216 protein-coding genes, 1 tRNA gene, 2 other RNA genes and 4 pseudogenes (2 of these 223 only partly in view) are annotated in these 222,141 nt (G+C 66.8%); 142 read left to right on the forward strand and 81 right to left on the reverse strand.

Translation table 11 applies throughout. The features are described from left to right. The 3 genes from AC3RCC_RS09900 to AC3RCC_RS09910 all read left to right on the forward strand — a co-directional run. A protein-coding gene (locus tag AC3RCC_RS09900; RefSeq protein WP_291636311.1) for a methyl-accepting chemotaxis protein crosses the window boundary here: on the forward strand, positions 1–1,394 show its 3' portion. Its footprint begins 1,009 nt before the window's first position; the window shows 1,394 of its 2,403 coding nt (coding positions 1,010–2,403); its start codon lies beyond the left edge, outside the window; the stop codon is at positions 1,392–1,394. Positions 1,395–1,525: 131 nt separating this feature from the next. Beyond that, entirely contained in the window at positions 1,526–2,518 is a 993-nt protein-coding gene (mbfA, locus tag AC3RCC_RS09905) for an iron exporter MbfA (protein ID WP_492258319.1), read from the forward strand. Positions 2,519–2,628: 110 nt separating this feature from the next. Next, positions 2,629–2,704, forward strand: a tRNA-Ile gene (locus AC3RCC_RS09910). Between the two features lie 89 nt (positions 2,705–2,793). Here AC3RCC_RS09910 and AC3RCC_RS09915 read toward each other — a convergent pair. Both AC3RCC_RS09915 and AC3RCC_RS09920 read right to left on the reverse strand, forming a co-directional pair. Then, on the reverse strand, positions 2,794–3,060 hold the full coding sequence (locus AC3RCC_RS09915; protein WP_492258320.1) for a hypothetical protein: 267 nt from the start codon (positions 3,058–3,060) through the stop codon (positions 2,794–2,796). A 6-nt stretch (positions 3,061–3,066) separates the two neighbouring features. Next, positions 3,067–3,303, reverse strand: coding sequence for a DUF3489 domain-containing protein (locus AC3RCC_RS09920; protein WP_291636317.1), 237 nt, complete (start codon positions 3,301–3,303; stop codon positions 3,067–3,069). Between the two features lie 1,181 nt (positions 3,304–4,484). Here AC3RCC_RS09920 and AC3RCC_RS09925 point away from each other — a divergent pair. The 3 genes from AC3RCC_RS09925 (at position 4,485) to AC3RCC_RS09935 (ending at position 6,352) form a co-directional block, all read left to right on the forward strand. Next, entirely contained in the window at positions 4,485–5,579 is a 1,095-nt protein-coding gene (locus AC3RCC_RS09925; protein WP_492258321.1) for a branched-chain amino acid aminotransferase, read from the forward strand. Between the two features lie 245 nt (positions 5,580–5,824). Then, positions 5,825–6,079 carry a hypothetical protein gene (locus AC3RCC_RS09930; RefSeq protein ID WP_492258322.1) on the forward strand — a complete coding sequence of 85 codons (255 nt, stop codon included), beginning with the start codon at positions 5,825–5,827 and terminating at the stop codon, positions 6,077–6,079. 99 nt (positions 6,080–6,178) lie between these two features. After that, on the forward strand, positions 6,179–6,352 hold the full coding sequence (locus AC3RCC_RS09935; RefSeq protein WP_492258323.1) for a hypothetical protein: 174 nt from the start codon (positions 6,179–6,181) through the stop codon (positions 6,350–6,352). Positions 6,353–6,361: 9 nt separating this feature from the next. Here the strand turns inward: AC3RCC_RS09935 and AC3RCC_RS09940 are convergent, their stop codons facing one another. Beyond that, positions 6,362–7,264 (reverse strand): AraC family transcriptional regulator, encoded by a 903-nt coding sequence (locus AC3RCC_RS09940; RefSeq protein ID WP_291636325.1) that lies wholly within the window; start codon positions 7,262–7,264, stop codon positions 6,362–6,364. Positions 7,265–7,876: 612 nt separating this feature from the next. Between AC3RCC_RS09940 and AC3RCC_RS09945 the strand changes: the two genes are divergently transcribed. The 7 genes and pseudogenes from AC3RCC_RS09945 to AC3RCC_RS09975 all read left to right on the forward strand — a co-directional run bounded on the left by AC3RCC_RS09945 (position 7,877) and on the right by AC3RCC_RS09975 (position 13,604). Then, positions 7,877–8,662, forward strand: coding sequence for a transporter substrate-binding domain-containing protein (locus AC3RCC_RS09945; protein WP_291636341.1), 786 nt, complete (start codon positions 7,877–7,879; stop codon positions 8,660–8,662). Between the two features lie 72 nt (positions 8,663–8,734). Beyond that, positions 8,735–9,406, forward strand: coding sequence for an amino acid ABC transporter permease (locus tag AC3RCC_RS09950; protein ID WP_291636327.1), 672 nt, complete (start codon positions 8,735–8,737; stop codon positions 9,404–9,406). Then, on the forward strand, positions 9,403–10,053 hold the full coding sequence (locus AC3RCC_RS09955; protein WP_291636329.1) for an amino acid ABC transporter permease: 651 nt from the start codon (positions 9,403–9,405) through the stop codon (positions 10,051–10,053). The genes AC3RCC_RS09950 and AC3RCC_RS09955 overlap by 4 nt, the downstream gene beginning before the upstream one ends. After that, positions 10,040–10,768 (forward strand): amino acid ABC transporter ATP-binding protein, encoded by a 729-nt coding sequence (locus AC3RCC_RS09960; RefSeq protein WP_452117971.1) that lies wholly within the window; start codon positions 10,040–10,042, stop codon positions 10,766–10,768. The genes AC3RCC_RS09955 and AC3RCC_RS09960 overlap by 14 nt, the downstream gene beginning before the upstream one ends. Before the next feature lie 40 nt (positions 10,769–10,808). Continuing rightward, positions 10,809–11,807, forward strand: a complete 999-nt coding sequence (locus tag AC3RCC_RS09965; RefSeq protein ID WP_291636333.1) for a succinylglutamate desuccinylase/aspartoacylase family protein — start codon at positions 10,809–10,811, stop codon at positions 11,805–11,807. A gap of 537 nt (positions 11,808–12,344) precedes the next feature. Then, a pseudogene (locus tag AC3RCC_RS09970) lies at positions 12,345–12,425 on the forward strand (IS3 family transposase); the annotation flags it as partial. 147 nt (positions 12,426–12,572) lie between these two features. After that, complete coding sequence (locus AC3RCC_RS09975) at positions 12,573–13,604, forward strand: LacI family DNA-binding transcriptional regulator (protein ID WP_291636335.1); 1,032 nt, start codon at positions 12,573–12,575, stop codon at positions 13,602–13,604. Positions 13,605–13,676: 72 nt separating this feature from the next. On the opposite strand, the gene AC3RCC_RS09980 is transcribed toward AC3RCC_RS09975, so the two are convergent. Both AC3RCC_RS09980 and AC3RCC_RS09985 read right to left on the reverse strand, forming a co-directional pair. Then, positions 13,677–15,128: an NAD-dependent succinate-semialdehyde dehydrogenase gene (locus tag AC3RCC_RS09980; RefSeq protein WP_492258324.1), complete on the reverse strand. Its 1,452-nt coding sequence runs from the start codon at positions 15,126–15,128 to the stop codon at positions 13,677–13,679. Between the two features lie 113 nt (positions 15,129–15,241). Next, positions 15,242–16,426, reverse strand: coding sequence for a CaiB/BaiF CoA transferase family protein (locus AC3RCC_RS09985; protein WP_492258325.1), 1,185 nt, complete (start codon positions 16,424–16,426; stop codon positions 15,242–15,244). A gap of 120 nt (positions 16,427–16,546) precedes the next feature. Between AC3RCC_RS09985 and AC3RCC_RS09990 the strand changes: the two genes are divergently transcribed. The 3 genes from AC3RCC_RS09990 to AC3RCC_RS10000 all read left to right on the forward strand — a co-directional run bounded on the left by AC3RCC_RS09990 (position 16,547) and on the right by AC3RCC_RS10000 (position 19,094). After that, complete coding sequence (locus AC3RCC_RS09990) at positions 16,547–17,467, forward strand: MaoC family dehydratase (protein WP_492258326.1); 921 nt, start codon at positions 16,547–16,549, stop codon at positions 17,465–17,467. A 42-nt stretch (positions 17,468–17,509) separates the two neighbouring features. Beyond that, a complete protein-coding gene (locus AC3RCC_RS09995) occupies positions 17,510–18,304 on the forward strand; it encodes an ATP-binding cassette domain-containing protein (RefSeq protein ID WP_291635519.1) in 795 nt (264 codons plus the stop codon). A 73-nt stretch (positions 18,305–18,377) separates the two neighbouring features. After that, entirely contained in the window at positions 18,378–19,094 is a 717-nt protein-coding gene (locus AC3RCC_RS10000; protein WP_492258327.1) for an SDR family NAD(P)-dependent oxidoreductase, read from the forward strand. A gap of 14 nt (positions 19,095–19,108) precedes the next feature. Here the strand turns inward: AC3RCC_RS10000 and AC3RCC_RS10005 are convergent, their stop codons facing one another. The 4 genes from AC3RCC_RS10005 to AC3RCC_RS10020 form a co-directional block, all read right to left on the reverse strand. Then, positions 19,109–20,185: a glycerol dehydrogenase gene (locus AC3RCC_RS10005; protein WP_492258328.1), complete on the reverse strand. Its 1,077-nt coding sequence runs from the start codon at positions 20,183–20,185 to the stop codon at positions 19,109–19,111. A 25-nt stretch (positions 20,186–20,210) separates the two neighbouring features. Further along, positions 20,211–21,035, reverse strand: a complete 825-nt coding sequence (locus tag AC3RCC_RS10010) for a shikimate dehydrogenase family protein (RefSeq protein WP_492258329.1) — start codon at positions 21,033–21,035, stop codon at positions 20,211–20,213. A 113-nt stretch (positions 21,036–21,148) separates the two neighbouring features. Further along, positions 21,149–21,982 (reverse strand): hypothetical protein, encoded by an 834-nt coding sequence (locus AC3RCC_RS10015; protein ID WP_452119904.1) that lies wholly within the window; start codon positions 21,980–21,982, stop codon positions 21,149–21,151. After that, complete coding sequence (locus AC3RCC_RS10020) at positions 21,979–22,908, reverse strand: CoA transferase subunit A (protein ID WP_492258330.1); 930 nt, start codon at positions 22,906–22,908, stop codon at positions 21,979–21,981. Before AC3RCC_RS10020 ends, AC3RCC_RS10015 begins: the two co-directional genes overlap by 4 nt. Before the next feature lie 315 nt (positions 22,909–23,223). Here AC3RCC_RS10020 and AC3RCC_RS10025 point away from each other — a divergent pair, with 315 nt between their 5' ends. Genes AC3RCC_RS10025 through AC3RCC_RS10040 form a run of 4 tightly spaced genes read left to right on the forward strand, consistent with a single transcriptional unit; the run spans position 23,224 to position 27,191 of the window. Next, positions 23,224–24,219 carry an ABC transporter permease gene (locus AC3RCC_RS10025; protein ID WP_291635512.1) on the forward strand — a complete coding sequence of 332 codons (996 nt, stop codon included), beginning with the start codon at positions 23,224–23,226 and terminating at the stop codon, positions 24,217–24,219. Positions 24,220–24,241: 22 nt separating this feature from the next. After that, the gene (locus AC3RCC_RS10030) at positions 24,242–25,258 is read left to right on the forward strand and encodes a substrate-binding domain-containing protein (RefSeq protein WP_291635511.1); all 1,017 of its coding nucleotides are present in this window, start codon (positions 24,242–24,244) and stop codon (positions 25,256–25,258) included. A gap of 58 nt (positions 25,259–25,316) precedes the next feature. Continuing rightward, the gene (locus AC3RCC_RS10035) at positions 25,317–26,198 is read left to right on the forward strand and encodes a transketolase (protein ID WP_291635510.1); all 882 of its coding nucleotides are present in this window, start codon (positions 25,317–25,319) and stop codon (positions 26,196–26,198) included. Between the two features lie 3 nt (positions 26,199–26,201). Then, a complete protein-coding gene (locus tag AC3RCC_RS10040) occupies positions 26,202–27,191 on the forward strand; it encodes a transketolase family protein (protein ID WP_492258331.1) in 990 nt (329 codons plus the stop codon). A gap of 139 nt (positions 27,192–27,330) precedes the next feature. Here AC3RCC_RS10040 and AC3RCC_RS10045 read toward each other — a convergent pair. Beyond that, positions 27,331–27,432: pseudogene (locus AC3RCC_RS10045) on the reverse strand (carbohydrate ABC transporter permease); the annotation flags it as partial. A gap of 355 nt (positions 27,433–27,787) precedes the next feature. Between AC3RCC_RS10045 and AC3RCC_RS10050 the strand changes: the two are divergent. Further along, positions 27,788–28,551 (forward strand): annotated as a pseudogene (locus AC3RCC_RS10050) (IS5 family transposase). 9 nt (positions 28,552–28,560) lie between these two features. Here AC3RCC_RS10050 and AC3RCC_RS10055 read toward each other — a convergent pair. The 3 genes from AC3RCC_RS10055 to AC3RCC_RS10065 all read right to left on the reverse strand — a co-directional run bounded on the left by AC3RCC_RS10055 (position 28,561) and on the right by AC3RCC_RS10065 (position 31,597). Further along, a complete protein-coding gene (locus AC3RCC_RS10055) occupies positions 28,561–28,908 on the reverse strand; it encodes a DUF779 domain-containing protein (protein ID WP_291635508.1) in 348 nt (115 codons plus the stop codon). 68 nt (positions 28,909–28,976) lie between these two features. Next, a complete protein-coding gene (gene adh, locus AC3RCC_RS10060) occupies positions 28,977–30,494 on the reverse strand; it encodes an aldehyde dehydrogenase (RefSeq protein ID WP_291635506.1) in 1,518 nt (505 codons plus the stop codon). Positions 30,495–30,628: 134 nt separating this feature from the next. After that, the gene (locus AC3RCC_RS10065; RefSeq protein ID WP_291635504.1) at positions 30,629–31,597 is read right to left on the reverse strand and encodes a GAF domain-containing protein; all 969 of its coding nucleotides are present in this window, start codon (positions 31,595–31,597) and stop codon (positions 30,629–30,631) included. 331 nt (positions 31,598–31,928) lie between these two features. On the opposite strand from AC3RCC_RS10065, the gene AC3RCC_RS10070 reads away from it, so the two are divergent. From AC3RCC_RS10070 to AC3RCC_RS10085, 4 genes are read left to right on the forward strand one after another with little or no spacing between them, the layout of a single operon-like run. Then, a complete protein-coding gene (locus AC3RCC_RS10070) occupies positions 31,929–32,891 on the forward strand; it encodes an extracellular solute-binding protein (protein ID WP_492258332.1) in 963 nt (320 codons plus the stop codon). Positions 32,892–32,898: 7 nt separating this feature from the next. Further along, positions 32,899–33,987: an ABC transporter ATP-binding protein gene (locus AC3RCC_RS10075; RefSeq protein ID WP_291635500.1), complete on the forward strand. Its 1,089-nt coding sequence runs from the start codon at positions 32,899–32,901 to the stop codon at positions 33,985–33,987. After that, positions 33,984–34,853, forward strand: a complete 870-nt coding sequence (locus AC3RCC_RS10080; RefSeq protein WP_291635498.1) for an ABC transporter permease — start codon at positions 33,984–33,986, stop codon at positions 34,851–34,853. The genes AC3RCC_RS10075 and AC3RCC_RS10080 overlap by 4 nt, the downstream gene beginning before the upstream one ends. Further along, positions 34,850–35,629: an ABC transporter permease gene (locus AC3RCC_RS10085; protein WP_291635496.1), complete on the forward strand. Its 780-nt coding sequence runs from the start codon at positions 34,850–34,852 to the stop codon at positions 35,627–35,629. Before AC3RCC_RS10080 ends, AC3RCC_RS10085 begins: the two co-directional genes overlap by 4 nt. 75 nt (positions 35,630–35,704) lie before the next feature. Here AC3RCC_RS10085 and AC3RCC_RS10090 read toward each other — a convergent pair whose 3' ends face one another. Beyond that, positions 35,705–37,096 (reverse strand): dihydroorotase, encoded by a 1,392-nt coding sequence (locus AC3RCC_RS10090; RefSeq protein ID WP_291635494.1) that lies wholly within the window; start codon positions 37,094–37,096, stop codon positions 35,705–35,707. Between the two features lie 202 nt (positions 37,097–37,298). Between AC3RCC_RS10090 and AC3RCC_RS10095 the strand changes: the two genes are divergently transcribed. The 7 genes and pseudogenes from AC3RCC_RS10095 to AC3RCC_RS10125 all read left to right on the forward strand — a co-directional run bounded on the left by AC3RCC_RS10095 (position 37,299) and on the right by AC3RCC_RS10125 (position 41,848). Then, a complete protein-coding gene (locus AC3RCC_RS10095; RefSeq protein WP_492258333.1) occupies positions 37,299–38,075 on the forward strand; it encodes a GntR family transcriptional regulator in 777 nt (258 codons plus the stop codon). A gap of 82 nt (positions 38,076–38,157) precedes the next feature. Further along, positions 38,158–38,406 carry a hypothetical protein gene (locus AC3RCC_RS10100; RefSeq protein WP_291635490.1) on the forward strand — a complete coding sequence of 83 codons (249 nt, stop codon included), beginning with the start codon at positions 38,158–38,160 and terminating at the stop codon, positions 38,404–38,406. A gap of 1 nt (position 38,407) precedes the next feature. Further along, on the forward strand, positions 38,408–39,418 hold the full coding sequence (locus tag AC3RCC_RS10105) for a CobW family GTP-binding protein (protein ID WP_492258334.1): 1,011 nt from the start codon (positions 38,408–38,410) through the stop codon (positions 39,416–39,418). Between the two features lie 373 nt (positions 39,419–39,791). Continuing rightward, positions 39,792–39,965: pseudogene (locus AC3RCC_RS10110) on the forward strand (IS3 family transposase); the annotation flags it as partial. Continuing rightward, complete coding sequence (locus AC3RCC_RS10115; RefSeq protein ID WP_492258335.1) at positions 39,916–40,182, forward strand: BPSL0067 family protein; 267 nt, start codon at positions 39,916–39,918, stop codon at positions 40,180–40,182. The pseudogene AC3RCC_RS10110 and the gene AC3RCC_RS10115, both read left to right, overlap by 50 nt. 44 nt (positions 40,183–40,226) lie before the next feature. After that, positions 40,227–40,649 (forward strand): STY0301 family protein, encoded by a 423-nt coding sequence (locus AC3RCC_RS10120; protein ID WP_291635485.1) that lies wholly within the window; start codon positions 40,227–40,229, stop codon positions 40,647–40,649. 47 nt (positions 40,650–40,696) lie between these two features. Then, positions 40,697–41,848, forward strand: coding sequence for an alpha/beta hydrolase (locus AC3RCC_RS10125; protein WP_492258336.1), 1,152 nt, complete (start codon positions 40,697–40,699; stop codon positions 41,846–41,848). Between the two features lie 51 nt (positions 41,849–41,899). Here the strand turns inward: AC3RCC_RS10125 and AC3RCC_RS10130 are convergent, their stop codons facing one another. Then, positions 41,900–42,487: a TetR/AcrR family transcriptional regulator gene (locus tag AC3RCC_RS10130; protein WP_291635479.1), complete on the reverse strand. Its 588-nt coding sequence runs from the start codon at positions 42,485–42,487 to the stop codon at positions 41,900–41,902. 227 nt (positions 42,488–42,714) lie between these two features. Here AC3RCC_RS10130 and AC3RCC_RS10135 point away from each other — a divergent pair, with 227 nt between their 5' ends. The 5 genes from AC3RCC_RS10135 to AC3RCC_RS10155 all read left to right on the forward strand — a co-directional run bounded on the left by AC3RCC_RS10135 (position 42,715) and on the right by AC3RCC_RS10155 (position 48,570). Next, positions 42,715–44,127, forward strand: a complete 1,413-nt coding sequence (locus AC3RCC_RS10135) for an FAD-binding oxidoreductase (protein ID WP_291635477.1) — start codon at positions 42,715–42,717, stop codon at positions 44,125–44,127. 33 nt (positions 44,128–44,160) lie between these two features. After that, positions 44,161–44,448: a YciI family protein gene (locus AC3RCC_RS10140; RefSeq protein WP_291635475.1), complete on the forward strand. Its 288-nt coding sequence runs from the start codon at positions 44,161–44,163 to the stop codon at positions 44,446–44,448. A gap of 64 nt (positions 44,449–44,512) precedes the next feature. Continuing rightward, on the forward strand, positions 44,513–45,331 hold the full coding sequence (locus AC3RCC_RS10145; RefSeq protein ID WP_492258337.1) for an SDR family NAD(P)-dependent oxidoreductase: 819 nt from the start codon (positions 44,513–44,515) through the stop codon (positions 45,329–45,331). A 214-nt stretch (positions 45,332–45,545) separates the two neighbouring features. Beyond that, positions 45,546–46,493, forward strand: coding sequence for a TAXI family TRAP transporter solute-binding subunit (locus tag AC3RCC_RS10150; protein WP_291635471.1), 948 nt, complete (start codon positions 45,546–45,548; stop codon positions 46,491–46,493). 154 nt (positions 46,494–46,647) lie between these two features. After that, positions 46,648–48,570, forward strand: coding sequence for a TRAP transporter permease (locus AC3RCC_RS10155; RefSeq protein WP_291635469.1), 1,923 nt, complete (start codon positions 46,648–46,650; stop codon positions 48,568–48,570). A 69-nt stretch (positions 48,571–48,639) separates the two neighbouring features. Here AC3RCC_RS10155 and AC3RCC_RS10160 read toward each other — a convergent pair whose 3' ends face one another. Together AC3RCC_RS10160 and AC3RCC_RS10165 are read right to left on the reverse strand one after the other, a co-directional pair. Beyond that, the gene (locus AC3RCC_RS10160; RefSeq protein WP_291647032.1) at positions 48,640–49,086 is read right to left on the reverse strand and encodes a hypothetical protein; all 447 of its coding nucleotides are present in this window, start codon (positions 49,084–49,086) and stop codon (positions 48,640–48,642) included. A gap of 215 nt (positions 49,087–49,301) precedes the next feature. After that, a complete protein-coding gene (locus AC3RCC_RS10165) occupies positions 49,302–50,048 on the reverse strand; it encodes a superoxide dismutase (protein WP_291635466.1) in 747 nt (248 codons plus the stop codon). A 213-nt stretch (positions 50,049–50,261) separates the two neighbouring features. Between AC3RCC_RS10165 and AC3RCC_RS10170 the strand changes: the two genes are divergently transcribed. The 12 genes from AC3RCC_RS10170 to AC3RCC_RS10225 all read left to right on the forward strand — a co-directional run bounded on the left by AC3RCC_RS10170 (position 50,262) and on the right by AC3RCC_RS10225 (position 61,591). Beyond that, positions 50,262–51,716, forward strand: coding sequence for a methyl-accepting chemotaxis protein (locus AC3RCC_RS10170; RefSeq protein WP_492258773.1), 1,455 nt, complete (start codon positions 50,262–50,264; stop codon positions 51,714–51,716). An 86-nt stretch (positions 51,717–51,802) separates the two neighbouring features. Beyond that, positions 51,803–52,270: a response regulator gene (locus tag AC3RCC_RS10175; RefSeq protein ID WP_291635464.1), complete on the forward strand. Its 468-nt coding sequence runs from the start codon at positions 51,803–51,805 to the stop codon at positions 52,268–52,270. Positions 52,271–52,427: 157 nt separating this feature from the next. Continuing rightward, a complete protein-coding gene (locus tag AC3RCC_RS10180) occupies positions 52,428–52,709 on the forward strand; it encodes an STAS domain-containing protein (protein WP_291635463.1) in 282 nt (93 codons plus the stop codon). 5 nt (positions 52,710–52,714) lie between these two features. Beyond that, complete coding sequence (locus AC3RCC_RS10185; RefSeq protein ID WP_066471565.1) at positions 52,715–53,074, forward strand: response regulator; 360 nt, start codon at positions 52,715–52,717, stop codon at positions 53,072–53,074. Between the two features lie 9 nt (positions 53,075–53,083). Continuing rightward, entirely contained in the window at positions 53,084–55,342 is a 2,259-nt protein-coding gene (locus tag AC3RCC_RS10190; protein WP_492258338.1) for a chemotaxis protein CheA, read from the forward strand. Between the two features lie 2 nt (positions 55,343–55,344). Next, the gene (locus tag AC3RCC_RS10195; protein WP_291635457.1) at positions 55,345–55,848 is read left to right on the forward strand and encodes a chemotaxis protein CheW; all 504 of its coding nucleotides are present in this window, start codon (positions 55,345–55,347) and stop codon (positions 55,846–55,848) included. An 88-nt stretch (positions 55,849–55,936) separates the two neighbouring features. Continuing rightward, on the forward strand, positions 55,937–57,898 hold the full coding sequence (locus AC3RCC_RS10200; protein WP_492258339.1) for a methyl-accepting chemotaxis protein: 1,962 nt from the start codon (positions 55,937–55,939) through the stop codon (positions 57,896–57,898). A gap of 24 nt (positions 57,899–57,922) precedes the next feature. Further along, positions 57,923–58,771 (forward strand): CheR family methyltransferase, encoded by an 849-nt coding sequence (locus AC3RCC_RS10205; RefSeq protein ID WP_291635453.1) that lies wholly within the window; start codon positions 57,923–57,925, stop codon positions 58,769–58,771. Further along, positions 58,768–59,361 (forward strand): chemoreceptor glutamine deamidase CheD, encoded by a 594-nt coding sequence (locus tag AC3RCC_RS10210; protein WP_291635451.1) that lies wholly within the window; start codon positions 58,768–58,770, stop codon positions 59,359–59,361. The genes AC3RCC_RS10205 and AC3RCC_RS10210 overlap by 4 nt, the downstream gene beginning before the upstream one ends. Continuing rightward, the gene (cheB, locus tag AC3RCC_RS10215) at positions 59,361–60,479 is read left to right on the forward strand and encodes a chemotaxis-specific protein-glutamate methyltransferase CheB (RefSeq protein ID WP_492258340.1); all 1,119 of its coding nucleotides are present in this window, start codon (positions 59,361–59,363) and stop codon (positions 60,477–60,479) included. The genes AC3RCC_RS10210 and cheB overlap by 1 nt, the downstream gene beginning before the upstream one ends. A gap of 10 nt (positions 60,480–60,489) precedes the next feature. Next, the gene (locus AC3RCC_RS10220) at positions 60,490–60,876 is read left to right on the forward strand and encodes a response regulator (protein ID WP_291635447.1); all 387 of its coding nucleotides are present in this window, start codon (positions 60,490–60,492) and stop codon (positions 60,874–60,876) included. A gap of 154 nt (positions 60,877–61,030) precedes the next feature. Then, complete coding sequence (locus tag AC3RCC_RS10225; RefSeq protein ID WP_492258341.1) at positions 61,031–61,591, forward strand: glutathione peroxidase; 561 nt, start codon at positions 61,031–61,033, stop codon at positions 61,589–61,591. 21 nt (positions 61,592–61,612) lie between these two features. Here AC3RCC_RS10225 and AC3RCC_RS10230 read toward each other — a convergent pair whose 3' ends face one another. The 6 genes from AC3RCC_RS10230 to fliK all read right to left on the reverse strand — a co-directional run bounded on the left by AC3RCC_RS10230 (position 61,613) and on the right by fliK (position 67,873). Beyond that, positions 61,613–63,031 (reverse strand): mannose-1-phosphate guanylyltransferase/mannose-6-phosphate isomerase, encoded by a 1,419-nt coding sequence (locus tag AC3RCC_RS10230; protein ID WP_492258342.1) that lies wholly within the window; start codon positions 63,029–63,031, stop codon positions 61,613–61,615. Positions 63,032–63,112: 81 nt separating this feature from the next. Next, on the reverse strand, positions 63,113–63,658 hold the full coding sequence (gene mog, locus AC3RCC_RS10235) for a molybdopterin adenylyltransferase (protein ID WP_492258343.1): 546 nt from the start codon (positions 63,656–63,658) through the stop codon (positions 63,113–63,115). A 167-nt stretch (positions 63,659–63,825) separates the two neighbouring features. Then, positions 63,826–64,833: an NAD-dependent epimerase gene (locus tag AC3RCC_RS10240; protein ID WP_492258344.1), complete on the reverse strand. Its 1,008-nt coding sequence runs from the start codon at positions 64,831–64,833 to the stop codon at positions 63,826–63,828. Between the two features lie 60 nt (positions 64,834–64,893). Further along, entirely contained in the window at positions 64,894–66,039 is a 1,146-nt protein-coding gene (locus tag AC3RCC_RS10245) for a GNAT family N-acetyltransferase (protein WP_492258345.1), read from the reverse strand. Continuing rightward, the gene (locus tag AC3RCC_RS10250; protein ID WP_492258346.1) at positions 66,036–66,308 is read right to left on the reverse strand and encodes an EscU/YscU/HrcU family type III secretion system export apparatus switch protein; all 273 of its coding nucleotides are present in this window, start codon (positions 66,306–66,308) and stop codon (positions 66,036–66,038) included. Before AC3RCC_RS10250 ends, AC3RCC_RS10245 begins: the two co-directional genes overlap by 4 nt. Beyond that, positions 66,305–67,873 (reverse strand): flagellar hook-length control protein FliK, encoded by a 1,569-nt coding sequence (gene fliK, locus AC3RCC_RS10255; RefSeq protein ID WP_492258347.1) that lies wholly within the window; start codon positions 67,871–67,873, stop codon positions 66,305–66,307. Before fliK ends, AC3RCC_RS10250 begins: the two co-directional genes overlap by 4 nt. Positions 67,874–67,989: 116 nt before the next feature. Between fliK and AC3RCC_RS10260 the strand changes: the two genes are divergently transcribed. Beyond that, positions 67,990–69,000 (forward strand): aldo/keto reductase, encoded by a 1,011-nt coding sequence (locus tag AC3RCC_RS10260; protein WP_492258348.1) that lies wholly within the window; start codon positions 67,990–67,992, stop codon positions 68,998–69,000. A gap of 200 nt (positions 69,001–69,200) precedes the next feature. Here AC3RCC_RS10260 and AC3RCC_RS10265 read toward each other — a convergent pair whose 3' ends face one another. Continuing rightward, positions 69,201–69,611, reverse strand: a complete 411-nt coding sequence (locus tag AC3RCC_RS10265; protein ID WP_492258349.1) for a DUF2000 family protein — start codon at positions 69,609–69,611, stop codon at positions 69,201–69,203. Here AC3RCC_RS10265 and AC3RCC_RS10270 point away from each other — a divergent pair. Continuing rightward, a complete protein-coding gene (locus AC3RCC_RS10270) occupies positions 69,610–70,485 on the forward strand; it encodes an AraC family transcriptional regulator (RefSeq protein WP_492258350.1) in 876 nt (291 codons plus the stop codon). The two genes, AC3RCC_RS10265 and AC3RCC_RS10270, sit on opposite strands and share 2 nt — an antisense overlap. 6 nt (positions 70,486–70,491) lie before the next feature. Here the strand turns inward: AC3RCC_RS10270 and AC3RCC_RS10275 are convergent, their stop codons facing one another. Continuing rightward, positions 70,492–70,812: a hypothetical protein gene (locus AC3RCC_RS10275; protein WP_492258351.1), complete on the reverse strand. Its 321-nt coding sequence runs from the start codon at positions 70,810–70,812 to the stop codon at positions 70,492–70,494. A 111-nt stretch (positions 70,813–70,923) separates the two neighbouring features. Beyond that, the gene (locus AC3RCC_RS10280) at positions 70,924–71,535 is read right to left on the reverse strand and encodes a TetR/AcrR family transcriptional regulator (protein WP_492258352.1); all 612 of its coding nucleotides are present in this window, start codon (positions 71,533–71,535) and stop codon (positions 70,924–70,926) included. A 100-nt stretch (positions 71,536–71,635) separates the two neighbouring features. Here AC3RCC_RS10280 and AC3RCC_RS10285 point away from each other — a divergent pair, with 100 nt between their 5' ends. Together AC3RCC_RS10285 and AC3RCC_RS10290 are read left to right on the forward strand one after the other, a co-directional pair. Beyond that, a complete protein-coding gene (locus AC3RCC_RS10285; protein WP_492258353.1) occupies positions 71,636–72,376 on the forward strand; it encodes an SDR family NAD(P)-dependent oxidoreductase in 741 nt (246 codons plus the stop codon). A gap of 168 nt (positions 72,377–72,544) precedes the next feature. Further along, positions 72,545–73,657, forward strand: a complete 1,113-nt coding sequence (locus AC3RCC_RS10290) for an acyltransferase family protein (protein ID WP_492258354.1) — start codon at positions 72,545–72,547, stop codon at positions 73,655–73,657. On the opposite strand, the gene AC3RCC_RS10295 is transcribed toward AC3RCC_RS10290, so the two are convergent. Together AC3RCC_RS10295 and AC3RCC_RS10300 are read right to left on the reverse strand one after the other, a co-directional pair. Beyond that, the gene (locus AC3RCC_RS10295; RefSeq protein ID WP_492258355.1) at positions 73,635–74,438 is read right to left on the reverse strand and encodes an MBL fold metallo-hydrolase; all 804 of its coding nucleotides are present in this window, start codon (positions 74,436–74,438) and stop codon (positions 73,635–73,637) included. The genes AC3RCC_RS10290 and AC3RCC_RS10295 overlap by 23 nt on opposite strands. Before the next feature lie 107 nt (positions 74,439–74,545). Beyond that, the gene (locus AC3RCC_RS10300; protein WP_291635415.1) at positions 74,546–75,085 is read right to left on the reverse strand and encodes a hypothetical protein; all 540 of its coding nucleotides are present in this window, start codon (positions 75,083–75,085) and stop codon (positions 74,546–74,548) included. Between the two features lie 185 nt (positions 75,086–75,270). Between AC3RCC_RS10300 and ettA the strand changes: the two genes are divergently transcribed. Continuing rightward, positions 75,271–76,923 carry an energy-dependent translational throttle protein EttA gene (gene ettA / locus AC3RCC_RS10305; RefSeq protein WP_291635413.1) on the forward strand — a complete coding sequence of 551 codons (1,653 nt, stop codon included), beginning with the start codon at positions 75,271–75,273 and terminating at the stop codon, positions 76,921–76,923. 198 nt (positions 76,924–77,121) lie between these two features. Here the strand turns inward: ettA and AC3RCC_RS10310 are convergent, their stop codons facing one another. Next, positions 77,122–78,294 carry an alpha-hydroxy acid oxidase gene (locus AC3RCC_RS10310; protein WP_492258356.1) on the reverse strand — a complete coding sequence of 391 codons (1,173 nt, stop codon included), beginning with the start codon at positions 78,292–78,294 and terminating at the stop codon, positions 77,122–77,124. 69 nt (positions 78,295–78,363) lie between these two features. Continuing rightward, entirely contained in the window at positions 78,364–78,990 is a 627-nt protein-coding gene (locus AC3RCC_RS10315; RefSeq protein ID WP_492258357.1) for a YitT family protein, read from the reverse strand. 118 nt (positions 78,991–79,108) lie between these two features. On the opposite strand from AC3RCC_RS10315, the gene AC3RCC_RS10320 reads away from it, so the two are divergent. The 3 genes from AC3RCC_RS10320 to AC3RCC_RS10330 all read left to right on the forward strand — a co-directional run bounded on the left by AC3RCC_RS10320 (position 79,109) and on the right by AC3RCC_RS10330 (position 82,293). Continuing rightward, positions 79,109–81,307 (forward strand): glycoside hydrolase family 3 N-terminal domain-containing protein, encoded by a 2,199-nt coding sequence (locus AC3RCC_RS10320; protein WP_492258358.1) that lies wholly within the window; start codon positions 79,109–79,111, stop codon positions 81,305–81,307. A 136-nt stretch (positions 81,308–81,443) separates the two neighbouring features. Then, positions 81,444–81,647: a cold-shock protein gene (locus AC3RCC_RS10325; protein WP_291635407.1), complete on the forward strand. Its 204-nt coding sequence runs from the start codon at positions 81,444–81,446 to the stop codon at positions 81,645–81,647. A 46-nt stretch (positions 81,648–81,693) separates the two neighbouring features. Beyond that, entirely contained in the window at positions 81,694–82,293 is a 600-nt protein-coding gene (locus AC3RCC_RS10330; RefSeq protein WP_492258359.1) for an MOSC domain-containing protein, read from the forward strand. A 12-nt stretch (positions 82,294–82,305) separates the two neighbouring features. Here the strand turns inward: AC3RCC_RS10330 and AC3RCC_RS10335 are convergent, their stop codons facing one another. After that, positions 82,306–83,169 carry a DMT family transporter gene (locus AC3RCC_RS10335; RefSeq protein ID WP_492258360.1) on the reverse strand — a complete coding sequence of 288 codons (864 nt, stop codon included), beginning with the start codon at positions 83,167–83,169 and terminating at the stop codon, positions 82,306–82,308. Between the two features lie 171 nt (positions 83,170–83,340). Here AC3RCC_RS10335 and AC3RCC_RS10340 point away from each other — a divergent pair, with 171 nt between their 5' ends. The 4 genes from AC3RCC_RS10340 (at position 83,341) to metH (ending at position 90,743) form a co-directional block, all read left to right on the forward strand. Next, positions 83,341–84,768: an aminotransferase-like domain-containing protein gene (locus AC3RCC_RS10340; RefSeq protein WP_492258361.1), complete on the forward strand. Its 1,428-nt coding sequence runs from the start codon at positions 83,341–83,343 to the stop codon at positions 84,766–84,768. Between the two features lie 158 nt (positions 84,769–84,926). Beyond that, positions 84,927–85,940 carry an ArsR/SmtB family transcription factor gene (locus AC3RCC_RS10345; RefSeq protein WP_291635403.1) on the forward strand — a complete coding sequence of 338 codons (1,014 nt, stop codon included), beginning with the start codon at positions 84,927–84,929 and terminating at the stop codon, positions 85,938–85,940. Beyond that, positions 85,940–86,851, forward strand: a complete 912-nt coding sequence (metF, locus tag AC3RCC_RS10350; RefSeq protein ID WP_291647003.1) for a methylenetetrahydrofolate reductase [NAD(P)H] — start codon at positions 85,940–85,942, stop codon at positions 86,849–86,851. The genes AC3RCC_RS10345 and metF overlap by 1 nt, the downstream gene beginning before the upstream one ends. A 139-nt stretch (positions 86,852–86,990) precedes the next feature. Beyond that, positions 86,991–90,743 carry a methionine synthase gene (metH, locus tag AC3RCC_RS10355; protein ID WP_492258362.1) on the forward strand — a complete coding sequence of 1,251 codons (3,753 nt, stop codon included), beginning with the start codon at positions 86,991–86,993 and terminating at the stop codon, positions 90,741–90,743. A gap of 94 nt (positions 90,744–90,837) precedes the next feature. Here the strand turns inward: metH and AC3RCC_RS10360 are convergent, their stop codons facing one another. The 7 genes from AC3RCC_RS10360 to AC3RCC_RS10390 form a co-directional block, all read right to left on the reverse strand. Continuing rightward, entirely contained in the window at positions 90,838–91,809 is a 972-nt protein-coding gene (locus AC3RCC_RS10360) for a GGDEF domain-containing protein (RefSeq protein ID WP_492258363.1), read from the reverse strand. Between the two features lie 110 nt (positions 91,810–91,919). After that, on the reverse strand, positions 91,920–93,152 hold the full coding sequence (locus tag AC3RCC_RS10365) for an ABC transporter permease (RefSeq protein WP_291635395.1): 1,233 nt from the start codon (positions 93,150–93,152) through the stop codon (positions 91,920–91,922). After that, positions 93,149–93,898 carry an ABC transporter ATP-binding protein gene (locus AC3RCC_RS10370; protein ID WP_492258364.1) on the reverse strand — a complete coding sequence of 250 codons (750 nt, stop codon included), beginning with the start codon at positions 93,896–93,898 and terminating at the stop codon, positions 93,149–93,151. Before AC3RCC_RS10370 ends, AC3RCC_RS10365 begins: the two co-directional genes overlap by 4 nt. A 10-nt stretch (positions 93,899–93,908) precedes the next feature. Further along, positions 93,909–95,558 carry a hypothetical protein gene (locus AC3RCC_RS10375; protein ID WP_492258365.1) on the reverse strand — a complete coding sequence of 550 codons (1,650 nt, stop codon included), beginning with the start codon at positions 95,556–95,558 and terminating at the stop codon, positions 93,909–93,911. A 113-nt stretch (positions 95,559–95,671) separates the two neighbouring features. After that, the gene (locus tag AC3RCC_RS10380; protein WP_492258366.1) at positions 95,672–96,460 is read right to left on the reverse strand and encodes an N-acetylmuramoyl-L-alanine amidase; all 789 of its coding nucleotides are present in this window, start codon (positions 96,458–96,460) and stop codon (positions 95,672–95,674) included. Next, positions 96,457–97,203: a J domain-containing protein gene (locus AC3RCC_RS10385; protein WP_291646996.1), complete on the reverse strand. Its 747-nt coding sequence runs from the start codon at positions 97,201–97,203 to the stop codon at positions 96,457–96,459. Before AC3RCC_RS10385 ends, AC3RCC_RS10380 begins: the two co-directional genes overlap by 4 nt. A 179-nt stretch (positions 97,204–97,382) precedes the next feature. After that, the gene (locus AC3RCC_RS10390) at positions 97,383–97,670 is read right to left on the reverse strand and encodes a YMGG-like glycine zipper-containing protein (RefSeq protein WP_291635385.1); all 288 of its coding nucleotides are present in this window, start codon (positions 97,668–97,670) and stop codon (positions 97,383–97,385) included. Between the two features lie 297 nt (positions 97,671–97,967). Here AC3RCC_RS10390 and AC3RCC_RS10395 point away from each other — a divergent pair, with 297 nt between their 5' ends. Next, on the forward strand, positions 97,968–98,636 hold the full coding sequence (locus tag AC3RCC_RS10395) for a lytic transglycosylase domain-containing protein (RefSeq protein WP_492258367.1): 669 nt from the start codon (positions 97,968–97,970) through the stop codon (positions 98,634–98,636). Between the two features lie 45 nt (positions 98,637–98,681). Next, an RNA gene (gene rnpB, locus AC3RCC_RS10400) (RNase P RNA component class A) lies at positions 98,682–99,074 on the forward strand. Positions 99,075–99,141: 67 nt separating this feature from the next. Here rnpB and AC3RCC_RS10405 read toward each other — a convergent pair. Together AC3RCC_RS10405 and AC3RCC_RS10410 are read right to left on the reverse strand one after the other, a co-directional pair. Beyond that, entirely contained in the window at positions 99,142–100,095 is a 954-nt protein-coding gene (locus AC3RCC_RS10405) for an MBL fold metallo-hydrolase (RefSeq protein ID WP_492258368.1), read from the reverse strand. Between the two features lie 124 nt (positions 100,096–100,219). Beyond that, entirely contained in the window at positions 100,220–100,645 is a 426-nt protein-coding gene (locus AC3RCC_RS10410; RefSeq protein WP_291635379.1) for an organic hydroperoxide resistance protein, read from the reverse strand. Positions 100,646–100,847: 202 nt separating this feature from the next. On the opposite strand from AC3RCC_RS10410, the gene AC3RCC_RS10415 reads away from it, so the two are divergent. The 21 genes from AC3RCC_RS10415 to recN all read left to right on the forward strand — a co-directional run bounded on the left by AC3RCC_RS10415 (position 100,848) and on the right by recN (position 125,791). After that, a complete protein-coding gene (locus tag AC3RCC_RS10415; protein WP_492258369.1) occupies positions 100,848–101,336 on the forward strand; it encodes a MarR family winged helix-turn-helix transcriptional regulator in 489 nt (162 codons plus the stop codon). Positions 101,337–101,709: 373 nt separating this feature from the next. Beyond that, positions 101,710–102,168: a division/cell wall cluster transcriptional repressor MraZ gene (locus AC3RCC_RS10420; RefSeq protein WP_291635377.1), complete on the forward strand. Its 459-nt coding sequence runs from the start codon at positions 101,710–101,712 to the stop codon at positions 102,166–102,168. Then, the gene (gene rsmH / locus AC3RCC_RS10425; protein WP_492258370.1) at positions 102,165–103,187 is read left to right on the forward strand and encodes a 16S rRNA (cytosine(1402)-N(4))-methyltransferase RsmH; all 1,023 of its coding nucleotides are present in this window, start codon (positions 102,165–102,167) and stop codon (positions 103,185–103,187) included. Before AC3RCC_RS10420 ends, rsmH begins: the two co-directional genes overlap by 4 nt. 2 nt (positions 103,188–103,189) lie before the next feature. Then, positions 103,190–103,579: a cell division protein FtsL gene (gene ftsL, locus AC3RCC_RS10430; protein WP_291635373.1), complete on the forward strand. Its 390-nt coding sequence runs from the start codon at positions 103,190–103,192 to the stop codon at positions 103,577–103,579. Further along, positions 103,576–105,354, forward strand: a complete 1,779-nt coding sequence (locus AC3RCC_RS10435) for a peptidoglycan D,D-transpeptidase FtsI family protein (RefSeq protein ID WP_291646991.1) — start codon at positions 103,576–103,578, stop codon at positions 105,352–105,354. The genes ftsL and AC3RCC_RS10435 overlap by 4 nt, the downstream gene beginning before the upstream one ends. Positions 105,355–105,480: 126 nt before the next feature. Then, a complete protein-coding gene (locus tag AC3RCC_RS10440; RefSeq protein ID WP_492258371.1) occupies positions 105,481–106,944 on the forward strand; it encodes a UDP-N-acetylmuramoyl-L-alanyl-D-glutamate--2,6-diaminopimelate ligase in 1,464 nt (487 codons plus the stop codon). 2 nt (positions 106,945–106,946) lie between these two features. Next, the gene (locus AC3RCC_RS10445; protein WP_492258372.1) at positions 106,947–108,374 is read left to right on the forward strand and encodes a UDP-N-acetylmuramoylalanyl-D-glutamyl-2,6-diaminopimelate--D-alanyl-D-alanine ligase; all 1,428 of its coding nucleotides are present in this window, start codon (positions 106,947–106,949) and stop codon (positions 108,372–108,374) included. A 129-nt stretch (positions 108,375–108,503) separates the two neighbouring features. Further along, the gene (mraY, locus tag AC3RCC_RS10450; RefSeq protein ID WP_291636790.1) at positions 108,504–109,586 is read left to right on the forward strand and encodes a phospho-N-acetylmuramoyl-pentapeptide-transferase; all 1,083 of its coding nucleotides are present in this window, start codon (positions 108,504–108,506) and stop codon (positions 109,584–109,586) included. Positions 109,587–109,590: 4 nt separating this feature from the next. Beyond that, on the forward strand, positions 109,591–111,027 hold the full coding sequence (gene murD, locus AC3RCC_RS10455) for a UDP-N-acetylmuramoyl-L-alanine--D-glutamate ligase (RefSeq protein WP_492258373.1): 1,437 nt from the start codon (positions 109,591–109,593) through the stop codon (positions 111,025–111,027). A gap of 181 nt (positions 111,028–111,208) precedes the next feature. Next, a complete protein-coding gene (locus AC3RCC_RS10460; RefSeq protein ID WP_291636794.1) occupies positions 111,209–112,348 on the forward strand; it encodes an FtsW/RodA/SpoVE family cell cycle protein in 1,140 nt (379 codons plus the stop codon). Positions 112,349–112,356: 8 nt separating this feature from the next. After that, positions 112,357–113,445 (forward strand): undecaprenyldiphospho-muramoylpentapeptide beta-N-acetylglucosaminyltransferase, encoded by a 1,089-nt coding sequence (gene murG / locus AC3RCC_RS10465; RefSeq protein ID WP_492258374.1) that lies wholly within the window; start codon positions 112,357–112,359, stop codon positions 113,443–113,445. 23 nt (positions 113,446–113,468) lie between these two features. Beyond that, on the forward strand, positions 113,469–114,908 hold the full coding sequence (murC, locus tag AC3RCC_RS10470; protein ID WP_291636798.1) for a UDP-N-acetylmuramate--L-alanine ligase: 1,440 nt from the start codon (positions 113,469–113,471) through the stop codon (positions 114,906–114,908). 16 nt (positions 114,909–114,924) lie between these two features. Then, complete coding sequence (locus AC3RCC_RS10475; protein ID WP_492258375.1) at positions 114,925–115,353, forward strand: endonuclease domain-containing protein; 429 nt, start codon at positions 114,925–114,927, stop codon at positions 115,351–115,353. Between the two features lie 4 nt (positions 115,354–115,357). Beyond that, positions 115,358–116,281, forward strand: a complete 924-nt coding sequence (murB, locus tag AC3RCC_RS10480; protein WP_492258376.1) for a UDP-N-acetylmuramate dehydrogenase — start codon at positions 115,358–115,360, stop codon at positions 116,279–116,281. 349 nt (positions 116,282–116,630) lie between these two features. After that, the gene (locus tag AC3RCC_RS10485; RefSeq protein ID WP_492258377.1) at positions 116,631–117,545 is read left to right on the forward strand and encodes a D-alanine--D-alanine ligase; all 915 of its coding nucleotides are present in this window, start codon (positions 116,631–116,633) and stop codon (positions 117,543–117,545) included. 26 nt (positions 117,546–117,571) lie between these two features. After that, positions 117,572–118,483: a cell division protein FtsQ/DivIB gene (locus AC3RCC_RS10490; RefSeq protein WP_492258378.1), complete on the forward strand. Its 912-nt coding sequence runs from the start codon at positions 117,572–117,574 to the stop codon at positions 118,481–118,483. After that, the gene (gene ftsA, locus AC3RCC_RS10495; protein WP_291636805.1) at positions 118,480–119,805 is read left to right on the forward strand and encodes a cell division protein FtsA; all 1,326 of its coding nucleotides are present in this window, start codon (positions 118,480–118,482) and stop codon (positions 119,803–119,805) included. The genes AC3RCC_RS10490 and ftsA overlap by 4 nt, the downstream gene beginning before the upstream one ends. Positions 119,806–119,936: 131 nt before the next feature. Continuing rightward, positions 119,937–121,643 (forward strand): cell division protein FtsZ, encoded by a 1,707-nt coding sequence (gene ftsZ, locus AC3RCC_RS10500; protein ID WP_492258379.1) that lies wholly within the window; start codon positions 119,937–119,939, stop codon positions 121,641–121,643. A 318-nt stretch (positions 121,644–121,961) separates the two neighbouring features. Further along, the gene (gene lpxC / locus AC3RCC_RS10505; RefSeq protein ID WP_492258380.1) at positions 121,962–122,912 is read left to right on the forward strand and encodes a UDP-3-O-acyl-N-acetylglucosamine deacetylase; all 951 of its coding nucleotides are present in this window, start codon (positions 121,962–121,964) and stop codon (positions 122,910–122,912) included. 174 nt (positions 122,913–123,086) lie between these two features. Further along, positions 123,087–123,989, forward strand: a complete 903-nt coding sequence (locus AC3RCC_RS10510; protein ID WP_291636810.1) for an outer membrane protein assembly factor BamD — start codon at positions 123,087–123,089, stop codon at positions 123,987–123,989. A gap of 113 nt (positions 123,990–124,102) precedes the next feature. Then, a complete protein-coding gene (recN, locus tag AC3RCC_RS10515) occupies positions 124,103–125,791 on the forward strand; it encodes a DNA repair protein RecN (protein ID WP_291636812.1) in 1,689 nt (562 codons plus the stop codon). A 5-nt stretch (positions 125,792–125,796) separates the two neighbouring features. Here recN and aidB read toward each other — a convergent pair whose 3' ends face one another. Then, entirely contained in the window at positions 125,797–126,615 is an 819-nt protein-coding gene (aidB, locus tag AC3RCC_RS10520) for an AidB family quorum-quenching N-acyl homoserine lactonase (protein ID WP_492258381.1), read from the reverse strand. Between the two features lie 231 nt (positions 126,616–126,846). Here aidB and AC3RCC_RS10525 point away from each other — a divergent pair, with 231 nt between their 5' ends. Next, complete coding sequence (locus AC3RCC_RS10525) at positions 126,847–128,886, forward strand: DEAD/DEAH box helicase (protein ID WP_492258382.1); 2,040 nt, start codon at positions 126,847–126,849, stop codon at positions 128,884–128,886. 380 nt (positions 128,887–129,266) lie between these two features. Further along, positions 129,267–129,680, forward strand: a complete 414-nt coding sequence (locus AC3RCC_RS10530; RefSeq protein WP_492258383.1) for a PepSY domain-containing protein — start codon at positions 129,267–129,269, stop codon at positions 129,678–129,680. Here AC3RCC_RS10530 and AC3RCC_RS10535 read toward each other — a convergent pair. Then, entirely contained in the window at positions 129,677–130,495 is an 819-nt protein-coding gene (locus tag AC3RCC_RS10535) for a DUF2189 domain-containing protein (RefSeq protein ID WP_492258384.1), read from the reverse strand. The two genes, AC3RCC_RS10530 and AC3RCC_RS10535, sit on opposite strands and share 4 nt — an antisense overlap. Positions 130,496–130,689: 194 nt before the next feature. On the opposite strand from AC3RCC_RS10535, the gene ligA reads away from it, so the two are divergent. Further along, positions 130,690–132,840, forward strand: a complete 2,151-nt coding sequence (gene ligA / locus AC3RCC_RS10540; RefSeq protein ID WP_492258385.1) for an NAD-dependent DNA ligase LigA — start codon at positions 130,690–130,692, stop codon at positions 132,838–132,840. Positions 132,841–132,950: 110 nt separating this feature from the next. Here ligA and pepT read toward each other — a convergent pair whose 3' ends face one another. Further along, complete coding sequence (gene pepT, locus AC3RCC_RS10545; RefSeq protein WP_291646976.1) at positions 132,951–134,180, reverse strand: peptidase T; 1,230 nt, start codon at positions 134,178–134,180, stop codon at positions 132,951–132,953. A gap of 82 nt (positions 134,181–134,262) precedes the next feature. Then, positions 134,263–135,318 carry an AraC family transcriptional regulator gene (locus AC3RCC_RS10550; RefSeq protein ID WP_291646975.1) on the reverse strand — a complete coding sequence of 352 codons (1,056 nt, stop codon included), beginning with the start codon at positions 135,316–135,318 and terminating at the stop codon, positions 134,263–134,265. Positions 135,319–135,390: 72 nt separating this feature from the next. Here AC3RCC_RS10550 and AC3RCC_RS10555 point away from each other — a divergent pair, with 72 nt between their 5' ends. From AC3RCC_RS10555 to AC3RCC_RS10570, 4 genes are all read left to right on the forward strand, one after another. After that, a complete protein-coding gene (locus AC3RCC_RS10555; RefSeq protein ID WP_492258386.1) occupies positions 135,391–136,605 on the forward strand; it encodes an MFS transporter in 1,215 nt (404 codons plus the stop codon). Between the two features lie 98 nt (positions 136,606–136,703). Then, positions 136,704–137,567, forward strand: a complete 864-nt coding sequence (locus AC3RCC_RS10560) for an AraC family transcriptional regulator (RefSeq protein WP_291636829.1) — start codon at positions 136,704–136,706, stop codon at positions 137,565–137,567. Between the two features lie 15 nt (positions 137,568–137,582). After that, a complete protein-coding gene (locus AC3RCC_RS10565; RefSeq protein WP_291636830.1) occupies positions 137,583–138,296 on the forward strand; it encodes an AzlC family ABC transporter permease in 714 nt (237 codons plus the stop codon). Next, positions 138,293–138,592 (forward strand): AzlD family protein, encoded by a 300-nt coding sequence (locus tag AC3RCC_RS10570; RefSeq protein WP_066471812.1) that lies wholly within the window; start codon positions 138,293–138,295, stop codon positions 138,590–138,592. The genes AC3RCC_RS10565 and AC3RCC_RS10570 overlap by 4 nt, the downstream gene beginning before the upstream one ends. 9 nt (positions 138,593–138,601) lie before the next feature. Here AC3RCC_RS10570 and AC3RCC_RS10575 read toward each other — a convergent pair whose 3' ends face one another. Next, a complete protein-coding gene (locus AC3RCC_RS10575; protein WP_492258387.1) occupies positions 138,602–140,446 on the reverse strand; it encodes an aminopeptidase P family protein in 1,845 nt (614 codons plus the stop codon). A gap of 306 nt (positions 140,447–140,752) precedes the next feature. On the opposite strand from AC3RCC_RS10575, the gene AC3RCC_RS10580 reads away from it, so the two are divergent. Both AC3RCC_RS10580 and AC3RCC_RS10585 read left to right on the forward strand, forming a co-directional pair. Next, a complete protein-coding gene (locus AC3RCC_RS10580) occupies positions 140,753–140,995 on the forward strand; it encodes a hypothetical protein (RefSeq protein ID WP_291646970.1) in 243 nt (80 codons plus the stop codon). Positions 140,996–141,063: 68 nt separating this feature from the next. Continuing rightward, positions 141,064–141,192, forward strand: coding sequence for a hypothetical protein (locus AC3RCC_RS10585; RefSeq protein WP_291636837.1), 129 nt, complete (start codon positions 141,064–141,066; stop codon positions 141,190–141,192). Between the two features lie 26 nt (positions 141,193–141,218). On the opposite strand, the gene AC3RCC_RS10590 is transcribed toward AC3RCC_RS10585, so the two are convergent. The 6 genes from AC3RCC_RS10590 to AC3RCC_RS10615 all read right to left on the reverse strand — a co-directional run bounded on the left by AC3RCC_RS10590 (position 141,219) and on the right by AC3RCC_RS10615 (position 148,054). Next, positions 141,219–142,166, reverse strand: a complete 948-nt coding sequence (locus AC3RCC_RS10590) for a 50S ribosomal protein L11 methyltransferase (RefSeq protein WP_492258388.1) — start codon at positions 142,164–142,166, stop codon at positions 141,219–141,221. Positions 142,167–142,327: 161 nt separating this feature from the next. Further along, positions 142,328–143,542, reverse strand: coding sequence for an MFS transporter (locus AC3RCC_RS10595; protein ID WP_291646968.1), 1,215 nt, complete (start codon positions 143,540–143,542; stop codon positions 142,328–142,330). A gap of 60 nt (positions 143,543–143,602) precedes the next feature. After that, complete coding sequence (locus AC3RCC_RS10600) at positions 143,603–145,024, reverse strand: FAD-binding oxidoreductase (RefSeq protein WP_492258389.1); 1,422 nt, start codon at positions 145,022–145,024, stop codon at positions 143,603–143,605. A 276-nt stretch (positions 145,025–145,300) separates the two neighbouring features. Continuing rightward, on the reverse strand, positions 145,301–146,179 hold the full coding sequence (gene rfbA / locus AC3RCC_RS10605) for a glucose-1-phosphate thymidylyltransferase RfbA (RefSeq protein WP_492258390.1): 879 nt from the start codon (positions 146,177–146,179) through the stop codon (positions 145,301–145,303). Between the two features lie 11 nt (positions 146,180–146,190). Next, complete coding sequence (gene rfbD, locus AC3RCC_RS10610) at positions 146,191–147,084, reverse strand: dTDP-4-dehydrorhamnose reductase (RefSeq protein ID WP_492258391.1); 894 nt, start codon at positions 147,082–147,084, stop codon at positions 146,191–146,193. A gap of 58 nt (positions 147,085–147,142) precedes the next feature. After that, entirely contained in the window at positions 147,143–148,054 is a 912-nt protein-coding gene (locus AC3RCC_RS10615; RefSeq protein ID WP_291636868.1) for a LysR family transcriptional regulator, read from the reverse strand. A gap of 96 nt (positions 148,055–148,150) precedes the next feature. Here AC3RCC_RS10615 and argH point away from each other — a divergent pair, with 96 nt between their 5' ends. From argH to AC3RCC_RS10650, 7 genes are all read left to right on the forward strand, one after another. Continuing rightward, positions 148,151–149,566, forward strand: coding sequence for an argininosuccinate lyase (argH, locus tag AC3RCC_RS10620; RefSeq protein WP_492258392.1), 1,416 nt, complete (start codon positions 148,151–148,153; stop codon positions 149,564–149,566). Further along, on the forward strand, positions 149,563–150,456 hold the full coding sequence (locus tag AC3RCC_RS10625) for an amino acid ABC transporter permease (protein WP_291636870.1): 894 nt from the start codon (positions 149,563–149,565) through the stop codon (positions 150,454–150,456). The genes argH and AC3RCC_RS10625 overlap by 4 nt, the downstream gene beginning before the upstream one ends. Further along, positions 150,453–151,232 carry an amino acid ABC transporter ATP-binding protein gene (locus tag AC3RCC_RS10630; RefSeq protein WP_291636871.1) on the forward strand — a complete coding sequence of 260 codons (780 nt, stop codon included), beginning with the start codon at positions 150,453–150,455 and terminating at the stop codon, positions 151,230–151,232. The genes AC3RCC_RS10625 and AC3RCC_RS10630 overlap by 4 nt, the downstream gene beginning before the upstream one ends. 44 nt (positions 151,233–151,276) lie before the next feature. Continuing rightward, positions 151,277–152,107: an ABC transporter substrate-binding protein gene (locus AC3RCC_RS10635; protein WP_291636873.1), complete on the forward strand. Its 831-nt coding sequence runs from the start codon at positions 151,277–151,279 to the stop codon at positions 152,105–152,107. 121 nt (positions 152,108–152,228) lie between these two features. After that, positions 152,229–152,489: an AbrB/MazE/SpoVT family DNA-binding domain-containing protein gene (locus AC3RCC_RS10640; RefSeq protein ID WP_244494940.1), complete on the forward strand. Its 261-nt coding sequence runs from the start codon at positions 152,229–152,231 to the stop codon at positions 152,487–152,489. Then, positions 152,486–152,881, forward strand: a complete 396-nt coding sequence (locus AC3RCC_RS10645; protein WP_492258393.1) for a type II toxin-antitoxin system death-on-curing family toxin — start codon at positions 152,486–152,488, stop codon at positions 152,879–152,881. Before AC3RCC_RS10640 ends, AC3RCC_RS10645 begins: the two co-directional genes overlap by 4 nt. After that, a complete protein-coding gene (locus AC3RCC_RS10650) occupies positions 152,878–153,759 on the forward strand; it encodes a beta-keto acid cleavage family enzyme (protein ID WP_492258394.1) in 882 nt (293 codons plus the stop codon). Before AC3RCC_RS10645 ends, AC3RCC_RS10650 begins: the two co-directional genes overlap by 4 nt. Here the strand turns inward: AC3RCC_RS10650 and pdxR are convergent. Then, entirely contained in the window at positions 153,743–155,203 is a 1,461-nt protein-coding gene (gene pdxR, locus AC3RCC_RS10655; protein WP_492258395.1) for a MocR-like pyridoxine biosynthesis transcription factor PdxR, read from the reverse strand. The genes AC3RCC_RS10650 and pdxR overlap by 17 nt on opposite strands. A 99-nt stretch (positions 155,204–155,302) precedes the next feature. Between pdxR and AC3RCC_RS10660 the strand changes: the two genes are divergently transcribed. The 10 genes from AC3RCC_RS10660 (at position 155,303) to AC3RCC_RS10705 (ending at position 163,732) form a co-directional block, all read left to right on the forward strand. Beyond that, positions 155,303–155,938: an FMN-binding negative transcriptional regulator gene (locus tag AC3RCC_RS10660; RefSeq protein WP_492258396.1), complete on the forward strand. Its 636-nt coding sequence runs from the start codon at positions 155,303–155,305 to the stop codon at positions 155,936–155,938. Continuing rightward, entirely contained in the window at positions 155,935–156,714 is a 780-nt protein-coding gene (locus AC3RCC_RS10665) for a YggS family pyridoxal phosphate-dependent enzyme (protein WP_291636885.1), read from the forward strand. Before AC3RCC_RS10660 ends, AC3RCC_RS10665 begins: the two co-directional genes overlap by 4 nt. Before the next feature lie 88 nt (positions 156,715–156,802). After that, on the forward strand, positions 156,803–158,167 hold the full coding sequence (locus tag AC3RCC_RS10670; RefSeq protein ID WP_492258397.1) for an ABC1 kinase family protein: 1,365 nt from the start codon (positions 156,803–156,805) through the stop codon (positions 158,165–158,167). Positions 158,168–158,228: 61 nt separating this feature from the next. Then, complete coding sequence (locus AC3RCC_RS10675) at positions 158,229–158,852, forward strand: hypothetical protein (RefSeq protein WP_492258398.1); 624 nt, start codon at positions 158,229–158,231, stop codon at positions 158,850–158,852. Positions 158,853–159,015: 163 nt separating this feature from the next. Next, positions 159,016–159,303 carry an aa3-type cytochrome c oxidase subunit IV gene (locus AC3RCC_RS10680; RefSeq protein WP_291636890.1) on the forward strand — a complete coding sequence of 96 codons (288 nt, stop codon included), beginning with the start codon at positions 159,016–159,018 and terminating at the stop codon, positions 159,301–159,303. A gap of 22 nt (positions 159,304–159,325) precedes the next feature. Next, positions 159,326–160,465: a Re/Si-specific NAD(P)(+) transhydrogenase subunit alpha gene (locus tag AC3RCC_RS10685; RefSeq protein ID WP_291646952.1), complete on the forward strand. Its 1,140-nt coding sequence runs from the start codon at positions 159,326–159,328 to the stop codon at positions 160,463–160,465. Positions 160,466–160,490: 25 nt separating this feature from the next. After that, entirely contained in the window at positions 160,491–160,922 is a 432-nt protein-coding gene (locus tag AC3RCC_RS10690; protein WP_291636894.1) for an NAD(P) transhydrogenase subunit alpha part 2, read from the forward strand. Between the two features lie 4 nt (positions 160,923–160,926). Next, a complete protein-coding gene (locus tag AC3RCC_RS10695; protein WP_291636897.1) occupies positions 160,927–162,333 on the forward strand; it encodes an NAD(P)(+) transhydrogenase (Re/Si-specific) subunit beta in 1,407 nt (468 codons plus the stop codon). Between the two features lie 65 nt (positions 162,334–162,398). After that, positions 162,399–162,881: a GNAT family N-acetyltransferase gene (locus AC3RCC_RS10700; protein ID WP_492258399.1), complete on the forward strand. Its 483-nt coding sequence runs from the start codon at positions 162,399–162,401 to the stop codon at positions 162,879–162,881. Further along, on the forward strand, positions 162,878–163,732 hold the full coding sequence (locus tag AC3RCC_RS10705; protein WP_492258400.1) for an alpha/beta hydrolase: 855 nt from the start codon (positions 162,878–162,880) through the stop codon (positions 163,730–163,732). Before AC3RCC_RS10700 ends, AC3RCC_RS10705 begins: the two co-directional genes overlap by 4 nt. Before the next feature lie 128 nt (positions 163,733–163,860). Here the strand turns inward: AC3RCC_RS10705 and AC3RCC_RS10710 are convergent, their stop codons facing one another. The 5 genes from AC3RCC_RS10710 to AC3RCC_RS10730 all read right to left on the reverse strand — a co-directional run bounded on the left by AC3RCC_RS10710 (position 163,861) and on the right by AC3RCC_RS10730 (position 167,224). Next, positions 163,861–164,718 (reverse strand): tetratricopeptide repeat protein, encoded by an 858-nt coding sequence (locus AC3RCC_RS10710; RefSeq protein WP_291636903.1) that lies wholly within the window; start codon positions 164,716–164,718, stop codon positions 163,861–163,863. Positions 164,719–164,909: 191 nt separating this feature from the next. Further along, complete coding sequence (gene rpsU / locus AC3RCC_RS10715; protein ID WP_291636905.1) at positions 164,910–165,143, reverse strand: 30S ribosomal protein S21; 234 nt, start codon at positions 165,141–165,143, stop codon at positions 164,910–164,912. 166 nt (positions 165,144–165,309) lie between these two features. Then, the gene (locus AC3RCC_RS10720) at positions 165,310–166,410 is read right to left on the reverse strand and encodes a 5-(carboxyamino)imidazole ribonucleotide synthase (protein ID WP_492258401.1); all 1,101 of its coding nucleotides are present in this window, start codon (positions 166,408–166,410) and stop codon (positions 165,310–165,312) included. Continuing rightward, the gene (gene purE, locus AC3RCC_RS10725; RefSeq protein ID WP_291636909.1) at positions 166,407–166,904 is read right to left on the reverse strand and encodes a 5-(carboxyamino)imidazole ribonucleotide mutase; all 498 of its coding nucleotides are present in this window, start codon (positions 166,902–166,904) and stop codon (positions 166,407–166,409) included. The genes AC3RCC_RS10720 and purE overlap by 4 nt, the downstream gene beginning before the upstream one ends. A 101-nt stretch (positions 166,905–167,005) precedes the next feature. Then, positions 167,006–167,224, reverse strand: a complete 219-nt coding sequence (locus AC3RCC_RS10730) for a YdcH family protein (RefSeq protein WP_291636911.1) — start codon at positions 167,222–167,224, stop codon at positions 167,006–167,008. Positions 167,225–167,451: 227 nt separating this feature from the next. Between AC3RCC_RS10730 and AC3RCC_RS10735 the strand changes: the two genes are divergently transcribed. Further along, entirely contained in the window at positions 167,452–167,640 is a 189-nt protein-coding gene (locus AC3RCC_RS10735) for a YdcH family protein (protein ID WP_291636913.1), read from the forward strand. A gap of 138 nt (positions 167,641–167,778) precedes the next feature. Here the strand turns inward: AC3RCC_RS10735 and AC3RCC_RS10740 are convergent, their stop codons facing one another. Then, positions 167,779–169,407 carry an acyl-CoA synthetase gene (locus AC3RCC_RS10740; protein ID WP_492258402.1) on the reverse strand — a complete coding sequence of 543 codons (1,629 nt, stop codon included), beginning with the start codon at positions 169,405–169,407 and terminating at the stop codon, positions 167,779–167,781. Between the two features lie 116 nt (positions 169,408–169,523). Continuing rightward, the gene (locus tag AC3RCC_RS10745) at positions 169,524–170,282 is read right to left on the reverse strand and encodes a sulfite exporter TauE/SafE family protein (RefSeq protein WP_291636918.1); all 759 of its coding nucleotides are present in this window, start codon (positions 170,280–170,282) and stop codon (positions 169,524–169,526) included. A gap of 194 nt (positions 170,283–170,476) precedes the next feature. On the opposite strand from AC3RCC_RS10745, the gene AC3RCC_RS10750 reads away from it, so the two are divergent. Beyond that, on the forward strand, positions 170,477–172,393 hold the full coding sequence (locus tag AC3RCC_RS10750; protein ID WP_492258403.1) for a propionyl-CoA synthetase: 1,917 nt from the start codon (positions 170,477–170,479) through the stop codon (positions 172,391–172,393). Between the two features lie 164 nt (positions 172,394–172,557). Here AC3RCC_RS10750 and AC3RCC_RS10755 read toward each other — a convergent pair whose 3' ends face one another. Continuing rightward, a complete protein-coding gene (locus AC3RCC_RS10755; RefSeq protein ID WP_492258404.1) occupies positions 172,558–173,451 on the reverse strand; it encodes an MBL fold metallo-hydrolase in 894 nt (297 codons plus the stop codon). A 197-nt stretch (positions 173,452–173,648) separates the two neighbouring features. Here AC3RCC_RS10755 and AC3RCC_RS10760 point away from each other — a divergent pair, with 197 nt between their 5' ends. Next, entirely contained in the window at positions 173,649–174,479 is an 831-nt protein-coding gene (locus tag AC3RCC_RS10760) for an EfeM/EfeO family lipoprotein (protein WP_492258405.1), read from the forward strand. A gap of 39 nt (positions 174,480–174,518) precedes the next feature. Here AC3RCC_RS10760 and AC3RCC_RS10765 read toward each other — a convergent pair whose 3' ends face one another. The 5 genes from AC3RCC_RS10765 to AC3RCC_RS10785 all read right to left on the reverse strand — a co-directional run bounded on the left by AC3RCC_RS10765 (position 174,519) and on the right by AC3RCC_RS10785 (position 177,965). Next, positions 174,519–175,247 carry a DUF1013 domain-containing protein gene (locus tag AC3RCC_RS10765; RefSeq protein ID WP_291646944.1) on the reverse strand — a complete coding sequence of 243 codons (729 nt, stop codon included), beginning with the start codon at positions 175,245–175,247 and terminating at the stop codon, positions 174,519–174,521. A 170-nt stretch (positions 175,248–175,417) separates the two neighbouring features. After that, positions 175,418–175,912, reverse strand: a complete 495-nt coding sequence (locus AC3RCC_RS10770) for a DoxX family protein (protein WP_492258406.1) — start codon at positions 175,910–175,912, stop codon at positions 175,418–175,420. Continuing rightward, positions 175,909–176,715, reverse strand: a complete 807-nt coding sequence (locus tag AC3RCC_RS10775) for an HvfC/BufC N-terminal domain-containing protein (RefSeq protein ID WP_492258407.1) — start codon at positions 176,713–176,715, stop codon at positions 175,909–175,911. Before AC3RCC_RS10775 ends, AC3RCC_RS10770 begins: the two co-directional genes overlap by 4 nt. After that, positions 176,705–177,622 (reverse strand): MNIO family bufferin maturase, encoded by a 918-nt coding sequence (bufB, locus tag AC3RCC_RS10780; protein WP_492258408.1) that lies wholly within the window; start codon positions 177,620–177,622, stop codon positions 176,705–176,707. Before bufB ends, AC3RCC_RS10775 begins: the two co-directional genes overlap by 11 nt. 37 nt (positions 177,623–177,659) lie before the next feature. Continuing rightward, positions 177,660–177,965 carry a BufA1 family periplasmic bufferin-type metallophore gene (locus tag AC3RCC_RS10785; protein WP_452117765.1) on the reverse strand — a complete coding sequence of 102 codons (306 nt, stop codon included), beginning with the start codon at positions 177,963–177,965 and terminating at the stop codon, positions 177,660–177,662. Positions 177,966–178,229: 264 nt separating this feature from the next. Between AC3RCC_RS10785 and AC3RCC_RS10790 the strand changes: the two genes are divergently transcribed. Further along, the gene (locus tag AC3RCC_RS10790; protein WP_492258409.1) at positions 178,230–178,790 is read left to right on the forward strand and encodes a sigma-70 family RNA polymerase sigma factor; all 561 of its coding nucleotides are present in this window, start codon (positions 178,230–178,232) and stop codon (positions 178,788–178,790) included. Continuing rightward, positions 178,780–179,415 (forward strand): NrsF family protein, encoded by a 636-nt coding sequence (locus AC3RCC_RS10795; protein ID WP_492258410.1) that lies wholly within the window; start codon positions 178,780–178,782, stop codon positions 179,413–179,415. The genes AC3RCC_RS10790 and AC3RCC_RS10795 overlap by 11 nt, the downstream gene beginning before the upstream one ends. A 34-nt stretch (positions 179,416–179,449) precedes the next feature. On the opposite strand, the gene AC3RCC_RS10800 is transcribed toward AC3RCC_RS10795, so the two are convergent. Beyond that, on the reverse strand, positions 179,450–180,448 hold the full coding sequence (locus AC3RCC_RS10800) for an NAD(P)H-quinone oxidoreductase (RefSeq protein WP_492258411.1): 999 nt from the start codon (positions 180,446–180,448) through the stop codon (positions 179,450–179,452). A gap of 43 nt (positions 180,449–180,491) precedes the next feature. Here AC3RCC_RS10800 and AC3RCC_RS10805 point away from each other — a divergent pair, with 43 nt between their 5' ends. Continuing rightward, positions 180,492–180,770, forward strand: coding sequence for a DUF1192 domain-containing protein (locus tag AC3RCC_RS10805; RefSeq protein ID WP_465247491.1), 279 nt, complete (start codon positions 180,492–180,494; stop codon positions 180,768–180,770). 694 nt (positions 180,771–181,464) lie between these two features. Next, positions 181,465–181,995, forward strand: coding sequence for a protease adaptor protein RcdA (rcdA, locus tag AC3RCC_RS10810; RefSeq protein WP_452117769.1), 531 nt, complete (start codon positions 181,465–181,467; stop codon positions 181,993–181,995). Between the two features lie 214 nt (positions 181,996–182,209). Here the strand turns inward: rcdA and rpmE are convergent, their stop codons facing one another. Beyond that, positions 182,210–182,443: a 50S ribosomal protein L31 gene (gene rpmE, locus AC3RCC_RS10815; RefSeq protein WP_066471911.1), complete on the reverse strand. Its 234-nt coding sequence runs from the start codon at positions 182,441–182,443 to the stop codon at positions 182,210–182,212. Positions 182,444–182,589: 146 nt separating this feature from the next. On the opposite strand from rpmE, the gene AC3RCC_RS10820 reads away from it, so the two are divergent. After that, on the forward strand, positions 182,590–184,368 hold the full coding sequence (locus tag AC3RCC_RS10820) for an ABC transporter transmembrane domain-containing protein (protein ID WP_452117770.1): 1,779 nt from the start codon (positions 182,590–182,592) through the stop codon (positions 184,366–184,368). A 232-nt stretch (positions 184,369–184,600) separates the two neighbouring features. After that, positions 184,601–185,386, forward strand: coding sequence for a GGDEF domain-containing protein (locus tag AC3RCC_RS10825; RefSeq protein WP_492258412.1), 786 nt, complete (start codon positions 184,601–184,603; stop codon positions 185,384–185,386). Between the two features lie 169 nt (positions 185,387–185,555). On the opposite strand, the gene AC3RCC_RS10830 is transcribed toward AC3RCC_RS10825, so the two are convergent. Further along, positions 185,556–187,919, reverse strand: coding sequence for an ATP-dependent helicase (locus tag AC3RCC_RS10830; RefSeq protein WP_492258413.1), 2,364 nt, complete (start codon positions 187,917–187,919; stop codon positions 185,556–185,558). Positions 187,920–188,047: 128 nt separating this feature from the next. Next, positions 188,048–188,974, reverse strand: a complete 927-nt coding sequence (locus AC3RCC_RS10835) for an alpha/beta hydrolase (RefSeq protein ID WP_492258414.1) — start codon at positions 188,972–188,974, stop codon at positions 188,048–188,050. 153 nt (positions 188,975–189,127) lie between these two features. On the opposite strand from AC3RCC_RS10835, the gene AC3RCC_RS10840 reads away from it, so the two are divergent. Then, entirely contained in the window at positions 189,128–190,771 is a 1,644-nt protein-coding gene (locus tag AC3RCC_RS10840; RefSeq protein WP_492258415.1) for an acyl-CoA dehydrogenase family protein, read from the forward strand. Positions 190,772–190,881: 110 nt separating this feature from the next. Here the strand turns inward: AC3RCC_RS10840 and msrB are convergent, their stop codons facing one another. Then, positions 190,882–191,322 (reverse strand): peptide-methionine (R)-S-oxide reductase MsrB, encoded by a 441-nt coding sequence (gene msrB, locus AC3RCC_RS10845; protein ID WP_465247548.1) that lies wholly within the window; start codon positions 191,320–191,322, stop codon positions 190,882–190,884. 198 nt (positions 191,323–191,520) lie between these two features. Between msrB and AC3RCC_RS10850 the strand changes: the two genes are divergently transcribed. The 3 genes from AC3RCC_RS10850 to AC3RCC_RS10860 are packed head-to-tail and all read left to right on the forward strand — an operon-like array spanning position 191,521 to position 194,279. Next, positions 191,521–192,774 (forward strand): BtaA family protein, encoded by a 1,254-nt coding sequence (locus tag AC3RCC_RS10850; RefSeq protein WP_492258416.1) that lies wholly within the window; start codon positions 191,521–191,523, stop codon positions 192,772–192,774. A 44-nt stretch (positions 192,775–192,818) separates the two neighbouring features. Beyond that, positions 192,819–193,436 carry a class I SAM-dependent methyltransferase gene (locus tag AC3RCC_RS10855; RefSeq protein ID WP_492258774.1) on the forward strand — a complete coding sequence of 206 codons (618 nt, stop codon included), beginning with the start codon at positions 192,819–192,821 and terminating at the stop codon, positions 193,434–193,436. 42 nt (positions 193,437–193,478) lie between these two features. Further along, the gene (locus AC3RCC_RS10860; protein WP_291646929.1) at positions 193,479–194,279 is read left to right on the forward strand and encodes a potassium channel family protein; all 801 of its coding nucleotides are present in this window, start codon (positions 193,479–193,481) and stop codon (positions 194,277–194,279) included. A gap of 63 nt (positions 194,280–194,342) precedes the next feature. Here the strand turns inward: AC3RCC_RS10860 and AC3RCC_RS10865 are convergent, their stop codons facing one another. Continuing rightward, complete coding sequence (locus AC3RCC_RS10865; RefSeq protein ID WP_492258417.1) at positions 194,343–195,008, reverse strand: MarC family protein; 666 nt, start codon at positions 195,006–195,008, stop codon at positions 194,343–194,345. A gap of 114 nt (positions 195,009–195,122) precedes the next feature. After that, a complete protein-coding gene (locus AC3RCC_RS10870; protein WP_291641159.1) occupies positions 195,123–195,683 on the reverse strand; it encodes a thioesterase family protein in 561 nt (186 codons plus the stop codon). 182 nt (positions 195,684–195,865) lie between these two features. Between AC3RCC_RS10870 and AC3RCC_RS10875 the strand changes: the two genes are divergently transcribed. Both AC3RCC_RS10875 and AC3RCC_RS10880 read left to right on the forward strand, forming a co-directional pair. After that, positions 195,866–197,305, forward strand: a complete 1,440-nt coding sequence (locus AC3RCC_RS10875; RefSeq protein WP_492258418.1) for an FAD-binding oxidoreductase — start codon at positions 195,866–195,868, stop codon at positions 197,303–197,305. A gap of 103 nt (positions 197,306–197,408) precedes the next feature. Further along, positions 197,409–201,095: an AsmA family protein gene (locus tag AC3RCC_RS10880; protein WP_492258419.1), complete on the forward strand. Its 3,687-nt coding sequence runs from the start codon at positions 197,409–197,411 to the stop codon at positions 201,093–201,095. A gap of 89 nt (positions 201,096–201,184) precedes the next feature. On the opposite strand, the gene AC3RCC_RS10885 is transcribed toward AC3RCC_RS10880, so the two are convergent. Next, entirely contained in the window at positions 201,185–201,793 is a 609-nt protein-coding gene (locus tag AC3RCC_RS10885) for a LysE/ArgO family amino acid transporter (protein WP_492258420.1), read from the reverse strand. Positions 201,794–201,887: 94 nt separating this feature from the next. On the opposite strand from AC3RCC_RS10885, the gene AC3RCC_RS10890 reads away from it, so the two are divergent. Beyond that, a complete protein-coding gene (locus AC3RCC_RS10890) occupies positions 201,888–202,796 on the forward strand; it encodes a LysR family transcriptional regulator ArgP (RefSeq protein WP_492258421.1) in 909 nt (302 codons plus the stop codon). Here AC3RCC_RS10890 and AC3RCC_RS10895 read toward each other — a convergent pair. The 6 genes from AC3RCC_RS10895 to AC3RCC_RS10920 form a co-directional block, all read right to left on the reverse strand. After that, positions 202,780–203,022, reverse strand: coding sequence for a ribbon-helix-helix domain-containing protein (locus tag AC3RCC_RS10895; RefSeq protein ID WP_291641168.1), 243 nt, complete (start codon positions 203,020–203,022; stop codon positions 202,780–202,782). The genes AC3RCC_RS10890 and AC3RCC_RS10895 overlap by 17 nt on opposite strands. After that, positions 203,019–203,219: a DUF4169 family protein gene (locus AC3RCC_RS10900; protein WP_291641170.1), complete on the reverse strand. Its 201-nt coding sequence runs from the start codon at positions 203,217–203,219 to the stop codon at positions 203,019–203,021. The genes AC3RCC_RS10895 and AC3RCC_RS10900 overlap by 4 nt, the downstream gene beginning before the upstream one ends. Before the next feature lie 3 nt (positions 203,220–203,222). Continuing rightward, entirely contained in the window at positions 203,223–204,617 is a 1,395-nt protein-coding gene (gene fumC / locus AC3RCC_RS10905) for a class II fumarate hydratase (protein WP_492258422.1), read from the reverse strand. A 7-nt stretch (positions 204,618–204,624) separates the two neighbouring features. Next, positions 204,625–205,230: an SspB family protein gene (locus AC3RCC_RS10910; RefSeq protein WP_492258423.1), complete on the reverse strand. Its 606-nt coding sequence runs from the start codon at positions 205,228–205,230 to the stop codon at positions 204,625–204,627. 93 nt (positions 205,231–205,323) lie between these two features. After that, positions 205,324–205,709, reverse strand: a transfer-messenger RNA (tmRNA) gene (gene ssrA, locus AC3RCC_RS10915). A gap of 89 nt (positions 205,710–205,798) precedes the next feature. Beyond that, the gene (locus AC3RCC_RS10920; protein ID WP_492258424.1) at positions 205,799–206,071 is read right to left on the reverse strand and encodes a hypothetical protein; all 273 of its coding nucleotides are present in this window, start codon (positions 206,069–206,071) and stop codon (positions 205,799–205,801) included. A 233-nt stretch (positions 206,072–206,304) separates the two neighbouring features. On the opposite strand from AC3RCC_RS10920, the gene AC3RCC_RS10925 reads away from it, so the two are divergent. The 8 genes from AC3RCC_RS10925 (at position 206,305) to AC3RCC_RS10960 (ending at position 212,819) form a co-directional block, all read left to right on the forward strand. Next, positions 206,305–207,099: a thymidylate synthase gene (locus AC3RCC_RS10925; protein WP_492258425.1), complete on the forward strand. Its 795-nt coding sequence runs from the start codon at positions 206,305–206,307 to the stop codon at positions 207,097–207,099. Further along, on the forward strand, positions 207,096–207,578 hold the full coding sequence (locus tag AC3RCC_RS10930) for a GNAT family N-acetyltransferase (RefSeq protein WP_452117786.1): 483 nt from the start codon (positions 207,096–207,098) through the stop codon (positions 207,576–207,578). Before AC3RCC_RS10925 ends, AC3RCC_RS10930 begins: the two co-directional genes overlap by 4 nt. 4 nt (positions 207,579–207,582) lie before the next feature. Then, on the forward strand, positions 207,583–208,110 hold the full coding sequence (locus tag AC3RCC_RS10935) for a dihydrofolate reductase (protein ID WP_291641182.1): 528 nt from the start codon (positions 207,583–207,585) through the stop codon (positions 208,108–208,110). 169 nt (positions 208,111–208,279) lie between these two features. Continuing rightward, the gene (gene hflK, locus AC3RCC_RS10940; protein ID WP_291641185.1) at positions 208,280–209,449 is read left to right on the forward strand and encodes an FtsH protease activity modulator HflK; all 1,170 of its coding nucleotides are present in this window, start codon (positions 208,280–208,282) and stop codon (positions 209,447–209,449) included. After that, a complete protein-coding gene (gene hflC, locus AC3RCC_RS10945) occupies positions 209,446–210,378 on the forward strand; it encodes a protease modulator HflC (RefSeq protein ID WP_291646916.1) in 933 nt (310 codons plus the stop codon). The genes hflK and hflC overlap by 4 nt, the downstream gene beginning before the upstream one ends. Positions 210,379–210,401: 23 nt before the next feature. Then, positions 210,402–210,587 (forward strand): DUF2065 domain-containing protein, encoded by a 186-nt coding sequence (locus AC3RCC_RS10950; RefSeq protein ID WP_291635867.1) that lies wholly within the window; start codon positions 210,402–210,404, stop codon positions 210,585–210,587. A gap of 234 nt (positions 210,588–210,821) precedes the next feature. Next, complete coding sequence (locus AC3RCC_RS10955) at positions 210,822–212,336, forward strand: DegQ family serine endoprotease (protein WP_291635869.1); 1,515 nt, start codon at positions 210,822–210,824, stop codon at positions 212,334–212,336. Positions 212,337–212,477: 141 nt separating this feature from the next. Continuing rightward, the gene (locus AC3RCC_RS10960; RefSeq protein WP_291635870.1) at positions 212,478–212,819 is read left to right on the forward strand and encodes a DHCW motif cupin fold protein; all 342 of its coding nucleotides are present in this window, start codon (positions 212,478–212,480) and stop codon (positions 212,817–212,819) included. A gap of 192 nt (positions 212,820–213,011) precedes the next feature. Here the strand turns inward: AC3RCC_RS10960 and serB are convergent, their stop codons facing one another. Next, complete coding sequence (serB, locus tag AC3RCC_RS10965) at positions 213,012–213,902, reverse strand: phosphoserine phosphatase SerB (RefSeq protein ID WP_492258426.1); 891 nt, start codon at positions 213,900–213,902, stop codon at positions 213,012–213,014. Between serB and miaA the strand changes: the two genes are divergently transcribed. Continuing rightward, on the forward strand, positions 213,870–214,841 hold the full coding sequence (gene miaA / locus AC3RCC_RS10970; protein WP_291635874.1) for a tRNA (adenosine(37)-N6)-dimethylallyltransferase MiaA: 972 nt from the start codon (positions 213,870–213,872) through the stop codon (positions 214,839–214,841). The two genes, serB and miaA, sit on opposite strands and share 33 nt — an antisense overlap. Positions 214,842–214,848: 7 nt before the next feature. On the opposite strand, the gene AC3RCC_RS10975 is transcribed toward miaA, so the two are convergent. Beyond that, complete coding sequence (locus AC3RCC_RS10975) at positions 214,849–216,312, reverse strand: GGDEF domain-containing protein (protein ID WP_492258427.1); 1,464 nt, start codon at positions 216,310–216,312, stop codon at positions 214,849–214,851. Between the two features lie 333 nt (positions 216,313–216,645). Between AC3RCC_RS10975 and AC3RCC_RS10980 the strand changes: the two genes are divergently transcribed. The 7 genes from AC3RCC_RS10980 to AC3RCC_RS11010 all read left to right on the forward strand — a co-directional run. Further along, a complete protein-coding gene (locus AC3RCC_RS10980) occupies positions 216,646–218,409 on the forward strand; it encodes an acetolactate synthase 3 large subunit (protein WP_291635878.1) in 1,764 nt (587 codons plus the stop codon). A gap of 141 nt (positions 218,410–218,550) precedes the next feature. Next, a complete protein-coding gene (locus AC3RCC_RS10985) occupies positions 218,551–219,264 on the forward strand; it encodes an aspartate/glutamate racemase family protein (RefSeq protein ID WP_492258428.1) in 714 nt (237 codons plus the stop codon). Then, the gene (locus tag AC3RCC_RS10990) at positions 219,261–219,971 is read left to right on the forward strand and encodes a glutathione S-transferase family protein (protein ID WP_291635882.1); all 711 of its coding nucleotides are present in this window, start codon (positions 219,261–219,263) and stop codon (positions 219,969–219,971) included. The genes AC3RCC_RS10985 and AC3RCC_RS10990 overlap by 4 nt, the downstream gene beginning before the upstream one ends. After that, positions 219,971–220,507, forward strand: a complete 537-nt coding sequence (gene ilvN, locus AC3RCC_RS10995) for an acetolactate synthase small subunit (protein ID WP_291635884.1) — start codon at positions 219,971–219,973, stop codon at positions 220,505–220,507. The genes AC3RCC_RS10990 and ilvN overlap by 1 nt, the downstream gene beginning before the upstream one ends. 79 nt (positions 220,508–220,586) lie before the next feature. Continuing rightward, positions 220,587–220,802 (forward strand): hypothetical protein, encoded by a 216-nt coding sequence (locus AC3RCC_RS11000; RefSeq protein WP_291646909.1) that lies wholly within the window; start codon positions 220,587–220,589, stop codon positions 220,800–220,802. Between the two features lie 78 nt (positions 220,803–220,880). Then, positions 220,881–221,621, forward strand: a complete 741-nt coding sequence (locus tag AC3RCC_RS11005) for a helix-turn-helix domain-containing protein (protein ID WP_492258429.1) — start codon at positions 220,881–220,883, stop codon at positions 221,619–221,621. Positions 221,622–221,866: 245 nt separating this feature from the next. Then, on the forward strand, positions 221,867–222,141 hold the 5' portion of the coding sequence (locus tag AC3RCC_RS11010) for a haloacid dehalogenase type II (protein WP_492258430.1). 451 nt of this gene lie beyond the right edge of the window; only the first 275 of its 726 coding nucleotides appear in the window; its start codon is at positions 221,867–221,869; its stop codon lies beyond the right edge, outside the window.

Raw genomic sequence — 222,141 nt, forward strand, 5'->3', positions numbered from 1 at the left:
CCATCGAGACGATCGCGACCAGCAAGCTCTGGCTCGGGCTGATCGGGCTCGGCTCGCTCCTGATCGCGCTCGCATTGTCGCTGTTCTATGTCCGTCCGATGATCGTCGGACGCCTCAACCGGCTCTGGGCCGCGACCCGGGCGATCGCCGACGGGCAGCTCGAGACCAAGGTCGAGATCCGCGGCAATGACGAGATCTCGGACATCTCGAAGAGCGTGCTGCTGTTCCGTGACAATGCTGTCGCGCTCAGGGCCGCCGAGCTCGCCAAGGTCGAGGACGAGGCCCGGGCGCAGGAGCAGCGCCAGGCGATGATGGCCGAGCTCGGCCAGGCCTTCGGCGAGGTCGTCGAGGCGGCGGCGCAGGGCGATTTCAGCCGCCGGGTTTCGGCGAACTTCGCCGATGCCGAGCTGAATGCGCTCGCAGACTCGGTCAACGAGTTGCTCGCAACTGTCCAGACCGGTCTGAGCGAGACCTGCGAGGTTCTGGCCGAACTCTCGGCCGGGCGCCTGCACACCCGCGTCGAGGGCCTCTATCACGGCGCCTTCCAGGAGCTGAAGGACGGCACCAACGGCCTCGCCGGCGAATTCGAGAGCACGCTTGCGCGGCTTTCCGAGACGGTCACCGCGGTCCGCAGCGCCACCAGCGAGATCCTCGACGGCGTCACCGACCTTGCCGAGCGCACCAGCGAGGAGAGCAACGCGGTCTCGGTTGCGACGAACCAGCTCGGTGCCTTCGCCGGAAATGTCCAGAAGACCGCGAGGGATGCGGCCGAGGCCGTCGGCATGGCGCATAGCGCCGAAGAGCGCGCCCAGCAGGGCGAGCAGGTCGTCGCTTCGGCGCTCGAAGCGATGCAGCGCATCCGCACCTCGTCGAGCAAGATCTCGGAGGTTATCGCGATGATCGACGAGATCGCCTTCCAGACCAATCTGCTGGCGCTCAACGCGGCGGTGGAGGCGGCGCGGGCCGGCGAGAGCGGCAAGGGCTTCGCCGTGGTCGCCGCCGAGGTGCGCAGTCTCGCCAAGCGCTCGGCCGACGCCTCCAACGACGTCAAGAAGCTGGTCGAAGCCGCCCATGGCGACGTCAAGGTCGGCGTCGGCCTGGTCGAGCAGAGCTCCGAGGTGTTCGGCAGCATCCTGACCTCGGTCAACGATCTCTCGGCGCTGATGAACGGCATCTCGCAGACGGCGCGCGGCCAGGCCACGGATGTCTCGACGATCAACAAGGAGATCGACGGCATCGGTACCATGGCGCATCAGAACGCGGCGCTGGTCGAGCAGACCAATGCGGCTCTGGCGCTGACCGACGAGCAGACCCGCTCGCTGAAGGAGCATATCGCCCGCTTCAGCTTCCGCGAGGGGCAGGCGGCGGAACAGGAGCAGGCGCGCGCCGCCTGAGCGCTCGCCGAGCCGTGCAGGCCCGAGATGACGGCCCCCGCCCCAGGCGGGGGCCGTTCTGCTTTGCGGCGTCGGCTTGCCGCTGGCGATGATTGGCATTATTTAGAATTATTCTAAACAAGGATCGCGCCATGCTTTCTTCGCTCCTTCCGGCCGGGCTTGGCGGCCGGCGCCGTTTCGACAGCCTGTCCGAGCGCGAGATCCTCGCTTTGGCGATCTCCTCCGAGGAGGAGGACGGGCGGATCTACGCGACCTATGCGGCGATGCTGCGTGCGGAATACCCGGCTTCCGCTGCGGTCTTCGACGGGATGGCGGCCGAGGAGGATGGGCATCGGCAGCGGCTGATCGGCGAGTACCGACGGCGTTTCGGGGAGGTGGTGGTGCCGATCCGGCGCGAGCATGTCGCCGATTTCTATGTCCGCAAACCGGTCTGGCTGGTCGAAAATCTCGGGCTAGCGCGCATACGCGAGGAAGCGGCGGCGATGGAGCGCCAGGCCCGCGACTTCTATGTCGCGGCCGCAGGCCGCAGCGGCGATGCCCAGACTAGGCAGTTGCTCGGCGATCTCGCCACGGCCGAGGCCGGTCATGAGGCGAGGGCAGGGGAGCTTGTCGACGAGCATCTGGCGGAGGGGCCGAAGGCGGACGAGGATGCCGCGGCGCGCCGCCAATTCGTGCTGACCTGGGTGCAGCCCGGCCTCGCCGGGCTGATGGACGGCTCCGTCTCGACGCTCGCCCCGATCTTCGCGACTGCCTTCGCAACGCAAAATCCGTGGACGACTTTCCTGGTCGGGCTCTCGGCTTCGGTCGGTGCCGGCATCTCGATGGGTTTCACCGAAGCCGCGCATGACGACGGCAAGCTTTCGGGGCGTGGCTCACCCTGGAAGCGGGGCCTCGCCTCCGGGGTGATGACGACGCTTGGCGGGCTCGGCCATGCCTTGCCCTATCTGATCCCGTCCTTCTGGACGGCGACGGCGATCGCGCTCGTGGTGGTCTTCATCGAGCTCTGGGCGATCGTCTGGATCCAGAACCGTTACATGGAGACGCCTTTCGCCCGCGCCACCTTCCAGGTCGTGCTCGGCGGCGCATTGGTGCTCGCCGCCGGCATCCTGATTGGCGGCGCCTGAGGCCAGTTCCGATGTTTCGATGAAGAGTCGGATCGCCGATCTGTGCCGGCGAGGGCGCTCGGCGATCTAACCCGTTGCATCCGCGGTGGGGCGAATGCTAGGCCTGCCGCGGGCCGGTAGCTCAATGGTTAGAGCTCGCTGCTCATAACAGCGCCGGTGCCGGTTCGAGTCCGGCCCGGCCCACCAATCTCTTGCCGTCGCCTTGAAAACGCTGCCTTTTTTAGCCTGATTTTTCCCACCGCCTCCAACCCCGCTCAAAAGTGGGAAAGATTCGTTCAGGTTTCGTCCTCTGAATTCGGATCGTCGATCTCTTCGACGCCGTCGAGATCGCCCAGGTCGATGAACTGCATTCCGGCGCCGGCGAGCTTTCTGCGATTCGCTTTTCGCGTGTAAAGCGCCGCCTGCTTCGGGCTCTCCCAGCCGAAAATTGCCATGAGCTGGTGCTCGGTCGCGCCATTGTCGGCGGCGATCGTCGCGCCGGCCTGAAAGGTGTCCTCGGGCCTGCTCGATAAGCCCGAGGGCCTACGACGTTGCGCCGTCATGGTTGATCAGTCCGCCGACGGGGCGGAGGCAGTCGCAGTCGCGGCGGCGAGCCGGTAGCGACTGATCTTCTCCTTGCCCTGCTCGCGCTCGATGCTCCCACCCTTCTGACGCAGTCGGACCAGCGCCGCGCGCATGGTATGCGGCAGCCAACCGGTCGCGACCGCCAGTTCCTCCAGCGAGGCGCCGCTCGGGCGGGCCAGCAGAGCGAGGATGAGTGACTGTTGGGCTCTGCGGGGCGGCACTTCGGCGTCCGAGGCTGCTGAAGCTTGGCCAGCAGGAGCTTCCAATGTATTCGGATTGCTGACAGGCTCAGGTTCGGACTGGATGGCTCGCCGGCCGACGTCCGTGATCACAGGGGGACAGGTCCATCCGTCATCCCTGCAGCCAGCGCCCGCCGGCGCTGGGCCGGTGTTCTTGGCCTGGTTGGTATAACCACGGTCATAACCACGGTCGATCAGTGCGGCGGCAAACGCTCGTGCGGCTGCTCCCTTTCAACCTCGCCGGCAGGATGATCGCTCCATCAGGACGCGCGCTTGCTGCCGCGAGGACTTCCGCTTGCATCTTTGGTTGGCCTGGACATCGCTTCGCTTTCTTCTCGCGGTTCGACGGCTTAGCGGCCGTCGCCACCGCGAGCCCCGGATCGGCACCGAGCCGAAGGGGCTAAGGAGCGGACTCATCTGTGGCCGGCAGGTCTGGCCGGCGCAACGGGACGATCGCTTTGCTTCGAGGTAAAGTCCAGTCGGTCAGCGCTGGAACCGACAAAGAGACTGCATGTGGTCGACCCTCCCGACCAGGAGGCTGCCGGAGCCCCATTCTCCGATCTTTTTTAAGATGCCGCGTTCCTCGGTGACGCGAGCCAGTCCCTTTTTTGGCTGACGGATCTCTCCGCACAGATCCCAACGCCGCATGTCGGCAATCAGCGACGGGGCGTGTGGTCATATTGTGAAAACTGCGGGCCTTTGGCGAAAGCGCGCGGAATGCGTTCCCTCTACGTTGGCGGAAAAGCTGCTCTTGAAGTGGACATGGTTCGTTCACCAATCGAGCGGCGGTCCAACGGGAAACGATGAAATCTACGACTGCGGAGGCGTCCTATCGACAAATATCGGCCGATTCGGCGGTGTCCGTCCTTCTCCCAGGCTCCGCTCCTTGAACGTCTGAAGCTGGGCGAGATTCTCGGCCGGCTCCGGGCAGCGGCCGGATGTCCCTTCAAGATCATGCCGGGTTCGAGGACGGGGATCGTCAACTGTCGTGGAGGCGATGGCAAACGCGCGGCTCATGCCGCTGGACGAGCCGGCTGCCGGAACCAATCGCGTACTCCTGCGCAAGATCGAGAACAAGATCGCGTACGAGCCGCACAGCTTCATCTTTACGCAAACGCGACAGGGCTGCGCATCTTGCACGCCCGTCAGCGGAACCTGTCTGCATGAAAGGCATGATCATGAACGTCCCGGTAACCCTCACCACCGAACCGAAACCGATCCCCGAGGATGTCGGCGACACGTTCGGCGCCTATTTCACCGACCACATGTTCCTGATGAACTACGCGGTGGGCCGGGGCTGGCATGATCATCGCATCGTTCCGTTCGGGCCGGTGCCTGTGCATCCCTCGGCTTCCGCCATCCAGTACGGACAATCGATCTTCGACGGCTACAAGGCCTATCGCTGCGAGGACGGCATGGTCCGCCTTTTCCGGCCGCAGGCGCATATCGAGCGGATCAATCGGTCGACGGCCCGCATGTGCATGCCGCAGGTCGATCCGCAGGATCTGCTCGCTGCCATGGTGCAGCTGGTCGACCTGGACAGGGACTGGATCCCGCATCAGAAGGGCAAGGCGCTCTACGTGCGCGAGACCATGATCGGCACCGAAGGCTACATGGCGGTCCGCCCGTCGGCGGAATATCTTTTCCTGCTGTTCCTGTCACCGGTCGGCAACTACTACGCCGAGGGCGTCAACCCGGTGAATATCCTGGTCTCCGACAGCTATGTCCGGGCTGCGCGCGGCGGCATCGGCGCCGCGAAGGCGGCCGCCAACTACGGCGCGAGCCTGCTGGCGACCGAGGAGGCGAAGGCGAAGGAGTACACCCAGGTCCTGTGGCTCGATTCCGTCGAGCGGCGCTTCATCGAGGAGGTCGGGACCATGAACATCATGATGAAGATCGGTGACGAGATCGTCACTCCGCCCTTGACGGATTCGATCCTGCCCGGCGTGACCCGTCTCAGCGCGCTCCAGCTCCTGCGCGAATGGGGGCTCAAGGTCAGCGAACGCCAGGTCGATATCAACGACCTCATGGACGGAGTTCGCTCCGGCCTCGTGGACGAGGTCTGGGGTGTCGGGACGGCGGCCGTTGTCTCGCCAGTTGGACAATTGACCTATAGCGACCGCAGCGTGGTGATCGGTGGCGGAAGGACCGGGGCGGTCACGCAGCGGCTTTACGACGCGATCACCCGGCTTCATACCATGCCCGGCCCCGACCCTTACGGCTGGCGGATCGATGTCCCGCTGCGCGCGGCGCGCTGACCCGAAGGAGCGGTGCGTGAACGGGCATCGTCGGCGTCGACCTCGTGGGGCACGGCATCGCGTGCAATCAGCCGGTGGGCGAGCTTTAGAGCCTCGGCGCGTGGTCGGCGTCTACGCCCGCGGAGGTTGCCACGGCGTCCGAGGTCCAGATTCTTTGCGTCACGGGGGCTCCCCAAGGTCGAGGCGGTACTGAAGGGCGCCGATGGCGTGCTGTCGGCTCTGCGGCAGAGAGCGGTCATGGTCGATTGCTCGACGTCATTGCTGGATTCGACCTTGCGGATGCCGGCTGGCGGCTCGCGAGCGCTCATCCCGTCTTCTCCTTCGCCAACCCTGCGATCGCGATCGGGAATTTTCCGGGAACGCTCTGCGGCATCGAAGGCGATGTGCCCGCCATGAGCGTGGCGCAAAGGCTCTTCGAGACGATCGGCGCACGTTCCTTCCCGATCAGGACCGAGGCGAAGGCGATCGATCACGCGGCGGCAGGTTCGCAAAGAACCTGACCGCGGTGTTGTAGGCCGTGACGCTGGAAGGCTAGGCTGAGGCGGGCGTTTCAGACGCGGTGATCCAGGAGATCCACGCTGCGCTCCACGGTCGAGAACGTGCTGGTACTGGATCCCCCGGGGGGGCTGAGCGGGCCGGCGGCGCGCGGCGACCGTCGCGTCGTCGTCGAGCAGCAGGCCGCCGCCGCCCGCAGGCATCGGAAGGCGGGCGCCGCATACGGGGTGCTCAGCGACATGGCGATGGCGTTGAAGGTTTCGGGACGGACGCGCTAGCGCGCGATTTCAGAACCTGAAGCGATCGCGCCAGCCCTTGGGGGTCATTCCGACAGCCGCCTTCATCGCCGTGCACAGATGGCTCTGGCTGGAGAATCCGCATTTGCTGGCGATCTGCGGCAGGTCTTCGCCGGTGGATTGCAGGAGGTCCTTCGCCTTTTCCAGCCGTCGCTTCATCAGCCACCTGTGGGGCGTCTCGCCGGTCTGGTTGCGGAAGCTTCGCACGAAATGCGTCCGGCTGATCCCCGCCGCGTTCGACAGGTCCTCCAGCGAGATGCTCTGATCGAGATGGGCATCGACGTAGTCCACGACCCGTGCGAGCCGCCATTTCGGAAAGGCGATCAACGGTTCCTCGAAGCGGAACCGGTCGGCCTTCTTGATCAGCACGGCGAGCAGGGTCATCAGGATGCCGTCCGCCATATGGCGGTCGACGGCATGGCCGCCGTCGCTGCACCCCCACATCCGGCCGATCAGGTCCTCGACGAACGGATCGACGATGCTGTCCGCGCAGAGCGGGGTTAGCGCCTCCCGGATCTTCCCGGTCGAGGACGAGCCCAGCACAAGCCGCGCCGTCGTATCAGGGATCGTCAGGATGATGATCTTGCGGCTGCCGTCGATTGCCCAGCGGCTTTCCACACCCGAGGGGACCACGACCATGCGGCTGGGAGTGGCGGTCTCCTCATGGCGCCTGCCCAGCATCGACCATCGCCAAGTGCAATGACGGTCGACTGTCACCGGCAGGGCGACGATGGTCTCCGGGACCTCGGGGTCCTCGAAATCATGAGGACCCTGATCGACGCAGATCATGTTGAAACTATACAGGCCTTTCGAGCGGCGATGCTCCTGCGGAAAGACCCTGTAGTCGGATTTTTTGTAGAAATCCGCGTATGTCGCCCACTTCTGCGTGCCCATTCCGCGGCGTCTTTCCGGTCTGGTCCTGGGTCTGCGGAGTTTGCGACTATCTGGACGATTTTGGAGCGGTCAAGCAAGTCTCGCCCCGCCGCTAGTCAGTGTTGATCCAGATCGCCTTCGTGTCGAGATGTTCCTCCAGATGCTCGACGCCGCCCCCGCTCCGAAGCCCGTCCCCGTCACGATGTTCAGGACGCCCTCGGGCAGGCCGGCCTCAGTCACTAGGCGGGCGATCATTTCCACTTCGGTTCGCCGGGCATCCCGCCGCAGCCGCACTCGATCGTCAGGCCGTGAAAAGCCTTCCCGATGCAACCCGCGCTGTCGATCCTGGGCGTTTCATCTGAGCGCCCGTTTTTTCATATCCGTACCCTTCCGTTCGCCCGCCACGCTCCGGCCGAGGATTCGAACTTTTCACGGCCGCGGGTCTTTCCTAGCCTTGGGCCGTATCATGGTGCGAACTGCGCAGGACGGCGGCGCGACATCGCACGCGGCTGGCTCGGGAAGTGCACGGAACCTCAGGTGAGGCCTCTCAACATCGCGGGCGCGGGTCGCGCTGATCCCTCTTGCCGCCAGGAACAACTCTTTCCCTTGCTGCCAGTCAAAAAGGAAACACGAATGTCCATCCGCATGATCAAAGCCGCGATCGTTGCTTTGTCGCTCGCCGCCCTGGGGCCGGCGGTCGCCTCCGCCGATTCGCTTGAAAACATCACCAAGACCGGCGTCATCCGGATTGCCGTTCCCGAGGACTTCTCCGGCTACGGCATGATGGGCCCTGATCTCAAGCCCGTCGGCTATGACGTCGATGTCGCTGCCTATGTGGCTAGGAAGCTCGGCGCCACCCTCGAACTCGTCCCCGTCGGCGGTGCGAACCGCATACCCGCCCTGCAAACCAACAAGGCGGACCTCATTATCGCGGTCCTGGGCAAGAATGCCGAGCGCGAGGCGGTGATCGACTTCACCAATGCCTACGGCATCCTGAACAACTCGGTCTTCGCCGAAGCGGGCACCAAGATCAGTGGCCCGGCCGATCTGGCTGGTAAATCGGTGTCGGCCCTGCGCGGCGGCATCGCCGACACCTTGCTGACGGAGGTCGCGCCCCCGAAGGCCACCATCAAGCGTTACGAGGACGAGAACGGCAACACGCAGGCCTTCCTGTCCGGCCAGGTCGACGCTATCGCGACCGGCGATCTCATCATCAACGCTCTCGTCGCACGCAAGCCGGCGCGCGTCCCGGTCGAGAAGTTCATCCTCAATAAATCGCCGCTCCATATCGGCGTGAAAAAGGGCGAGAAGGCGCTGGTCGAGCGCGTCAACAAGATCATTGCCGAGATGATCGCCGACGGCAGCCTCCGGACCGCCTCGCAGAAATGGCTGGGCCGAGACCTCCCCGAAAAGTTCTGATCCCGGCAAACCTATGCAGGCGCGCCGTCGCGGCTCGCCTGCACTCGTCTTGAGGAGAGACAAGCCGCAAACATGAGCCATAGTTTCGATTTCACGTTCCTGCACAGCTATGGCGGCATGATCCTGCACGGGATCGGCGTCACGCTCATCCTCATCACCATCGGGGCGACGCTCGGCCTCGCTACGGCCATCTCCTGCAACTGGCTGCGGCTCTTCGGCCCGGCTCCGGTCCGCGCCGCGGTGACCTTCTATGTCGAGTTCATCCGCAACACGCCGTTCCTCATTCAGCTCTTCTTCATTTTCTTCGGCCTGCCCAGGATCGGCATCAGCATGTCGGAGATGACCGCCGCCGTCGTCGCGATGGCCATCAACCTCGGCGCCTACGGCACCGAGATCGTCCGGGCGGGCGTGCAGGCCGCCACAAATGGCCAGTGGGAAGCCGGGATGAGCCTCGGCATGACGCGCAACCAGACTTTCTGGCATGTGATCCTGCTGCCCGCGGTGCAAAAGATGTGGGCCACGCTTTCGTCGCAGATCGTCATCGTGATGCTCGGCTCCGCCGTCGTCTCGCAAATTTCGGTTACGGACCTGACCTATGTGGCGAGCCTCATCCAGTCGCGTACCTTCCGCGCCTTCGAAACCTATTTCGTCGTAACTGCGATCTACATCGTTCTCGCCGCGCTGGTTCGCCTCGCCCTCCAACTCGTCGGCAGCCGCCTGTTGGGCACGAGGCAAATGCCGTGATGACGTTCACCCTTTCCCAAATCCTCTGGGCGCTCATCCTCGGCGCGCGATGGACCGTGGCGCTGTCGCTCGCAGCCTTCGTCCTGGGCGGGCTGCTGGGTTTCGCCCTCATGCTCTGCACCATCTCGAAGCGCACCATCGTGCGGATGCCCGCCCTGTCGTTCATCTGGTTCATCCAGGGTACGCCGCTCCTGATGCAGCTCTTCCTGGTCTTTTTCGGCCCGGCCCTTTTCGGCTGGAGCATCTCGGCCTGGGCAGCGGCCTGCACCGCTCTGACGCTCTGGTCGGCAGTCTACCTGGCGGAGATGTGGCGTGGCGCCGTCCGCGCCGTGCCTCCCGGCCAGGCCGAGGCGGCGCTTTGCCTGGCCATGTTGCCACGGCAAAGCCTGCGCCACGTCGTCCTGCCGCAGGCGATCCGCATGGCCTTGCCCCCGACTGCGGGCTTCATGGTACAAATCGTCAAAAGTACTTCTCTGACTTCCATCGTAGGGTTCACCGAACTGATGAAGACCGGAACCGTATTGTCGAATGTGACTCTCGATCCTTTCGTCGTCTATGGAATGGTTTCGATCGTCTATTTCTGCCTCTGCTATCCGCTGTCGCTCGTCAGCCGCCGCATGGAGGTGCGTCTCGATGCCACTCGTTAACGTCGAGGGTCTGTACAAGAGCTACGGGCAGATGGAGGTGCTGCGCGGCATCGACCTCAGCGTCGCGCGTGGCGAAGTCATAGCCCTGGTCGGCAAGAGCGGCTCGGGCAAATCGACCCTCTTGCGATGCATCAACGGGCTCGAGCCATTCAACAAGGGCAGCATAACCGTCGATGGCGAGGCCATCGCCGGCGACGACAGGAAACTGCAGCAACTGCGGCTGAAGGTCGGCATGATCTTCCAGCAGTTCAACCTCTTTCCGCACCTCACGGCGATCGACAACGCGGCCCTGGCCTTGAAGGTCGTCAAGGGCATGGGCACCGCCGAGGCCCGCGCCCTCGGCATGGAGAAGCTGGAGAAGGTTGGGCTGGGACATCGGGCGCAGGCCCGGCCGCATGAGCTCTCAGGCGGACAACAGCAGCGCGTTGCGATCGCACGGGCGCTGGCGATGGACCCGCTGATCCTGCTCTGCGACGAGGTCACTTCGGCGCTGGATCCCGAGCTGGTCGAAGAGGTGCTTCAGGTGATCCGCCAGCTGGCCCGCGAAGGCATGACGGTCATCATGGTCACACATGAGATGGCGTTTGCCCGCAGCGTCTGTTCACGGGTCGCGTTCATGCATCAGGGTCAGATTCACGAGATCGGGCTGCCTGAGGACGTGTTCGGCACACCTCAGACCCCGGAATTGCGCCAGTTCCTGGGTCTGGCGCAGTGACATCAGCAGAAGGTTTCAGCGAATGGCGACGGCTAGGACTATGATATCCACCAATATCGATTACGACCGGCCGGGTGCGCAGTTCGGCACGCTGCGTCTCCCCAATTCCGTGCATCGATCAGCCTACGGTCACATCGCCATCCCGGTCGCGGTGTTCGTAAATGGGAGCGGTCCGACGGTCTTGCTGACGGGGGGCGTGCATGGGGATGAGTACGAAGGCCCCGTCGCACTCTCGCGCCTCGCCCGCGAAATCGACGTCGCCGACGTCAATGGCCGGATCATCATCCTGCCGACGCTGAACCACCCCGCCTTCGTCGCGGGCACGCGGACCTCTCCGACCGACGGGATCAATCTCAATCGTACATTTCCCGGCAAGCAGGACGGAACTGCGACCGAAATGATCGCGCATTACGTTACCACTGAGCTGCTGCCGCGCACCGACTGTCTCATCGACCTGCATGCTGGGGGGAGTTCGCTGCAATATATGCCGGCCCTGCTCGCGCCCCGCTGGTCGGATCCCGACAAGACCGCACGCACCGAGGCTTTGGTCGCCGCGTTTGCGGCAGAGAATGTGATCTACTTTGATTCCGTCCGTGCGCTCAGTGGTGAGGACAGAGTGCTCGGCAATTATGCGAACCGTCACAACGTGGATTTTCTCACGGGCGAGTTCGGCGGAGGCTCCACCGTGAACGTCGCTGGCCTTGCCGTCGCCGAACGGGGTGTCCGGGGGGTCCTGGCTCATCTCGGCATATTGCCCACGCGCCTTCCTCCGGCCGGGCCGGTTCGGCGCCTGATGATGGACGATCCAGGCCTTTTTGCCTTTGCCGATCGTCGCGGCTACTTCGAACCGAAATTCGTCCTGGGGCAATCGCTGGAGGCTGGCGCGTTGGCCGGGCTGATCCACGACATCGACATTCCATGGGCCGATCCCGTTCCAGTGCATTTCCGCGCGGGAGGTGTCGCGATGTGCATTCGTACATATTCTCTCGTCGAAGCCGGCGACTGCCTCGGCCATCTTGCGACGGTGCTTCCGACATAGGTAAACGCGGCTCAATTGTCCGCATCAAAGTCCTGCTCGAGTCTCAGTGTCCGCTCCAAAAAGGGGGAGTGATTTCAGCAGGTTATGGTTCCGTCGGATTGCTCAGATCCGATGGAGATCACGATGCCCTGGACCGAAATCACCCGCCTGCAATATGAGCGGCGTTGCCCTCGCTATGCAGTGACCTGACCGATGCGGAGTTCCCGCCGTATTCGACGGTGCAGGGCAATCTCTACGCGTGGTCGCGCGAGTGTCATATGTGGACGTATATGGCCCGTCCGATTGCAACAGACGGCTGGATCAGGATCGCTGGTCACAACTGCTGACGTATATCCGGCTTCCTGATACGGCTTGAAAATTCTTTGCCGCGAGCCCCGATGGGTTTTCGCCCACTTCCATCTCAATGCCCCGTAGACATTGGCTCAGGCCATGCCGGCCCACATATCAGGTTCGGGAAGCGACGGGGGGACCGTTTCGTCATCTCCTGCCATTTGTGCAATCGCTGGGGTGAGACCTTCTTTTCTCTCTTCCGTTTGCCGCTACGGCTATCGCCAGATCGTCGCGCTGCTGCGGTCGACGGCAGGCTGGGCGGTCAACGACAAGCGGGTCGAGCGCATCGCGCATATAAGAGAAGCTAACCCGTCACGCCTTTTTGCTATCCCCGCAACCTAAGTTCCTCTATACGGAAAAACGTTATTTAGGATCTATTTGACACCAAAATCGCCGAGAGGCGCCAGCGCTGTCATGAGGTAAGCAACGAAGGGCATGAACAGAGCACGACAGAAGCGAGCCACTATCAAAGACGTGGCTGATCAGTGCGGGCTTGCACTTTCTACGGTTTCGAACGCGTTATCCGGCACCCGCTTCGTTTCCGAAGAGACACGAGAGAAAGTTCTCAAAGCGGCATCCGAGGTCGGATATCGAGTCTCTTACGTGGCGCGCAGCATGCGGACCTCGCGCACGTACTCTCTCGGTATCCTAGTTGGTGACATTGCAAATCCATTCTTCCCGGAGATCGTACGAGGCGCAGAAGACGTGGCGTCTGCCGAGGGCTACAATCTGGTTCTCTGCAACACCGATTACCGAGAAGATAAGCAAAAGGCGTACATTGAGCTTTTGCGTAGCCAGCAAGTTGATGGATTGATTCTTGCTTCCCAGATTCCGAATCCCGCCGGTATTATCGAGCTGATAAACGATGGCGTTCCGCTTGTGCTAATCAACCAACATTATTCTGGCGTGGAAGCCGACTACGTAGGGGTAGACAACCACAAGGGCATGAAGGAGGTCTGTGATCACCTTTGGCGACTTGGTCATCGTCGCATTGGGTTTATCACGGGACGGATGGGATCCCCCGCTGCACAAGATCGGTTTGAGGGTTTTCAGCAGGCTATCGAAGCGCTCGGAGGGCATTGCGATGAACGACTGGTGAAGCCTGGCGATTACTCCTATGCATCAGGCACGGCTGCTGCTCGTCAGATGCTGGCGATGGTCGATCGCCCAACCGCAATAGTTGGCGCAAACGATCTGATGGCCTTGGGCGCAATCGAAGCCATAGAGGAATTCGGACTTCGGGCTCCTCAGGACATATCCATTATCGGCGTCGACGACATTTTCGTGTCCGCAATGCCCTGGGCTGGGCTAACCACGCTGCGGCATCCGAAATGGACAGTCGGTGCAACGGCTGCGCAGACGCTGATCTCCCGCATCAACAATCCGGGCAACCCGCTTAGCCGGACCATCATCCAGCCGGAGTTCATCATTCGCAGCACGTCCGGAGCCGCGAAGAAAGTAGCTTGATGCGGAATATCAAAATGCCGCAGCCATCCAGGGGCTGTGGCGTATAAACGTAGGGCGGTGCCGGCTTAGGGGCTAAGCGCCGAGCCCTCCCATCAGCATGTACTTGATCTCGACGAATTCATCGATGCCGTGCAGCGAGCCTTCGCGGCCGAGGCCGGATTCCTTGACGCCGCCGAAGGGGGCGACCTCGGTGCCGAGCATCGCCGAATTGATGCCGACCATGCCGTATTCCAGCTCCTCGGCGACGCGGAAGGCGCGGCCGAGATCCCGGGTGTAGAAATAGGCGGCCAGGCCGAAGGGCGTGTCGTTGGCGAGCGCGACGACCTCGTCCTCGTTCTTGAAGCTGTAGACCGGCGCGACCGGGCCGAAGGTCTCCTCGCGCGTCACCAGCATCCTGGTGGTCACGCCCGACAGCACGGTCGGCTCGTAGAAGCTGCGGCCGAGCGCATGGCGCTTGCCGCCGGTCACGACCCTGGCCCCGCCCGCCACCGCGTCGGCGACGTGACGCTCGACCTTCTCGACCGCGCGCGCATTGATCAGCGGCCCCTGGACGACGCCGACCTCGACGCCGTTGCCGACCTTCATCTTGGCGACCTCGCCGGCGAACTTCGCCACGAACGCGTCATGGATGCCCTCCTGCACGAAGAGCCGGTTGGTGCAGACGCAGGTCTGGCCCATATTGCGGAACTTGGCGGCGAGCGCGCCGGCCACCGCCGCATCGAGATCGGCATCGTCGAAGACGATGAAGGGCGCATTGCCGCCAAGCTCGAGCCCGACCTTCTTCACGGTCGAGGCCGCCTGCTGCATCAGGAGCTTGCCGACCGGGGTCGAGCCGGTGAAGCCGATGAAGCGCACCGCCGGATGGGAGGTCATCACGCCGCCGATCGCCACAGCATCACCGGTTACGACGTTGATCACGCCCTTGGGGAAGCCGGCGCGCTCGGCGAGCTCGACCAGTGCCAGCGCAGTCAGCGGGGTGTCCGGCGCCGGCTTGACCACGAAGGTGCAGCCCGCCGCGAGGCCGGGCGCGCATTTGCGGGTGATCATCGCCGCCGGGAAGTTCCAGGGCGTGATCGCAGCGCAGACGCCGACCGGCTGCTTCTGCACGATGATCCGCGAATTCGGGAAGGGCGAGGGAATCGTCTCGCCATAGATGCGCTTGGCTTCCTCGGCGTAGAACTCGACGAAGGAGGCGGCATAGGCGACCTCGCCGCGCGCCTCGGACAGGGGCTTGCCCTGCTCGGCCGTCATGATCTGCGCCAGATCCTCCTGGTTCGCCATGATCAGCTCGAACCATTTGCGCAGGATCGCCGAACGCTCCTTGGCCGACTTCTTCGCCCAGGGCTTGAAGGCGCGTGCCGCAGCCTCGACCGCGGCGGTCGTCTCATCGGCGCCGAAGCGCGGCACTTTCGCGAGAACCTCGCCGGTCGCCGGGTTGTCGACGACATCGGCGCCTTCGCCGATCCAGGCACCGTCGACATAGCACTGCGAGCGAAAAAGCGACGGGTCGTTGAGCTCGAGCATGATTGTCACCTAACGGACTGATTGTAGCGGGCTAGCAAAATCCCTGCTGCATCTTTGCGGTCGGAGGGCGGGACCGAAGCCCGCTTGGTTGTATGTCCTGGGAGAGAAAGCCTTCAGATCGCCTTGGCCACGCGCAGCCGTTGGGCGTCTGACGAAGACAGGTTCAGCCATTCGCTCAAGATTTCCTCTGTATGTTCGCCGATTCCGGGGCAGGAGCGTTGGAGCGCCATCGGGGTTTCGCTAAAGTTCACCGTGAACCCCTGCATGGGGACGTCGTGCTCGCCGTGCTTCGTCCAGATGATGTTGCCGTTGTGCTGAACTTGTGGGTTGTTCACGACGTCGGCGATCGTTGCGACCTTGGCGCTCGGAATTCGCCCTTCCTTCAGCATGGCCAGAACTGCATCAGTGCTCTGCGTTGAGGTCCAGGCTGCGATCTCCTGCTCGAGGGCCTCGACGTTTTCCAGACGGGCTGCGTTGCTCGCAAACCGTGGATCAATGGCTAGATCATTCCGTCCCATGCCAGCAGCGAGGAACTTGAACTTATCCTCCGGTGCTTGAAGAATGACCCAATCACCGTCTGCAGTCGGAAACGTGTTGCTCGGAGCCACAAAGCGGTCGCGGTTGCCATTGCGTGTGGTTCCCTGACCGAAGAGCATGAATTTCGGGATTGCGGTGACTAGGAGAGAGAGCGAACTGCTTAGAAGCGTTGTCTCGACGATTTGGCCGGCGCCGGTTCGCTCGCGGCTTTGGAGCGCGCCCATCGTCCCGATCGCTGCATAAAGCGCTGTCGAATAGTCCGCGACAAAAGTTCCGGCCATCGTAGGAGGTCCGTCCGGCTGGCCGGTGAGATCCATGATGCCCGACATCGCCTGAGCGATCATGTCGAAGCAGGGCTCATTGGAGTAGGGCCCGCTGGCACCGAAGCCAGAGATCCGAGTCATGATCAGTCGCGGATTGAGCTTGCTCACAACGTCCCAGCCGCACCCCATTTTTTCGAGCGTGCCGGGCAGGAAGTTCTCGATCACAACATCAGCCTGCTGCATCAAGTCTCGCAGGACGGCTTGCGCTTCGGGATGGCGGAAATTGAGAGTCATGCTCCGCTTATTGCGATTGAAAACCATCGTGTAGAGGCTTGAATCGGCAACGCGCGGGTGGAAGGCCCGAGTATTCTCTCCTTTCTCCGGCGTCTCGATCTTGATGACGTCCGCCCCCATGTCGCCAAGCAGCATGCCGCAGAAGGGGCCTGCGATGTATCGCGACAAGTCGAGGACCTTCAGCCCAGCCAGCGCACCCTGCATAACCCGCGTTCCTCCGAAAGCTTGTTGACATCGTTCTCGGACTTCTTATCCTGAAAAAACGATTTTTTATTAATCGGGCACACCTCAAGCGAGGTCAAGCCCGTTCTCGGGAGAAGGCGCTTGAAGCAGCAGAATTTCCAGCAGATCGAGGTTGGAGAAACGTTCGGGCCGACGCCGTTCCGGGTCGACGACCATTTCGTCAAGGGCTTCGCTTTCGCGGTCGATGACTGGAGCCCGCTCTACTTCAAGGCCCCGGGGGTGTGCGGCCCGCTGGCCCACAGTTCAGGCATCGCCAAGAAGCTGCTGCATATCTTCATGGAGAAGTATGACCCGCAGGGGATCAAGGCGGTCCATCTCAAGGAGGATATCTGGTTTCACGCTCCCGTGCGGTTCGATGATCTCGTCGCCTTGCGCGGCGAGTACACGGAGAAATTCGTCCGCAAGGGCAGGCCCAGCGTGGTGCTTGAAGGGGAGGCCCGCGACAACAAGGGCAATTTGCTCCTCAGGCAGCGTAGCGTTGAGATCGTGACAACGCTCGAGCCGCTCAAGGATTCTGATCCCAAGCCGGCCGATCTTCTGTCTGGCAGGCGTGTCAGCGGTCAATGGCCAGCGAACGGAACGCCGGCGAAAAGCGCCGCGGATGTGCGTGAGGCTGGTGCGCTGCTGCCGATCATGACGAAGAAGATCCACCAGGATCAGATGTCGATGTTCGTCGGCGCCAACGAGAACTGGAAAAACCTTCATACTGATCCGGACGTCGCCAAAGCGGCCGGGTTCGACACGACCATCATGTCCGGCATGATCCAGGTCTGCTGGTTCTCGGAAATGATGGTTTCGTTCTTCGGCGAGCCCTTCCTGTCGAATGGACGGCTCGGCGCGACATTTTTGGCGCCGGTCAAGAGTGGCGAGGTCATCGAATTGCGCGCGGTGGTTCGTAGCATTGCCGCAGACCGGACGATGGAAGTCGAGTTCTGGTCGGTCGATACGGCCGGCAAGATGACATCAGCCGGCTGGGCGATCGGCGGGGGCCGGTCCGCCTAAGACTGAACTCAAAAAATTCTGAAACCTCGGGAGGAGTCATCAATGGCATTCGTCGATCAGGCCAAGCAGCCGAAAGGGCGCTCGCTTCTTTCGGTTCGCGGATTGTGCAAGAGCTACGGTGGACTCAAGGCGGTGAAATCCGTCAGCCTCGAAATCCGTCCGGGCGAGGTTGTCGCGCTCGTCGGCGACAACGGCGCGGGCAAGTCCAGCTTCATCAAGATGCTCTCTGGCGTCATGATGCCCGACGAGGGCTCGATGCGGATGGAAGGGGCAGAGATCAAGCTCACCAGCCCTGCCGATGCTCGCAACTTCGGCATCGAAACACTGCACCAGCATCTGGGCCTTGTGGATGTCTTCAACGTTCAGGAGAACATCTTCTTGGGCCGCGAGCTCCAGACCAAGCGGTTCGGCATCTTCCCGGTGCTGGATCGGGCAAAGATGCGGAGCCAGACGGCCGATCTCCTCGAGCGGATCGGCCTCCAGCTTCCTGAGGTCGAGAGCCCGGTACGAGCAATGTCGGGAGGGCAGCGTCAATCGATTGCGATCGCCCGACTGCTGCTCAATGACGTGAAGTTGCTCATCATGGACGAGCCGATGGCGGCTCTGGGCGTCGACGAGGGCCGAAAGGTTCTCGAGTTGATCGACAGCCTTCGGGAGAAGGGGCTTTCGGTTCTGATCATCAGCCATAACCTGGAGCACGTTTTCACGATCGCCGATCGGATCGCCGTCATGAAAAATGGCAATCTCGTCGACGTGGTCGACACGAAGGCCGTCGATCACGACCAGGTAGTCAGCATGATCGTTAGCGGCAGGCCGGTGAACGCTCCGACGCACTAGGAGTAGCCCCGGACCGGTCAGTCGGGCCGGTCCGGGCACTGCTTTACCTGCTGATCCGAAGTTCCGCTTCAGCGTGAAACGAGATGAAGGCTTTCCAGTGAAAACATTGGCGATCGTTACCGGTGGCGGAACCGGGATTGGGCGCGCATGCGCCGAGAAGCTGGCCCAAAACCACCGTGTCATCTGCTGTGGGCTTGACCGTGATCAGGACTTTCCTGCGTCGCTGGAGTTCGTGAAGCTCGATGTCACCGACGCCAACGCGATTGCAAAATTCGCCGCATCAGTCGCGGAGGTGACAGTGCTGGTGAACTGCGCCGGCATCATCCTCCATGAAGGCCGTGAATTTCAGGCAGACGGCTTTCGCAAAGTCATGGATGTCAACGTGACGTCGGCCATGCTGGTGACAACCGCGTTCAGAGACGCGCTTGCGCGTTCGGGGGGCAGTGTTGTGAACATTGCTTCGATGTGGAGCTTCTTTGGCTCAGGGCGTAACCCGGCCTATGCTACGAGCAAGGGTGCGATCGTGCAGCTGACCCGCTCGCTCGCCGTAGCTTTCGCGGACCAAGGAATCCGCGTGAACGCGGTGGCCCCTGGTTGGATTAGAACGCGCCTTTCGGCCGGAGCCTTGGAAAACCCAGAACGAAGTGAAGCCATCATGGCCCGCCTGCCGATGAAACGCTGGGGTGAGCCAAGCGATGTTGCTGACGTGGTCGCGTTCCTGACGTCGCATGCGGCGCGATACGTGACAGGGGTCATTCTTCCGGTCGACGGCGGCTACGGCATCGCCTGAGCCGCCGTCCGGAATTAGGCGAAGATCGCTTCTGCTTTACGCATCGCGGCGACAAACTGCGGTGCCGTGACTGGCGAAGGAAAATTCGCCATGTGGGGGGCCGCCAGCGTCAACCCAGCTATCGTTTCGAATGAGTCCTGCGTGATATCGGATTGGCCGAGATCGGCAAGAGTCAGAGGCAAGCCAACCTCGCGATAGAACGCTGCGTGATCAGCCAGGAATTCTTCGCTACGACCCTCCAGCACGAGCTGAACCGTGACGCCATAGGCCACCTGAAGGCCGTGCAGGGCGTTTGCCACCGGCTTGACTGCGGAGAGACCTCTTGTCATCGCGTGCGCGATGCAAAGCCCGCCATTCTCGAAGCTAAGGCCGGAAAGCAGCACGCAGGCCTCGACCACGCGCTCGAATGAAGCGTCCGTCTGTTGCTTGGCGACGGCGTTGAGGGCGGCGAGACCGTCGGCGCGGAGAATGTCGTAGGCGCTGCGAGCCATTGCCAAAGCTGCCATGGACGGGCCCGAACCGAAGACATTACGTCCTGCAGCGGCGACGCAGGCTTCGACCTCGTACTTCTTCACCAGGCAGTCGCCGATCCCCGCCCTGAGAAAGACCGCGGGTGCCCGAACGATGATGTCCGTGTCCACGAGGACAAGATCCGGATTCGTGGGGAGCTTTTCGACGCTCAGGAGCCGGTGCTCTGCGTCATAGAGGACGTAAATGTGACTGGTGGGAGAATCATTTGAGGCGATCGTCGGTATCGTCGCGATGTGGCTGTTGAGGCGACCGCTGAGTGCCTTGCCAGAATCGATGCATTTGCCGCCACCGGCTGCAACGATAATCTCTGGCCGAAGCCTGCTCAGTTGCTCCTCAAGCGCGGCGATACCTTCAGGCGATGACTCGCCTGAGAATGAGATCACACTGAGCGAGACGCCCGCGTTTTCACAGCTGCTGGCAATCGCCGGCAGAAGGATCGCCTGGACCCCGGCGTCGACGACTAGAGCCGCGCTCTTACCCAATCGAGTGAGCTCTGCTCCAAGCATATTCAGCGTGCCTGGGCCCTGCACGTAGCGGCTTGGCGATCCGAAAATGATCATGAGTAGGTCTCGACTATGGAGGGCGTCAGCGCTGACCGGCAACCTTGGCGTGGCCGATCTGATTTGCGGGGGCGACGAGGGAAGCCGGATTTGTCTGGGGAATAGTGACGCTCGGCATCGGACCAAGCGACGGACAGTTGTCGATAAACTCGACCCAGGACTGCAGCTGGAATTTGAGCATAGCGTCGCCTCTCACGATCTGATGCCCCTTCTTTTCGGCAGCTGTGAGCAGCTTTGTCATGATTGGTTCCATCACGACGTCTGCAACGACTGCCGAGGCCTTGAGCCGATCGATAGCGAAAGGCAGTCCGTCGGACGCCTTTAGACCCAGTGATGTCGCATTCACTGCTACATCAACGAGTTCAGGTCGATCGTCCGCAACGCTGGTTCCGACGTCAGGAAACCGCTTCTGAACGGCAGCAAGCAGCTCCTCTGCCTTGTTCTGCGAGCGGTTGCAGATGCAGAGATGCCTGATGCCGGCGTCGGCAAGGCTGAAGGCGATAGCGCGCGCCACGCCTCCAGCCCCGGCGAGATAGATCGACTTTCCGGCGATGCTGCCGGTGGCATCCTCAAGGGACTGGCGGAAGCCGACGCCGTCGAAATTCGCCCCCGTCATTCGACCGCTTGCGTCGCGTCGCAGAATGTTGACGGCACCGGCGATGCTCGCCGACGCGTCGAACTCGTCGCAGAACTCGAGCATGGAGATCTTGTGGGGCACCGTCACGACGATGCCCCTCAAATTCGATACCGAACGCAGTCCCTGAACCACCTCAGACAGCTTGTCCGGGGTGACGTGCACAGGAACCAAAACGGCGTCGATCCCGCATTTTTCGAGATGCGCGTTGAACATTTGAGGTGTTCTCACATGTCCAATCGGATCTGCGACAATACAGAACAATTTTGTGCGGCCGGAAATCATGAAATCCTCGGAGAAGCTGCGGGTCCGATGCGGTGAATTCCGGCTCAAGCTGCGGCTTGCGTCGGGCCCAGGAGGATTCCCCGCGGATCGATCTCATTGCGAATGATCGAGATTTCCTCGTCAGTCGGGACCGGCGTTTCGGGAACTTCGTCGAGGTTGCCGAGGTCAAATCCAGTCGAAGCCCTCAGATCGTCGCGGGACACGCCGGGATGTATCGATCGCACCTTCATGCGACCCTCCTGCTTGTCGAAATCGAAGAAGCATTTGGGCGTGATGACCAATTCGGGGCCACCCCGACGAAGCCCCAGCTTACGGCGCCCTTCGAGGCCACCCGGATAGCCGACGCCGGCGACGTAATCGACCTTTTCCACGATGGTGCGGCTGTCGTGCCGAGGCATCATCACGTATTCCCGCCCGAACATCGAAAAGTGCTCCGGCAACAGAATGGGGCCAACCAAACGCACCTTCGGACGCTTGTGATCGCCGATGCACACGCTGTTGATGTTGCCAACTCGATCGATTTGGACGCCGGAGCCGAAGCCGAAGCTGATATTCCCGCGTCGGAGGCTGAACTGACCGGGATAGGTGAGGAGCTGGGATTCGCAGGGCAGGTCCCGAAGGCGCTCATCGAATTCGGCGTCGGGCAACTGGTCGAGTTCCGACAAATCCGGATTGTGGACCCACCCGGCCAGCAGGACCGTTAGATTTGGCGCATGGATGCGCCGGGCGAGCTCCATTGCAACGAGCGGAATCGCGGTTGCATACAGTGCTGCGGCTGCGCCTGTCGCCAAGCCGGTGAAGCCAAGCTCGCCATCCTTCAGGTCACGGGCCAGGTTGGCGACGAGCAGTTCATTGAGCGTGTAATCTGAGGCTGTCATTTCTGGGTATCCACCTGCATGAGGGAGGCCAGATGCGCGCCGCCGATCTTGTCGAGATAGGCGGCGTTGTCCGTGGTTTGGTGGACGAATTCGTCGAGATAGCTCGCGAAGGTCTCAACTGACTGCGATGCCTCGACATAGGCCTGCCAGTGCTTCTCATCGTCCTGATAGCGGCCGAGCATTGAGGTCGGGTGCGCCCCGAGGGGGGCGACGCAGACAGCGCTGACGCGCACGGCCGGAATTTCAACGGTATAAGCGTGGCGCTTCAGATAGTTCTCGCTGACGATCCTCTCGACCGTCACGATGACCGTGTCGCAGCAGCGTGCGAGCGTGATATCCAAACTCTGCGGCAGATTGCGGTAGGTTGGCATGACGATGTTGCCGTAGACGTCGGCCGCCAACGCGTGCACCACGACCACATCGGGAGCAGCTGCCGGCAGGGCGTGCAGGGGATCCCCTGAGATCGGACAATTGAACGCCTTGATATCGGGGTTGAGCCGAACGACGTCGGTGCCGCCGAGCCCTTGAGCTGGCCAGAACGCCAAGTTTTCCTGGCTGGCCCGGAAGCGGTCCCAGCTCAGCAACTCCGGATAATCGACGATGTCGAAGCCATCCTGCTCGCAAGCGCGGCGGAAATTTTTGGCCAGACCGTATTTCTCGAAACCGACATAGCTCGTTTCGACCTTGCTGACGGCGCCGGCACCAATGAGCATGTCGGTATCGATGCTGTTGGTTACCCCAACAATCGTCAAATCGCGCCGCTTCTGTCGAACCAGCTCGCGAACAAAGGCCATCGGGCGTTGATAGATAGCGAACCCGCCGAGAGCGATCCGTACGCCATCCTTGACCAATCCGGCCGCCTCTTGAAGGCTTTTGACCTTGGTGGAGCGCTGCTTTCGCGCGCTTGATGTCGATGCCTCTGACAAGCGTTCCTCCACAAAATCGTTTTTCTAGATTTCACTGATATAGGCGCTATTCTTTCCCAAATGCAAGCCGCTTCAACCGTCGAAGCGTGATGGGGTGGCTGGTAGGCCGGCGTCGTCAGGAAATTTCTGCGACGCAGCAGAAACGTACGTGGCGCTGCACAATCGTAAAAGGCTATTGACAGCCTTCCGCTAAGCCGCATATTCGTAAAAAAACGTTTTTGCAAACGAAGATTTTGCCGAAGGGGGGCCGCGCAGGGGCCCTGCGCAGGGCTTTCCATCAGAGGGCCGACTGCGGGCAAGCGGGAGGAGAAAAGAATGGCCAGCACTCAAAGCGCGATCGTTGCCAAGCGTCCGGACGAGGGGGCAGCGTCCTCGCGCCGTATCGGCAGGACTTTGTTGAGATACAGTCACGTGGTCGCGCTGGTCGTGCTGATCCTTGCTGCTGCAATCGCATCGCCGTACTTCTTTGAAGTCCGCAATATCATGAACCTGCTTCGTGGTGCGGCGCCGATGGCGATCGTTGCGATCGGCATGACGGTGGTTATTCTCAATAAGGGAATTGACCTGTCTGTCGGATCCGTCCTGGGCGTCTCCGCGATGATCATAGGCATGGTCAGTCCGCAGAGCCCGCTGCTCGCAATCCTCCTCGCCTTGTTGGCCGGAACTGCTTTGGGCGTGGTCAACGGAATTCTTATCACCAAGGCTCGGCTCCAGCCCTTCATTGCTACGTTGGCGATGCTGATCTTTGCCCGTGGCATCGTTTACATTGTCACCGATGGCGCAAATATCGTTCTGCGCCAGCCGCCGGCGTGGTTCTCCTTCATCGGCTCCGGGTATGTGGGCCCAGTGCCCATGCCGGTCATCATTGCAGCGGCTGTGTGGGCGGTGGTGGCATATGTGCTGGGTGGGCTGCGTTTCGGCCGGCACATCTATGCGGTTGGTGCCAACGAGGAGGCTGCTCGCCTCTACGGTATCCCGGTCGATTGGGTAAAGATTCGCGTCTACGCCATCAGCGGCTTCCTCGCTGCGCTAGCCGGTGTCCTGGTGGTTGGCCGCCTTACGGTGGCTGAGCCAAACGCCGGGCAGCTCATCGAACTTGATGCCATCTCCGCGACCTTGATTGGGGGCACGACCTTCGACGGCGGCGTTGGCGGCATTCACGGCACCATCCTCGGTGTCCTGATCCTCGCTGTTCTCGGAAATATCCTCAACCTGATGGGTATTTCTCCGTTTGTTCAAATGCTTCTGCAGGGCGTCATCATCGTGGTGGCCGTGATCATGAGCGATATTCGCTCTCGCTTGAAGAAATAACAGTCCAACGGGAGGAACTATCATGGAAAAAAAGAACGGGATTATTGCGCCGACACGTCGCGGCATTCTGAGAAGTGGCGCTTCACTGGCCGGATTGTCTCTGATCGCGTCGCCTCTCGTGGTGCGATCGAGTTACGCGCAGACCAAGCTCGCCGGCAAGAAAATCGGTTACTCGATGAGCTTCTCGACGATCGAGTGGCTTGTCGCGCAACGCCGTGGCGTGACTGAAACGGCAGCGCGATTTGGCTTCGATCTCACGGTGGCCGATGCAGCCGACAAGCCCACGAAGCAGGTGCAGGATCTCGAGGATCTGGTCACCCGCCGAATGGACCTCATCATCGTCTCAACCTACTACGCCGAGGCCATCACGCCGGCGATCAAGGAGATCAACAAGGCAGGTATTCCGCTTGTTGTTCTCTCGTCGTCGTTGGCTGGCGATTCCGACTGGACCTGCCGTCTGGCAGCGGACAATCTCGGCACCGCGCGTAGCGCCGGCAAATACTATGTCGACAAGCTCGGGAAATCCGCGAAGGTCGTTCAGATCGAAGGGAAGACCGGCTCGGTCGTGAACCAGGAGCGCAGCAAGGGCTGGCGCGAAGAGATCGAGAAGGCCGGTGTCCAGATCGTCGGCCATGCGGTTGCGAACTACGAGCGCTCGCAGGCCTTGCGGAAGATGGAGGACTTCCTCCAGGCCCAACGCCAGATCAACGGCGTGTACTGCAACAACGACGATATGGCGCTTGGTGCGCTTCAGGCAGCGAAGGAAGCCGGTCGCAGCAAAGGCATGATGATCACGGGGTATGACGGCATCCAGCCGCAAGTCATGGCCGCGATTCATGCCGGCGATCTCCATGGCACCTGGCAATACACGCCCATGGGCGTGGAGGGCGTCGAGGTCGCCGCCAAGATTCTGCAAGGCGAGAAGGTACCGAAGGAAATCCTGTTCCAGTCGCCGCTGATCACCAAAGAAAACGTCACTGAAATTTGGGATCCGTCGACTAACCAGATGAAGCCGTTCAAGTCACAACTGAATCTCTGACCTAGTATGGCGACGCCACGTGCGGCGTCGCCTTTCTTCAAAAATCGAGGTATCGCCGATGACAGCACTCTCCGCTGCGAGTGCGCGTAAAAACGCGCCCGTTCTAACCGCGTCAGAACTTGCGCGGCTGCGCGAGAAGGCCCGCTTTGTCCGCCTGGAAACAATCCGGCTTATCGAGATTGCGAAGGTCGGGCACTACAGCTCAGTCTTCTCCGCCGCGGAGATCTTCGCTGCGCTCTATTACGACGTCATGTCTCTGCGTCACGGAGAGCCGGATTGGCCGGATCGTGACCGCTTCTTGATGGGGAAGGGACATGCCGCGGTCGGCCTTTTCCCGATCCTGGCGGAATACGGATACATCTCCAAGGAAACGCTCGACGGCTATACGCGTCTGGGCAACCCTCTCGGCGACCATCCGGACATGCGCAAGGTTCCGGGTGTCGATTTCAGCTCCGGTTCGATCGGTCATGCGCTTTCTGCCGGCGCGGGGATGGCGCTCGGAGGCAAGCTTTCAGGCCGGGAGTTTTCGGTTTTCGTCATGCTCGGCGATGGCGAGATGCAGGAGGGACAGGTTTGGGAAGCGGCGACCTTCGCCGCGCATCACAAGCTGTCGCGTCTTGTCGCCATCGTCGACCGCAACGGTTTCCAGCTCGACGGCGCAGTCGACGACGTCATGGGAATTGAGCCGCTCGCCGACAAGTGGCGCGCCTTCGGGTGGGAGACCCATGAGGTGGACGGACACAACCTTCCAGAGCTCACGGCGCTGCTGCGTCAGGTCCAGGAAGACACCGAGAGGGGGACGCCCGTCTGCATCGTCGCGCGAACGCTCAAAGGGAAGGGCGTCTCCTACATGGAGACCGAGCCCGGTTGGCACCTGGGTTATCTCGATCCCGCGGACGCCGAACGCGCCATCGCTGAAATCAAGAACCGCGAGATCTAACCAATGAACGGGCCACAGTCTCCCAATTCCTGGCAATATCGCGCGCTGAACGCGGCCAATCCCGGTCTTAACTTCTTCTCGGACGCTCTTATCGATCTGGTCGAGGCGGGGCACCCCGTCATCGCTGGCGCGGCCGACTTGCAGTACTCGAACGGCCTCAACAAGTTCGCCGACAGGTTCCCCGACCGCTACATCCAGTTCGGCATTTCCGAGCAGAATATGGTGACGGCTGCGGCGGGCCTGGCGACGACGGGCCATATGCCTTTCGTCGCCACATTCGCGTCCTTCCTCGGCCTGCTGTGCTGCGAGCAGATCCGCATGGACGTCGCTTACTGCGCTCAGAAGGTTCGCTTGGTCGGACACCATACCGGCATCTCACTGGGCTTCTACGGTACCTCGCACCACGCCACCGAGGATATCGCTACGATGAGGGCAATTGCCGACCTGACGGTGATCTCGCCCGCGGACGGCCCCCAGCTGGCATCGGCGATCAAGGCATCGGTCGATTGGGATCAGCCGATCTATTTCCGGATCGGTCGAGGCCGGGAACCTGATGTCTATGAGAACGGGCTTCCGTTCACCATTGGCAAGGCGATCGAGCATATGCAGGGGGACGAGCTGACGATCATCGCCTGTGGTCTGCCGGTTCATCCGTCGCTTGAGGTTGCCCGGCGCCTGAATGCTCAAGGCCGCTCGATCGGCGTCATCGATATGGCTACGGTCAAGCCCATCGACCGGGAAGCCATTCTTCGCGCCGCGGCGCGCTCCAAGATCATCATGACGATTGAGGAGCACAACGTTCTCGGCGGTCTGGGCTCAGCGGTGGCCGAGGTCATGGCCGATGAAGGCGCTGGGGTCCCGCTTGTGAGGCACGGCATCTATGACGAATACAGCCTCATTGCCCCGCCGACGCACCTCTACAGCCACTACAAGCTCGACGCCCCCGGGATCGAGCAGGTCGTTGTCGAGGCTCTCAACAAGCGTAAGGCCTGACGAACGAGTTCAGGCGGAGCCAACGAGCTCCTCGAGATGTGAAGGGGCGGCTCTGACGGAGCCGCCTTTTTTACCTGTTGGTTTAGCTCTTCACGGCCTTCGTGGTGAGGCCAGAGACCATGTAGCGGTGAAACGTATATTAGATCGCGGCCGGCGGGAGCGCATAGAGCAGCCCGGTGGTCATAAGCAGTTCCCAAGGGGAGACATCCGCCGAGAGCAAATTACCGAGCGCGGCCGGCAGCTTGTCCGAGGCTTTTCTTGTGGTTCACGACAAACCCGCGGTGCCGCCGCGCTGCCTGCATCCGGCGGTAGCCATAGGCCTCGAAGCTCTTCTTCACCGCGCGCTGCGCTTTTCGACCTCCTGCGTCGTATAGCAGGTCGGGCCCGTTCTCCAGGTAACCAACGGAGCCTGATGCCTGCTCACAGGTTTGGCGACGATATTGGGGATCGCACCGGCACATGCGCCAATTCCTCGCTCGGCAGCAAATCAACGGGTGCCGTGCCGGAACTCCCGCTGCCGACTAGGCTCTGAACTCAATCGGGTTGCGGTTGGTTTGCTCGGCTGATTCAAAGTCTCTGCTGTTGTGGAGGCATGGATGGGCAAGTCGCTGACTTGGTTAAGCGATGCGGAGTGGGAGCGGATCGAGCCGTTTCTGCCGCGCGGTCGCTGTGGAGCCCGGCGTGTGGATGATCGCCGGGTAATCTCGGGGATCGTGCATATGCTGCGGATCGGGGCGCGCTGGCGCGATTGCCCGCCGGAGTATGGCCCCTACACGACCATCTACAATCGCTTTCACCGCTGGAGCCGACAGGGCGTCTGGTTTGCGGTGTTCGAGGCGTTGACCGGCCACAGCGGCGCGTGGGGTGCGGTCGCGATCGATTCCACCAGCATCAAGGTCCACCGCTCGGCGGCCGGCGCAAAAGGGGGGCCTTCGTACAAGGCATCGGCACCTCGCGCGGCGGACGTACCAGCAAGATCCACGGACTGACCGATCTCGCCGGACGGCCGCGCATCCTGTTGATTTCGCCGGGCAACACGTCCGACATGACGATGGCACCAGCTCTGATCGAAGCGGCGCGCGGTCGCTTCGACAAGCTGATCGCCGACCGCGGCTATGACACCAATGCCATCCGTGCCGCGATCCAGCAGCAGGGTGCCGAGGTTGTCATCCCCGCTACGCGCAGCCGCAAGGCCCCGATCCCTTACGACCGTAACGCCTATCGCAACCGCAACCTCGTCGAACGCCTCTGGTGCAGGCTGAAAGACTGGCGCCGCATCGCGACCCGCTACGACAAGCTCGCCACCAACTTCATGGCAGGCGTCTTCATCGCAGCTGCAATCACCTTCTGGTGTGATTGAGTCCCGAGCCTAGTCGATCGAGCAGAGGTCCGATCGGACGAAGAAGCGACGCTCACGCCCATTATCGAGTGAGAACATGCCGCCGCGCCCCGGCACGACGTCGAGCGTCAGACGTGTATGCTTCCAGACCTCGAACTGCGGTGCGCCGATGTAAAATGGTGTTTCGCCGATCGTGCCGAGCCGGACATCGTGATCGCCGAGAATAAAATCGTTCCGCGGATAGCACATCGGGGATGAACCATCACAGCAGCCCCCCGACTGGTGGAATAGTACCGGGCCATGTTCGGCGATGATCTCGCGCAGAAGCTCCTCGGCGGCCGGTGTCGCCGAAACGCGTTCCAATGAAGCTATAGCCATGCTTTCCTGCCCTTTGGAAAGGCGCGCCGCGCGAGCCGTGGGCCCGCGCGGCTCAGTGGAAGTGGTCGTCAGAAGAAGCCGAGCTTCTTCGGCGAGTAGCTGACGAGCATGTTCTTGGTCTGCTGGTAGTGATCGAGCATCATCTTGTGGTTCTCACGCCCGATGCCAGACTGCTTGTAACCGCCAAAGGCGGCGTGAGCCGGATAGGCGTGGTAGCAATTCGTCCAGACGCGACCCGCCTGGATCGCACGGCCGAAGCGATAGGCGCGGTTGCCATCGCGCGTCCACACGCCGGCGCCCAGGCCGTAGAGCGTGTCATTGGCGATGGAGAGCGCTTCCTCGTCATCCTTGAAGGTCGTGACGGAGACCACGGGCCCGAAGATTTCCTCCTGGAAGACGCGCATCTTGTTGTGGCCCCGGAGAACCGTCGGCTTGATGTAGTACCCGCCGGCCAAATCGCCCGGAAGCTCGTTGCGCGCCCCGCCGGTCAGCACTTCAGCGCCCTCCTTCCGGGCGATATCAAAATAGCTCAGGATCTTTTCGAGCTGCTCGGACGAGGCCTGCGCGCCGATCATGGTGGCGGCATCGAGCGGATCACCCTGCTGGATCGCCTCGACCCGCTTCAGTGCCTTCTCGATGAAGCGGTCGTAGATGCTTTCATGGATCAGCGCGCGGCTGGGGCAGGTGCAGACCTCGCCCTGGTTGAGCGCGAACATGACGAAGCCCTCGATCGCCTTGTCGAGGAAGTCGTCGTCGTCGACCGCCACGTCCTTGAAGAAGATGTTCGGGGACTTGCCGCCGAGTTCCAGCGTCACCGGGATCAGGTTCTGACTGGCATACTGCATGATCAGCCGGCCAGTGGTCGTCTCGCCGGTGAAGGCGATCTTGGCGATGCGGCTGCTCGAGGCCAGAGGCTTGCCGGCCTCGAGACCGAAGCCATTGACGATGTTCAGCACACCCGGCGGGAGGATGTCGGCGATCAGTTCGGCCAGTACGAGGATCGAGGCCGGGGTCTGCTCGGCTGGCTTCAGTACGACGCAGTTGCCCGCGGCCAGCGCGGGCGCGAGCTTCCACACTGCCATCAGGATGGGGAAGTTCCAGGGGATGATCTGGCCGACGACGCCAAGTGGTTCGTGAAAATGATAGGCGACAGTGTCGTGGTCGATCTCGGAGATGCCGCCTTCCTGCGCGCGGATGGCGCCGGCGAAATAGCGAAAATGGTCGATTGCGAGCGGCAGATCGGCGGCGGTCGTCTCGCGGATCGGCTTGCCGTTATCCCAGGTTTCGGCTCGGGCGAGCAGGTCGAGATTGTCTTCCATCACCTGCGCGATGCGGTTGAGCAGCAGGGAGCGCTCGGCTGGGCTGGTCCGTCCCCAGATATCCTTGGCGGCGTGCGCGGCATCGAGCGCGGCATCGACATCCTTGGCGTCGGAGCGGGCGACTTCGCAGAGCAACTGGCCGTTGACCGGCGAATGGTTCTTGAAATATCGCCCGCTCAGCGGCTCCGCCCATTTGCCGCCAATGAAGTTGCCGTAGCGCGCCCTGAAAGGCGCCCCGGACGAACGGGTGAATTCCGGCCTGTTCATGCAAATCTCCCTTGCTCGACGCTGAAACCGCGTCCTCAGGAGAGTCTGAACGCTCCTTGGCGGCTGTCAGCCCTCAGAATCCGAGAGACCCCGCCAAACCGTCGCATCTTTGCGACACTGTGCAGCGCAATACTTCAGTCTGGCCGCCCAATCCCGAGCCTATTCAGCTTGCGGTGTAGCGTGGCGCGCGAAACACGTAGCTCACGGGCCGCCGCAGTGACGTTGCCGCCGGAGCGGAACAGGGCACGTTCAAGAATCCCTTTCTCGGCGTTCTTGAGTTCTTCACCGAACCGCGTCTCGCAGAGGTCTTCCTCGCTCGACGGAAAAGGTCTGCCCGTCAGTCCGTCACGATGGCGATACGCTTGCCTTGCCGCCCGGGTGGCTCCGACTACAAGATCGTCCTTGTCGAGCGCGAGCAAGCAGTTCAGGTGCCATTTCGCGGCGGGAGCCACGACGATGCGAGAGCCAGGGAACGCTAGGCGAAAATGTTCGACTTCGATGCGGCGTGCCGCATCCCCCACGGCCATCGCGATGAGGTTGACCAGCTCTTCCGTGAGATCGGTTCGGCACGAGGACACGTCGAGGGCGCCGGCGAGGTTGCCTTCGTGGTCATGGATTGGGGCGGTCGTACACGAGAGTAGCGTGTTGCGTGTGAAGAAGTGCTGATCCCGGTGAATCGTGAGCGTGCGCTGCTCGACAAGACACGTTCCGATGCCGTTCGTTCCCTCGTTCTCCTCGCTCCAGACCGAGCCGGGCCACAGCCCCCACTTTTCGAAGGTTTCGTCGTCGCCGGCAGTGCCGCGCCGTTCGAGCGGTACACCGTCGTGATTGGCGAGCAGCACGCAGCAGCCCATCGCGCCGACCGCATTATAAAGTCGGTCAAGGCTTGCCTGCGCCGCTCTCAGCATAAGCTCCATCGGCCGTTTCGCCGCGCCAAGCTCTGCCTCGCTCAGCCGGTTCGGGCTGCGCCGCTCGGCCGGGTCGAGCCGATGAAGGCTCGCTGACCTTTGCCAGGATGCGACGAGCGCAGAGTTGACTGCTTCGCCCGACCGGATGGCGGAATGAACCCTGTCAGCATGCCACACTGCCTCTGCCTTGGTCATCGCGACCTCCTTGCCGGGCGCCAGATTGGCCTGTTCAACTCGGAATATCATGCCCCGTTTTCATTTTGCATAAATGGTGTATAAAACGATTGTCATAGCCCGCCCATCGTCGAGGATCGCGGACCGATCCGGAGACGTTGCGGCATCGGCTCTGCGCAACATGAGTGTGTCCTCGCGAACCTTTCGGTCAGTGGGGCATGCAAAATAAGATGGGGAATGCCAAATGGGTTCGCACACAACGAAATTCAGCCGACGCCAGATGGGAGGTTTGCTCGGGGGGGCCGCGGTTGCAGCGACGATCTCCCGTCCGGCTTTCGCGCAGAACCGGCGTTTGGCGGTTGTCGTCTCGGCCATCTACAAGCGCTCCTTCGACGCTTACGTCGTGCCGAAGATGAAGGAACTGCACGGCATTGACGTTGCCGCTTCTTCCATGCTGAGCGCCGAAGCGCTGGCCCGCGCCATCGGCCAGCGCGCCAATCCACAGATCAGCCTGTTCACGCTCGACCAGGGCCCCTGGCAGCAAGGCAAGGATGTCGGCCTGTGGGCGCGTCTCGACACGACCGCGATCACGAACGTCAACGCCATTCCCGAGAAGTTCCGCGATGCCGATGGGCGCGGCGTGTCGCTGTTCAATTATCTGACGGGCTTTTGCTATGACGAGGAAGCGCTGAAGGCGGCCGGTGTGCAGCTTCCCGGCGCGTTCTTCGATATGTGGAAGCCGGAGTTCAAGAACCGCATCGCGCTGCCGCAGTTCACCAACACCTTTGCCTATGTAACGCTTGAGCGCACCACGCAGCTGGCAGGCGGCAACCCTGCGCAGTCCTTCGATGCCGGCTTCGCCAAGCTCGCCCAGTTGCGCCCGAACGTGCGCACCTTCATCGGGCCCCTCGGGCAGCTCATCCAGCTCTTCCAGCAGAAGGAGATCTGGCTCGCCTTCGCTCCCCAGCTCAGCGCTCTTCAGGCAGCCGCAGCGGGCATGCCGATCCGCTGGAAGGCGCCCACCGACGGCGCCGTTGCGCTCTCGCAGTTCCTCGCCATTCCCGAGAATGCGCCGGCGCGGCGCGAAGCGGAACTCCTGGCCGAGCTGATGCTTTCGCCGGAGTATCAGAAGGTGCTGGCCGAGACGGATTTCATGGTGCCGTCCAATCCGAAGGTGCAGCTGAGCCCGGAATTCGCCGCCATGTTCCCGGTCACGCCCGAGATCAGCGCCGCCGCGGCGCAGGTGTCGTGGATCGAATATAACCGTCAGCGCGTGGCTCTGAGCGAGCGCTGGCAGCGTGAGATCCAGGGCTGAGGCGGGTATGTCTGATTGCATGTCGCTCGAGATCCTGAACCTGCGCAAATCGTTCGGGGCTGCAACCGTCCTCAGCGACATATCGATGAGCGCCGGGCGAGGGGAGTTCATTTCCCTCGTCGGCCCATCAGGGTGCGGCAAGACCACGACGCTCAACATCGTCGCCGGCTTCGAGGCTCCCGATGTCGGCGATGTCAAGATCGACGGCGTGTCCATGCTGGGCACGCCGTCTTATCGTCGCAAGCTCGGCATGGTGTTCCAGAGCCATGCCTTGTTCCCGCATATGACGATCGCGGAGAATGTCGGCTTCGGCCTCGCCATGCAGCACGTGCCGAAACCGGAGGTCGCCGAGCGCGTCGGCGAGGCGCTGGCGATGGTGAAGCTGGGCGCGCTGGCGGATCGGTATCCACGCCAGCTTTCGGGCGGCCAGCAGCAGCGTGTCGGCATTGCGCGGGCGCTGACGGTACGCCCGAAGGTCCTGCTGATGGACGAGCCGCTTTCCAGCCTCGATGCAAAGCTGCGCCGCGAGATGCAGGTCGAGATCCGGCGCATCCAGCAGGAGGTCGGGATCACAACGCTCTACGTCACGCATGATCAGGAAGAAGCCCTGACCATGTCCGACTGCATCGTTCTGATGAACCGCGGACATATCGAGCAGGCTGGGCGTCCCGAGGAGCTCTACAAAGCACCCAAGAGCCTGTTCGCTGCGTCCTTCATCGGGGAGTCGTCCTTCCTCGATGCCAATGTCGAGGCGCTTTCGGGGGAGGCGGCGCTCGTCCGCATCGATCCCGCGACGCAGGTCGAGATCGCGCGCGCGCCCTGGATGCATCCGAATGCCAGGCTGCAACTGGCGGTCAGACCGCAGAGCGTTGGCATCCGGTCGGCGGGTGCCGGGGAGGGTTCGATCGAAGGCGTCGTGGTCAGCCGTGCCTTCGTCGGCTCAGTGATCCGCTATGTGATCGCCCTGCCGGGAGGGCAGGAGGTTCAGGCCCAGCCCAGCGCGCAGCAGGATTTCCTTCCCGAGATCGGCGACCGTGTCGGGCTCTCGATCGAGCGGCCCCGCTGGATGGCGTTCGCGCCGGAGAAGGCACCGTGAGCGCGCTCGCCCGGGCCTTCAAGGGCAGCGTGCTCGCGCTGCCGATCACCGTGCTGATCGGTGGGTTCTTCGTCGTCCCGCTCGCCGTCGTCTTCGCGATGGCATTCAGACCTTACGATCCCATCACGCTGATCGGCAGCGGGCTCACCCTCGCCAATTTCCCTCGCTTTCTCGGCGACGGAAACTACATCGCCGCGTTTCTGCGCACGGTCGGCATTTCGGCCGCCGCGACGCTTCTGAGCATGGTCTTTGGTTTTCCGGTGGCCTGGCACCTGCATCGCTTGCGATCGGGGACGGCGCGTCTTTGGTTTACGCTGATCGTTCTGCTCCCGCTGATGGTCAGCCTCGTTGTCGCCTCCTTCGCCTGGGTGCTGATCCTCGGCAACAACGGCATCCTGAACTCGGTCCTGCTTGGCACGGGGCTGATCTCGGAACCGATCCGCCTGATGAACACGACGACGGGCGTCGTTATCGTGACGGTGTTCAGCCATATCTCCTACGTCATCCTCACCACCTTTGCGGCGCTGGAGAACATCGATCCGAACCTGGCGCGTGCCGCACGGATCCACGGCGTGACGGAGACGAAGATCTTCACCCGGATCATCCTGCCGCTCAGCTTGCCGGGCGTGCTGGCGGGAGGGCTGATCGTCTTCGCCCTGAGTATGGCGGCCTTTGTCATCCCTTTCCTCATCGGTGGAGGACGCGTCAATGTCGTGCCGCTGCTGATCTATCAGTTCACCGTGCAGTTCTTCGATTGGCCGGGCGCGGCGGCGCTGGGGCTGCTGCTCTTTGTCGTCACGCTCGCTTGCAGCTGGGTGCTCTCGGTCACGGCTCAGCGCTGGATGCCCTGGGAGAAACTTCGGTGACGCGCTTCATGAGCTTCCTGGCATGGCTGGTCTATGCTGCGCTGACGCTGCCGATCCTGATGGTCATCGGCGCCTCGCTAACGGCCGGCGCTTATCTCAGCTTCCCACCGCAAGGGCTCTCCCTGCGCTGGTGGAACGTGATGATCCAGGATCCCGACATGGTGAACGGCTTCGTGGTGACTGCGCGCGTGGCCGTGCTGGCGGTGCTGATCTCAGTGCCCTCTGGCGCGTTGGCGGCGATTTTCCTCAGCCGCCAGCCGCCGGTGCGGCGCAACCTCCTGGCTGCGATCTTTACTTCGCCGCTCAGCGTGCCGCTCGTGCTGACGGGGTTCTCGTTTCTCGTCTTCTTCACCCAGCTCGGCCTGCTCAATGAGGTCGGGCTCGTCATCGGCCATACGGTTATCGCCGTTCCCTACGTGCTTCGCTCCGCCCTGGCGAGCCTGTCGCTCAACGACACCTCGCTGCCGCGTGCCGCCGCCATCCACGGAGCGAAACCTTGGCAGGTGATCTGGCACGTTACCATTCCGATGATGAAGGCGGGGCTGATCTCCGGCGGGCTCTTCGCCTTCCTGGCCTCGGTCAACAACATCGTGGTGTCGGTCTTCGTCTCGCAGCCGGGCGACAACCCGCTGCCGGTGGTGATCTTCAGCCGCATGGAGAACCTGGCGGAACCTTCGGTGGCGGCGGCAAGCGCGGCCGTGATCATCGCCACCGCAGTGATCTGCCTCGTCATGGAGAAGCGCTATGCGCTGTTCCGCTCGCTCGCGGGTCGATGAGGCGGCATTTTTATTCATTTCGTCCGTAGCAGATAGGGGCCGGCGCTATCGCCGGCCCCTTTCTTTGTCCGCTGTTCAAGCTCTGGCGGCTGTGCCTGGGACGAAGCGGCCATAGCCCCGTTCACCGACCAGCTTGCCGTCCTGCGCGACGACCTTGCCACGCACGATGGTGTGCGTTGCCGCCCCCTTTGCCCGCATGCCTTCCCAGCTCGTGTGCCCGGCCTTGGAGAGCATGTCGGCCTTGGTGAAGACCACCTCGCGCGTCATGTCGACGATCGAGAAATCAGCGTCGGAGCCGATCTGCGTTACACCCTTCCGGGGGAAGATGCCGAAGCGGCGGGCCGGCGCTTCTGCGGCGAGGCGCGCCACCTGATTGAGAGTGAGGCGGCCCTCGTTCACCGCATTCAGCATCATTGGCACGAATTCCTGCGCGCCGGTCATGCCGAGCGGGATGGAGAACATATCCTGCCAGCCGGGCTGAACCTCGTCATAAGTGTGCGGCGCATGCTCGAGCACGATGAAATCGGCCACGCCGTTCTCGATCGTCTTCCAGCCGCTCTCCGGTGCATAGCCCCAGTTGTAAGTGGCCGGGCCGACCTTCTCCATCTGCTCGCGGGTCATGAACATCGTGCCGAGTTCGAGTTCCGCCGAGACATCCTGACCAAGGTCGAACTTGGCATGGTGGATCATCTCGTTGGCGCCCTCGGGCATGACGCCGAGGTGCAGGACGTGCAGCTTCACCCCGGCGAGCTTGGCATAATAGAGCGAGGCGGCGAGCCCGGCGACCATGCCGTGGCCGTACATGTACCCCTTGGCGAAGCTATCGTGATAGGAGCGCGCGTCGGTGCGGCCCTTGTCGATGAAGTCGCGGAAGGTGATGCGCTTGCACCATTCCGGATCGTCATGGTGCACCGAGGCAACCAGGCCCTGATCCCGAGTCGCTTCGTAGAGCTCGTAGAGAATGCCGTGGTCGAGCACGCCAAGCTCGGTAATGTAGGGGTAAACTTCCTTGATATGGCGCGTGTTGAAGATCTTGATGCCGAGCGCGCCAGCCTTGGCAAGGGCCTCGACCGTCCGGGGGTAGAGGCCTCCGCCGTAGAGTGCGTAGTCAACATAGGCCTTCGGCGCGACCAGTTCCTTCTTTTCCTCGAATGTCTCGAGCGAGGTCGGATGCGGCGTATTGTTGGTCATGTCGATGCACATAGTCACGCCGCCGACCGCTGCCGCGCTCGATCCGGAGGCGAAGTCCTCCTTGTAGGTATGGCCGGGCTCTCGGAAATGGCAGTGGACGTGCCAGAGCCCCGGCAGGATATCGAGGCCCTTCGCGTCGATCCGCTTCTCCGCCATCGGGAAGTGCGCGCCGATGCCGGCGATCTTTCCATCGAGAATGGCGATATCTGCTTGGTAGCTGCTGGACGGCGTGTGCAACCTTCCGTTCTCGATGACGAGATCATAAGGACGGGTCATGCGTGTCTTCTCCCAAAAACCCGGCCGATCCGTTCGGGCGGGGTCGATACATGGCCTCAGGCACAGGCCACGCCCCCCTTTTGGAGCGCTGGCTCGGAGCCCTGCGGAGTGTCGCGCGCCGTCCAGCCTTCCCGGGGCGGACACGGCGCTGTAGACACCGTGGTTGTTTATACATAGTTTATGCAAAATTGGGAGAGCAGGAATGTCAAAGTCTGCCGCAGGGATTCCGCGGGAAATGGAGAAGCCCGGAAAGGGCGAGAGCGCCCAGTTCGCCTACCGGATCCTGCGTGACGAGATCATCTCGCTGCGGCTCGCGCCGGGGAGCGATTTCGAGGAATCCGAGATCGTCCAGCGCCTCGGCATTTCGCGCACGCCGCTGCGTGAGGCTGTGGTGCGCCTCTCCGGGGAAGGGCTGATCAGGCTGCTTCCGAACCGCGGCGCGCGGGTAGCGCCGATGGAGTGGACGGATATCCGCGAGCACCTCGAGGCGTTCGACGTGATGCAGCGGCTTGCCACGCGCTGGGCAGCCGCGCGCCGGAGCGAGGAGCAACTCACACGTATCGCCCGGGCCCGCGATGCATTCCAGGTCGCGTCCGACAGGCGAGAGATGGAGCTGCTGGCCGATCTGAACTGGGATTTCCATGCCGAGATCGGGCGAGGCTGCGGCAATTCACGGATCGAGCAGTTCTACCTGCAGCAGCTGACCGAGAATCTGCGGATCTCGCGGATGGCGATGGTCTATTCCTACTACGACAGCGACGCGGCCTATGCGCAGCACCTCGGCCGGATCCTCGAGGAGCATGATGCGCTCGTAGAAGCAATTCGCGGGCAGGATTGCGAGCGTGCCGATACGTTGGCGACCTCGCATACCGGGCTCGCCCGCAAGCGTGTCATCGAAGTGCTGGCGCGAGAGCCCTCCCAGGGAATGCGGATGGATTTGGGCGGCACCGAAAGCATCAAGGATCGCGGCGATGTGTGAGGTTTGCGCGATCTTCGGCGCCGGGGAGCATTGGAGCGACTTTGCCCGCCTGCGTGACGACCGTTTCCCCTTCGATGACATCATGCACTACCGCGCCGAACGGAAGCATCGGCTTGACCTGCTCAACGCTCTGCTCGCGGAGCAGGGCGTGCATTGCGAGGACTGGGACGGAGAGGCCATAGCCGTGTTCGATGCGGTCGGGCGCTTCAAGATCGCCGCCACGCTCAGCGATATCTGGAAAATGGCTGAAGAGCTCTCGAAAATGACCGTCGATCCTTTGGCGCCAGACTTCCTGAAGGGCAGCATCCCTTCCGACCAAATGGTGGCATGACATGAACGATCGGCTCGCGCTCACCCTCGTCACGGGCTTCCTCGGCAGCGGCAAGACCACGCTGATCCGGCGCTTTGTCGAGACGGATCGCGGGGCGGATACCGGCATCATCGTCAACGAATTCGGCGAGGCCGGCGTCGACCACACGCTCTTCGTCCATGCCGTCGAGCAGATCGAGCTCGTCGACGGCGGCTGCCTCTGCTGCGCCCGCCGGGCCGACGTGGCGCAGGCCATGTACCGCCTGGTACAGGCGGCCCGCGGCGGGCGTCGGTTCAGCCGTGCGATTCTTGAGACCTCGGGGCTGGCCGACCCCGCCCCGATCATAGCGACGCTGGCCAACGATCCCTGGCTGCGTTCCAATGTAAGGCTGGCCTCTGTGGTCACGGTGGTCGATGCCGTGGCCGGGCTGCGCAATCTCGAAACGCAGCCGGAGGCCCGCCGTCAGGTCTCGATCGCCGATACGGTGGTGGTGACCAAACGCGACATGCGGGACGCTCGTTCTTTCGAGGAGATCGCCAAGGCCGTCAGTGCGATTGCACCCGATCTGCGCCTCATCGATGCCCAGGAGACCGATTTCGATGCGGAGGCTGTGCTCGGTGGGCATGGTTCGCCGGATACACCGAGCCGCTCGCGGTTCCACGCGCTGGAGGCGGTCAGTCATCGCGATGAACTGACTTCCTTCACCCTGGAATTCACCGAGCGCATCGACTGGCCGGCCTTCACGGTCTGGCTCTCGTCGCTCCTGCACGCGCATGGCGACCGCATCCTGCGTGTGAAGGGCTTGCTCAACACCACCTCCGCCCACACGAGGCTAGCCATCCACGGCGTGCAGCATGTGATGCACCCGCCAACTCATTTGCCGCTTGACCCTGAGGATTCTCGCTCCTTTCTCGTGTTCATCACCCGCGGTGTCGAGTACAGCGCAGTTGAGCAAAGTCTGCAGAGGATGTTGGTCTGGGCTGAGCGATTCCGGAAACCTTCTCTGCGGACATCGCTGCCGCCCGCGGCGTAACGTCAGCCCTTTGCCTTTCCAAATTCGTGACCAGCGCAGCATCGATACTTCAAATACATAGGTATTTGCAGGTTTATCCTGAGCGGCGCGCCAAAGTTCCACCATTCCAGAACAGAACTGGGAAGGGGTATTCGACTGGCGTCGATGTCGCCGGTCTGGCCTGACCTCTCATCCAGCGTACAAGTCGCGGATAGGCCGGGCGAGTTCGGCTGCCACGTCCGAAGCACCGGTGCGGGGCAAGCAGAGGTTGATCCGGAAGTCGGCAAGTCGGGAAAGACCGTCCTCTTCCTTGTCCGGCGTCAGCGCTCTTGAGACAGTTAAGGGGGGCGGGAAGGGAGGATTTCTGGATCATCGCAGCCATCATGGAGCGCAGATAAGACAGGAATCGGGTCCGGAAAAAGCACCCGCCGAGCAGGTCGTGGAGGATGTCCGGCAAGCGACGCAGCGGCAGTTCTCGGCTGAAGAAAAGATACGCATCGTTCTGGAAGGCGTTCGCGGTGAGAGATCCGCAAGGCACTTCAGGCACCGCAAACCGATCTCTGGGGCGAAAGGTCGAGAAGGGCAGCGATATCGCGATCGGTACTGCGATTGCGACCTTTGTCGACAGGAAATATCCGCAGGCCGGGAATAGCGGGAAGCGCGCTGTGATCCATCTCGGCCAGAATTTCCTTGGAACCCGGGTTCTGGACCAATGGAAGGCGCGGGGAGAAGCTAGGGTCCGCGCGATTCGTTGGGTTCCGGCAAAAGGCTGGCTTGAGCAATGATGGCAATGCATTTTCGGCGATCGAATGGTGACCGGCGTTCGCTGATGCGCCGGATCCTGATTGTCGCGGGGTTTGCGAGCCTGGTCGCTGGCGAGGCGGCAGCCACCCCGCAATGTCCTTCCGAGGTGGAGGTCGCCCAGCAATTGACCGTGTCGCTGCCGGACTGGACCGTCCTGCGCGACCCCGTGCCGCATCGGCTGAACAGGTTGGCATTTTTCGACGGCCCGCCCGAGGAGCAGGCTTCTCTGACGCCCGATATCTCCCGAAAGGTGAAGGACCGCACGGTCTCGACCTGGCGCTTCGGCGCCGCTTCGGACCGGCGGATCTGGATCACCTGCGGGTATGCCGGGACCTCGGTTTGGCTGGTCCGCGAACTGCAGCCGGGAACGCGGCGCTGTTCGGTCACCTATTATTCGAGAGTGCGTTTCGCCGGCATGCCGTCGATCGAGAAGCTGGATTGCGAATGACGATGCCGGCCTCGGCACCCGACATGCCGCGTTGGTGACCGGCTCAGATGTCGCCGTCGACCGGCCTTCCGCTCGCGACCTCCGCCGGCCCGCATGGACGCGGGCCGGAGAGGCCGGCATCGCCCTCGCTGATCTACCGCTCGCCCAACCTGTTGGTGAAGCTTGCCGATCGCGGCGGTGCGAGCTGCTTCGTGACCTTCGATTCCTATACCGACACGACCGATCTCGATCGCGATGCCTTCGGCGAGCGCTTCTTCGCCGAGCACGGCGTTTCGGCGATCCATGTCGTGAATGCCCGCAACCGCTGGTACCACGAGCCCGACTGGCGCGAGGCGACCACGCGGGTGCGCGAGGCGGCCTGCGGCTTCTCCCGGATCGTCACCTATGGTTCGAGCATGGGCGCCTATGCCGCCCTGCGTTTCGCGGACCATGTCGGCGCCACGGCTGCCTTGGCGCTCTCCCCGCAATACAGCCTCGATCCGCGCAAGGCCCCATTCGAGAAGCGTTGGGCCGGCCATCGTCGGACGCCCTGGCTGGCGGAGCTGTCGGGGCCGCTCCCGGCCGGCGTACCCGCCCTGATCGTCTACGATCCGCTGATGAAGGCGGAACGCCTCCATGCCGAGCTGATCGCGGCCGAGATGGCGGCGGAGCACCTGACATTGCCCTATGCCGGCCATGCGGCGGCGGCCTATCTGTCGGAATGCGGGCTGCTGTCCGAACTTGTCCTCGGAATTGTCGCAGGGCCGGTGGATGGCGCCGCATTCGGCCGCCGCGCGCGGGTGCTGCGCAAGCACTCGCTCCACTATCTGATGACGCTTGCCGATGCGGCGTTCAAATCCGGGCGAGGCGAGGCAGCCCTGGCGCTCGCGCGGAAGGCTACCGAGATGGCGCCGGATGCCGAACTCGGCTGGCATTTTCGCGGCTCTCTGCTCTCTCGGCTGCGGCGACACGACGACGCACTCCTGGCCTGGCGTCGCGCGGCGGAGCTTGCTCCGGAGGTCGGCGCGATCCAGTTGTGCTTCGCGCAGGCGCAACGCAAGGTCGGCGACTATGAGGGTGCGCTCGCCACGCTGCGCTCGATTTCCGGCAAGCCGATGACACGGGAAGCAGGGCGGAGGATCGCGACGCAGATGCTCGCCCTGCGCTTGCTGCGGCCCCTCGGCCTGGCTCGGCGCGCCCTGCGGGCGATGGCCGATTGACCCGAGGCCTCGCGCCGACCCGGCGCCGCGAGCAATCGCCGGGCGCTTGGCTCAGCCCCTCCCTGTCGCCAGGCCGTTCAGCGCCAGCGTGACGTGCTCGCGGACGAACTCCGCGGTCAGCGGCTGGTGCCCGACGAGCAGCCGATAATAGAGCGGCGCATAGAGCATATCGAGGATGACATCGGGATCGGCCTCGCGGATCAGCCCGGCCGCGATGGCCGCGTGCACGATCGCGACGCCTTCCTGGCGCCGCGCCAGTACATAGCCCTCGCGGAAGGCCTGGGCGATCTCGGGATCGGACTGGCCTTCGGCGATGAGCGCGCGGACCATGTTGCCGATCGGGCCATGGAACTCCCCGGCCATGCGGTGCAGCCGGTCGAAGATGCTCGTCATGTCGAGCTGCTGCGGATAGGGCAGGGCGTTGCTCGCCTCGCGCAGGAAGGCCGACATGATCACGGCGGCGCGGTTCGGCCACCATTTGTAGATCGTTGCCTTGCTGACCTTGGCGCGCTGGGCGATCGCCTCCACCGTGGTGGCCTGCAGCCCCTCCGTCGCCAGCAGATCATAGGCCGCCGCCAGCACCGCATTCTCGGCTGCGGCACTGCGCTTGCGGCCACGCGTTCCGGCGGACTGCGTCATGCTCTCGAGGTCCTTTCCCGCTGTCGCGGCTATTTACAATACTGAACGTTTAGTTTTTAAGCGGAGATAATCAAGTGCCGCGAGGCGCGCGAGGCAGCTCCGGCTCCGCCGCAGCCACGTCGTGCACTGCCGGCCGCGCGATTCACCGGCAAGGAACGTGCAGGGCTCGCTTTGCAACGAAAGCTGCCCTGCGGCCCGCTGTCGGCCCGAAACGATCGAGGACGCATATGACATTCGCGGCGCAAGATGCTCCCAAGGTTCAGGCGAACGAAGCGGTCGCGCTGGTCATCGCGACCCTGGCCGATCGCTTCGGCGAGCAGGTCACGCGCAACAGTGTCATCCGGGAGCAGCACGCCAACGCCACCTCCTGGCACCCGCTCGAAGTGCCTGATGCTGTCTTCTTCGCCCGCTCGACCGAGGATGTCGTGGCGGTGGTGAAGCTCTGCGCGGCGCACAAGGTGCCGCTCATCCCCTTCGGCACCGGCACTTCGCTGGAAGCCGGCGTCAACGCGCCGTTCGGCGGGATCTCGCTCGACCTCAGCCAGATGAACGCCGTCCTCGCCGTGCACGAGGAGGACATGGACTGCGTCGTCCAGGCCGGCGTGACGCGCAAGGCCCTCAATGCGCATCTGCGCGCCACCGGCCTGCATTTCCCGATCGATCCCGGCGCCGACGCCTCGCTCGGCGGCATGGCCTCGACCCGCGCCTCGGGCACCACCGCCGTCCGCTACGGCACGATGAAGGACAATATCCTCGGCCTCACCGTGGTGATGCCGGACGGCACCGTCTGCAAGACCGGCACGCGGGCGCGCAAATCCTCGGCCGGCTACGACATGACGCGACTGTTCATCGGAGCGGAAGGGACGCTCGGGGTGATCACCGAGCTGACGGTCAAGCTGCACGGCATCCCGCCGGCGGTCGTCGCGGCCGTCTGCCCCTTTCCGGATCTGGCATCCGCCTGCAATGCGGTGATCGCCAGCATTCGCTACGGGCTGCAGCCCGGTCGCATCGAACTGGCCGATGCCTTGCAGATCCGCGCCTGCAACGCTTATTCGAAGCTCGCCATGGCGGAGACGCCGACGCTGTTCGTGGAGTTCTCCGGCCTCGAGGCCGCGGTGAACGAGCAGGTCGAGATCTTCGGGCAGATCGCGGAGGAGTTCGGCTGCCAGTCCTATGACCATGCCTCGACCCAGGACGAGCGGAATGCGCTCTGGACCGCACGGCACGATGTCTACTGGGCCTGCCTGCAGCTCCGGCCCGGCTCGAAATTCATCGCCACTGATGTCTGCGTGCCGATCTCGCGGCTGGCCGATTGCATGACCGAGACACATGAGGACATCGCGCGCAGCGGCCTCGTCGCGCCGATCGTCGGCCATGTCGGCGATGGCAATTTCCACGTCTCGATCATGGCGATGACCGAGGATGCCGAGGAGATGGCGCGGACCAAGGCCTTCATTGATCGGCTCAACCATCGCGCCATCGCCATGGACGGAACCTGCACCGGCGAGCACGGTATCGGCGAGGGCAAGCGCAGCTTCCTGCGCGACGAGCTCGGCATCACCGTCGACTATATGCGGCGCCTCAAGGCGACGCTGGATCCCCATGCGATCATGAATCCGGGCAAGGTCTTCGAGGCCTGAGAGCCGTAATCTGGAACCCATCGAGGAGACGTCATGCTGTTTGCGATCCTGTGCTTCGACAAACCCGGAGCAACCGCGCTGCGCGCCGAATTGCGGCCGAGCCATCTCGATTATCTCGCGCCGCGCCGTGAGCAGATTCTCTTCGCCGGCCCGTTCCTCGCCGAGGATGGTGCGACCTCGACCGGCAGCCTGATCGTCATCGACTGCCCGGACCGGGAGGCGGCGGAAGCGTTCGCCGCCGGCGATCCCTATGCCCGTGGTGGCTTGTTCCAGAGCGTCGATGTGCGGGCCTGGCGCAAGGTCCTGCCCGAAGGGGCCTGAGCCAGGGCCCTTCGGCGCAATTGGGCAGAAGCGAAGCGTTCGCAGGCCAGGAAAGGAAAAGGCGATGTCCGCCAGGATTGACCAGCGTTCGATCATGTCCCATCACCGGGAGGCCGGTGCCGCGATCGTTGTCACCGGCGCCGCAGGCGGAATCGGCGGCGGAATCGTCGAGCGCCTGCTGGCCGATGGCTGGCGCGTCATCGCGACCGATCTCAGCGCCTCCGCCCTCGAGCGCCTGAAAGACGGGGCGGGAGATGACGCCCTCTCGCTCGCCGCGCTGGATGTTGCCGATTCCGCGGCTGTCGATGCGCTCGCGCGGGATCTGAAGGCGCGCAGCGTCGCGGTTGCAGGCTTGGTCAATGCCGCCGGATTGCTCCAGGATGTCACGCCCTTCATGGCGATGGACGAGGCGGCTCATCGCCGGATCTGGGATGTGAACTATTTCGGGGCGCTGGCCTGCACGCGCGCATTCGGCGCCGCGATCATGGCCGGCGGCGGCGGCGCGATCGTCAACATCACCTCGATCAATGAGAGTCGCCCGCTGCCTTTGCACGCTTATGCCCCGACCAAGGTTGCGCTCGGCTCTCTGACGGCGCTGACCGCGGGTGAGTTCGGCCAGGCCGGGCTTCGCGTCAACGCCGTCGCTCCCGGTTTCACGTTGACGCCGATCATGCGGCAGAAGATCGAGGCCGGCCTGCGCGACGACAGCGCCATCAAGCAGGCGACGGCGATGGGCCGGCTCGTCGAGATCGAGGAAATCGCGGCGGTCGTCGGCTTCCTGATGTCGGATGCGGCGAGTGCCGTTTCGGGAGCCTCGATCCCGGTCGATGCGGGCTGGCTCGCGACCGCCCATTGGATGAATTTCGGCTCGGCACTCGGGTAGGCCAGGCGCTCAACGCGGCGCCGGGCGAGGCCACGATCGGCCGGCCCGGGGAACTCCACCGCCGCCCCGTCGGGAAATCGGGGCTTGCCAGACGGGCTTCAGCCGATAGCTTCTGTCCCTGGGGGGCGTGGTCGCAAGGACCGGGCCGCCATCGGAAAGCGACCGCGCGCAAAGATGCGGCGCCGAGGGAAGAATGCTCGAGGGAGGAAGACCGATGTCACGCGTACCGAGCTATCTGTTCTGTCTGGCTACCGTCGCGACGCTGAGCCTGCCGGCTGCAGCCGCGGAAATGCGGCTGATGACCGGGCCGCAAGGCGGCGTCTGGGTGCCGCTCGGCGGCCAGCTCAAGGATCTCTGGGAAAAGGCGGTGCCGGGGCTCGCGGTTCAGGCGTTGCCGGGCGCCGGCATCGCCAATGTCCGCGCCATCGAGGAGAACAAGGCGGAGGTCGGGTTCGGCAACTCGATCTCGACCGTGGACGGGCTCGCCGGCAATGCGCCATTCCCGAAGAAGCACGAAAACATCTGCAATGTCGCTTCGCTCTATCCGCAGTATTTCCAGATGCTGGTGCCGGTCGATTCCGGGATCAAGACCGTCAAGGATCTGAAGGGCAAGGCGATCACCACCCAGCCGCGTGGCAATACGGGCGAGCTCATCACCGGGCAGCTGCTGAAGGTCCACGGGATGAGCTACAGCGACGTCAAGATCTCCTTCGTCTCCTATACGGACTCGGTCGAGCAGGTGAAGGACGGCCATGCGCAGGCCTTCTCGCTCGGCACTGCCATTCCCTCGGGCGCGGTGATGGATCTCGCCTCGGCACGCGACGTCAAGCTGCTCGACCTCTCGGCCGATCTCGACGGCATGCGCAAGCTGAACCCTGGCTACACGCTGGTGACGGTGCCGAAGGGCACCTATCCGAAGCAGGGCGAGGATGTGAAGGTGATCGGCTACGCCACCCATATCGTCGCCTCCTGCAAGCTGCCGGCCGAGCAGGTCTACGCCATGACCAAGGCGATCGCCGACAATGTCCCGGCGCTGGCGGCGACCAGCAAGGCGCTGGCGGGGCTGACGCCGAAGCTGATGGCGGAGGATGTCGGCGTGCCCTTCCACCCCGGGGCGGCGAAATTCTACAAGGAAAAGGGCATCACGGTCGCGTCGAAGTGACCGGCTCCCGACGCTCCGTGCGGACGGTTTGAAAGCCCGGCGCGCCGGCGGCGCCGGTGCGCGATCTCCAGCAGCCACCGATCCGGTCGCGCCGCTTTCGCGTGCGCGACCCTCGCCGCCTGGCGGAGGGTCGGTTCCGAGCCAGGATGCGCCCGTGGACATCAGCGTTCCCAGACCCGAATTCAAGTTCGAGTTCAGCCATGTCGGCATCGTGCGGCTGGTCACGGCGGTGATCGCCGTCGCCATGGCGCTCTATCATATGTGGGTGATCCTGCCGCCGGCGCTCGGCGGGCAGGGGACGCCGGAAGCGATCATCTTCCGCGGCACACATCTTCTGTTCGCGCTGGCGCTGACTTTCCTGATCTATCGCAGGACGGGCGCCGATGCGGCGCCGTCGTTGCTCGACTATGCTCTGCTCGCGCTCGCCGTCGCGCCGATCACCTATCTGTTCTGGAACTACGATTACATCGTCAACCGGATCTACTATGTCGACGACATGACGCCGGTCGACATGGCCATGGCGGTCCTTCTCGTCGTCCTGGTGCTCGAGGCGACGCGGCGGCTGATAGGCTGGGCGCTGCCGCTCACCGCCATCGCCTTCCTCTGCTACGCGCTGTTCGTCGCGCGGGTCGAGCCGATGCGGCTGCTCGACCAGCTCTTCATGACGACGGAAGGCGTCTTCGGCGCGCCGCTCGGCGTTTCCGCCGCCTATGTGATGATCTTCGTGCTGTTCGGCTCCTTCATGGAGCGCACCGGCACCGGCCAGCTCTTCATGGATTTCGCGCTCTCGCTGACCGGCCACACCGCCGGTGGGCCGGGCAAGGTCTCGGTGGTCTCGTCGAGCCTGTTCGGCACGATCTCGGGCAGTGCCGTCGCCAATGTCATGGTCGACGGGCCGATCTCGATCCCGCTGATGAAGCGGACCGGATTCAAGGCGCATTTCGCGGCGGGCGTCGAGGCGGTGGCCTCGACCGGCGGGCAGATCATGCCGCCGATCATGGGTGCAGCGGCCTTCGTCATGGCCGAGTTCCTTTCGGTCTCCTACGGCCAGGTGGTTATCTGGGCGCTGATCCCGGCGGTGCTCTATTATATCGCCTGTTTCGGGGCGGTGCATTTCGAGGCCAAGCGCCATGGCATCATGGGCGTGCCGCGCAGCCAGTTGCCGAGGCTCGGCACGACCTTGCGCGAGCGCGGCCATCTTTTCATCCCGGTGCTGACCATCCTCACCGTGCTCTATTCCGGCTATAGCGCGCCTCTGGCCGCGCTGGCCGGCACGGTGCTGTGCTTCCCGGTCGCGGCGCTGCGGGCTTCGACGCGCGGCAATGTCCGGTTGCCTGTTATCATCGACGCGATGATCGACGGCGCGCGCAACGCGCTCGCCGTGGCGCTGGCCTGCGCCTGCGCCGGCATCGTCATCGGCGTCGTGGCGCTGACCGGCGCCGGCATCGTCTTCACCCAGGCAGTGATCGGCCTGTCGCAGAACTATCTGCTGCTGGCGCTGCTGCTCACGGCCGTCGCCGGCATCGTGCTCGGCATGGGCATGCCGACGACACCGGCCTATATCGTAATGACCTCGCTCCTGGTGCCGGCGCTGATCAAGCTCGGCGTGGCGATGCCGGCGGCCCATATGTTCGCCTTCTATTTCGCCATCCTGTCGGCGATCACACCGCCGGTCGCGCTCGCGGTCTTCGCCGCGGCGGGGCTCGCCAAGGCCGATCTCTGGAGCAGCGGCTGGGCGGCGGTGAAGATCGGTGCCGCCGGCTTCATCGTGCCGTTCATGTTCGTCTATGAGCCGGCCCTGCTGATGATCGGTGACTGGCCGACGATCATCTGGCGCTTCGTCTGTTCCGTGATCGGCATCGGACTGCTCGCCGCCGGGTTGCACGGCTACCTGCTGCGCCGCGCCGCGGCGTGGGAGCGGATCTTGCTCGTCGGCATGGCCTTCTGCCTGGTCAAGCCGGACTGGATGACGGATCTGATCGGCCTCGGCGCGGCGGCGGCGATGCTGGCCTGGCAATGGCCGAGCCGGGACCGAGCTTCGGAGACCGCAGAGGCGCAGGCCGACCCGGCCAAATAGCGCCTGGCCCGGCGCGTCGCGGTGCGACACGCGCGCCGAGCCTTGAACTCGCAGCAGCCCGGGCAGGGGCTATTTGAAACCGATCACCATGCCGTCGACGCCCGAAGCGAGCTGCAGACCCTGGCGGCGAGCGTCGAGGCTGATGGTGACGCCCTTGTTGTTCTTGAGGACCAGGCGCCCCCGGCCGGCGCGGCCGACCGCCCAGCCTTCGCTCAACTGGACATAGGTTCCGGCGAAATCCTCGCGCTGCCTGAGCCCGTAGACCCGGCCCGTGGCAGTGAGCTTGGACGCGCCGATGCCGCCGACGCCGAGGCCGCCGACGCTGATCGGATAGTTTCGGCCGCGAAAGGACAAGGTGCCGCCGCCGAGCTGACCCTGGCCGAGGAAGGCGATGGAGAGCGCCTCGATGCGGACGGAGCCGCTCGGCGGGCCGAGCGTGCGCTGCTGGGCTATGGCGGCGGGCGGGAGAAGCATCAGCGCGACCGCGCCGATGCGGGCAAGGCTGTTCAGTGTCACGAGCATGCTCCCTGCTAGGCGGATGCAACCTGAACGATAGAGCCGGCCAGGGTGTTCCACCAGCCGCGATCACCTTGTCGTGGCCTCGGATTCTTCAAAATGCTCCGTTTCCCCAACCTGGTCTTGCGGCCGCACCGGGGGATCAAGACTGGAGCCGTACGAAAAAATGCCCGGCCGTCGCGCCGGGCATCATGGCGGCGGGTCGTCGTCTGCGGTCAGATCGTCAGCTTGCCGGCCTTGGCGGCGGCATAGCGGGCATTGACCTTGTTCCAGTCGACCACATTCCACCAGTTCTTCAGATACTCGGCCCGGCGGTTCTGGTATTTCAGGTAGTAGGCGTGCTCCCAGACATCGTTGCCGATCAGGACCATCTGCTTGTCCATCAGAGGCGTATCCTGGTTGGGCTTGCTGGCGAGGGCGAGCTTGCCGTCCTTGGTCACGGTGACGAAGGCCCAGCCCGAACCGAAGACACGCAGGCCGGCCGCGTCGAAATCGCTCTTGAACTTGTCGAAGCCGCCGAGGTCGCGAGTGATCGCCGCAGCGACCTCGCCGGTCGGCGCGCCGCCGGCATTGGGGCCCATGATTTCCCAGAACATGCTGTGGTTGGCATGGCCGCCGCCGGCATTGCGTACCGCGACGCGGGCGCCTTCGGGCACCTTGCCGAGATCGCCGAGCAGTTGCTGCAGCGGGGTTTGCGCAAGCACGCCATGGTCCTTCACCGCGGCATTGAGGCCCGCGACATAGGCGGCGTGGTGACGGTTGTAGTGGATGTCCATGGTGGTGGCGTCGATATTGGGTTCGAGCGCCGCTGCTTCATAGGCTCGCTTGGGCAGCGAGAAGGGCCCGGCCGGAGCGGCCGGCGTGGCGGCCTGTGCCCAGACCTTCGGGGCCAGGGCGAGGCCTACGGCGGTGGCGCCGAAGCCGAGCAGCGAGCGGCGCGAAAGCGAAGCGAGGTGATGCATGGGACTCCTCCAGGGGCCGGTCGCCTTATGCTTGGGCTGCCGTTAGGTTATCGCGAAGAGCAAGGCTGGAATACGGCGATCATGAGATCGGAGTTTCGGGCGGGTATGAGCATTCCATCGGCCAAAAATGGCATGATCACGGCCATTAACCGCCGATTTACTGCGTTCGTTTAGGTTCTGCCCGCCGATTGCTCATGCGGAAGCGCCGTGTCCATGCACGCCCAGGCATTGAAGACGCCTGTCCCGGCCAATGAGGAAGCGCCCGAAGCGCTGGCCGCCTCGCGCGCGGTCGTCGAGATCGCCGAACGCTTCGGCAAGCTGAGCAGCGAGATCACCGACATTTCGGGGCGGATCGGCGACGTCAATGGACAGCTCGACCGGCAGACCGACGGGCTGCACCGCGTCGTCGATTCCGTCGATCAGGTGGCGCGCGCCAATCAGGCGATCCAGCGTTCGGCCGAGGAGGCGCAGAATGCCGCCTCCGTCGTGAAGAGCGGGCTCGAGCGCGTCACCGGCGCGGTCCGGCTCGGCCTCAATGCGGCGCAGAAGGACATTGGCGAACTCTCCGACGGCGCTCAGTCGATCTCGCAGGCGCTTGCCGGTGCCGCGGACCGGGCCCACAAGCTGCGCGAGGCGAGCGAGGCGATCCAGTCGATCACCCGCGAGATCCAGCTGCTTTCGATCAATGCCGGCGTCGAGGCCGCCCGCAGCGGTGCCGCCGGACGCGGCTTCGCGGTGATCGCCGCCGCGGTCAAGCAACTCGCCGAACAGACCCGCGACGCCACGACCGCAAGCGCACGGCAGCTCGAGGCGCTCGTCGCCACCGTCGACCAGCTGGCGAGCCAGAGCGAGGCCAATGCCCTGGCGGCGCGCCGCGCCAGCGAGGAGAGCCAGGGGATTTCACGCCAGATCGGCGAGCTCGACCATTTCGGCAAGTCGGTGGTCGGACTGATCGCCGAGATCGACAGCATTTCGGCGCCGACGCGCGACAATGCGGTGGCCTTCGCCAGGGTCGGGGCGGAGCTGAAGGACCTGGTCGGCGGCGTCGAGCAGTCGAGCCACAGCCTCGAAGTCGCGGCGCGCCGGGCGAGCTCGCTCGTCTCGACCAGCGAGGCGGTCCTCGGCGCGATCGCCGCCTCAGGCGTGCGCACCCCGCAATCGGAGATGATCGCGACGGCGATCGAGGTAGCGACGACGATCGCCGGCATGTTCGAGCAGGCACTCGCCAATGGCGAGATCGGCATGGCCGAGCTGTTCGACGAGGATTACCGGCCGGTACCGGGAACCAATCCGGTGCAGCAGATGACGCGCTTCGTCGCATTGACCGATCGCCTGCTGCCGCCGCTGCAGGAGCGGCTGCTCGCCGGCAACCGGCGTGTCGTGTTCTGCGTCGCGGTCGACCGCAACGGCTTCCTGCCGACGCACAACCGCAAATATGCGCAGCCGCAAGGCCCCGATCCGGTCTGGAACAATGCCAATTGCCGCAACCGGCGCCTGTTCGACGATCGCACCGGGCTGGCGGCTGCGCGCAACCAGAAGCCGTTCCTGCTGCAGACCTACAGGCGCGACATGGGCGGCGGCAATTTCCTGGTGATGGAAGATCTGTCGGCGCCGATCTTCGTCAGGGGCAGGCATTGGGGCGCTTTCCGCTTCGGGCTCAGCGTCTGAGCGGCGGATGGTGCGACAAGCGGTTCTTGGAGTAGCGGGCCTGCGCGCCCGGATGTGGTGTTGAGTATCGGGTCGCAATCGCCGTCATGCATATCGCTCCCGCCTTTCCCAATCTCTCGGTGCTGCTGATCGACGCCAGCCCGCACTATCGGCGCATCATCCGCACGATGCTCTATCAGGCGCAGCTGCAGCGGATCTTCGAGGCGGCGGATCTCGCCGCCGCCGCGACCATGTTCATCCAGAAGCAGCCCAACATCGTCATCCTCGACTGGGATCTGCCGGACGGGGACAGCATGAAATGCCTGGCCTCGATCCGCTCCTTCAAGACCTCGCCCTTCGCCAAGGCGCCGGTGCTGGTGATGATGGAGCGGCCCGACCGGCGCGCGGTCGTCCAGGCCGCCAAGCTCGGGGCGCATGAGATCATCGTCAAGCCGATCTCTCCGAACAATCTCTGGCTGCACCTGTCGGGGATCATCAACATCCCGCGCAAATACAAGGAGCAGAGCGGCGCCATCACCCTGGTGCCGCGGGCGATCAGCAACAGCCTGTTCTGAGGCCTCCATCGGATTCCGGGCATCGGCGGACCGGGAGCGTGGGTGCAGCGCCGCACGCCCCGAAATGGTCACAATCCTTCCTCGTCCGGCGAGCGCTTAGCGAAATTTTTACCAATTCCGTGACAGCGTTCGACAATTCGTCACAGGTCGAGCTGCCGTGGTCATTACTGTCTCCCTGCCGCCCCTTCTCGGCCGTTCCGAAGCTGCCGCCTTCCGCAACCAGCTCCTCGTCGCGCTCGAGCAGCGCGAGAGCGTCTGCGTCGAATGTGCGGGAGCCGGAGCCTTTCCCAGTCTCTGGATCCAGCTGCTGCACGCTGCTGCGGCCAGTGCGAAGGCGCATGATCTCAGCGTTACCCTCAAGGCGATGTCCGAGGAGTGCCGTCAGTCCTTTCAGGCGATCGGCTTCGATTTCGCCCAAAGCGCCCTCGTCCTGGAGTGAATGCGATGCGCATCCTGGCAATCGACGACACCAAGACCCTGCTCAGCCTGCTTAGCATGACGCTGCGTAATGCCGGGCATGAGGTGGCGGAGGCGGAAAATGGCGAGGAGGGCCTCGCACGCTTCGACCAGTTCAAGCCCGACCTCGTCATCACAGACCTCAACATGCCGGTGATGGACGGCATCGAGTTCACGCGCGCCTGCCGCGCGCGGCCGGCCGGACAGAACACGCCGATCATCGTGCTGACCACCGAGAACGGCGCCGAGATCAAGGCGGAAGGCCGCCGCGCCGGTGCCAGTGCCTGGATGGTCAAGCCATTCGAGCCCAACACCCTGCTCGGCCTCGTCGCGCGCTACCAGAACTGAGGCGGCTTGATGGATCCTCTGGCGGAACTCAAACAGACTTTCTTCCAGGAATGCGAGGAGCTGCTCGGCGCCCTCGAGCAGAAGCTGCAGGCGCTCGACGAGGGCTCGCGCGATCCCGAGGACGTCAATGCCGCGTTCCGCGCCATCCACTCGATCAAGGGTGGGGCCGGGGCCTTCGGCTGCACCGAGCTCGTCTCGTTCGCGCATGTCTTCGAGGCTTCGCTCGACCATCTGCGTTCGGGCCGGGTAGCTCTGGACGATGCCCCCTTCAGCCTGTTCCTGCGCTGTTCGGATGCGGTTTCCGATCTCGTCGCCGCGGCGCGTAACGACGAGCCGGCGCAGGCCCGTCCGGATCTGCTGGCGGCGCTGGAAAAGGTCGGACAGGCCAAGCCGGACGCTCCGGCCGCTGTCAGCGACGAGCCCCCCGGCATCGCTGCGCTCGGCAATCTGCTCGCCATGGTCGAGGCCAAGAGCGCAGCGCCGGCCGCATCGGCGCCCGCCGCCGATGATGGCTGGGACGACGAACCCGTCGTCGCGGTCGCCGCGCCCCGGCCCGGCCGGGAGGTCTGCGTCCGGATCAATCCGGACAGCGACCTGTTCCGCCGGGTGATCGAGCCGCGCGTCGTGATCGGCAGCCTGCCGGACGAGGAGATCGTCTCGGTGGTCTGCGATATGAGGCAGGTTCCGGCGCTGGAAGCGCTCGACGTCACCGATTGCCATATGCGTTTCAGCGTGCTGCTGCGCACCGAGCTGCCGGTCGAGGAAATCGTCGCCAAATTCGACTTCACCCTCGCCAATGAGGAGTTCGAGGTCGAGGTCATGCCGGATGCGGCCAATGATGACGGGCTCGACGAGATCGCGCCGCCTTCCGAGGTGCCGCAGAACGTCGCCGCGGATCTCTCGGCGATCCTTGCCCGTCTCGGCCCGCCTGCCGCGCCGCCCCCGGCTGCCCCGGAGCCGCCGCCGGCGGCTTCGCTCGCGCCCGCTGCCGTCGCTCCGCCGCCGGTCGCCGCGCCGCGCCCCGCCGCCAAGCCGGCGGCGAACGACGCCGCGGCGGCACGCCAGCGCCAGGCGGTCAGCGTGCGCGTCGATCTCGACCGTATCGATCGGCTGATGAACCTGGTCGGCGAGATCGTGATCACGCAGTCGATGCTGGTCGAATGCGTCCGTTCTCTGCCCTATGACGTCTACGCCAAGACCGCCGAGGGCATCCTGACCCTGTCGCGCCAGACGCGCGAACTGCAGGACCATGTCATGGCGGTCCGCGCCCAGCCGGTGAAGGCCGTGTTCCAGCGCATGCCGCGCCTGGTGCGCGAGCTCGCCCAGACGCTCGGCAAGGAAGTGAAGCTCGTCCTCGAGGGCGAGAATACCGAGGTCGACAAGACGATCATCGAGGAGCTCGCCGACCCGCTGACCCATATGATCCGGAACTCCATGGATCACGGGCTCGAAACGCCGGAGGAGCGCATCGCCGCCGGCAAGAACCCCGAGGGCACGATCAGGCTGATCGCCGAGCATCGCGCCGGCCGGATCGTCATCTCGGTCACCGATGACGGGCGCGGCATCGGTCGCGACAGGCTGTTGGCCAAGGCCAGGTCTCGCGGCCTCGTCGGCGCCGACGAGAGGCTCGCGCCGGAGGAGATCGACCAGCTGATCTTCGCCGCCGGGCTGTCGACGGCCGATGCGGTCAGCGACATCTCCGGCCGCGGCGTCGGCATGGACGTGGTGCGGCGCAATGTCGAATCCCTCGGCGGCCGCATCAGCGTCGATTCCGAGCCGGGCCGCGGCTGCAAGTTCACGCTCGCTCTGCCGCTGACGCTTGCCGTGCTGGAAGGCATGGTGATCCGCTGCGGCGACGATCGCTATGTCATCCCGATCGCCAGCGTGATCGAGACGCAGCATCTCGCCAATACGCCGATCGAAAGGCTGACCTTCGGCCAGGAAGTGCTGCGCTGGCGCGGCGAGGTCACGCCGCTCTACCGGCTCGGCGCGGTGATGGGCTCGTCCGGCACGCGCGACGAGAACATCATCATCATCGCCGAGACGGAGCGCGGCGGAAATGTCGGCATTGCGGTCGACGAGATCGTCGGCCAGCAGCAGGTCGTCGTGAAGAGCCTCGAAGCCAATTACGGCACGGTCAACGGCGCCTCGGCGGCGACGATCCTCGGCGATGGCCTGGTCGCCCTCATCCTCGACGTCGACTCGATGCTGCGCCTGGCGGCGGCCGGCGGTCGCCCAACTGCTCCCGAACTCAAATTGGCTGGATGACCATGACCCTGCAACTCGGCGAAAAGCACTTCACCTCGGCCCAGCCCGAATCGGCCGCGCGCCGGATCGTCACCTTCCGCGTCGGTGACCGGACCTTCGGCATCGATGTCGGCATGGTCCGCGAGATCAAGGGCTGGCAGGCCACGACGCCGCTGCCGCATGCTGCTCCGCATGTGCGCGGCGTGCTCAATCTGCGCGGCGTGATCCTCGCCGTCTACGATCTGCGCACCGCGATCGGACTGGGCGTCACCGATGCGACCGCGACCCATGTCATCGTCGTCGTCGATGTCGAGGACAAGACTGCCGGCCTGCTTGTCGATTCGGTCTCCGACATCGTCGACGTGCCGGTCAGTGCGGTGCGTCCGGCGCCGGATCTGGAGCGCGACGAGCACGGCCTGATCGAGGGACTCGTGCTGCTCGACACCGATATCGTGGCGCTGCTCGACCTCGCGGCGGTGATTAAGGACGGCGGCGACGCCCAGGCCCGGCAGGCACGCGCCAACTGAATCGCCGAGCGATCGCCCAAGGACGCCCGCCACCGCGCCAGAGGAAGCTGTCCGGCCTGCGACCGCCCCGAAGAAACCAACAGAGCCGATGAGCATGATGCCGGCGGGCCTTTCGAAACTGACCTTCAAACTGCCGGCGCTCTTCGCCGGCGGGGCTCTGCTCGCCGCCACCGGGGTCACGATCGCGGTGCTGCAGGCGACTGCGGCGAAGCTTGCAACGCTCGGCCTCGCCGGTCCGCAGGCCGAAACCGTGACCTCCGCCATGCTCGGCCCGGCGCTGGTCTTCGGCACTGCCGGGATCGCCGTCGCCGCCGGGCTCGGCTGGCTCGTCGCGCGCTCGCTCGCGCGGCCACTGGCGGCGATGCGCGAGGGCACCGAGCAGCTGGCGCAGGGCAAGGAAGCCGATCTGCCGGAACTCGCGCGTCAGGACGAGGTCGGCGATCTCGCCCGCAGCCTGCAGCAGCTTCAGGACAGCAGCGTCGAAGCCAGCCGGATTCGTGCAGCGCTCGACGGGTGCCGTACCAACATCATGGTCTGCGACGCGCAGGGTCGTGTCGTCTTCGCCAACCGGTCGCTGCTGAAGTTCTTCGCCGAGGCGCAGGACGATTTCCGCATCGCCTTTCCCGGCATTTCCGCCAAGGACATGCTCGGCAAGGTGATGGACGTCTTCCACCACCAGTCGTCCGGCGGGTTCGTGGCCGGCGGCATGCGCTCGCTGCGCTTCGCGCTCGGGCGGCGCACGGTCGCGCTGACCCTGAGCCAGATGGTGCAGGCGGACGGCCGGCTGCTCGGCGCGACCATGGAGTGGCGCGAGCTGACGGATGAGGTCGCGGCAGCCAACGAAGTCGCCGATGTCGTCTCCGCCGCGGCTGAAGGCGACTTCTCGCGGCGCATCCCGCTCGCCGGCAAGTCCGATGCGCTCGCCCGCATCGCCGAGGGCATCAACCAGATCAACGATATCGTCGACAGCGGCGTCGGCGAATTCGCCGAGGTCCTGGCCGGGCTGGCGGAAGGGGATCTGACCCAGCGTGTCGTTGGCGACTATCAGGGCCGGCTCGCCGAACTGAAGCGCGGTCTGAACGAGACGATGGCGCGGCTGGCGCAGACCGTCTCGGGCATCCAGGCGACCTCCGGTCATGTCGCGACCACTGCCGCCGAAATCCGCAGCGGGGCTGCCGACCTCGCTCAGCGTACCGAGGACAGCGCTGCCAGCCTCGAGCAGACCGCGGCGACGACCGAGCAGCTCGCCGCCTCGGTCAAGCAGAGCGCGTCGCGCTCGCGCACGGCGACGGAGCGCGCCGGCGAGGCGATGGGCGTGGCCGAGGCAGGGCAGAAGGTCGTCGCGGACGCGATCCGCGCGATCGAGCGGATCGAGCAATCCTCGGCGCGGATCTCCGATATCGTCTCGGTCATCGACGGCATCGCCTTCCAGACCAATCTTCTGGCTTTGAACGCCGCGGTCGAGGCGGCTCGCGCCGGCGAGGCCGGCAAGGGCTTCGCGGTCGTCGCCTCCGAGGTCCGCACCCTGGCGCAGCGTTCGAGCCAGGCGGCAAAGGACATCAAGGGGCTGATCGCCGCTTCCAACGAGCAGGTCGCCGACGGGGTTCGTTTCGTGCGCCATACCGGCGATGCGCTGAACCAGATCGTCACCGCGGCGGGGCAAGTGACGAGCACGGTCGCCGAGATCTCCGAGGCCACCGCCGAGCAGGCCGGCGGCATCGCGGAGATGAGCCAGGCCGTGGCGCATATGGACGAGGCGACGCAGCAGAATGCCGCGCTGGCCGAGCAGAGCGCCGGATCGGCGAACAGCCTCGCCAGCCAGATCGAGGCACTGCGGAACCTCGTCGCCTTCTTCCATACCGAACAGGCCTCGAGCCGAGGCCTGCCGATGCCGGCCGTCCCCCATGTGCCTGCGCCGCGCCAGAACTCGGCCTCGCAGCGTCCGGCGCCGGCGACGGCTTCCCGCGGCAGCGACAACCGTTTCCGGCCCGAGCCGCCGCGCCGCAAGGTCGCAGCCGGCGGGCGGCGCGACGAATGGGCGGAGTTTTAAGCGTTGCGGGTGCAGAGTCAGACCATGCTAGCCCCCAGCCCCCCGGCCGAAGCCACCCTGACGCGCGACGATATGGGTTTCGTCGCCAGACTGGTCTACGAGCATGCCGGCATCGTCATCCGCGAGCACAAGGAGGCGATGACGCGCGGCCGGCTGGCCCGCCGCGTCAAGGCGCTCGGGATGAGCTCCGTCGCCGAGTACTGCGCCTTCCTGAAGACGCCGGCGGCGATCGACGAGATTCCCGAGCTGATCAACGCCGTCACCACCAACCACACCGCCTTCTTTCGCGAGCGGCATCATTTCGACCATCTGCGCGCTGAGGTCCTGCCACGCCTGATCCAGGAGCGCGCCGCCCGGCGGGGGCGCATCCGGATTTGGTCCTCGGCCTGTTCCTCGGGCGAGGAGGCCTACAGCATCGCCGCCGTTTCGCGCGATGCGATCGGCCATCGCGGCGATCTCGATTTCAGGATCCTGGCGACCGATATCGACACCGACATCCTCGACCGCGCCGCCGCCGGGGTCTATCCGCTCGAACAGTTCGAGCGCCTTCCCGGCGATCTGCGTCCGCTGCTGCGGAACGAGGCCAATCCCATGCGCGGAGAGGCCCGGATCAGCGAGGATCTCAAACGGCTTATCGCCTTCAAGCGGCTCAACCTGATCGAGCCCTGGCCGATGCGCGGCGCCTTCGACGTCGTCTTCTGCCGCAACGTCTTCATCTATTTCGACACGCCGACCAAGGCGGCGATCCTCGATCGCTTCGTCGGGCTCATCCAGCCCGGCGGCTTCCTCTATCTCGGCCATTCGGAATCCCTGCCGCAGCCGCATCCCGGGCTCCGGCTCATCGGCCGGACGATCTACGAGCGCATCCCATGACCCTGGCCCGATCCTCGCGGCGCTATTTCGATCCGCGCTTCGATGCGACCATCATCACGGTCGCGCCGGGCGAGCACGAGATCACCTCGGCGAAGGACGAGATCGTGGCGACGGTGCTCGGATCCTGCATCTCCGTCTGTATGCGCGATCCCCAGGCCGGGGTCGGCGGGCTCAACCATTTCCTGCTGCCGAAGAACAATGGCGGTTCGGACACCCATGCCGGCGAGCGCTATGGCGACACCGCCATGGAGGTGCTGATCAACGGGCTGATGAAGCGCGGCGCAAGGCGCAACCAGCTCGAGGCCAAGGTTTTCGGCGGTGCCCGCGTGCTCTCCGGCGCCACCATGCTGGCGATCGGCGAAGGCAATATCACCTTCGTCAACGAGTTCCTCGCCCGCGAGGGCATCCCGGTCGTCTCCAAGGACGTCGGCGGCACGCGCTCGCGCCGCATCCATTACCAGCCTTCCACCGGACGCGCCTGGGTCCAGCACGTGCAGCAGGCCGCGCGCGATCCCGAACGGGAGCAGGAGCTCGCTTACCTCAACCGTCTCAAGACCCAGCCGGTGGCGGGCGAAGTGGAGATCTGGTGATGGGCATGCAATCCGCTTCGGCCGGCCCGGTAAAGGTCCTGGTCGTCGACGATTCCGTGCTGATGCAGAAGCTGATGACGCAGATCGTCAACGCGACGCCCGGATTCCAGGTGATCGGCGTCGCCGGCAGCGCCGAGGAAGGCTGGGATGCGATCCAGGAATTGCGGCCCGACATCCTGACGCTCGATCTCGAACTGCCCGGCCGGCACGGGCTGAAGCTGCTCGCCCGCGTGCTGAAGCAGGATCCGCTGCCGGTGCTGATCGTCTCGGCCTTTGGCGGCCCGGGCGCCGACAACACCATCCAGGCGCTGGAGCTGGGAGCGATCGACTTCATCGAGAAGCCGGACGGCACCACCCATACGCTCGAAGGCTTCATGAAGCATGTCGGCACGGCGCTGCAGCGGGCTTCGGCCAGCCGCCGCCTGCTCTTGGCGGCGCGTGCCACGACGCAGGGCGCGGTTGGCGCCGGAACTCCGATCCCGAACCGCCCGACCATCCCCCGCGAGATCAGCCGCACGGCCGGCAAGGCGCCGCTGATCGCGATCGGAGCATCGACCGGCGGCGTCCCGGCCGTCCAGGTGGTGATGCGCGATCTCGCCTTCACGCGGCTGCCGATCGTCGTCGTCCAGCACATGCCGGCCGGCTATACCGCGAAGTTCGCGGCCAGACTCGCGGCGGCGACGGGCCTCGATGTCCGCGAGGCCGCCGATGGCGACCGGCTGAGGCCGGGCATGGCGGTGGTCGCTCCCGGCGGCCATCGCCATCTCGAGATCGAGGAGCGCCGTGGCGAGTTCGTCTGCGTGCTCAGGGAAGGCCCCCTGGTCAGCGGACATTGTCCTTCGGTCGACGTGATGTTCCATTCGGTGGCGCGGGCCGCCGGCGCCCAGGCCGTCGGCGTGCTGCTCACCGGAATGGGACGCGATGGCGCTGACGGTTTGTTAGCCATGCGCAAAGCCGGGGCCGAAACATTAATCCAAAGCGGCGAGACCTGTGTGGTAAACGGGATGCCGAAAGCCGCGTTCGAGATCGGCGCCGCTGACCGGGCCGTCGCGCTCGACCAGATCGGTGGCGTCGTCGCGGGGCTGATCGGCGACAGGCCGCATCAGCGCACCGCCTGAGGAGAGTGTTATGACAAAGGCGAGAAGCGATTATCGCATCCTCGTGGTGGACGACCAGAAGAGCATGCGCGGCCTCGCGACCTATTTTCTGAAGCAGATCGAGTTCCAGGATATCGACGAGGCCGAGAACGCCCGCGAGGCGCTGATGAAGATGCAGGTCAAGCGCTATGATCTGCTGCTGCTCGACTGGAACATGGACGGGATGAGCGGCATCGACCTGCTGCGCGCCATCCGCTCGGTGCCCGAGCTCAACCAGATCAAGATCATCATGGCGACCTCCGAGCGCTCGGTCGACAAGATGGACGAGGCGACGACCAATGGCGCCGACCATTACGTCGTGAAGCCCTACGAGCTGCGCGACCTCGAAGTCCGCGTGAAGAAGGTCCTGGCCTGCTGAGGCCCGGACCAGATCTTGTTTTTTCCGCGAAGCCCCGGCCGCAAGGCCGGGGCTTCGCCGTCCCTGGCGAGCGGCCGAGGCGGTACCAAAAAACCTGCTCCCGCCGAGGCTGATTTTACATTAGAGTGCCTGCCGACCTTGCGGGAGCCAGCCCATGCGCCTCCACCGCCGCCATCTGCTCGCCTTGCTCGCCTGTCCGCTGATCGCCGAGGTGAAGGCGGCGCAGGGAGAGAACAACGCCTATGCCTTCAGCTTCGACAGGGCGGAGGGTGGCCGGGTCCCGCTCGAAGCCTATCGCGGCAAACCCATCCTGATCGTCAACACCGCGACGCGCTGCGGCCTCGCCGGCCAGTTCGCCGGGCTGGAGCAGCTCTGGCAGCGCTATCGCACCCGCGGGCTGATGCTGATCGCGGTGCCGAGCAATGATTTCGGCGGCCAGGAGCCGCTTGCCGGGGCCGCCATCGCCGAGGCGGTGCGGCAGAGCCATGGCGCGAGCTATCTGATCACCGAGAAGGTCGCGATGCGCGGCGAGGCGGCCCATCCCTTCTACCGCTGGGCGGCGAGCCAGCGGCCGGCCGAGACCCCGACCTGGAATTTCCATAAATACCTGATCGGCCGCGATGGCAGTCTCGCCGGCAGCTTCAGCTCGCGCACCGACCCGGTCTCGCCCGAACTCGTCCAGGCGATCGGGCAGGCGCTGGAGAAGCGGCGCTGACGAGAAGGCGCGGGCCGGCTCTCAGCCGCGCGCGTAGATGTCCTCGATCCTGACGATGTCGTCTTCGCCGGTATAGGCGCCGACCTGGACCTCGATCAGCTCGAGCGGAATCCGTCCCGGATTCTTCAGCCGGTGCGTGCAGCCGATCGGCAGATAGACCGATTCGTTCTCGTGGATCATGACGGTGCGCTCGTCGACCGTGACTTCGGCCGTGCCCGAGACGACGACCCAGTGCTCGGCCCGGTGGAAATGCTTCTGCAGGCTGAGCTGGCCGCCTTCCTTGACATGGATGCGCTTGACCTGGAAGCGGGCGCCGATGTCGATGCGCTGATACCAGCCCCAGGGCCGGTAGATCCGCAGATGCTCGCTGGCTTCTGGTCGGCCGGCGGCCTTCATCCGTTCGACCAGGTTCTTGACCTTCCCGGCTGCCGCCATCGAGGAGACCAGCACGGCGTCGCGGGTTGCGACCACGACGACATCGTCGAGACCGACCACCGTGGTCAGCATCTCGTCGCTGCGCACCAGCGAGCGGCGGCTGTCGATCACCACGGCGCGCCCCTCCAGCACATTGCCGTCGCCGTCCTTGGGCTTGATCTCGTGGATCGAGTTCCAGGAGCCGATATCCGACCAATCGAAGGAGGCGGCGAGCATGCCGGCGAGCTCCGTGCGCTCCATCACGGCGTAGTCGATCGAGATGCTGGTGGCGCGGACGAAGCTTTCCCGGTCCAGCCGCAGGAAATCGAGGTCTCGTCCGGCCTTTTCAACGGCGGCCTCGGCGGCTTCGAGCACCTCGGGAGCGTGACGCGCGAGTTCACTCAGCATGGTCCTTGCGGCGAAAAGGAAATTGCCGCTGTTCCAGAGATAGCCTTCGGCGAGATAGCGCGTGGCGAGTTCGAGTTTCGGCTTCTCGACGAAGCGGGCCAGGCGGCTGGCTCCCGGCTCGGCGAGCTCCTCGCCCGGTGCCAGATAACCATAGGCTGTCGAGGGATAGGTCGGCGGGATGCCCAGCGTCATGATCAGCCCGGCGGCGGCGAGGCGCGCGGCGCGTTTGCAATCGCTGCGGAAGGCGGCAGCATCGACAATCAGATGATCGGAGGCGAGGGCGATGCCGACAGCTTCGGGATCGCGCCGACTGGCCAGCACGGCGCCGACGGCGATCGCGGCGGCGGAATCGCGACGCTCGGGCTCCAGCACGATCTCGCCCTCGATCCCGCAGGCGAGCATCTGCTCGGCGGCGATGAAGCGGAAATCGTTGTTGGTGATGACGATCGGCGTGTCGAAGGTCGGGTCGGCCAGCCGCAGCAGAGTCGCCTGGAAGGTCGAGAGCCCGCCTTCGAGCAGCGGGATGAACTGCTTGGGCATGGTATCGCGCGACAGCGGCCAGAGCCGTGTGCCGGCGCCGCCGGCCATGATGAGCGGAATGATCTTGGGCGAAGGCATCTTGCGGTCTCGACGGCGAGCGAAACGGTGTCTGCCTCTCTAGAGCAGCGAAGCTACCATGTCATGAATGGTGCCGATTCTTCAGCCCTTCGGTTTCTGCCCCGGGCGAAAGGCCCGGATCACGCTCGGATCGGTCTCGAGATAGGGGCCTTCGATCAAGTCGATGCAATAGGGGATCGCCGGCATCACCGCGTCGAGGCATTCGGCGATGGCGCGCGGGCGGCCGGGCAGGTTGACGATCAGCGATTTGCCGCGGATGCCGGCGAGCTGGCGCGAGAGGATCGCGGTCGGCACCTTGGCGAGGCTGACCTGGCGCATCAACTCGCCAAAACCGGGCATCAGCTTGTCGATCACGTCCTCGGTCGCCTCGGGGGTGACGTCGCGCGGGGCCGGACCGGTGCCGCCGGTGGTGACGATCAGGCAGCAGCCCTCGACATCGGCGAGCTCGGTCAGTGTGGCTGCGATTCCGGCGCGGTCGTCGGGAATGACCCGCGAGACCGCCTGCCAGGGGTTCGTCAGCGCCCTGCCGAGATAGTCGAGGATCGCCGGGCCGCCTTCATCGGCATAGACACCGGCGGAGGCGCGGTCAGAAACGGTGACGATGCCGATCTTCGCAGGTGACGTCATGGCCTGTCCTTTATGTCTATCCGAATGTTCTTCAGCCCTCACCCTGAGGAGCGATCGCAGATCGCGTCTTGAAGGATGTTCCAGCTGGCTCCGGAGCCTCATGGAGCATCCTTCGAGACGCCGCTTCGCAGCTCCTCAGGATGAGGGCTTATCGATTCGTCGCTGTCTCAAACCCGGTAGAAATCGCGATACCAGCTGACCATCCGCCCGATCCCCTCGGCCAGCGGCGTATGCGGGCGGAAGCCGACGGCCGCTTCCAGCTCCGAGACGTCGGCGGCGGTGCGCAGCACGTCGCCGGCCTGGCGCGGCCTCATTTCCATCACCGCCTTCCTGCCGAGCGCCTGCTCGATGGTGGCGATGAACTCCAGCAGCGGGACGGGATCGGAGTTGCCGATGTTGTGGATGCGCCAGGGTGCCGAGGAGGTCGCCGGGTTGGGCTCTTCGCTCGACCAGGAGGGATCGGCCGCGGCGACCTGATCGAGCACGCGGACCACGCCTTCGACGATGTCGTCGACATAGGTGAAGTCGCGCTCGTGGCGCCCCTCATTGAAGACCTCGATCGGCTCGCCGGCCAGGATCTTGCGGGTGAAGATCATCGGCGCCATGTCGGGCCGGCCCCAGGGGCCGTAGACCGTGAAGAAGCGCAGGCCCGTCGCCGGCAGCCCGTAGAGATGGGCATAGGCATGGGCCATGGCCTCGTTCGCCTTCTTGGTCGCGGCATAGAGGCTGACCGGGTGGTCGGTATTGTCCTCGACGCGGAAGGGCGTGCGCGTATTGGCGCCGTAGACCGAGCTCGACGAGGCGTAGACCAGATGCTCGACGCCGTTCTGGCGGCAGCCTTCGAGGACATGTCCGAAACCGGCCAGATTGCTGTCGAGATAGGCCTGGGGATGGGTGATCGAGTAGCGCACGCCGGCCTGGGCGCCGAGATGGACGACGCGCTCGAAACGCCTTTCGGCGAACAGCGCCCGCATGGCTTCGCGGTCGGCGAGGTCGAGCTTTTCGAAGCTGAAGCGGTTGTGACCGGCGAGACGCTCCAGGCGCGCCAGCTTCAGGGCGGGATCGTAATAATCGTTGAGATTGTCGATGCCGACGACTTCGTCGCCGCGTTGCAGCAGGACCCTGGCCGTCTCGTTGCCGATGAACCCGGCTGCTCCCGTCACCAGAACGCGCATCGCCTTACCAAGCTGCTCTCGAACGCCTCGCGTCGTCTATCGGCCAGTGCGCGGTCCCGGTCAACGCGCCGTGCCACCGGCCGGGCCGCCTTTGCGGTCGCGCCATTGCCGCAGCAGCATCCGTCCGCGGGCGGCGAGCCGGGGCAGGGACGAGCCGGCGGGGCCGATCGCGATGATCGCATTCGCCATGGCCTGCCGCTCGCCCCAGGGATAGGCCGAGGCATCGACCCGGTCGCCGGCGCCGCTGTCGAGCCGGAACGACCCATCGCCGGCAAAGTCGCGGCGCAGCATTTCGATGGCGAGGCCGCGGCCGGGCGAGAGCCGGGCGAGGGTTTCGTCATAGGCGATCTTCAGGAAATGCGCCTGTCCGGCGAAATCGAGCAGCACGCCCGCGGCGACCGGCTTCCCGTCGAGCCGGAGCAGGTCGATCCTCGCCATGTCGGCCTCGGCGAAGCGGCCGATCACCTCGCGGAAATAGGCGGCATCGGCCGGAAGTTTCGCCAATGCCGTGCCGTTCGTGCCTTTCCAGCCGGCGGCTTCGAGCGCGAGGAAGTCGTCCAGAGCGGTGACGGCGTCGGAACGGCGATGGCGGCCAAGCTGCAGGGTGCCGGCACGCTCCAGCATGCGATGCTGCTGCAGCCGCTTCTTGTAGCTCTGGCCCAAAGCGCGGCGCAGATAGCGCTCGGCATCCTCGCCCGGCAACGGCATCGCCATCGGCCGCTCCCAGCTCTCGAAGCGGTGCAGCCTGCTGCCGGTTTCGGCGCAGGCCGCTGCCAGTGCCGTGAAGCCTGCGCCTTCCACGGGCAACAGCGGCAGGCGCAGCAGCTTCGGCAGATCGGCGGCGCCGGCGAGGAAGCGCAGCAGGGCGAGCCCCGCCGGCCCGGCGACCTGCCGGTCGAGCACTGGGGCGGAGGAGACCTCGTAGAGCGGCACCAAGGGCGCCTGCAGCATCGTCGCGAAGCCGGTATGGAAGCTGCGCCGCTTGCCGAAGGCCCAGACGCCGACGAGTTCACCGGCACCGCCCTCGGCGCAAAGGATGACGATCTCGTCGGCCCGTCGCACGGGCCCCGACAGGGCGGCGGCGATGGCGGCCGGCGCCATGTGCAGATTCGGGGCTTCGGCGCGCCGGCACAGATCCGCGAAGGCCGCGGCCATCGCGCCATAGCTCGCAGCGGAAACGCGGCGGACGTCGATCCTTTCGCTCATGTCCGCCTGAAGTCGCGCCGCAGCGACAGCACGAAGGCGATCACCTGCGCGGTGGCGCGGTAGAGTTCTTCGGGAATGGCGTCATCGAGCTCGACGGCGGACAGCGCCTCGGCCAGCAGGGCGTTCTGCTCGATCGCGACCTCATGCTCGCGCGCCGTTTCGACGATCTTCTGGGCGACTTCGCCCCGGCCTTTGGCGGTGACGCGCGGCGCGCCGTGCCCATCATATTCGAGCGCGATCGCGACCTGCGGGGCGAGTGGCTCGGTCATGAGCGGCGGTCCAGGAACTGGCCGGAAGCGGCCTTGGGCGGGCGCGGCTGGCCGGTGTGCACTTCCAGCGCGGCGCTGTCGAAACGGGCCTGGACCAGCGAGGCCTCGAGATCGGGGCCCGCCTGGCGCAGCAGCCGGCTGGTCTCCTCGCGTTCCGCCCAGAAGGAGACGGAGATGGCGCGGCCCTGCAAGGTCACCAGGCCCTGGAGCGCGCCGAGCGGCTCGGCATCGAGCCCGAAGCGAACGCGCCAGATCGGAGCTTCGGGCGTGGCAGCTCCCGGTTGCGGCGGGTCGCGTTCGATCTCGAGCGGCAGCAGCGCGGTGCCATTGTGCAAGGCGAGGGGAAGTTCGACGAGCCAGCGTTGCGGGGCTTGCGGCTCGCTGCGGCCGGTCTCCGGCGGCAAGGAGGCGTATTGGGCCAGCGTGATCCGGTCGAGCCCGGATTCTGCCTGTTCGAACAGGGTCTGGGCGATGGCTGCCGGACGCGCAGCCGCTGTCAGGCTGGGCTCCTGTGCCGGCTGCGGCGTCAGCAGGCCGGCACGTGGCATGGCGGGGCGTGAATCGGCGGCGGGCAGTGCCGCGGCGCTCGGGCCGGTCTGCGTTGAGGGACGTGCCGACGCTGGCTCGCCCTCGGCAGAGCGCAGATCGCGGGCGGGCAGCGCCTGGATGGCCGGCCGCAGCAGGTCGCGTAGGGCCTGTAGCCCGGCCTTGAGATCAGCCTGCGGCAGCCGCGCTTCGCCCATCGCCTGCCGGGCTTCGAGGAAGACGCCGGAACGCGCGACGGCGTTGCGCAAGGCCTCCGCGGTGAGCGGTTTGCCTTCGACCGGCAGGCGCTGGGCGAGGATCTGGTCGACCAGGGCGAGCAGCGGCTTCGGCAGGACCAGTGCGACCGAGCCCTGCGCCAGCGCTCCGAGATTGGCGAAGAGCGGGGCGAGGCTGTCCTGCCGGACGATGGCGGCGCCGAGCAACGGGCCGGCGATCATGCGCGGCGAGGCGGGGGCGTGCGGGGGCTGGATGGCTGGCGCGGGGATCGCGGCGCTCGCCCGCTCGGCCGGAAGCGGCGAGGCAATGGACGCCGTCGCGGTCGCGCCGATAGAGGCCGAGATCGGTGCCGCGGCGGCGCCGGCTGCGGGAAGCGTGGCGCCGGCGGTCGTCACCGGCTGCTGGACGAAAGCTCCGGAGCGCGGCGTCGCCAGCGTCGTCTGGGCAGGGGGGGCGGTTTGGCCCGGGGCCCGAGTGGGCTCGCCGGAAGGGGCGGGGCGGCTGCCGATCAGGACGGCCTGCATGGGCGCGCCGGGCTTGGCCGGCTCGTCGAATCGGAGCAGCAGCGTGGCGCCGGGCTGAAGGGCCGCCTGCCGGGCTTCCGGCCCTGCCAGGAGGAGCGCGATCTTGACGCCGTTGACGAGCGCGGTGGCGTTGCCTTCGCCGTCGAGCGATAGGAGCCTGGCCTCGACCGTATTGCCCGCTTTCAGGCCCGCGCTGTTCAGCGCCGCGAGCAAGGTCGCGAAGTTCTGGCTCTGCGCGAGCGTGGCGAGGTTCGCCTGGATGGTCGGCTGAACGGGCATGGGCAGAGCCTGTCACGAAAGGTTGAGGATTTCCTTGCGCAAGGTCGCCCTGCGCCGGTCGCGCTGGTGCGGGCGGGGCGTATCGGGCAGGTTTCCCGTCCCCCATGGAGATCGCCATGAATTATCGCCAGCTCGGCCGTTCCGGCCTCAAGGTCTCGCCGCTCTGCCTGGGCACGATGATGTTCGGAGGGGCGACGCCGGAAGCGGAGTCGCGCGCCATCATCGACCATGCCGCCGCAGCCGGGATCAACTTCATCGATACGGCCGACGCCTATTCCGACGGGCGTTCGGAGGAGGTCGTCGGGCGCGCCATTGCCGGCAAGCGTCATGACTGGGTGCTGGCGACCAAGGCGGCCAATCCGATGGGGCCGGGGCCGAACCAGCGTGGGCTCTCGCGCAAATGGCTGCTCCAGGCCTGTGATGCCAGCCTGAAGCGCCTCGGCAGCGATTTCATCGACATTTACTACCTCCACAAGGAGGATCACGAGACGCCGCTTTCCGAGACGGTACGGGCCGTCGGCGATCTCGTGCGGCAGGGCAAGATCCGCCATTTCGGCGTCTCGAACTTCCGTGCCTGGCGCATCGCCGAGATCTGCCGGCTCTGCGACGAGCTCGGCATCGACCGGCCGGCGGTCAGCCAGCCCTATTACAACGCGATGAACCGCATGCCGGAAGTCGAGCACCTGCCGGCCTGCAGCTATTACGGGCTCGGCGTCGCCAGCTATTCGCCGCTGGCGCGCGGCGTGCTGACGGCGAAGTACGAGCCCGGTCAGGCGCCGCCGGAAGGCACGCGGGCAGGGCGCGCCGATCGGCGCCTGATGCAGACCGAATGGCGCGAGGAATCGCTGGTGATCGCCCGGCAGATCCGCGACCACGCCGCGGCGCGCGGCATGACGCCGGTGCAGTTCGCGGTGCTCTGGGTGCTCAACAACAAGCTGCTGACGGCGGCCGTCGCCGGGCCGCGCACCATGGAGCAATGGCAGGGCTATCTTTCCGCCCTCGATGCCGCGTTCAGTGCCGAGGACGAGGCGCTGATCGACGCGCTGGTGCCGGCCGGCCATCCCTCGACGCCGGGCTATTCCGACCCGGCCTATCCGCTGGAGGGGCGGGTGGCGCGCACGGGGTGAGGCCGCTCCACTTTTCCCTTCTCCCTGAGGATGAAGTGGCCCGAAGGACTGGATTGTGGGGGCGGCCTTTCCGTCATGCTCGCCCTTGTGGCGAGCATCCACGGCTTGAATGTTGTATGCGTCAAAGGAAGACGAGGATGGTCGGGATAAGCCCGACCATGACGCGGGGAGGTCGCGCGACCCCGGAATTTGCCTCCGCATTAGGGGTGCAGCTTCAGACCCTTGATCGCCTTGTCGACGGCCTTGCGCTCGCCATGGAGGGCTAGGCCGACGAGGTCGAGCGCCTCGGTCGCGACCGCCTCGACCGCGGCACGGTTGGCCTCGTCATGGCCGGTGGCGAAGAGCTCGCGCGTGTAGAGCGAGGGGCGCAGGCCCGCCTCGCCGGCGCGGTGCAGCACGCGGGACAGATCGGTGGAGGAGGCGGCAAAGACCAGCACAGGCTGGCGGATCAGCGGGCCGTAGACCTTTCCCGAGCCGTCGCGGTAGGCTTCCCCGCCGAGTTCGGGCGTGGCGGCGACGAGCCCGCCCGAGAGGAAGCAGGCGACGTTGAGCTTCTGCCAGCTGGCGAGCTCCGCGTGGACGATGACGGCAATCTTGGTGTCGAAGCGCATGACGGGCACGATAGGGCGCGGGCGGCCGGCTGGTCTTGAACGTTCGTGCGTTGCGGGCGACTGGATTCGCACGGCGCCGGACGAGGCCGGTCCCGAGCGGATCGAGGCCTTTTTCGACGACCACGCCTATGATCCGCACCGGCACGACACCTATGCGATCGGCTATACTCTGAGCGGCGTGCAGAGCTTCGATTATCGCGGGGTGAAGCGCGATTCGACGCCGGGCGACCTGATCGTCTTGCATCCCGACGAGCTGCATGACGGGCGGGCCGGCATGGCCGGCGGCTTTCGCTACCGCATGGCCTATGTCGAGCCGGGGCTGATCATGCGGGCGCTCGCCGGCCGGGCCGGTGGAACGCCCTTCGTCCGCGATGCGGTCTGCCGCGATGGCAGATTGCTGCGGGCGCTGATCGGCCTGCTCGGCGATCTCGACCATGCGCTGGAACCGCTGGAGCGCGATGCGGCGATCGGCGAGCTCGCCGAGGCGCTGCTGGCGCTCGACCCGTCCTGCGCGCTGTGCCGGCCGGAGACACCGGCCGAGCGGGCCTGCGTCCTGGCGCGCGACTTCCTGGCTGACAATCTCGACGAAGCCGTCGACTCGCAGAGGCTGGAAGCCGTCACGGGGCTCGACCGTTATGCGCTCGCCCGGCATTTCCGCCGCGGCTACGGCACCAGCCCGCATCGCTATCTGGTGATGCGCAGGCTGGAGCGGGCGCGGGCGCTGATCCGGCAGGGGCAAGGACTGGCCGATGTCGCCGCGGCGAGCGGCTTTGCCGATCAGCCCCATATGACGCGGCGTTTCCGGCAGGCCTACGGGCTTTCGCCGGGGCGCTGGCGGGCGATGCAGGCCGGTGCGACGGACCCGGCCGCCTGAGCGCTGTCAGTTCAGGACGCAGAAGCCGCCGACCACTACCTGCGAGCGGCACCAGACCCGCGGCTCCTCGACGGAACTCAGCCGCAGCGGCACGGTCGCGCTCGCCGCAGCCTGGCTCGGGCTGCTGGCGTAGGGCGGTCGGGCCGGGGCAGGCTGGCCGGCCTGTCGGCTGCGCAGGCCGGGGGTCACGATGAGGGAGCCGTCACGGTTCGCCGGGCGCGCCTGGCTATCATGCGAACGGCTGCCGTTGGACCTGAACTTGGCAGCTTCGGCGCTGGCCGGAGCGAGCATGACGGCGAGCACGGCGACTGCAAGGGCGCGGATCATCGAAAGCTCCATCGACTGCCGGCGACGGTGCCGGAGATCGATGCGCTTGCCCAGAAGAGCTTCGATTCAATCTGAGCAAGGCGTTAAGCGCACCGGCCGAACCCGCCCGGTTCAGCTCCTAGCCTGCGTCAGGCCACCCCAGGCCGACATCGCCGCTCTTGCGATCGCTTCCAGCTCGGGCCGGGTCGCGCCGTCGCGCGCCCGGATCGACATGCCCTGCTGCACCGTGACGTAGAACGAGGCGATGGCGGCTAGGTCGGATGCCGCCGGCAGTTCGCTCGCCTCGACCGCGCGACGCAGCCGCGCCTCGATCATCGCCTGGGCCTCGGCTCTCGCATCGCGCAGTGCCGTGCAGGTCTGTGGGCTCGTGCCGGCGCCATGGATCACCGAAAGCACGACCATGCAGCCGGCCGGTTTGCCAGGACGCGTGAAGAGCGCCGCGGAGCGCATCAGATAGGCCTCGACCGCCGCCTTCGCGCTCGGGGCGTCGGCGATCTGCCGGCCGAGCTCGACGCCGTCGCCTTCTTCATAAAGCGCCATCGCCTCGCGATAGAGCGCATCCTTGCTGCCGAAAGCGGCGTAAAGGCTCGGCGCGTTGATGCCCATCGCGGCGGTGAGCTCGCTCATCGAAGTGCTCTGGAAGCCTTTCTCCCAGAACAGCATCATTGCGTGGCGCAGTGCCTCGCCCCGGTCGAAGCTGCGTGGTCGGCCGCGTTCCGCCAAGTCGAACTCCTTTTTGTAGCAGTCGATAAATAATGTGCTTGACGCAAGGCGGCAAGCGCATCACCTATTATGTATCATTCGATACATAATAGGTGATGCGATGATGAGGATGACCGGGAAGAAGGCGCTGGTGACCGGCGGCAGCCGCGGTATCGGGGCTGCGACGGCGCTGCGGCTGGCGCAGGAGGGGGCCGATGTCGCGATCACCTATGAGCGCGCCCGCGACAAGGCGGAGGCGGTGGTCGGGCGGATCCGAGCGCTCGGCCGCAAGGCGATCGCGCTGCAGGCCGACAATGCCGATGCCGAGGCGCTGAAGGATGCGGTCGAGGGCGCCGTGCGCGAACTCGGCGGGCTCGACATTCTCGTCAACAATGCCGGGATCTGGCATTATGGCGAGGTCGGCGGCTGGAGCCTGCCGGAAATCGACGCGATTCTTGCGGTCAATGTCCGGGCCGTGATCGTCGCCTCGCAGGCGGCAACGGCGCATCTGCGCGAGGGCGGGCGCATCATCACCACCGGCTCCTGCCTCGCCGAGCGCGTGACCGACCCGGGTACCGCGCTCTATGCGATGAGCAAGGCGGCGCTGATCGGCTTCACCAAGGGATTGGCGCGTGATCTCGGGCCGCGCGGCATCACCGTCAACGTCGTCCATCCCGGCTCGACCGATACCGACATGAACCCGGCCGCCGGCGAGCAGGCCGAGGAGCAGCGCGCCCGCATGGCGATCCCGCGCTTCGGCAAACCGGAGGATATCGCCGGCCTCATCGCCTATCTGGCGAGCGAGGAGGGGCGTTTCGTCACCGGTGCGGGGCTCACCATCGATGGTGGGGTGAACAGCTGAGACAGGCGGCGAGCCGCCGGGGCGTTTCGAGGCCGTCGCGGCCGCGGTCGTCCCGGGAGACTTTCTTGACGGTTCCTTGCGATATCATCCGTGGTTTCGGGGATCGATCTAACCGGCCGCTAAACTTGGCATGCCAGGGTGCCGTGTCGGAGCGGAGCCTTGCAGAGCATGTCGGAATTCGCGAGATCGGCCGAGGGCCGTGCCTCTTCTCGTCTGGACTGGGTCGATACGGCCAGGGGCTTCTGCATCATCCTGGTCGTGCTGATGCATGTCGCCGGCGGCCTCCAGATCGCGCTGGAGCGTGAGAGCTGGATCGGCCCTTTCATCGATTGGGCCAAGCAGTTCCGGATGCCGGGCTTCTTCCTGCTCTCGGGATTGTTCGCCTCGCGGCTGATCGGGAAGAGCTGGCCGGAATTCCTCGACCGGAGGATCGTGCCGCTGGTCTATCTCTACCTGCTCTGGCTGGCGATCCATAGCCTGCTCAAATTCCGGAGCTGGGGCGAAGGTGATGCGGCTGCTCTGTTCGGCTCCTATGCGCTGGGGCTGATCCAGCCCTTCGGCCTGCTCTGGTTCATCTATCTGCTGGCCGTCTTCTTCGTGGTGACCAAGGCGATGCGCGGCTATCCCCTGGTGACCTGGCTGGTTGCCGCGGCGATCGCGACCGTGCCGGTGACGACCGGCTGGCTGCTCGTCGATGCGTTCGCGGCTTATTTCGTCTTTTTCCTGAGCGGGGCGCTGTTCACCCCTGCGATCTTCCGCTTCGCCGACTGGGTTCGCGAGCATCGCACCGTCGCGCTGAAGCTCTGGCTCGTCTGGGCGGCGGCGAGCGCCTTGCTGGCCGGCCTCTTCGGCTATCAGACGCTGCATGAGACGTTCGCGGCCGATCTGGTGCTCGGCCATGCCGGCGCACTCGGCGTCATCGCCTTTTCGGCCCTGTTCGCCGGGCATCTCGGCTGGATCGCCTATTGCGGCCGCAATTCCCTGCCGATCTACCTCGCCTTCTTCATTCCGATGGCGGCGACGCGCATCGCGCTGATCCGGACGGATCTGGAGTTCGACGTCGGTACGGCATCGTTGCTGCTCACGCTGCTCTGCGTCGCGCTGCCGCTGGTCCTGCATCGGCTCGTCGGGGGAACGATGCTGCGCTTCCTGTTCGAGCGCCCGCGCTGGTTCAGGTTGAGCTTCGCGGACAGGCGCAGTGTTGAGGCCGGGGCGCACGGAGCTGCGGCCACAACGGAAGGCCGCTCCGCATTGCCGCTCAAGAGCCCGGCAGAACGATGATCGTCGGCTTCGCCGGCAGCGAGGCCTTCGACAACACGATCTGCGACCGCTCGCGCCGCTCGACCGGCCAGAGGTCCTGCGAGCGCGAGAGGAAGCGGTTGAGCGTGCTGCCGCCGAAGAAGTGCATCGGGATCATCACCCGCGCCTGCAGCGATTTCAGCACGTCGAGCATGCCTTCCTGGTCGAGCGTGTAGCTGCCGTCGACCGGGAAGAGCACGATGTCGACCCGGCCGAGCGCGCGCAAGTGGCCGGGCTCCAGCGGATGGTGGAGATGGCCGAGATGGGCGATGCAGAGCTCGCCGATCTCGAAGACGAACATCGAATTGCCGTCGAAATCGGTGCCGCCGGAATAGGTGCGGATATTGGTCGGGACATTGCGCACGCGCAGGTCGCCGAAGGTGACGTCATGCTTCGCGGCGCCGGCGCCGCTCTGGTCCCAGCCGGGCAGGACGCGCTTGATCGCCGGGTCCGGCGCTCGCGAATAATGCGTCGAATGGGCCTTGTTCATCGTGGCGATGTCGGGCGTCGCTGTCGGGCGGACATAGTCGTTGTAATCGGTCGCCGCCTTCACCCCGCCCGGCGTTTCGATCAGGAAGGTAGCGTGGCCGACGAAGGTGAGGCGGACCTCGTCCTTGCCGAGATTGGCGAGGCTGATCGGCAGGCGGCTTCGCGCCATCTCCGGACGGCAGCCGGGCTCACCGGTCTCGGAGCGGGCCGGCGAGGCAAGCAGAACCGCTGCCGCCAGCATGGCGAGGCCATGTCGCAGGAGAGTATCCGACAAGCCCATCGCAAGCGCTCCGTCTCTGCCGACATGGCAGAGCTTCAGGCAAAAGCCGGGCCGTGAAAAGTCCGGCGGCGGGCTCTGGCGGTTTCGTGACTTCGCCTGCTTCAGCCGGTCCGGACCGTCACCGTCGCATCGGCGAGGCGGCGGTACAGGGTCTTGCGCCGCAGCAGCGGCACCCAGTCGTAGAGGAACATCTCGGCCGGCCGCCAGATCACCACCCAGCCGACGATGACGAGGCTCTCCTGGACGACCCGCATGAACGCGCCTTCGAAGGCCTGGGTCAGCAACCAGATCAGCGCCATGCAGAGCGAGAGCCCGGCCAGGCCGATCAGGAAGGCGAGGCGCCCGTCGTGGAAGAGTTGGCGGATGGCGCGGGCTTCGTCGCGCTCCTTGGTCCGGAACCAGCCGGTGATCGCGGCTGGAATATGGGCGGCGGGATCAGGTGCCGAACCGGATGATTGCAGGTGGACCACGATCTCGATCGGCTGCTTCTTCGGCAACTCCTCCGCCCATTCGACGATGTAGTGCTCGGCCTCGGCCGAGAGATCGCGCTCGCGGAAGGGAAACGGGTCGAGATTGTTGAAGAGCTGCGCACCGTCGGTCAGGCGCAGTTCGATCACGCCCGTGTTGTTCGTAGCCGCCACCGCCAGTCCCTCCGCCCTTGCAGCGTTCATAGGCGGCGGCGCGGCTCGGCGGAAGCGCGCGTTGCGCTCTGTGCGCCCGGCGAGGCATCGCGCGCCGGTTGCGGCCCGCTGCCCCTGTCGCTACATACGCGGCAGATTTCCCGAAAGCCTCAGGCCATCACGCCCGGAGCGGAGTTCGCACCTCTATGTCTCGTCAGTTCATCTACCATATGCGCGGCCTGTCCAAGACCTATCCGGGCGGCAAGCAGGTCCTGAACAACATCCATCTGTCCTTCTATCCGGACGCCAAGATCGGCGTGCTCGGCGTCAACGGCGCCGGCAAGTCGACCCTGCTCAAGATCATGGCCGGCTTCGACAAGGAATGGACTGGTGAGGCCTGGGTCGCGGACGGCGCCCGTGTCGGCTACCTGCCGCAGGAGCCGAAGCTCGACGAGAGCCTGAACGTCCGCGACAACGTCATGCTCGGCGTCGCGCCCCAGAAGGCGATCCTCGACCGTTACAACGAACTCGCCATGAACTATTCGGACGAGACCGCCGACGAGATGACCAATCTCCAGGACGAGATCGAGGCCAAGGGCCTCTGGGATCTCGATTCCAAGGTCGACCAGGCGATGGACGCGCTGCGCTGCCCGCCTGACGACTGGGCGGTCGACAAGCTCTCGGGCGGCGAGCGTCGCCGCGTCGCGCTCTGCAAGCTGCTGCTGGAGCAGCCGGAACTGCTGCTGCTCGACGAGCCGACCAACCATCTCGACGCCGAGACCACCGCCTGGCTCGAAGGCCATCTGCGGACCTATCCGGGCGCGATCCTGATCGTCACCCACGATCGCTACTTCCTCGACAACGTCACGAGCTGGATCCTCGAGCTCGATCGCGGCCAGGGCATCCCCTATGAAGGCAACTACTCGGCCTGGTCGGTGCAGAAGCAGAAGCGTCTCGAGCAGGAAGGCCGCGAGGACGTCGCCCGGCAGAAGACGCTGGCGCGCGAGCAGGAATGGGTCTCAGCCTCGCCGAAGGCCCGCCAGGCCAAGAGCAAGGCCCGTATCCAGCGCTATGACGAGCTGGTCCAGAAGGCCTCGCAGAAGGGTCCGGACACCGCCCAGATCATCATTCCGATCGCCGAGCGGCTCGGCAACAACGTCGTCGATTTCGAGGACCTGTCGAAAGGCTTCCAGGACAAGCTGCTGATCGACGGGCTGACCTTCAAGCTGCCGCCGGGCGGCATCGTCGGGGTGATCGGCCCCAACGGCGCCGGCAAGACGACACTGTTCAAGATGATCACCGGCGCCGAGAAGCCCGATGCCGGCACGATCAAGATCGGCGAGAGCGTCCAGCTCGGCTATGTCGACCAGAGCCGCGACTCGCTCGACGACAAGAAGAACGTCTGGGAGGAGATCTCGGGCGGCAACGACATCATCTATCTCGGCAAGCGCGAGATCAATTCGCGCGCCTATTGCTCGGCCTTCAACTTCAAGGGCGGCGACCAGCAGAAGAAGGTCGGCTCGCTCTCGGGTGGTGAGCGCAACCGCGTCCACCTCGCCAAGATGCTGAAGTCCGGCGCCAACGTCCTCCTGCTCGACGAGCCGACCAACGATCTCGACGTCGACACGCTGCGGGCGCTCGAAGAGGCGCTGGAGGATTATGCCGGCTGCGCCGTGATCATCAGCCACGATCGCTGGTTCCTCGACCGCATCGCGACCCACATCCTCGCCTTCGAGGGCGACAGCCATGTCGAGTGGTTCGAGGGCAATTTCGCCGACTATGAGGAAGACAAGAAGCGCCGCCTCGGCATCGATTCCACGATCCCGAAGCGGATCCAGTACAAGAAGTTCACGCGCTGAGGCAAAAGCTCGCCGCCGCTCCCGCGTCTCCCGGAAGGTAGGCGGAGCGGCGGTTGCGCAATGGTGTCGGCTTGCCATCGCGGCGTAGGGGCCTGACGCCCTATCCGGCCGGATGCACAGACAAAAAGACCGGCGGCGCTTTCGGCGCGGCCGGTCTTTTCTTCTCGGAGCCCGTGACTGCGCCGGCTTCGGCAGGCATCAGCCGGCGGCAAGCCGCCGCAGCGCCTCTTCGCGCCCGCCGACGAGGATGTTCTCGTCGATCGTGTTGATGTCGCGCTTGCCGCAGAGCGCCATGGTGACGTCGAGTTCCTTGCGGATGATGTCGAGGCAGCGGGTGACGCCGGCCTCTCCCATGGCGCCGAGGCCATAGAGGAAGGCGCGGCCGATGAAGGTGCCGTGCGCGCCGAGCGCCAGTGCCTTGATGACGTCCTGCCCCGAGCGGATGCCGCCGTCGAACAGGATCTCGGTGCGCCCGCCGACCGCATCGACGATCGCCGGCAGGGCCTCGATCGAGGACAGGGCGCCGTCGAGCTGGCGGCCGCCATGGTTGGAGACGATCAGCGCATCCGCACCGCTCTTCACGGCGAGCTCAGCATCCTCGGGATCGAGGATGCCCTTCAGGATCAGCTTGCCGCCCCATTGGTCCTTGATCCACTGCACGTCGTCCCAGTCGAGCTGCGGGTCGAACTGCTCGGCGGTCCAGGAGGAGAGCGAGGACAGGTCGCCGACGCCCTTGGCATGGCCGACGATGTTGCCGAAGGTCCGGCGCGGCGTGTCCAGCATCTGCAGGCACCAGCGCGGCTTCGTCGCCAGATTGATCATGTTGGCGATGGTCGGCTTCGGCGGGGCCGAGAGGCCGTTGCGGATGTCCTTGTGGCGCTGGCCGAGGATCTGCAGGTCGAGCGTCAGCACCAGCGCCGAGCAGCCGGCGGCCTTGGCGCGCTGGATCAGCCGGGCGATGAAGTCGCGGTCGCGCATCACATAGAGCTGGAACCAGAAGGGTGAGCCGACATGGTTGGCGATGTCCTCCAGCGAGCAGATGCTCATGGTGGAGAGCGTGAAGGGGACGCCGGCCTTGTGTGCGGCGCGGGCGGCGAGAATCTCGCCATCGGCATGCTGCATGCCGGTCAGGCCGGTCGGGGCCAGCGCGACCGGCATCGAAACGGGCTGGCCGATCATGGTCGAGGCCAAGGTGCGGTTGGTCATGTCGACCGCGACCCGCTGGCGCAGCTTGATCTTGGCGAAGTCGGTCTCGTTGGCGCGGTAGGTGCCCTCGGTCCAGGCCCCTGAATCGGCATAGTCGTAGAACATGCGCGGCACGCGGCGCTTCGCCTGGATACGCAGGTCTTCGATGGTCAAGAGCTGGGCCATGGTCGCCTCATCCCGCATTGTCGTCGCCCCGCTCGGTCGCATGGAATGTCGCGGGAGGCAACCGCAGCGTCATGTCACGCCGAGATAGCGGCCCGGCTTGTGGTTGATCGCGAGGTTGAGATTGAGCACGAAGGCGCCGACCAGCGACAGTGCCACCTTGTCCAGCGGCAGCACGAAAGCAGCGGCGGCGAGGATCGCGGCATCGATGCCGAGTTGGACCCAGCCGGCGCGCAGGCCGTGGCGCTCCTGCAGATAGGCGGCGAGCACGTTGACGCCGCCGAGCCCGGTGCGATGCCGGAACAGCACCAGCATGCCGATGCCCATCAGCGAGCCGCCGGAGATCGCGGCATAGAAGGGCTCGACCTGCTCGATCCGGATCAGTTGCGGCGTCGCCCAGCTCAGGCCCGAGACCAGCGCGACGGCGAGGAAGGTCCGCAGCGTGTAGGCGCGGCCCATGCGCAGCAGGGCAAGCCAGTAGAAGGGCAGGTTTAAGAGGAAGAAGCCGGCGGAGAAGGACGGGCCGCCCGCCGCCTCGACCAGGAGCGCGAGGCCGGCGAGGCCGCCGGTGACCAGCGTCGCCTTGGCGTAGAGCGCGACGCCCAGGCTGACCAGCATGGCGCCGAGCAGCATCGCGATTGCGTCTTCATAAAAGCGGTGCCGATTCGCCGCGCCCGTGCCGATCGTCATCTTTGCCATCCGTCGACGCGTCGCGCTTCAGCTTCCGTTCATGGCCCGGCGGCGAAGCAATGGTTGAGCCATCCGCGCCGATCCTGTACCGGGCGCCCGACCTTCCGAGCAAGCACAAGGCTTCGACATGATTCTGCGGCTCTTTGCTGCACTCCTGACCTGCGGCTTCGCCACCATCGCCTTCGCCCAGCAGGGGGTCGGCTGGAAGACCGGCCCCGAAGCCGCCGCGATCGAGCGCAAGGTCGATGCGCTCATCGGCAAGATGACGCTGGAGGAGAAGGTCGGCCAGCTCCACCTCTCCGGCCGTGGCGAGGGCTTCGACATCAATCAGGTCAAGGCCGGCCGGATGGGTGCGGTGATGAACTTCGTCGTGCCGCAGGAGGTCCGGCAGGTCCAGGAAGCGGTGCGCCAGTCGCGGCTGAAGATCCCGCTGATCATCGGGCTCGACGCGGTCCACGGCTTCTCGACCTATTTTCCGCTGCCGCTAGGCCAGGCGGCGAGCTGGAACCCGCAACTGATCGAGCAGGCGGCCTATTGGACCGGGCGCGAGGCGAGCGCCGCCGGCATCAACTGGACCTTCGCGCCGATGGTCGACATGTCGCGCGATCCGCGCTGGGGCCGGGTGCTGGAAGGCGCCGGCGAGGACGTCCATCTCGCCAGCGTCGTCGCGGCGGCGCGCACAAGCGGCTATCAGCGCGGCGGGGTGGCGGCGAGCGTCAAGCATTTCGTCGGCTATGGCGCGGGCGAGGCCGGGCGCGATTACAACTCGACCTGGATTCCGCTGAGCCAGCTGCACGATCTGCATCTGCCGCCCTTCAAAGCCGCCTTCCAGGCGGGGGCGATGACGGCGATGGCGGCCTTCAACGCGCTGAACGGCATGCCGGCCACGGCCCATCGCGGCATGCTGACCGACCTTCTGCGCGGCAAATGGGGCTTTCGCGGTTTCGTAACCTCGGATTTCGGCTCGATCACCGAATTGCGCCTGCACGGCATCGCCAAGGACGATGCCGAGGCGGCGCGCAAGGCCCTGCTCGCCGGCATCGACATGGACATGATGGGCGACGTCTATCACAAGCACCTCGCCAATGAGGTGAAGGCCGGACGGGTGCCGGTGAAGGCCCTCGACGAGGCGGTGCGACGCGTGCTCCGGGTCAAGTACCATCTCGGCCTGTTCGAGCGCGGCGATGTCGACGTCGCTGCCGCGCCCTCGCTGATGCAGACGGAAGAGGCTCGCAAGGTTGCGCGGCAGGCGGCGCGCGAGGGCGTCATCCTGCTCAAGAACGACAAGGCGACGCTGCCGATCGCGCCTTCGGTGAAGTCGGTCGCGGTGATCGGCGCCATGGCGGTGCCTGAGGATGAGCGGGTCTGGACCGATCCGGCCGGTCTCGGCCGCCGCCTGGTCCAGCCGCTGCCGGATGCGCTGCGCGAGCAGCTACCGGCCGATGTCACGGTCGCTTACGAACCCGCCTTCACCAGGAATTGCGGCACCGAGTTCAAGGACAAGGAGGCGGCCGTGAAGGCTGCTGCCGCCGCCGACCTCGTCGTCGCCATGCTCGGCGAGGATTGCGAGTTCATGGGCGAGGGCGCCTCGCGCACCGATCTCGGCCTGCCGGGCGTGCAGCAGGAGCTGCTCGCGGCGCTGGTCGAGACCGGCAAGCCGGTGGTGCTGGTCCTGGCGACGGGGCGGCCGCTGGTCCTCACCTGGGCCGACAAGCATGTCGCGGCGATCGTCCAGACCTTCCATGGCGGCACCGAGGGGCGCGCGGCCATCGCCGAGGTGCTGGCCGGCAAGGTCAATCCCGCCGGACGGGTGCCGATGAGCTTCCCGCGCTCGGTCGGGCAGATCCCGGTCTATTACGACCAGCTGCCCACCGGCCGGCCGCAGAAGATCCGCCAGCGCTATGAATCGATCTTCATGGACGAGGCCAATGAGGCGCTCTACCCGTTCGGCTTCGGCCTGTCCTATAGCCGCTTCACCTATGCCAATCCGCGTGTCTCGCGCGAGAAGGTGGCGATGAACGGCGCCGTCGAGATCGCCGTCGAGGTCACCAACCGGAGCGAGCGCGACGGGCAGGAGGTGGCTCAGCTCTATGTTCGCCAGCCGGTGGCCGAGCGGTCGCGGCCGCTGCGGCAGCTCAAGGGCTTCGAGAAGGTCTTCCTGAAGGCCGGTGAGACGAAGACGGTGACCTTCCGGCTCAAGGCCGGCACGCTCGGCGCCCATGACGATGCCGGCCGTTACCGGATCGATCCCGGGCTGGTCGAAGTCTATCTCGGCGGCTCGTCTCTGGCCGAGGCTAAGACCCGGTTCGAACTCACGAAACCCTGAAGGGGGTCCACTTTAATTGCCAATGCTTTGATCTCGACAAGCATTCGTTTTCGGTCAATTCTCGATTGGCGCGGCCCCTGGAGAGCAAGTCTCCAGGGGGCCTCGCGAGACCATGGATGCTCCAAGGGATGCGGCGATGGCGACCGGAACCGTGAAGTGGTTCAATACCGAGAAAGGCTTTGGCTTCATTCAGCCCTCTGATGGCGGCAAGGACGTGTTCGTGCACGTCACGGCCGTCAAGGAAGCGGGGATGTTGACGCTGACCGAAGGACAAAAAGTCTCGTTCGAGCTCAAGACCGAACGGGGCAAAACAGCGGCCGGCGCGCTCAAGCTGCTCTGACCGGCTGGCCCATGAGAACGGCGAGGCCCCCGCCGCCCCGGCCGCGATGACGGTCGTGCTCGCAAGCGGCAGGCTTGCGGCAGTCCTACGGACGGTGCAGGCGGCGCGCTTCGGTGCGGCCTTCATCACGGCGCCCGTCCGTCACATCGATCTCGATCATCATGGCATCCCCGGCAGCCGCCATTATGGCGCGTTTCGTCGCGCCGGGGCGCGCGAGCCCTGGCTGCCGCGCGGGATAACGCTGCGCAACGATCGCCAGCTGTCGGCGCTGTGTCCGGACGAACTCGCCGAGGTCGCCGCCGCGCTCGCAATCGAAGCGCTGCCGCCGCAATGGCTCGGCGGCAACCTCCTGGTCGAGGGGCTGCCGGGGTTTTCGCGGCTCATGCCCGGCAGTCGCCTCGCGATCGGCGGCGCCTGGGGCGGCAAGGGGCGCTTCGACGGCACGGCTGTGCTTCGGGTCGAGGCCTATAACGCGCCCTGCCGGCTGTCGGGACGAGCCGTCGCGGCTGCCGCCGGCCGGCCGGAGTTAGAGTTCGCCTTCGTCAAGGCGGCGGCGCGCCTGCGCGGTCTCGTGCTCTCGGTCGATCTGCCGGGGCAGATCGCGCCCGGCGACCCGGTCGTCCTGCTGAAACCAATGCAGGGCTGAACGGGGCCGGCGCTATCGCGCAAAGCGCCTTGCGCCGGCGACGCAGGCTACCACGGCGATCGAGGTTGCCACCATCTGCCAGCCCACGGTTTCGCCGAGCAGCAGCGCCGCCAGCAAAAGCCCGAAGAAGGGTTGCAGCAACTGCAGTTGGCCGACCGCGGCGATGCCGCCCTGGACTAGGCCGCGATACCAGAAGACGAAGCCGATCAGCATGCTGAACAGCGAGACATAGGCGAGGCCGAGCCAGGCCGGGATGCCCGCCTGCGCGAAGGAGGCCGGCAGTGTCAGTAATGTGAGCCCGGCCATGATCGGCAGGGACAGGACCAGCGCCCAGGAAATCACCTGCCAGCCGCCGAGATGGCGCGAAAGGCGGGCGCCCTCAGCATAGCCGAGGCCGCAGGCGATGATGGCGGCGAGCATCAGGAGATCGCCGACGGGCGAGGCGGCGAAGCCTTGCGTCCAGGCGAAGCCGACGACGCAGAGGCTGCCGAAGCCGGCGAAGACCCAGAAGGCTGGTCGCGGACGCTCGCCGCCGCGCAGAACGCCGAAGATCGCCGTCGTGAGCGGCAGCAGCCCGACGAAGACGATCGAATGGGCGGAGGTGACGTGCTGGAGAGCGAGCGCTGTCAGGAGTGGAAAGCCGACGACGACGCAGAGCGCGACCACCGCGAGCGGCAGCAGGTCGGCAGGCTCCGGCCGCTTCTGCCGGAGCAGGAGCAGGAGGGCGAGGCCGAGCAACCCGGCGATGGCGGCGCGCGCGACGGTCAGGAAGATCGGATCGAAATCGGCGACGGCGACGCGGGTCGCCGGCAGCGAGCCGCTGAAGATGATGACGCCGATGAAGCCGTTGAGCAGTCCGTTCGCAGTTCGATCCATGATGCCTCCGTAGGCCGGTCCGCTCTCCTCGAGCCTCTTTCGAGACGCGATCTGCGATCGCTCCTCAGGCTGAGGGCTGTGGAAGACAGGTGGCCATTTCGCCATCCTGCATCGCGTGAGATGCCGCAGATTTCCAGAGACAGTCCAATACAGTTCAGGCAAACTGTCCTGATGCTGGAAGCCGTACAGATTAAGGACCCGGTCGCCGGCGACACGCTGGTCGGGCGCGTCATGGCGACGATCCGGCAGCGGATCGCCGGGCGGACATTGGCGCCGGGCGCGAAGCTTCCCTCGATCCGCGGGCTCGCGGAGAGCATGGGTGTGTCGAAATCGACAGTGGTCGAGGCCTATGAACGGCTGGCAGCCGAAGGGGCGGTCCAGGCCAGGCGGGGCTCCGGCTTCTATGTCCGGCGCCTGCCGCCGCTTTCGCTCGCGGATGTCGCGCCGAGGCTCGACCGGGCCGTCGATCCGCTGTGGATCTCCAGGCAGTCGCTCGATGCCGGGGTCGACGATCTGCGGCCCGGTTGCGGCTGGCTTCCGGCCGACTGGATGCCGGAAGCATCGTTGCGTCGCGGGTTGCGCAAGCTCGGAACCGCGGAGGCCGCGACGCTGGCCGAATACGGCACGCCGCTCGGCCTGCCCGCGCTGCGCCAACTGCTCGCCCATCGCCTCGCCGAGCGCGGCGTCGAGGCGGCGCCCGAGCAGATCGTTCTGGCGGAGTCCGGTACGCAGGCGATCGACCTCGTCTGCCGTTTCCTGCTCGAGCCCGGCGATACCGTACTGGTCGACGACCCCTGCTATTTCAATTTCCAGGCATTGCTGCGGGCTCATCGCGCCCGGATCGTCAGCGTGCCCTATACGCCGGCCGGGCCCGACCTCACCCTGTTCGCGCAGGCGCTGGCCGAGCACCGGCCGCGGCTCTACATCACCAATTCCGCCCTGCACAATCCAACCGGCGCGACGCTCTCGGCCGCGACCGCGCATCGCCTGCTCAAGCTCGCCGAGCAGGCCGGGTTGACCATCGTCGAGGACGACATCTTCGCCGATCTCGAGCCGGAGTTCGCGCCGCGGCTCGCCGGGCTCGACGGGCTGGAGCGGGTGATCCAGATCGGCAGCTTCTCGAAGACGCTGTCGGCCTCGATGCGCTGCGGCTATATCGCGGCCAGGCCCGATTGGATCGAGGGGCTGACCGATCTCAAGGTCGCGCTCTCCTTCGGTGGCGGGCGGCTCGCGGCCGAACTGGTGCTCGGTCTCCTGAAGGACGGCAGCTATCGCCGGCATGTCGAGGGGCTGCGCCAGCGGCTCGTCCGAGCCATGGCGGAGACGGCCGGCCGACTCGCCGGGCTCGGCATCGAGCCCTGGCTCATGCCGCGCGGTGGATTGTTCCTGTGGTGCCGATTGCCGGGCGAGCTCGATGCCGGCGCGATCGCCCGGCATGTCCTTGCCGAGGGGGTCGTGCTCGCGCCGGGTAACGCCTTCAGCCTGTCGCAGACGGCAAGGCATTTCATGCGCTTCAACGTGGCGCAGTCTGCCGATCCGCGAATCTACGGCGTGCTCCGTGAGGCGATGCAGGCAGCGGCATCACGCCAGCCTGCGTAGGAGAAGTGTGCGGAGCCCGTCCAATGTGGCGGAGGGGCTCCCGCGTTTGTTTGATCCGTCGGTGCCGACTGGAATATCGGACAATCAGGCTTGCATCTTCTTCGTGGTTGACATAAAGATATCTTTATATCTTTCACAGATATTCGAGGTGCTCGCCGGTGACTCGCCGCTTCCGCCATTCGCTGCCGATCCTTCTGGCCTCGCTGCGTGCGGCTGGCGAGGAGACGCGCCTGCGGATCCTGGCGCTGCTGGCGGAGGGCGAGCTCTCGGTCTCCGATCTCACCGACATTCTCGGCCAGTCGCAGCCGCGCATCTCGCGACATCTCAAGCTGATGGCTGAGGCCGGCCTGCTGCGGCGCTCGCGCGAAGGGGCCTTCGCCTTCTTCCGGCTCGATGACGCGACGCCGGGTGGCGCGCTTGCGCTCTCGCTCGCACGCGATCTCGATCCCGCCGATCCGGTTCTCGCGGCTGATCGCGAGCGCCTGGCGGCGGTGCGGGCCAGCCGGGCCGCAGCAGCGCAATCCTATTTCGCCAATGTCGCGCGTGAATGGGACCAGTTGCGCTCGCTGCACGTTCCCGATGCTGCGGTCGAGGCGGCGGTGGAGGCGGCGGTCGGCGAGCAGCCGCTGCAGGCACTGCTCGATCTCGGCACCGGTACCGGGCGCATGCTGGAGCGGCTGGCGCCGAAGGCGGCGCGCGCCGTCGGCGTCGATGCGAGCCATGCCATGCTGGCGGTGGCGCGCGCCAATCTGGAGAAGGCGGGTCTGTCGCGGGTCGAGCTCCGGCAGGGCGATATCTATGCTCTGCCCTTCGCGCGCGGCTCCTTCGATCTCGTGATCGTGCATCAGGTGCTGCATTTCCTCGACGATCCCGCGCGCGCCTTGCGCGAGGCGGCTGCGCTGCTTTCTCCGGGGGGGCGGCTGATCCTGGTCGATTTCGCGCCGCACGAGATGGAGTTCCTGCGCACCGAGCATGCGCATCGCCGGCTCGGCTTCGAGAAGGACGAGATCCTCGCCTGGTTCGCCGAGGCCGGGCTCGAATGCGATCTCGCCGAGGAAATCACGGCTGCCGACGGCGGAAGCGGCCAGCTCGGTGTCATGCTCTGGCGCGGCCGCGATCGGCGCCTCCAGGGCGATTTTCCCCTTCGTCAGTTCGATCGTGAGGTTGCGTGATGAACGCTTTCCGCCCCAGCCGGCACGGCTCGCGCCGCCCGCGCGTTTCCTTCGAGTTCTTCCCGCCGAAGAACGAGGAGATGGAAGTCAGCCTCTGGGAGAGCGTGCGCCGGCTCGAGCCGCTCGGGCCGGCCTTCGTCTCGGTGACCTATGGTGCCGGCGGCTCGACGCGCGAGCGCACCCACAACACCGTCAAGCGCATGGTCGACGAGACGGCCTTGAAGCCGGCGGCGCATCTGACCTGCGTCTCGGCCTCCTGCGGCGAGGTCGACGAGGTCATCCGCGCCTATTGGGAGGCCGGGGTACGCCATATCGTGGCGCTGCGGGGCGATCCGGCGGGCGGGCTCGGCACGGTCTATGAGCCGCATCCAGAGGGCTATCACCAGACTTCGGACCTCGTCGCCGGCATCCGTAAGGTCGGCGATTTCGAGGTCACGGTATCCGCCTATCCGGAAAAGCACCCGGAAGCGGCCTCGCTGGACGCCGATATCGACGCGCTGAAGAAGAAGGTCGATGCCGGCGCGACCCGGGCGATCACCCAGTTCTTCTTCGATAACGACGTCTATTTCCGCTATCTCGACAAGGTCCGGGCTCGCGGCATCGAAATCCCGATCCTGCCCGGCATCGTGCCAGTGCAGAATTTCAGGCAGACGGCAGGCTTCGCCCGCAAGACCGGCGCCAGCGTGCCGCAATGGCTGGCCGACCGCTTCGAGGGGCTTGAGGACGATCCGGCGACACGTCGTCTCGTCGCCGCCGCCGTCTGCGCCGAGCAGGTGCTCGACCTCGTCGACCGCGGCGTCTCCGACCTGCATTTCTACACGATGAACAAGGCCGACCTGGTCTATGCGATCTGCCATCTCGTCGGCCTGAAGCCGGAGAAGGTGCAGGCGCAGCAGGTGGCGGCGGAGTGATTTCGCCATTGCGAGCGTAGGTGCGGCAATCCAGGGGCGGCAGAACCCTCCCTCTCTGGATTGCTTCGTCGCTCCGCTCCTCGCAATGACGGGAAGGGCGCTAGCAGCGCCGCAAAGAACCGAGACGAAAGCGTTCCCGATGTCCGACTACAAGCCCACTCCCGCCGACGGCGCCGAGATCGAGCGCGCCCTGCGTCAGGCCGCTTCCGAGCGCATCCTCGTGCTCGACGGCGCGATGGGCACGCAGATCCAGAACCTGAAGCTCTCCGAGGCCGATTTCCGCGGCGAGCGCTTCAAGGGCTGGAACCACGACCTCAAGGGCAATAACGACCTGATCGCGCTGACCCAGGCGGATGCGCTGCGCGACATCCATCTCGCCTATTATCGGGCCGGTGCCGACATCGTCGAGACCAACACCTTCTCCGGCACCTCGATCGCCCAGGCCGATTACGGCATGGAGGCTCTGGTCTATGAGCTGAACGTCGAATGCGCCCGCATCGCGCGCGAGGCCGCCGAGATCGCGCGCAAGGAGGATGGCCGCCGCCGCTTCGTCGCCGGCGCGATCGGGCCGACCAACCGCACGCTCTCGATCTCGCCCGACGTCAACAATCCCGGCTTCCGCGCCGTCAGCTTCGACCAGGTCCGCGATGCCTATGCCGAACAGGTGCGCGGGCTGCTCGATGGTGGCTCGGAGCTTCTGCTGATCGAGACGATCTTCGACACGCTCAACGCCAAGGCGGCGATCGTGGCGATCGAGCAGGTCTATCGCGAGCGCGGTGTCCGCCTGCCGGTGATGATCTCCGGCACGATCACCGATCTTTCCGGCCGCACGCTCTCCGGCCAGACCGTCGAGGCGTTCTGGAATGCGGTGCGTCATGCCAATCCCTTGACCATCGGCCTCAACTGCGCGCTCGGCGCGCGCGAGATGCGCGCCCATATCAAGGAGATGTCGCGGATCGCCGGGACGCTGGTCTGCGCCTATCCGAATGCCGGCCTGCCCAACGAGTTCGGCCTTTATGACGAGCGGCCGGAGGCGACGGCGGGGATGCTGGCCGAGTTCGCCGATGCCGGCCTGGTCAACATGGTCGGCGGCTGCTGCGGCACCACCCCCGACCATATCCGCGCCATCGCCGAGGCGGTCGCCGGCAAGGCGCCGCGCGCCGTCCCCGCGCCGAAGCGCTATCTGCGCCTGTCGGGGCTCGAGCCGTTCACGCTCGACGAGACCATCCCCTTCGTCAATGTCGGCGAGCGCACCAACGTCACCGGCTCGGCCAAGTTCCGCAAGCTCGTCACCAATGGCGACTATGCGGCGGCGCTCGACGTGGCGCGCGAACAGGTCGCCAACGGCGCCCAGGTCATCGACATCAACATGGATGAGGGCCTGCTCGATTCCGAGAAGGCGATGACCGAGTTCTGCAACCTGATCGCCTCGGAGCCGGACATCTCCCGGGTGCCGATCATGGTCGATTCCTCGAAATTCCACGTCATCGAGGCCGGGCTCAAGACGATCCAGGGCAAGCCGATCGTCAATTCGATCTCGATGAAGGAGGGTGAGGAAGCCTTCCTCGAACAGGCCCGCATCTGCCGGCAATACGGCGCCGCCGTCGTGGTCATGGCCTTCGACGAGAAGGGCCAGGCCGACACCTATGAGCGCAAGATCGAGATCTGCACCCGCGCCTACAAGCTCCTGACCGAAGAGGCCGGCTTCCAGCCCGAGGACATCATCTTCGATCCGAACATTTTCGCGATCGCGACCGGCATCGAGGAGCACGACAACTACGGCAACGACTTCATCGAGGCGACGCGGACCATCCGCGAGACCCTGCCATACGCCCATGTCTCCGGCGGCGTCTCGAACCTGTCCTTCTCGTTCCGTGGCAACGAGAAAGTCCGCGAGGCGATGCACTCGGTCTTTCTCTACCATTGCATCAAGGTCGGGATGGACATGGGCATCGTCAATGCCGGCCAGCTCGGCTCCTATGACGGGCTCGATCCGGAGTTGCGCGAGCTCTGCGAGGATGTCGTCCTCAACCGCCGCAAGGATGCGACGGAGCGTCTGCTCGAAGCGGCGCCGCGCTTCAAGGGCGATGGCAGCGCCGCCGTCTCGACCAAGGACCTCGCCTGGCGCGATGACGATGTCGAGAAGCGCCTGGAATACGCGCTGGTCAACGGTATCACTGAATTCATCGACCGCGACACCGAGGAGGCGAGGGCGCAGGCGGCGCGGCCGCTCGACGTCATCGAAGGTCCGCTGATGGCCGGGATGAGCGTGGTCGGCGATCTGTTCGGCGCCGGCAAGATGTTCCTGCCGCAGGTGGTGAAGTCAGCCCGCGTGATGAAGCAGGCCGTGGCCTATCTCATGCCCTTCATGGAGGAGGAGAAGCGCCTCAATGGCGGCTCCGTGCGCTCGGCGGCCGGCAAGGTGCTGATGGCGACGGTGAAGGGCGATGTCCACGATATCGGCAAGAACATCGTCGGCGTCGTGCTCCAGTGCAACAACTACGAGGTCATCGATCTCGGCGTGATGGTGCCGGCGCAGAAGATCCTCGATACCGCGCGCAAGGAGAATGTCGATATCATCGGCCTGTCGGGCCTGATCACGCCCTCGCTCGACGAGATGGTCACCGTCGCTGCCGAGATGGAGCGCGAGGGCTTCGACATTCCGCTGCTTATCGGCGGGGCGACGACGAGCCGCGTCCACACTGCGGTGAAGATCCACCCGGCCTATGAGCGCGGCCAGACGGTCTATGTCACCGATGCCTCGCGGGCGGTCGGCGTCGTCTCCAGCCTGCTCTCGCAGGAGCAGAAGGGGCCGTATGTCGAGAACATTCAGGCCGAATACGCCAAGGTAGCGGCGGCGCATCGTCGCTCCGAGGCCGAGAAGCAGCGTCTGCCGCTCAGCAAGGCGCGCGCCAATGCCTTCGCTCCCGACTGGGCCGGCTATCAGCCGCCGAAGCCGAGCTTTCTCGGCACCCGCGTCCTCCAGAGCTATGATCTCGCCGACATCGTGCCGCTGATCGACTGGACGCCGTTCTTCCAGACCTGGGAGCTGAAGGGCCGCTTCCCGGCGATCCTCGAGGACGAGAAGCAGGGCGAGGCGGCGCGCGCGCTCTGGGACGATGCCCAGGCCATGCTGAAGCGCATCGTCGAGGAGCGCTGGTTCAACCCGAAGGCGGTGGTCGGCTTCTGGCCGGCCAATGCGGTCGGCGACGACATCCGGCTCTACACCGGCGAGAGCCGGCAGGAGAAGCTTGCGACCTTCCATGGCCTGCGCCAGCAGTTGCTGCGCCGCGACGGCAAGCCGAATCTGTGCCTTTCGGACTTTATCGCGCCGGAAGGGGCGGTGGCCGACTATATCGGCGGTTTCGTGGTTACGGCGGGCGCCGAGGAGGAGCGCATTTCGGAGCGCTTCGCCCGCGACAACGACGATTACCGCTCGATCATGGTCAAGGCTCTGGCCGACCGTGTCGCCGAAGCCCTGGCCGAGCGCATGCACCAGCGCGTGCGCACCGAGTTCTGGGCTTATGCGCCGGAGGAGAATCTCAGCAACGATGCGCTGATCCGCGAGGAGTACCAGGGCATCCGGCCGGCGCCGGGCTACCCGGCCCAGCCCGACCATACCGAGAAGGCGACGCTGTTCGAGTTGCTTCAGGCCGAGCGCCGCGTCGGCGTCAAGCTGACCGAGAGCTATGCGATGTGGCCGGGCTCCTCGGTTTCGGGGCTCTACCTCTCGCACCCCGATTCCTATTATTTCGGGGTGGCCAAGGTCGAGCGCGACCAGGTCGAGGACTATGCCGCGCGCAAGGGCATGGATATTCGCGAGGTCGAGCGCTGGCTGGCGCCGATCCTGAACTACGACAGCAGCGCCTACGCCCTCGAAGCGGCGGAATGACGGGACCGAGGATCGAGGGGCGCCGGCCGGAACGGCAGGCGCTCTCTCCTTCGCCGTCTGGACTGGGATAAGCGGTGCTGGCCGGCGGCTCGGCTCAGCAAACGTGCAGGACCTCGGGGTTCCCGAGCGGGGTTGCATCGGCTGCGGCGTGATCCAGCGCCGCGCCGAACAGATGCAGCTGCCCGCGCCCGGCGGCCTTGGCGACGTAGAGAGCGGAGTCCGCTTCGGCGAAGAGCTGCTCCGGATCGTGATGTCGGCCGGGCCGGATCAGGGTTGCGCCGATCGTCGCGCTGACGTCGATCGCTCGGCCTTTCCAGCGGACCGGCCGACGTAGCGCGTTCAGAGTCTGTATCAACCGCTGCTTCAGAGGCAGAAGCCCGGCCGTGGAGCAGAGCAGGGCGGCGAACTCGTCGCCGCCGATCCGGGCGATCAGCGGCTCGCCGGGGAGCGTCGCCTCGAGCCGAGCTGCGACCTGGCGCAGGCATTCATCGCCGGCGGCATGGCCGAGCTCGTCATTGATCTGCTTGAACAGGTCGAGATCGATGAGGGCCAGCATGCCGAGCGCCGGGCCGGTTTCGGCATGGCCGCGCAATTCGCGCATCTCGGCCTCGAAAGCGCGGCGATTGGCCAGTCCGGTCAGCGGGTCGCTATAGGCCAGACGTCGCAGCCCCTGCCACATCTCCTTCTCGCGCGTGACGTTCTGCTTCGTGCCGTAGATCCGGCCGGGCCGGCCGTGCAGGAAGGAGGCTTCCGCGGTCAGCCGCATCCAGCGCTCCTCGCCGCAGACGCTGCGGATGCGCGCATCGAGCACGAAGCTGCCCCCCGAGCGGATGATGCCGGCGCGCAGCCGCTCCATCTCGCGGCGTGACTCGCCGTGATAGAGATCGACGGTCGAGGGCCGGTGCAGCGTCGAGCCGCGCGGCAGGCCGAAGAGGTCGTAGACGCCGTCCGTCCAGCACAGCCGCGTGGTCGCGAGCTCGCACTCCCAGGCGCCGAGATTCGCCAGCAGAGCAGCCTGGTCGTAGAGGCGTCTGGCCTCGCCGTCGGTGAGCAGATTTCGGGTCAACGACTGTCTCGCATGGCATGGCGCGGCAGGGCGTCGTTCCCCTTCGCGCTGTGCCAAGACGCTAGGCGGAAATGGTTAATGCATGCCTGACCCGGGCATGACCGGGCGCATTATTCACGCCGTAGCGCCTCGATGGGGTCGAGACGCGCCGCCTGCCGCGCCGGGTAGAAGCCGAAGAAGACACCGATCAGCCCGGAGACGCCGACCGCGATCAGAATGGTCTGCACCGAGATCACGAAGGGCCAGCCGGCGAAGCGGGCGATCGCCGTCGCGGCGCCGACGCCGAGGGCGATGCCGACGGCGCCGCCGATGGTGGCGAGTGTCGTCGCCTCGATCAGGAATTGCGACAGCACGTCGCGCTGGCGGGCGCCGACGGCCAAACGCAGGCCGATCTCACGGGTGCGCTCGGTCACCGAGACCAGCATGATGTTCATGATGCCGATGCCGCCGACCAGCAGCGAGACGCCGGCGACGGCGGCGAGCAGCCAGGAGAGGGTGCTGGCGGCGGCGGTCGCGGTGTTGGCGATCTCGGTCAGGTTGCGGACGATGAAGTCGTCGTCCTGGTCCTCGGTGAGGCGATGGCGCTGGCGCAGCAAGGCGCGGGTCTGCTCGATGCCGGGATTGATCGCATCCTCGCTGGCGAACTTGACCATGATGGTCTGGACCGAGCGGTCGCGGGCATAGTTGCGGCCGACGATGCGGCGCCGGCCGGTGTCGAGCGGCACGAAGATCACGTCGTCCTGATCCTGGCCGAGGGCCGACTGGCCCTTGCCCGCCATCACGCCGATGACCTTGAAGGGCACGTTGCGGATACGGAACATCTGGTCGAGCGGATCGGAGTCGCCGAACAGGTTGCGCGCTACGGTCTGGCCGATGATGGCGACGATCTCGCCGCGGCGAATCTCCTCCGGCTCGAACAGGCGCCCTTCGGCGAGGCCCCATTCGCGGGCGGTGAAGAAATCGAGATCGGTCGCGGTGATCATCGTCGACCAGTTGGTGCCGGCATAGACCGCCTGGGCGCGGGTGGTGATCACCGGGGCGGCCGCGACGACGTCCTCGACCTCGTTGACGACGGCGCGGGCATCTTCGTCGGTCAGGGTCGAGGAGGCGCCGGCGCCGAGCCGGACACCGCCCTGCGTGACGTTGCCCGACTGGATGATGGCGAGATTGGCACCGAGCGACTTGATCTGGCTGTCGACGCGTTCGCGGGCACCAGAGCCGATCGCGACCATGGCGATCACCGCGGCGACGCCGATGATGATGCCGAGCATGGTCAGGGCCGAGCGCAGCGCATTGGCGCCGATGGCGGAGAGGGCGGAGCGGATGGCTTCCAGCAGGCTCATTCAGCGGCCTCCGGCATGGGGGCGGCACTGTCATGCGCTGCGAGCGCGGTGCGGGCGTCGGCCGGCTCCTGTCTGATGTCGGCGATGACATGGCCGTCGCGGAAGCGCACCACCCGGCGGGCATGCCTTGCGACCTCGGCATCATGCGTCACCAATACGACGGTGACGCCCTCGCGGTTGAGGTCCTGGAAGAGAGCGAGAATCTCGAGTGCGGTGCGGCTGTCGAGCGCGCCGGTCGGCTCGTCGGCGAGCAGGAGGCGCGGCTGGTTGACCAGGGCGCGGGCGATGGCGACGCGCTGCTGCTGGCCGCCGGAAAGCTGCATCGGCCGGTGATGGGCGCGCTCGGCGAGGCCGACGCGGCCGAGCGCGGCGAGCGCCCGCTCGCGCCGCGCCTTGCGGTCGACTCCGGCATAGACCATCGGCAATTCGACATTGGCGCAGGCATCGACGCGCGGCAAAAGGTTGAACTGCTGGAAGACGAAGCCGAGCTTGCGGTTGCGCAGTTCGGCGAGACCGTCGCCGGACAGCGTCTCGACCTCGACGCCGTCGAGCCGGTACTGGCCGCCGGTCGGACGGTCGAGGCAGCCGATCAGGTTCATGAAGGTCGATTTTCCGGAGCCCGAGGGGCCCATCACCGCGACGAGCTCGCCCGCCTCGATGTCGAGGCTGACGCGGTCGAGCGCGGTGACGCGACCGGAATCGAGGTCGTAGACCCGGGAGAGCGCGCGTGCCTCGATCAGGGGCATAGCCGGCGCCTCAGAACAGCCGCGGGCCGCGAGGGGCGGGACCGCGGCTCGCCGGCGCGGGCTCGGCGCCGCGTGGACCGCCGCCGACCACGACCTGCGTGTTCTCGGCGATCTCGGCGGCGGGCACGATCTGGGTGAAGGCGCCGTCGCTCGGGCCGAGCCGGACCGCGACCGGCTTGGGCTGGCCGTTGCCGTCGAGGATATAGACGCGGCCGGGCGCGAAATCCTGCGCCGCCGGGCGCCCCTCCTGCATCAGCGCCTCGAACTTGGCGCGGCGCTCGGGATCGAGCACGGCGGCGATCTTGCTGCGCATTTCGTCGCGGGCAGCGCGGAACATCGCGCGGCGCTCTTCCTCCGAAAGACCGGCGGCCGGGCGCCGGCCTTCGCCGCGCCGCTCGGCGAAGATCGCGGCGATCGCCTGCTTCTGCTCCGGCGTCGGCTGGACCTCCTCCTCGATGCGCTCGCGCAGCGCGCCAGCGGCGCGGTTTCCGCCGCCGCGCGCAGCCGGCGCCTCGGCGGGAAGCGCCGTCGGGCCGCCGAGCGGGCGGAAACGCAGCGCCGCGTTGGGCACGCGCAGCACGTCCTGCCTGTCGTCGGTGACGATCTGGACATTGGCGGTCATGCCCGGCAGCAGCGCGAGGTCACGGTTCTGGACCCGGACGACGCCGGTATAGGTGACGACGTTCTGGATGGTCTGGGCGCCGAGCCTCACCATCTCGACGAGCCCCTGGAAGCTGCGGTTCGGATAGGCGTTGACGCTGAAGGAGACGGTCTGCCCGGCCTTGAGGCGGCCGACATCGGCCTCGTCGATATTCGCGTAGATATCGATGACGTGCAGATCCTGCGCGATCTGGAACAGCTCCGGCGCCGAGAGCGAGGCGGCGACGGTCTGACCGAGATTGACCTGGCGCTGGACGACGACGCCATCGACCGGCGAGCGGATATCGGTGCGCTCGAGATCGATCAGGATGTCCTTCAGCTTGGCCTCACGCTGGGCGATCAGCGCCTCGCCGGACTGGACCTGGCCTTCGGCGAGCGAGATGTCGGCGTCGAGCCCGCCGATCTCGGCCTTGAGCGAGGCGATCTGGGCTTCGTTGGAAGCGAGCGTCGCCGTCTGGATCTCGACCTGGGTGCGGGCGCTGTCGAGGCTTTGCTGGGCACCGGCGCCGCGCGTGAACAATTCGTTCTGGCGGTCGAAGGTCCGCTTGGCATCAGCAAGCTGTGCCCTGGTGCGGTCGCGCTGGGCTTCCAGGTCCTTGACGGTGGAGTCGGCCTTGGTGCGAGCGACCTTGGCGCGCTCCAACTGGGCGCGCTTGACGACGAGATCGGCCTTGGCCTGGGAGAGGTCGGCGGCGGCGGCGTCGCGGCGGGTCTTGATCTGGTCGCTGTTCAGGCGGGCAACGATCTGGCCAGCCTTCACCTGCGAATTATAGTCGGCGAGGATCTCGACGACCTGGCCGGACAGCATCGAGCCGACGACGACGGTGGTGACCGGGGTCAGGGAGCCGGTGGCGCGCACGGAGGCGGTGATCTGGCCGCGGTCGATCGCGGCCGTGCGATAGGCGGCGTCGCTCGCGGCTCCTCCTGTCGGCCGCAGGGCCAAATAGCCGGCGGCGAGCGCTGCCGCTCCGATACCGGCCCCGATCATCCAGAGACGCAAGGTTCATCCTCCTCCGGCAGCACAACGCGGTCGTTCTGCCATGGCCGCAGCATGCCAGAAGCGGCCGGCGCAGACGAGTTAACTCGCGGCAATGTTCGCGGAGCGCCGCGGCTCTACGCCGTCCGCGCTTCCTGCGTCAGTGCCAGCAGATCGCGCAGGGTCGTGATCGTCGAGCCGTCGGCGACGCCGTCGACCTTCTGCGGCCGCCAATGGCGCTGGAAGGCGGCGACGACCGCCTCCAGGCGCTCGTCATAGACTCCGTCCACCGAAACGCCGTAGCCGAGCATGGCGAACATCGCCTGCAGCGCCTCGACCGGCGGGCCGGCATCGCCGCGCGCGAAGAAGCGGCCGCCCTTGATCGGCGCCGGCTCGAGCCAGAGGCCGACGCCGCCCTCGGCGAAGCGACGCCAGGGGAATTTCTCGCCGGGGTCGATCTTGCGGCCGGGCGCGATGTCGGAATGGGCGAGCACGCGCTCGGGCGGAATGCGCCAGCGCTCGCAAATGTCGCGGCAGAGGTTCAGCGTGGCGGCGAGCTGCTCCTCCGGGAAATCGGGAAGGCCGCCGGGATGGCCGGGATTGGCGATCTCGATGCCGATCGAGGCGGAGTTGAGATCGGTCTCGCCGGCCCAGTGCGAGGCGCCGGCATGCCAGGCGCGGCGCTCCTCGGGCACGAGCTGGAGGATGTGGCCGTTCTCGAAGACGAAGTAGTGGCAGGAGACCTGGGCGATCGGGTTGCACAGCCATTGCAGTGCCTCGCCGGTGTCGGGCATGCCGGTATAGTGCAGGATTAGCGCGTCCGGGCGGCGATCGGTCGAGCCATTGCGGAACTTGCGCTCGCCATGATTGGGCGAGGGGAAGACCTTGGCGGCGAAGCGGCTGTCGGGCTTCGTCGAAACGCTCATGCTGGCGCCGCCAGCCGGCTGGCGAGGCCGCGCTCCTTCTGGATCGCGTCCCAGGCGGCGTTGATCGCGGCCAGCCGGCGCGTCGCGATGCAGATGGCTTCCTCGGGCAGACCGCGGGCGATCTCGCGATCGGGGTGGTTCTCGACCACCAGGGCACGATGCAGCTTGCGGATCTCGGCGTCGCTCATCTCGCGGCTGGCGCCGAGCACGAGATAGGGGTCGTCGCGGCGGCGGACATGGCGCGCCTCGATGCGGGCGAAGCCGGCCTCATCGATGCCGAAGATCATCGCGACATCGTGCAGATAGTCGTGCTCGCGCTCATGGATGGCGCCGTCGGCGGCGGCGATAAGGAAAAGCCCGTCGAGCACGTCCTCGAGCAGGGCCGGCTCCTCGCGGAAGCTCTCGGCGATCTGGCTGGCATAGGCCTCGAAGCCGGCGCTGGTCTGCTTGGCGAGGTCGAACAGGCGCTCGATATGGCCCTGCTCCTCGGCCGGCACCGTGACGATGCGGCGGAAGGCGGCGACCTCGTCGCGCGTCACGACGCCGTCGGCGCGCGCCATCTTGGCGGCGAGGGCGACGAGGCCGGTGGTGAAGATGAGCTGCCGCGGCGCTGGCCCGAAGGGCGCGCCCTCGCGGTCGACCAGGACATGGCCGGCGAGCGCGCCGACCAGCGCTCCGAGCGGGCCGCCGAGCGCAAAGCCGAGGCCTCCGCCCCCCAAAGCGCCCCAGTGGAATGATTTCATCGATCGATCGGCCCTAGAGCAGGATGCGAAAAAGTGGAAACCGGCCTTTCTCCATGCAAGCTGCCCGCGCGCCTCGATACCTGGCGGAAGCGAAGTTCGGGCGGCCGCGCTACGCGCTTCCGCCCGAATATGTCTGGTTCCGCCGGGTGGGCCGAAGCCTATCCGAGCTGGCGATGTGCTCAGCGGCAGTAGAGCCGGCCGTAACGGTCGCGATAATAGCCGTAAGGGCAACCGTCATAATAGCCGTCATCATAGGGCGACGTTGCCGCACCCACGATCGCGCCGCCTGCGGCGCCGATGAGGCCGCCTGCGACGGCGCCGCCGGCGCGGCCGGTGGCGAGCCCGCCGATCACGGCACCGGTGGCGGCACCGATCGCGGCGCCTCCGCCGACGCGCTGTTCATGCGGCGTGCAGGCCGCCGCGCCAAGAGCGAGCCCGAGGGCCGCGACTGCCAGCAGTTTATTCATTTCATTCCCCCGTCTCGGGGTCGAACCCGCGCAGCAAGGTGCCTTCAGCGTCGACCCAGCCCATAGCGGCCGTCAATTGCGGTCGCAATGCGGCGATGATTTGGCTCTTTCCCTTGACTGCGTCAACGCCGTGAGGCCCGAATCGTTCCATGCCTCAATACATGATGATTACTTTTGAATGATTTAGTCATAAATAATCGATATGTCGCAATAGAATATAGAATTGCGGAGTGATGCGCCGGATTGTCGTCACATTCATCTATCATTTGGCCCGCCGGTCAATTCGATCAACGTGACATGGGGCTCCCCAATATGATCCGGATCTATGGTAGCGGCTGCGCCGCCTTTGCGATTTGCCTGGGCCTACTGCAACCGGCTGCTGCCGAGATCAACGCCGAGACCGATGCGCGCGCCTTCATCGTGCGCGAGGCCGAGATTAAGCGGGCACAGGAGGCGCCGGAAACCGGCCGGCAGCAGGCGCGGCATGCGCCGGATGGGGCGGGGGAGATGGTGTCGCCTGCCGCCCAGAAGTCAGCCGCCAAGCCGAGCCGGGCGGAAAAGCCGCGCCGTCAGGCGCTGGCTGCGCCGGCCGGCAGCGACAATCTGCGGGCTCTCGTCGCCCGCCATGCGGCCGCCAACGGCGTGCCGTTCTCGCTAGCCGATGCGGTGGTCCGCATCGAGAGCCGCTACAACCCGCGCGCAGCCAATGCCGGTAATTACGGCCTGATGCAGATCCGCCATCAGACGGCGCGTGGCGTCGGCTACAATGGCGGGGCGGCCGGGCTGCTCGATGCCGAGACCAATGCCCGCTACGGCATGAAATATCTGGCGCAGGCCTACAGGCTCGCCGGTGGCGATACCTGCCGCACCGTGATGATGTATCAGAGCGGCCACATGGCGAAGCGCATGAGCGGCGCGAACCGCGTCTATTGCTCCAAGGTGCGCACCATCACCGCCAGCAACTGAGCCGGCGCTTGACGCCGGCGGCGCAAGAGCGCACAGGCGATCCCGCCAGTCGGTCGGACGGCCGCTCCCGCTTCGCGGGGGAGGAAAGTCCGGGCTCCACGGAAACACGGTGCCGGATAACGTCCGGCGGGGGCGACCCCAGGGAAAGCGCCACAGAGATCGAACCGCCCCCGGTTTCGGCCAGGGGTAAGGGTGAAAAGGTGCGGTAAGAGCGCACCGCGGGCCCGGCAACGGGAACGGCATGGCAAGCCCCACCGGGAGCAAAACCAAATAGGGACGATGCTTTCCGCGCAAGCGGGGAGGGGCCTGTTTCCTGGCCTGGTCGTCCGGGTTGGTTGCTCGAGGCGCGCAGCGATGCGCGTCCCAGAGGAATGGCCGTCACGTCGGGGGAGAGATCCTCCGGCCATCCAGAACCCGGCTTACAGGCCGGCTGGCACCTCAGAACCTCCGAAGATACGAAAATGGGCCGGGAGCGATCCCGGCCCTTTCGTCGTCCAATGACCGATCAGAGTGTGTAGCTCCACTCCGCCGGAACGAAGCGGAAGGCCGTGCCGGCCTTCAGCACCTTGCCGAAGCCGGGGAAGGGCATATGCGCGCCGCTGATCAGCAGCTGGTCCGCCGCCGCCATGTCGAGCACGCGCCGGCGCGAGGCGGCCGCCTGCGCGCCATCGGCATCGAAGACGAAGGCGACCTCGGGCCGAGCCGTCTGGATCACCGCATTGTGGATGCAGTCGCCGACCAGCAGCGCCTGCTCCTTTCCGGAGGCGATGCGCAGCAGGCTGTGGCCCGGCGTGTGGCCGGGCGCGTGTTCGAGGCTGAGGCCCGGCGCGATCTCGCCCGGCTTCATCTTGCGGGTGCGGGCGGCATAGGGCGCGAGCGTGCCGCGGGCCGAGGCGAAGAACGGCTTCATCGCCTCCGGCGCCTGGTTGAGGATGCCGTCATCATGCCAGAAGGCGTATTCGGTCTCGTTGATGATCACTTCGGCATTCGGGAAGCGCGCCGCCTTCTCGGCGGTGATCAGGCCCTCGGCATGGTCGGGATGGGCGTGCGTCAGGATCACCGCGTCGATCTGCGCGGGCTCGATGCCGGCGGCGCGCAGATTGGCGTCGAGCCGGCCCATGGTCGGGCCGAAGGCGGTGTTGGCGCCGGTGCCGGTGTCGAGCAGATAGGTCCTGTCCTTGGCGTTGACCACGAAGGCGTTGACCGAGGTCGGCAGCTTCTCATCCTGGCCGGCATTGGCCAGAGCCTGGCGAACGGCGTCGGGGTCGCTGCTGAGGAAGGCCTTGGCGTCGAGCGGGATATAGCCGTCGAGGATCGCGGTGATCTCGATGTCGCCGAGCTTGCGGCGATAGATCCCTGCGACTTGGGTCGAGGCTTGCGGAGCCCGGGCGAAAGCGGGGAGGGCGGGTGCCAGTACGGCCGCGGCGAGGCCGGTGAGAAGATGGCGGCGGTCGATCATGCTGTGTTCCAGAGGCTAGGGGCGAAGGGCTTCCGGAAACGATGCCCGCGCCTCGCGACGCGGGACCTAATCGTCTCACGGCCGGGTCAAGGCCGGCCGTGAGGAGCAGATGGGTGGCGTCGCGTCAGGCCGCAACCGTCAGCTGGACGTCGATATTGCCCCGGGTCGCGTCCGAATACGGGCAGACGATATGGGCCTTCTGCACGAGGTCCTCGAGCTTGGCCTTCTCGATGCCGGGCGCCGCGATCGTCAGCTTGACGGCGATGCCGAAACCCTTGCCGTCGTCGCGCGGGCCGATGCCGACATCGGCGCTGACACGTGCATCATCCGGGATCTTCACGCCTTCCTTGCCGGCGGCGAATTTCAGCGCGCCGAGAAAGCAGGCCGAATAGCCCATGGCGAAGAGCTGCTCGGGATTGGTGCCGTCGCCGCCGCCGCCGCCGAGCTCCTTGGGCGTGTTCAGCACGAGCTTGACGTTGCCGGTGTCGGTCGCGGCCTGGCCTTCGCGGCCGCCGGTGGCCGAGCCATGGGCGGTGTAGAGGATCTTCATGACTGCTCTCCTTGTCGGGCTGGTTTCCGTCGTGGTCGATGGAAATTAGATTGTGCACAATCTAATTGTTGGCAATTCAAATTTCCGTGAACGGGCGGCGCTCGGGGCGATGAAAGCGTATCTTGGTGTCAGCATAGGGTAGACTGTTCCGTGGGCGGGTTGTTCCAATCCGCTCGGACCGTTTCCCCGCTGAGGATCCGTGATGCGGGCAGCTGACGGCGAGGCCATGACGAAGGATGCGCAGGCGCAGCCGGTGCGCGGGCTCGACGAGCAGATCTGCTTTGCGGTCTATTCGGCCGCCCATGCCTTCAACCGGGCCTATCGGCCGTTCCTGGCCGAGCTCGGTCTGACCTATCCGCAATATCTGGTCATGCTGGTGCTGTGGGAGCAGGACGGCCAGAGCGTGAAGGCGATCGGCGAGCGACTGATGCTCGATTCCGGCACGCTGACGCCGCTGCTCAAGCGCCTCGAAGGCAATGGTCTGATCCTGCGCAAGCGCGGCCGCGAGGATGAACGGCAGGTGCTGGTCGAGCTGACCGAGGCGGGACGTGTCCTGCACGAGAAGGCGGGGCGCTCCGCCAATCCGGTGCCCTGCGCGGTCGAGGATAGCGGCGTCCCGCCGGCGCGCCTGCTGGAAGAAGTCCGGGCCCTGCGCGAGGCCTTGCTGCGTCGCGCCGCTGCGGAGGACTAGGCTCGCCGGGGCGAGGTCGGTGGCCTCAAAAATATTTCTCCGCGGGCAGGCCGATGGGCCCGGCTCGGCGGTCCCATTGCGCTCGCGTCCGCGAGCCCGAAATCGACGTTTTTACGGATAGTTAACCTTAACGGGCTGTGATGTTCGCAGGCTGGCGCCGGGTCGTGTCCGGCTCCCTGAATCCGTTGACGCCCATAACATCCCATGGTATCCCAAATCATCCCGTCGAAACCGACAGGCAAGCGACAGGTCGGGGTCCGTGTGCCGCGCGGATTCAGGCTGAAGGCTTCGCTTTGTCGGGTTCGACGGGAGTATCCGCGGCCGGTTCTGGCCGGCCCGCTCCGCACCGTGGAAACCTGGCCGGGAGGCGGCGTTGACGGACCGCTTCGTCTCCCATTTCACCAACAAGCTCGATGCCAAGGGCAGGGTCTCGATCCCCGCGACCTTCCGCGCCGTTCTGGCGAAGGACGGCTACGAGGGGCTCTACGTCCATCCGGCGCTCGACCAGGCCAGTCTCGATTGCGGCGGGCATGCGCTGCGCGCGACGATCGACGATATTCTCTCGCGCTTCTCGCCGTTTTCGGAGGAGTGGGACTCGCTCTCCACGGCGCTGAACGGAACCTCGGAAGTGTTGAAGGTCGATCCGGAGGGGCGCATCGTGTTGAGCGAGGCACTGAAGGCCCATGCCGGGATCGGCGACGCCGTCGCCTTCGTCGGGCAGGGGCACAAATTCCAGATCTGGGAGCCGGAGCGCTTCCGGCTCCATCTCGATCAGGCGCGGGCGAAATTGCGGGACGTCCGGCGCGCGCTCGGCGCAGGGGTGACCTCGTGAAGCCGGCCGAAGGGGAGGTTGCCGTGCCGCATGTGCCGGTGCTGATGGAGGAGGCGCTCGACGCGCTCGCGCTGAAGCCGGGCGGCCGCTATCTCGACGGCACCTTCGGCGCTGGTGGCTATTCCCGCGCGCTGCTGATGCGTGAGCCGCAGGCGGAGCTTCTGGCGCTCGACCGCGATCCCAATGCGATTGCCGGCGGGGCCGGGCTCGTCGCCGCCATGGCTGGCCGGCTGACCCTGGCACAGGCCCGTTTCGGCGCTCTCGCCGAGGAGGCCGAGCGCTTCGGTATGCTGCCGCTCGACGGGGTGGTGCTCGATATCGGCGTCTCGTCGATGCAGCTCGATCAGGCGCAGCGCGGCTTCTCGTTCCGCTTCGACGGGCCGCTCGACATGCGCATGGAGGCCAATGGCCAGAGCGCCGCCGAGCTCGTCAACGAGGCCGATGAGGGCGTGCTCGCCAACATCATCTATCACTATGGCGAGGAGCGGCGCTCGCGCGCCATCGCCCGCGCCATCGTCGAAGCGCGCCGCAAGGCGCCGCTCAGCACGACCAAGCAATTGGCCGATCTCGTCGCCGGCATCGTCCGGGCCGATCCCAACGGTCCGCATCCGGCGACGCGGACCTTCCAGGCGCTCCGGATCGCGATCAATGACGAACTCGGCGAGCTCGTCCGGGCTTTGCATGCCGCCGAGGCGGCGCTGGCGCCGGGCGGGCGGCTCGCCGTCGTGACTTTCCATTCGCTCGAGGACCGCATCGTCAAGCTGTTCTTCGCGCAGCGTTCCGGGAAGGCTCCCGCCGCTTCGCGCCATGCGCCGGCGGCAACGGCGCCTGCCGCGACGTTTCGCCCGGTGACGAAGGGGGCGGTGGCGCCGTCCGAGGCCGAGATGCGTGCCAATCCGCGCGCCCGTTCGGCGAAACTGCGTGCCGCCGAGCGGACCGAGGCCGCAGCGCGCGCGCCCGAGGCCGAACTGGTCACACTCGCGGTCGTGCCCGCCCCGCAAACCCGCCGGAGGAGCTGAGCTTGATCAAGCTGCTGCACGTCATCGCCATCGGGGCGCTGGTCTCCTCGGCGCTCTACGCCTACTCGATCAAATACGAGACCACGCTCGAGGCCGAGCAGCTCCAGAAGCTGAAGGCCAAGGCCCAGCGCGAGCGCGACGCGATCGCCGTGCTGAAGGCCGAATGGCAGTTCCTCAACCGGCCCGACCGCCTGCAGGCGCTGGCCGACCGGCATCTCGATCTGCAGCCGCTGGCGATCAACCAGATCGTCCGGCTCTCCGACATTCCCAATCGCGGGCCCAAGGTCGATTCGATCGGCCGCAAGCTCGAGGATCTCGGCCTCGGCCTGCCGACCGAGACGCCGCGCAACGTCAAGAGCAACAGCTCCACCACGCCGGGAGGCCGCCCATGACGCCCGAGCCAGTCGCTCCAGCCGTCGTCGCCGCGCCGGTGGTCGAGAAGCCGCGCCGGCCGAGCCTGCGCGCCGGCCTGTTGCGCGACATCTTCCGGATGAGCGGGGAGAAGAGCGAGCCGCGGGTCGGTCTCGTCATCCTCGGCTTCAGCGCGCTCTTCCTGGCGATCACCGGCCGGCTGGTGGCGCTCGCCGCCTTCCCGAACGACCAGGTCGGCCTGCGCCGGGCGACCTCGAACGCGATCTCGGCGGCGCGGCCCGACATCGTCGACCGCAATGGCGTGCCGCTCGCCACCGATATCCGGACCGTCTCGGTCTTTGCCGAGCCGCGCAAGATCCTCGACAAGGACGAGGCGACCGAGCTGCTCACCGCGGTGCTGCCCGACCTCAACGCCAAGGATCTGCGCGACAAGCTCGGCACCAAGCGCGGCTTCGTCTGGGTCAAGCGCGAGATCACGCCGCGCCAGCAGGCCGAGGTACACCGGCTCGGCATTCCCGGCGTCGGCTTCGTGCCCGAGAACAAGCGCGTCTATCCGAACGGGCCGGCCGCCGCGCATGTGCTCGGCTTCGCCAATGTCGACAATGTCGGCATCGCCGGCATCGAGAAATACATCGACTCGCAGGGGCTGCAGGATCTCAACGGCGCCGGTCTGGCGGTGCAGGCCTCCGACCTCAAGCCGGTCGCGCTGTCGATCGATCTGCGGGTCCAGCACCTGCTGCGCGACGAGCTGGTCAAGGGCATCGAGAAGTATCGGGCGATCGCCGCGGCCGGCGCGATCATGGACGTGAACACGGGCGAGATCATCGCCTCGGTCTCGCTGCCCGATTTCGACCCGAGCAACCCGGTCGATGCGCTCGAGAAGGATCGGATCAACCGGATCAATGTCGGCGTCTACGAGATGGGCTCGACCTTCAAGGCGCTGACCGTCGCGATGGCGCTCGATACCGGCAAGGCCAACATCAATTCGAGCTATTCGACCGCCGGCGGCATGATGCGCTTCGGTCGGCAGGTCATCCGTGAGTACCGGGGCGGCACCGGCCGCACGCTGACCGTGCCGGAAGTGTTCGTCCACTCGTCGAACATGGGCACGGTCAAGATGGCGCTCTCGGTCGGCGTCGAGGGACACAAGGCCTTCCTGCGCAAGATGGTCCAGCTCGACCGCTTGCAGACCGAGCTGCCGGAAAGCGCGGCCCCGATCGTGCCGCAGCGCTGGGGCGAGCTCAACACCGCCACGATCGCCTTCGGCCACGGCCTCGCCGTCGCCCCGATCCAGGCGCTGGCGGCCGTCGCGGCGCTGGTCAATGGCGGCAAGCTGATGACGCCGACCTTCATCAAGCGCTCGGTCGAGGAAGCGGAAGCGGTCAGCACCCGCGTCATCAAGCCCGAGACCTCGGAGGCGATGCGCTACATCATGCGCCTCAACGGCGAGCGCGGCTCGGCCCGCAAAGCCGATGTCGCCGGCTATTTCGTCGGCGGCAAGACCGGTACGGCCGAGAAGGTGATCAACGGCCGCTACGCCAAGAACAAGAATTTCACGACCTTCATGGCGATCGTTCCGGCCGACAAGCCGCGATATCTGTTCCTTTCGATTTATGACGAGCCTAAAGGCTATGCCGAAAGCGGCGGCTATTCGACGGCCGCCTGGAACGCCGGCATCACCACCGGCAAGGTCATCGAGCGGGCGGCGCCGATTCTCGGCCTGCCTCCGCGCTTCGAGCCGCCGGTCGCGCCCTTCCCCTTGATGGCGAGGCTCGGCGCCTGGGGCACACGCTAGAGTCGGATCCGATCAGATCGAAGCGGTCTGATCGGTGAATCCGTCTCTGAACATGAGTGAGAGACCGTTTTTGCCGATCGGCTTGCGAAGCAAGCAGATCGGAACGGGCTCTAGGCGGAAAAAGAGATGGGCAATACCGGTTTCAGCCTCGGCCAGCTCTTTCCCGGGGCGTTTCCGGACGATGCCGAGCGTCGCGTCACGGGCCTCGCCTTCGACAGCCGCAAGGTCGCGCCGGGCGAGGCCTTCGTCGCACTCGCCGGCGCCAAGGCCGACGGCGCGCAGTTCATCGCCGATGCTGCGGCGCGCGGCGCGGCGGCGATCGTCTCCGGCCAGCCCCGGCCAGCTGGCCTCGCGCCCGGCATCGCCTTCGCCGAGGTCGCCGATCCGCGTCGGGCGCTGGCGCTCGCCGCGGTGAAAGTGCATCCGCGCCAGCCGGCGACCATCGTCGCTGTGACCGGCACCAGCGGCAAATCCTCGGTAGCGGAATTCACCCGCCAGATCTTCATGGCGCTGGGGCGCGAGGCGGCGAGCCTCGGCACGATCGGCATCGTCACCGCGGCCGGTGCCGATTACGGCTCGCTGACCACGCCCGATCCGCTCTCTCTGCATGCCTCGCTCGACCGGCTGGCCGGGCAGGGCGTCAGCCATGTCGCGATGGAAGCCTCCTCGCACGGGCTCGACCAGCGTCGGCTCGACGGCGTCCGGCTGACGGCCGGCGCCTTCCTCAATCTCGGGCGCGACCATCTCGACTACCACCCGAGCGTCGAGGATTATCTCGCCGCCAAGCTCCGGCTCTGGGAGCTGCTTCCTGCCGGGGCGCCGGTGGTGATCAACCGCGACGAGCCGTACGCGGCCGAGGCGGCGCAAGCCGCCGCCGGCAGCGGCCATCCGGTGATCGGGATCGGCCGGGGCGGGGACCGGCTCAGGCTGCTTTCGGTCGCGCGCGAGGGCTTCTCGCAACGCCTGCGCGTTGCCGTCGACGGACAGGATGTCGAGGTCGTGCTGCCCCTGGTCGGCGATTTCATGGCCGGCAATGCGCTGGTTGCCGCCGGGCTCGCCATCGCGGCGGGCGAGGAGCCGAAGGCGGCGGTCGCGGCGCTCTCCGGCCTCAAGGGTGTGCCCGGCCGGCTGGAGCGCGTGGCCGAGCAGAATGGCGGCCTCGTCGTCGTCGACTATGCCCATAAGCCCGATGCGCTGGCGGCGGTGCTGCGCACCCTGCGCCCCTATGCCAGCGGCCGGCTGATCTGCGTCTTCGGCTGCGGCGGCGACCGCGACCGCGGCAAGCGCCCGCTGATGGGCAGGATCGCGGCCGACGGCTCCGACATCGCCATCGTCACCGACGACAATCCGCGCAGCGAAGACCCGGCCGCGATCCGCGCCGAAATCCTCGCCGCGGCACCCGGCCTGCGCGAGATCGGCGACCGGGCGCGGGCGATCGCTGCGGGCGTCGCCGAGATGCGGCCGGGCGATCTTCTGGTCGTCGCCGGCAAGGGCCATGAAACCGGCCAGATCGTCGGCGACCGGACCCTGCCGTTCTCCGACCATGAGACGGTGCGCCAGGCGATCGCCGAGATCAGCGGAGGAAGATGAGCATGACGGCTGCGCCGCTCTGGACCGGGGGCCGCCTGATCGAGGCGATGAAGGCGCGGGCGCAAGGCCCGCAGCCAGCTGCCATCGGCGGGGCCTCGATCGATACCCGCACGCTCGAGCCGGGCGACGCCTTCTTCGCCATCCAGGGCGAGAAGCGTGACGGCCATGATTTCGTCGCCGCCGCGCTCGAGAAGGGCGCGGCGCTCGCCGTCGTCGACGAGGCGCATGCCGGAGACTTCCCGGCGGACGCGCCGCTGGCCGTGGTTCCGGACGTGCTGCGCGCCATGGAGCAGGCCGGCATGGCGCGGCGCGCCGAGCTGCATGCCGGCGTCGTCGCGGTCACCGGCTCGGTCGGCAAGACCGGGACGAAGGAGGCGCTGCGCCTCGTGCTCTCGCGCCAGGGCAAGACGCATGCGCCGGTCGCCTCCTACAACAACCATTGGGGCGTGCCGCTGACGCTGACCCGGACGCTGGCGGATGTGCGCTACGGCGTTTACGAGATCGGCATGAACAGCCCCGGCGAGATCCTGCCGCTGGCGAAAATGGTCTCGCCCGATGTGGCTATCGTCACCACGGTGCAGCCGGTGCATCTTGCCGCCTTCGAATCGATCGAGGGCATCGCCCGCGAGAAGGCTGCGATCTTCAGCGGGCTGAAGCCCGGCGGCACGGCGATCATCAATGCCGACATCGCCCAGGCCGACCTGCTGCGCGAACTCGCCGAGGCGAGCCCGGCCGGTCGCATCATCAGCTTCGGCGAGAGCGCTTCGGCGGATGTCCGCCTGCTCGGCTGCTCGCTCAAGCCCGAGATCTCGACGGTCGAGGCCAATGTGCGCGGCCGGCCGGTGACCTACAAGCTCGGCAGTCCCGGCAAGCACATCGTGATGAATTCGCTGGCGGTGCTCGCGGCGGTCGACGCGCTCGATGCCGACCTTGCCCTGGCGGCGCTGGCGCTCGCCGAGCTGAAGCCGCCGGCCGGGCGGGGCGCGCGCCAGATGCTACACGCGCCTTCCGGCCCGTTCATGCTGATCGACGAGAGCTATAACGGCAACCCCGCCTCGATGCGGGCGGCGATCGAGAATCTCGGGCGGATCGAGGCGCAAGGCCGCGGAAGGCGGATCGCCGTGCTCGGCGACATGCTGGAACTCGGCGAAAGCGGCCCAGCGCTGCACAAGGGGCTGGCCGAGGCGGTCACCGGCAACGGGGTCGATCTCGTCTTCGCCTGCGGACCCCTGATGCGCTCTCTCTACGACGCCTTGCCTTCACGCCAGCGCGGTGCTTATGCCGCCCAGGCCAGCGGCCTCGAGCCGCTGCTGCTCGATGTGCTGCGTGCCGGCGACGTCGTCACGGTCAAGGGCTCGCTCGGATCGCGCATGGGCTCGATCGTGAAGGCGATGACCGCCCGTTTCCCGGTCGTCACGGCCGACGACTAGCGCGCCTTCCGTTCGACCGGAGCCGGTCGAACGGAAGGCGCGCGGACTCAATCTGTTGGCGCATGTTCCGCCTCGCAGAAGTGGTCTCCACTTCTGCAGAGCATGCGCCAGGACAAGGAACAGGTTTCAATGCTGGTCTGGCTAGCCGATTTCGCGGTTCACTTCCCGATCCTGAACGTCTTCCGCTACATCACCTTCCGGGCCGGCGGGGCGACCGCGACCGCGCTGCTCTTCGTCTTCTTCTTCGGCCCGGCGGCGATCTCCTGGCTCAGGATCAAACAGGGCAAAGGCCAGCCGATCCGGACCGACGGGCCGGAATCGCATCTCGCCAAGCGCGGCACGCCGACCATGGGCGGGCTGATGATCCTGACCGGGTTGTTCGTCGCGACCCTGCTTTGGGGCAATCTGCGCAATCCTTATGTCTGGATCGTGCTCGGCGTGACCGCGAGCTATGGCGCGATCGGCTTCTACGACGATTATCTCAAGGTGACGAAGCAGTCGCATAAGGGCTTCTCCAGCAAGGCGCGCCTCGGGCTCGAGATCGTCATCGCGCTTGCCGCCTGCACGGCGATCATGCTGGTCAGCCCGCCCTCGATCGCCAGTGGCTTCGCGCTGCCGTTCCTGAAGGAATGGATGATCCCGCTCGGCATCCTGTTCCCGGTCGTCACCGCCTTCGTCGTGGTCGGCGCCGGCAATTCGGTGAACCTGACCGACGGGCTCGACGGGCTCGCCATCGTGCCGGTGATGATCGCGGCAGGCACTTTCGGCTTCATCGCCTATCTCGCGGGTAACGCGATCTTCGCCAACTACCTGCAGATCCACCATGTGCCCGGCGTTGGCGAGCTCGCCGTGATCTGCGGCGCGATGATGGGCGCGGGGCTCGGCTTCCTCTGGTTCAACGCGCCGCCGGCGCAGATCTTCATGGGCGACACCGGCTCGCTCGGTCTCGGCGGCATGCTCGGCACCATCGCGGTCGCGATCAAGCATGAGATCGTGCTCGCCATCGTCGGCGGCCTGTTCGTGGTCGAGGCGCTCTCGGTGATCATTCAGGTCGCGGTGTTCAAGCGCACCGGCAAGCGCGTCTTCCTGATGGCGCCGATCCACCATCATTTCGAGAAGCTGGGCTGGACCGAGCCGCAGGTGGTGATCCGCTTCTGGATCATCTCGGTGGTGCTGGCGCTGGTCGGCCTCGCCACGCTGAAGCTGCGTTGAGCCGATGACACCTGTCACTGTCTTCGCGGGCGAGACCCTCGCCCTGTTCGGCCTCGGCGGCTCCGGTCTCGCGACCGCCCGGGCGCTCCGCGCCGGTGGCACCGAAGTCGCCTGCTGGGACGACAACCAGGCGAGCCGCGACAAGGCGGCTGCCGAGGGGCTCGCCATCGTCGATCTCGCCAATGCCGACTGGTCGCGCTTCGCCGCCTTCGTGCTCTCGCCGGGCGTGCCGCTGACCCATCCCGCACCGCACTGGACGGTCGAGAAAGCCAAGGCCGCGAATGTCCCGGTGATCGGCGATATCGAGCTGTTCTTCCTCGAGCGCGCGAAGCTTGCCCCGGACGCGCCGGTGATCTGCATCACCGGCACCAACGGCAAGTCGACGACCACGGCCCTGATCGCCCATGTCCTGGCTGCTGCCGGCCGCGACGTGCAGATGGGCGGCAATATCGGCACCGCCGTGCTGGCGCTGGCCCCGCCGGCCAGGGACCGCATCCACGTCATCGAGTGCTCGACTTTCCAGATCGATCTGGCGCCTTCCTTGAAGCCGACGGTCGGCATCCAGATGAACCTGACGCCGGATCATCTCGACCGGCACGGCACCTTCGAAGCCTATGGCGCGATCAAGGAGCGGCTGGTCGCCGCCTCCGACCTCGCCGTGATCGGCGTCGACGACGAGCCCTCGAAGCAGATGGCGCGGCGGCGCGCCGCTTCGGGCAAGCCTCTGGTCAAGATCAGCGGCGAGCAGCCGCTCGACGAGGGCGTCTTCGCCGGCGTCACCGCCAATCAGGGCAAGCTCGATACGCGCATCGTCGAGGTCAGGGACGGCAAGCCCAGGGTCGTCGCCAATCTCGCGGGCATCGGTAGCCTGCGCGGTGCGCACAACGCCCAGAATGCCGCAGCCGCCTTCGCCGCCTGTGCCGCGGTCGGGCTCACGGCCGAGGAGATCGCAGCGGGATTCAAGAGCTATCCGGGCCTGAAGCACCGGATGGAGGAACTCGGGCGGATCGGCCGTGTCGTCTTCATCAATGATTCCAAGGCGACGAATGCCGACTCGACCGAGAAGGCGCTGACCTCCTTCCGTGCGATCTTCTGGATCCTCGGCGGCAAGGCCAAGGAGGGCGGGATCGAGTCGCTGCGGCGCTATTTCCCGAACATCGCCCATGCCTATCTGATCGGCGCGGCGAGCGATCTCTTCGCCGCGACCTTCGACGCCGACGGCCGGGTTTCCTATGAGCGCAGCGGTACGCTCGACGTCGCGGTCGCAGCCGCGACCGAGGCCGCGCTGGCGGCACCGGGGGAGGGCGAGATCGCGGTGCTGCTTTCGCCGGCCTGCGCCTCCTATGACCAGTTCCCGAATTTCGAGGTCCGCGGCGATGCCTTCCGGGCGCTGGTCGAGGCGTTGCCGGGGTTCGAGGCGGCAGGAGCCGCTTCCGCTTGAAGGAGCAATTCTCCGTTCCAGACCTCATCCTGCGAGCTGCGTCAGTGGCGTCTCGAAGGACGAGGGCGGGCGGGAAGCCGGAGAGCTCGAACTGGAATCAATCGGTTAACCATTCATTGACAGAGTGATTCGCCGGAACGGGTGACCACGACCTGCCTGTTCGCTGACGGAGCCCACATAGATGACCTCGCGCGCAGAACCCAGCCTGAGCGGCCGTTGGTGGTGGTCGATCGACCGCGTCATCCTCTCGACCATGGTGGCGCTGATGGTCTCCGGCGTCGTGCTGCTGATGGCGGGGGGGCCGCCGGTCGCCGAGCGCCTCGGCCTACCGACCTTCCATTTCGTCAACCGCCAGGCGGTCTATCTGCTGGCGGCGCTCGCCGTCTTCCTCGCCACTTCGCTGCTGACGCCGCGCCAGGTGCGCCGCGCGGCGCTGATCGTCTTCGCCGTCTCGCTGGCGGGTGTGATCGGCACGCTCTATTTCGGGGTCGAGGTCAAGGGCGCCAGGCGCTGGCTGACGCTCGGCCCGCTCGGCTCGGTGCAGCCTTCGGAGTTCCTCAAGCCGGCCTTCGTGGTCATGGCCGCCTGGGCCTTCGCGGAGGGCGGGCGCCGGCCCGATCTGCCGGGCACGATCATCGCTTTCCTGCTCCTGCCGCTGACCATCGTGCCGCTCGTCCTGCAGCCTGATTTCGGCCAGACGGTGCTGGTGACGCTGGTCTGGGCGGGCCTGTTCTTCGTCGCCGGGCTGCACTGGTTCTGGGTGATGGGGCTCGGCGGCGCCGGGGCCTTCGGCCTGCTGATCGCCTATCAGCTCGTGCCGCATGTCCGCGGCCGCATCGAGCGCTTCATGGACAAGGGCTCGGGCGACACCTTCCAGGTCGACACCGCGCTGGAGAGCTTCGCGCAGGGTGGCTGGCTCGGCAAAGGGCCGGGCGAGGGCACGGTCAAGCGCATCCTGCCCGACGCCCATACCGACTTCATCTTCGCGGTGACGGCCGAGGAGTTCGGCGTCGTCGTCTGCATGGTCCTGGTCGCGATGTTCGCGATCATCGTGCTGCGCGCGCTCTTCGTGGCGCAGCGTGCCGAAGACCCGTTCGTGCGCCTTGCGGTGACCGGTCTCGCCTTGCTGTTCGGCATCCAGGCGGCGATCAACATGATGGTCAACCTGCACATGATGCCGGCCAAGGGCATGACCTTGCCCTTCATCTCCTATGGCGGCTCCTCGCTGATCTCGCTGGCGCTCGGCACCGGCTTCCTCTTGGCGCTGACACGCAAACGGCCAAGGGCCGAGAACTTCGGCCAGACGGGACGCCGGCAGTGACGGCGGGAGTGCAGGCGCCTCTCATCGTGCTCGCCGCGGGCGGCACGGGCGGGCATCTTTTTCCGGCCGAGGCGCTGAGCCATGCGCTGCATGCGCGCGGCCTGCGGGTCGCCCTGATCACCGATACCCGCGCCGCCGAATATGCCGGCAGCTTCCCGGCGGAATCGATCCATGCCGTGCCGGCGGCGACGCCGTCCGGCCGCTCGCCGCTGAAGATGCTGCAGGCGGCGCTGGTTCTGGCAAAAGGCGCCTTCGCGGCGCGCCGTGCGATCAAGGCCTTGCAGCCGGCACTCGTCGTCGGCTTCGGCGGCTATCCGACCGTGCCGCCGGTCTTCGCCGCGGCGCTGATGGGCGTGCCGACCTTGGTCCATGAGCAGAATGCCGTGGCCGGCCGGGCGAACCGCTTTCTCGCCGGACGGGTGAAGGTGATCGCGACAGGCTTCGCCGAGGTCGGCGGGCTCTCCGCGGCGCAGGCGGCGAAGTGCCGCCTGGTCGGCAATCCCGTGCGGCCGGCGGTCCTCCAGGCCGCCTCGCCCTATCCCTCGCTCGATGGCGGGGTGAACCTGCTCGTCTTCGGCGGCAGCCAGGGCGCGCGCGTCATGGCCGATATCGTGCCCCCCGCGATCCAGCTGCTCAGCCCCGAGGAACGGGCGAGGATCTCGGTCGTCCAGCAGGCGAGGGCCGAGGATGGCGAGCGGGTGCGCAGCATCTATGCCGGGCTCGGCGTCAAGGCCGAGATCGCGCCCTTCTTCAAGGACCTTCCGGCGCGGATGGCGGCCTCTCACCTCGTCGTCGCGCGCTCCGGTGCTTCGACCATCGCGGAGCTCTCCGTGATCGGCCGGCCGGCGCTGCTGGTACCGTTGCCGGGCTCGCTCGACCAGGACCAGGCGGCCAATGCCGCCGTGCTCGAAAAGGCGGGCGGCGCCATCCGGATCATGCAACCGGACTTCACGCCGCGCCGGCTCGCCGGCGAGCTTTCGGGACTGCTCGCCGACCCCTCGCGCTTGACTGCGATGGCTGCGAGCGCCAAGAGCGCCGGAATCCCGGACGCCGCCGACCGGCTGGCGCGCCTGATCGCCGAAACCGCCCAGATCTGAATTTTCCAGAAGAGTACCGCACCATGAAGCTGCCGCCGAAGCTCGGCTCCATCCATTTCGTCGGTATCGGCGGCATCGGAATGTCGGGGATCGCCGAGGTGCTGCACAATCTCGGCTATAAGGTCCAGGGCTCGGATGCCTCGGACAACGCCAATGTCCGGCGCCTCGCCGAGAAGGGCATCAAGACCTTCGTCGGCCACGCCGCGGCCAATCTCGGCGAGGCCGAGGTCGTCGTCGTCTCGACCGCGATCAAGCGCGACAATCCGGAACTGATGGCGGCGCGCGAGAAGCGCCTGCCGGTGGTGCGGCGGGCCGAGATGCTGGCCGAGCTGATGCGGCTGAAGAGCTGCGTCGCCATCGCCGGTACCCATGGCAAGACCACCACGACCTCGCTGGTCGCGACCCTGCTCGACAAGGGCGGGCTCGATCCGACCGTGATCAATGGCGGCATCATCAACGCCTATGGCACCAATGCCCGCATGGGCGAGAGCGACTGGATGGTGGTCGAGGCCGACGAATCGGACGGCACCTTCCTGAAGCTGCCGGCCGATGTCGCGATCATCACCAATATCGACCCCGAGCATCTCGACCATTTCGGCACTTTCGACGCGATCAAGGGGGCTTTCCGCTCCTTCGTCGAGAACCTGCCCTTCTATGGCTTCGCGGTGATGTGCATCGACCACCCGACCGTGCAGGAGCTGGTCGGCCAGATCGAGGATCGCCGGGTCATCACCTATGGCGAGAACCCGCAGGCGGATTTCCGCCTCGTCGACATCGATCTCTCCGGCGGCCAGGCCCGCTTCACCCTCTTGATCCGCGACCGCAAGAACGGACGCGAGGAGGTGATCCGCGATCTCGTCATGCCGATGCCGGGCCATCACAACGCGCTGAACGCCACGGCCGCGATCGCAGTCGCCTATGATCTCGGCGTACCGGTCGAGACGATCCGTCAGGGGCTCGCCGGCTTCGGCGGCGTCAAGCGCCGCTTCACCCGTACCGGCGAATGGAACGGTGCCCAGATCTTCGACGATTACGGCCACCATCCGGTCGAGATCGCCGCCGTGCTCAGGGCGGCGCGCGCCTCGACCAAGGGCAAGGTCGTCGCCGTGGTGCAGCCGCACCGCTACACGCGGCTCGCCAGCCTGTTCAACGACTTCGCCTCCTGCTTCAACGACGCCGACACGGTGATCGTCGCCGAGACCTATGCGGCCGGCGAGCAGCCCATCCCCGGCGCCGATCGCGACGGGCTGGTCGCGGCGATCAAGGCGCGCGGCCATCGCCATGCGCTGCCACTGTCATCCTCCGAGAAGCTCGCCGGCATGGTCGCGACGCTGGCGGGACCGGGCGACTATGTCGTCTGCCTCGGCGCCGGCAACATCACGCAATGGGCCTATGCCCTGCCGGGCGAACTGGCCTCCCTTCCTTCTCCCCTCGGGGGAGAAGGTGGCAGCGCGAAGCGCTGACGGATGAGGGCCGGTCGTGGAACGCAAGAACACGACCGCAACGCTCTCCTTCGCCCGGGGCCAGCGGCGCACGCCGACGCGGGCCGAGGCCATCTTCTGGCAGGCGGTGCGCGGTCGTCGCTTCGCTGACCTCAAGTTCAAGCGACAAATGGCGATCGGGCCTTTCGTCGCGGATTTCTGCTGCTACGAGCACCGCCTGATCGTCGAGCTCGATGGTGAGCCACATGCCAGTGAAGAAGCACGTGCCCGCGACGCGCGGCGCGATGCGTTTTTACGGCATGAGGGCTATCTGGTCTTGCGCTTTCCGAACGAGCGGGTTCTAGGAAATCTCGAATTCGTTCTGCGCGAGATATCCGATCGGCTTGGTCTCGCCGGACTTCCCTCATCCGACCCGGCTTTGCCGGGCCACCTTCTCCCCCGAGGGGAGAAGGAGACGCGCGGGTAAGCCTATGCCCTTCCCAGACATCACGCCCGCCCTCCATGCCGCCGCGCCCGAGCTGCGCGGGCGCCTCGTCGCCAATCAGGAGATGGCGGGGCTGACCTGGTTCCGCGTCGGCGGGCCGGCGCAGGTGCTGTTCACACCGGCCGACGAGGCCGATCTCGCCTATTTCCTGTCCAGGCTGCCGGCCGAGATCCCGGTGACGGTGGTGGGGCTCGGCTCCAACCTGATCGTGCGCGATGGCGGCATTCCCGGCGTGGTCATCCGCCTCGGTGGCAAGGCCTTCGGCGAGATCGTCCGCGAGGACGGCGACAGGCTGCGCGCCGGTACCGCGACGCCCGACGTCAAGCTGGCGCGGGCGGCGGCCGATGCCTCGCTCGACGGGCTCGCCTTCTATCGCGGCATTCCCGGCTGCATCGGCGGGGCGCTGCGGATGAATGCCGGGGCGCATGGCGGCGAAACCACCGACGTGCTGGTCGAGGCGCGCGGCGTGACGCGGGCCGGCGAGATCGTCGCCTTCTCCCATGCCGATATGGGCTTCAGCTACCGCAACTCGACGGTGCCGAGCGACGTCATCTTCACCTCGGCCCTGTTCCAGGGCCGGCCCGGTGATCAGGCCGCGATCCTCGCCGAGATGGACCGCGTCACCTCGGCACGCGAGGCGGCTCAGCCGATCAAGGAGCGCACCGGCGGCTCGACCTTCAAGAATCCCGAGGGCGGCAAGGCCTGGCAACTGATCGACGCCGCCGGCTGCCGCGGCCTGCGCATCGGCGGGGCCCTGGTCTCGGAGATGCACTGCAACTTCCTGATCAACACCGGCGGTGCCAGCGCCGCCGATATCGAGGGGCTGGGCGAAGAGGTTCGGCGCCGGGTCAAGGATAATTCCGGCTACGAGCTGCACTGGGAGATCAAGCGCTTCGGCGTCGCCGCCTGAGGGGATCCGGCCGGGACGGGCTCCTCGGCCATGGCGTCGATGGCCGGCGTGATGGGCGCGTTTCGCCCGCGCTGGCCTGCCGACACGACAAGGTCCGGCTTACAGCCTTCGCAAGATCCAGTGGCGGCTCCCGCCTCGCCAGCCATGCTGGCAGGGCGAGCTTCGCGCATGTCCTCGAAGCGATGCGCGCCCGTCGGCACAAGGCTCGCCGGACAGCTTTCGCCGGTGCCGGAAACAGGTGATGCGCCGCCGCCACAGCCGGCTCTGCATTAACCGGGAGCGCGACTTCTTAACGCGTCGTTAACCATATCTGGCCAGTTTCGCCGCAGGTGCGGAGCTTGGAGCCAGCATGAGCAAACATGTCGCAGTTCTGATGGGCGGATGGTCCGTGGAGCGCGAGGTCAGCCTGAATTCCGGTGCCGGCTGTGCCGCCGCGCTGGAGCAGGCCGGTTTCCGCGTCACCCGGGTCGACGTCCAGCGGGACGTCGCGGCGGTGCTCGACAAGCTCCGGCCCAACGTCGCCTTCAACGGGCTGCATGGCCGCTTCGGCGAGGATGGCACCATCCAGGGTCTGCTCGAGATCATGGGCATCCCCTATACCCATTCCGGCGTGCTCGCCTCGGCGCTCGCCATCCGCAAGGACAAGGCCAAGATGGTGGTCGCCGCGGCCGGTGTTCCGGTCGCGCATGGCGTCAACGTCTCGCGCTTCGAGGCCGCCAAACGCCATGTGCTTCAGCCGCCCTATGTGCTCAAGCCGATCGACGAGGGATCCTCGGTCGGGGTCGTGATCGTTAAGAAAGGCCGCGAGCATCCACCCCAGGAAATAGCCCGGCCGGACTGGCCCTGCGGGGACATGCTGCTGGCCGAAAACTTCATCGCCGGACGCGAGCTGACCTGTGCCGTGATGGACGGCAAGTCATTGGGGGTGACGGAGATTCGGGCGGCGACGGGTGAGTTTTACGACTACGACGCAAAATATGCGAAAGGCGGTTCGTTCCATATCTGCCCCGCTCAAATTTTACCGAATATTTACCAGCGGATCGAAGAGTGTGCGTTAACGGCGCATCAAGCAATCGGGTGCCGCGGCGTCAGTCGTTCCGACTTCCGATATGACGACGAGACCGACACTCTCGTCTGGCTGGAAGTGAACACGCAGCCCGGCATGACCGAAACCAGCCTGGTACCCGAACTGGCCGCCCACGCGGGCATGAATTTCAGTGAGCTCGTCACATGGATGGTGGAGGACGCCTCCTTAAATCGGTGAATGCGGTGCTGGCCGGTGCTGGTCCGATGAAGCCGATGCACGCTGCGGGGCCTCAGCTCCTCGTCGGCGAGCGCTCGCGCCGCTGGTTTCGCGGCTCGCGGCGCAGCGCCTTCGCGCTGCCCCTGGCGCAGCGCCTGCCACGCGGCCTGGGCTCCTGGCTGGCGGTCGGTTTCCTGGCGCTCTCGGCGACGACGGGTGCTGCCCTCGGCGGCCATTTCGAGACGCTGCGCGAGACCTATGGCGAACCCAAGCATGCGCTGGCACGGCTGATCGGCCTCGGCATCGACCGCGTGACGATTTCCGGCCTGACCGAGCTTTCCGAGATCGAGGTGCTGGTCGCCGCCGGCATCGATCCGAAGATCTCGCTCGCCTTCTTCGACGCCGACGAGGCGCGCCGGCGGCTCGAATCGACGCCGCTGATCCGCGAGGCCTCGGTCCGCAAGCTCTATCCCGGGGAGATCGCGATCAACCTCGTCGAGCGCGAGCCTTTCGCGCTCTGGCAGTCGAAGGGCGATCTCTTCCTGATCGCGGCCGACGGCACGGTGATCGATCGCATGGATGACGGCCGCTTCGCCCATCTTCCGCTGGTCGTCGGGGTCGACGCCAATCTGCGCGCTCGCGACTATGTCGCCCTGCTCGCCGCGGCCGGCCCGTTCGCCTCGCGCATCCGCGCCGGCAGCCTGGTCGCCGGCCGCCGCTGGAATCTCAAGCTCGACACCGGCATCGACATCCGCTTGCCCGAAACCGAAACCGAAACCGGCGCTGCGCTGAAGCGGCTGGTCGGCCTCGAGCAGGATTTTCGGATCAGCGAGAAGGACCTTATCGCCATCGACCTGCGCCAGCCCGACCGCGTGACCATGCGCCTGACCGAGGAGGGCGCGGCCGCAAGGGCCGAGCTGCTCAAGAACAAGGGCAAGAAGAAGGGAGGCGAGGCATGAGCCTGACCTCCCAGGGCCTGACGCCGCGGATGCGGCCGCTTTCCTCGCGCAAGAGCGCGACGCTGTCGATCCTGGACATCGGCACGAGCAAGGTCGTCTGCCTGATCGCCGAGCTCAATCCGGCGGAAGCGAACGAGCGCCTGCGCGGCCGTACCCATGTCGCCCGCATCGTCGGCATCGGCCATCAGCGCTCGCTCGGCCTGAAGGGCGGTGCGATCATCGATCTCGACAGCGCCGAGCGCGCCATCCGGGCCGCGGTCGACGCCGCCGAGCGGATGGCCAAGGTCGAGGTGCAGTCGGTCATCGTCAATCTGACCGGCGGCCGGCTGAACTCGCAGCACTACCAGGCCAGCGTCGAGCTGCGCGGCGGTTCCGTCGGCGATTCCGACGTGAAGCGCGTGCTCGCGGCCGCGGCCAACCATGCGATCCGCCCGGGCAAGGCGGTGCTGCATGCCTTGCCGACGGGCTATGCCCTCGACGGTTCGCCCGGTGTGCTCGATCCGCGCGGCCTGATCGGTGGCTCGCTCTCGGTCGACATGCATGTCGTCGCCTCCGAGGCGGCCGCGGCGCGCAACGTCATGCTCGCGGTCGAGCGCTGCCATCTCGAGGTCGAAGCCGTGGTCGCGACGCCTTATGCGGCCGGGCTTTCCGTGCTGGTCGACGACGAGGCCGAGATGGGCGTCGTCGTGGTCGACATGGGTGGCGGCACGACCTCGCTCGGCGTCTTCGGCGGCGGTCACCTGACCCATGCCGACGCCATTGCGGTCGGCGGCAACCACATCACCATGGACGTGGCGCGCGGGCTTTCGACCCGGGTCTCGGCGGCCGAGCGACTGAAGACGCTGCACGGCTCGGCGATCTCGAGCCCGTCCGACGATCGCGACACCATCGCGGTGCCGCAGGTCGACGACGATGAGCGCGACATGCCCAACCATCTGGCGAAGTCGCATCTGGTGCGGATCATCAAGCCGCGCGTCGAGGAGATCCTCGAACTGGTGCGCGACCGGCTCAAGGCCGCAGGCTTCTCGGCCGAGGCCGGAAGGCGCGTCGTCCTGACCGGCGGCGCCTGCCAGCTCACCGGCATGCCGGAGGTCGCGCGGCGCGTGCTCGGCGGCCAGGTCCGTACCGGGCGGCCGCTCGGCATCCGCGGCTTGCCCGAAGCGGGCAAGGGCCCGTCCTTCGCCGCTGCGGTCGGCCTTCTGGTCTATCCGCAGGTCGCCCATGTCGAGCATTTCGAGCCGCGGGCCGGCGCATCCTACTTCGCCCATGCTGCCGACGGGTATTTCTCGCGCGTCGGCCGCTGGCTGAAGGAGAGTTTCTGAGTGTTGCGATCCGCATGGCCATCCGGCTGGGCGGAGCGGAGTGAGTTCTTGAGAAACGGGGCCGCGGCCCCTGGCGTGGAATACGGGACGGCGCCCGCCAGGGACCGGACGGAAATTTGAAAGAGGCAATCATGGCGATGAATCTGCAAGCCCCGGACATCCGGGAACTGAAGCCCCGAATCACCGTGTTCGGCGTCGGCGGCGCCGGCGGCAACGCGGTGAACAACATGATCGAGGCCGGCCTCGACGGGGTCGATTTCGTCTGTGCCAACACCGATGCCCAGGCCCTGGCGCTGTCGCGCGCTCCGCGGATCATCCAGATGGGCCTGCAGGTCACCGAAGGCCTCGGCGCCGGCTCACAGCCGGAGGTCGGGCGCGCGGCGGCCGAGGAGGTCGCCGACGAGATCCGCGATCACCTCGCCGGCGCCCATATGGTCTTCATCACCGCCGGCATGGGCGGCGGTACCGGCACCGGCGCGGCCCCGGCCATCGCCCGTGTCGCCCGCGATATGGGGATCCTCACCGTTGGCGTCGTCACCAAGCCGTTCCAGTTCGAAGGTCACCGCCGCATGCGCATGGCGGAGGCCGGCATCGGCGAGCTCAACGAAGCCGTCGACACGCTGATCGTCATCCCGAACCAGAACCTGTTCCGTGTCGCCAACGAGAACACCGGTTTTGCCGACGCCTTCGGCATGGCCGACCAGGTGCTCTATTCGGGCGTCGCCTGCATCACCGACCTGATGGTCCGTCCCGGCCTGATCAATCTCGACTTCGCCGACGTCCGCGCCGTGATGCGCGGCATGGGCAAGGCGATGATGGGTACCGGCGAGGCGCAGGGCGAGAAGCGCGCGCTGTCCGCCGCCCAGGCCGCGATCAACAACCCGCTGCTCGACGATGTCTCGATGAAGGGTGCGCGGGGCCTGCTGATCTCGATCACCGGCGGCCGCGACATGAAGCTCTACGAGGTCGACGAGGCCGCCACCCGCATCCGCGAGGAGGTCGATTCCGAGGCCAACATCATCGTCGGCGCGACTTTCGACGAGGCGCTCGAAGGCACCGTCCGCGTCTCGGTCGTCGCGACCGGGATCGACAAGCCGGTAAGCTCGCAGGCCGAGGTCGACGCGACCGAGGCGCGCATCGCCGAAGTGGCCGAGCGGCTGAAGGCCGAGGCGCGCCTGCGCTCTGCGGTTCCCAATATCCGCACGAACGCTGTCCCGATGCCGGCCGCCGTGCCACAGCCGGAGCCGGCCCCGGAACTTCGCCTGCCGCTGGCGCCGGAACCGGTTCGCCAGGCCGCGCCGAGCTTCGCCGCCGATGTCCGCATCGAGCCGGTGCAGCCGCGCCAGGCTGTGGTCGCGCCGCCCATGCCCGCCCCCGCGCCGATCGAGGCCGAGTTGCCGCATCTGGAAGACAGCTTCATTCCGCCCGCGCCGGAGCGCGCCGTGATCCGGCCGACCCGCATGCCGCGGATTGAGGACCTGCCGCTGCCGGCGCAGAATCAGATCGCGCAGACCCGCGCCGCCGTGGCCGCGCCGCCGCCGGCCGTCTCCGCCGACCAGAAGCGGATGTCGCTGATGCAGCGCCTGGCCTCCGTCGGCTTCGGCCGCAAGGAGGAGGAGGTCGCCGAGGCTCCGGCGCCAGCACCGCGTTCGGTGCCGCCGGCGCCGGTGGCGCCGCCGAGCGCGGCTCATGCCGAGTTCATGCGCCGTCCGGCCGCGCCGCAGGCCTCTCGCCCGGCTCAGGGCCAGCTCGATCCGCTCGGCCGCGCCGCTCCGAGCCGTCCCGCCGAGGACGATCATCTGGAGATCCCGGCCTTCCTGCGTCGCCAGTCGAGCTGAGCTCGCGCTGGTCTCGGGACCGGTTTTAAACAACGAGCCCGGCGCAAGCTTGCGCCGGGCTTTTTTTAACGTCAAAAAAACCATGTACATCAATTGGATGGTTAGGTTTTTGGCGCTCCTTGAATCCTGTTACAGAGCGAAAGAAAGCGTGATTTTGAAGCCCCGCCTCCTGCGCTTATCTTGCAGGGCAACACCGGGGAAGACGGATTCGGGGCCATGCTCTGGATCCTTCGTTTCAAGGGAACCGCGATCGATCACCAGATTGGTGGCGCCGTCAGGCGCCGGGCTGGATCGTCGCGCTAAGGATCGGATAAGAGTATGATGGCTGACCGGCAGACGACCCTTCGCTCGCCCGTGACCCTTGAGGGCATCGGCGTTCATTCGGGAGCTCCCGCCTGCCTGTGCCTGCGCCCCTCTGCCGCCAATACCGGTGTCGTCTTCCTCCGCAAGGGGCTCGAAGGCGGCCATGAGCAGCTGATCCACGCCCGCCACAACAAGGTCAGCGCCACCGAGCTCTGCACCGTGGTCGGCGAGCAGGCTTCCGGTTCGGTCGCCACCATCGAGCATCTGATGTCGGCCTGCGCCGGTCTGGGGCTGGACAATGTCCTGGTCGAGATCGACGGTCCGGAAATGCCGATCATGGACGGCAGCGCCTCCGAGTTCGTCAAGGCGATCGAGGCGGCCGGAATCGTCGCGCTCGGCGCTGCCCGCCGCTATCTCAAGGTGCTGCGTACGGTCCGCGTCGAGAACGGCCGCGCCTTCGCCGAGCTGTCGCCCGCCGAATCGGGTTTCCGGCTCGATGTCGAGATCGATTTCGACACCTCCGCCATTGGCCGTCAGCGCAAGATTTTCGATCTCGATCCGGAGGCCTATGCCCGCGAGATCTCCCGCGCCCGCACCTTCGGCTTCATGCGTGATGTCGAGCAGCTCTGGAAGGCCGGCTTCGCGCTCGGCGCCTCGCTCGACAACACCGTCGCCATCGGCGACGACAAGGTGATCAATCCTGACGGCCTGCGCTATGCCGACGAGTTCGTGCGCCACAAGGTGCTCGACGCGGTGGGCGATCTCTCTTTGGCCGGTTACCCGATGCTCGGCGAGTTCCGCTCCTATTGCGGCGGCCACCGGATGAACATCCGTATCCTCGAGGCACTCTTTGCCGATCGCGCCAATTACGCGATCGTCGAGGCCGAGCCGGTCTACGCGCCGCGCGCCGTCCAGATGGCGGCCAGCGTGCCGATGCCGGCGGCTCTTGCGCCCGATCTGCACTGAAAATCGGCGACTGAACGACGCCACGCCTTGCATTCGCCGGTTTCCTGTCGGAAGCACGGCGCCGATTGCATTGCATGAAGCGCCCTTCATGGTTGGCGAAATGGCGACTTCTGGAGTAAAGCCATTTTCGCCCGCCCTCGAAAGCGGCGCTGAAGGACGGATGAAGTGAGCGTCATGCGGCTGAAGACATTCAATACCGGCGAAATGGCGGGCGGCGGCAAGCGGCTCGCGCTCGTGTTCTCGCTGGCGGCCGCGCTCGGCGGCTGCGACACGCTGAGCTCGATCAATCCGTTCGACCGCCCGGAAGTCTACAAGCCCGAAGTGCTGCCGACGGTGCCGGCCGACAAACTCTACAATGAGGGCCTGGCACGACTCCAGAACGGCGACAGCGAAGGCGCGAGCAAGAAGTTCGAGGAGATCGACAAGCAGGCGCCGTTCTCGCCCTATTCGCGCAAGGGTCTGATTCTCACCGCCTATTCGAACTATCAGGCGAGCCGCTGGGACGACGCGATCACCGCTTCCAAGCGCTTCCTGGCGCAGAACCCGGCGAGCCCGGACGCGGCTTACGCGCAGTACATCCTAGCGATGTCCTATTTCAACCAGATCCCGGATGCGACGCGTGACCAGGAGCGGACGGAGCAGGCGCTGCGGGCGATGCAGGAGTTGCTCGACCGCTATCCGAAGTCCGAATACGTCGTCGACGTGCGCGAGAAGATGCTGGTCGCGCGCGACCAGCTCGCCGGCAAGGAGATGAATGTCGGCCGCTTCTATCTCGAGAAGCGCAATTATGCCGGCGCCGTGAACCGTTTCCGCGACGTCATCACCAAGTACCAGACGACGCGCCATGTCGAGGAGGCGCTGATGCGCCTGACCGAAGCCTATATGGCGCTCGGCATCACCAATGAGGCGCAGACGGCTGCGGCGGTGCTGGGGCATAATTTCCCCGACAGCCCCTGGTACAAGGACGCCTATTCGCTCCTCGAAAGCGGCGGATTGCAGCCGCGCGAAGATCGCGGCTCCTATATCAGCCGGCTGTTCAGCGGTTTCAGCCGCACCGTCACCGGCCTGATCCGCTGAACCCGCGGGCGCGCGGAAACGGCCTTGCCGTGCACGCCCCGTCCGCTCGGCTTTCGCTACGGTCCGCTTCCGGCGGCCGCGCCCCGCATCTGCGCACCGGCTGAGTCCGCATCATGCTCGCCCAGCTCTCGATCCGCGACATCGTTCTGATCGACCGGCTCGATCTGGCCTTTCATGACGGGCTCAGCGTGCTCACCGGCGAGACCGGCGCTGGCAAATCGATCCTGCTCGACGGTTTCTCGCTCGCCCTCGGCGGGCGCGGCGATGGCGGCCTCGTCCGCCACGGCGAGACGCAGGGCCAGGTCAGTGCCGTCTTCGATCTGCCGCTCAGTCATCCCGCGCGAGCGCTGGCGCAGGCGCAGGAGATCGACACCGATGGCGATCTGATCCTGCGCCGGGTGCAATATGCCGACGGGCGGACCCGGGCTTTCATCAATGATCAGCCGGTCAGCGTCCAGATTTTGCGCATGGTCGGCGCGGCATTGGTCGAGATCCATGGCCAGCATGACGACCGGGCGCTGACCGACCCGGCCCAGCATCGATCGATCCTCGACGGTTTCGGCGAGCTGACGCGGCAGGCCGGCGAGGTCGCGCAGGCCAGCGACGTGCTGAAGCGTGCCCGCCAGGCCTTGCAGAGTCAGCGCATGCGGGTCGAGACCGCGCGCAAGGAAGCGGATTTCCTGCGCCACGCCGTCGCCGAGCTCGGCAAGCTCGCGCCAGAGCCGGGCGAGGAGGAGGCTCTGGCGGCTCAGCGGCAGGGCATGATGCAGGCCGAGAAGGTCGCGCGCGATATCGCCGAGGCTTATGAGGCGGTCGGCGGTGGCGCCTCGCCGGTTCCGGGCCTGTCCGGCGTGCTGCGCCGGCTCGAGCGCCGCGCCGTGCAGGCGCCGGGCCTGATCGATCCCTCGACGGCGGCGCTGAACACCGCGATCGTGGCGCTGGAAGAGGCGGGCGAGGCGCTCGCGGTGGCGATGCGCGCGGCCGAATATGATCCGCGCGTGCTCGAACGGGTCGAAGAGCGCTTGTTCGCCCTGCGCGCCGCGGCGCGGAAATTCGACGTGCCGGTCGATGCCTTGCCGGCGCTGGCCGAGACCATGGCGGCCGATCTTGCGGCCCTCGACGAGAGCGAGGGCTCGCTGAAGCGGCTCGAGGCGGAACTGGCCGAAGCGGAAGCCGCCTATATCGCCGGTGCGACCGCGTTGTCTGCCGGCCGGGTTCGTGCCGCCTCCGCACTCGATGCAGCCGTCAAGGTCGAGCTGCCGCCGCTGAAGCTGGAGCGAGCCCGCTTCATCACCCAGATCGACAGCGATCCCGAAGCGCGCGGGCCGGAAGGTTTCGACCGCGTCGAGTTCTGGGTCGAGACCAATCCGGGCACGCGGCCGGGCCCGATGATGAAGCTCGCCTCCGGCGGCGAGCTCTCGCGCTTCATGCTGGCGCTGAAGGTCGTGCTGGCCGAGCGCGGCTCGGCGCCGACTCTGGTCTTCGACGAGATCGATACGGGGGTCGGTGGCGCCGTCGCCGATGCGATCGGCGAAAGGCTGGCGCGGCTGGCGGCCCGGGTGCAGGTGGTCTCGGTGACGCATGCGCCGCAGGTCGCGGCCAAGGCAGGACGACATTTCCTGATCGCCAAATCGGCGCAGGCGGGCGAGGACGCCAAGGAGCGCACGGTCACCCGCGTCACGCCGCTGGAAGTGGAGACGCGCCGCGAGGAGATCGCCCGCATGCTCGCCGGGGCGTCGATCACCGAGGAGGCGAGGGCGGCGGCGGCAAGGCTGCTCGCCGCTGCCGGGATACGCGGCTGAGGTCTTCAGGCCGGGACCAAGTCGTATCCGGGCTTCTTTTCGACGACACGCCTGAAACCTTCGATATGACCGCCTGAGACAATCCAGGCTTCGCGAGCGGCGCGTGCGAGGATCGCGCCGCGGGAGGCACGGGCAGTGGCGGCGTCGAAGTCGTAGATGAAGCCGATATCTGGATCGCTGGCCTGCAGATCGGAGAGATGCAGCGCATCGCCCCAGAGCAGCAGGCTCTCTTCGCCCTCGATCAGATAGCCGCTATGGCCGGCGGTGTGGCCGGGGAGAGGGATCAGCGTGATGCCGGGCCGCACGCTACCTGCCGGGACGGAATGGATGCGGTCGCCATAGTGCCTCTTCACCGCTGCGGTGATTGCAAAGCCTCCCTGCCGGTTCTGTGGTGTCTGCGCGCGATTGCCTTCGTCTCCGAAGAAGACGAAATCCGCCTCGGGCACGATGATCTCGGCTTTCGGAAAACGGGCGCGTTCGCCGTCGAACAGGCCGAGCGCATGGTCGCCGTGAAGATGCGTGATCAGGACACGCTCGACCTGTTCGGGAACGATGCCTGCCTTGGTCATGGCGGCGGGCGCATGACCCATCGCCTCGCCCCAGGAAGGGCCGGTGCCGGCATCGATCAGCGTGATGCCGTCGGCGCCCTTCAGGGCGAAGCAGTTGACGGGGATGCGGACCTTCGGCTTGGCCCAGCGCATCACGGCTCCGTCGCGAGCGGCTTCGCCTCCGGCATGGATCAGGACATCGAGCGGCGCCTCGAAGACGCCATCGTCCAGGATGAGCACGTCATAGGGGCCGAAACGCCGCCAAGTCTCGCTCATGTTCACTGGCCCCCTCCGATGCATTCTGCTTAGATCACGTGGCTCTCGCCGCCGACAGCGGCGCTGTCGGCATGGCCGGTCTCCGCGGCCGCATACGGGATGAGCCGATGCTGCATTCCCTTTTCCCGCGATTTCCTCTATGTGCAGCGCAATATCGCGGTGCCGCGTCCGGCGCCGCCCCTCGTTCTGCGTGCTGCCCACCCGCCAGCTGCAATCTAAGGCCTGACATCGATGTCCTTCATCTCCACGAGTGCGCCGCTCGCGCGTGCGCTCGCCGAACGCAATTACAGCGAGCCGACGCCGGTCCAGAACGCGGTTCTCGAAGCCGCGGCGGCCGGGCGCGACCTGCTCGTCTCCTCGCAGACCGGCTCGGGCAAGACCGTGGCCTATGGGCTCGCCATCGGCGAGACGCTGCTTGAGGGCGCCGAAACGCTCGGCCGCGCCGGCAAGCCGCTGGCACTGATCATCGCGCCGACGCGCGAGCTGGCGCTCCAGGTCCAGCGCGAGCTGAACTGGCTCTACCAGCAGGCCAATGCCCGCGTGATCTCCTGCGTCGGCGGCATGGATCCGCGTCGCGAGGCCGCCTTGCTCGACGAGGGGGCTCATATCGTGGTCGGCACGCCCGGCCGCCTGCGCGATCATATCGAGCGGGGGCGGCTCGACGTCTCCGAGCTGCGCGCGGTCGTGCTCGACGAGGCCGACGAGATGCTCGATCTCGGCTTCCGCGATGATCTCGAATTCATCCTGAAGACCGCTCCCGAGGACCGGCGCAGCCTGCTGTTCTCGGCGACGCTGCCCAAGGCGATCATCGCGCTCGCCAAGAGCTATCAGCGCGACGCTCTGCGCATCGAGGTCGCCGGAGCCGATCGTGGCCATGCCGACATCGAATACAAGGCGGTCCGGGTCTATCCGAAGGAGGCCGAGCTCGCGGTCGTCAACCTGCTGCGCTGCCATGACGCTGCCTGCGCGCTGGTGTTCTGCAACACCCGCAATGCGGTGCGCCATCTCGAGGCCGCATTGCTCGAGCGCGGCTTTGCGGCGGTCTCGCTTTCGGGCGAACTCGGCCAGAGCGAACGCAACTCGGCGCTGCAGGCGCTGCGCGATGGGCGTGCCCGCGTCTGCGTCGCGACCGACGTCGCGGCGCGCGGCATCGACCTGCCGGGGCTGACCCTGGTGATCCATGCCGAGCTGCCGAACGATCCCGAGGTGATGCAGCACCGCAGCGGCCGCACGGGGCGCGCCGGGCGCAAAGGCACGAGCGTGCTGCTGGTGCCGCCTTCGCGCCGTCGCAAGGCCGAGATGCTGCTCGGCGCCGCCGGGGTGCAGGCTCTCTGGGGCGGCCCGCCGAGCCAGGACGAGATCCGCGCGCTCGACCAGGAGCGCCTGCTGCAGGATCCGCTGCTCTCCGGCGAGCCGGGCGAGGACGATGCCGGGATGATCGAGGCGCTGCTCGCCGGGCGTTCGGCCAATGAGCTCGCCGCGGCGCTGGTCAGGGTCTATCGCTCGCGCCTGCCGGCGACCGAGGAAGTCGGCGACCCCGGTTTCGGCCGCGAGGCCGGGCGCGCGCTGCGTGCGCCCGAGGACTATGCCAGACCGCGCGACCGCGCCGGGCCGCGTTTCGACAATGCCGATCCGGATGCCCCGCGCAAGGCCGGGCCGCGTGGCGACACGGTCTGGTTCCGCCTCAATGTCGGCCGCAAGGACGGCGCCGATCCGCGCCAGCTGCTGCCGATGCTATGCCGGCGCGGCAAGATCACCCGCGACGAGGTCGGGGCGATCCGGATCTTCGACAAGGAGACCAAGGTCGAGATCGATGCTGATGTCGCCGAGCGCTTCGCCTCGCTGACGAGCGCTCCCGACCGCGACAGGGTCGTGATCGAGCTGGTCACGGGCGAGGAAGAGCGCCGGCCGGCAAAGCCTTTCGCCGAGAAGGCGCACCACGGCAAGGCGCCGCGGCGTGACGATGCGCCGGCTGAGCGCGGCTTCCGCAAGCCTTATGAAGGCAAGGGCAAGCCGTTCGGCCGGGAGAATACTCGCGAAACCTACGATCCGGTCAGTCGCGATCGCGAGCCGCCGGCCGATGCGGCGGAGTTCCCGCGCGGCGGCAAGCCGTTCGCCGGCAAGCCGAAGCATGGCGAGCGGGATTTCGGCGGTGCGAAGCCGTTCGGAGCCAAGAAGGCGTTTGGCGAGAAGAAGCCCTTCGCCGACAAGAAGCCCTTCGGCGCGAAAAAGCCGTTTGCGGGCAAGAAGCCGCGTCGCGACGATCGTTGAGCCGTTTCGTCCTAGTCCTTCCCGGTCTCCAGATCGCCGAGCGTCCTATCGGACGCGCGCGGGCGATCTAGAGGCCGCAGGAAGCGGATTCCACTTTCGGTCCGGTGCTCAGCGCAGGCCGAGGAAGGACAGGATCGCGAGGACGACGACGACAAGACCGACGATGTAGATGATGTTGTTCATGGCGGAACCCCCCGTTGGTTGCGTCAAGCCGCTCCGGCGCGGCATCAGGCTGCGGCGTGCCTGCCGCAGCCGTTAGAGAACGCGCTTTCGCGCGCCATTGTTCCCCGCCCGTAGAGCGAGCGCGCCTCGCCTGATGCAATTTGTCGCCGTGCTTTCGTCACCCGATGGCTCGAAGTTCGTGGCGGAGTGGCCGCTCGTTGGTCGCTCCGCTGTCCTTGGCGCAGGAGATGTCGATGCGAACTCAATCCATGGCCGCGGGCGCGCTGCTCGCCTTTGCTCTCGCGGTCGGTCCGGCCGTCGCCGCCCCTCCTTCGAACGCCAAGCCCCTGTCCCAGATCGTCGCCGGCATCGAGGCCGTCAGCGGTTTTGCGAGCATCAAGGAGGTGGATTGGGACAGCAACGGCTACTGGGAGATCGAGTACTTCAAGACCGACGGCTCGAAGGTCGAGGTCAAGATCGACCCCGTGACCGGTTCGCCGCGGAGTGACCGGCTGAGCGTCGGCCGCCGAACTTCTTTTGCAAATAAGAGGCGGCCGTCGCCCCGGCGCACGCTCTCGAAGGACCGGGTTCCGATCCTTCCCGATTGCCTGCGCGCTCGGGGACGACGCTAGCGCGGCACGACCTTGCGGTAGATGTGCCAGCTCGCATGGCCGAGGATCGGCATCACCACCATCAGCCCGACCAGCACCGGCAAGGTGCCGAGCACCAGCAGCGCGGTGATCGTCAGGCCCCAGCACATCATTGCGCGCGGGCTCGCCTCGACCGCAGCGATCGAAGTCCGCACGGCGGTGCCGATGTCGACATGCCGGTCCAGCATCAGCGGGAAGGAGACGACGGTCAGCGAGAAGGCGGTGATGGCGAAGAGCAGGCCGAGCGCATTGCCGACGATGATCAGCGTCCAACCGTTCACGGTGGTGAAGAGCGGCACCAGGAAGCTCTCGGCCGAGGTCAGCGGCAGGCTGCCCATCAGCCAGCGATAGAGCAGCCAGGCGCTGAGCAGCCAAGCGATGAACAGTCCGGTCAGCAGGCCGCCGAGCGTCGCGATCGGCCGGATCGCCGGGGATTTCAGCACGGCGAAGGCATGAAGCCAGGACGAGTTGATGTGGAGCTCGCGGCGGCGGCTGATTTCATAGAGACCGACCGCGGCGAAGGGCCCGAGCAGGGCGAAGCCGCCGAGCAGCGGGAAGAGCAGCGGGAAGATGTTGTAGCTCACGGTCAGCCGGGCGATGACGATGCCGGCCACCGGATAGATCAGGGCGAGGAAGAGCAGATGGCTCGGCTGCGCCATGAAGTCGGCATAGCCGCGCCGCAGCGCGTCGCCGATGTCGCCGAGCGTCAGCGCACGGACGGGCAAAGCCTCGGCGGGCCCGGTGGCGTGCATGGAACTCATATTGGGGTGCGGGTGGGTGCTGTTGATATCGGCCATGGCGATCATTCCGGTTCCGGCCCGGTTCGCCTCGGTGGCCCTGACGTAATCCCTGGTTCGAGAGCCTTGAGGCGTCGAGCATCCAATTGTCAGCGCGGCGAGCTTACACCCAGAGGGCTCCTGTCACAAATCGACGAGCGGAAACGTGACAAGGGGAGCTTCGCAGGGGCTGGCCCCTGCTCTAGAACAGCGATATGGCTGCCAATGTTCCCACCCCCGTCGAAGACCTGACGCCCGAAGCGGCGCGTGCCGAGCACAAGCTGCTCGCCGCCGAGATCGCCGCGGCCGATCGCGCCTATTTCCAGGACGATGCCCCGATCCTGGACGACGCCGTCTATGACGAGAAGCGCCGGCGGCTCGATGCGCTGGAAGGTGCCTTTCCCGAGCTGAAGGGTGCCGAGGCGCTCTCGGACAAGGTCGGTGCCAGGCCGTCGGGCAAGTTCGCCAAGATCCGCCATCGCGTGCCGATGCTCTCGCTCGGCAATGCCTTCTCCGACGAGGATGTCAGCGATTTCGTCACGCGGGTGCGCAGCTTCCTCGGCCGCAAGGACGACCAGCCGATCGCCTTCACCGCCGAGCCCAAGATCGACGGGCTTTCGCTCTCCCTGCGCTATGAGAAGGGCGAGCTCGTCAGCGCTGCGACGCGCGGCGATGGCGAGGAGGGCGAGGACGTCACGGCGAACGCCCGCACGATCGTCGAGATTCCGCAGCGGTTGAAGGGCAACGACGTTCCGGAAGTCGCCGAGGTGCGTGGCGAGGTCTATCTCGGCCATGCCGACTTCGCCGCGATCAACCAGCGCCAGCGCGAGAAGGAGGAACGGGAGTTCGCCAATCCGCGCAATGCCGCCGCCGGCTCTCTTCGCCAGCTCGATGTCTCGATCACCGCCTCGCGCCCCTTGCGCTTCTTCGCCTATGCCTGGGGCGAGATGCCGGTCCTGCCGGCGGAGACCCAGCTCGGCATGGTCGAGACCTTCGCGCGCTGGGGATTTCGCACCAATCCGTTGATGGTCCGCTGCGGGAGCGTGGACGAGCTGCTGGCGCATTACCGGCTGATCGAGGCGCAGCGGGCGACGCTCGGCTACGATATCGACGGCGTGGTCTACAAGGTCGACGAACTGGCACTGCAGGCGCGGCTCGGCTTCGTCGCGCGCGCGCCGCGCTGGGCGATCGCGCACAAGTTTCCGGCCGAACTCGCGACCACGGTGCTGGAAGCCATCGACATCCAGGTCGGCCGGACCGGGGCGCTTTCGCCGGTGGCGCGGCTGAAGCCGGTCACGGTCGGCGGCGTCGTCGTCACCAATGCGACGCTGCACAACGAGGACTACATCCGCGGCTTCGATTCGAAGGGCGAGACGATCCGCGGCGGCAGCGATATCCGCATCGGCGACACCGTCACGGTGAAGCGGGCTGGCGACGTGATCCCGCGCGTCGAGGCGGTCGATCTTTCGAAGCGTCCGGCCGATGCGAAGCCTTATGAGTTTCCGACGAGCTGCCCGGTCTGCGGCTCGGATGCGGTGCGCGAGCATAATCCGCGCTCGGGCAAGGAGGATGCGGTGCGCCGCTGCACCGGCGGGCTGATCTGCGCGGCGCAGGCGGTCGAGCGTCTCAAGCATTTCGTCTCGCGCGACGCGCTCGACATCGACGGGCTCGGCGACAAGCAGATCGAGTTCTTCCACGCCGATCCCGATCTGCCAGTGAAGGAACCGGCCGATATCTTCACGCTGGCTGAGCGCGATCAGGCGAACCTGAAGAAGCTCAAGGACAAGGAAGGCTTCGGCACGACCAGCACGAAGAAGCTGTTCGAGGCGATCGAGGACCGGCGCAAGCCGCCGCTCAACCGCTTCATCTTCGGACTCGGCATCCGCCATATCGGCGAGACCAATGCACGGCTGCTGGCGCGACATTACGGTTCCTTCGAAGCCCTGCAGGCCGCCTGCCTTGCCGCCGAGGCCCCCGAAAGCGAGGAGCGCGCGGCACTCGACGCGATCGACGGCGTCGGCCCGACCGTGGTCGAGGCGCTGCTGCAATTCTTCGCCGAAGCCCATAATCAGGAGATGCTGGCGCGGCTCCTGACGCAGGTCGCGCCGCAGCCGCTGGAAGAGGTCGCCTCCTCGAGCCCGGTCGCCGGCCAGATCGTCGTCTTCACCGGGGCGCTGGAGCGGATGACCCGCGACGAGGCCAAGGCGATGGCCGAGCGGCTCGGCGCCAAGGTCGCCGGCTCGGTCTCCTCGAAGACGAATTTGCTGGTGGCGGGGCCGGGCGCCGGCTCGAAGCTCAAGGATGCCGCCAAACACGGCGTCAAGGTGATCGACGAAGCCGGCTGGTTCGAGCTGGTGGGAGGGTAATGCGGCCGTCATGCTTGCCCTCGTGGCGAGCATCCACGTCTTGAACACCGCGCTGCCCGAATGAAGACGTGGATGGTCGGGACAAGCCCGACCATGACGGGAAATGCCGCCTAACCGCGCCCCGCCGCCAGCGAGCAGATCATCCGCGCGACCTCGTAGGACTTCTCGAAGGCCGGGACCGGCAGAAATTCGTAGCGCGAGTGGAAATTATAGGCGCCGGTGAAGAAGTTCGGCGTCGGCAGGCCGCGCGCCGAGAGCGCGGCGCCATCGGTGCCGCCGCGCATCGGGATCTGCTTCTTCCGGATCTGCAACGCCTCCAGCGCGGAAAATAGCAGCGCGACCGGGCGCTCGTCCTGCCCGAGGCTGTCATGGATGTTGCCATAGGTGTCGGTGATCAGGCACTCGACGCGGCCGGTCGGATAGAGTGCGGCGATCTCGGCCGCGACCGTGCCGATCCGGCGCTTGCGTGCCGCGAAGCCCTCCTTGTCGAAGTCGCGGATCAGCGCGCCCAGCTTCGCCTCGCTCGGATTGGCGGTGATGCTGTTGAACCAGACATAGCCCTCGCGCCCCTGCGTGTTCTCCGGTGTCTCAGCCCGGTCGAAGCGGGCGATGAAGTCCTGCGCCATCAGCACTGGGTTCACCAGCACGCCCTTGGCCGACATCGGATGGGCGCTGACGCCGGTGAGGGTGATCTCGGCCGCGGCGGCGTTGAAATTCTCGATCACGACCTCGCCGAGCTCGCAGCTGTCGATCGTATAGGCGAAGTCGCAGGCGAAACGGGACAGGTCGAGCGCCTTGGCGCCGCGCAGGCCGATCTCCTCGTCGGGCACGAAGGCGACGAAGATGTCGCCATGGGCGTCCTGCGGGCCGAGATTGGCGAGCAGGGTCATGATCACCGCGATCGCCGCCTTGTTGTCGGCGCCGAGCACGCTGGTGCCGTCGCCGGTGATGATCTCCGCGCCGACCCAGTCGCGCAATTGCGGGTGCTCGGCGACGCGCAGCCGGATGTCCTGCTCGCGGTTGAGGCAGAGGTCCTCGCCTTCGAAGCGCAGGATCTGCGGCCGGATCTCGGGCGAGAGCCCGGCATCGAAGGTGTCGAGATGGGCGATGAAGCCGATCTTCGGCGCATCGGCTACGGTACCGGGCTTTCGCGCCGTGACGGTGGCGTGCCGGTCGAGCACGACGTCTTCGAGGCCGAGCGTTCGCAATTCGTCGGCGAGCAGCTCGGCGAGGCGCTGCTGGCCCGGCGTGCTCGGCAGCGTCACCGCCTTGGCGTCGCTCTGGCTCGCGACGGAGAGATAGCGGAAGAAGCGCTCGATCAGCTGCTGGCGAATGCTCATGGTCGTCGGTACTCGTTCGCGGATCTTCGGATCATGTCCGTCATTGCGAGCGTAAGCGAAGCGATCCGGGAGCGGCAGTGCTCTATGCTTCCCTGGACTGCTCCGTCGCTTCGCTCTTCGCAATGACGGGCAACCCTCCGGCAGGGGAGGCTTCGATCGGCCGGGTCGCGGGGATCGGAGGCTCGGCATGGCGGAAATGGCTCGGCGGCTTGCCGATGACCCGCTTGAAGGCGCGGCTGAACGAGGCTTCCGAATCATAGCCGAGACGGCGAGCGACCACCGCGATCTTCATTCGGTCGCGCACCAGCCATTGCCTCGCCTGATGCATCCTGACCTGGGCGACATAGCGGCCCGGCGTCTCGCCGACGATCGCAGCGAAACGCTCGGCGAAGGCCGAGCGCGAGGCGTGCATCACTTTGGCCAGCGCATCGACCGTCCAGTCCTCGCTCGGATTGAGATGGATCGCGGCGAGGACGCGCCCGATATCGGGATCGCGGGCGGCGGCGACCCAGCCGGTGGCGCTGCCACAGCCGCGCTCGACCCAGGAGCGGATCAGCGCCGCGGCGACGACATCGGCAAGGCGCGTCAGGATGCCGCCGGCGCCGACCCGCTCGAGCGTGAGCTCGCAGGCCATGGTGGTCAGGAGCGGCGGGATGGCCGGCTCGTGCACCGCCATTTCGTGCACCCACATCAGCTCCGGCATCATCCTGAGCATCGGGTGCTGGGCGTCGACGTTGAAGCAGAGGCTGGCGCTGAAGAACAGCGTCGCTTCGCTGTCGGCGCTTGCTTCTGCGCCGCCGCCCCGCGCCTCGGCGATCTCGCCGCAGCATGGCCGGAAGGTGCAGTGTCCAAGCGGCGTCGCCGAGGCGCCGGGGGCGCTGGCGAGCACATGCTCGGCGCCGCGGGGCATCAGCACGGCGTCGCCCTGCTCGAGCCTGACCCAGTCGCCCTCGGGCGTGCGCAGCCAGCAGCCATGCTCGGCCATGAAATGGAAGCGCGCTGCGGCCTGTGCGGGAAACAGCAGGCACCAGGGGGTGGTCATCTGGTAGCGGGCGTAGTCGACACCTTCGAGCCGCAAGCCGCGCAGCATCTCGGTCAACGGATCGGCCGATAGGGTTCTGGACGAATGGTCAAGCATTGTGGATTTCCTAACATGGAAGCTCCAGGTCGTCACGCCTAACTCCGGTGTCCGATCTTTCCGGAGCGACCCATGTCGGATTCCTTGTCAGCCACAGCCGATCCCCAACTCGTCGGCATCGCGCCCGATGAACGCAGCATTGCCGCCTGGCCCGCGGTCTTCGCGCTCGGCATGGGCGTCTTCGCCCTGGTCAGCGCCGAGTTCCTGCCGGCCAGCGTCCTGACCTCGATTGCGGCCGATCTGTCGATCAGCATCGGCGCAGCCGGGCAGACCGTCACGGTGACCTCGCTGGTCGGCGTCGTCGCCGCGATCTTCACGCCGATCGTCACCAGCCGTTTCGACCGGCGCCTCGTCCTGTGGGCGCTGATGTTCCTTTTAGCGCTGTCCAGCCTGACCACCGCCTTGGCCAATGGCTATGCGATGCTGCTGGCGGCGCGCTTTCTGCTCGGCCTCAGCCTCGGTGGATTCTGGTCGATGGCTCCGGCGCTGTCGCTGCGGCTCGTGCCGGCAAGGTCCGTGCCGCGGGCGCTGGCGATCATTTCGGCCGGCGTCTCGGCAGCCTTCATCGGGGCAGGGCCGCTCGGGGCCTATCTCGACGCGCTGCTCGGCTGGCGGATGGTGTTCGTGCTTTCTGCCGGACTTGCCGGCGTCGCGCTGCTGGCGCTGCTGACGACCATGCCGCGGCTGCCGTCGCAGACGGTGCCGCGGCTGGAGACGCTGGCGGTGCTGCTCGCGCGGCCGAGCGTGCGCCTGATGCTGATCTCCGTCCTGGTGACGATCTCGGGTCAGTTCACCGGCTTCACCTATATCCGGCCGTTCCTCGAACAGGTTCCACAGCTCGGCGTCACGGCGATCACCTTCGTCCTGCTCGGCTATGGCTTCGGCAACGTCATCGGCAATTTCGCGGGCGGGGCGGTCGTGGCGCGGGGCGTCAAGCTTGCCATCGTCTCCTTCGCGCTGGCGACGGCTGTCCTGGCGCTGGCCATGCTCCTGTTCGGATCTTCGCCCATTGTCGCGGGCATCGCGGTGGCTCTCTGGGGCTTCGCCTTCGGCTTCGCGCCGGTCGGCTTCCAGAGCTGGATGGTGCGCACGGCGGCCGACCATGCCGAAGCGGCGAGCGGGCTCCTGACCGCCGCCTTCCTGGTCGCGATCGCGAGCGGCGCCGTCCTCGGCGGACTGCTGGTCGACCATGTCGGCGGCTGGGGGCCGATCGGCTACATGGCGGCCGCGACGCTCGCCGGTGCGGTGCTGGTGCTCGTCGCGGGCAAGGAGCCGCCGCGTCCCTGAACAACCGGTGAGGCAAAGCGAGGATGGCGACGCTCGCGTGATCGTCGCCATCACTTTTCTTCAAGACACGGAAGCCGGCATACGCTCTATCTTGCGGCATGGATCTGATCACACAGGGCGAGGCGCTGGAACAGAGCCCGCTCCAGGCGGGGGAGCGGGCGCATCTGTTCACGGCGCGTCGCTTCGACGGGCTGGAGTTCCTGTCGGCGACCTTCCGCACCCACGCCTATGCCCCGCATGTCCACGACACCTATGCGATCGGCACGATCGAGATCGGCTGCGAGATCTGGCACGCGCGCGGCCGCAAGCTCTATGCCGGCCCTGGCGACATCGTCTTCAACCAGCCGCTCGACGTCCATGACGGCTCTCCCAGCGAGGGCGGCTATCGCTACCGGATGAGCTATCCGACGGTCGAGCTGATGCGCGAGGTCGCGGCCTCGCTGACCGGCCGCAACGATATCGGCACGCCGTTCTTTCCCGAGCCGACCGTGTGGGACCCGGAAGGGGCGGCGCTCTTCGGCGCCGCTCACCGCGTGCTGGAAGAAGGCGGCGACGCGCTCGCCGGCGAGGAAGGGCTGCTGCGCGCCTATGGCTGGTGCCTCGCTCGCCATGCCGATCTGACGGTGCGCGGGGTCGGGCGGGAGAGCGGGCCGATCGCGCAGGCGCGAGAGATGCTGGAGCAGCGTTATGACGAGGACCTCTCGCTGGCCGAGCTGGCGAGACGCTCGGGCCTGCCGCGCCATCACCTGATCCGTGCCTTCCGCCGCGAGACCGGGCTGACGCCGCATGCCTATCTCGTCGACATCCGCGTCCGGCGCGCCCGCGAGCGCCTGCGCCGCGGCGATGCGCCGGGAGCGGTTGCCGCCGCCACAGGATTCTGCGACCAGGCCCATCTGACACGCGCCTTCAAGGCGCGGCTCGGCGTGACGCCGGGCGCCTTCCGCGCCGCCCATCTCGCCTGAACGGATTCCAAAGCAATGTCCTGGACCGATGAAGCCCGCGCAGGGCTCAGCGATATCTGGCCGGCGGCGCTGGCCGCGGTGCCGATCGGCTTCCTGTTTGGCGCGCTCGCGGCCGGCAAGGGCCTGTCGCCGCTCGAGGTCTTCGCGATGAGCGCGCTGGTCTTCGCCGGTGGCGCCCAGTTCGCCGCAGTCGAGCTCTGGGCGAGCCCGGCGCCGATCCTGGCGCTGGTGTTCTCGACGGCGCTGATCAATGCCCGTCATATCCTGATGAGCGCGTCGCTGGCGCCAAAACTTTCCGGCTTCTCGCGGACGCAGACCTTCATCGGGCTCTACTACATGGCGGACGAGAACTGGGCGCTGGCCGAGAAGCGGGCGCGCAGCCACCCGATCACGCCGGTCTACTGGTTCGCGATGGCGATCCCCTTCGTCTGCCTGTGGCTGCTGACCTCGACCACCGGTGCGATCATCGGCGCCGCGCTTGGCGACCCCAAGCGCTATGGCGCCGATTTCGCCTTCACCGCGCTGTTCATCGCGCTGGTCGCCGCCTTCTGGAAGGGGCGGGTGACAGCCTGGACGGTGGCTTCGGCCGGCATCGCCTCGGCGCTGGCCTATCGCTTCGCCGGCCCGCCCTGGCATGTGCTGGCCGGTGCGCTCAGCGGCCTTGCCGCCGCCTGGATCGCCGCCGGCAGCGAAAGCGCTGCACAACCCCTCGAAAGCCCGGCCGAATGAGCCTCGACCCGATCAATCTCGCCGCCTTTCTCGGCATGGCGCTGGTGACCTATCTCACCCGCATCGCCGGGCTCGCTTTGGTCGGCCGGCTCAACCTGACGCCGCGAGCTCAGGCCGCTTTCGACGCGATCCCGCCGGCTGTGCTGATCGCGGTGATCGCGCCGAGCGCGCTGGCGACCGGCTGGATCGAGACGGTCGCGGCGCTGGTCTCGGGCCTCGCTGCGACGCGGCTGCCGCTGCTCGGCGTCGTCGCCGTGGGCGTCGCGACCGTGGTCGGGCTCAGGGCGTTGTTCTGAGGCAGGCCGTCAGAGCGGCCGGCAGGCCTGCTCCAGCCAGGTCTTGGTCTCGCCTTCGACCAGCGGGCCGATCCTCGCCCAGACCTCGCCATGATAGGCGTCGATCCAGGCGCGCTCGCCTGCGTCGAGCAGCGCCGGCTCGATCAGGGCGCGCTCATAGGGGCACCAGGTGATCGTCTCGAAGCCGTAGATGGTGCGGTCGCCGCCGGGGATGGAGCGCTCCTCGACCACGATCAGGTTCTCGATCCGGATGCCGTAAGCGCCCTCCTTGTAGTAGCCGGGCTCGTTCGAGAGGATCATGCCGGGCTCGAGCGGCGTGGTGCCGAGCTTGGAGAGGCGCTGCGGCCCCTCGTGCACCGAAAGATAGCTGCCGACGCCATGGCCGGTGCCATGGTCGAAATCGAGCCCGGCCTGCCAGAGCGGCAGGCGTGCGAGCGCGTCGAGCTGCGCACCCGAAGTACCTTTGACGAAGACCGCGCGCGAGATCGCGATATGGCCCTTGAGCACGCGGGTGTAGCGGTCGCGCATTTCCGGGCTGGGCTCGCCGACCGCCATGGTGCGGGTGATATCTGTGGTGCCGTCCTCGTATTGCCCCCCTGAATCGACCAGGAAGATGCCGGGCTCGATCGCCCGGTTGCTCGAATCGGTGACGCGGTAATGCGGCAGGGCGGCGTTCGGTCCCGCGCCGGCGATGGTGGTGAAGGAGACGTCCTTGAGCAGGCCGGTGCCGCGGCGCTCGGCCTCCAGTGCCGCGACCGCGTCGATCTCGGTGAGGCCGCCCTTCGGCGCCTCGCGTGCGAGCCAGGAGAGGAAGCGGGCCATGGCGGCGCCGTCGCGCAGATGCGCCGCGCGGGCGCCGTCGAGCTCCGCCTCGTTCTTGCGGGCCTTCATCAGCGCGACCGGATCGGCACCGGCTTCCGGCGCGCCGCCGGCCTCGCGGATCAGAGTCGCAAGCGCCGCCGCGGCCGTCGCCGCATCGAGCCTGACCTTGGCCTTGCCCGCGCCGAGCGCCTTGAGCTGCTCCTCCAGCGCCTGGGGCGGGGCGATCTCGCCGAGCGCGCCGATAGCGTCGCCGGCCTCGTTGGTGATCTTCTCCGGCGAAAGGAAAACGGTCGGCCGGCCCTCGCGCGGCACGATGGCGTAGCCGAGCGGCAGCGGCGTGTGCTCGACATCGCCGCCGCGGATGTTGAAGGTCCAGGCCAGCGCGTGCGGGTCCGAGAGGACGAGCGCATCGACCTTGTCCTTGCCGAGCGCCTCCTGGATGCGGGCGAGCTTGCTCGCGGCGCTCTCGCCGGCATAAGCGGCGGGGTGAGCCTTGACCGGCGCCGAGGGCGGGGCAGGGCGGTCGCTCCAGAGCGCATCGATCGGATTCGGTGTCACCGCGACGAGCTCGCCGCCGGCGGCTGCCACCGCCTTTTCCAGTTTCGCGACGCCGTCGACCGTGTGCAGCCACGGATCATAGCCGAGCCTGCCGCCGGCAGGCAGGTTCGCCGCGACCCATTTGTCGAGCGGCGTCTCCTCCATCCTGACCGGGGTGATCACGGCGGTGTCGGTCTGCTCGGCGGACTGGATGGTGTAGCGGCCATCGACGATCAGCGCGGCCTTGTCGGCCAGAACCACCACATTGCCGGCCGAGCCGGTGAAGCCGCTGAGCCAGGCGAGGCGCGCCATATGGGCAGGAACGTACTCGCCCTGGTGTTCGTCGGCGCGCGGCACGACGAAGCCCCCCAGCCCCTGGCGCGCGAGGGCCGCACGCAGGGCCGCGACCCGGGGCGCGACCTGCGAGGGATCGCTCGGCTCGGAAAAGGACTGGAAGTGGGGAGCGGAGGCCTTGGCGGGGATCGAGGCGGTCATGTCGGGTCCGGAAGCTGCGATATCCGGCCATGCTGGCGTGCCAGCAAGTCAAAAGCCAGTGCAAATCCGGCATTTTCGCCGCGCCCATGCGGCAGGCTCCGGCTGACTTCCGATTGGGCGCTCTGTCGGTTCGTTATGCAATATTTTGCAATGATTAACGGCTCTCGGATTTTGTTATGCGCTTTTTGCATGTTGTGCATATGCGAACATATCTTCTCGCAAGTGCGAAGAAGGCCCATCTTGCAGTCATAAGAGAACGAGGAAGCGACCGGGACTGTCCTTCGTTTTGCTGAGGAGATGGACCCTATGACCTATGTGCTGAACACCACCACGGACCTGCCGGTAGCCACGCGCACCGAGGCGACCAAGAAGGCCGCCGGCCCGAGCTTCTGGCAGCGCCTCTATGCCGCCATGATCGAAAGCCGCCGCCGCTCGGCGATGCGCGAGCTGCGCGCCTATTCGTACCTCGCCCGCGAGTCCGAGCTGATCCTCGGCGGCTATCCGAAAGCTTCGCTGCAGAACGACGCAGAGCTGCCGTTCAACCGCTGAAGTTCCATCCGCTGAATCCCGGTGCGCAGGCTGCGATACGCGCCGCGCCCTGATCGAGGAGAAAGACCATGATCGCTGTGATCAAGTACGTTTACGAGAGCATTGCCGATGCCGCCAAGTTCGCGGCCGCCGTCTGGCACGATGCGCGTGTCATGCAGGCGCAGGCGGAAGAGAAGTACGGCCATATCGACTTCTGAGCGCGACAGCGCTCGAAGCAGACGGCCTAATAGAGGCGGCGTGGCCTGGCGGCTGCGCCGCCTCTTTTCATGACCAGTGTCGCCCAGCCCTCGCGCGATGAGCGCCGGGCGAGGGCGATGCCCTGGTGGCGATAGGCCGAAACCACGCCGGCGACATCCATTTCGAGCAGGCCCGAGAGGATGACGACGCCGTCATCGGAAAGAACCGTGGCGATCGAGGGCGCGAGCTTGCGCAGCGGCCCGGCCAGGATGTTGGCGAAGACCAGATCGAAGCGCCGGGACCGGTTCGCCTTGGCATGGCGCAGCCCGGGCGCGACATAAAGGTCGAGCGCCTGCGGGGCATCGTTGAGACGTGCATTGCGCGCCGCGACCTCGACGGCGACGGCGTCGATATCGCCGGCGACAACCTTGCGCTTGATCTGCTTGGCCAGCGCCAGTGCCAGGATGCCGGTGCCGGTACCGACATCGATGGCGTTTCGCGGGCGCCGCTTCCTCAATTCGGCATCGAGGGCGAGCAGGCAGCCCGAGGTAGTGCCGTGATGGCCGGTACCGAAGGCGAGCGCGGCCTCGATCTCGATCGCGACATCGTTGATGCGCACGGTGTCGCGATCATGGGCGCCGTGGACCAGGACGCGGCCGGCACGTACCGGCTTCAGCCCTTCGAGGCTGTTGGCGACCCAGTCCTGCTGGCTGACGGTGGTGAACGGGGTGCCGTCGATGACCGTGCCGACGATCGGTCGCAGCAGGTCGCGCACTGCTTCTTCATCCGGATGGCTGGAGAAATAGATCTCGACCTTCCAGGGCTCGTTCAGCGACAGGGTGGTGACGCCGCTCTCGACCTCGAAGGCGGAGATCGCGGTCTCAGTCGGGTCGAAGATCTCGCCGAGCAGTTCGGTCAGGGCGCGCGCCTGCTCGCCGCTGGTCGAGAGTTCGAGAACGGTCGTGACCGTCGAGGGGAGGAGGCCTTCACGCATGGCGCGGGCTTATAGCATCGGACCGAAAAGTGGAATCCACTTTTCGGAAAACTCCGATGCGATAACAAAAAGATAGATCGCCGTAACCAGGTCCGTACGGACGCGCGGCGATCTCGCAGCCCATCGGCGGCTTGTCATGCAGCCGCGCACTCGGAGACGTGTCAGGCGCCTCGCTTGGTCGCCAGCAGCAGGAAGCCGGCGAGCCCGGCTGCGGCGCAGACGAGGAAGCCGAGGTCGAAGCGGCCGGTCGCGGCGACGAGCAGCGCGAAGGACGAGGGACCCACGACATAGCCGAGGAAGACGACGATGGTCGCGCCCGAGGCCGCTTCGCGGATCAGCCCGCTCGGCGAGCGCCGGGCGATCTCGGCGATCTGTACGCCGTTCCAGCTGGAGACCGTGACGCCCGCCACTGCCGCCAGTGCATAGAGCAGCCAGGACGGCCAGGCGGGTGTCGCCAGCATCAGCAGGAGCGAGGTTGCGCCGGAAGCGAGGCAGACGATGGCGAGCAGGCGCGTCGCGTCGCGCATCCGGTCGGCGATCCAGCCGAGCAGCACGCGGCCGAACACCCCGGTCGCCTGCATAACGGCGAAGGCGAGGCCGGCGGCGCGCAGGTCGTAGCCGAGCTCGGACACCGCGAAGGTGATGAGATAGGCGAACCAGATGCCCTGGCCGAGGGCGAGGCAGGCGCCGACAGCGGCGATCCGCATCACCGAGGTCGAGCCGCGCAGCGCCCGCAGCGGTTCCAGCACATTGCCGAGCGAGAAGAAGGCGCGCGGCGCCAGTGACTGCCCCAGATCGCGTCCGGCATCGAGACGGCGGCGCATCGGCTGCACGACCAGGATGACGGCCACCACCAGTGCGGCCGAGAACAGCAGCGAGGCGCGCCAGCCATAGGCGGTGACCAGCGGCGGCAAAGCGAGGCCGGCGACGATGCCGCCGGCCGGAACCCCAGCCTGCTTCAGCGAGAAGATCAGGCTGCGATGCCGGGGCGGGGCGATGCGGTGGAGGACGTCGCTGCCAGCCGGCGAGGATGGGCCATAGCCGAGCCCGATCAGGAAGGCCCCAGCCATTGCCACCGGCAGCAAGGGCGGCAGCAGGAAGCAGAGCCCGAAAATGCCGAGGGCGAGGCCGAGCTGCAGGGCGCGTATCGAGCCGAAGCGCCTCATGATCGGCGCGCCCATTACCAGAAAGGCGATCGAGCCGACCGTGCTGATGCTAGAGAGATAGCCGATCACGGCGTCGGACCAGCCGAGCTCCGCCGACATGGCTGGCGCGATGGTCGGCGTCACCCGCGTCAGGAAGGCGGTCGCCATCTGCACGACGATCATCGCCGTGAGGGCGCTGACCCAGCCCGGTGTCGCTGGAGGCTCCTTCATGGTCGCGTCATGTCTGCCGGGTCTTGATTGTCGGACCTTGGCTGTCGGATCTTGGAGGTCTCACGGCGACGCGGCCGGCAGGACCTTGCCGGGGTTGAGGATGTTGTCGGGGTCGAGGCTCTGCTTGATCCGGCGCATCACCGCGACGGCCTCGTCGCCATATTCCCGGCGCAGGAATTTCGACTTGCCATAGCCGACGCCGTGTTCGCCGGTGCAGGTGCCGCCGAGATCGATGGCGCGATTGACCAGAAGGGCGTTGAACCGCTCGGCCTCGGCGATCTCCGCGGGTGAATCCATCCTGATCAGGAAGCCCATATGGAAATTACCGTCGCCGACATGGCCGAGCGCCGGCACCGGGAAGGGCGCGTCCTTGGTATGCGTCCTCATCTCGGTGATGCAGGTGGCGAGCTCGGAGATCGGTACGCAGGCATCTGTGCCCCAGCTGCTGGCGCCGGGGCGCAGAGCGAGCAGGGCGTAGTGGAGATTGTGGCGGGCCTGCCAGAGCCTGGTGCGCTCCTCGGCGCTGGCGGCATGGCGCCAGCCGCTGCCGCCATGGACCTGCGCGATGGCGTGCATCGCCGCCGATTGCTGCTCGACACCGGCCTGCGTGCCGTGGAATTCGATGAACAGCGTCGCGGTCTCGGGATAGCTCAGCCCGTTATGCAGGTTTATGGCGCGCATGCAGGTCTCGTCGAGCAGCTCGACGCGGGCGACCTGGATGCCGCTCTGGATGGTCTCGATGGCGCAGGATACGGCGGCGCCGACATCCGGGAAGGAGCAGACCGCGACCGAGCTCGCCTCGGGGATGCCGTAGAGCTTCAGGGTGATCTCGGTGATCACGCCGAGCGTGCCCTCCGAGCCGACGAAGAGCCGCGTCAGATCGTAGCCGGCCGAGGATTTGCGGGCGCGCCCGCCCGTCTTCAGCACGCTGCCGTCGGCGAGCACCACGGTGAGCGCCAGGACATTGTCCTTCATCGTGCCGTAGCGCACGGCATTGGTGCCCGAGGCGCGCGTCGCCGTCATGCCGCCGAGCGTCGCGTCGGCGCCGGGATCGACCGGGAAGAACAGGCCGGTGTCGCGCAGATGCTCGTTGAGCTGCTTGCGGGTGACGCCGGGCTCGATCACGCAATCGAGGTCCTCGGTGTTGACCGCGATGATCCGCTGCATGCGCGAGAGGTCGAGGCAGACGCCACCATGCAGCGCGACGACATGGCCCTCCAGTGAGGTGCCGGCGCCGAAAGGAATGACCGGCACCTTCGCTTGATGGCAGAGGGCAAGGATGCGGCTGACCTCTTCCGTGGTCTGGGCATAACAGACGACATCGGGCGCCTTGGTCGGGTGATAGGATTCGCCATGGCCATGATGCTCGCGCTCGGATTCCGAGGTCGAGCAGCGTGGGCCGAGCAGCTCGCGCAGAGCGGCGGTCAGACCCTCGAGTTCCGGGTGGCGCGAGGAGGCGGTCTCGGCGGCAGGGGCGTTCATATTGTCCTCGACTTCCGAGCCTGTTGCCGGCGTGGCGCTGCGGCAATTTCGACCGGCTTTTCACGTTCGGCCACAGTCGATGCAGCATGAGCGCTCTGCATCGGGAGAGGAAGTGTCCGAATTGCGTTCGGTTTGCCTCCCTCGGCCCTCATCCTGAGGGGCCGCGCAGCGGCGTCTCGAAGGATGGACCGGCGGTCTCCGAACCTCCTTGAGCATCCTTCGAGATGCGCTCCTTCTGAGCGCTCCTCAGGATGAGGGGCGGGTGCGTGAGTGGCGTCAGCCCGACTGGTCGCGCCCGGCCAGGCCGAGCAGATATTGCCCGTAGCCGCTCTTCGCCAGCGCCTGGCCGAGCGCGCGCAATTGCTCGCGATCGATCCAGCCATTCTCGAAGGCGATCTCCTCCGGGCAGGCGATGCGGAAGCCCTGGCGGCGCTCCAGCGTGCGCACGAATTCCGAGGCCTCGACCAGCGAATCCGGGGTGCCTGTGTCGAGCCAGGCGTAGCCGCGCCCGAGCCGTTCGACATTGAGCGCGCCGCGCTCGAGATAGGCGAGGTTGACGTCGGTGATCTCGAGCTCGCCGCGGGCCGAGGGCTTCAGCCGGCGGGCGATCTCGACGACCTGCTCGTCGTAGAAATAGAGGCCGGTCACCGCCCAGTGCGAGCGCGGCATCTTCGGCTTCTCCTCGATCGAGAGCGCCTTGCCGGCGGCATCGAAGGAGACGACGCCATAGCGCTCGGGATCGCTGACGCGATAGGCGAAGACGGTGGCGCCCTGCCGGCGTGCGGCAGCGCGGCGCAGCACCTCGGTCAGCCCGTCGCCGTAATAGAGGTTGTCGCCGAGGATCAGGGCGGAAGGGCCGCCGGCGACGAAGTCGGCGCCGATCTGGTAGGCCTGCGCCAGCCCTTCCGGCTTCGGCTGTACGGCATAGGAGAGCTTCAGCCCCCAGCGTTCGCCGGTGCCGAACAGCGCCTCGAAGCGCGGCGCGTCCTCGGGGGTCGCGATGATCAGGATCTCCCGGATGCCGGCGAGCATCAGCGTCGACAGCGGATAGTAGATCATCGGCTTGTCGTAGATCGGCAGGAGCTGCTTCGACGTCACCATGGTCATCGGGTGAAGCCTGGTGCCGCTGCCGCCGGCGAGGATGATGCCTTTCACGCGCGTTTCCTTCAGCATTCGGAGCCGGTGAGCAGCCGGGCCACGCAGTCCTCGACGGAGACCTGCCAGGGCGGCAGGCGCAAGCCGTAGCGCGCTGCGAGCAGCCCGCAATCGAGCCGGGAATTGGCGGGCCGGCGGGCCGGGGTCGGGTATTCGGCTGTCGCGATCGGCCTGACCCGCGCGGAAGGGCCGCCGAGCCTCGCCGAGGCCGCGAATACCGCCTCGGCGAGGCCAGCCCAGCTCGTCTCGCCGCTGCCGGCGACATGGAAGACGCCGCGCAGCCCGGCATCCCGGGGTTCGGCGGCAAGACGGCGTGCAATCGCGATCACGGCGTCGGCAAGGGCCGGTGCATAGGTTGGCGTGCCCAACTGGTCGGCGACGATGCCGAGTTCCTCCCGGCTTTCGGCGAGCCGCAGCATGGTCTTCACGAAATTCCCGCCATAGGGGCTGTGGACCCAGGCCGTGCGCAGGATGGCGTGGTTGTCGCCTGCCGCCGCGACGGCCTGTTCGCCGGCGAGCTTGGAGCGACCATAGACGCCGAGCGGGCCGGTTGCGTCATCCTCGCGCCAGGGACGGGAGAGGGCGCCGTCGAAGACATAGTCGGTGGAGATCTGGACCAGCGGCAGCCGCAGCGCCGCCGCGGCCGCGGCGACGGCGCCCGCACCGGCGGCGTTGATCGCCATGGCCAGCTCCGGCTCGCTCTCGGCCTTGTCGACCGCGGTATAGGCGGCGGCATTGACGACGCAGTCGGGCCGGGCTTGCTCGAGGGCCTTGTGGATCTCGGCGGGGCGCGTCAGGTCGAGCTCGGGCCGGCCGATGGCGACGACTTCGACCTTCGCCGAAGGGGCCATGGCGATCAGGGATCGAACGAGCTGTCCGGTGGTGCCGGTCACGGCAATGCGCATCGTGCCTTCGCCATCTGGAGTGCCGGGCGGCTTCGTTTAGAGCAAGGCTCGGCCGGCCTCAACCGCTGGCCTCCGCCTCGAAGCGGGCCGCTTCTGCGCGCAGCCAGCCGACCAGCGCCTCGATGCCGGGGCCGGGCTGGCCACGCGGATTGAGGGTCATCCAGCAGCCGACGGCGCTGTCGAAGCCGAGACCGAGCGGATTGACGAGCGCGCCGGACGCCAGCTCCTCCGCGACATAGCAGCGTGGCGCCAGTGCGACGCCGAGCCCGGCCACTGCGGCGCGGATGATCACCGAATAATAGCCATAGCGCACGGTATGGGCCGGGACCGCGCCGCGCAGCCCATGCGCCTCGGTGAACTCGGCCCAGAAGGCCGGCATCTGGAAATGCTGCAGCAGGGTCATTTTCTGGATATCCGCCGCACGGCTGAAGCCGCCCATCCGCTCCAACAGGGCCGGGGCTGCGACGAGCGCGACCTGCCGGCCGAACAGATAATGCGCCTCGCGATCCGGCCAGGGCCCGGCGCCGTGAACGATGTCGATATCGGGGTCTTCGGTCTCGTTCTCGCTGACGAAATTGGTGAACTGCACGTCGATCTCGGGATGGGCCTGGGCGAAGCTCGGAAAACGCTCCATCAGCCAGCGCTCGCCGGCGATGGCGACGAGATGCAGCCGGATCGGGCGTCCGAGCGCGGTTCGCTCGGCGAGGCGCCGGGCGCCGCGCGCCATCTGCTCGATCGCCGCCTCGGCATAGGGCCGGTAGATCGTGCCGGCCTCCGTGGCCTTCAGCCCGGTCGGGCTACGCTCGAAAAGCGCGATGCCGAGATGCTCCTCCAGCGCCTGGATCTGCTTGGAGACCGCGCTCTGGGTCAGGTGCACGGCTGAAGCGGCCTTCGCCGTCGATCCCAGCCGCGCCACGGCAAGGAAGACCCGAAGCGCCGTGGTCGAGGGCGGGAGATTCGGGCTCGCCAATCAGGTATTCCCTTTGCGACTATCCTGCCGGAGATCGTTTCGTTTGCCGGGGTCGCGGTCAAGGGGACAGTGTCGCCTCAAGGGGAGACCATCAGCATGAATCAGACCACGCGCCTCTGGGGTGGCCGCTTTCGCAAGCCGCCGGACCCGCGGATGATGCGGCTATCCAGCGCGGCCGGCGCCTATTCGCGCCTCGCGACCCAGGATATCGCCGGCGGCAGGGCCCATGCGGCCGAGCTGGAACGGGCCGGGCTGCTGAGCGCCGACGAGACGAAGCTGATCGTGGTGGCGCTCGACGCCATCGCCGGCGAATTCGCCGCCGGGACGCTGGTCCCCGGGCCCGAGGACGAGGATATCCACACCTTCATCGAGCGCGTGCTGACGGCGCGCATCGGCGCGACCGGCGCCAAGCTCAGGGCCGGTCGCTCGCGCAACGACCAGGCCGCCAACAACCTCAAGCTCTATCTGCGCGAGCAGTCGCGGCTGATCGGCGCGATGCTGGCCGAGCTGCTGGAGGCGCTGGCCGGCCAGGCCGAGCGGCATTCTGCGTCCGTCTGCCCCGGCTTCACCCATCTGCAGAGTGCCCAGCCGGTGACCTTCGGCCATTGGCTGATGGCGCATGGTCAGGCGCTGTCGCGCGATGCGACGCGGCTCCAGGACTGGGACAGGCGCTCGACCCTGTCACCGCTCGGGGCGGCGGCGCTGGCCGGCTCGGCGATCGCGCTGACTCCCGAACTGAGCGCGCAGGCGCTTGGCTATGAGGGTCCCTGCGAGAACTCGGTCGACGCCGTCGGCGCGCGCGACCATGTCGCGGAGTTTCTGTTCGTCGCCGCCATGCTGGCGACCAATCTCTCCCGGCTGGCGGAGGAGGTGACGCTCTGGACCTCGCGCCAGTTCGGCTGGGTCGTGCTCGACGATGCCTTTGCCACCGGCTCCTCGATCATGCCGCAGAAGAAGAACCCGGATATCGCCGAGCTCTCGCGCGGCCGGGCGGCGCGGCTCACCGGCGACCTCGTCGCCATGCTGGGTGCGCTGAAGGGGCTGCCGCTGGCCTATAATCGCGATCTCGCCGAAGATAAGCGCTCCGCCTTCGACGCGGTCGACGTGCTTGGCGAGGTGCTGCCGGCCTTCGCCGGCATGATCGAGACGATGGAAGCGCGGCCGGAGGTGATGCGGGCCCAGGCCGGCGCCGGCTTCGCGCTCGCCACCGAGGTTGCCGATTATCTGGCGCGCAAGGGCGTGCCCTTCGCCGAGGCACACGAGATCTCCGGATCGCTGGTGCGCTATTGCGAGGAAATGGGCCGCGAGCTGGAGCAACTCGAGGCGGTCGAGCTCAGCGCCATTGATCCACGCCTTACGGAGGATGTAAGGGCCTGTCTCACCCTTGATGCTGCGGTGGCCGCCCGCAGCGGTTTCGGCGGCACGGCGCCAGTGCGCGTGGCCGAGCAGATCGCCCGTTTCCGCCTCTGGCTCGCAGCTTTTGAAGATTGGACGCGCGGAGCGCAGAAATGACCAGCGCAGTCGGAATTGGAATAGGGCGGGATATCGCCGGGATCGCCGGCCTGAAGCTCGTGCCGCGCCGCTATTACGGACGCTGGGTCGCGGCCGCACTGATCATCCTGGTGCTCGCCTGGATCATCAAAGCCTTCGCCGAAGGGCAGATCGACTGGAAGGTGGTCGGGCAGTTCTTCACGGCGCCCGCCATTCTCAGCGGCCTCGTCAACACCATCATCATGACGGTTTGTGCCATGGCGCTCGGCATCGCGCTCGGCGTGATCTTCGCGATCATGTACATGTCGCCGAACCCGGTGCTGCGCGGCGTCGCGCTGTTCTACATCTGGTTCTTCCGTGGCACGCCGCTGCTGCTGCAGCTCCTGCTCTGGTTCAACCTGGCGCTGGTCTTCCCGACGATCGGTATTCCCGGCGTCATCGAATGGCGCACCATCGACGTGATCGGACCGTTCATGGCGACCTTGCTCGGGCTCGGCATGAACCAGGGCGCCTATACGGCGGAAGTCGTGCGCGGCGGCATCCTCTCGGTCGATGTCGGCCAGACGGAAGCCGCCAAGTCGATCGGCATGACCCGTTTGACGACGCTGCGCCGGATCGTGCTGCCGCAGGCGATGCGGGTGATCATCCCGCCGGTCGGCAACGAGGTGATCAGCATGGTCAAGCTGACCTCGATCGCCAGCGTGATCCAGTTCTCCGAGATCCTGCGCAATGCGCAGACGATCTACTATGCCAATGCCCGCGTCATCGAATTGCTGATCGTCGCCGCCGGCTGGTATCTGATCGTCGTCACGCTCCTGCAGATCGGCCAGTTCTTCCTGGAGCGCCATTTCTCCAAGGGCCGCGGTGGCCGCCGTGCCAAAGCCCAGGTTGCCGAGGAGGCCGGGGCATGAGCGCTGCCGCCAAGGAGGCCATCGTCACCGCCGCCAACGTCACCAAGCGCTTCGGCGAGTTGCGGGCGCTGAACGATGTCTCGCTGACCATCGCGCCGGGCGCCGTGCAGTGCATCATCGGGCCGTCGGGCTCCGGCAAGAGCACGCTGCTGCGCTGCATCAACCAGCTCGAGAAGATCGACCAGGGCGCGATCTGGGTCGATGGCGAGCTGATCGGCTACCGGATCAAGGGCAATGAGCTGCACGAGCTGAGCGATGCCGAGATCGCGCGCCAGCGTCTTACGACCGGCATGGTCTTCCAGCGCTTCAACCTGTTCAACCATATGACGGTGCTCGAGAACATCATCGAGGGCCCGGTCACGGTGCTGAAGCGGCCGAGGCAGGAAGCGGTGGCGGAGGCCGAGAAGCTGCTCGCACGCGTCGGCCTCTCGGAGAAGCGCAATTCCTACCCGATCGAGCTTTCGGGCGGCCAGCAGCAGCGCATCGCGATCGCAAGGGCGCTCGCCATGAAGCCGAAGCTGATGCTGTTCGACGAGCCGACCTCGGCGCTCGATCCGGAACTCGTCGGCGAGGTGCTCGCGGTGATGCGCGATCTCGCCGCCAGCGGCATGACGATGATCGTCGTCACCCATGAGCTCGGCTTCGCCCGCGAGGTCGCCAGCGACGTCGTCTTCATGGACAAGGGCGAGATCGTCGAGCGTGGCCATCCGCAGCAGGTACTGGTTGCGCCGAGCCAGGCCAGGACCCGCGACTTCATCGCCGCCGTCCTCAAGTGAGTTCAAGCCAGGCCAGTTCGGCCTGAAAAAACAGGGAGATCACCATGCTTCGTCTTTCGCTCGCCGCCGCGCTCCTCGCCGGCACCGCGCTCGCCGCCCAGGCCCAGGCCCTGCCGGACCGCATCAAGAACGCCGGCAAGATCGTCATCGCCACCCAGCCGAACTACGCGCCGATCGTCTACAAGGATCCGGCGACCAACACGATGACCGGCTTCGATTACGAGCTCGGCGAGGCGATCGCCAAGGAGCTCGGCGTCAAGGCCGAGTGGCAGGAGACCGCCTTCGCCCAGATGCTGCCCTCGCTGCAGACCGGCCGCGTCGACATGGTGATGGCCGGCATGAGCGACCTGCCGGCGCGCCGCGAGACCGCCGATTTCGTCAACTACCTGGTCTCGGGCGCGCAGTTCTACACGGTGACGGCGCTCGCTGGCTCGATCAAGACGCCCGAGGACCTCTGCGGTAAGACCGTCGGCGCCAGCCGCTCGACCAACTGGCCCCGTCAGATCGGCGAGTGGAGCGAGGCCAACTGCGTCGCCAAGGGCAAGCCGGCGATTAACGTGGTCGGGACGGAAGGCTCGGTCGATGCGCGCACGCAGCTCAAGACGCAGCGCCTGCAGGGCGGTGTCCAGGGCAGCGAGACGATGAGCCATAACCAGAAGCTCGAGCCCAACACCTATGTGGTGCTCGGCACACCCTTCACCCGCTCGCTGGCCGGCATTCCGTTCCCGAAGACGGCCGAGGGCGGCCAGCTGCGCGATGCGGTCAAGGGCGCGCTGGAGCGGCTGCAGGCGAACGGCACCTATGACGCGCTGATCGCCAAATACGGTCTGCCCGACAACGCCCTGAAGCCGATTTCGGTCAACAAGGGCGAGTGAGCTTGCGGTATCGGCGGGCCGAGAATTCGGATCGCCAACCTGCATGGAACGACGGAGCGGCGCTGACGGGCGCCGCTCTTTTTGTTATACGTCCTGTATAACGCGAACCCCGGAGCAGGCGATGAACAAGCCCGAAAAGCCCGCCGGCGAGCAGGCAATGGTCCTGCAGGTCCGCAAGATCGGCAATTCGGTCGGCATCATCCTGCCGAAGGAGCTGCTGGCGCGGCTGAAGCTGGCGGAAGGCGACAAGCTGACGGTCGTCGAGCAACCGGAGCTCGGCCTGAAACTGACGCGCTATGACGATACCCATGCGCGCGGGCTTGAGATCGCCCGCCGTTCGTTCAAGACCTACGCGAATACCTATCGCGCTTTGGCGAAATGACCGAGCCCATCTGGGTCAGCGTCGAGTTGGTGGTCGATATTCACGCCGAGCAGCTCGCGCTGTTCGGCGGGCCGGCTGGAATTCGCGATCACGGGCTTCTGGAATCGGCGCTGGCGCGGGCTCCGAACAAATATTCCTATGGCGAGCATGAGCTTGCTGCCTTAGCTGCAACTTATGCATTCGGCGTCGCACGCAACCATCCCTTCGTCGATGGCAACAAGCGGGCCGCCTTCGCGAGCATGATCGTTTTCCTCGGTCTCAACGGCATCGATTTCCTGGTGCCTGAGCCGGAAGCCACCGCGGCGATCCTCGCCCTCGCCGCCGGCGAGGTCGACGAAGACGGGCTGACGCGCTGGATTCGCGACAACTGGCCAAAGGACGCGCCCGTATGAAGACGCCGATCTGGGTCGAGGCCGCGATCAACGGTCCCTGGGGCAAGGAGCGCCAGCCCGGCATCCCGATTGCGATCGAGGAGATCGTCGCTGACGGGATCGCGGTCGTCGAGGCCGGGGCGGCGATCGTCCATCTGCATGTCTACGACGTTGAGACCGGCCGCCAGCGCGACGACTGGGAGCTCTATGCCCGAGCGATCGAGGGGATCAGGACGAAGGTCGATGCCATCGTCTATCCGACCATCCCGATCCTGGGCTCCGGCTATGCCGGCGACATGCATGGCTCCGGGCGCTACACGCATCTCGAGGAGCTGGCGAAGCGCGGCCTCGTCGAATGGGGCGTGCTCGATCCCGGCTCCTGCAACTGGATGACCTATGCCGGCATGCCCGAGGGCGAGGCCGGCTTCATCTACCAGAATCCGGGCGAGCATATCCGCGAGGGCATGGCGGTGGCGGAGCGTCACAAGGTCCATCCGAGCTTCGCGATCTACGAGCCCGGCTTCACCCGCCTCGGCGCCGGGCTGGCCAAGGCCTATCCCGGCATGCCTGTGCCGATCTACCGGCTGATGTTCTCCGATGCCTTCGCCTGGGGTTTTCCGCCGAAGCTCTTCGGGCTCGAGGCGCATCTCGCGCTGCTCGGCGAATCTGCGCCCGGTGCTCCGGTGATGATCGCCGGGCTCGGCGTCGAGCTCGGCGAGCTGATCCCGCACGCGGTGGGGCGCGGTGTCCATGTCCGCGCCGGGCTGGAGGATGCGCATTTCGGCGAGACGCGCAGCAATCGCGCGTTGATCGCCGAGCTGGTCGCCCGCGTCGAGGCGGCCGGAGGCCGGCCGGCGAGCACTGCCGAGGTGCGCGCCGACCTCAAGGCGCGGGGCTGAGCGCCTCGACAAGTTCGGCCAGGATCGCGACGCCGAGCTCGATCTCCTGCGGCTCGACGCTGGCATAGCCGATGACGAGGCCGGCCATGTCCGGCCGGGCGGCGGTCTTCGGAGCCATATAGAGCGGCCCGATCGGGTAGACGCCGATGCCGCGTGCGCGGCCCTGCGCGACGAAGGCCAGTTCGTCGGCCGCCGCGATGTCGCGGAACCAGAGGACGACATGCAGGCCGGCATCGGCGCCGGAGACGACGATGCGGTCACCGAGCCGGCGGGAGAGGGCAGCGAGCAGGGTGGCCCGCCGCTCGGCATTACGCCGCCGGCTGCGGCGGATATGGCGCTCATAGGCCCCGCTTTCGAGCAGGATCGTCAGCGCCTGCTGCTCGAGCCCGGGCGCGTGACGATCGGCCAACGCCTTGGCGGTGGTGAAGATGGGGACGAGGGCCGGCGGCAGGACGAGATAGCCGAGCCGGATCGTCGGCGAGAGCGCCTTTGAGACGGTGCCGAGATAGATGATCTCATTGCCCTCGGCGAGCGCGTGCAGAGGCGGGACCGGGGCGATGTCGTAGCGGTACTCGCTGTCGTAATCATCCTCGACGATACAGGCGCCGCAGCGGCGAGCCCAGGCGAGCAGTTCGAGCCGGCGGGCGACCGGCATGACCCCGCCGAGCGGATACTGGTGCGACGGCGTGACATAGGCGAGCCGGGCGGAAAGTGAGGCGAGCCGGTCGGTCCGGAGCCCGTCCTGATCGGCCTCGACCGGGATCGCGACGCCCCCCGCCGCGGCGAAGACCTGCCGCGCCATGCCATAGCAGGGATCCTCGACGACGAAGCTCTCGCCGGGTTCGAGCAGAAGCCGGGCGCAAAGGTCGAGCCCCTGCTGCGAGCCGTTGACGATGACGATCTGGTCCATCTCGCAGCGCAGGCTGCGGGCCCGCCAGAGATAGCCCTGAAGGGCCTGGCGCAGTTCTTCCGCGCCCGCCGGGGCGTCATAGCTCAGCCGCTGTGGCCGACGGCTCGCCGCCATGGCGACGGCCCGTTTCCAGATATCGGCCGGGAAATCGGTGGAGGCGAGGTCGCCATAGCGGAAATCGGCGACGAGCCTGGCCGACCCTGGTGGGCGCGGTGGCAGGGCCATCGCCGCGACGCGTTCGCCGAAGCGGGAGAGGACCGGCCTTGCCGCGTTCACGCCATCGTCGGGCGTTTCCGGCTTGGCTGCTGCGGGCATGGCTGCGACACGGGCGCGAGCGCCCTGGCGGCCGGTGATGAAGCCTTCCGAATGGAGCTGCTCATAGGCGGCCGTCACGGTGGTACGGGATACGCCGAGCTCGGCGGCGAGCGTGCGGGTCGAGGGCAGGGCGGCGTCAGGACGATAGACGCCGGTGCCGATCTGCGCCTTCAGCGCGGCGTAGATGTCCCGCGCGCGCTGGGGCCGAGCCGAGATCACATCGCCACCTTGTCAACTGGACCAGATAAAAATCTATAAACTGGACGTTTCATGCGGTCCAGTATCTTCCTATCCTGCGCCTGTTCGACAGGATCAGTCATGTACACACCGCCAGCCTTCCGCGAAGACGATACCGCCGCCCTGCACGCTCTGATGCGCGCCGCCCGCCTCTGCAATTTTGTCACGGCGACGGCGGAGGGGCCGATGGCGACGCCATTGCCGCTGTTTCTCGACGAGAGCGAGGGCCCATTCGGCACGCTTTATGGACATATCGCCAGGCCGAACCCGCAATGGCAGGTGCCGGTTCTGGGCGAGGCGATGGCGATCTTCATGGGGCCGGACGCCTATGTCACGCCGAGCTGGTATGCGGCCAAGCGCGAGCACGGCAAGGTCGTGCCGACCTGGAATTACATCGCGGTGCAGGCCTCGGGACCGGTCGAGTTCTTCGAGGATCCGGAGCGGCTGCGCGCGGCGGTCACGCGCCTGACGAATCTGTACGAGCGGCCCCGGATCGAAGCCTGGGCGGTGTCGGATGCGCCGGAGTCCTTCATCGCGGCGCAGCTGCGCGGCATCGTCGGGCTGCGCATGCCGATCACGAGGCTCGTGGGCAAGCGCAAGATGAGCCAGAACCGCAGCGCCGAGGACCGCTCCGGCGTCGTCGCCGGCCTGCGCCAGGGCGAGCGCGCCAGCGACCATGTCGTGGCCGAGCTGGTGGCTGAAGGAGGCGTGGCATGAACATCGTCGCATCGGTTTCGGGGGAGCTCGAAGCCCGCTTCGGCTCTGATCCCGAGACCATGTTCAGGCAGAATCTCGCCGCTGTCCGCGAGCGCATTGCCGCGGCCTGCCGGCGCGCCGGGCGCGATCCCGATTCGGTGCGGTTGCTGCCGATCAGCAAGACGGTGCCGGCACAGATGCTGCGCCACGCCTTCGCCGCCGGCATCGACCGGTTCGGCGAGAACAAGATCCAGGAGGCGCAGGGCAAGCAGGAGGCGCTCGCCGACCTGCCGGTGGCGTGGAGCATCGTCGGTCATCTGCAGAGCAACAAGGTCCGCAACCTGACCCGTTTCGCCGTCGAGTTCCATGCGCTGGACAGCCTGAAGCTCGCGGCGCTGCTCGATGCTCGGCTGGCGGCGGAAGGACGCAGCCTCGACGTCTATGTCCAGGTCAACACCTCCGGCGAGGAGAGCAAATACGGGTTGCATCCCGATGCCTTGCGCGATTTCGTCGCGGCGCTGCCGGACTTCCCCAGGCTCAGGCCGCGCGGGTTGATGACCTTGGCGCTGTTCAGCGACGAGATGGAGCGGGTACGACCCTGTTTTCGCCTGCTGCGCCGGCTCCGCGACGAGGCCGTGCAGCTGCATCCGGGCCTCGGCGAGCTCTCCATGGGCATGTCCGGCGATTTCGAAGCGGCGATCGAGGAAGGCGCCGACGTGGTCCGGGTCGGGCAGGCGATCTTCGGCAAGCGCCCGACGGCGAACGGGCATTATTGGCCGGGGCTGGCGCCGGGCTGAGCCGGTTCTGGGGGCGGCGAGGGCTGGAGCTTGGCCGGGGCGCCACCTACATTGGCCGGACAAGCCCGCTCAGGCCCAGCGAGACCCGATGTCCGAACGCGATAGCGAAGCCAACCGATTTTCCGCCCGGGCCGCGCGCTATGCCCGCGTCGGCGCCAATGTCGGCGGGGTCGCGGCGCGGATCGCCGGCACGAAGCTGTTCGGGCTCGAAGGCCGCAACGCGACCAATGCCGAGGCGCTGGCCAAGGCGCTCGGCGGCCTGAAGGGCCCGCTGATGAAGGTCGCGCAGCTCGTCGCCACCATTCCCGATGTTGTTCCGCCGGAATACGCCGCCGAGCTGCAGAAGCTGCAATCGGAGGCACCGCCTATGGGCGCGGCCTTCGTCAAGCGCCGCATGCAGGCCGAGCTCGGGGCGAACTGGCGCGAGCACTTCGGCGCATTCGAGCTGAAGCCGGCGGCGGCAGCCTCGCTCGGCCAGGTGCACCGCGCCACCTCGCTCGACGGCGCGCCTCTGGCCTGCAAGCTGCAGTATCCCGACATGGAATCGGCGGTCGAGGCCGATATCGCCCAGCTCGAAATCCTGTTCGGCCTGCACCGGCGCATGGGCGCGGTGATCGACACCAGCGAGATCGCCAAGGAGATCAGCGCCCGCGTTCGCGAGGAGCTCGACTACCGGCGCGAGGCCAGGCACGTCGCCCTCTACCAGCGCATGCTCGCCGAAACGCCGGAGGTGCGGGTGCCGGGCGTGGTCGCCGAATTGTCGACGCGGCGGCTGCTGACCATGCACTGGCTCGATGGCGACAAGATCCTCGCCCACAAGCAGGCCAGCCAGGAGATCCGGGACCGGATCTCGACCGCGATGTTCCGGGCCTGGTGGCGGCCCTTCAGCCATCACGGCGTCATCCATGGCGATCCGCATCTGGGGAACTACACCGTGTTCTCGGAAGGCGGCGAGCCTCAGGGCATCAACCTGCTGGACTATGGCTGCATCCGGATCTTCCCACCGAGCTTCGTCGGTGGCGTCGTCGACCTCTATCGCGGCCTGCTCGAAGGCGACGAGGCGCGTGTCGTGCATGCCTACGAGGTCTGGGGCTTCAAGGGCCTGACCAAGGAGCTGATCGACACGCTGAACATCTGGGCGCGCTTCATCTATGGGCCGCTGCTGGAGGATCGCACGCGCCGGATCGCCGAGGGCGTCAGCCCGGCCGAATATGGCCGCAAGCAGGCCTTCCAGGTCCACAGCGCGCTGAAGGCGCGCGGGCCGGTGACGGTGCCGCGCGAATTCGTCTTCATGGACCGCGCCGCGATCGGGCTCGGCGGCGTCTTCCTGCATCTCGACGCCGAGCTGAATTTCCACCGGCTGTTCGAGCAGGAGATCGAGAATTTCAGCGTGGCGCGGGTCGCCGGCGTGCAGGGCGCGGCCCTTTCCGCGGCGGGGCTGGCCGGATCCTGAGCGCCTGCGCCATATTGCCTCATGCCGGCACAAGGCTCGTGCAGTGCGGCGGGGGGCGGACATGGCCAGGCAGGGCACGGAGGCCGAGGCGAAGACGGGCGGCGAGCGCCGCCGCTACGAATTGTTCGTGCGGCGCGGCCCGGGCGGTTTCGTGCTGAAGCAGAGCGATGAAGGCGTCGGGCTGGACGGTGATCTCCTGTTCTGGAGCACGCCGCAGGGCGAGGTCGCCAGACCGTTCTCCGAGATCTCCGGCGTGCATCTGTCGACGGTGCATATCGCCCGGCAGGGCGATTTCGGCACCTGTTCGATCGCGTTCTCGGGGGCGCCGCCGCTGATCGTCAGCTCCAATACCGCCTATGGCTATGCCGACGAGGAGCGTAACCAGACCTACCGCGCCTTCCTGGAGGATCTGCACACGACGCTCGCCATGCGCATGCCCGGCAAGGTCCGCTATTCCTCCGGGGTCAGCGAGGCGCGCATCGCCTTCATCCAGGTGATGCTGATCGTCATGGGGCTGCTGATGGTCGCTCTGCCGCTCGTGCTGCTGGCGATGACCGGCGAATTGAGCATGCTCTGGGTCATCTTCGTCGGCTTCGCCTTCGTCTCGGGCTATTTCCGCTGGGTCCAGAGGAACGCGCCCCGGACCTATGAGCCGGCCAGGATTCCTGCCGATCTGCTGCCTTGAAGCAAGGCGCGGCGGAGCTTTCCGGCGGCACCCCCTGACGCGACGTCGCTTTCCCCGGTGATTGCCTAGGGATGAGGCAAGCGGCATGGTGTCATGCGTTGCCATCGGCCGCGCCAGTGCGCTACAGGGCAACAGGATTTTCATCGAGCAGGGACCATTTTTCATGGCCGACCACGGACAGCACGCCGCCGACATTCCGCAGATGGACTATGCGGAGCACGAGGGCACCTATCATGGCTTCGTGCGCTTCGCCGAGATCGCCACGATCGCCTGCCTGGCCATCGTCACGGCGCTGGCCGTCGGCGGCACCAAGCACGCCTGGGGCACCGCGATCATCGGCACGCTGCTGACGCTGATCAGCACCGGTATCGGCATCGCCGCGCCGTCGGTGGGCTGGCGCGCGCCTGCCGTTCCGTTCGGTCTGATGCTGCTCGCGCTCCTCCTCCTGTAAAGCCTGAAAGGCCCGGCCTCCCATGCGCATTGCTGTCCCCGCGGAAACGCAAGGGGCGGAGACCCGCGTCGCCGCGACGCCGGAAACCGTCCGCAAGTTCATCGGCCTCGGTGCCGAGGTCGTGGTCGAGAAAGGTGCCGGCGCTGCTTCCGGCATCAGCGATGCGGATTATGAGGCGGCTGGCGCAAAAACCGCGGCAGGTGCGGCCGAAACGCTCGCCGGCGCGACGATCGTGCTGAAGGTGCGCCGTCCGGCCGAGGCCGAGATCGCCGGGCTGCCCGCCGGTGCGCTGGTGGTCGGCATCATGGATCCCTATGGCAGCGAGGCGCAGGTCGAGGCTCTGGCCAAGGCCAATGTCGCCGCCTTCGCCATGGAGTTCATGCCGCGCATCACGCGTGCGCAGGTGATGGACGTTCTGTCCTCGCAGGCGAACCTCGCCGGCTACCGCGCCGTCGTCGACGCCGCGGCCGAATATGGCCGGGCGCTGCCGATGATGATGACCGCTGCGGGCACCGTGCCGGCGGCGAAGATCTTCATCATGGGCGTCGGCGTCGCCGGCCTGCAGGCGATCGCCACCGCGCGCCGCATGGGCGCGATCGTCACCGCGACCGACGTCCGGCCGGCGACCAAGGAGCAGGTTGAATCGCTCGGCGCCAAGTTCCTCGCGGTCGAGGACGAGGAGTTCAAGCAGGCACAGACTGCCGGCGGCTACGCCAAGGAAATGTCCAAGGAGTATCAGGCCAAGCAGGCCGAGCTGACGGCGAGCCACATCGCCAAGCAGGACATCGTCATCACCACCGCGCTGATTCCCGGACGGCCGGCGCCAAAGCTAATCTCGGCCGCAATGGTCGAGAGCATGAAGGCGGGCTCGGTGATCGTCGACCTCGCGGTCGAGCGCGGCGGCAATTGCGAGCTCGCCAAGCCCGGCGAGACGGTGACGACCGCCAATGGCGTCAAGATCGTCGGCCATCTCAACGTGCCGGGCCGGCTGCCGGCGACCTCGTCCAGCCTCTACGCCAAGAACCTCTTCGCCTTCGTCGAGACCCTGATCGACAAGAAGGAGAGGAAGCTCGCGGTGAACTGGGATGACGAACTCGTCAAGGCGACCTGCCTGACCAGGGACGGCGCCGTCATCCATCCGAATTTCGCGGCCAAGGCCTGAGCGGTCGACGAGGGAGTGTCAAACCATGGCTAATCCGACCCCCGAACAGGCGCTCGAACAGGCCCGCTCGGCCGCTGCGCTTGCCAAGCAGGCCGCCGAGCTCGCCGAGAAGTACGCCGAGCAGGCGGCGCATGCCGCTGGCGCCGCGACCGGTGTCGACCCGACGGTCTTCCGCCTCGCCATCTTCGTCCTCGCCGTCTTCGTCGGCTACTACGTGGTCTGGTCGGTGACCCCGGCCCTGCACACGCCGCTGATGTCGGTCACCAACGCGATCTCCTCGGTCATCGTCGTCGGCGCGCTGCTCGCGGTCGGCGTCCAGGCTGCGCCCGCTCTGGGCGACGGCCCGCTCTGGGCCAAGGTGTTCGGCTTCGTCGCCCTCGTGCTCGCCTCCGTGAACATCTTCGGCGGCTTCCTCGTCACAGAGCGTATGCTCGCGATGTACAAGAAGAAGGGCTGAGCGCATGGCCGCGAACCTCTCCGCCCTGCTCTACGTCGTCTCGGGCGTCCTCTTCATCATGGCCCTGCGCGGGCTGTCGCATCCGACGACCTCGCGCCAGGGCAATCTCTACGGCATGGTCGGCATGGCGATCGCCGTGCTGACCACGGTGATCTTCTATCCGCCGGCCGGTTTCTCCGGCTGGCTGCTCGTCATCCTCGGCATCGCCATCGGCGGCGGCATCGGCGCCTTCATGGCCAAGCGCGTGCAGATGACGCAGATGCCGCAGCTCGTCGCCTTCTTCCACTCGCTGGTCGGTCTCGCCGCCGTGCTGGTGGCGGCCGCCGCGCTCTATGCGCCCGAAGCCTTCGGTATCGGCCAGGTCGGCAAGATCAAGGGCGCCAGCCTGTTCGAGATGGGGCTCGGCGTCGCCATCGGCGCGATCACCTTCACCGGCTCGATCATCGCCTTCCTCAAGCTCGACGGGCGCATGAGCGGCAAGCCGATCATGCTGCCGCAGCGCCATGCCATCAATATCGGCCTCGGCATCGCGCTCGTGGTGATGCTGCTGATCTTCCTGCAGACGGAAAGCCATGTCCTGTTCTGGCTGATCGTGCTGGTCTCCTTCGCCCTCGGCATCCTGCTGATCATCCCGATCGGCGGCGCGGACATGCCGGTCGTCGTCTCGATGCTGAACTCCTATTCGGGTTGGGCGGCGGCGGGCATCGGCTTCACGCTCGGCAACATGGCGCTGATCATCACCGGCGCGCTGGTCGGCTCCTCCGGCGCGATCCTGTCCTACATCATGTGCAAGGCGATGAACCGGAGCTTCATCTCCGTCATCCTCGGCGGCTTCGGCGGCGACGATGCCGCGGCCGGTCCGGGTGGCGCGGTGGAAGCGCGCCCGGTCAAGCAGGGCTCGCCCGACGATGCCGCCTACATCATGAAGAATGCCGGCAAGGTCCTGATCGTTCCGGGCTATGGCATGGCGGTGGCGCAGGCCCAGCACGCGCTGCGCGAGATGGCGGACCTCCTCAAGAAGGAGGGCGTCGAGGTCAAGTACGCGATCCATCCGGTGGCGGGCCGCATGCCCGGCCATATGAACGTGCTGCTGGCGGAAGCCAATGTGCCCTATGACGAGGTCTTCGAGCTCGAGGACATCAACTCCGAATTCGGCCAGGCCGACGTCGCCTTCGTCATCGGCGCCAACGACGTCACCAACCCGGCTGCCAAGACCGACAAGTCCTCGCCGATCTATGGCATGCCGATCCTCGACGTCGAGAAGGCCAAGACCGTGCTGTTCATCAAGCGCGGCATGGCGGCCGGCTATGCCGGCGTCGAGAACGAGCTGTTCTTCCGCCCCAATACGATGATGCTGTTCGGCGACGCCAAGAAGGTCACCGACGAGATCGTCAAGGCGATGGCGCACTGAGCGCCCGCCATAGCAATGACGCAAAGGGCCGGCTTCCATGCCGGCCCTTTTTTATTGGAAGCTCCATGCCTGAACTGCCGATCCGCTCTTTCGAACCGCAGGACCGCGAGGCGGTCATCGCCTTGCACTGGGAACTCAACCGCCATGAGCAGACCGTCTCCGGCGACCGTGCGCTCGAGCGGGAGGATGCCGTGGCCTGCCTCGCCGATGACGAGAAGCAGATGGCCAGCCGCGGCGGTGTGGCGCTGGTCGCGCTGATCGACGGCACGGTCGCCGGCTATCTCTGCTGCGTCCTGACCAATGGCGGGCCGTTCCTGCGCGCCGAGCTGCGGCGGCAGGCCTATGTCACGACCCTGGTGGTCGGCGAGGCCTTTCGTGGGCGCGGCGTCGCCGCGGCGCTTCTGGGCGAGGCGGAGCGCTATGCGCGCGGGCAGGGCGTCGCGGCGCTGGGTGTCGGCGTGCTCGCCGGCAATGCGGGCGCTGAACGGCTCTACCAGCGCTTCGGCTTCGCGCCGCATGCCGTCGAAATGGTCAAGCGGCTGCGATGAGGCGCCTCCTCGCCATCGTCGCGGTCGCCCTGGCCTGCGCCTATGCCGGCGTGCTGGGCCTGCTCTACGTCAAGCAGCGCGGTCTGCTCTATCCGCGCAATCCGGCGCGTGCCGAAATCGCCGCGGCGAATCTGCCCGGCGTCGAGGAGGTCCGGCTGACCACGGCCGATGGCGAGACGCTGATCGCCTGGGTGGTGCCGCCGCGCGAGGGCAAGCCCGTGTTGCTGTTCTTCCATGGCAATGCCGGGAATTTCGGCGGGCCGGGACGGCAGGCACGCTTTCGGGCGCTGACGCAGGACGGGACCGGGCTGTTCGCAGTGAACTATCGCGGCTATGGCGGCTCGACGGGCGCGCCGAGCGAGGCGGGGCTGGAGCAGGACGCGCTCGCCGCCTATGACGCCGCCATGGCCCGCTTCGGCACCGACAGGCTGGTCGGATATGGCGAATCGCTCGGTACCGGAGTGGTTCTCAAGCTCGCCGCCAGCAAAGCGCTCAGGGCCGTGATCCTCGAGGCGCCTTATATGTCGACGGTCGCTGTGGCGCAGCAGATCTATCCCTATGTGCCGGTCGCCCTGCTGATGCACGACCAGTTCCGCTCGGACCTGGCGATCGGCAAGGTGCGTGGGCCGGTGCTGGTCCTGCATGGCGCGCGCGACACCGTGATCCCCTACAGCCAGGGCGAGGCGCTGTTTGCGCTGGCGAATGCGCGGAAGCGCTTCGTCCGCTTCCCGGACGGAAACCATGGAAATCTGGTTTCGCAGGGCTCGGTGCCGGAAATCCGGCGCTTCCTGGCCGATGCGGCGGCTGGCGCGCTGACCGGCAGCGACATTCTGGTCGCCGCGACGCCTTAGATCGCCGCGCGTCCGTTCGGACGCGGTCACGGCGATCTATCTCAGTGTTGTCGCATCGGAGTTTTCCGCAAGCTGGAGTCCAGTTTTCGGTCCGATGCTATAAGCCGGCGGCGGCCGACCTGGTGCCGCTACATCCGGAACAGGCCGCCGCCGCCGAGACGGCTCTGGCCAGCGCGGGCGGTCTGGTTGTTGCCGTCGAGGCCGAGCGCGCGCTGATAGGCCTCGCTGGCCTCCGTCTTCTTGCCGAGCTTCTCGAAGGCGAAGCCGCGGCCGGCCCAGGCGTCGGCATTGCGGTTGTCGACGTTCAGCGCGGCGGTGAAGTCCTCGAGCGCCGATTCATACTTTCCGAGCGCGTTCAGGCTCTGGCCGCGCGCGATATAGGGCGGTGCGTTGTAAGGGTTGCGGTCGATCACCGAGTCGAAATCGGTGACGGCATGCTGGTGCTGACCCTCCTTCTGGTAGACCAGCCCGCGCGCATGGAACGCCTCGGCCGATTCCGGATTGAGGCGGATCGCGGTGTTCAGATCGGCCAGCGCCTGCTGGCTGTTGCCCTGAGCGCGCAGCAGATTGGCGCGGCCGATATAGGCCGGGCTGTAATTCGGATTGGCGGTGGTGGCGCGGTTGAAATCCTGCAGGGCGCCGTCGTTGCGGCCGGTCTGGCGCAGGGCCAGCGCGCGATTGGTGAAGGCCGGCGCGAAGTTCGGGTCGAGCTGGGTCGCCTTGCCGAAATCGGAGATCGCGTCCGAATAGCGGCCGATGCGAGCATAGGCGGCGCCCCGGGTATTATACGCCTGCGGATCGTTCGGGTTGCGGTTGATGACTTCGGTCAGCGAGCCGATGTTGACGCTTGCCGTTTCCGTGTTCTCGGTCTGCAGCTCGGCGATCCCGGCGCCGGAGTTCATGCTGACCGTGTCGCAGCCGGCCAGTGCGGTGGCGAGGCCCATAGCGACCAGCCAGTTCCGGCCTCGGAAGATGCTCTGTCTCATCACTCTCGGCTCATGCCCCTTCTTGTGCCGCCCGCTCCCGGCGCAGCGCTGATCCGCGATCAAACGCCGAAAGCGTGACAACTTTTGGTTAACGCGGCCCGAAAAAGCAACAACGCCCGCGAAAGCGGGCGAAGGTCGGATGACGGATCAGGACTGTTCCGGCCGCAGCCGGAGCCGGACGGTTGGGCCGCTCAGGGGCGCTTCGGCTTCACCGGCGCGGGCAGCAGGCCCTCGCGCTGGAGCTTCTTGCGGATCAGTTTGCGGGCGCGGCGGACGGCCTCGGCCTGCTCGCGTGCCTTCTTCTCGGAGGGCTTCTCATAGTGCCCGCGGAGCTTCATCTCGCGGAAGATGCCTTCGCGCTGCATCTTCTTCTTCAGCGCGCGCAGCGCCTGGTCGACATTATTGTCCCGAACGAGAACCTGCACGTCTTTGGTCCGTGGTTATTGGGTGGCCGGAATAGGGGGCGGCTGGCCTTCGACGAAAACCTGCCAGAACGGCCGTGCCGATATCAGAATTCCTAGACCCTGTCCACGCCGCAACGCCACGGAAATCTGATGATGACGCCGGATTATCGGGCCTTTCCGAGGCCGTTCAATCGACCGCGGGGATGATGCGCGTGACATGCCCCATCTTGCGGCCCGGCCGTGCCTCGCGCTTGCCATAAAGGTGCAGATGCGCGTTCGGCTCGGCCAGAATGGCGCGCCAGTCATGGACCCGGTCGCCGATCAGGTTCTCCATCGTGACATGGCCGCGCCGTGTCGTGGCGCCGAGCGGGAAGCCGCAGACGGCGCGGATATGCTGGTGGAATTGCGAGGTCTGCGCGCCTTCGCTGGTCCAGTGGCCGGAATTATGGACGCGCGGGGCGATCTCGTTGACCACGACCTGCTCGCCGGAGCTGGTCTCGACGAGGAAGAACTCGACGGCGAAGACACCGACATAGCCGAGGGCCTCGCCGATCCGCCTCGCTGCATCGATCGCGGTTGCGGCTGCTGCGGTGCCGAGGCGCGCCGGTACGCTGGTCAGCGCCAGGATGTGATCGCGGTGCTCGTTCTCGCAGACGTCGAAGGCGGCGAAGCTGCCGTCGAGCCCGCGGGCCGCGACGACCGAGACCTCGCGGACGAAGCTGACGAAGCCTTCGAGAATGGCTGGGAAATGTCCGATCTCTTCCCAGGCCTGAGCGAGATCGGTGTCGACGCCGATCTTGACCTGGCCCTTGCCGTCATAGCCGAAGCGGCGCGTCTTCAGCACGCTCGGCCGGCCGAGCGCGGCGACGGCCTGCTCGAGCTCGGCCAGCGAATCGACCGGGCGGAAAGGCGCGACGGCGAGCCCGAGCTCGGAGACGAAGCGCTTCTCGCTCAGGCGGTCCTGCGTCACCGCGAGCGCCCGGGCGCCGGGGTGCAGCGGGGTGCGCGCCGCGAGGAAGGCGGCGGTGGCCGCCGGAACGTTCTCGAACTCGTAGGTCACCACATCGACCGCGTCGGCGAAGGTCGCCAGTGCCGCCTCGTCCTCATAGGCGCCGATGGTGTGGCGGGCCGCGACCTCATAGGCCGGGCTGTCAGGCTCGGGTGCGAAGATATGGGCGCGGACGCCGAGATCGGCCGCGGCCAGAGCCAGCATCCGGGCGAGCTGGCCGCCGCCGAGGATGCCGAGCACGGCGCCGGGGGCAAGTCCGCTGGAATCGGGGCGTTTCATTGGCCGTCCACCGGCTGGAGCGCGACGGCCTCGCTCTGGCGCCGGCGCCAGGCATCGAGGCGCTCCGCGAGGGGGGCGTCGTTGAGGGCCAGAACGGCGGCAGCGAGGAGGGCGGCGTTGACGGCGCCGGCGCGGCCGATGGCGAGCGTTCCGACGGGGATGCCGGCCGGCATCTGTACGATCGAGAGCAGGCTGTCCTGCCCGGAAAGCGCCTTGGATTCGACAGGCACGCCGAAGACCGGCAGCGGCGTCAGCGAAGCCGCCATGCCGGGCAGGTGGGCGGCGCCGCCGGCACCGGCGATCACGACCTTGTAGCCCCTGGCCTTGGCGCCCTTGGCGAAGTCGAACAGGCGCTCCGGCGTGCGATGTGCCGAGACGATCAGCGCCTCATGCCCGATCTCGAGCGCCGTGAGGGTCTCGGCGGCGTGACGCATGGTCGCCCAGTCGGACTGGCTGCCCATGATGATGGCGACGGGAGGGGTCGGATCGGCCATGAAATGCTCGCTTCCCGGTAGGGAGGGGAAGGGGGCGATCTAGACCGGCGGGGCCGCTGCAAGCAAGGGCGGAATCGGCGGCAGGGCCGAATCCTTCCAGCTCAGGCGATGATGTCGGGGGTGAGCTGGTCCTCGAGATGGGCGATGCGGTCGCGCAGATAGAGCTTGCGCTTCTTCAGGCGCTGGACCTGGATCTGGTTGATGGCGCCAAGCCGTTCCAGCGCGTCGATGGCGCTGTCGAGGTCGCGGTGCTCGTCGCGCAGCCGCACCAGCTCGGCCATCAGGACCTCGATCTCCTCGGCGCTCAACTCGAATCCCATAAGCCGTCTCAACATCGCCGCGATCGCTGCCGACTATGCGCAGGCCGGAGCGGCGCGGCAAGAGCGCCGCGACGGTGACGCAGGGTGGTCCGCTTCGAATCATCGGCTTTGGAAGAAGCCAGGAAGGGATCACGAAAACTCATGTTGCGCTGCACGGCTGCCCCGCAGACGTGAAGCCGGCTCTGTGTCAGAGTTGTCTTGCCAGAACGCTCATCAGGAGGATCCAGATGTCGCTGCAGACCCATCTCGCCGAGCTCGAACGCAAGCATCGCCAGCTCGAGGAGGCTATCGCCCAGGCGGTCGCCAGTCCCTCGTCCGACGATCTCGGCGTGGCCGAACTCAAGCGAAAGAAGCTGCTGCTGAAGGATGAGATCGAGCGCGTGCGGCAAACCATGCCGACACCGACGTTGCATTGAATTCCGGGCGGGCCGCCGGTCCGCATCAATCCCGCGCTCAGGCGCGATCACCGGCCCCGCAAGGGGCCGGCTTTTTTGTGCGGGCATGCTGTCCGGTCGGCTCCGGGCCTCACAATGCGTCCGCTCTGCCTGACGTCGTCAGAGCGCCCGCGCCATCTCGCGCAGCTTGAACTTCTGGATCTTGCCGGTCGAGGTCTTCGGGACTTCGGTGAAGACCACGGTGCGCGGGCATTTGAACGAGGCGAGCAGGGTCTTGCACCAGGCGACGATCTCGTCCTGCGTGGCCGTTTGCCCCGGCTTCAGCTCGACGAAGGCGCAGGGAGTCTCGCCCCATTTCTCGTCGGGGCGGGCAACGACGGCGGCGGCCTGCACAGCCGGGTGCTTGTAGAGCGCGTCCTCGACCTCGATCGAGGAGATGTTCTCGCCGCCGGAGATGATGATGTCCTTGGAGCGGTCCTTGAGCTGGATATAGCCGTCGGGATGGACGACGCCGAGATCGCCGGAGTGGAACCAGCCACCCTCGAAGGCGGCCTTGGTCGATTTCGGGTTCTTCAGATAGCCCTTCATCACGACATTGCCGCGGAACATCACCTCGCCGAGGCTCTGGCCGTCACGCGGGACCGGCTTCATCGTCTCGGGGTCGAGCACGTCGAGCCCTTCCAGCGCAGGATAGCGCACGCCCTGGCGTGCCTTGAGGGCCGCCTGCTCGGAGCCGGGCAGCGCGTCCCAGGCGCCGTTCCACTCGTTGACCACGGCCGGGCCGTAGACTTCGGTCAGCCCGTAGAGATGGACGACCTGGAAGCCCGCCTGCGCCATGCCGGCGAGCACCGCCTCCGGCGGCGGCGCTGCGGCGGTGAAGAAGTTCACCTTCTGGGGGAAGCTGCGGCGCTCGGCATCAGGCGCGTTGAGCAGCGTCGACATCACGATCGGCGCGCCGCACATATGGGTGACGCCATGGTCGGCGAGCGCGTCATACATCGCCTTGGCCCGGACCTGACGCAGGCAGACATGGGTGCCGGCGAGCAGCGAGATCGTCCAGGGGAAGCACCAGCCATTGCAGTGGAACATCGGCAGGGTCCAGAGATAGACCGGATGCCGGCCCATGCCGCCGGTGAGCACGTTCGAGGTCGCCAGGAGATTGGCGCCGCGATGGTGGTAGACCACGCCCTTGGGGTCGCCGGTGGTGCCGGAGGTGTAGTTCAGCGCGATCGCGTCCCATTCGTCCCCCGGCATCAGCCAGTCGAAATCGGAATCGCCCTTGGCGAGGAAGTCCTCGTATTCGACGCTGCCGAGGCGCTCGCCCGGGCCGTCAAAGACCGGGTCGTCATAGTCGATCACCAGCGGCTTCACCTTGCAGAGCGCCAGCGCCTCTTTGACCGTCTTCGAGAATTCCCGGTCGGCGATCAACACCTTGGCGCCGCCATGATCGAGCGAGAAGGCGATGATCGCCGCGTCGAGCCTGGTGTTCAGCGTGTTGAGGACGGCGCCGCACATCGGCACGCCGTAATGGCATTCGAGCATGGCCGGGGTGTTCGGCAGCATCGCCGCGACGGTGTCGTTCTTGCCGATGCCGTGCTGCGCAAGCGCCGAGGCGAGCCGGCGGGTGCGGGCATAGAGCTCGGCATAATTGCGGCGCAGCGGGCCGTGGATCACGGCGATCTGCTGCGGGAAGACGGCGGCGGCGCGCTCGAGGAAGGGCAATGGCGAGAGCGGCTGGAAATTCGCGGGGTTGCGGTCGAGATCGGTATCGTAGGGCGATGCGGTCATCGGGGCGCTCTTCTGCCGGAATGTTGCCGCAGCTTTAACCATCGAGGCGCGGCCCTGTAATTCATCCCTTTTGCCGATGCGGCGCAATGTCCGGCCGGGAAGGGGGCGGGCGCGGCTCAGCCGAGGAGCGGCCGCAGCCCCTCATAGATCAGCTTCAGCCCGACTGCGACCAGCAGCCAGTAGATCAGCGTGTAGAAGCGCTCGGCCGGGACGCGCCGCACCAGCCAGACGCCGGCGAGCGTCGAGAGGATCGCGACCGGGAAGAGCACGGCCGAGGCGGTGAGGTTCTGCGGGCTGAACTGGCCGAGGATGAAATAGGGCAGCACCTTGATCCAGTTCATCAGCGCGAAGAACAGCGCACCGGTGCCGACGAAGACGGCCGGCGGCAGGCGCTGCGGCATCACATAGATCTGGAAGGGCGGCCCGCCGGCATGGGCGATCATGCTGGTGAAGCCGCAGACCACGCCCCAGAAGGTGCCGGCCGAATAGTTCGCCTTGGTCACCGGGGCCGCGGTGGCTTTGCCGCCGAGCAGGCGGCGCAGCGCGAAGCCGATCGAGATCACCCCGACCGCGAACCCGACCGCGGCGTCGGAGACCTTCGCCGCCAGGAGATAGCCGGCAAGCACGCCGAGCAGCATGCCGGGGATCAGGGTCGCGAGGTTCCGTCGGTCGAATTCGCGGCGATAGGACCAGACGGTGACGACATCCTGCACGATCAGGATCGGCAGCATGATCGCCGCCGCCTGCACCGGCGAGACGATCAGCGCCATCAGCGGCAGGGAGAGCAGGCCGAGCCCCGAGAACCCGCCCTTGGAGAGGCCCATCAGCACGACGGCCGGGACCATGACGGCAAAGAAGGTGAGATCGAAGTTCATGGCCCATCACGGCTGCGGCCGGGCGGCCGGCGGGTGCGGCGCCTCCCATACGGGCTGCGCTGAAAGTCTGACATGCGGACGCTTGCGCCGAAGGGGAGAGAGTGGGCACGATCCAACGCGCCAAATCCGGCCCCCAGACGGCCCGCCCGGAGCCAAGCTCTAGGCCGAAAATCCGGCGAAGAGGAACGCATTTCATGACTGCCAGCCATGCAAGCCGCTACAGCGAAACCTATTCCGCCTGGCGGCGCGATCCGGAGGCCTATTGGGGCGAGATCGCTGGGGGTATCGAGTGGATCAGACCACCGCAGCGGATCTTCGACGGTGAGGCCGGCATCTACGGGCGCTGGTTCCCGGATGCGAGCTGCAACACCTGCTTCAATGCGCTCGACCGGCATGTCCGCGATGGCAGGGGTGAGCAGGCGGCGCTGATCTACGACAGCCCGGTCACCGGCACCAAGGCGGCTTACAGCTACGCGCAAATGCTCGACGAGGTCGCGACGCTCGCCGCCGTGCTGCAGGAATTCGGCGTCGGCAAGGGTGACCGCGTCATCATCTACATGCCGATGATCCCGGAGGCGGCCTTCGCCATGCTGGCCTGCGCCCGCATCGGGGCGGTGCATTCGGTGGTGTTCGGCGGCTTTGCCGCCAAGGAGCTGGCGACGCGGATCGACGACGCCAAGCCTAAGCTGATCCTGACCGCGTCCTGCGGCATCGAGCCGAGCCGCATCGTCGAGTACAAGCCGCTGCTCGACGGCGCGATCGATCTCGCCAGCCACAAGCCGCAGGCCTGCCTCGTGCTACAGCGGCCGCAGGCCGAGGCCTCGATGCATGCCTCGCGTGACCGCAACTGGCGCGCCATGGTCGGCGCCGCCCGGGCCAATGGTCGCAAGGCGGAGTGCGTCGAGGTCGCGGCGACCGATCCGCTCTATGTGCTCTACACCTCGGGCACGACCGGCAAACCCAAGGGCGTGGTCCGCGACAATGGCGGCCACATGGTCGCGCTGCTCGCGACGATGAGCCAACTCTACGATATCCGCCCCGGCGAGGTGATGTTCACCGCTTCCGACGTCGGCTGGGTCGTCGGCCACAGCTACATCGTCTACGGGCCGCTGATCCAGGGCGCGACCTCGATCCTCTACGAGGGCAAGCCGGTCGGTACGCCCGATCCCGGCGCCTTCTGGCGGGTGATCTCGGAATACAAGGTGGCGGCGATGTTCACCGCGCCGACCGCCTTCCGCGCCATCCGCAAGGAGGATCCTGAGGCGAAGCATCTTGCCGCCTATGACCTCTCGCATTTCCGCACGCTCTTCCTCGCCGGCGAGCGGGCCGATCCCGATACGCTGAAATGGGCGGAGGATGTGTTGAAGGTGCCGGTGGTCGACCATTGGTGGCAGACCGAGACCGGCTCCTGCATCGTCGGCAATCCGGTCGGCCTAGGCCTGCTGCCGATCAAGCACGGTTCGCCGAGCGTGCCGCTGCCGGGCTATGACGTGCAGTGCCTCGACGAGGGCGGAAGGCCGGTCGCGGCGGGGACGATGGGCGCGATCGTGCTGAAGCTGCCGCTGCCGCCCGGCGCGCTGCCGACGCTGTGGAACGACGATGCCCGCTTCCGCAGCGCCTATCTCGAGGCCTATCCCGGCTACTACAACACTTCGGATGCGGGCTTCATCGACGAGGACGGCTACGTCTTCATCATGGGGCGCACCGACGACATCATCAATGTCGCCGGCCACCGGCTCTCGACCGGCGGCATGGAGGAGGTGCTGGCCTCGCATCCGGCCGTCGCCGAATGCGCGGTCGTCGGCATCAAGGACGCCCTCAAGGGCGAGCAGCCCTGCGGCTTCGTCGTGCTCAAGGCCGGGGTGACGCAGGCGCCGGACCAGGTCGAGAAGGAGCTGGTCGGGCTGGTGCGCGACAGGATCGGCCCGGTCGCCGCCTTCAAGATCGCGATCACCGTCGGGCGCCTGCCGAAGACGCGCTCCGGCAAGATCCTGCGCGCGACGATGAAGAAGATCGCCGATGGCGAGGACTACGCGGTGCCGGCGACGATCGAGGACATCGCGGTGCTGGGCGAGATCGGCGTTGCGCTGAAGGGCAGGGGGCTGGGCTGACGCCGTGCCGAAAAGTCTGGATCGTAGACGCTCTCGTCATTCCGACCGCAGTGCAGCGGAGCGCCGGAATCCATCGTAGGCAACGGCGCTCTATGGTGGATTCCGGGTCTGCGCCGCGTCCGCGGCTTGCCGGGAATGACGGAGAGCTTGCCAGCAGAGCGTGATCAAAAGCCGATCGTCGCGCCGTTCCAGAGCAGCAGGCGGCCGGGCAGTTCCAGCCGCATCAGATCCTCGCCGATGATCAGCGGGCCGGCATAGCCGCCGGCACGGATCTCGCCGGCGAGGGCGGCTGTATCGGCGCCGGGCGGAACGAGATGGGTCAGGGCCAGGGCTCCGGCGCCGGAGCGCAGCGCGAGCCCTGCCACGACCGCCGGGGTCATGTGATAGCTCTGCACCGAAGCGACGGTTTGCGCCGAGCGCACACCGGCGACGACCGGCATCTGGCTGTCGATGAAGACCTCGCAGACCAGGAGGTCGCAGCCTTGCGCCGCCCGCTCCAGCGAAGGCGTCAGGCGGGTGTCGCCGGAGAAGACGATGCGGCTGCCATTGGCCGACAATTCGAGCCCGAAGGCGGGTTCGACCGGGCGGTGATCGACCAGGAAGGCCTTGACCGGGAGGGCGTCCAGTCCGGCGACTGGACCTTCGTGCAACTCCTCGAAGACGACTTCCAGGCCGGTGGCGTCGGGCCGCTTCTCGAAGGCGATGCGCAGGGCGCGCTCGCGGGCGAAGGCCTCGTATTGCCCACGCATATTGGCGAGCGCCGGGGCAGGGGCCAGCACGCGCCAGGGGCGGTCTCGGCCCTGATGCCAGGATGAAACCACCAACTGGTAGAAATCGACCAGATGGTCGGAATGTTCATGGGTGACGATCAGCGCGTCGATCCTGGCGCCGGCATGGCCGGCGGCGATGAGGCGCTGGCTGACACCCGAGCCGCAATCGATCAGGACGCTGGTGCCGCTGGCCTCGACGAGATGCGCCGGGCCGGCCCGGCGCAGGCCGACCGGCGGCGCACCGGTCCCCAGGAAGGTGAAGGCGAGATCGGTGGCGGACGGCGTCATCGCCGGAGATTGGCAAAGCGAATGGGCGTCGGCAAGCCGGGCGGGGCCGGGCTTCCGGTCGCGGTCGGTGATTTGCCGATCGGCGTTTGTGCAGTTCAAATACTATAAGTATTCTAATTATGATTTCTATAAATACGCTAGAATTACTTATTTCGTGATCCTATTCTGTGGTCTCTTCGCAGGAAAGGAATTTGCTCATGAATGCCAGTCGCAGGGACCTCGTTCTCGCTTCGGCCGGGCTCCTCGCAGCCACGGTCCTGCCGCGGGTCGCGGGCGCCGCCGAGCCGCAAGCGGCGGCGGTGGATGCCGGTCTCGCCTATTTCCGCAAGCGCAACGCCGAGCAGAAGCCGCTGGTGGCGGCGCTGACCAAAGCCCTGTCGGGCAGCGATCGCGCGGCTGCCGAGGCGGCCTATGTCGCCTCCCGTGCGCCCTACGAGGAGATCGAGGTGCTGGCGGCGAATTTCGAGGAGATCGACAAGGACATCGACTCCCGCGCCTATGCTCATGATCTCGGCGATACCGATCCGGGCTTCAAGGGTTTCCACAAGATCGAGGCGCTGTTGTTCGGTGAGGGGGGTCTCGCGGCCGCGCTGCCGCTGGCGCGTGGGCTGGAAGCCTCGGTCGCAGCGCTCGACAAGGCGCTGAACGAGCGCGAGCGCTTCTCGGCCAAGGACAGTTTCAAGGGGATGATCGCGCTCGCGAACGAGATCGGAGCCAAGAAGATCTCGGGCGAGGAGGAAACCTGGTCGGACCGCAGCCTGCTGATCTTCCGCTACAATTTCGCGGGCATCGAGAGCCAGTACCGTCCCTTCGCCGTGAGCGTTGCGGCGAAGAAGCCGGCGCTGGCGCAGGAGATCGACAAGAGCTTGGCTGCGGCGAAGGCGGTGGTCGATGCGCTCTATGGCGGCGAGCCCGGCGGGGCCGCCTATAGCCGGGTCGGCGCGCGCGAGCGCCGGGGCATCGTCAAGTCGTCCGTCGCCGTGCGCGACGGTCTGATTGCTGCAAGCGAGGAACTCGGGGCGGCCTGACGACCGCTCCGATCCTGTCCCGGCGCCGGGGAGGGCGACTCAGAACTCGTCGTCCTCTTCGACCGGGCGCTTCATCTGCTTGAGCTTGGCGAAGACGGAGTCGACGTCGATCGCCGCCTCTTCCTCGCGCTTCGGCTTGCTCATATCGGCGAAGGGCTGGCTGGCCGGTACGGGCTCCGGAGCCGTGGTCTCCTCGGCCGAGAGCAGGGTCGAGCCGGTCTCCGCCGCGAGCGCGGCCGGGCGATCCTTGGCGGCGCGGGCGACTTCGAAATCGAGGTCGATCTGCGAGGAGAGGCCGAGGCTGACCGGGTCGACCGGCGTCAGGGTCTGAGTGTTCCAGTGGGTGCGATCGCGGATCTGCGCGATGGTCGACTTGGTGGTGCCGACGAGGCGGATGATCTGCGCGTCCTTGAGCTCGGGATGATTGCGCAGCAGCCAGAGGATGGCGTTCGGCCGGTCCTGGCGCTTCGACACCGGGGTGTAGCGCGGCCCCTTGGCACGCTTGATCTCCGGTACCTTGACCTTGCGCTCTGCGAGCCTGAGATGGTGGTTCGGGTTCTTGGCGGCGCGCTCGAGTTCCTCGCGGGTGAGCTGGCCGGAGGTGATCGGGTCGAGCCCCTTGATGCCGGCGGCGACTTCGCCATCGGCGATGCCACGCACCTCGAGCGGGTGGAGTTTGCAGAACTCGGCGATCTGCTCGAAGGTCAGCGAGGTGTTTTCGACCAGCCAGACCGCGGTGGCCTTCGGCATCAGCGGCGATGTTGACACGGGCTCGTCTCCTGAAGTGTCGCGGGCAAAAGCTCTCATGCGCCGACCGGCCGCCCCGGCCGGTCATCCAAATCATCGACGATGAGGAGGATCGCGGCGTTATAGGCGAACAGCCGGCGACTGTCCACGGCGAGCCGCTTTCTTCTGCTGTTTTCGATCGACCGCCCGGTCTATCGACTCAGCCTGCGGTCGACTGAGAACGAGCCCGGTCCTCCCGACATGATCGCAAGCGCCATGGCTGCCCAGGTCAGATGCAGCGGCCAGCCATCGGGGATGGTCAGCTGAATGATCGCGGTCATCAAAAGCAGGCAGAAGGCCGCGAAACGCGTCGCGAGACCAAGGACGAGCAGACAGGGCAGCGCCAGCTCGGCGATTCCCGAGAGAATCGCCATGAGCACCGGCGCCGGGAAGGGGTAGGGGCCGCCCGGCAGGTGAAGCATGAATTCGTCGGTGAAGAGCGTGACGGCCGTGTCGCCGATCTGGAGGAAGCCGTCCCATTTCAGCATGCCGGAACGCCAGAACGGTACGGCGAGGGCAAGGCGCAGTGTCAGTTGCACGAGTACATGGGGCGTCATTGCGCGGATCGCCGCATTGGCCATCTCGTTCAGAGTTGGGCTGCGTCCGTTTCCCGCGTCGATGGGCTTCGGCTCCGGCAAAGGAGTCATCGGGCGTCTCCAGGAGATAGGGCGGTGACGGCGCCAGCCTCGACGATGCCGGCAAGGGCCGCGGCGATATCGAAGTCGGGGACGGAAGCGAGGATGCTCGCCATCGCCTCGCCGAGCGTGAGGCCGGTGGCCAAGGCCTCGATCAGCGCCACGCCGCCGGCCGGAAGGCGTGTGACGATCACGTCGAGGTCCGGCCGGGTTATCAGCCCTTCTTCCGCTTCGGCGGCGTTGATCGCCCCGACCGGTTCGGGGGAGCGGTTGGCGGCGAAGATCGTGAGAGCCGCGTAGCGCGAGCGCACCACCCGTGTCGACGGATGAAGCGCGACCGAGACATCAGCCAGGCTTGCGGGCGGGATGGAGGCGAAGGCGCCCGGCGGCAGGGGCTCGGCATCCGCCGCGTGATAGGCATCGAGCCAGGCCCGCTCGACCCGGGCCGTGTCGGCCAGCCAGGGCATCGCTTCCGCATATGCGTAACCTGCGATGAAGTCGGGGAAATCGCGACCGTAATCGAAGAGGAGCGGCGATTTCGGTGGTGTCTGCCGGATGTGGAAGCGCGCCATGGCGCGGAAGAACTCGTCCCCGGTGATGCGCCGTATCGCGGGGTAGATCGCGGCCAGTGCGTCGATCAGGCCGACGGTCACGTTGTTGCGATAGACATTGTAGCGTTTGACCGCCTTCTTGCCGCCCGGACCGGAAACGAGCGCCGGGGTCTGGCGCTCGGGATCGTTCAAGCCGGGCGCGAAGGCCGAGGCATAGGAGCCGTCGTTTCCGGCAGACGGACCGATGCGGATATCAGACCGCATGGCGCAAGCTCGCCTGGCCGGCATGGTGATCCAGCAGGCGCTGGGCCGCCATCGCCTCGGCCTTGAGTATGGGCCAATCCGGAATCTTGCTGTCCCACTCGATCAGCGTCGGGCGCGGGCCGCAGCGACCGAGCACGATCTCGTAGAGCCGCCAGACGCCATCCGACACAGGCCCGTCATGACTGTCGATCAGCAGCAGGGCGTCCTCGTCGTCGCTCTGCTCGGCATGGCCGGCGAGATGGATCTCGCCGACATGGGCGAGCGGAAAATCGGCGAGATAGTCCAGCGCCGAGGTGCCGTGATTGGTCGCTGAGACGAAGACGTTGCTGACGTCGAGCAGCAGGCCGCAGCCGGTGCGCGCGACGATCGCCCGGATGAACTCGGTCTCGCTCATCGTCGATTCCTTGAAAATCAGATAGGTCGACGGGTTTTCGAGCAGGACCGTCCGGCCGATCGCCTCCTGCATCTGGTCGATATGATCGCAGACCCAGGCCAGGCTCTCCGCCGTGTAGGGCAGGGGCAGGAGGTCGTTGAAGAACGTCGCCTCATGGGTCGACCAGGCGAGATGCTCCGATACAAGCGCAGGCTCGTAGCGCTCTACCAGCGATCTGAAGCGCGCCAGATGCTCCCGATCGAGTGGCTCGGGGCCGCCGAGCGACATGCAGACGCCGTGCAGAGACAATGGATTGTCCCTGCGTATGGCTTCCAGGGCGCGGTGCGGCGGCCCGCCCGCGCCCATATAGTTCTCGGCGTGGACTTCGAAGAAGCCCCTTGGCCCGCTTTCGCTCAGGATGCTGCGAAGATGCTCGGGTTTGAAGCTCGTCCCCGCCAGGCCGGAGACGCCATGTTCCGGAAAGCGGAGAGGGTGGGCCGCGGGTGCGGGCCCGGATGCGAGATCTGCCGTCATGACGTCCTCTGCGCTTTCCGGTTCGTGGAGACAGCGATCAGAGCGGCTTCAGCGAGCCCTGCTTGCCGTTCGGCAGGGTGATCGAGGCGCAGGTTCCACCGCGGACGAATTTCCAGGCATTGCCCTGGAAATCGACGGTCGAGGAGCCCTGGCAGGTGGTTCCGGGGCCGGCGGCACAGTCATTCTGGCCCTTCAGGGCGACGCCGTAGCACTTCTCCTTCTTGGCCGCGACGGCGGCCTCGCCCTCGGCCTTGCTCAGCGGCGCGGCGCTCGCAAGCGAAGCTAGCGCCGTCGCCATGGCGCTGGCGAGAAGGGCGGAGCTGACGGCAGACTTGACGGACATGGGAATTCTCCGACTAGAGTTGCAATCGTGCCCATGGAGCCGGACACAAAGCCTATACGCAGGTCGGAGACCGGCTGTTACAGCGCCGGGAAACTTTCTGAACGCGTCCCGCCGCTCGCGGCTGGGGCATAGATCGGGCAGGCGCGGGGGAGCGCTCCCGGGCTCGTGGCAGCACAAGGGGCCCGGCCATATGCGACCGATCCAGGCGGGCGCCGTCGGCGAGGGATGTAACAAGTTGCGATCCTGCTTCGTAGGAAGCGGAGAATGAACTTGTCGCTGCGCGAACATGACTGGGCCATGTGGCTCCGCTTGGCCATGGCTGGCGATGCGGATGCCTATCGACGATTTTTGCAGGCAATCGCCCCGTTCGTCAGAACGGTCGTCCGTTCCGGCTGCCGTGGCTCGGGAAACGAAAGCGAGATCGAGGACGTCGTGCAGGAAGCTTTGCTGGCCATCCATCTCAAGCGCGGGACCTGGGATCCCGCGCGGCCGGTCGTGCCATGGATCGCAGCGATCGCCCGCCACAAGCTCATCGATACGATGCGCCGGCGAGGGCGGCACGTCAGCGTTCCGATCGAGGATGTCGCGGATCGTCTGCCGCTCGACGACGCGGCGCCGGAGCTCAGTGCCAGCGAGATCGACAGGCTGCTTGCGGAGCTCAAGCCGGCGCAGGAAGAGATCGTTCGGTCGATCTCGATCGAAGGCGTCTCCATCCGGGAAACAGCCGGACGCTTACGAATGACGGAAGGGGCGGTCCGCGTCGCCCTGCATCGCGCGCTCAAGACGCTAGGCGCTCTTTACCGGGATCGCTCACGTGAAGACTGATGATCTCATCGCAGCGCTGGCGAAGGATGCCGGCCCGATCCGGCCGTTCCGCTCCGTCCTGGCGCTGTCGTTCGGCGCTGCGGTCGTCGCAGCGGCGATCCTGTTCTTCGCCGCGATCGGTGTGCGGCCCGATTTTCAGGAAGCGATGCAGAGCGGGCGTTTCCTGTTCAAATTCGTCGTCACGGCCGCACTGGCGAGCACGGCCCTGTGGAGCGTGTTCCGGTTGAGCCGCCCTGGCCTCGCCCGGTCCTATCCGGGGCTCCTGATGATGCTCGCGCCAGCGCTGCTTCTCGGCGCCGTGGTCGTCGAGCTGACGCGGCTTCCCGAAGAGCAGTGGCTGCCCAGCCTGATCGGCGAGAACGCAATGTTCTGTCTGACCCTGATCCCGCTGCTCTCCGCTGGGCCGCTCGCCTGCATGCTTGCCGGCTTGCGGCAGGGCGCACCGTCCGATCCGGGTCTGGCAGGCGCCCTGGCGGGGCTTGTGGCGAGCGGTATCGGAGCGAGCTTCTATGCGGCGAACTGCACCGACGACAGCCCGCTCTTCGTGTTGGCCTGGTATCCGATCGCGGCTTCGATCGTGACCGGCGCCGGTTTTCTGATCGGGCGAAGGCTGCTGCGCTGGTGAGGCTTTCCAGGCAGGCGCGGATCGCGCCGGCCGTTCAGATCGTCAGCACGATCTTGCCGATATGGGCGTTGCTCTCCATCAGCGCGTGCGCCTCCGCCGCCTGCGCCAGCGGGAAGCGGGCATGGATCACCGGCTTGCAGCGCCCCTGCGCCAGCAGGGGCCAGACCTTGGCTTCCAGCTCGGCTGCGATCGCAGCCTTCTCGGCGATGGTCCGCGGGCGCAGCGTCGAGCCGGTATGGGTCAGGCGCTTCATCATCAGACGGCGGAAATCGACCTCGGCCTTCGGCCCGTTGAGGAAGGCGATCTGGACGATGCGGCCGCTCTCGGCCGCGGCCTCGTAATTGCGCGCGATATAGTCGCCGCCGACCATGTCGAGGATCAGATCGACGCCGCGCTTGCCCGTCGCGACCTTGGCGGCGGCGACGAAATCCTCGCTGCGGTAGTTGATGGCGTGGTCGGCACCGAGATCGCGGCAGGCCCGGCATTTTTCGTCCGATCCCGCGGTTGCCAGAACCGTCGCGCCGAAGGCCTTGGCGAGCTGGATCGCCGTGGTGCCGATGCCGGATGTGCCGCCATGAACCATGAAGCTCTCGCCGCTCTTCAAGGCGCCGCGCTGGAAGACGTTGCTCCAGACGGTGAAATAGGTCTCCGGAATGGCGCCGGCCTCTTCCAGCGAAAGGCCGTCGGGAATCGGCAAGGCATTGCTCTCGTGGACGACGAGGTATTCGGCATAGCCGCCACCGGCGACGAGGCCGCAGATTTGCTCGCCCTGCCGGTAGCGCGAGACGCCTTCGCCGAGGCCGACCACGGTGCCGGCGAATTCGAGGCCCGGAATATCGGAAGCGCCGGGCGGAGGCGCATAGCCGCCCATGCGCTGCAGCACGTCCGGCCGGTTGATGCCGGCGAAGGCGACCGCGACCAGCACCTCGCCCGGGCCGGGCTGCGGCACCGGCCGCTGCTGCGGCTTCAGGACTTCGGGGCCGCCGGGGGCCTCGAAACCGATCGCGGTCATGGTCTGGGGCAGGGTGGTCATGGCGCTCTCCTGACGAGGGGCGGTCGGCGCGCGGCGCGCGGCTGTGACCACCGAACCGGCATCCACTTTTCCGGACGATGCTTTAGTCTGCCCGCCGCAACCGTTGCAAGGCGAGGCTGCCATGGCTGGATTTATCGAGGACGATCGCCCGGCGCCCAAGCGCGTCCATGAGATCGGGCAGGATCTTTCGCAGCTTTCCGTGGCGGAGATCGATGAGCGGGTGGCCCTGCTGGAGGCCGAGATCGCCAGGCTGGGCGAGGCGCGCCTCAAGAAGACCGCTTCGCGCTCGGCGGCTGACGCCTTTTTCCGGAAGCGGGATTGAGCGGGGCGCGACGCGGCGGCGCTTCGACGTCGCTGTCTCCGGCGCCGAGGGCGCTACGTTCCGATATCTGACGATACTGTGCGGGATTGGTCAGTCGCGGTCTGCGCACGCGCCGGACGCCCGCAGATGGGCAGCGACGGCATGAAGGCCGAGCGCTCGCAACGCTACGGCTGAGATCGCCGGAAACAGGTCTCGTCCTGGCGATGACGGGCGCGTTTTGTGGCGGGCCCGGCGCTCCGTTCCGGGCAGGCTCGCGCTGGATGTCAACAGCGGCGCCGGACGCCGCGGCCCGTCCCGGGGCGGATTTGACAGGTTGTGTCCCAGTTTCGGCGCGAACTCCGCCCACCGAGCAAAATACGGGAGGAATCAATGCCCTCGCACGCCGCGTTAACGGGCTCTTAACGATTCTAAATTATGAATCTGATCATCCAGTTTGTCTGGATGTCGAGTGGCTCCTGCCCACTCTGTTTGACGCCTCCCTGTTGACCTTCGAGCCGCCTCGGGCGGCTCTTTTTTTGGTTCGGAGGAGGTCCGCGGCGCGATCCGCCTCGGCGCCGTCAACCTGCCATTATTAAGGTTAACGAAGCCTTGCCGCGGCGACGACAATGCTATGGCTTTATCTTTGCGGGGCTTCCGGCATGAAACGGCGCTGCGTCTCGCACACGCACGCCCTTGTGCCGAATGGAGACGTGCGATGAGCGATTTTCCGACGCTGAGGCTGGCGGTCGAGGACGGTGCGATCTCGTTCGCGCGTACCTTCGTCAAGTCGGAGGCCTTCATGCAGCTCTTTCGCGAAGGCATGGGCCTGGTCGAGCTGACCGCGAATTATCTCGACGGCGAAGGGCGCTCGGAATCGGCGGCGCTGCCGCGCGAGGTTTCGCTGGTCTATGCGACTGAAAGCATGCGCCTGACCACACGGCTGATGCAGATCGCCTCCTGGCTGCTGGTGCAGCGCGCCGTGGCCGAGGGCGAAATGACGGCGGAGCAGGCGCGTGCCGAGAAGAACAAGGTCCGCATCGCCGAGCCGATGCTGCAGCCGACCAGCGCGGAGGCGGCCCGCCTGCCCCTGCGCCTGCGTGAGCTGATCGCCCATTCGATCCGGCTGCAGGAGCGGATCGGCCATCTCGAGAACCAGATGTCGCAGGCTTTCGCCCCGGTCGCCGCCGTTAATCCGGTACGCGGGCAGCTCGCGAACCTGCAGGCGCGGCTCGGCGCCCTGGCCTGATCGGGGAGGGCTCTGCCCCATGCCGGGGCCGGAGCGCCAGCGCGGCCTGCGGTCGTGGCAGAGCCGGCCGCGGCGCCGCTCCTTGTGAGCGATCGCTCCTGAAAGCGCAGTATTCTTCCGCGGCCATTCGTCGCCGCGATGCAAAAAGCCCGGCCGTGAGGCCGGGCTTTTCGATTTCGGGCATCCGGCCCCGTAGGGCCCGAAAAGCCGGGAATTACTTCTTGCCGAGGGCGCCGAGCGCGCCGAAGCGCGAATTGAAGCGCGAGACGCGGCCGCCACGGTCCAGCATGTGCTGGGTGCCGCCGGTCCAGGCCGGGTGGGTCTTCGGGTCGATGTCGAGGTTCAGCGTGTCGCCCTCCTTGCCGAGGGTCGAACGCGTGAAGTATTCGGTGCCATCGGTCATGACGACCTTGATGGTGTGGTAATCGGGATGAATGCCGGTCTTCATGGCGAATTCCTCAAGTTTCGAAAAGCGGGCGGCCGGAACGCGGCGCGCATCGCCGGCTCTTCGAACAATTCGTACGAGCCTGTCGTGAAGTCGCGTGGCCATAGCGCAGCCTTGGCTGCGGTGCAAGCTTTTCGGGATATGTGAGAGTGGCGAAAGAACTGGTGGAAGACCGCAAGCAGCGCCCGGATTTCAGCGCGCTGCGCTCGTTCTGGCCCTATGCAAAGGCGCAGAAGCGGCGGATCGCCTTCGCTCTGCTGGCTTTGGTCGTCGCATCGGGTGCGACCCTGGCGCTGCCTCTGGCGGTGCGCCGGGTCATCGATGCCGGTTTCTCCGGTGGCGAACAGCAGCTCGCCAACTCCTATTTCGCCCTGCTGATCGGCGTTGTCGCCGTGCTGGCGCTGGCGAGCTCGGCGCGATTCTATCTCGTCATGACGGTCGGCGAGCGCATCGTCTCGAATCTGCGCGCCGATGTGTTCGGCCATCTGACCCGGCTCGAACCGGCCTTCTTCGACGCCAGCCGGGCGGGCGATCTCGTCTCGAGGCTGACCGCCGACACCACCCAGATCAAGTCGACCTTCGCCTCGACGGCCTCGATCGCGCTGCGCAACGCCATCATGTTTCTCGGCGCGCTCGCCATGATGGTGGCGACCAGCCCGCGCCTGTCGGCGATCGTGATCGGCGCGATCCCGCTGGTCGTGCTGCCGCTGGTGTTCTCGGGCCGCAGCGTGCGCAAGCGCTCGCGAGCGGCGCAGGACCGGCTGGCCGACGCATCGGCCTTCGCTTCGGAAGCGGTCGGTGCGATTCGCACCATGCAGTCCTTCGGGGCCGAGCGCGACACGGCGCGGCGCTTCCAGAATGCCTCCGAGGAGGCCTATGCCGCCTCGCGCGACGCGACGCGCTCGCGCGCCTGGCTCTCGGGCTTCGCGATCTTCCTGGTCAGCGCCAGCGTCGTCATGGTCCTGTGGGCCGGTGCGACCGAGGTTTTCGCCGGGCGAATGAGCGGCGGGCGGCTGTCGCAGTTCGTGCTCTATGCGGTGCTGGCGGCGAGCTCGCTCGGCCAGCTCTCCGAGGTCTATGGCGACATCTCGGCCGCGGCGGGCGCGGCCGGGCGGCTCGGCGAGATCCTGGCGACGAAGCCGGCGATCGCGGCCCCTGCCCATCCGAGGCCGATGCCGCAGCCGGCGGCCGGGGCGCTCTCCTTCGAGAACGTCTCCTTCCGCTATCCCGGGCGGACGAACCTCGCCTTGGCCGATCTCGACATCGCCGTCCGGCCGGGCGAGCGCATCGCGCTGGTCGGCCCGTCCGGTGCCGGCAAGAGCACGGTGCTGCAGCTGGCGCTGCGCTTCTACGATCCCTTCGCCGGGCGCGTCGTCGTCGACGGCGTCGCCGGGCCGGAGGCCGATCCGACCGACTGGCGCAGCCGTTTCGCGCTGGTGCCGCAGGAGCCGACCGTGTTCGGTGTCTCGGTCGCCGACAACATCGCCTATGGCCGCCCCGGCGCCAGCCGCGCCGAGATCGAGGAGGCGGCGAAGCTCGCCGCCGCCGATGATTTCATCCGCGCCTTGCCGGAGGGCTACGACACGGTGATCGGCGAGCGCGGCGTGACGCTCTCCGGGGGCCAGCGCCAGCGCCTCGCGATCGCGCGGGCGGTGCTGAAGGACGCGCCGATCCTGCTGCTCGACGAGGCGACCTCGGCGCTCGATTCCGAGAGCGAGCGGGCGGTGCAGGACGCGCTCGACCGGCTGATGCAGGGTCGCACCACTTTGGTGGTCGCCCATCGGCTTGCCACCATCCTCTCGGCCGACCGCATCCTGGTGATGGAGGAGGGCCGGGTCGTCGAGGAGGGCACCCATGCCGCTCTCGTCGCCAAGGGCGGGCTCTATGCCAGGCTGGCGGCGCTGCAATTCGGGCGCGAGGCGGCGTAGGGCGGTCTCGATCTGACCGGACCGATACAGTCATCAGCCCTTGTCCCGGGCGCGCCGCGAGGCCTGGGCCCCATGTCTGCGCCTCGATCCGCAAAGGTCAGGCGTGGGCGAAAGCGGGCCTTCCGCCATGGCTTGCCCCCGGGATGGCTGGCGATCGGTCGCTCGGCCGTGCGGGCAGCGTGACGCGGCCTGAGGTGGCGCAGCGGAAACGGGGCGTTCAACAATTGCTGCCATGCCAACAGGCATGACTGCTTCCATACGCAGGATCGTCGTCAAGGCGTCGATCGCGACCGTTCTTTCCATCGCCGCTTCGCTGGGACTCGCCATGAGCGTCGTTCCGCTATTGGGGGGCGTGGTGGACGGCAACGCCTGGCTGATGACGGTGCTATGCCCGCTGCTGATCGCCTTTCCGGCAAGTGCCTACCAGTTCTGGCAGCACGAGCGGCTGCGCGCGGCCCGTGACGAGATTGGCCGGCTGCATGGTGAACTGACGAGCGCCCATGCCGCCCTGGCCCAGCGGGCGCGGCGTGACGGTATGACGGGCCTGCTGAACCGGGAGAGTTTCTTCGGCGACGCCTCGCGCCTGTCCGCACAGGACGAGGGTGGCGCGCTGCTGGTCGTCGATGCGGATCACTTCAAGACGATCAATGACCGGTTCGGACATCCGGCCGGCGATGCTGCATTGCTCGCGATCACCGCGGCGATGAAGGGCGTGCTGCGCAAGGGCGATCTCTGTGGCCGGATCGGCGGCGAGGAGTTCGCGATCTACCTGCCCGGCACGACCGACGCTGAGACGCGGGTGATCGCGGAAAGGCTGCGCGCGGCCGTCGCAGCCGTCCGGTTCGAGGCGCCGGACGGTACCAAGGTTCCCTTGAGTGTCAGCATCGGCGGTGCGCGGGCCGGTCCGGGGCGCAATTTCGAACAGGTGATGACCGAGGCGGACCGGCTGCTCTACAAGGCGAAGCGGCGGGGCCGCGACCGGGTGGCGTTCGCGGGCCGGGTGGCGCAGGCCGCCTGAGGGCGGCGAACCGCGCCTGTCATTCCGTGGCGGCGCGCGCGAACAATCACTGGTGGACAGGTCTAGGACCCGGTCGACATCGCCGCGACAAGGCGTGCGTTCCGGAGGCGGGTCTGCGGCTGGGCCCGAGGGCTCCAGCCGGAATGACGGGCGTGGTGGATGTGGCTCTCTACCCCGCCTTCTGCACAAAGCTGTCCAGCACCATCTTCCGGCCGGCCTTGTCGAAATCCACCGTGAGCTTGTTGCCGTCGACGCTGGCGACGGAGCCCGGACCGAACTTGACGTGGAAGACGCGGGCGCCGGCTTCATAGGCCGAGCCGCCGGTCGATTTCGCCGTCAGCTCGCCCTCGATCATGAGCGGGCCGCGCTTGCCGCCGCCGAAGCCGCGCTGGCCGGCGTCGGAGAAGCCGGAACCGCCGCCCGAATTGAACCTGGCCTTGTTCTCCTGCGCGCGCTGCCAGCCCGGCGTCTGATAGGAGGAGCCGAAGCTTTCCATGCGCTCGAAGCGCGAGGCGCCATAGCCGCCCTGGCTGTAGGCGGTCGGCGCCTGGACGACCTCGACATGGTCCTCCGGCAATTCGTCGATGAAACGCGACGGCAGGCTCGACTGCCAGAGACCGTGGATGCGCCGGTTCGAGGCGAAATAGAGTTTCAGCCGCTTGCGGGCGCGGGTCAGCCCGACATGGGCGAGGCGGCGTTCCTCCTCCAGACCGGCGCGGCCGCTCTCGTCGAGGGCGCGCTGGTTGGGGAACAGTCCTTCCTCCCAGCCGGGCAGGAAGACGGTGTCGAACTCCAGGCCCTTGGCGGCGTGCAACGTCATGATCGAGACGCGGGCGCCGGATTCGCCACCATCGGCGTCCATGACCAGCGAGACGTGCTCGAGGAAGGCCGGTAGGTCGGGGAACTCGTCGAGCGAGCGGACGAGTTCCTTCAGGTTCTCGAGCCGCCCGGCGGCGTCGGCCGAACGGTCCTTCTGCCACATCTCGGTGTAGCCGCTCTCCTCCAGCACCAGCTCCGCGAGTTCGCCCTGCCGCATGCTCTCGGTCCGCGCCGACCAGCGGGCGAAGGCCTCGACCAGTTCGCGCAGCGCGGTTCGGGCCTTGGGCTTCAGCTCCTCGGTCTCGACCACGGCCCGCGCCGACTGCATCAGCGAGAAGCCGGTGGCCCTCGCATGGTTGTGCAGGAGCTGGATGGTCGCGTCGCCGAGGCCGCGCTTCGGGACATTGACGATGCGCTCGAAGGCGAGGTCGTCGGTGGCTGAGACGACGCAGCGCAGATAGGCCATGGCGTCGCGGATCTCGGCGCGCTCGTAGAAGCGCGGGCCGCCGATGACGCGATAGGGCACGCCGACATGGATCAGCCGCTCCTCGATCTCGCGCATCTGCGCGGAGATGCGCACCAGGATCGCGACCTCGCCGAGATTTTCGCCCTTGGACTGCATCGCCTCGATCTCGTCCGAGATCAGGCGCGCCTCCTCCTGGCTGTCCCAGGCGCCGGTGATGGTGACCTTCTCGCCGGCCTCGTCCTCGGTGCGCAGCGTCTTGCCGAGCCGGCCCTCATTGCGGGCGATCAGCTTGGCGGCGGTGGCGAGGATATGGCCGGTCGAGCGGTAATTGCGTTCGAGGCGCACCACGACCGCGCCCGGAAAATCGTTCTCGAAACGCAGGATGTTGTCGACCTCGGCGCCGCGCCAGCCATAGATCGACTGGTCGTCGTCGCCGACGCAGGCGATGTTGCGCCGGCCCTGCGCCAGCAGGCGCAGCCAGAGATACTGGGCGACGTTGGTGTCCTGGTACTCGTCGACGAGGATATAGCGGAAGCGCTCATGATAGCTCGCGAGCACGTCGGGGTTTTCGCGGAACAGTGTCAGGCAGTGCAGCAGGAGATCGCCGAAATCGACGGCGTTCAGCGTCTTCAGCCGGTCCTGATAGGCAGCATAGAGCTTGCCGCCCTTGCCGTTGGCGAAGACGCCGGCCTCGCCGGGCGGCACGTCCTTGGGGCTGAGGCCGCGGTTCTTCCAGCTGTCGATGAAGCCCGCCAGCATGCGGCCCGGCCAGCGCTTCTCGTCGATCCCCTCTGCCTGGATCACCTGCTTCATCAGCCGGATCTGGTCGTCGGTGTCGAGGATGGTGAAGTTCGAGCGCAGGTCGAGTAGCTCGGCATGGCGACGTAAAAGCTTGGCCGAGATCGAGTGAAAGGTGCCGAGCCAGGGCATGCCCTCGGCGACCGGGCCGACGAGGTTCGCGACACGCTCCTTCATCTCGCGCGCCGCCTTGTTGGTGAAGGTCACCGACAGGATCTGCGAGGGAAAGGCGCGGCCGGTCGCGATCAGATGGGCGATGCGGGTGGTCAGAACACGGGTCTTGCCGGTGCCGGCGCCGGCCAGCACCAGCACGGGCCCGTCGGTCGCCTCGACCGCCTGGCGCTGCTCCGGGTTGAGGCCTTGCAGATAGCCGGCCGCAGGCTGCGCGGCGGCGCGCGCGGCGAGGCCGCCGGGGCGGGGCAGGGGGGCGGAGGTGAACTGGTCTGACAAGGGGCTGGCTTGGGTTTTCTGCGTGATCGTGATTCGTTCACGGTCAATATAGGGGCAGGCGGCCTGGATTGCTCGCCGCCGCGGAGGGTTTTCCGCGACGGCGTCTGGGGCACCCTAAACCCACCCGCTCACCGCGCTGGCAGCAGGTATCTCAGTCCTTGCGTGAAGCCGCGCGGCGCGACTGTGAGATGATCCTCGTCGTCGAGGACCACCGATTTCAGGCTCAGATTGGGGTACTTGCGGCCGCGCAGCGCCGTCTCCAGGGTCCGGTTGTCGGCGACCATGTCGACGTTCTGGCTGTAGCGCCGGTCGCCTTTGCGCAGCGCCTCGTACTCGCCGACATAGAGATAGACCTTGGCCGGCAGATCGCGGTTCTGGGCGGCATAGCTCGCTTCAAGGCCCAGAGCGTGACGCTTGTCGTACCAGAGCGACGGGCTGCCGAGGATGTAGCCGCTGAACAGGCCGGGCTCGGTGAAGAGAATCTGCGTTCCCAGCAATGACCCGTAGGAATGGCCGAGGAAAACCGCCCGGGCCGGATCGACGCGATAACGGGCGGCGATGAAGGGCTTCACCTGATCGCGCAGATAGATCTGGTAGGCCCGTCCCTGGCCATGAACTGTGCCGGCAGGCGCACCGCTCGGCCCGTTCGGCGTCGGGGTGTAGTCGCGCCGGCGGCTGGCCGCGCCATCCTCGCCCTTGGCATAGGACAGGCCGACCAGGATGAACTCCTCGACTCTCGGCCCCTCGATGTTCAGGCGGCGACCGATCTGGCGGATGATCGGGAAGGCGTAGTCGGCATCGGTGACGTAGAGCACCGGATATTTCCGCTGCGGCTCCCTGGCATAGGAAGGCGGCAGGGCGACGAAGACCTGATAGCCACGGCCGGAGACCGGATCGGGCACGTCCCAGACCTCGCTGTCGGCGACCTCGTAGGGTCGGCCTTCGCCCGGCTGAACCTTCGCGGCCGATTGGGGCTGGGCCTTTGCCGGAATGGTGACGAGCGCGAAGCCGGCGGCAAGGGGGATCAGCAGGGTACTCAGGACGCGTCGCAGCACGTGAAGGCTCTCTCATAGGCCCGCGCCGGTCATGGCGCGCGCGGCGAGGTGCCGGGCAAACTCGGGCGGCAATCGGGCAGGTTCGCAATTCCGGGGCGCCGGCATAATCTGGTGGTTAATCGTGGTGCGGTTTGCGGATCGGAAGGGAAGCCCATGGCCCAGGCGTCGCACGCCCACCAGGTCACCAATCAGGTGCCGCCGCTGGCCGATTACGATGCCTACGCCGCCGATCCCGTGCTGAAGGCAGCCGTCAGGGTCTTCGACGCCGGCTGGGCCGATGAGCGGCTGCACGAGGCCGGGCGGACGGTCGGCGCGGCCGAGACGATCGAGATGGCGCGGCTCGCCAACCGGTACGGGCCGGAATTGCGCAGCCATGACCGTTTCGGCAACCGCATCGACGAGATCGCGTTCCATCCGGCCTGGCATGCGCTGATGGCCCGCGCCATCGGCCAGGAGACGCATGCGCTGGCCTGGAACAAGCCCGGCCCGGGGGCACAGGTGGCGCGGGCCGGTCTGCAATATCTCTGGTATGGCTGCGAGAGCGGCATCTGCTGCCCGATCTCGATGACCTATTCCGCCATTCCCGTGCTCAGGCAGGACTGGGCGCGCTGGGCGGAATGGGGCGGGCTGATCTCCTCGAAAAGCTATGATGGCAGGCAAGGGCCGGCGGCGGGCAAGACGGGCGCCACTGTCGGCATGGCGATGACCGAGACGCAGGGGGGCTCGGATCTGCGCCAGACCCAGACCATCGCCTATGACAATCGCGACGGAACCTATTCGCTGCATGGCAGCAAATGGTTCTTCTCGGTGCCGCATTCCGACGTCTTCCTGACGCTGGCGAAGACGGAGGAGGGGATTTCCTGCTTCGTGGTGCCGGGCTGGCTGCCCGATGGCGTGCGCAACGGCATCGCGATCCAGCGCCTGAAGGATAAATGCGGCAACCGCTCGAATGCCTCCTCCGAGGTCGAGTTCCGCGGCGCCATCGGCCATATGCTCGGCGATCCCGGCCGGGGCCTGCGGACCGGGCTGTCGATGAACCACAATACAAGGCTCGACATCGCCGCCGCCTCCGCCGGGTTGATGCGGCAGGCGGTTGCGCTCGCCGCGCATCACGCCCGGCACCGCAGCGCCTTCCAGCGCCTCCTGATCGACCAGCCGATCATGCAGAACGTCATCGCCGACCTCGCGATCGAGACGGAAGCCGCCGCCTGGCTCGCCTTCCGGCTGTTCGCCGCGGTCGACCGGCAGGAGCACTCGGAGAGCGAGAAGCTGCTGGCGCGGATCGGCGCGCCCCTGGCCAAATACTGGGTGGCGAAGCGCACGCCCGCCGTGGTGGTCGAGGCGCTGGAATGCCATGGCGGCAACGGCTTCATCGAGGAGAACCCGATGGCACGGCATTATCGCGAGGCACCGCTCAACTCGGTCTGGGAAGGCTCGGGCAATGTCATCTGCCTCGACGTGCTGCGCTCGCTCGAACGCGAGCCCGGCTCATTGCAGGCACTGCTCAAGGAGCTGCATGCGGCCTCGGGGCAGGACAGGCGCTATGATGCGGCGCTGCAGGCGCTGGAGGGCGACCTGCCCGAGCTCATCCGCCACGAGGGCCAGGCAAGGCGGCTGACCGAGCGGCTGGCGCTGATGCTGCAGGGCGCGCTGCTGATCCGCCACGCGCCGCATGCGGTGGCGGACGCCTTCGTCACGACGCGGCTCGCCGGGCGCTGGTCGGGCCATTTCGGCGATCTGCCGCATGGCGTCGACGCGGCGGCGCTGGCGCGACGGGCGGTGCCGGAACTGGCCTAGTCTCATCCGTCATGCTCGCCCTTGTGGCGAGCATCCACGTCTTGAACACCGCATTGCAGGAGGGAAGACGTGGATGGTCGGGACAAGCCCGACCATGACGGCGAGCGTGCTCACCCCACTTCAGGGGCGAAATCCATCGCGACGCCGTTGATGCAGTAGCGCAGGCCGGTCGGGGGCGGGCCGTCGGGGAAGACATGGCCGAGATGGCCGCCGCAATTGGCGCAGTGGACCTCGATCCGATGCATGCCGAAGCTGTAATCCTCGCTGGTCTCGACGGCGCCTTCCAGCGGCTGGTCGAAGCTCGGCCAGCCGGTGCCGCTCTCGAACTTCTTGTGCGAGCGGAACAGGGGTTGGTCGCAGCCGACGCAGGAGAAGGTTCCGGCGCGTTTCTCGAAATTCAGGGCGCAGGATCCGGCGCGCTCGGTGCCGTGGTTGCGCAGCACGTGATACTGCTCCGGCGTCAGTTTCGCCCGCCATTCGGCGTCGGAGAGCTGGAACGGGAAGTCGTGATCCTGCTTCTTCTGCTTGGCGAACATGCTCGTCAGGCCCATGGCGATGCTCCTTTCTGCGCGGCTTGCTCCGGTCCGCCGGTATATGGCGATCGGCGAGGGCGATTGCAGCCTGCGGCAAGCCTACTCCCGATCACAAAGGCGTCGAGAGGCGGCGGCGCCGCAGCCTTACCGCGTCACCCAACCGTCACGCGACTCCTCTAGTCGGCTCGCCATCGCAATCATGACATCGAGGCAGGCGTGACGCAGACGGTCAGGGCGGTCAAGCGCAACACCAGCCTCGGGCTCAACAGCGCGGTCCATCGCAGCAAGGCGCTGTCGCGCGCCGGTCTGCTGGAGCGGATGTTCACGCTCGCCTTCTCCGGCCTGGTCTATCCGCAGATCTGGGAGGACCCGGTCGTCGACATGGAGGCGCTGGCGCTGCAGCCGGGCGACCATCTGGTCGCGATCGCCTCGGGCTCCTGCAACATCCTGTCCTATCTCACCGCCGACCCGGCGAGGATCAGCGCCGTCGATCTCAACGGTGCCCATATCGCGCTCGGTCATCTCAAGCTCGCGGCACTGGCCGAGATCGACGATCAGCCGACCTTCCGGCGCTTCTTCGGCGAGGCGCAATCGCGGGCGAATGTCGAGACCTATGACCGGCTGATCGCGCCCCGGCTCGACGCGGTCAGTCGCGCCTATTGGGAAGGGCGGAGCCTGATCGGGCGGCGGCGGATCGAGGCCTTCGCCCGCAATTTCTACCGCCACGGCCTGCTCGGCCGCTTCATCGGTGCCGGGCATTTCCTCGGGCGCCGGTTCGGTTGCGATCCGCGCATCATGCTGCAGGCGAAGACGATGGAGGAGCAGCGGGCATTGTTCGATGCTCATCTCGCGCCGGTCTTCGAGAAGAAGCTGGTGCGCTGGCTGGTGCGCCAGCCGGCCTCGCTCTACGGGCTCGGCATCCCGCCGGCGCAATACGAGGCTCTGGCGGCCGATGGCGATGCCGGAATTCTCGGCGTGCTGCGCCACCGGCTGGAACGGCTGGCCTGCGGCTTCGACCTGCAATCCAATTATTTCGCCTGGCAGGCCTTCGGCCGCGGCTATGGCCCCGGTCCCGAGGCTTCCGTGCCGCCCTATCTCGAGCCGCGCCATTTCGAGACGGTGCGGGCACGTGCCGGCCGGGTCGGCTACCATCAGGGCTCGGTCACGGCCTATCTCGCGCAGCAGCCCGCGGCGAGCTGCCATGGCTATGTCCTGCTCGATGCGCAGGACTGGATGAACGATGCCGAGTTGACGGCGCTGTGGACGCAGATCACCCGGACGGCAGCGCCCGGCGCGCGGGTGATCTTCCGCACCGCCGCCGATGAGCGCCTGCTGCCGGGGCGGGTGCCGGAGGCGATCCTGGCGCAATGGCAGTACCATGAAGCCCGCAGCCGCGAACTCGGCGCGCGCGACCGCTCCTCGATCTACGGCGCCTTCCACCTCTACACGCAGGGCGGGGTGAAGGCGTGAGCGAGGTCCGGCAGAGCGATGATGCCGCCGGGCTGATGGACCGGATGTACCGCTTCCAGCGGCACATCTACGACGCCACCCGGAAATTCTACCTGCTCGGTCGTGATGGGCTGGTCGACGGCCTGCAGCCGCCGACGGGCGGCGCCGTGCTCGAGGTCGGCTGCGGGACGGGGCGAAACCTGATCAAGATTGCGCGCGCCTATCCGCAGGCGCGCTGCTACGGGCTCGACGTCTCCGAGGAGATGCTGGCGACGGCGCGCCGGGCGGTGGCCAAGGCCGGGCTTTCCGGCCGCATCACCCTGAAGCAGGCGGATGCGACCAGTTTCGAGCCGGAAGCCCTGTTCGGCCGGCTCGATTTCGACCGGGTCGTGATCTCCTACGCCCTGTCGATGATCCCGCCCTGGCGCGCCGTGCTGGCGCGGGCGCTCACGACGCTGGCGCCGGGCGGCTCGCTTCATATCGTCGACTTCGGCGATCAGGCGCATCTGCCGGGGCCGTTCCGGGCTGTGCTCAATCGCTGGCTGGCGCTGTTCCAGGTCACGCCGCGGCCGGAGCTCGGAGCCGAACTGGAGCGGCTCTGCGCCGAAGCCGAGGCGAGCAGCGGCACGCGCCGGCTCTATGGCGGCTATGCTGTGCAAGGGCTCGCAACCCGGCGAGGCTGAGCCATCTGGACGGCGCGGCCCTTCGGCTGATACGCCATCCAGATGAGCGAAACGCAGGATCAGGCTGGGCCGTCGGAGCGTTTCGAGCGCACCTGCGATCGCCTGCGTCAGCTCTATCACGGCCGCACCCCGGCGGCGCTGCGCTTCCAGTTCGCGACCCTGATCGTCGATCTTCTGATCATCGGCTTCTTCATCGCGACGCCGCTGCTGCGCGACCGGCCGGCCTTTCTCTGGCTCGACTATACGGTCGCCACCATCGTGCTGATCGAGATCGTCGCGCGGATGCTGGCCGCCTCCAACATCCCGCGGCTGTTGCGGCAGCCCAGCATGCTGCTCGACCTCTTCATCCTGGCGACGCTGCTGGCCCCGCAATGGCTGGAGAATTTCGGCTTCCTGCGCATCCTGCGGCTCTGGTCGCTGTCGCAGCGCGGGCTGATCTGGTCGCAGCTGCGCGAGACCCGCTATCGCGAATGGGAGAATGTCGCGAGGGCGCTGATCAACCTCGTGACCTTCCTCTTCGTGGTCACCGGCTTCGTCTACACCTTCTTCTTCATGGGCCGCCCCGGCATCGACGGCTATGTCGAGGCGCTCTATTTCACCGTCGCTACGGTGACGACGACCGGCTTCGGCGACATCACCCTGCCGGGCATCGGCGGCAAGCTGACCTCGATCGTGGTGATGATCGTCGGTATCTCGCTGTTCGTGCGGCTGGCCCAGGCGGTGTTCCGGCCGCAGAAGGTGACCTTTCCCTGCCCGCAATGCGCCCTCCAGCGCCATGAGCCGGACGCGGTGCATTGCAAGGCCTGCGGCCATATCCTGAAAATCCCGGACCATGACGACTGAGGCGTCCGCTGCCCCTGTTCCTGGCCCGGCCGGTGCGGCAGCGGCGGGGCAGGGCGGCGGCCTCTACCGGTGTGCGAATGTCGAGGTCAGAAGCTCGCTCAGACCCGACCACAGGATCTGCACGCCGAGACAGAACAGGATGAAGGCGGAGAGCCGGACGGCGATTTCCGTGCCGCCTCTCCCGAGCAGTTTCTGCACGCGCACGGCATAGGCGAAGCAGAACCAGATGCTGAGCGCGATCACGAAGATCGCCAGCAGGCTCGCCAGCACGAAGAGGAGCTCGCCGGAGCCGCCGGTGAAGGTCACGCGCGACAGCCCGATGCTGATCGTGACGGCGATCGTGCCGGGGCCCGTCGTCAGCGGCAGGGTCAGCGGGTAGAAGGCCTGGGACATCAGGTCCGTGCGGGCGACATCGCCGGCGGACGCCTCGATATCCTTCTGGCTGCCTTCGTTGAGCAGTTTCCAGCCGGATACGGCGACGATCAGCCCGCCGGCCACGCGCAGGATGGGGATCGAGATTCCGTAGAACTGGAGCACGAGCGAGCCGAGAAGGAACGAGCCCATCAGCACGAAGAGCGAGTTCACGGCGATGCGGCGGGCGAGAACGCGCCTGGTTTCGGCCGTCGCGCCCCGCGTCAGCCCGAGGAAGACGAGGGCCGAGCCCGGTGGGTTGACCACGGGAAAAATGGCCGCGAGCACGATCAGGAATGTGTTGACCGCAGCCGGCATGCGAACCTGCCCAAGATCGACAATCCCGGGATTATTGCACGCCGGGAGCGTCCTGCCGAATTCCCGGTCGCGCCCGTCGAGCGAGAGCGACGAGCGCCTGTCGAAAGCTCACGGCTAGTGGCGCGTCTCCCGCTCGCGCTCGCCGCTCATCGCCTCGACCGTGATAGCGGTCTTCACCGGCATGCCGATCATCCGGCCGACGATGGCCGGCAGCGGCATGCGGGCATGGGCGGCCTTCATCAAGGCGAGGCCGGCGAGGATATCAGCCGGGAAGGGCGTGACCTTGCGGCTCGCCATGTCGACATGCAGCGAGAGGTTTTCGGAGGTCGCCGCCAGCCAGCCCTCGCTGGCATGGCGCATCTCGAGATAGAAGTGCAGCCGCTTCTGGTCGAAGGCGATCAACTGGGCGGTGACGCGAACCTGGTCGCTCTCGGTCAGCTCGCGTTTGTAGAGGATGTGGCATTCGGCCGCGAAGACCGAGGCATTGCGCGTCTCGACATAGTCCTGGTTGAGGCCGATGAGCGAGAACAACTCGTCCACGGCCCGGTCGAACAGGACGTGGTAATAGGCCATGTTGAGATGGCCGTTGTAATCGATCCATTGCGGCTCGACCCGCATGTTCGACGAGACAAAGGGCGCGAAGAAAAGGGCGGTCGTGCGGGGTTCGTCATGCATGGGCGCCTCCTCTTGCTCTCGCTTCGTCACTCGCGAGTCCGCCCCGGAGCCCTGCGTCACAGACCTGCCCGGCTTCGCAGCTTGGCACTTGCCGTCGCTCACGGCGCGCGGGAAAACAGCGCCATGGCGGCTGCTCGAAAGCCGAACGATTCCAGACTAGGCGATCCTTTCAGGTTATGACAATGCACTCTCCCGACGCGATGGCTCAGACCCCCCCTGTCCCTGCCGCAGAGCTGCCGCCTTCAGCGCAGGCGATCGCCGCCGTCACCCAGGAACTCGCTGCCCGCTTCGGTAACCGTCTGGTAACCAGCCTGGCAGTTCGTCAGCAGCACGGGCACACGCTGACCTGGATTCCGAACCAGCCGCCGGACGCGGTGGTCTTCCCGCAGAGCACCGAAGAGGTGTCCGCCATCGTGAAACTTTGTGCGGCGCACGGTGTTCCGGTGATCGCGTTCGGAACCGGCACCTCGCTCGAAGGCCATGTCAACGCGCCCTATGGCGGCGTCTGCATCGACATGAGCCAGATGAAGAAGGTCGTGGCTGTCCATGCCGAGGATCTCGACTGCGTCGTCGAGGCGGGCGTGACGCGCAAGGAACTGAACGAGCATCTGCGCGACCAGGGCCTGTTCTTCCCGATCGATCCCGGCGCCGACGCCTCGATCGGTGGCATGGCGGCGACGCGCGCCTCCGGTACGAACGCCGTGCGCTACGGCACGATGAAGGATAATGTGGTCGCCCTGACGGCGGTGATGGCCGATGGCGCGATCGTGAAGACGTCGAGCCGGGCCCGCAAGACCTCGGCCGGCTACGATCTGACGCGGCTGCTCGTCGGCTCGGAGGGCACGCTCGGCATCATCACCGAGGTGACGCTGAAGCTGCACGGCATCCCCGAGGCGATCTCGGCCGGCGTCTGCCCGTTCCCGTCGGTCAAGGCGGCGTGCGATGCGACCATCGTCACCATCCAGTCCGGCTTGCCGGTGGCGCGGATCGAGCTCGTCGACGACGTGATGATGCGCGGCGTCAACCTGCACTCCAAGCTCGGCCTGCCGGAGACGACGATGCTGTTCGTCGAGTTCCATGGCTCGGACGAGGGCGTGAAGGAGCAGGCCGAGCGCTTCGGCGAGATCGCCGCCGAGTTCGGCGGCGGACCGTTCGACTGGGCGACCAAGGCCGAGGACCGCTCGAAGCTCTGGCAGGCAAGGCACGACGCCTACTGGGCGGCGCGCACGCTCCGGCCGGGCGCTGAATCGGTCGCGACCGATGTCTGTGTGCCGATCTCGCGGTTGGCGGACTGCGTCGAGGAGACCAAGCGCGACATCGAGGCGCTCGGGCTGATCGCGCCGATCGTCGGCCATGTCGGCGACGGCAATTTCCATACCCAGCCGATGGTCGACCTTTCCAATCCCGAGGAGGTAGCGGTCTGCCAGGACTTCATCGACCGTCTGGTCAAGCGCGCGCTTGCCATGGGCGGCACCTGCACCGGCGAGCATGGCGTCGGCCAGAAGAAGATGAAGTACCTCGAGGCCGAGCATGGCGCGCCCGCGCTCGCCGTCATGCGCCTGCTGAAGCGCTCGCTCGACCCGCAGAACATCCTCAATCCCGGCAAGATCGTCACGCTGTGAGGTTATCTTTGGCGGCAGGAGGGTTATCTCTTCAGGGAGGTCGTGATCCCGCCGCGACTTGGGTGCATGATCACGCGCGTGATGAACGGAATGTTGCAAGAGCGTGCGTGAGGCCCTGACCTTCCTGGCCGGGCTTTTGGTGGCGGCGTTGCTGGCGGCGCTGCTCGGGCCCGGCTTTGTCGATTGGCGGGAGTATCGTGGCCATTTCGAGCAGCGCATCGGCGCGGCGCTCGGGCTGGAGACGCGCATTGCCGGCGATATCGGCCTGCGCCTGCTGCCTTCGCCGCGCCTGACGCTGCGGGCGGTGAAGCTCGGTGCGGCCGATGGTGAAAGCAGCGCCGCGACGATCGAACGCCTGACGGTCGAGCTCGCCCTGGCGGCGCTGGCGCGCGGCGATTTCCGCCTGACCGAGGCGGAAGCCGACGGCATGGCCCTGACCTTGATCGGCGATGCCGACGGGGCGGTGTCGATGCCGCCACGCCACGGTACGGGGTTGCCGGCGGCGACGGCGATCGACCGCTTCGCCATTCGTCGCTCGGCGATCATCTGGCGCGAGGCCGGCAAACCGGCGAAGGTGCTCGCGCCGATTTCGGTCGATCTCGCCGCCGCCGGCCTCGGTGGCCCCTGGCGGATCGAGGGCGAGGTGGCGGGAGCGTCGCTGCGCTTCGCCACCGGCGAGGTCGAGGCCGATGGCCGCCTGCGTGCCAAGATCTTCGTCACCGGCGAGCAGAACCAGCTGTCCTTCGATGGCGCGCTATCCCTACCGATGGCCGGGGGGCGGTTGCAGCCGTCGCTCCAGGGGGCCTTCACGCTGACGCCGGGCGGTGCGCTCAGCCTGTCCGGTACGGTCGGTGGGGGGGCTCGGCAGCTCGATTTCAGCAGCCTCGCGATCGAGATAGCCGGCGGGGCCGCCCGGCTCGAGGGCGAGGGCCACGTGCTTCCGGCGACGGGCTCCGGCGGGTTTCAACTGCGCGCGCGTCGCCTCGACGCCGACGCGCTGATCGAGGCGCTGGATCAGCGTCCGGGCTTCGAGCGCGCGCTACAGGCCCTGCCTGGCGCCCTCGATCTCTCGCTCGATCTCGACCAGATCGCCTGGCGTGGCGAGGATCTCAGCGGTTTTTCCTTGCGCGGTCGCCTGGACCAGTCCGGTGTTTCGGGCGCGCGTGCCGGCCTCCGCATCGCCAATGCGACGCTGCAGGCGAGCGGCGATCTCGGTGAGGCCGGTTTTCGTGGAGAGCTTTCGCTGAAGGCCCCGGATGCACGGCGGGCGGCGCTGGCCCTGGCCCGGCTCGGCGTCGAGCCGGCGCTGGCTGATGGCTTCGCCGCCTTCCGCGAGTTCGAAGGCGCCGCGACGCTCGACTGGCGCAGCGGGCAGCTCGGCGTCGAGCGCCTGTCGGTCAAAACCGGCTCCGGCCAGCGCCTCGAGGGCTCGGCGGCGGTCACTCCCGGCAAGCTCGAAGCGAAGCTGCGGCTGGACGGGCTCGACCTCGCCAATCTGCCGCCGGGCGAGAGCCTGACCGGCCTCGCCGGCGGCCGCGATCTCGCGCTCGACCTGACGCTCGGCGGCGTGCGCTACCGGGCCACGGCGCCGGGTTCGGCCCGGCTCGCCTTGACGCGGCAGGGCAGTGACTGGCGGCTCAGCCGTTTGTCGGTCGAGGGCTTCGGCGGCGTGCGCGTCGAGGGCCAGGGCGCTCTGCTGCCGGATGGCGGCGAGATCAGCGGCCGGGTGCGTGCGCCACGTTTTGCTGCGCTGGCCGCTCTGGCCGGCGCGCTGCTGCCCGACCAGGCCCGGCGCATCCTGCCGCGCATCGAGGACGGGCTGGCCGGGCTCGACAGCAGCTTCAGATTGACCCGCGCCAGCAGCGGCGAGACCGGCCTCGTCGCGGAGGGAACGGCGCAGGCCGGAAAGCTCAGCCTGAACGCCGGTCTCGGTCGGACAGGAGACTGGACCGGCGGAGAGCTGCGCCTGGCGCTCGATGATCGCCGCCGGGCTTTCGCCGCCTTCGGCCTGCCGCGGCCGGCGCAGGGCGGGCCGGGCGAGCTCAGGCTCGATTTCGGCGCCGGCGGCCCGGCCGGTTCGCTGAGCGGCCCCGGGCTGGCCATGGTTCTGGAAGGAGCGGGGGAAGGCGTGAGGCTGAACCTGCAGGCCGAGGCACCCGGGCTGCTGATGCCCGAAGGGCTGGCGCGCCTGTTGCCCCAGGGCGTGATCGACGCTTCCGGAAAAATCCGGTTCGGCGAGGAGAGCATGCTCGAAGATCTCGTCGTCAACAGCGGCGGGCGCACGGCGCGCGGTGCGCTGGCGCTCGGCGCCGATGGCGCGATCGGGGGCAAGCTGGCGCTGCCGGCTTTCGCCTTGCAGCCGCTGCTGACGGCCACGCTCGGCAGCGCGTCGCCGGTACCGGGCAGCGTCTGGTCGCCGGCGCGCTTCCAGGCGGCGCCCGGGCTCGGAGAGATCAGGCTTGCGATCACGACGGAGCGGCTCGCGGTGAGCGAGCAGTTCGGGCTCGACAAGGCCGCGTTCCAGCTCGCGACCGGGATTGACGGGCTCTCGATCAGCGATCTGAGCGGGCGCCATGCCGGCGGCGAGGTCAGCGGTGGACTCTCGATCCGCCGCGAAGGCGGGCTGGCACAGCTCTCGGGTCGGCTCGGGCTGGCGGGACTCGACCTGGCGACGCTGACTGGGGGGGCGCTCACCGGCAAGCTCTCGGGCCGGTTCGAGGCCGGTGGCTCGGGCGAAAGCCCGGCGCGCCTGATCGCCGGGCTCGGCGGTGCCGGCTCGATCAGCGTCAGCGGTGCCGGGATGAGCCGCTTCGATCCGGCTGCTTTGTCTCGGGTGATCGCAGCCACGGGGGAAGACGCGTCCGAAAGCGAGACCGAACGGTTGCAGGACCGGATCGCGACGGCGCTGGAGCAGGCGAACTGGCCGCTCGGTGATGTGACGGTGCCGTTCACCCAGGCGGGTGGCGTGCTACGTGTCCAGCCGGTCACCTTCGAGCGGGCCGGGCTACGCGCCGAGGCGAGCGGTACGGTCGACTGGCGGGCGATGAATCTCGACCTCAGGCTGGCATTGCGTCCGCTTTCCGCGCCGCCGAAGGACTGGCCGCAGCAATTGCCGCAGGTCGGCTTCGCCTGGCGCGGCCCGATCGCGGCGCCACGCCGCGAGGCCGATGTCGCGGCCTTGTCGAATGTCGTCGCGGCACGGGCGCTTGCCAAGGAGATCGAACGGGTCGAGGCCTTCGAGGCCGATCAGCGCGAGCGTGCCTTCTTCTCGCGGCGGCTCCGGGCCGAGCGCGAGATGCGCGAGAACGAGCGCAAGCTCGCCGAGTTCCTGAAAGCCGAGGAGGAGCGGCGGCTCGCCGAGGAGAAGCGGGCCGAGGAGGCACGCAAGCTCGAGGAAGCTCGGCTCGCCGAAGAAGCCCGCAAGGCCGAACTCGCAAGACGCGCCGAAGAGGCGCGGCAGGCCGAGGAGGCACGCCGGGCCGAGATCGCCCGCAGGCTGGAAGAGGCACGGCTCGCGGAGGAGGCGCGCAAGCTGGAGTTGACGAAGCGACAGGAGGAAGCGCGCAAGGTCGAGGAAGAGCGACGCAGGGTCGAAGCCGAGGAACGGGCCAGACAAGCGGCGATCCGGGCCGCGATCGAGGGCCGGTCCGGGCCGATGATCCTGCAGGGAGCGCCGCCCTCCTATATTCCGGGCGACCCCTATATCAGGCCGCGTGGCGAAGCGCCGCCGCTTGCGCCGCCACTGGATATCCAGCCGGTGCCGCGTCCGCTGTCGCGCTCGCCAAACTGATTCAGCACGCCGGGGCGTCGATTCAAGCGCGCATCCAGTCCTTCTGGATTGCTTCGCCGCGCCCGCAATGACAGAGGGCCGAGAGGCGATCAGACGCCCCGCAGCAGTTTGAAGGCGATCGCCCACATGGTGGCCGCGACGATGCCGTCGAGAATGCGCCAGGCTGCCGGGTTGGCAAAGAGCGGGCGCAGCCAGCGCGCGCCATAGCCGAGCCCGAAGAAGAACAGGAAGGAGGCGGTCATCGCGCCGGCGGCGAAGATCAGCTCCTGTCCGGGAAACTGGCTGGCGATACTGCCGATCAGCAGGACCGTGTCGAGATAGACATGCGGGTTGAGCCAGGTCAGGGCGGCGCAGGTCGCGAGGCTCGCCGACAGGCTGGCGCCGCCGGCGGTGCCGACCGCCAGGGCCTCGGAGGAACGCAAGGCCGAAAGCAGGCTGCGGGCGCCGTACCAGACCAGGAAGGCGGCGCCGCCATAGCGTAGGGCCGGCTCCAGCATTGGTAGCATCGCCGTCGCCTGCCGCAGGCCGACGACGCCGAGGAGGATCAGCACCGCATCGGAGAGGGCGCAGGTCAGGCAGACCGCGAAGACGTGCTCGTTGCGCAGGCCCTGGCGCAGCACGAAGCTGTTCTGGGCGCCGATGGCGACGATCAGGCTGAGGCCCATGGTGAAGCCGGTGACATAGACGGAGAGGGGCATCGGCGCGGTTTCCGGTTGGTGAGGTTCCGCCTAGGCTCGATACCGGCATTAGTGTAGTTAAATTTGATTATGCGAATTAAGTTCAGCTAAGGTCATGCTCGATTATCCGGCCATGCAGGCCGTATCCCTGGTGGTGCGGACCGGCAGTTTCGAGAAGGCTGCGCAGGCCCTGAACGTCACGCCCTCTGCCGTCTCGCAGCGCGTCAAGCTGCTCGAGGAGCGGATGGGCACCGTGCTGGTCATCAGGGGGCAGCCCTGCACCGCGACCGATAGGGGCGAATGGCTCTGCCGCCATATGGAGCAGCTCGGTCTGCTCGAAGAGGAGCTGATGGCCCGGCTACCGGCGCTGGCTGAGCCGGACCAACCCCAGCGACGCGCCACGCTGCGGATCGCCACCAATGCCGACAGCCTCGGGACCTGGTTCCTCGGCGCGGTCGCGGCCTTCGCCCGGCGCAGCACGCATCTTCTCGACATCGCCGTCGACGATCAGGATCATACGGCCGAGTGGCTGCGGCGGGGGCGCGTGCTCGCCGCGGTCACGGCGCTGGCCAAGCCCATTCAAGGCTGCCGCGTCACACCGCTCGGCTCGCTGCGCTATCTGGCGACGGCGAGCCCGGATTTTGTCGCGCGGCATTTCCCCGGGGGCGTGACGCTGGAAGCGCTCGCACAGGCGCCCTCGCTGGTCTTCAACCAGAAGGACCGGCTGCAGCGCCAGTGGATGCAGCTCGCCTTCGGCGCGAGTCCGGATCACCCCGTCCACTGGGTTCCTTCGACACAGGGCTTCGTCGATGCGAGCCTTCTGGGCATCGGCTGGTGCGTCAATCCCGAACTGCTGGTGCGGGGCCATATCGCGACCGGACGGCTGCATGAGCTCGTGCCCGGCACATCGCTCGACATTCCGCTGTTCTGGCAGGTCAACCGGATCGCGTCGGACCGGCTCGCGGACCTGACGCACGCCATGGTCGAGACGGCGCGCCAGGTTCTCGTCAATCTGCAGGGCTGAGCGGCGCAGCTCCGGCGCGGGCGCGGTAATGTGCGAGGACATGCAGGCGCAGGGCGGAGGAGAGATTGGCTTCGCCGCGGGCGAGATCGATCTCGGCGACCAGGCCGGCGAGCGGCCGGCCCTCGGCAGCGGCGATCTCCTTCAGCGCTTCCCAGAACGGTTCTTCGAGAGAGACGCTGGTTCGATGGCCGGCAATGGCGAGCGAGCGCTTGTGCAGGCCGCTCATGCCTCGCCCTTGTCGTCCTTCGTCGCGTCGAGGCGGTGCCCGTCGAGACGGGTCGCCTGCAACGTCTTTTCCGCCGCTGTCAGTTTGCGCTCGGCCTTGGTGCGGCCGAATTCGATCCGGTTCTGCGCGGCCTGCGCCTCGGCCGTCGCACGGTCGCGGGCCTTGCGGGCGCGCCGGAGATTGATGATCTCCGCCATGCCTCAGGCCGGGCCGAGCATGTGTCCGGGCACGACCGTGCGGTCGAACAGCGCCGCCTCGACGCCGGCGCGCAGAGCCTCCTCGCGCAGCGTCGTGCCGTTGTGGTGGGCCGCCTTGGCGATGGCGGCGGCCTTGTCATAGCCGATCGCCGGGGCGAGCGCGGTGACCAGCATCAGCGAGCGCGAGAGCAGCTCTTCCAGCCGCTCGCGATTGGGCTCGATGCCCTCGACGCAGTTGAGGCGGAAGCTCTCGGTTGCGTCCGCCAGAAGGCGCGCGGATTGCAGAAAAGCCTGGGCGATCACCGGCTTGAAGACGTTGAGCTCGAAATGACCCTGGCTGGCGGCGAAGGCGATGGTCGCCTGGTTGCCGTGCACGCGGGTCGCGACCATGGTCAAGGCCTCGGCCTGGGTCGGGTTGACCTTGCCCGGCATGATCGAAGAGCCCGGCTCGTTCTCAGGCAGGCTGAGCTCGCCGAGGCCCGAGCGCGGGCCCGAGCCCATCAGGCGGATGTCGTTGGCGATTTTGAACAGGTCCATGGCGAGCGCGGTCAGCGCGCCATGGCTGTAGGTCATCGCGCCATGGCTCGCCAGCGCCTCGAAGAGATTGTCTGCCGTGCGGAAGGGCAGGCCGGTCAGACGGGCGATCTCGGCCGAGAAGGCCTTGGCGAAATCGGGATGGGCGTTGAGGCCGGTGCCGACCGCAGTGCCGCCCTGGGCGAGGGCCAGCAGGCCGGGCAGGGTCTGATCGATCCGGGCGATGCCGAGCTCGATCTGGGCGACGTAGCCGGAGAATTCCTGGCCGAGCGTGACCGGGGTCGCGTCCTGAAGATGGGTGCGGCCGATCTTGACGAGGTCGGCATAGGACTTGGCCTTGGCGTCGAGCGCGTCCTTCAGCCGGGTCAGGGCCGGCAGCAAGTCCCGCGAGACGGCAAGCGCCGCGGCGATATGGATCGCCGTCGGGAAGCTGTCATTGGAGGACTGGCCCTTGTTGACATGGTCATTGGGGTGCACCGGGCTCTTGGCCCCGAGGCCCGCGCCGAGGATCTCGTTGGCACGGTTGGCCAGGACCTCGTTGGCGTTCATGTTGGACTGGGTGCCGGAGCCGGTCTGCCAGACCACCAGCGGGAAATGGTCGTCGAAGCGGCCGGAGAGCGCTTCGTCGGCCGCCTGGACGATGGCGGCCTCGAGCTTGTGATCGAGCAGGCCGAGGCGGGCGTTGACGATGGCGGCGGCCTTCTTGACCAGCACAAGCGCGTGCACGAGCGGCAAGGGCAGGCGCTCGGCCGGGCCGCCGATGCGGAAATTCTCGAGGGAGCGCTGGGTCTGCGCCGCCCAGTAGCGGTCGGCAGCGACGGAAATCGGACCGAAGGAATCGGTTTCGCTGCGATATTCGGTCATGGCCGGCTCAGGTCTTCTTGCGGAAGGCGTCGAGGCTGAGAACCTGCGCGCCACCTTCCCCCTCGGCCTCGGTTTCCTTGTCTTCGGCCTGCGCCTCGCCAGTTTCGCTGCCGGGCTTCGCGGCGGGGGCCGGCGTCGGCGTCGGCTTCGGCTTGCCGGCGAGCGCCAGGGCTGCCGGGGCGGCGTTCGGCTCGGTGCCGACGGCGCGCGGCCCCTTCGGCGCCTCCTGGGCGTCCGGCGCGGCCTCGGCCTGCGCGTCCTGGGTCTCGAATTTCAGGCCGAACTGCACCGAGGGATCGAAGAAGGTGGTGATCGCATCATAGGGGATCAGCAGCCGTTCAGGCACACCCGAGAAAGACAGCCCGACCTCGAAGGCGTGTTCGCTGACGTTCAGGTCCCAGAACTGGTGCTGGAGCACGATCGTCATCTCGTCCGGGTGCTTCTCGCGCAGGCGCTGCGACAGGCGCACGCCGGGCGCCGTGGTCCGGAAGGTGATGTAGAAATGATGATCGCCCGGCAAACCGTCGCGGCCGGCCTCGGACAGGATCTTGCGTACCACGCCCTTGAGCGCGTCCTGTACCATCAGGTCGTAGCGGAGAATGTCCTTCGTCATCGCGTCCGGATTCCGTTTCGATCATGTCCTGCATGCCCGGACGCCGGGCATCCGGCACATGCATAAGCGGGCATGCCGCCCTTCATCAAAAAAAGTGGAGGCTTCTGTTGCCAGGCGCCTCCGAGCCCCGCCTTACGCGGCTAAGCGCAAGGGCTTTGGTTTGGGAACCAGCACCGCTTACGCGGCGACAGCAACCCGAGCATTGTTGTCGTTGGCAACTATGCTTTGGCCCGATAACGGCGGAACCATGCCGAGCAAAAGAACGACCTTTACACCCTCGTCGATCCTATTTCGCCCCCGCCGCAGCCCTGCAGCTTCGAGGCTGCAAGTTTCCTGCTGCTCGCGCCGCAGGGCTGGGGTGGAGGCGCCGGGTACCGCCCCCGGGTCCGAAAGGCTTATTCCGACGTCCGTTTATCGCCATAGCCGTTCTTGCGAGCGGCATGGCGAATATAGGCACTGTGATCGCGGGGGGAAAGAGAGCAGGAGGGTTTTCCGGCTCAATAATCGCCCGGCGGCACAAACATGGCCAAATGAAGCGCAACCTGCCGGAAAATCGGCGGAAACGGGCTCAGCGCAGCAGCGTTCCGTCATGCGCATTGATGTCGATGACGCGCTCGTCGCCCGAGCGGTCGCGTCCGGCGAGCTCCCAGCGGCCTTCGAGCAGCGCGATTTCCTCGACATGGACGAGGCCGGTATCGAAGGCGATGGCGCGAGCCTGCGCCTCGCTGATCCCTTCCATGGTGATGATCCTGGTTTCCCGTGGTTCGGCGGCGGCGCCAAGCGCCCAACTGGCCATGAAGGCCGCGACGGCCGCGGCAGCCAGCAACTTCGTTCTGCTCATGATTCAATCCTCATCAGCACGGGCCGATTTTGCGCAGGCCCGAAGCGCCCCTTGTCTTCCATAGGGCTCTCAGATTGGGGCGCGGGTCCGGCAATGCGGAGGCGGCAGGGCGTCACAGACGATGCCGTTTTCGTGAGCGCCTGCGCGGGGCTGCGGGGCGGCATGCGCAAACGTCTCTGGACGGCGCCGCCACGGCTCTTTTGGAGCGGGCTCGAATCCGGCTAGATGCCGGCATGCGCCAGTATCACGATCTCCTGAAACGCGTTCTCGACGAGGGTGTCCGCAAGGACGACCGCACCGGTACCGGCACGCTCGCCGTGTTCGGCCATCAGATGCGCTTCGACCTCTCCGCCGGCTTCCCGCTGGTGACGACCAAGAAGCTGCACCTGAAGTCGATCATCCATGAGCTGATCTGGTTCCTGCGCGGCGACACCAATGTGCGCTATCTCCAGGAGAACGGCGTCACGATCTGGGACGAATGGGCCGATGCGAACGGCGATCTCGGCCCGGTCTATGGCCGGCAGTGGCGCTCCTGGCCGGCGCCCGACGGGCAGACCATCGACCAGATCGCCTGGCTGGTGAACGAGATCCGCCGCAACCCGGATTCACGCCGCCTGATCGTCTCGGCCTGGAATCCGGCCGATATCCCGAAAATGGCGCTGGCGCCCTGCCATTGCCTGTTCCAGTTCTTCGTCGCCGACGGGAAGCTCTCCTGCCAGCTTTACCAACGCTCGGCGGACGTCTTCCTCGGCGTGCCGTTCAATGTCGCGAGCTATGCGCTTTTGACCCATATGGTGGCGCAGGTGACGGGGCTCGGCGTCGGCGAGTTCGTCCATTCCTTCGGCGACACCCATCTCTATGTGAACCATCTCGACCAGGCGAAGCTGCAGCTTTCGCGCGAGCCGCGGGCGCTGCCGACGCTGAAGCTCAATCCGGTGGTGACGAAGCTCGCGGACTTCCGCTTCGAGGACATCGCGATCGAGGGCTACGATCCGCATCCCGGCATCAAGGCGCCGATCGCGGTATGACGCTCTCCATTCGCCCCGCCCGGCCCGGCGAGGCCGGTCTCGTGCTCGGCTTCATCCGCGAGCTCGCCGAATACGAGAAGCTGCTGCACGAGGTGGTGGCGAGCGAGGCCGACATCGCCAGGGCGCTGTTCGAGCCCGAGCCGAAGGTCTTCTGCGACATCGCGGAATGGGACGGGAAGCCCGCCGGCTTCGCGATCTGGTTCTACACTTATTCGACCTTCACCGGCCGGCACGGCATCTGGCTCGAGGACCTCTATGTGCAGCCCGAGCATCGCGGCCGGGGCATCGGCAAGGCGCTGATGGTCCGCCTCGCCCGGCGCTGCGTCGACGAGGGGCTGTCGCGCTTCGCCTGGTGGGTGCTGAACTGGAACGAGCCTTCGCGGGTGTTCTACCGCTCGATCGGCGCCGTCGCGCAGGATGAGTGGACGGTGAAGCGGCTCGACGGCGAGGCGCTGGCGAGGCTGGCGCAAGGTGGCTGAGCCGATGTCCGCAGACGCAGCGCAGCTGCCCGTCGTCCTGGTCGCGGCGATCGCCGACAATGGCGTGATCGGCAGCGAGAACAGCCTGATCTGGCGGCTGAAGACCGATCTGCGACGTTTCCGCGCGCTGACCATGGGCTGCCCGATCATCATGGGCCGCAAGACCTTCCTTTCGATCGGCAAGCCGCTGCCGGGCCGCGAGACGGTGGTGCTGACGCGGGATCCGGACTTCCGGGCCGAAGGCGTCGCGGTCGCGACCTCGCTGGAGGAGGCGCTCGCGATCGCGCAGCGGCTCGGGGCGCAGAAGGGTGCCGGTGCCGTGATCATCGGCGGTGGTAGCGAGATCTACGCTCTCGCCCTGCCGCTGGTCGACCGGATGGAACTCACCTTCGTCCATGCTGCCCCGGCAGGCGACGCGGTGTTTCCGCCCTGGGACCGTGCCGCCTTCAGCGAGACTGCGCGCAGCGAGCATCCCGCCTCGGCCGATGATGAGCATGCCTTCAGCTTTGCCAGCTTCGAGCGGCGCATTTGAGCCCATTCGAGTGGCCACGCGACAAATGACTTACGTCGAAAGGGGCTTGCGTCGTTGACGAATCCGTGGCCGATGCCCAAGTCACAGCCCATCGCGCCGCCCGGCGCTGACAATGAACTGCCGTTCGGTTATTGCACGGTCGGTATTTAAAGTGAGGAACGGCTGAAGAATGCCTTGGAGCAACCAGAGCGGCGGTAGCGGGGGAAGCGGCGGCGGAGGTGGTCCCTGGGGCCAGCGCGGCGGCGGCGGCAATGGCGGCGGTCCCTGGGGCGGCGGTCCATCGGGCGGCAATACGCCCCCCGATCTCGAGGAGATCATCCGGCGCGGCCAGGACCGGCTGAAGAATTTCATGCCCGGCGGCAATCTCGGCGGCCGTGGCGCGCTCCTGATCGGCCTCGGGCTGGTTCTGGTCTGGCTTGCCACCGGCGTCTATACGGTGCGCCCCAACGAGGTCGGCCTCAACCTGATCTTCGGCAAATATGTCGGCAAGACCGGCCAGGGCCTGAATTACAACCTGCCGTATCCGATCGGCAGCGTGATCAAGCCGCAGGTCACCAACGTCATCACCACCGAAGTTGGCTTCCGGACCGTCGAATCCGTGCGCGCCTCGCGCCAGAGCGACGTGCCAGAGGAAAGCCTGATGCTGACCGGCGACGAGAACATCGTCGACATCGACGTGATCGTGCAGTGGCAGATCGACCCCGGCGCGCCGGAGTCCTTCGTCTTCAACATCCAGGATCCGCCGGGAACCGTTAAGGCGGTGGCCGAGAGTGCGATGCGCGAGGTCATTGGCCGGCGCAACATCCAGCCGGTGCTGACCACCGACCGCGCCCAGATCGAGACCGAGGTGCGCCAGCTGATGCAGGACACGCTCAACTCCTATCGGGCGGGCGTGCAGATCAGGCTGGTCCAGCTCCAGAAGGTCGACCCGCCGCAGCAGGTCATCGACGCCTTCCGCGACGTCCAGGCGGCGCGCGCCGACCAAGAGCGTCTGCGCAACGAGGCCGAGACCTATGCCAATCGGGTCGTGCCGGAATCGCGCGGTCGCTCGGCGCAGCTGATCCAGTCCGCCGAAGCCTTCAAGGACCAGACGGTCAATGAGGCGCTCGGCCAGATCAGCCGCTTCACCGCTGTCTACGAGCAGTACAAGAACGCGCCGGGCGTGACCCGCGAGCGTCTCTTCATCGAAACCATGGAGCGTGTCCTCGGGGGCATGGACAAGATCATCCTCGATCAGAACAAGTCCGGCAGCGGCGTCGTGCCCTATCTGCCTCTCTCCGAACTTGGCCAGCCCCGTCGTCCGGCCGGCCAGGCCCAGCAGCAGGGAGCGTCGCGATGAACGGCTTCCTTCGCGTCGGCGCGCTCGCGCTGATCGGCATCGCGGCTGTCGTGTTCTATGTCGCGACCTTCGTGGTGCAGCAGACCCAGTCGGCCATCGTGCTGCGCTTCGGCGCGGTGCGCAGCGTCGTCACCGCGCCCGGCCTCTATTTCAAGCTGCCGGCGCCGTTCGAGCAGGTGGTCTATCTCGACAACCGCATCCTCGACCTCGACCTGCCGGCGCAGGAAATCATCGCCGCCGACCAGAAGCGTCTCGTGGTCGATGCCTTCACGCGCTACCGGATCTCCGACCCGCTGCGCTTCTATCAGGCGGTCAACAACATCCCGCGCGCCAATTCGCAGCTGGCCTCGATCGTCAACGGTAACGTCCGTTCGGTGCTGGCCGAAGCGACCTTCACCTCGATGGTCCGCAATGACCGCTCGCGGCTGATGAACCGCATCCGCGACGACGTGAACCGCGAGGCGGCGCGCTTCGGCATGACCGTGGTCGATGTCCGCTTGCGCCGGGTCGACCTGCCGCAGGCCAACTCGCAGGCGGTGTTCCAGCGCATGCAGACCGAGCGTCAGCGCGAGGCTGCCGAAGCCCGCGCGCTCGGTGCCCAGCAGGCGCAGGAGATCCGGGCCCGGGCCGAGCGCGAGGCGACGATCATCGTCGCCGAGGCGCAGCGCAAGTCGGACGAGATCCGCGGCCAGGGCGAAGGCGAACGCAACCGCATCTTCGCCGAAGGTTTCGGCAAGGATCCGGAGTTCTTCGCCTTCTACCGCTCGATGCAGGCCTATGAAGCAAGCCTGAAGGCGGGTGATACGCGCATGCTGCTCTCTCCGGATTCGCCGTTCTTCCGCTTCTTCAACGATCCGGCCGGCGGCAAGCAGGGAGCGGCGCCTGCCGCTTCCGGCGCTGCTCCGGCGGCCGGCGCGGCCCGGCCCTGATCTCAAGCGGGCGTCGGGGCGGCATGACGGATTTCCTCGCGGCATTGGGCCTGGTCTTCGCCATCGAGGGGATATTGTTCGCCGCGATCCCGCATCTCGCCAAGGACGCGCTGCGCAGTGCCGCCGAGACGCCGCCCGATCGGATGCGGCTGATCGGCATCGTCTCGGCGATCATCGGCGTGCTGCTGGTCTGGCTGGTGCGCGGCTAGCGCCGGCAAGGCATATTCCCGATCGGGCCGGCTCGGCCCGATCGGATTTTTTCCGGGGACGGCTGCCCTGCGCCCGCAGCTTTCCGCAGCCACGAGAAGCGGCGCCGGCCTCGCCGATCACGCGATCGCGTGATCTTGCGTCGCCCTTCCGCCGTATTTTGGCGTTCTGAGTTGCGTTCGGATTTCGGCTGCGCTGCAATGCCGGCAAGGCGCGACCTTCTCACGAGGACATCGATGGCAAGCAAATTCTCCCATGCCTCCCGCCTGACCCGTATCGCGCTCGTCGCCGGCGTTGCGCTCGGCGTTCCGCTTGCGGCGCCGGCTCTCGGTCAGGCGGCCTCGCCGCAGGTGCAGGGGCAGATCTCGCTGGCCGATCTCGCCGAGCGGGTGATGCCGGCCGTGGTCAACATCGCGGCGGTGACGACGAGCGAGACCCGCGGGCGCACGCTGCCGCAATTGCCGCAGCTCGGCCCCGACACCCCGTTCGGCGATCTGTTCGAGGAATTCTTCAACCGCCGCGGCCAGGGCGGGCAGCAGGGCGAGCGTCAGGCGCCGCAGCAGCGCCGCTCGCAATCGGCCGGCTCGGGCTTCGTGATCGATCCGTCGGGCATCGTCGTCACCAATAATCACGTGATCGGCGACGCCAACGAGATCACGGTGGTGTTCGGCGACGGGCTGCGCCTCAAGGCCGAAGTGGTCGGCAAGGACACCAAGGTCGACCTCGCCGTGCTGCGTGTGAAGCACGACAAGCCGCTGCCCTTCGTCAAGTTCGGCGATTCCGACAAGATGCGGATCGGCGACCCGGTGATGGCGATCGGCAACCCGTTCGGCCTCGGCGGCTCGGTCTCGTCGGGCATCGTCTCGGCCCGCAACCGCGACATCAACCAGGGCCCCTACGACACCTATATCCAGACCGACGCAGCCATCAACAAGGGCAATTCGGGCGGTCCGCTGTTCAACATGGCCGGTGAAGTCATCGGCATCAACACCGCGATCCTGTCGCCCACCGGCGGCTCGGTCGGCATCGGCTTCGCCGTGCCGTCCTCGCTGGCGATGAACGTCGTCGACCAGCTCAAGGAGTTCGGCGAGACCCGCCGCGGCTGGCTCGGCGTGCGCATCCAGAATGTCGACGAGGCGACCGCCGAGGCGCTCGGCCTCGGCACGGCGCGCGGCGCGCTCGTCGCCGGCGTCGACGACAAGGGCCCGGCCAAGCCGGCCGGCCTCGAGATCGGCGACGTGATCGTCAAGTTCGACGGCAAGGACGTCAAGGATTCGCGCGACCTGCCGCGCATCGTGGCGGCGACGCCGGTCGGCAAGGACGTGCCGATGCAGGTGATGCGCAAGGGCAAGGAAGTCACCAAGACGGTCAAGCTCGGCCGGCTCGAGGATGGCGAGAAGGTCCAGCAGGCCTCGGCCAACAACAAGCCGGCCGAAGCTGCCAAGCCCGCCGTGACCTCGGCGCTCGGCCTCGAGCTTTCGGCCCAGAGCGAGGAGCTGCGCAAGCGCTACTCGATCAAGGACGGGCTCAAGGGCGTGGTGATCACCAAGGTCGACAGCAACTCGAACGCCGCCGACAAGCGCATCCTGGTCGGCGAGCTCGTGGTCGAGGTCGGCCAGGAGGCGGTGAACTCGCCCGAGGACGTGACCAAGCGCCTCGACGCCCTCAAGAAGGAGGGCAAGAAGTCGGCTCTGCTGCTGGTCTCGAACGCCCAGGGCGAAGTCCGCTTCGTCGCGGTTTCGATGAACTGATCACGGCCATCGCCGAATAGTCGCAAAGGGGCGGGCGGAAGTCCGCCCCTTTTGCTTGGCCGGCTGGCGTGATCGCCCTATTGCAACGGTGCCGGGCGCGGGCAGAGGCGGAAATTCCGGCCGCGGCGGGAGGAACATGGCATGCGGATGAGCGAAATTCCCTTCGGGACGACCGACTGGTCGGACATCGAGCCGGAATACCATGCCGGGGAGCAGGGCCAGGCGAGCTGGCGCACCCGCCGCTTCGGGCCGCAGGACAATGCGATCCGGGTGCGGATGGTCGAGTACTCGCCGGGCTATGTCTCCGACCATTGGTGCGAGAAGGGGCATATCCTGCTCTGCCTCGAGGGTGAGCTCGAGACCACGTTGGCGGACGGGCGCGTCATGCTGCTGCGCGCCGGCATGAGCTATCAGGTCGCAGACAATGCCGAACCGCATCGCTCGCGAGCGCCGAAGGGCGCGCGGCTCTTCATCGTCGATTAGCGCTGATCGATTTCGCGCGGCAGTTCCGCGTCATTCCGGGGCGGCCGGCAGGGCCGAGCCCGGAACCCATGAACATCGCGCGCGTCCAGCGGAGCGCTGCATCTGCGGCACTCTGACCGGCTTGTTCAGTGTTCATGGGTTCCGGGCTCTTCGCATCGCGAAGCCCCGGAAAGACGGCGTGTTCAGCCGCCTTCAGTCCCTGACGATCTCATCGCCGCGATAGCCCTGGGCGTAGAGCAGGGCGGAGAGGTCGGCATGGTCGAGCCGGGCATCGGCCGCGGCGGCGACGGCCGGCTTGGCGCGATAGGCGGCACCGAGCCCGGCCTCGCCGAGCATGGCGAGGTCGTTGGCACCGTCGCCGACGGCGAGCGTCGCCTCATCGGGCAGGCCGAAGCGGCTGCGCAGCTCGACCAGCGTGTCGAGCTTGGCCTGCTTGCCGAGGATCGGCTCGGCGACCGCTCCGCTCAGCGCCGAGCCGCTGCTGAGCAAGGTGTTGGACCGGTCCTCGTTGAAGCCGATCATGCGGCCGATCGGGCCGGTGAAGACGGTGAAGCCACCGGAGACCAGTGCCGTGTAATGGCCCTGGGCCCGCATCGTCCGCACCAGGGCGCTGCCGCCCGGGGTCAGCGTGATGCGTTCGCGGATGATCTCGTCGACGACGGCGAGCGGAATCCCCTTGAGCAGCGCGACACGCTCGCGCAGCGCCGGCTCGAATTCGAGCTCGCCGCGCATGGCCCGCTCGGTGATGGCCGAGACCTTCTCCTTCAGCCCGACATAGGCGGCGAGCTCGTCGATGCATTCCTGGCCGATCATCGTCGAATCCATGTCGGCGAGGAACAGGCGCTTGCGGCGCGTCGCCGCTGGCTGGACGATGATGTCGACCGGGGCGCCGTCGAGCGCGGGGCGCAGCGCGGCTTCGAGCTTGCGCGCATCGTCCGCTTCCGCGAAGAGATCGGCCGCGATCTCGCCATCCAGGCGTTCGATCCGGGCCGGGGCGGGGGCGGCGTCGCGCAGGCGGGCGAGCAGCGCCTCGCCGAGCAGGGCCTGACCATGGGCGGAGACGAAGGTGGCAACGAGCGTCATGAGGGAGCCGGGCAGGAGGTGAGGTACAGCGCGGTGCTCATCGCAGGTCCGACGGCGAGCGGCAAGTCGGCACTGGCCGTCGCGCTGGCGCAGCGCTTCGGCGGTGTCGTGATCAATGCCGATTCGATGCAGGTCTATCGCGACCTCTCGGTGATCACGGCGCGGCCGACGCGGGAGGAGATGGGAGACGTCCCGCACGATCTCTACGGCCATGTCGACGGCGCCAGGAACCATTCGGTCGCGGCTTATGTCGCCGAGGCGGCGGCGCTGCTCGCGGAGCTGGCGACACAGGGCCGCCTGCCCGTGCTGGTCGGCGGCACCGGCCTCTATTTCAAGGCGCTGACCGAGGGCCTGTCCGCAATTCCGCCGGTTCCCGAGGCGGTCCGTGCCGATTTCCGGGCCCATGCCGCCGAGCGTACGACTGGTGAATTGCACGACGAGCTTGCGGCGCGGGACCCGGAGATGGCGGCAAGGCTGCGTCCCAGCGACCGGCTGCGGGTGATGCGGGCCTTGGAGGTGCTGGCCGCGACCGGTCGCTCGCTCTCAAGCTTTCAGGGCGAGCGCCAGCCGGGGCCGCTCGCAGGTCAAAAGCTGTTGCAGATCTTCCTGGCTCCGGAACGGGAGCTGGTGCGGGAGCGGATCGACCGGCGCTTCGACGCGATGATGGCGGCAGGCGCGCTGGACGAGGTCTCGGCGTTGCGGGACAGGCGGCTCGATCCGCTGTTGCCGGTGATGCGCGCCCATGGCGTGCCCGGGCTGATCGCTTATCTCGACGGCCAGCTTTCGCTCGCAGAGGCCGTGGTGCGCGGCAAGGCGGATACGCGCGCCTATGCCAAGCGGCAGGTGACCTGGTTCCGCCATCAAATGGCGGGCTGGCACGCCGTCGCGCCGGAGGCCGGCCTCGCCTTCGCCTTGGCCGAGCTGGCCCTTCGGGACTGAGCTGCGCTCAAGCGGCGGCCGCGATCTCGTCCTCGGCGCAGCGAATGCAGTCGCGGCCTTCGTCCTTGGCCCGGTAGAGCTGCTTGTCGGCGCGAGCGACCAGAGCGCCGAAATCCTCGTCGGCGCGGCGCGTGGCGACGCCGATGCTGGCCGTCACCTGGAGATCGAGCGTCTCGGAGACCGGCAGATGGCTGCGGCGCAGGGATTTATGCAGGCGCTCGGCGAAGCGCCGCGCCTCTCTGGCGCCCGTGCGTGGCAGCAGCACGGCGAACTCCTCGCCGCCGAGCCGGCCGACGAGATCGTGCCCGGCGCGCATCTGTCCGAGCAGCAGATCGGCGAAGGCGCGGATGACGGCGTCGCCGGCCGGATGGCCATGCGTGTCGTTGACCCGCTTGAAATGGTCGATGTCGATGATGAAGAGCGAGGTCTCGTGCCCTGAGGCGGCTGCGGCCCGGATTTCGGCGTTGGCCTTCTCGATCATCGAGCGGCGGTTGAGCAGGGTGGTCAGCGGATCGGTCTCGGCGAGCCGACGCAGCTCCTGCTCGCGCTCCTCGCGCTGGCCGAGCTCGTGCGAGAGAGCCCGCCGGGTCGCGCGTTCCTTGCCTATCTCCAGGGCCAGCGTCGCGGCCCGGCTCTGCAGGGTGAGGTTGGCGAGCTTGAGCTCGGTGATGTCGGTCAGCGTCATCACGAGTCCGTCGCCGAGCGGTGCCAGCGCGACCTGCAGCCAGAGATCGCGCCCGTCGACGGTGTAGGACGCCTCGAACATATCGTTGCGGCGGAGTTCCATGACATAGAGGCAGCGGCGCCAGATCGTCTCGTCGGCCAGGAAGGGCAGCGCCTGGCGGCCCTCGCGGTCGACCAGCGCATCTCCGGCCAGGCCGGCCATGGCGGCGGCGCGCCGGTTGGCGGTGATGATGACGGTGCGGTCGATATTGCCGTCCTCGTCGCGCAGGGCGCGCAGGGCGACGATGCCCGCCGGCGAGGTGTCGAGCACGGTCGTCAGAAGTTCTTCGTGAAATTGCAAGGGCTTGCTGAAGACGATCAGCCGGCGCTGGCCATCGGCGCAGGTGGTCGGCAGCACCAGCCGCTCCCACAGGCTGACGCGGACGGTCTTGACGGCGCGATGGATGGAATAGAGCGGCTTGCCGCTGGCGAGAGCCTCGTCATAGCAGGCGATGGTGAAGCGGGCGACCGCCGGGCGCATCTGGGTGACGTGACCGCCGGTGCGGTCGCAGCCGACAAAGCGGATGATGTCTTGGCCGAAATGCTCGTAGCGGTAGTCGCCCGTTCCGGTCGGCGCCATGATCATCAGGTCACGGGCGCAGAAGGAGAGAAGCTCGCTGCTCAGCGCCTCGAAGGAGGCGCCGGCGAAGTCGGGCAGCGCTCTGCGATCGAACCGGCCCAGCAGGTCGGCGACTTCGGGCGCGTAGGCTCGCTCGACGATGTTGTGGGTATGGACTTCCTGATGCATCGGGCCCGGCTTCCGTCTCCGGGATCGCTATCAGCCTGATCTTGAGAAAGTGTTCCCTTGGGGCAACAAATCCGCTGGCAATCGCCCGGCGGTCCGAAAATCCGTAGCGTAATCTGCTTGACCGGCCGGCGGCGCTCGTCTAGCGTCCGCCAAATTCTTTCACTGCAAGGGCGCGACATGCGCAAGCTCATTCTCGTAAAGGTGCGCTGGTAGGGGCCGGTTTAACAAACCGGGTGTCCCCAACGCCAGCGCACGCCCAGGCCCCTCAGAGGGCCTTTTTTATTGCCTTTTTTCCAGCTGAACTCGAAAAGACAGATCGCGCAGGAGACCGTTATGAGCGAGATGATGACTGGCGCCGAAATGGTCGTTCGCGCCCTTCAGGATCAGGGCGTCGAGCATCTCTTCGGCTATCCCGGCGGTGCGGTGCTGCCGATCTATGACGCGCTCTTCCAGCAGGAGAAGGTCAAGCATGTGCTCGTCCGGCACGAGCAGGGCGCGGTCCATGCGGCCGAGGGCTATGCCCGCTCCGGCGCCGGCAAAGTCGGCTGCGTCCTCGTCACTTCGGGGCCTGGGGCGACCAATGCGGTCACCGGCCTGACCGATGCGCTGCTCGACTCGATCCCGCTCGTCGTCATCACCGGCCAGGTCCCGACTCATCTGATCGGCTCGGACGCCTTCCAGGAATGCGACACGGTCGGCATCACCCGCTCCTGCACCAAGCACAACTATCTGGTGAAGAGCATCGCCGACCTGCCGCGCATCCTGCACGAGGCCTTCTATGTCGCGGCAAACGGCCGGCCTGGCCCGGTCGTGATCGACATCCCCAAGGACATCCAGTTCGCGACGGGCGCTTATAGCCGGCCGCGCGACAACCAGCACAAGACCTATCGGCCGACGGTCAAGGGCGACCTCGGCAAGATCAAGGCTGCGGTCGAGCTGATCGCCAAGGCCAAGAAGCCGGTGTTCTATACCGGCGGCGGCGTCATCAATTCCGGCCCGCACGCCTCGGCGCTGCTGCGCGAGCTGGCGCGGCTGACCGGCTATCCGGTGACCTCGACGCTGATGGGCCTCGGCGCCTTCCCGGCGGCCGACAAGCAGTGGCTCGGCATGCTCGGCATGCACGGCACCTACGAAGCCAATCTCGCCATGCATGACTGCGATGTCATGATCAATATCGGTGCGCGCTTCGACGACCGCATCACCGGCCGGCTCGATGCCTTCTCGCCGCGCTCGAAGAAGATCCATATCGATATCGACCCGTCCTCGATCAACAAGAACGTCAAGGTCGATATCGGCATCGTCGGCGACTGCGCCCATGTGCTCGAAGACATGGTCCGGATCTGGCGCGAGACCTCGCCGCAGATCGACAAGACGGCGCTGACCGCCTGGTGGACGCAGATCGATGGCTGGCGCGCGCGCAACAGCCTCGGCTACAAGCAGTCCGGCTCGGTGATCAAGCCGCAATATGCGATCGAGCGCCTCTATGAGCTGACCAAGGATCGCAACACCTACATCACCACCGAAGTCGGCCAGCATCAGATGTGGGCGGCCCAGTATTTCCGCTTCCAGGAGCCGAACCGCTGGATGACCTCGGGCGGGCTCGGCACCATGGGCTATGGCCTGCCGGCGGCGATCGGCGCGCAGATGAAGAACCCGGACGCGCTCGTCATCGACATCGCCGGTGAGGCTTCGATCCTGATGAACATGCAGGAGATGTCGACCGCGGTTCAGTACCGGCTGCCGGTCAAGATCTTCATCCTCAACAACGAGTACATGGGCATGGTGCGCCAGTGGCAGGAACTGCTGCATGGCGGGCGCTATTCGGAGAGCTACTCCGCCTCGCTGCCGGACTTCGTCAAGCTGGCGGAGGCCTATGGCGGCAAGGGCATCCGCTGCTCCGACCCGGCCGAGCTCGACGCCGCGATCATGCAGATGATCGAGACGCCCGGCCCGGTGATCTTCGACTGCCTCGTTGCCAAGGAAGAGAACTGCTTCCCGATGATCCCGTCCGGCAAGGCGCATAACGAGATGATCCTGCCCGATTTCGAGGGCGACACCGGCGACATCATCGACGCCAAGGGCAAGCAGCTGGTTTGATGATGCACCGTCATGCTCGGGCCTGGCCCGAGCATCTCAGGCAGGGAGAGGCGCCGACCAGCGCCTTCTCGCCGGGAGATTCTCGGGTATGCGCTTCGCCGCGCCCGAGAATGACGGCGTCGGCACGATAGGGGGGACCACATGGCGACCATCGGCCTGATCGGCGGGATGAGCTGGGAATCGACGGCGGTCTATTACCGGCTGCTGAACGAGGGGGTGCGGCGGCGCCAAGGCGGGCTGCACTCGGCCGATATCCTCCTGCATTCGGTCGATTTCTCGCCGATCGCCGAAATGCAGGCGGCCGGGGATTGGGCGTCTGCCGGTGCGGCGATGGCCAACAGCGCGCGTCGCCTCGAAAGCGGTGGTGCCTCCTGCATCGTGCTGGCGACCAACACCATGCACAAGCTCGCCGACCAGATCACCCAGGCGACAAACCTGCCTTTCCTGCATCTCGCCGACGTCACCGCCAAGGCGACCCGCAAGACGCAGAGCCGCCGGCCGCTGCTGCTGGCGACGCGCTTCACCATGGAGCAGCGCTTCTATCGCGATAGGCTCGCCGCCTTCGGCGTCGAGGCACTGGTGCCGGACGAGACGGAGCGGGGTGAGGTCCATCGCATCATCTATGAGGAACTCTGTCGCGGCCGGATCGAGCCGGGATCGAAAGCGCGTTATCGCGAGATCGTCGATCGGGTGGTCCGAGAGGAGGGCGCCGACGGCGTGATCCTGGGCTGCACCGAGATCACGCTGCTGCTCTCACAGTCCGATTTCGCCCAACCGGTGTTCGACACGACGGCGCTGCACGTCGATGCCGCTCTCGATTTCGCTGCCGACCTGTCGGAGCAGGTCGCGGCATGAAACTGGTCATCGCCAACAAGAACTACTCGTCCTGGTCGCTGCGGCCCTGGCTGCTGCTGACCGAACTCGGCATCCCCTTCGAGGAGGTCCTGATCCCGTTCGGGCAGACCTTCGACGATCCCGAATGGAAGCGTGCGATCTCGGCCTTCACCCCGGCCGGCAAGGTACCGGCGCTGCTCGACGGCGAGATCCAGGTTTGGGAATCGCTGGCGATCATGGACCACCTAGCCGAGCTCAGGCCCGAGCTGCCGGTCTGGCCGCGCGAGCGGGCGGCACGCGCTATGGCGCGCTCGATCGCAGCCGAGATGCATGCCGGCTTCGCGGCCCTGCGCGGTGCCTGCCCGATGAACCTCGCCCGCCGGTTCCATCCGCGCGATCGCGGCGCCAAGGTCGCTGCCGATGTGGCGCGCATCACTGTGATCTGGCGGGACGCCAGGGCTCGGTTCGGCGAAGGCGGGCCCTTCCTGTTCGGTGCCTTCGGCGCTGCGGATGCGATGTTCGCGCCGGTCGTGGCGCGCTTCGCCGGCTACGGCATCGGGCTCGACCCCGTCAGCGCCGCCTATGCCGAGGCGGTACAGGCGACGCGCGGCTACAAGTCCTGGCGCACGGCCGCGCTCGCCGAACCCTGGATCATCGAGGAGGACGAGGCCGACGAGCCGGTCCTCGAGGATTTTCGCCCCCATCTCAGCCGCAGCAAGGCCCAATGATGAACACGACGCATTATCCGACCGCCCCGACCGCCCAGCCGATCGCCCGTCACACGCTGGCGGTGATCGTCGACAACGAACCCGGCGTCCTGGCCCGGATCGCCGGGCTGTTCTCCGGCCGTGGCTACAATATCGAGAGCCTGACCGTCTCCGAGACCGAGCATGAGAAGCACATCTCGCGCATCACGGTGGTGACCTCCGGCACGGCGAGCGTCATCGACCAGATCAAGGCGCATCTCGACCGGCTGGTGCCGGTGCACCGCGTCGTCGACCTGACCCTGCAGGGCGAGGCGCTGGAGCGCGAGCTCTGCCTGCTCAAGGTCGTCGGCAAGGGCGATCACCGCGTCGAGGCGATGCGTCTCGCCTCGGCCTTCGGCGCCCGCACCCTCGATGCCTCGCTGACCTCCTTCGTCTTCGAACTGACCGGAACCACCGAGGAAATCGAGCGCTTCATCAAGCTGATGACCGTGGTCGGCCTGACCGAGGTGTCGCGCACCGGCATCGCCGCGATGAGCCGCGGCCCGGACGCGATGTGAGATCGGCCAGCGCGATGAAGGGGCCCTGCATGGTTGATGGATTCGGCCTTTCGGCCTTCGCGGCCGGGAGGGTTGGCGCATGATGATGGGGTTGGAACAGTTCGCGCTCGGCCTCGGCATCCTCGGCCTCGCCTGCTTTACCTGGCCGATCCTGCAGCGGCTTTCGGGCCGGGCCCAGCCCGAGCCTCTCGGCAGCGGCAGGAGCCTGCGCTCGCCGCTGTGGTGGGCCGGGTTCGGTCTGACCGTCATCGCGATCTTCCTGCAGCGGCTTGCGGCTCAGCAGGGCGGCGGCTGAGCCGCGACAAGTAGCCCTTGATCGTGCGCGGCGTTCGGCGGCAAATGGGCCGCATGATCCCTCGCCGGTGCGCAAGCGATGTCGATCCAACTCGAAATCCGCAGCTATCGTGGCGCCGACCGCCATAGCCACGACTACGCTCAGATTCTGCTGCCCATGCAGGGTGCGATGCGGCTCGATGTCGAGGGGCACCGCAGTGTCGTCTCGAGCAATTGCGTCGCGGTCATTCCGCGCGACCACGCGCATGATTTCGAGCCGACCGCCGATTGCAGCATGCTCATCCTCGATGTCGAGGCGAACGCGTTCGCGGGCGAGGCCGCTCCGGCGCTGCTGCGCGACCCCGCGCCGTCGCTGACGCGGGTCGAGCCCTGGCTGTGGCGGATGTTCCGCCAGCTCGGCGCCGAGGTCGAGGCCGGGGCCTGCCGGGCAGGCGATGCGGCGCGCATGGCGTTGGCAGGGCTGCAATTGCTCGAGCCGCAGACATTTTCGCGGCCGTTGTCACGCGCGGAAGGCCGCGTGCTCGAGGTCGCTCATGAGACGCGGCCAGGAAGCGTCTCGCAGATGGCGAAGGCGGCGGGCCTCGGTCAGAGCCGCTTCCACGAGCTGTTCCGGGCGACGACGGGACAGTCGCCGAAGCAGGCGCAGCTGACGCGGCTGTTCGACGAGGCGGCCGACCGGCTGGTTACGACGGCGCTGCCGATCTCCGAGATCGCCTACGGGCTCGGCTATCAGAACGCCTCCTCCTTCAATCGGCAGTTCAGGCGGCGCTTCGGCCTGACGCCATCGGAGTTCCGCGCGGCGACCCGGCGAGGCGGCTAGTCCCTCACAGCCCTCATCCTGAGGAGCAGCCGTCAGGCTGCATCTCGAAGGATGCTTCAGCTGTCTCAGGAGCCTCCTGGATCATCCTTCGAGGCGGCCGCTCACGCGGCCTCCTCAGGATGAGGACCTGGGAGAGCGGATAAGGAAGTGCAGTTTCGGTCAAGCCGTTCGGAGCTTCGGCTCATCACGGGGTTCCGGGCGCTCGCTATGGTCGACGCGACCCAAGGCCATGAGGAACACCCGCGATGAAACTCACTGATTTCAAGGTCCTGACCTTCGATTGCTACGGCACTCTGATCGACTGGGAGACCGGGATCTGGAACGCGCTCCAGCCGCTGATCAGCACCGGCCGGCTCGACCTCGGACGCGAAGACGCGCTGGCGCGCTTCAGTCGTATCGAGAGCGAGCTCGAGGAGGCGGCGCCGTCGCTGCGCTATTCGACGCTGCTCGCCGCCGTCCATGCCCGTCTCGCCAAAGATCTGGGCGTCGCCATCCACGCCGATCTGAACGAGCGCTTCGG

It is taken from the genome of Allobosea sp. GW823-FHT01F03 (genome assembly GCF_058798075.1).

Bases quoted from the DNA above. Each gene is read 5' to 3' on its own strand.
- AC3RCC_RS10600 (WP_492258389.1), bottom strand. From the start codon at position 145,024: ATGAACGCCCCTGCCGCCGAGACCGCCTCCTCGCGCCACCCGGAACTC.
- AC3RCC_RS09995 (WP_291635519.1), top strand. From the start codon at position 17,510: ATGGCATTCGTCGATCAGGCCAAGCAGCCGAAAGGGCGCTCGCTTCTT.
- AC3RCC_RS10490 (WP_492258378.1), top strand. From the start codon at position 117,572: ATGAAGCCGATGCACGCTGCGGGGCCTCAGCTCCTCGTCGGCGAGCGC.
- murD (WP_492258373.1), top strand. From the start codon at position 109,591: ATGACACCTGTCACTGTCTTCGCGGGCGAGACCCTCGCCCTGTTCGGC.
- ilvN (WP_291635884.1), top strand. From the start codon at position 219,971: ATGAACACGACGCATTATCCGACCGCCCCGACCGCCCAGCCGATCGCC.
- AC3RCC_RS10315 (WP_492258357.1), bottom strand. From the start codon at position 78,990: ATGGCAAAGATGACGATCGGCACGGGCGCGGCGAATCGGCACCGCTTT.
- AC3RCC_RS10125 (WP_492258336.1), top strand. From the start codon at position 40,697: ATGTCGCCGTCGACCGGCCTTCCGCTCGCGACCTCCGCCGGCCCGCAT.
- AC3RCC_RS10030 (WP_291635511.1), top strand. From the start codon at position 24,242: ATGGAAAAAAAGAACGGGATTATTGCGCCGACACGTCGCGGCATTCTG.
- AC3RCC_RS10205 (WP_291635453.1), top strand. From the start codon at position 57,923: ATGCTAGCCCCCAGCCCCCCGGCCGAAGCCACCCTGACGCGCGACGAT.
- AC3RCC_RS10225 (WP_492258341.1), top strand. From the start codon at position 61,031: ATGCGCCTCCACCGCCGCCATCTGCTCGCCTTGCTCGCCTGTCCGCTG.
- AC3RCC_RS10980 (WP_291635878.1), top strand. From the start codon at position 216,646: ATGAGCGAGATGATGACTGGCGCCGAAATGGTCGTTCGCGCCCTTCAG.
- AC3RCC_RS10040 (WP_492258331.1), top strand. From the start codon at position 26,202: ATGAACGGGCCACAGTCTCCCAATTCCTGGCAATATCGCGCGCTGAAC.
- AC3RCC_RS10245 (WP_492258345.1), bottom strand. From the start codon at position 66,039: ATGAGCGAAAGGATCGACGTCCGCCGCGTTTCCGCTGCGAGCTATGGC.
- AC3RCC_RS10320 (WP_492258358.1), top strand. From the start codon at position 79,109: ATGATTCTGCGGCTCTTTGCTGCACTCCTGACCTGCGGCTTCGCCACC.
- fumC (WP_492258422.1), bottom strand. From the start codon at position 204,617: ATGACCGAATATCGCAGCGAAACCGATTCCTTCGGTCCGATTTCCGTC.
- serB (WP_492258426.1), bottom strand. From the start codon at position 213,902: ATGACGCTCGTTGCCACCTTCGTCTCCGCCCATGGTCAGGCCCTGCTC.
- AC3RCC_RS10860 (WP_291646929.1), top strand. From the start codon at position 193,479: ATGAGCGAAACGCAGGATCAGGCTGGGCCGTCGGAGCGTTTCGAGCGC.
- AC3RCC_RS10200 (WP_492258339.1), top strand. From the start codon at position 55,937: ATGAGCATGATGCCGGCGGGCCTTTCGAAACTGACCTTCAAACTGCCG.
- AC3RCC_RS10230 (WP_492258342.1), bottom strand. From the start codon at position 63,031: ATGCCTTCGCCCAAGATCATTCCGCTCATCATGGCCGGCGGCGCCGGC.
- AC3RCC_RS10645 (WP_492258393.1), top strand. From the start codon at position 152,486: ATGACCGAGCCCATCTGGGTCAGCGTCGAGTTGGTGGTCGATATTCAC.
- mbfA (WP_492258319.1), top strand. From the start codon at position 1,526: ATGCTTTCTTCGCTCCTTCCGGCCGGGCTTGGCGGCCGGCGCCGTTTC.
- AC3RCC_RS10550 (WP_291646975.1), bottom strand. From the start codon at position 135,318: ATGCTTGACCATTCGTCCAGAACCCTATCGGCCGATCCGTTGACCGAG.
- AC3RCC_RS10075 (WP_291635500.1), top strand. From the start codon at position 32,899: ATGTCTGATTGCATGTCGCTCGAGATCCTGAACCTGCGCAAATCGTTC.
- AC3RCC_RS10010 (WP_492258329.1), bottom strand. From the start codon at position 21,035: ATGTTCAACGCGCATCTCGAAAAATGCGGGATCGACGCCGTTTTGGTT.
- AC3RCC_RS10170 (WP_492258773.1), top strand. From the start codon at position 50,262: ATGCACGCCCAGGCATTGAAGACGCCTGTCCCGGCCAATGAGGAAGCG.
- AC3RCC_RS10720 (WP_492258401.1), bottom strand. From the start codon at position 166,410: ATGAAACGCCCCGATTCCAGCGGACTTGCCCCCGGCGCCGTGCTCGGC.
- AC3RCC_RS10730 (WP_291636911.1), bottom strand. From the start codon at position 167,224: ATGGGATTCGAGTTGAGCGCCGAGGAGATCGAGGTCCTGATGGCCGAG.
- pepT (WP_291646976.1), bottom strand. From the start codon at position 134,180: ATGAGCATTCGCCAGCAGCTGATCGAGCGCTTCTTCCGCTATCTCTCC.
- AC3RCC_RS10150 (WP_291635471.1), top strand. From the start codon at position 45,546: ATGTCACGCGTACCGAGCTATCTGTTCTGTCTGGCTACCGTCGCGACG.
- AC3RCC_RS09925 (WP_492258321.1), top strand. From the start codon at position 4,485: ATGAAAGGCATGATCATGAACGTCCCGGTAACCCTCACCACCGAACCG.
- adh (WP_291635506.1), bottom strand. From the start codon at position 30,494: ATGAACAGGCCGGAATTCACCCGTTCGTCCGGGGCGCCTTTCAGGGCG.
- AC3RCC_RS10890 (WP_492258421.1), top strand. From the start codon at position 201,888: ATGCTCGATTATCCGGCCATGCAGGCCGTATCCCTGGTGGTGCGGACC.
- AC3RCC_RS10575 (WP_492258387.1), bottom strand. From the start codon at position 140,446: ATGACCGCCTCGATCCCCGCCAAGGCCTCCGCTCCCCACTTCCAGTCC.
- AC3RCC_RS09945 (WP_291636341.1), top strand. From the start codon at position 7,877: ATGTCCATCCGCATGATCAAAGCCGCGATCGTTGCTTTGTCGCTCGCC.
- AC3RCC_RS10735 (WP_291636913.1), top strand. From the start codon at position 167,452: ATGTCGCTGCAGACCCATCTCGCCGAGCTCGAACGCAAGCATCGCCAG.
- AC3RCC_RS10445 (WP_492258372.1), top strand. From the start codon at position 106,947: ATGACGGCTGCGCCGCTCTGGACCGGGGGCCGCCTGATCGAGGCGATG.
- AC3RCC_RS10095 (WP_492258333.1), top strand. From the start codon at position 37,299: ATGTCAAAGTCTGCCGCAGGGATTCCGCGGGAAATGGAGAAGCCCGGA.
- AC3RCC_RS10380 (WP_492258366.1), bottom strand. From the start codon at position 96,460: ATGAGCGTTTCGACGAAGCCCGACAGCCGCTTCGCCGCCAAGGTCTTC.
- AC3RCC_RS10635 (WP_291636873.1), top strand. From the start codon at position 151,277: ATGCTTCGTCTTTCGCTCGCCGCCGCGCTCCTCGCCGGCACCGCGCTC.
- AC3RCC_RS10175 (WP_291635464.1), top strand. From the start codon at position 51,803: ATGCATATCGCTCCCGCCTTTCCCAATCTCTCGGTGCTGCTGATCGAC.
- AC3RCC_RS10800 (WP_492258411.1), bottom strand. From the start codon at position 180,448: ATGACCACCCTGCCCCAGACCATGACCGCGATCGGTTTCGAGGCCCCC.
- AC3RCC_RS10370 (WP_492258364.1), bottom strand. From the start codon at position 93,898: ATGCCCCTGATCGAGGCACGCGCGCTCTCCCGGGTCTACGACCTCGAT.
- fliK (WP_492258347.1), bottom strand. From the start codon at position 67,873: ATGCCCGTTCAGCCGACCATCCAGGCGAACCTCGCCACGCTCGCGCAG.
- AC3RCC_RS10840 (WP_492258415.1), top strand. From the start codon at position 189,128: ATGGCCCAGGCGTCGCACGCCCACCAGGTCACCAATCAGGTGCCGCCG.
- AC3RCC_RS10570 (WP_066471812.1), top strand. From the start codon at position 138,293: ATGAGCCTCGACCCGATCAATCTCGCCGCCTTTCTCGGCATGGCGCTG.
- argH (WP_492258392.1), top strand. From the start codon at position 148,151: ATGAATCAGACCACGCGCCTCTGGGGTGGCCGCTTTCGCAAGCCGCCG.
- AC3RCC_RS10325 (WP_291635407.1), top strand. From the start codon at position 81,444: ATGGCGACCGGAACCGTGAAGTGGTTCAATACCGAGAAAGGCTTTGGC.
- AC3RCC_RS10565 (WP_291636830.1), top strand. From the start codon at position 137,583: ATGTCCTGGACCGATGAAGCCCGCGCAGGGCTCAGCGATATCTGGCCG.
- AC3RCC_RS10035 (WP_291635510.1), top strand. From the start codon at position 25,317: ATGACAGCACTCTCCGCTGCGAGTGCGCGTAAAAACGCGCCCGTTCTA.
- metF (WP_291647003.1), top strand. From the start codon at position 85,940: ATGAACGCTTTCCGCCCCAGCCGGCACGGCTCGCGCCGCCCGCGCGTT.
- AC3RCC_RS10460 (WP_291636794.1), top strand. From the start codon at position 111,209: ATGACCTCGCGCGCAGAACCCAGCCTGAGCGGCCGTTGGTGGTGGTCG.
- AC3RCC_RS10185 (WP_066471565.1), top strand. From the start codon at position 52,715: ATGCGCATCCTGGCAATCGACGACACCAAGACCCTGCTCAGCCTGCTT.
- rfbD (WP_492258391.1), bottom strand. From the start codon at position 147,084: ATGCGCATTGCCGTGACCGGCACCACCGGACAGCTCGTTCGATCCCTG.
- AC3RCC_RS10270 (WP_492258350.1), top strand. From the start codon at position 69,610: ATGACGGGCACGATAGGGCGCGGGCGGCCGGCTGGTCTTGAACGTTCG.
- AC3RCC_RS10415 (WP_492258369.1), top strand. From the start codon at position 100,848: ATGCGGGCAGCTGACGGCGAGGCCATGACGAAGGATGCGCAGGCGCAG.
- AC3RCC_RS10885 (WP_492258420.1), bottom strand. From the start codon at position 201,793: ATGCCCCTCTCCGTCTATGTCACCGGCTTCACCATGGGCCTCAGCCTG.
- AC3RCC_RS10595 (WP_291646968.1), bottom strand. From the start codon at position 143,542: ATGAAGGAGCCTCCAGCGACACCGGGCTGGGTCAGCGCCCTCACGGCG.
- AC3RCC_RS10340 (WP_492258361.1), top strand. From the start codon at position 83,341: ATGCTGGAAGCCGTACAGATTAAGGACCCGGTCGCCGGCGACACGCTG.
- AC3RCC_RS10100 (WP_291635490.1), top strand. From the start codon at position 38,158: ATGCACTACCGCGCCGAACGGAAGCATCGGCTTGACCTGCTCAACGCT.
- lpxC (WP_492258380.1), top strand. From the start codon at position 121,962: ATGATGGCTGACCGGCAGACGACCCTTCGCTCGCCCGTGACCCTTGAG.
- AC3RCC_RS10130 (WP_291635479.1), bottom strand. From the start codon at position 42,487: ATGACGCAGTCCGCCGGAACGCGTGGCCGCAAGCGCAGTGCCGCAGCC.
- AC3RCC_RS10920 (WP_492258424.1), bottom strand. From the start codon at position 206,071: ATGAGCAGAACGAAGTTGCTGGCTGCCGCGGCCGTCGCGGCCTTCATG.
- AC3RCC_RS10005 (WP_492258328.1), bottom strand. From the start codon at position 20,185: ATGATCATTTTCGGATCGCCAAGCCGCTACGTGCAGGGCCCAGGCACG.
- AC3RCC_RS10310 (WP_492258356.1), bottom strand. From the start codon at position 78,294: ATGGCCCAGCTCTTGACCATCGAAGACCTGCGTATCCAGGCGAAGCGC.
- AC3RCC_RS10525 (WP_492258382.1), top strand. From the start codon at position 126,847: ATGTCCTTCATCTCCACGAGTGCGCCGCTCGCGCGTGCGCTCGCCGAA.
- AC3RCC_RS10195 (WP_291635457.1), top strand. From the start codon at position 55,345: ATGACCCTGCAACTCGGCGAAAAGCACTTCACCTCGGCCCAGCCCGAA.
- murB (WP_492258376.1), top strand. From the start codon at position 115,358: ATGCCCTTCCCAGACATCACGCCCGCCCTCCATGCCGCCGCGCCCGAG.
- mraY (WP_291636790.1), top strand. From the start codon at position 108,504: ATGCTGGTCTGGCTAGCCGATTTCGCGGTTCACTTCCCGATCCTGAAC.
- purE (WP_291636909.1), bottom strand. From the start codon at position 166,904: ATGGCCGATCCGACCCCTCCCGTCGCCATCATCATGGGCAGCCAGTCC.
- AC3RCC_RS10260 (WP_492258348.1), top strand. From the start codon at position 67,990: ATGAATTATCGCCAGCTCGGCCGTTCCGGCCTCAAGGTCTCGCCGCTC.
- AC3RCC_RS10665 (WP_291636885.1), top strand. From the start codon at position 155,935: ATGAACATCGTCGCATCGGTTTCGGGGGAGCTCGAAGCCCGCTTCGGC.
- AC3RCC_RS10865 (WP_492258417.1), bottom strand. From the start codon at position 195,008: ATGCCGGCTGCGGTCAACACATTCCTGATCGTGCTCGCGGCCATTTTT.
- hflK (WP_291641185.1), top strand. From the start codon at position 208,280: ATGCCTTGGAGCAACCAGAGCGGCGGTAGCGGGGGAAGCGGCGGCGGA.
- AC3RCC_RS10640 (WP_244494940.1), top strand. From the start codon at position 152,229: ATGAACAAGCCCGAAAAGCCCGCCGGCGAGCAGGCAATGGTCCTGCAG.
- AC3RCC_RS10650 (WP_492258394.1), top strand. From the start codon at position 152,878: ATGAAGACGCCGATCTGGGTCGAGGCCGCGATCAACGGTCCCTGGGGC.
- AC3RCC_RS09985 (WP_492258325.1), bottom strand. From the start codon at position 16,426: ATGCAGGGTGCGCTGGCTGGGCTGAAGGTCCTCGACTTGTCGCGATAC.
- AC3RCC_RS10990 (WP_291635882.1), top strand. From the start codon at position 219,261: ATGAAACTGGTCATCGCCAACAAGAACTACTCGTCCTGGTCGCTGCGG.
- AC3RCC_RS09975 (WP_291636335.1), top strand. From the start codon at position 12,573: ATGAACAGAGCACGACAGAAGCGAGCCACTATCAAAGACGTGGCTGAT.
- AC3RCC_RS10285 (WP_492258353.1), top strand. From the start codon at position 71,636: ATGATGAGGATGACCGGGAAGAAGGCGCTGGTGACCGGCGGCAGCCGC.
- AC3RCC_RS10590 (WP_492258388.1), bottom strand. From the start codon at position 142,166: ATGCGTGAAGGCCTCCTCCCCTCGACGGTCACGACCGTTCTCGAACTC.
- cheB (WP_492258340.1), top strand. From the start codon at position 59,361: ATGGGCATGCAATCCGCTTCGGCCGGCCCGGTAAAGGTCCTGGTCGTC.
- AC3RCC_RS10135 (WP_291635477.1), top strand. From the start codon at position 42,715: ATGACATTCGCGGCGCAAGATGCTCCCAAGGTTCAGGCGAACGAAGCG.
- AC3RCC_RS10750 (WP_492258403.1), top strand. From the start codon at position 170,477: ATGACTGCCAGCCATGCAAGCCGCTACAGCGAAACCTATTCCGCCTGG.
- AC3RCC_RS10390 (WP_291635385.1), bottom strand. From the start codon at position 97,670: ATGAATAAACTGCTGGCAGTCGCGGCCCTCGGGCTCGCTCTTGGCGCG.
- AC3RCC_RS10760 (WP_492258405.1), top strand. From the start codon at position 173,649: ATGAATGCCAGTCGCAGGGACCTCGTTCTCGCTTCGGCCGGGCTCCTC.
- AC3RCC_RS10560 (WP_291636829.1), top strand. From the start codon at position 136,704: ATGGATCTGATCACACAGGGCGAGGCGCTGGAACAGAGCCCGCTCCAG.
- AC3RCC_RS10685 (WP_291646952.1), top strand. From the start codon at position 159,326: ATGCGCATTGCTGTCCCCGCGGAAACGCAAGGGGCGGAGACCCGCGTC.
- bufB (WP_492258408.1), bottom strand. From the start codon at position 177,622: ATGACGGCAGATCTCGCATCCGGGCCCGCACCCGCGGCCCACCCTCTC.
- recN (WP_291636812.1), top strand. From the start codon at position 124,103: ATGCTCGCCCAGCTCTCGATCCGCGACATCGTTCTGATCGACCGGCTC.
- AC3RCC_RS10770 (WP_492258406.1), bottom strand. From the start codon at position 175,912: ATGACTCCTTTGCCGGAGCCGAAGCCCATCGACGCGGGAAACGGACGC.
- AC3RCC_RS10435 (WP_291646991.1), top strand. From the start codon at position 103,576: ATGACGCCCGAGCCAGTCGCTCCAGCCGTCGTCGCCGCGCCGGTGGTC.
- msrB (WP_465247548.1), bottom strand. From the start codon at position 191,322: ATGGGCCTGACGAGCATGTTCGCCAAGCAGAAGAAGCAGGATCACGAC.
- AC3RCC_RS10275 (WP_492258351.1), bottom strand. From the start codon at position 70,812: ATGATCCGCGCCCTTGCAGTCGCCGTGCTCGCCGTCATGCTCGCTCCG.
- AC3RCC_RS10785 (WP_452117765.1), bottom strand. From the start codon at position 177,965: ATGTCCGTCAAGTCTGCCGTCAGCTCCGCCCTTCTCGCCAGCGCCATG.
- ettA (WP_291635413.1), top strand. From the start codon at position 75,271: ATGTCTCGTCAGTTCATCTACCATATGCGCGGCCTGTCCAAGACCTAT.
- AC3RCC_RS09950 (WP_291636327.1), top strand. From the start codon at position 8,735: ATGAGCCATAGTTTCGATTTCACGTTCCTGCACAGCTATGGCGGCATG.
- AC3RCC_RS10855 (WP_492258774.1), top strand. From the start codon at position 192,819: ATGTACCGCTTCCAGCGGCACATCTACGACGCCACCCGGAAATTCTAC.
- AC3RCC_RS09960 (WP_452117971.1), top strand. From the start codon at position 10,040: ATGCCACTCGTTAACGTCGAGGGTCTGTACAAGAGCTACGGGCAGATG.
- AC3RCC_RS11005 (WP_492258429.1), top strand. From the start codon at position 220,881: ATGTCGATCCAACTCGAAATCCGCAGCTATCGTGGCGCCGACCGCCAT.
- AC3RCC_RS10105 (WP_492258334.1), top strand. From the start codon at position 38,408: ATGAACGATCGGCTCGCGCTCACCCTCGTCACGGGCTTCCTCGGCAGC.
- AC3RCC_RS10220 (WP_291635447.1), top strand. From the start codon at position 60,490: ATGACAAAGGCGAGAAGCGATTATCGCATCCTCGTGGTGGACGACCAG.
- AC3RCC_RS10485 (WP_492258377.1), top strand. From the start codon at position 116,631: ATGAGCAAACATGTCGCAGTTCTGATGGGCGGATGGTCCGTGGAGCGC.
- AC3RCC_RS10090 (WP_291635494.1), bottom strand. From the start codon at position 37,096: ATGACCCGTCCTTATGATCTCGTCATCGAGAACGGAAGGTTGCACACG.
- AC3RCC_RS10165 (WP_291635466.1), bottom strand. From the start codon at position 50,048: ATGCATCACCTCGCTTCGCTTTCGCGCCGCTCGCTGCTCGGCTTCGGC.
- ftsA (WP_291636805.1), top strand. From the start codon at position 118,480: ATGAGCCTGACCTCCCAGGGCCTGACGCCGCGGATGCGGCCGCTTTCC.
- AC3RCC_RS10140 (WP_291635475.1), top strand. From the start codon at position 44,161: ATGCTGTTTGCGATCCTGTGCTTCGACAAACCCGGAGCAACCGCGCTG.
- AC3RCC_RS10790 (WP_492258409.1), top strand. From the start codon at position 178,230: ATGAACTTGTCGCTGCGCGAACATGACTGGGCCATGTGGCTCCGCTTG.
- AC3RCC_RS10210 (WP_291635451.1), top strand. From the start codon at position 58,768: ATGACCCTGGCCCGATCCTCGCGGCGCTATTTCGATCCGCGCTTCGAT.
- AC3RCC_RS10290 (WP_492258354.1), top strand. From the start codon at position 72,545: ATGTCGGAATTCGCGAGATCGGCCGAGGGCCGTGCCTCTTCTCGTCTG.
- AC3RCC_RS10395 (WP_492258367.1), top strand. From the start codon at position 97,968: ATGGGGCTCCCCAATATGATCCGGATCTATGGTAGCGGCTGCGCCGCC.
- aidB (WP_492258381.1), bottom strand. From the start codon at position 126,615: ATGAGCGAGACTTGGCGGCGTTTCGGCCCCTATGACGTGCTCATCCTG.
- AC3RCC_RS10900 (WP_291641170.1), bottom strand. From the start codon at position 203,219: ATGGCGGAGATCATCAATCTCCGGCGCGCCCGCAAGGCCCGCGACCGT.
- AC3RCC_RS10385 (WP_291646996.1), bottom strand. From the start codon at position 97,203: ATGAAATCATTCCACTGGGGCGCTTTGGGGGGCGGAGGCCTCGGCTTT.
- AC3RCC_RS10055 (WP_291635508.1), bottom strand. From the start codon at position 28,908: ATGGCTATAGCTTCATTGGAACGCGTTTCGGCGACACCGGCCGCCGAG.
- AC3RCC_RS10675 (WP_492258398.1), top strand. From the start codon at position 158,229: ATGGCCAGGCAGGGCACGGAGGCCGAGGCGAAGACGGGCGGCGAGCGC.
- rcdA (WP_452117769.1), top strand. From the start codon at position 181,465: ATGAGCGATTTTCCGACGCTGAGGCTGGCGGTCGAGGACGGTGCGATC.
- AC3RCC_RS10630 (WP_291636871.1), top strand. From the start codon at position 150,453: ATGAGCGCTGCCGCCAAGGAGGCCATCGTCACCGCCGCCAACGTCACC.
- AC3RCC_RS10740 (WP_492258402.1), bottom strand. From the start codon at position 169,407: ATGACCGCATCGCCCTACGATACCGATCTCGACCGCAACCCCGCGAAT.
- AC3RCC_RS10585 (WP_291636837.1), top strand. From the start codon at position 141,064: ATGATCGCTGTGATCAAGTACGTTTACGAGAGCATTGCCGATGCCGCC.
- AC3RCC_RS10555 (WP_492258386.1), top strand. From the start codon at position 135,391: ATGTCGGATTCCTTGTCAGCCACAGCCGATCCCCAACTCGTCGGCATC.
- rpmE (WP_066471911.1), bottom strand. From the start codon at position 182,443: ATGAAGACCGGCATTCATCCCGATTACCACACCATCAAGGTCGTCATG.
- AC3RCC_RS10930 (WP_452117786.1), top strand. From the start codon at position 207,096: ATGACGCTCTCCATTCGCCCCGCCCGGCCCGGCGAGGCCGGTCTCGTG.
- AC3RCC_RS10705 (WP_492258400.1), top strand. From the start codon at position 162,878: ATGAGGCGCCTCCTCGCCATCGTCGCGGTCGCCCTGGCCTGCGCCTAT.
- AC3RCC_RS10950 (WP_291635867.1), top strand. From the start codon at position 210,402: ATGACGGATTTCCTCGCGGCATTGGGCCTGGTCTTCGCCATCGAGGGG.
- AC3RCC_RS10825 (WP_492258412.1), top strand. From the start codon at position 184,601: ATGCCAACAGGCATGACTGCTTCCATACGCAGGATCGTCGTCAAGGCG.
- AC3RCC_RS10960 (WP_291635870.1), top strand. From the start codon at position 212,478: ATGCGGATGAGCGAAATTCCCTTCGGGACGACCGACTGGTCGGACATC.
- AC3RCC_RS09940 (WP_291636325.1), bottom strand. From the start codon at position 7,264: ATGGGCACGCAGAAGTGGGCGACATACGCGGATTTCTACAAAAAATCC.
- hflC (WP_291646916.1), top strand. From the start codon at position 209,446: ATGAACGGCTTCCTTCGCGTCGGCGCGCTCGCGCTGATCGGCATCGCG.
- AC3RCC_RS09965 (WP_291636333.1), top strand. From the start codon at position 10,809: ATGATATCCACCAATATCGATTACGACCGGCCGGGTGCGCAGTTCGGC.
- AC3RCC_RS10580 (WP_291646970.1), top strand. From the start codon at position 140,753: ATGACCTATGTGCTGAACACCACCACGGACCTGCCGGTAGCCACGCGC.
- AC3RCC_RS10510 (WP_291636810.1), top strand. From the start codon at position 123,087: ATGCGGCTGAAGACATTCAATACCGGCGAAATGGCGGGCGGCGGCAAG.
- AC3RCC_RS10250 (WP_492258346.1), bottom strand. From the start codon at position 66,308: ATGACCGAGCCACTCGCCCCGCAGGTCGCGATCGCGCTCGAATATGAT.
- AC3RCC_RS10015 (WP_452119904.1), bottom strand. From the start codon at position 21,982: ATGACAGCCTCAGATTACACGCTCAATGAACTGCTCGTCGCCAACCTG.
- AC3RCC_RS10975 (WP_492258427.1), bottom strand. From the start codon at position 216,312: ATGCATCAGGAAGTCCATACCCACAACATCGTCGAGCGAGCCTACGCG.
- AC3RCC_RS10265 (WP_492258349.1), bottom strand. From the start codon at position 69,611: ATGCGCTTCGACACCAAGATTGCCGTCATCGTCCACGCGGAGCTCGCC.
- AC3RCC_RS10660 (WP_492258396.1), top strand. From the start codon at position 155,303: ATGTACACACCGCCAGCCTTCCGCGAAGACGATACCGCCGCCCTGCAC.
- AC3RCC_RS10955 (WP_291635869.1), top strand. From the start codon at position 210,822: ATGGCAAGCAAATTCTCCCATGCCTCCCGCCTGACCCGTATCGCGCTC.
- AC3RCC_RS10985 (WP_492258428.1), top strand. From the start codon at position 218,551: ATGGCGACCATCGGCCTGATCGGCGGGATGAGCTGGGAATCGACGGCG.
- AC3RCC_RS10710 (WP_291636903.1), bottom strand. From the start codon at position 164,718: ATGAGACAGAGCATCTTCCGAGGCCGGAACTGGCTGGTCGCTATGGGC.
- AC3RCC_RS10755 (WP_492258404.1), bottom strand. From the start codon at position 173,451: ATGACGCCGTCCGCCACCGATCTCGCCTTCACCTTCCTGGGGACCGGT.
- ftsZ (WP_492258379.1), top strand. From the start codon at position 119,937: ATGGCGATGAATCTGCAAGCCCCGGACATCCGGGAACTGAAGCCCCGA.
- AC3RCC_RS10870 (WP_291641159.1), bottom strand. From the start codon at position 195,683: ATGCATGACGAACCCCGCACGACCGCCCTTTTCTTCGCGCCCTTTGTC.
- AC3RCC_RS10775 (WP_492258407.1), bottom strand. From the start codon at position 176,715: ATGCGGTCTGATATCCGCATCGGTCCGTCTGCCGGAAACGACGGCTCC.
- AC3RCC_RS10895 (WP_291641168.1), bottom strand. From the start codon at position 203,022: ATGAGCGGCCTGCACAAGCGCTCGCTCGCCATTGCCGGCCATCGAACC.
- AC3RCC_RS10365 (WP_291635395.1), bottom strand. From the start codon at position 93,152: ATGAGCCTGCTGGAAGCCATCCGCTCCGCCCTCTCCGCCATCGGCGCC.
- AC3RCC_RS10700 (WP_492258399.1), top strand. From the start codon at position 162,399: ATGCCTGAACTGCCGATCCGCTCTTTCGAACCGCAGGACCGCGAGGCG.
- ligA (WP_492258385.1), top strand. From the start codon at position 130,690: ATGGCTGCCAATGTTCCCACCCCCGTCGAAGACCTGACGCCCGAAGCG.
- AC3RCC_RS09915 (WP_492258320.1), bottom strand. From the start codon at position 3,060: ATGACGGCGCAACGTCGTAGGCCCTCGGGCTTATCGAGCAGGCCCGAG.
- AC3RCC_RS10240 (WP_492258344.1), bottom strand. From the start codon at position 64,833: ATGCGCGTTCTGGTGACGGGAGCAGCCGGGTTCATCGGCAACGAGACG.
- AC3RCC_RS10680 (WP_291636890.1), top strand. From the start codon at position 159,016: ATGGCCGACCACGGACAGCACGCCGCCGACATTCCGCAGATGGACTAT.
- AC3RCC_RS10745 (WP_291636918.1), bottom strand. From the start codon at position 170,282: ATGAACTTCGATCTCACCTTCTTTGCCGTCATGGTCCCGGCCGTCGTG.
- murC (WP_291636798.1), top strand. From the start codon at position 113,469: ATGAAGCTGCCGCCGAAGCTCGGCTCCATCCATTTCGTCGGTATCGGC.
- AC3RCC_RS10910 (WP_492258423.1), bottom strand. From the start codon at position 205,230: ATGACGAAGGACATTCTCCGCTACGACCTGATGGTACAGGACGCGCTC.
- AC3RCC_RS10145 (WP_492258337.1), top strand. From the start codon at position 44,513: ATGTCCGCCAGGATTGACCAGCGTTCGATCATGTCCCATCACCGGGAG.
- AC3RCC_RS10120 (WP_291635485.1), top strand. From the start codon at position 40,227: ATGCGCCGGATCCTGATTGTCGCGGGGTTTGCGAGCCTGGTCGCTGGC.
- AC3RCC_RS10690 (WP_291636894.1), top strand. From the start codon at position 160,491: ATGGCTAATCCGACCCCCGAACAGGCGCTCGAACAGGCCCGCTCGGCC.
- AC3RCC_RS10065 (WP_291635504.1), bottom strand. From the start codon at position 31,597: ATGACCAAGGCAGAGGCAGTGTGGCATGCTGACAGGGTTCATTCCGCC.
- AC3RCC_RS10405 (WP_492258368.1), bottom strand. From the start codon at position 100,095: ATGATCGACCGCCGCCATCTTCTCACCGGCCTCGCCGCGGCCGTACTG.
- AC3RCC_RS10875 (WP_492258418.1), top strand. From the start codon at position 195,866: ATGCACTCTCCCGACGCGATGGCTCAGACCCCCCCTGTCCCTGCCGCA.
- AC3RCC_RS10695 (WP_291636897.1), top strand. From the start codon at position 160,927: ATGGCCGCGAACCTCTCCGCCCTGCTCTACGTCGTCTCGGGCGTCCTC.
- AC3RCC_RS10410 (WP_291635379.1), bottom strand. From the start codon at position 100,645: ATGAAGATCCTCTACACCGCCCATGGCTCGGCCACCGGCGGCCGCGAA.
- AC3RCC_RS10330 (WP_492258359.1), top strand. From the start codon at position 81,694: ATGACGGTCGTGCTCGCAAGCGGCAGGCTTGCGGCAGTCCTACGGACG.
- metH (WP_492258362.1), top strand. From the start codon at position 86,991: ATGTCCGACTACAAGCCCACTCCCGCCGACGGCGCCGAGATCGAGCGC.
- AC3RCC_RS10535 (WP_492258384.1), bottom strand. From the start codon at position 130,495: ATGGCCGATATCAACAGCACCCACCCGCACCCCAATATGAGTTCCATG.
- AC3RCC_RS10025 (WP_291635512.1), top strand. From the start codon at position 23,224: ATGGCCAGCACTCAAAGCGCGATCGTTGCCAAGCGTCCGGACGAGGGG.
- AC3RCC_RS10625 (WP_291636870.1), top strand. From the start codon at position 149,563: ATGACCAGCGCAGTCGGAATTGGAATAGGGCGGGATATCGCCGGGATC.
- mog (WP_492258343.1), bottom strand. From the start codon at position 63,658: ATGACGTCACCTGCGAAGATCGGCATCGTCACCGTTTCTGACCGCGCC.
- AC3RCC_RS11000 (WP_291646909.1), top strand. From the start codon at position 220,587: ATGATGATGGGGTTGGAACAGTTCGCGCTCGGCCTCGGCATCCTCGGC.
- AC3RCC_RS10670 (WP_492258397.1), top strand. From the start codon at position 156,803: ATGTCCGAACGCGATAGCGAAGCCAACCGATTTTCCGCCCGGGCCGCG.
- AC3RCC_RS10925 (WP_492258425.1), top strand. From the start codon at position 206,305: ATGCGCCAGTATCACGATCTCCTGAAACGCGTTCTCGACGAGGGTGTC.
- miaA (WP_291635874.1), top strand. From the start codon at position 213,870: ATGGGCGGAGACGAAGGTGGCAACGAGCGTCATGAGGGAGCCGGGCAG.
- AC3RCC_RS10935 (WP_291641182.1), top strand. From the start codon at position 207,583: ATGTCCGCAGACGCAGCGCAGCTGCCCGTCGTCCTGGTCGCGGCGATC.
- AC3RCC_RS10440 (WP_492258371.1), top strand. From the start codon at position 105,481: ATGGGCAATACCGGTTTCAGCCTCGGCCAGCTCTTTCCCGGGGCGTTT.
- AC3RCC_RS10190 (WP_492258338.1), top strand. From the start codon at position 53,084: ATGGATCCTCTGGCGGAACTCAAACAGACTTTCTTCCAGGAATGCGAG.
- AC3RCC_RS09980 (WP_492258324.1), bottom strand. From the start codon at position 15,128: ATGCTCGAGCTCAACGACCCGTCGCTTTTTCGCTCGCAGTGCTATGTC.
- AC3RCC_RS10335 (WP_492258360.1), bottom strand. From the start codon at position 83,169: ATGGATCGAACTGCGAACGGACTGCTCAACGGCTTCATCGGCGTCATC.